181 protein-coding genes, 3 tRNA genes, 2 pseudogenes and 3 riboswitches (1 of these 189 only partly in view) are annotated in these 199445 nt (G+C 41.8%); of the genes and pseudogenes, 69 read left to right on the forward strand and 117 right to left on the reverse strand.

Annotated features, from left to right (window positions below; all coding sequences use genetic code 11):
- Positions 1 to 507, reverse strand: the 5' portion of a protein-coding gene (gene rny / locus AC2HW8_RS00790) for a ribonuclease Y (RefSeq protein WP_101070614.1). It extends 1041 nt beyond the left edge of the window; only the first 507 of its 1548 coding nucleotides appear in the window; its start codon is at positions 505 to 507; its stop codon lies off the left edge, out of view.
- 564 nt (positions 508 to 1071) lie between these two features.
- On the opposite strand from rny, the gene gap reads away from it, so the two are divergent.
- The 5 genes from gap to glgA all read left to right on the forward strand — a co-directional run bounded on the left by gap (position 1072) and on the right by glgA (position 8130).
- The gene (gene gap, locus AC2HW8_RS00795) at positions 1072 to 2103 is read left to right on the forward strand and encodes a type I glyceraldehyde-3-phosphate dehydrogenase (RefSeq protein ID WP_118101401.1); all 1032 of its coding nucleotides are present in this window, start codon (positions 1072 to 1074) and stop codon (positions 2101 to 2103) included.
- A gap of 262 nt (positions 2104 to 2365) precedes the next feature.
- A complete protein-coding gene (glgB, locus tag AC2HW8_RS00800; protein WP_046432441.1) occupies positions 2366 to 4288 on the forward strand; it encodes a 1,4-alpha-glucan branching protein GlgB in 1923 nt (640 codons plus the stop codon).
- Between the two features lie 72 nt (positions 4289 to 4360).
- Positions 4361 to 5572 (forward strand): glucose-1-phosphate adenylyltransferase, encoded by a 1212-nt coding sequence (locus AC2HW8_RS00805; protein WP_015523454.1) that lies wholly within the window; start codon positions 4361 to 4363, stop codon positions 5570 to 5572.
- The gene (gene glgD / locus AC2HW8_RS00810) at positions 5562 to 6674 is read left to right on the forward strand and encodes a glucose-1-phosphate adenylyltransferase subunit GlgD (protein WP_484325879.1); all 1113 of its coding nucleotides are present in this window, start codon (positions 5562 to 5564) and stop codon (positions 6672 to 6674) included. Before AC2HW8_RS00805 ends, glgD begins: the two co-directional genes overlap by 11 nt.
- A 28-nt stretch (positions 6675 to 6702) precedes the next feature.
- The gene (glgA, locus tag AC2HW8_RS00815) at positions 6703 to 8130 is read left to right on the forward strand and encodes a glycogen synthase GlgA (RefSeq protein ID WP_015523452.1); all 1428 of its coding nucleotides are present in this window, start codon (positions 6703 to 6705) and stop codon (positions 8128 to 8130) included.
- A 253-nt stretch (positions 8131 to 8383) separates the two neighbouring features.
- Here glgA and AC2HW8_RS00820 read toward each other — a convergent pair whose 3' ends face one another.
- The 8 genes from AC2HW8_RS00820 to AC2HW8_RS00855 all read right to left on the reverse strand — a co-directional run bounded on the left by AC2HW8_RS00820 (position 8384) and on the right by AC2HW8_RS00855 (position 17566).
- Complete coding sequence (locus AC2HW8_RS00820; protein WP_021883749.1) at positions 8384 to 8956, reverse strand: folate family ECF transporter S component; 573 nt, start codon at positions 8954 to 8956, stop codon at positions 8384 to 8386.
- Between the two features lie 87 nt (positions 8957 to 9043).
- Positions 9044 to 9141, reverse strand: a riboswitch (THF riboswitch).
- 75 nt (positions 9142 to 9216) lie between these two features.
- The gene (locus AC2HW8_RS00825) at positions 9217 to 9879 is read right to left on the reverse strand and encodes an ECF transporter S component (protein WP_101070602.1); all 663 of its coding nucleotides are present in this window, start codon (positions 9877 to 9879) and stop codon (positions 9217 to 9219) included.
- Between the two features lie 107 nt (positions 9880 to 9986).
- A riboswitch (FMN riboswitch) is annotated at positions 9987 to 10108 on the reverse strand.
- Between the two features lie 33 nt (positions 10109 to 10141).
- Positions 10142 to 10867, reverse strand: a complete 726-nt coding sequence (locus AC2HW8_RS00830; protein ID WP_155129056.1) for a DNA alkylation repair protein — start codon at positions 10865 to 10867, stop codon at positions 10142 to 10144.
- 15 nt (positions 10868 to 10882) lie between these two features.
- Positions 10883 to 11752, reverse strand: a complete 870-nt coding sequence (locus AC2HW8_RS00835) for a LicD family protein (RefSeq protein WP_484327015.1) — start codon at positions 11750 to 11752, stop codon at positions 10883 to 10885.
- Between the two features lie 49 nt (positions 11753 to 11801).
- The gene (locus tag AC2HW8_RS00840) at positions 11802 to 12881 is read right to left on the reverse strand and encodes a glycosyltransferase family 2 protein (protein ID WP_015523447.1); all 1080 of its coding nucleotides are present in this window, start codon (positions 12879 to 12881) and stop codon (positions 11802 to 11804) included.
- Complete coding sequence (locus AC2HW8_RS00845) at positions 12875 to 13663, reverse strand: hypothetical protein (RefSeq protein WP_303671329.1); 789 nt, start codon at positions 13661 to 13663, stop codon at positions 12875 to 12877. The genes AC2HW8_RS00840 and AC2HW8_RS00845 overlap by 7 nt, the downstream gene beginning before the upstream one ends.
- Positions 13664 to 13705: 42 nt before the next feature.
- On the reverse strand, positions 13706 to 15067 hold the full coding sequence (locus AC2HW8_RS00850) for a Sapep family Mn(2+)-dependent dipeptidase (protein ID WP_015523445.1): 1362 nt from the start codon (positions 15065 to 15067) through the stop codon (positions 13706 to 13708).
- 39 nt (positions 15068 to 15106) lie between these two features.
- Positions 15107 to 17566, reverse strand: coding sequence for a YfhO family protein (locus AC2HW8_RS00855; RefSeq protein WP_484327016.1), 2460 nt, complete (start codon positions 17564 to 17566; stop codon positions 15107 to 15109).
- 254 nt (positions 17567 to 17820) lie between these two features.
- Between AC2HW8_RS00855 and yfbR the strand changes: the two genes are divergently transcribed.
- Both yfbR and AC2HW8_RS00865 read left to right on the forward strand, forming a co-directional pair.
- The gene (gene yfbR / locus AC2HW8_RS00860) at positions 17821 to 18408 is read left to right on the forward strand and encodes a 5'-deoxynucleotidase (protein ID WP_298765517.1); all 588 of its coding nucleotides are present in this window, start codon (positions 17821 to 17823) and stop codon (positions 18406 to 18408) included.
- A 160-nt stretch (positions 18409 to 18568) separates the two neighbouring features.
- Entirely contained in the window at positions 18569 to 19753 is a 1185-nt protein-coding gene (locus AC2HW8_RS00865) for an LCP family glycopolymer transferase (RefSeq protein WP_304006685.1), read from the forward strand.
- Positions 19754 to 20062: 309 nt separating this feature from the next.
- On the opposite strand, the gene AC2HW8_RS00870 is transcribed toward AC2HW8_RS00865, so the two are convergent.
- From AC2HW8_RS00870 to AC2HW8_RS00880, 3 genes are all read right to left on the reverse strand, one after another.
- Positions 20063 to 21385, reverse strand: a complete 1323-nt coding sequence (locus tag AC2HW8_RS00870; protein ID WP_484327017.1) for an LCP family protein — start codon at positions 21383 to 21385, stop codon at positions 20063 to 20065.
- A complete protein-coding gene (srtB, locus tag AC2HW8_RS00875) occupies positions 21369 to 22166 on the reverse strand; it encodes a class B sortase (RefSeq protein WP_021883758.1) in 798 nt (265 codons plus the stop codon). Before srtB ends, AC2HW8_RS00870 begins: the two co-directional genes overlap by 17 nt.
- A 193-nt stretch (positions 22167 to 22359) precedes the next feature.
- A complete protein-coding gene (locus AC2HW8_RS00880) occupies positions 22360 to 22860 on the reverse strand; it encodes a hypothetical protein (RefSeq protein WP_484327018.1) in 501 nt (166 codons plus the stop codon).
- 260 nt (positions 22861 to 23120) lie between these two features.
- Between AC2HW8_RS00880 and nadA the strand changes: the two genes are divergently transcribed.
- A complete protein-coding gene (gene nadA / locus AC2HW8_RS00885) occupies positions 23121 to 24035 on the forward strand; it encodes a quinolinate synthase NadA (RefSeq protein WP_015523438.1) in 915 nt (304 codons plus the stop codon).
- Between the two features lie 39 nt (positions 24036 to 24074).
- On the forward strand, positions 24075 to 25148 hold the full coding sequence (gene mnmA, locus AC2HW8_RS00890; protein ID WP_484327019.1) for a tRNA 2-thiouridine(34) synthase MnmA: 1074 nt from the start codon (positions 24075 to 24077) through the stop codon (positions 25146 to 25148).
- Positions 25149 to 25590: 442 nt separating this feature from the next.
- Here mnmA and pulA read toward each other — a convergent pair whose 3' ends face one another.
- On the reverse strand, positions 25591 to 29286 hold the full coding sequence (pulA, locus tag AC2HW8_RS00895) for a type I pullulanase (RefSeq protein WP_484327020.1): 3696 nt from the start codon (positions 29284 to 29286) through the stop codon (positions 25591 to 25593).
- A gap of 488 nt (positions 29287 to 29774) precedes the next feature.
- Between pulA and AC2HW8_RS00900 the strand changes: the two genes are divergently transcribed.
- Together AC2HW8_RS00900 and AC2HW8_RS00905 are read left to right on the forward strand one after the other, a co-directional pair.
- Positions 29775 to 29990: a DUF6514 family protein gene (locus tag AC2HW8_RS00900; protein ID WP_021883762.1), complete on the forward strand. Its 216-nt coding sequence runs from the start codon at positions 29775 to 29777 to the stop codon at positions 29988 to 29990.
- Positions 29991 to 30080: 90 nt separating this feature from the next.
- Complete coding sequence (locus AC2HW8_RS00905; protein WP_015523434.1) at positions 30081 to 30959, forward strand: radical SAM protein; 879 nt, start codon at positions 30081 to 30083, stop codon at positions 30957 to 30959.
- 308 nt (positions 30960 to 31267) lie between these two features.
- Here AC2HW8_RS00905 and AC2HW8_RS00910 read toward each other — a convergent pair whose 3' ends face one another.
- From AC2HW8_RS00910 to AC2HW8_RS00925, 4 genes are all read right to left on the reverse strand, one after another.
- Positions 31268 to 33007, reverse strand: coding sequence for an Rqc2 family fibronectin-binding protein (locus tag AC2HW8_RS00910; protein WP_021883763.1), 1740 nt, complete (start codon positions 33005 to 33007; stop codon positions 31268 to 31270).
- A gap of 14 nt (positions 33008 to 33021) precedes the next feature.
- Complete coding sequence (gene rlmH / locus AC2HW8_RS00915) at positions 33022 to 33507, reverse strand: 23S rRNA (pseudouridine(1915)-N(3))-methyltransferase RlmH (RefSeq protein ID WP_021883764.1); 486 nt, start codon at positions 33505 to 33507, stop codon at positions 33022 to 33024.
- A 21-nt stretch (positions 33508 to 33528) separates the two neighbouring features.
- Entirely contained in the window at positions 33529 to 34317 is a 789-nt protein-coding gene (locus tag AC2HW8_RS00920; RefSeq protein ID WP_021883765.1) for an MBL fold metallo-hydrolase, read from the reverse strand.
- A 122-nt stretch (positions 34318 to 34439) separates the two neighbouring features.
- On the reverse strand, positions 34440 to 35732 hold the full coding sequence (locus AC2HW8_RS00925) for a UDP-N-acetylglucosamine 1-carboxyvinyltransferase (RefSeq protein ID WP_021883766.1): 1293 nt from the start codon (positions 35730 to 35732) through the stop codon (positions 34440 to 34442).
- A 730-nt stretch (positions 35733 to 36462) separates the two neighbouring features.
- Between AC2HW8_RS00925 and AC2HW8_RS00930 the strand changes: the two genes are divergently transcribed.
- From AC2HW8_RS00930 to ilvC, 6 genes are all read left to right on the forward strand, one after another.
- Positions 36463 to 36780 (forward strand): ArsR/SmtB family transcription factor, encoded by a 318-nt coding sequence (locus tag AC2HW8_RS00930; protein ID WP_015523431.1) that lies wholly within the window; start codon positions 36463 to 36465, stop codon positions 36778 to 36780.
- 12 nt (positions 36781 to 36792) lie between these two features.
- Positions 36793 to 39117 (forward strand): heavy metal translocating P-type ATPase, encoded by a 2325-nt coding sequence (locus AC2HW8_RS00935; protein ID WP_484327021.1) that lies wholly within the window; start codon positions 36793 to 36795, stop codon positions 39115 to 39117.
- Positions 39118 to 39314: 197 nt separating this feature from the next.
- A complete protein-coding gene (locus tag AC2HW8_RS00940; RefSeq protein WP_484327022.1) occupies positions 39315 to 40556 on the forward strand; it encodes a hypothetical protein in 1242 nt (413 codons plus the stop codon).
- A 196-nt stretch (positions 40557 to 40752) separates the two neighbouring features.
- Positions 40753 to 42375: a biosynthetic-type acetolactate synthase large subunit gene (gene ilvB / locus AC2HW8_RS00945; protein WP_117951032.1), complete on the forward strand. Its 1623-nt coding sequence runs from the start codon at positions 40753 to 40755 to the stop codon at positions 42373 to 42375.
- A 12-nt stretch (positions 42376 to 42387) separates the two neighbouring features.
- The gene (gene ilvN, locus AC2HW8_RS00950) at positions 42388 to 42879 is read left to right on the forward strand and encodes an acetolactate synthase small subunit (RefSeq protein ID WP_046432400.1); all 492 of its coding nucleotides are present in this window, start codon (positions 42388 to 42390) and stop codon (positions 42877 to 42879) included.
- A gap of 81 nt (positions 42880 to 42960) precedes the next feature.
- Complete coding sequence (ilvC, locus tag AC2HW8_RS00955; protein WP_117966319.1) at positions 42961 to 43980, forward strand: ketol-acid reductoisomerase; 1020 nt, start codon at positions 42961 to 42963, stop codon at positions 43978 to 43980.
- 400 nt (positions 43981 to 44380) lie between these two features.
- On the opposite strand, the gene AC2HW8_RS00960 is transcribed toward ilvC, so the two are convergent.
- The 12 genes from AC2HW8_RS00960 to AC2HW8_RS01015 form a co-directional block, all read right to left on the reverse strand.
- Positions 44381 to 46219: a hypothetical protein gene (locus AC2HW8_RS00960; protein WP_484327023.1), complete on the reverse strand. Its 1839-nt coding sequence runs from the start codon at positions 46217 to 46219 to the stop codon at positions 44381 to 44383.
- A 218-nt stretch (positions 46220 to 46437) separates the two neighbouring features.
- Positions 46438 to 47106, reverse strand: a complete 669-nt coding sequence (locus AC2HW8_RS00965; RefSeq protein WP_484327024.1) for a hypothetical protein — start codon at positions 47104 to 47106, stop codon at positions 46438 to 46440.
- 231 nt (positions 47107 to 47337) lie between these two features.
- Positions 47338 to 48741 carry an oxaloacetate decarboxylase subunit alpha gene (locus AC2HW8_RS00970; protein ID WP_303663791.1) on the reverse strand — a complete coding sequence of 468 codons (1404 nt, stop codon included), beginning with the start codon at positions 48739 to 48741 and terminating at the stop codon, positions 47338 to 47340.
- A 30-nt stretch (positions 48742 to 48771) separates the two neighbouring features.
- Positions 48772 to 49137 carry a DUF2118 domain-containing protein gene (locus AC2HW8_RS00975; RefSeq protein WP_303667659.1) on the reverse strand — a complete coding sequence of 122 codons (366 nt, stop codon included), beginning with the start codon at positions 49135 to 49137 and terminating at the stop codon, positions 48772 to 48774.
- A gap of 38 nt (positions 49138 to 49175) precedes the next feature.
- Positions 49176 to 50489 carry a carboxyl transferase domain-containing protein gene (locus AC2HW8_RS00980; protein WP_021883776.1) on the reverse strand — a complete coding sequence of 438 codons (1314 nt, stop codon included), beginning with the start codon at positions 50487 to 50489 and terminating at the stop codon, positions 49176 to 49178.
- Positions 50490 to 50719: 230 nt separating this feature from the next.
- Complete coding sequence (locus AC2HW8_RS00985) at positions 50720 to 51469, reverse strand: pseudouridine synthase (protein WP_015523420.1); 750 nt, start codon at positions 51467 to 51469, stop codon at positions 50720 to 50722.
- 43 nt (positions 51470 to 51512) lie between these two features.
- The gene (locus AC2HW8_RS00990; protein ID WP_484327025.1) at positions 51513 to 52637 is read right to left on the reverse strand and encodes a D-alanyl-D-alanine carboxypeptidase family protein; all 1125 of its coding nucleotides are present in this window, start codon (positions 52635 to 52637) and stop codon (positions 51513 to 51515) included.
- Between the two features lie 51 nt (positions 52638 to 52688).
- The gene (gene ytfJ, locus AC2HW8_RS00995) at positions 52689 to 53108 is read right to left on the reverse strand and encodes a GerW family sporulation protein (protein ID WP_015523418.1); all 420 of its coding nucleotides are present in this window, start codon (positions 53106 to 53108) and stop codon (positions 52689 to 52691) included.
- A gap of 30 nt (positions 53109 to 53138) precedes the next feature.
- Positions 53139 to 53759, reverse strand: coding sequence for a DUF2953 domain-containing protein (locus AC2HW8_RS01000; protein WP_046433342.1), 621 nt, complete (start codon positions 53757 to 53759; stop codon positions 53139 to 53141).
- 19 nt (positions 53760 to 53778) lie between these two features.
- Positions 53779 to 54393 (reverse strand): SMC-Scp complex subunit ScpB, encoded by a 615-nt coding sequence (scpB, locus tag AC2HW8_RS01005; RefSeq protein ID WP_296641496.1) that lies wholly within the window; start codon positions 54391 to 54393, stop codon positions 53779 to 53781.
- Complete coding sequence (locus AC2HW8_RS01010; RefSeq protein WP_015523416.1) at positions 54393 to 55166, reverse strand: segregation and condensation protein A; 774 nt, start codon at positions 55164 to 55166, stop codon at positions 54393 to 54395. Before AC2HW8_RS01010 ends, scpB begins: the two co-directional genes overlap by 1 nt.
- A gap of 44 nt (positions 55167 to 55210) precedes the next feature.
- Positions 55211 to 55909: a site-2 protease family protein gene (locus AC2HW8_RS01015; protein ID WP_117951038.1), complete on the reverse strand. Its 699-nt coding sequence runs from the start codon at positions 55907 to 55909 to the stop codon at positions 55211 to 55213.
- 199 nt (positions 55910 to 56108) lie between these two features.
- On the opposite strand from AC2HW8_RS01015, the gene rpmB reads away from it, so the two are divergent.
- Entirely contained in the window at positions 56109 to 56297 is a 189-nt protein-coding gene (gene rpmB / locus AC2HW8_RS01020; RefSeq protein ID WP_015523414.1) for a 50S ribosomal protein L28, read from the forward strand.
- A 144-nt stretch (positions 56298 to 56441) separates the two neighbouring features.
- Here the strand turns inward: rpmB and AC2HW8_RS01025 are convergent, their stop codons facing one another.
- The 11 genes from AC2HW8_RS01025 to alr form a co-directional block, all read right to left on the reverse strand.
- A complete protein-coding gene (locus AC2HW8_RS01025) occupies positions 56442 to 58046 on the reverse strand; it encodes a hypothetical protein (protein ID WP_484327026.1) in 1605 nt (534 codons plus the stop codon).
- Positions 58047 to 58320: 274 nt separating this feature from the next.
- Positions 58321 to 59391: a hypothetical protein gene (locus AC2HW8_RS01030; RefSeq protein ID WP_484327027.1), complete on the reverse strand. Its 1071-nt coding sequence runs from the start codon at positions 59389 to 59391 to the stop codon at positions 58321 to 58323.
- Positions 59392 to 59573: 182 nt separating this feature from the next.
- Positions 59574 to 60449 (reverse strand): hypothetical protein, encoded by an 876-nt coding sequence (locus AC2HW8_RS01035; RefSeq protein WP_215638779.1) that lies wholly within the window; start codon positions 60447 to 60449, stop codon positions 59574 to 59576.
- Positions 60450 to 60716: 267 nt separating this feature from the next.
- Positions 60717 to 64589 (reverse strand): hypothetical protein, encoded by a 3873-nt coding sequence (locus tag AC2HW8_RS01040; protein ID WP_484327028.1) that lies wholly within the window; start codon positions 64587 to 64589, stop codon positions 60717 to 60719.
- Positions 64590 to 64743: 154 nt separating this feature from the next.
- On the reverse strand, positions 64744 to 65757 hold the full coding sequence (gene galE, locus AC2HW8_RS01045) for a UDP-glucose 4-epimerase GalE (RefSeq protein WP_484327029.1): 1014 nt from the start codon (positions 65755 to 65757) through the stop codon (positions 64744 to 64746).
- Between the two features lie 21 nt (positions 65758 to 65778).
- Positions 65779 to 66297, reverse strand: coding sequence for a peptidylprolyl isomerase (locus AC2HW8_RS01050; protein WP_484327030.1), 519 nt, complete (start codon positions 66295 to 66297; stop codon positions 65779 to 65781).
- Positions 66298 to 66383: 86 nt separating this feature from the next.
- The gene (gene tsaD, locus AC2HW8_RS01055) at positions 66384 to 67394 is read right to left on the reverse strand and encodes a tRNA (adenosine(37)-N6)-threonylcarbamoyltransferase complex transferase subunit TsaD (protein ID WP_015523408.1); all 1011 of its coding nucleotides are present in this window, start codon (positions 67392 to 67394) and stop codon (positions 66384 to 66386) included.
- Between the two features lie 77 nt (positions 67395 to 67471).
- Positions 67472 to 67906: a ribosomal protein S18-alanine N-acetyltransferase gene (rimI, locus tag AC2HW8_RS01060; protein WP_021883197.1), complete on the reverse strand. Its 435-nt coding sequence runs from the start codon at positions 67904 to 67906 to the stop codon at positions 67472 to 67474.
- On the reverse strand, positions 67896 to 68333 hold the full coding sequence (locus AC2HW8_RS01065) for an arsenate reductase/protein-tyrosine-phosphatase family protein (RefSeq protein ID WP_015523406.1): 438 nt from the start codon (positions 68331 to 68333) through the stop codon (positions 67896 to 67898). The genes rimI and AC2HW8_RS01065 overlap by 11 nt, the downstream gene beginning before the upstream one ends.
- Positions 68317 to 70881, reverse strand: coding sequence for a DNA polymerase I (polA, locus tag AC2HW8_RS01070; protein ID WP_484327031.1), 2565 nt, complete (start codon positions 70879 to 70881; stop codon positions 68317 to 68319). Before polA ends, AC2HW8_RS01065 begins: the two co-directional genes overlap by 17 nt.
- The gene (gene alr / locus AC2HW8_RS01075; RefSeq protein WP_046433361.1) at positions 70878 to 72056 is read right to left on the reverse strand and encodes an alanine racemase; all 1179 of its coding nucleotides are present in this window, start codon (positions 72054 to 72056) and stop codon (positions 70878 to 70880) included. Before alr ends, polA begins: the two co-directional genes overlap by 4 nt.
- Before the next feature lie 271 nt (positions 72057 to 72327).
- Between alr and putP the strand changes: the two genes are divergently transcribed.
- The 3 genes from putP to AC2HW8_RS01090 all read left to right on the forward strand — a co-directional run bounded on the left by putP (position 72328) and on the right by AC2HW8_RS01090 (position 74814).
- A complete protein-coding gene (gene putP, locus AC2HW8_RS01080) occupies positions 72328 to 73893 on the forward strand; it encodes a sodium/proline symporter PutP (protein ID WP_484327032.1) in 1566 nt (521 codons plus the stop codon).
- Positions 73894 to 74070: 177 nt separating this feature from the next.
- Complete coding sequence (locus tag AC2HW8_RS01085) at positions 74071 to 74649, forward strand: xanthine phosphoribosyltransferase (protein WP_015523402.1); 579 nt, start codon at positions 74071 to 74073, stop codon at positions 74647 to 74649.
- A gap of 80 nt (positions 74650 to 74729) precedes the next feature.
- Positions 74730 to 74814 (forward strand) — tRNA-Leu (locus tag AC2HW8_RS01090).
- A gap of 401 nt (positions 74815 to 75215) precedes the next feature.
- Here the strand turns inward: AC2HW8_RS01090 and AC2HW8_RS01095 are convergent.
- The 3 genes and pseudogenes from AC2HW8_RS01095 to AC2HW8_RS01105 all read right to left on the reverse strand — a co-directional run.
- Positions 75216 to 75332 (reverse strand): annotated as a pseudogene (locus AC2HW8_RS01095) (helix-turn-helix domain-containing protein); the annotation flags it as partial.
- A 522-nt stretch (positions 75333 to 75854) separates the two neighbouring features.
- A pseudogene (locus AC2HW8_RS01100) lies at positions 75855 to 76058 on the reverse strand (aspartate aminotransferase family protein); the annotation flags it as partial.
- A gap of 261 nt (positions 76059 to 76319) precedes the next feature.
- Positions 76320 to 77219: a hypothetical protein gene (locus AC2HW8_RS01105; RefSeq protein ID WP_484327033.1), complete on the reverse strand. Its 900-nt coding sequence runs from the start codon at positions 77217 to 77219 to the stop codon at positions 76320 to 76322.
- Positions 77220 to 77441: 222 nt separating this feature from the next.
- On the opposite strand from AC2HW8_RS01105, the gene AC2HW8_RS01110 reads away from it, so the two are divergent.
- The 5 genes from AC2HW8_RS01110 to AC2HW8_RS01130 all read left to right on the forward strand — a co-directional run bounded on the left by AC2HW8_RS01110 (position 77442) and on the right by AC2HW8_RS01130 (position 82358).
- Positions 77442 to 78095 (forward strand): response regulator transcription factor, encoded by a 654-nt coding sequence (locus AC2HW8_RS01110; RefSeq protein WP_484327034.1) that lies wholly within the window; start codon positions 77442 to 77444, stop codon positions 78093 to 78095.
- A 17-nt stretch (positions 78096 to 78112) separates the two neighbouring features.
- A complete protein-coding gene (locus tag AC2HW8_RS01115) occupies positions 78113 to 79549 on the forward strand; it encodes a sensor histidine kinase (protein ID WP_484327035.1) in 1437 nt (478 codons plus the stop codon).
- Positions 79539 to 80327: a hypothetical protein gene (locus AC2HW8_RS01120; RefSeq protein WP_046432034.1), complete on the forward strand. Its 789-nt coding sequence runs from the start codon at positions 79539 to 79541 to the stop codon at positions 80325 to 80327. The genes AC2HW8_RS01115 and AC2HW8_RS01120 overlap by 11 nt, the downstream gene beginning before the upstream one ends.
- Positions 80328 to 80412: 85 nt before the next feature.
- A complete protein-coding gene (locus AC2HW8_RS01125) occupies positions 80413 to 81417 on the forward strand; it encodes a peptidoglycan bridge formation glycyltransferase FemA/FemB family protein (RefSeq protein ID WP_304015594.1) in 1005 nt (334 codons plus the stop codon).
- Between the two features lie 89 nt (positions 81418 to 81506).
- Positions 81507 to 82358 carry a PHP domain-containing protein gene (locus tag AC2HW8_RS01130; RefSeq protein WP_472512115.1) on the forward strand — a complete coding sequence of 284 codons (852 nt, stop codon included), beginning with the start codon at positions 81507 to 81509 and terminating at the stop codon, positions 82356 to 82358.
- Positions 82359 to 82495: 137 nt separating this feature from the next.
- Here AC2HW8_RS01130 and nadC read toward each other — a convergent pair whose 3' ends face one another.
- Both nadC and AC2HW8_RS01140 read right to left on the reverse strand, forming a co-directional pair.
- A complete protein-coding gene (gene nadC, locus AC2HW8_RS01135; RefSeq protein ID WP_101029885.1) occupies positions 82496 to 83335 on the reverse strand; it encodes a carboxylating nicotinate-nucleotide diphosphorylase in 840 nt (279 codons plus the stop codon).
- Complete coding sequence (locus AC2HW8_RS01140) at positions 83335 to 84801, reverse strand: L-aspartate oxidase (RefSeq protein WP_295023814.1); 1467 nt, start codon at positions 84799 to 84801, stop codon at positions 83335 to 83337. Before AC2HW8_RS01140 ends, nadC begins: the two co-directional genes overlap by 1 nt.
- A gap of 138 nt (positions 84802 to 84939) precedes the next feature.
- Between AC2HW8_RS01140 and AC2HW8_RS01145 the strand changes: the two genes are divergently transcribed.
- Positions 84940 to 85125, forward strand: coding sequence for a DUF4250 domain-containing protein (locus AC2HW8_RS01145; protein ID WP_015523376.1), 186 nt, complete (start codon positions 84940 to 84942; stop codon positions 85123 to 85125).
- 84 nt (positions 85126 to 85209) lie between these two features.
- A complete protein-coding gene (locus AC2HW8_RS01150) occupies positions 85210 to 85392 on the forward strand; it encodes a hypothetical protein (protein WP_118127810.1) in 183 nt (60 codons plus the stop codon).
- A gap of 103 nt (positions 85393 to 85495) precedes the next feature.
- Here AC2HW8_RS01150 and AC2HW8_RS01155 read toward each other — a convergent pair whose 3' ends face one another.
- Both AC2HW8_RS01155 and AC2HW8_RS01160 read right to left on the reverse strand, forming a co-directional pair.
- Positions 85496 to 85894, reverse strand: coding sequence for a hypothetical protein (locus AC2HW8_RS01155; protein ID WP_295023812.1), 399 nt, complete (start codon positions 85892 to 85894; stop codon positions 85496 to 85498).
- 108 nt (positions 85895 to 86002) lie between these two features.
- Complete coding sequence (locus AC2HW8_RS01160; RefSeq protein WP_295023810.1) at positions 86003 to 87217, reverse strand: chloride channel protein; 1215 nt, start codon at positions 87215 to 87217, stop codon at positions 86003 to 86005.
- A 62-nt stretch (positions 87218 to 87279) separates the two neighbouring features.
- A riboswitch (Fluoride riboswitch) is annotated at positions 87280 to 87350 on the reverse strand.
- Positions 87351 to 87509: 159 nt separating this feature from the next.
- On the opposite strand from AC2HW8_RS01160, the gene bsh reads away from it, so the two are divergent.
- Positions 87510 to 88484: a choloylglycine hydrolase gene (gene bsh / locus AC2HW8_RS01165; protein ID WP_046432020.1), complete on the forward strand. Its 975-nt coding sequence runs from the start codon at positions 87510 to 87512 to the stop codon at positions 88482 to 88484.
- 46 nt (positions 88485 to 88530) lie between these two features.
- Here the strand turns inward: bsh and AC2HW8_RS01170 are convergent, their stop codons facing one another.
- The 27 genes from AC2HW8_RS01170 to AC2HW8_RS01300 form a co-directional block, all read right to left on the reverse strand.
- On the reverse strand, positions 88531 to 88719 hold the full coding sequence (locus AC2HW8_RS01170) for a hypothetical protein (protein ID WP_015523370.1): 189 nt from the start codon (positions 88717 to 88719) through the stop codon (positions 88531 to 88533).
- Between the two features lie 17 nt (positions 88720 to 88736).
- On the reverse strand, positions 88737 to 89924 hold the full coding sequence (gene gltS / locus AC2HW8_RS01175) for a sodium/glutamate symporter (RefSeq protein WP_021882948.1): 1188 nt from the start codon (positions 89922 to 89924) through the stop codon (positions 88737 to 88739).
- A 21-nt stretch (positions 89925 to 89945) separates the two neighbouring features.
- Positions 89946 to 90902 carry a TAXI family TRAP transporter solute-binding subunit gene (locus AC2HW8_RS01180; protein WP_021882947.1) on the reverse strand — a complete coding sequence of 319 codons (957 nt, stop codon included), beginning with the start codon at positions 90900 to 90902 and terminating at the stop codon, positions 89946 to 89948.
- A gap of 166 nt (positions 90903 to 91068) precedes the next feature.
- Complete coding sequence (ftsZ, locus tag AC2HW8_RS01185) at positions 91069 to 92175, reverse strand: cell division protein FtsZ (protein WP_021882946.1); 1107 nt, start codon at positions 92173 to 92175, stop codon at positions 91069 to 91071.
- Positions 92176 to 92331: 156 nt separating this feature from the next.
- A complete protein-coding gene (locus tag AC2HW8_RS01190; protein ID WP_306528087.1) occupies positions 92332 to 93723 on the reverse strand; it encodes a cell division protein FtsQ/DivIB in 1392 nt (463 codons plus the stop codon).
- A gap of 75 nt (positions 93724 to 93798) precedes the next feature.
- The gene (gene murA, locus AC2HW8_RS01195; RefSeq protein ID WP_117951059.1) at positions 93799 to 95052 is read right to left on the reverse strand and encodes a UDP-N-acetylglucosamine 1-carboxyvinyltransferase; all 1254 of its coding nucleotides are present in this window, start codon (positions 95050 to 95052) and stop codon (positions 93799 to 93801) included.
- 62 nt (positions 95053 to 95114) lie between these two features.
- Positions 95115 to 96236, reverse strand: a complete 1122-nt coding sequence (murG, locus tag AC2HW8_RS01200; protein WP_015523367.1) for an undecaprenyldiphospho-muramoylpentapeptide beta-N-acetylglucosaminyltransferase — start codon at positions 96234 to 96236, stop codon at positions 95115 to 95117.
- Between the two features lie 62 nt (positions 96237 to 96298).
- Entirely contained in the window at positions 96299 to 97555 is a 1257-nt protein-coding gene (locus AC2HW8_RS01205) for an FtsW/RodA/SpoVE family cell cycle protein (RefSeq protein ID WP_295241905.1), read from the reverse strand.
- Positions 97556 to 97605: 50 nt separating this feature from the next.
- The gene (gene mraY, locus AC2HW8_RS01210; RefSeq protein WP_021882941.1) at positions 97606 to 98631 is read right to left on the reverse strand and encodes a phospho-N-acetylmuramoyl-pentapeptide-transferase; all 1026 of its coding nucleotides are present in this window, start codon (positions 98629 to 98631) and stop codon (positions 97606 to 97608) included.
- 35 nt (positions 98632 to 98666) lie between these two features.
- The gene (locus AC2HW8_RS01215; protein WP_304018620.1) at positions 98667 to 100937 is read right to left on the reverse strand and encodes a penicillin-binding transpeptidase domain-containing protein; all 2271 of its coding nucleotides are present in this window, start codon (positions 100935 to 100937) and stop codon (positions 98667 to 98669) included.
- A 133-nt stretch (positions 100938 to 101070) separates the two neighbouring features.
- On the reverse strand, positions 101071 to 101619 hold the full coding sequence (locus tag AC2HW8_RS01220; protein ID WP_021882939.1) for a hypothetical protein: 549 nt from the start codon (positions 101617 to 101619) through the stop codon (positions 101071 to 101073).
- A gap of 273 nt (positions 101620 to 101892) precedes the next feature.
- Positions 101893 to 102816, reverse strand: coding sequence for a 16S rRNA (cytosine(1402)-N(4))-methyltransferase RsmH (rsmH, locus tag AC2HW8_RS01225; protein WP_021882938.1), 924 nt, complete (start codon positions 102814 to 102816; stop codon positions 101893 to 101895).
- Between the two features lie 10 nt (positions 102817 to 102826).
- Positions 102827 to 103246, reverse strand: a complete 420-nt coding sequence (gene mraZ / locus AC2HW8_RS01230; protein WP_015523362.1) for a division/cell wall cluster transcriptional repressor MraZ — start codon at positions 103244 to 103246, stop codon at positions 102827 to 102829.
- A 445-nt stretch (positions 103247 to 103691) separates the two neighbouring features.
- A complete protein-coding gene (locus AC2HW8_RS01235) occupies positions 103692 to 104153 on the reverse strand; it encodes an ATP synthase subunit B family protein (RefSeq protein WP_015523360.1) in 462 nt (153 codons plus the stop codon).
- Between the two features lie 57 nt (positions 104154 to 104210).
- A complete protein-coding gene (gene coaD / locus AC2HW8_RS01240; RefSeq protein WP_015523359.1) occupies positions 104211 to 104696 on the reverse strand; it encodes a pantetheine-phosphate adenylyltransferase in 486 nt (161 codons plus the stop codon).
- Entirely contained in the window at positions 104693 to 105241 is a 549-nt protein-coding gene (gene rsmD / locus AC2HW8_RS01245) for a 16S rRNA (guanine(966)-N(2))-methyltransferase RsmD (RefSeq protein WP_046432008.1), read from the reverse strand. Before rsmD ends, coaD begins: the two co-directional genes overlap by 4 nt.
- A 146-nt stretch (positions 105242 to 105387) precedes the next feature.
- Entirely contained in the window at positions 105388 to 107232 is a 1845-nt protein-coding gene (gene uvrC / locus AC2HW8_RS01250) for an excinuclease ABC subunit UvrC (protein ID WP_021882936.1), read from the reverse strand.
- A gap of 96 nt (positions 107233 to 107328) precedes the next feature.
- On the reverse strand, positions 107329 to 107592 hold the full coding sequence (locus AC2HW8_RS01255) for an HPr family phosphocarrier protein (protein ID WP_015523358.1): 264 nt from the start codon (positions 107590 to 107592) through the stop codon (positions 107329 to 107331).
- A gap of 262 nt (positions 107593 to 107854) precedes the next feature.
- The gene (trmD, locus tag AC2HW8_RS01260) at positions 107855 to 108547 is read right to left on the reverse strand and encodes a tRNA (guanosine(37)-N1)-methyltransferase TrmD (protein WP_021882935.1); all 693 of its coding nucleotides are present in this window, start codon (positions 108545 to 108547) and stop codon (positions 107855 to 107857) included.
- The gene (gene rimM / locus AC2HW8_RS01265; RefSeq protein ID WP_015523356.1) at positions 108537 to 109052 is read right to left on the reverse strand and encodes a ribosome maturation factor RimM; all 516 of its coding nucleotides are present in this window, start codon (positions 109050 to 109052) and stop codon (positions 108537 to 108539) included. The genes trmD and rimM overlap by 11 nt, the downstream gene beginning before the upstream one ends.
- A gap of 38 nt (positions 109053 to 109090) precedes the next feature.
- Positions 109091 to 111454 carry an endonuclease MutS2 gene (locus tag AC2HW8_RS01270; protein WP_303665455.1) on the reverse strand — a complete coding sequence of 788 codons (2364 nt, stop codon included), beginning with the start codon at positions 111452 to 111454 and terminating at the stop codon, positions 109091 to 109093.
- 145 nt (positions 111455 to 111599) lie between these two features.
- Positions 111600 to 112346, reverse strand: coding sequence for a DNA repair protein RecO (recO, locus tag AC2HW8_RS01275; protein ID WP_484327036.1), 747 nt, complete (start codon positions 112344 to 112346; stop codon positions 111600 to 111602).
- Positions 112297 to 112470, reverse strand: a complete 174-nt coding sequence (locus AC2HW8_RS01280) for a hypothetical protein (protein WP_021882932.1) — start codon at positions 112468 to 112470, stop codon at positions 112297 to 112299. The genes recO and AC2HW8_RS01280 overlap by 50 nt, the downstream gene beginning before the upstream one ends.
- A gap of 102 nt (positions 112471 to 112572) precedes the next feature.
- Positions 112573 to 113490 (reverse strand): GTPase Era, encoded by a 918-nt coding sequence (era, locus tag AC2HW8_RS01285; RefSeq protein WP_015523353.1) that lies wholly within the window; start codon positions 113488 to 113490, stop codon positions 112573 to 112575.
- 49 nt (positions 113491 to 113539) lie between these two features.
- Positions 113540 to 114034, reverse strand: a complete 495-nt coding sequence (locus tag AC2HW8_RS01290) for a diacylglycerol kinase family protein (RefSeq protein WP_295240423.1) — start codon at positions 114032 to 114034, stop codon at positions 113540 to 113542.
- A gap of 22 nt (positions 114035 to 114056) precedes the next feature.
- Positions 114057 to 114572: an rRNA maturation RNase YbeY gene (gene ybeY, locus AC2HW8_RS01295; protein WP_015523351.1), complete on the reverse strand. Its 516-nt coding sequence runs from the start codon at positions 114570 to 114572 to the stop codon at positions 114057 to 114059.
- Positions 114573 to 114633: 61 nt separating this feature from the next.
- On the reverse strand, positions 114634 to 115608 hold the full coding sequence (locus AC2HW8_RS01300; protein ID WP_015523350.1) for a PhoH family protein: 975 nt from the start codon (positions 115606 to 115608) through the stop codon (positions 114634 to 114636).
- A 458-nt stretch (positions 115609 to 116066) separates the two neighbouring features.
- Here AC2HW8_RS01300 and ylxM point away from each other — a divergent pair, with 458 nt between their 5' ends.
- The 4 genes from ylxM to AC2HW8_RS01320 all read left to right on the forward strand — a co-directional run bounded on the left by ylxM (position 116067) and on the right by AC2HW8_RS01320 (position 118425).
- On the forward strand, positions 116067 to 116417 hold the full coding sequence (gene ylxM, locus AC2HW8_RS01305) for a YlxM family DNA-binding protein (protein WP_021882928.1): 351 nt from the start codon (positions 116067 to 116069) through the stop codon (positions 116415 to 116417).
- A 10-nt stretch (positions 116418 to 116427) separates the two neighbouring features.
- On the forward strand, positions 116428 to 117837 hold the full coding sequence (gene ffh / locus AC2HW8_RS01310; protein WP_015523348.1) for a signal recognition particle protein: 1410 nt from the start codon (positions 116428 to 116430) through the stop codon (positions 117835 to 117837).
- A gap of 85 nt (positions 117838 to 117922) precedes the next feature.
- Positions 117923 to 118168: a 30S ribosomal protein S16 gene (rpsP, locus tag AC2HW8_RS01315; protein WP_015523347.1), complete on the forward strand. Its 246-nt coding sequence runs from the start codon at positions 117923 to 117925 to the stop codon at positions 118166 to 118168.
- 23 nt (positions 118169 to 118191) lie between these two features.
- Positions 118192 to 118425 carry a KH domain-containing protein gene (locus AC2HW8_RS01320; RefSeq protein WP_015523346.1) on the forward strand — a complete coding sequence of 78 codons (234 nt, stop codon included), beginning with the start codon at positions 118192 to 118194 and terminating at the stop codon, positions 118423 to 118425.
- Between the two features lie 64 nt (positions 118426 to 118489).
- Here the strand turns inward: AC2HW8_RS01320 and AC2HW8_RS01325 are convergent, their stop codons facing one another.
- The 7 genes from AC2HW8_RS01325 to AC2HW8_RS01355 all read right to left on the reverse strand — a co-directional run bounded on the left by AC2HW8_RS01325 (position 118490) and on the right by AC2HW8_RS01355 (position 125810).
- The gene (locus AC2HW8_RS01325) at positions 118490 to 119842 is read right to left on the reverse strand and encodes an ATP-binding protein (protein ID WP_484327037.1); all 1353 of its coding nucleotides are present in this window, start codon (positions 119840 to 119842) and stop codon (positions 118490 to 118492) included.
- Positions 119843 to 120062: 220 nt separating this feature from the next.
- Positions 120063 to 120557, reverse strand: a complete 495-nt coding sequence (locus AC2HW8_RS01330; RefSeq protein WP_118101784.1) for a hypothetical protein — start codon at positions 120555 to 120557, stop codon at positions 120063 to 120065.
- Positions 120558 to 120691: 134 nt separating this feature from the next.
- Positions 120692 to 123157 carry an ATP-dependent Clp protease ATP-binding subunit gene (locus AC2HW8_RS01335; RefSeq protein ID WP_484327038.1) on the reverse strand — a complete coding sequence of 822 codons (2466 nt, stop codon included), beginning with the start codon at positions 123155 to 123157 and terminating at the stop codon, positions 120692 to 120694.
- Between the two features lie 46 nt (positions 123158 to 123203).
- Positions 123204 to 124193, reverse strand: coding sequence for a protein arginine kinase (locus AC2HW8_RS01340; RefSeq protein ID WP_021882922.1), 990 nt, complete (start codon positions 124191 to 124193; stop codon positions 123204 to 123206).
- Positions 124194 to 124195: 2 nt separating this feature from the next.
- The gene (locus AC2HW8_RS01345) at positions 124196 to 124699 is read right to left on the reverse strand and encodes a UvrB/UvrC motif-containing protein (protein ID WP_021882921.1); all 504 of its coding nucleotides are present in this window, start codon (positions 124697 to 124699) and stop codon (positions 124196 to 124198) included.
- Positions 124700 to 124720: 21 nt separating this feature from the next.
- Positions 124721 to 125170, reverse strand: coding sequence for a CtsR family transcriptional regulator (locus AC2HW8_RS01350; protein ID WP_046431992.1), 450 nt, complete (start codon positions 125168 to 125170; stop codon positions 124721 to 124723).
- Positions 125171 to 125381: 211 nt separating this feature from the next.
- A complete protein-coding gene (locus AC2HW8_RS01355) occupies positions 125382 to 125810 on the reverse strand; it encodes a hypothetical protein (RefSeq protein WP_117969728.1) in 429 nt (142 codons plus the stop codon).
- A 221-nt stretch (positions 125811 to 126031) separates the two neighbouring features.
- Between AC2HW8_RS01355 and AC2HW8_RS01360 the strand changes: the two genes are divergently transcribed.
- From AC2HW8_RS01360 to AC2HW8_RS01380, 5 genes are read left to right on the forward strand one after another with little or no spacing between them, the layout of a single operon-like run.
- Positions 126032 to 126574 carry a hypothetical protein gene (locus AC2HW8_RS01360; RefSeq protein WP_046431989.1) on the forward strand — a complete coding sequence of 181 codons (543 nt, stop codon included), beginning with the start codon at positions 126032 to 126034 and terminating at the stop codon, positions 126572 to 126574.
- 18 nt (positions 126575 to 126592) lie between these two features.
- Positions 126593 to 127135, forward strand: a complete 543-nt coding sequence (locus AC2HW8_RS01365; RefSeq protein ID WP_303667336.1) for a hypothetical protein — start codon at positions 126593 to 126595, stop codon at positions 127133 to 127135.
- Between the two features lie 25 nt (positions 127136 to 127160).
- On the forward strand, positions 127161 to 127625 hold the full coding sequence (locus AC2HW8_RS01370) for a hypothetical protein (protein WP_303667337.1): 465 nt from the start codon (positions 127161 to 127163) through the stop codon (positions 127623 to 127625).
- A gap of 18 nt (positions 127626 to 127643) precedes the next feature.
- Positions 127644 to 128126: a hypothetical protein gene (locus AC2HW8_RS01375; RefSeq protein WP_484327039.1), complete on the forward strand. Its 483-nt coding sequence runs from the start codon at positions 127644 to 127646 to the stop codon at positions 128124 to 128126.
- A 13-nt stretch (positions 128127 to 128139) separates the two neighbouring features.
- Positions 128140 to 128604, forward strand: a complete 465-nt coding sequence (locus tag AC2HW8_RS01380) for a hypothetical protein (protein ID WP_484327040.1) — start codon at positions 128140 to 128142, stop codon at positions 128602 to 128604.
- 171 nt (positions 128605 to 128775) lie between these two features.
- Here AC2HW8_RS01380 and AC2HW8_RS01385 read toward each other — a convergent pair whose 3' ends face one another.
- Together AC2HW8_RS01385 and AC2HW8_RS01390 are read right to left on the reverse strand one after the other, a co-directional pair.
- Positions 128776 to 129054 (reverse strand): zinc-ribbon domain containing protein, encoded by a 279-nt coding sequence (locus AC2HW8_RS01385; RefSeq protein ID WP_021882914.1) that lies wholly within the window; start codon positions 129052 to 129054, stop codon positions 128776 to 128778.
- A 105-nt stretch (positions 129055 to 129159) separates the two neighbouring features.
- Positions 129160 to 129750 carry a sigma-70 family RNA polymerase sigma factor gene (locus tag AC2HW8_RS01390; RefSeq protein ID WP_101070388.1) on the reverse strand — a complete coding sequence of 197 codons (591 nt, stop codon included), beginning with the start codon at positions 129748 to 129750 and terminating at the stop codon, positions 129160 to 129162.
- Positions 129751 to 129988: 238 nt separating this feature from the next.
- Between AC2HW8_RS01390 and AC2HW8_RS01395 the strand changes: the two genes are divergently transcribed.
- The 17 genes from AC2HW8_RS01395 to AC2HW8_RS01475 all read left to right on the forward strand — a co-directional run bounded on the left by AC2HW8_RS01395 (position 129989) and on the right by AC2HW8_RS01475 (position 146375).
- Positions 129989 to 131518: a YifB family Mg chelatase-like AAA ATPase gene (locus AC2HW8_RS01395; protein ID WP_484327041.1), complete on the forward strand. Its 1530-nt coding sequence runs from the start codon at positions 129989 to 129991 to the stop codon at positions 131516 to 131518.
- 120 nt (positions 131519 to 131638) lie between these two features.
- Positions 131639 to 131833: a DUF1858 domain-containing protein gene (locus AC2HW8_RS01400; RefSeq protein WP_015523330.1), complete on the forward strand. Its 195-nt coding sequence runs from the start codon at positions 131639 to 131641 to the stop codon at positions 131831 to 131833.
- Entirely contained in the window at positions 131833 to 132498 is a 666-nt protein-coding gene (locus AC2HW8_RS01405) for a class I SAM-dependent methyltransferase (RefSeq protein WP_484327042.1), read from the forward strand. Before AC2HW8_RS01400 ends, AC2HW8_RS01405 begins: the two co-directional genes overlap by 1 nt.
- Entirely contained in the window at positions 132495 to 133253 is a 759-nt protein-coding gene (locus AC2HW8_RS01410) for a Nif3-like dinuclear metal center hexameric protein (RefSeq protein ID WP_484327043.1), read from the forward strand. The genes AC2HW8_RS01405 and AC2HW8_RS01410 overlap by 4 nt, the downstream gene beginning before the upstream one ends.
- Positions 133254 to 133371: 118 nt before the next feature.
- Positions 133372 to 134040 carry a tRNA (guanosine(46)-N7)-methyltransferase TrmB gene (gene trmB / locus AC2HW8_RS01415; protein ID WP_015523328.1) on the forward strand — a complete coding sequence of 223 codons (669 nt, stop codon included), beginning with the start codon at positions 133372 to 133374 and terminating at the stop codon, positions 134038 to 134040.
- A 32-nt stretch (positions 134041 to 134072) separates the two neighbouring features.
- On the forward strand, positions 134073 to 135410 hold the full coding sequence (locus tag AC2HW8_RS01420; protein WP_484327044.1) for a hypothetical protein: 1338 nt from the start codon (positions 134073 to 134075) through the stop codon (positions 135408 to 135410).
- Positions 135411 to 135432: 22 nt separating this feature from the next.
- On the forward strand, positions 135433 to 136140 hold the full coding sequence (locus AC2HW8_RS01425; RefSeq protein WP_015523327.1) for a response regulator transcription factor: 708 nt from the start codon (positions 135433 to 135435) through the stop codon (positions 136138 to 136140).
- Positions 136141 to 136234: 94 nt separating this feature from the next.
- Positions 136235 to 137662, forward strand: a complete 1428-nt coding sequence (locus tag AC2HW8_RS01430; RefSeq protein ID WP_242961772.1) for a sensor histidine kinase — start codon at positions 136235 to 136237, stop codon at positions 137660 to 137662.
- A gap of 41 nt (positions 137663 to 137703) precedes the next feature.
- Positions 137704 to 138687, forward strand: a complete 984-nt coding sequence (locus AC2HW8_RS01435) for a DUF1385 domain-containing protein (protein WP_021882907.1) — start codon at positions 137704 to 137706, stop codon at positions 138685 to 138687.
- A complete protein-coding gene (gene prmC / locus AC2HW8_RS01440; RefSeq protein ID WP_117951074.1) occupies positions 138687 to 139529 on the forward strand; it encodes a peptide chain release factor N(5)-glutamine methyltransferase in 843 nt (280 codons plus the stop codon). Before AC2HW8_RS01435 ends, prmC begins: the two co-directional genes overlap by 1 nt.
- A 157-nt stretch (positions 139530 to 139686) precedes the next feature.
- Complete coding sequence (gene recA, locus AC2HW8_RS01445; RefSeq protein WP_021882905.1) at positions 139687 to 140808, forward strand: recombinase RecA; 1122 nt, start codon at positions 139687 to 139689, stop codon at positions 140806 to 140808.
- Entirely contained in the window at positions 140808 to 141413 is a 606-nt protein-coding gene (locus tag AC2HW8_RS01450; protein WP_021882904.1) for a regulatory protein RecX, read from the forward strand. The genes recA and AC2HW8_RS01450 overlap by 1 nt, the downstream gene beginning before the upstream one ends.
- Positions 141414 to 141415: 2 nt before the next feature.
- Positions 141416 to 142756 carry a 30S ribosomal protein S12 methylthiotransferase RimO gene (gene rimO, locus AC2HW8_RS01455; RefSeq protein WP_484320299.1) on the forward strand — a complete coding sequence of 447 codons (1341 nt, stop codon included), beginning with the start codon at positions 141416 to 141418 and terminating at the stop codon, positions 142754 to 142756.
- Between the two features lie 53 nt (positions 142757 to 142809).
- Positions 142810 to 143394, forward strand: coding sequence for a CDP-diacylglycerol--glycerol-3-phosphate 3-phosphatidyltransferase (pgsA, locus tag AC2HW8_RS01460; protein WP_046431963.1), 585 nt, complete (start codon positions 142810 to 142812; stop codon positions 143392 to 143394).
- A gap of 37 nt (positions 143395 to 143431) precedes the next feature.
- On the forward strand, positions 143432 to 144085 hold the full coding sequence (gene epsC / locus AC2HW8_RS01465; protein WP_021882901.1) for a serine O-acetyltransferase EpsC: 654 nt from the start codon (positions 143432 to 143434) through the stop codon (positions 144083 to 144085).
- 3 nt (positions 144086 to 144088) lie between these two features.
- Positions 144089 to 145495, forward strand: a complete 1407-nt coding sequence (gene cysS / locus AC2HW8_RS01470; protein WP_484327045.1) for a cysteine--tRNA ligase — start codon at positions 144089 to 144091, stop codon at positions 145493 to 145495.
- Positions 145496 to 145589: 94 nt separating this feature from the next.
- A complete protein-coding gene (locus AC2HW8_RS01475) occupies positions 145590 to 146375 on the forward strand; it encodes a polysaccharide deacetylase family protein (RefSeq protein WP_021882899.1) in 786 nt (261 codons plus the stop codon).
- A gap of 540 nt (positions 146376 to 146915) precedes the next feature.
- On the opposite strand, the gene AC2HW8_RS01480 is transcribed toward AC2HW8_RS01475, so the two are convergent.
- Positions 146916 to 147485, reverse strand: a complete 570-nt coding sequence (locus tag AC2HW8_RS01480) for a hypothetical protein (RefSeq protein ID WP_118101764.1) — start codon at positions 147483 to 147485, stop codon at positions 146916 to 146918.
- A 167-nt stretch (positions 147486 to 147652) separates the two neighbouring features.
- On the opposite strand from AC2HW8_RS01480, the gene AC2HW8_RS01485 reads away from it, so the two are divergent.
- A complete protein-coding gene (locus AC2HW8_RS01485) occupies positions 147653 to 147979 on the forward strand; it encodes a helix-turn-helix domain-containing protein (protein ID WP_484327046.1) in 327 nt (108 codons plus the stop codon).
- 256 nt (positions 147980 to 148235) lie between these two features.
- Here the strand turns inward: AC2HW8_RS01485 and AC2HW8_RS01490 are convergent, their stop codons facing one another.
- Together AC2HW8_RS01490 and AC2HW8_RS01495 are read right to left on the reverse strand one after the other, a co-directional pair.
- Positions 148236 to 149714 (reverse strand): L,D-transpeptidase family protein, encoded by a 1479-nt coding sequence (locus AC2HW8_RS01490; RefSeq protein WP_484327047.1) that lies wholly within the window; start codon positions 149712 to 149714, stop codon positions 148236 to 148238.
- 105 nt (positions 149715 to 149819) lie between these two features.
- A complete protein-coding gene (locus AC2HW8_RS01495; protein WP_021882725.1) occupies positions 149820 to 150152 on the reverse strand; it encodes a hypothetical protein in 333 nt (110 codons plus the stop codon).
- A 252-nt stretch (positions 150153 to 150404) separates the two neighbouring features.
- Here AC2HW8_RS01495 and AC2HW8_RS01500 point away from each other — a divergent pair, with 252 nt between their 5' ends.
- The 3 genes from AC2HW8_RS01500 (at position 150405) to AC2HW8_RS01510 (ending at position 153502) form a co-directional block, all read left to right on the forward strand.
- Positions 150405 to 151313 carry a glycoside hydrolase family 25 protein gene (locus AC2HW8_RS01500; RefSeq protein WP_484327048.1) on the forward strand — a complete coding sequence of 303 codons (909 nt, stop codon included), beginning with the start codon at positions 150405 to 150407 and terminating at the stop codon, positions 151311 to 151313.
- Between the two features lie 15 nt (positions 151314 to 151328).
- Positions 151329 to 151784: an S-ribosylhomocysteine lyase gene (locus AC2HW8_RS01505; protein ID WP_303665634.1), complete on the forward strand. Its 456-nt coding sequence runs from the start codon at positions 151329 to 151331 to the stop codon at positions 151782 to 151784.
- 170 nt (positions 151785 to 151954) lie between these two features.
- Positions 151955 to 153502, forward strand: a complete 1548-nt coding sequence (locus AC2HW8_RS01510; protein ID WP_484312581.1) for a peptidoglycan DD-metalloendopeptidase family protein — start codon at positions 151955 to 151957, stop codon at positions 153500 to 153502.
- Positions 153503 to 153573: 71 nt separating this feature from the next.
- Here AC2HW8_RS01510 and AC2HW8_RS01515 read toward each other — a convergent pair whose 3' ends face one another.
- Positions 153574 to 153756 carry a hypothetical protein gene (locus AC2HW8_RS01515; protein ID WP_015523309.1) on the reverse strand — a complete coding sequence of 61 codons (183 nt, stop codon included), beginning with the start codon at positions 153754 to 153756 and terminating at the stop codon, positions 153574 to 153576.
- 158 nt (positions 153757 to 153914) lie between these two features.
- On the opposite strand from AC2HW8_RS01515, the gene trmL reads away from it, so the two are divergent.
- The 6 genes from trmL to AC2HW8_RS01545 all read left to right on the forward strand — a co-directional run bounded on the left by trmL (position 153915) and on the right by AC2HW8_RS01545 (position 162150).
- Positions 153915 to 154433: a tRNA (uridine(34)/cytosine(34)/5-carboxymethylaminomethyluridine(34)-2'-O)-methyltransferase TrmL gene (trmL, locus tag AC2HW8_RS01520; RefSeq protein ID WP_101028266.1), complete on the forward strand. Its 519-nt coding sequence runs from the start codon at positions 153915 to 153917 to the stop codon at positions 154431 to 154433.
- A 186-nt stretch (positions 154434 to 154619) separates the two neighbouring features.
- Positions 154620 to 155828, forward strand: a complete 1209-nt coding sequence (locus AC2HW8_RS01525; RefSeq protein ID WP_484327049.1) for a phosphoglycerate kinase — start codon at positions 154620 to 154622, stop codon at positions 155826 to 155828.
- Positions 155829 to 155921: 93 nt separating this feature from the next.
- The gene (gene tpiA / locus AC2HW8_RS01530) at positions 155922 to 156689 is read left to right on the forward strand and encodes a triose-phosphate isomerase (RefSeq protein WP_484327050.1); all 768 of its coding nucleotides are present in this window, start codon (positions 155922 to 155924) and stop codon (positions 156687 to 156689) included.
- 126 nt (positions 156690 to 156815) lie between these two features.
- A complete protein-coding gene (gene gpmI, locus AC2HW8_RS01535) occupies positions 156816 to 158327 on the forward strand; it encodes a 2,3-bisphosphoglycerate-independent phosphoglycerate mutase (protein WP_484327051.1) in 1512 nt (503 codons plus the stop codon).
- Positions 158328 to 158665: 338 nt separating this feature from the next.
- Positions 158666 to 160405, forward strand: a complete 1740-nt coding sequence (locus tag AC2HW8_RS01540) for an ABC transporter ATP-binding protein (protein WP_484327052.1) — start codon at positions 158666 to 158668, stop codon at positions 160403 to 160405.
- Complete coding sequence (locus AC2HW8_RS01545; RefSeq protein WP_484311948.1) at positions 160402 to 162150, forward strand: ABC transporter ATP-binding protein; 1749 nt, start codon at positions 160402 to 160404, stop codon at positions 162148 to 162150. Before AC2HW8_RS01540 ends, AC2HW8_RS01545 begins: the two co-directional genes overlap by 4 nt.
- A 170-nt stretch (positions 162151 to 162320) precedes the next feature.
- On the opposite strand, the gene AC2HW8_RS01550 is transcribed toward AC2HW8_RS01545, so the two are convergent.
- Both AC2HW8_RS01550 and AC2HW8_RS01555 read right to left on the reverse strand, forming a co-directional pair.
- Positions 162321 to 163493 carry a cation diffusion facilitator family transporter gene (locus tag AC2HW8_RS01550; protein WP_484327053.1) on the reverse strand — a complete coding sequence of 391 codons (1173 nt, stop codon included), beginning with the start codon at positions 163491 to 163493 and terminating at the stop codon, positions 162321 to 162323.
- Between the two features lie 23 nt (positions 163494 to 163516).
- The gene (locus AC2HW8_RS01555; protein ID WP_021882736.1) at positions 163517 to 164413 is read right to left on the reverse strand and encodes a YitT family protein; all 897 of its coding nucleotides are present in this window, start codon (positions 164411 to 164413) and stop codon (positions 163517 to 163519) included.
- Positions 164414 to 164946: 533 nt separating this feature from the next.
- On the opposite strand from AC2HW8_RS01555, the gene AC2HW8_RS01560 reads away from it, so the two are divergent.
- Positions 164947 to 167331: a DUF4357 domain-containing protein gene (locus tag AC2HW8_RS01560; RefSeq protein ID WP_303787376.1), complete on the forward strand. Its 2385-nt coding sequence runs from the start codon at positions 164947 to 164949 to the stop codon at positions 167329 to 167331.
- Between the two features lie 249 nt (positions 167332 to 167580).
- Here AC2HW8_RS01560 and AC2HW8_RS01565 read toward each other — a convergent pair whose 3' ends face one another.
- The 21 genes from AC2HW8_RS01565 to AC2HW8_RS01665 all read right to left on the reverse strand — a co-directional run bounded on the left by AC2HW8_RS01565 (position 167581) and on the right by AC2HW8_RS01665 (position 191852).
- Complete coding sequence (locus tag AC2HW8_RS01565; RefSeq protein WP_484327054.1) at positions 167581 to 169653, reverse strand: elongation factor G; 2073 nt, start codon at positions 169651 to 169653, stop codon at positions 167581 to 167583.
- Positions 169654 to 169969: 316 nt separating this feature from the next.
- Positions 169970 to 171628, reverse strand: a complete 1659-nt coding sequence (gene ilvD, locus AC2HW8_RS01570; protein ID WP_015523303.1) for a dihydroxy-acid dehydratase — start codon at positions 171626 to 171628, stop codon at positions 169970 to 169972.
- 172 nt (positions 171629 to 171800) lie between these two features.
- Positions 171801 to 172397, reverse strand: a complete 597-nt coding sequence (locus AC2HW8_RS01575) for an HD domain-containing protein (protein WP_015523302.1) — start codon at positions 172395 to 172397, stop codon at positions 171801 to 171803.
- Between the two features lie 56 nt (positions 172398 to 172453).
- Positions 172454 to 173881: an alanine/glycine:cation symporter family protein gene (locus AC2HW8_RS01580; RefSeq protein ID WP_484327055.1), complete on the reverse strand. Its 1428-nt coding sequence runs from the start codon at positions 173879 to 173881 to the stop codon at positions 172454 to 172456.
- Between the two features lie 82 nt (positions 173882 to 173963).
- On the reverse strand, positions 173964 to 174614 hold the full coding sequence (locus AC2HW8_RS01585) for an HAD family hydrolase (RefSeq protein ID WP_117966072.1): 651 nt from the start codon (positions 174612 to 174614) through the stop codon (positions 173964 to 173966).
- Entirely contained in the window at positions 174611 to 175534 is a 924-nt protein-coding gene (locus tag AC2HW8_RS01590; protein ID WP_484327056.1) for a DMT family transporter, read from the reverse strand. The genes AC2HW8_RS01585 and AC2HW8_RS01590 overlap by 4 nt, the downstream gene beginning before the upstream one ends.
- A gap of 66 nt (positions 175535 to 175600) precedes the next feature.
- Positions 175601 to 176494, reverse strand: a complete 894-nt coding sequence (locus AC2HW8_RS01595) for an NAD(P)/FAD-dependent oxidoreductase (protein WP_046432830.1) — start codon at positions 176492 to 176494, stop codon at positions 175601 to 175603.
- Positions 176487 to 176816, reverse strand: coding sequence for a thioredoxin (trxA, locus tag AC2HW8_RS01600; protein WP_484327057.1), 330 nt, complete (start codon positions 176814 to 176816; stop codon positions 176487 to 176489). Before trxA ends, AC2HW8_RS01595 begins: the two co-directional genes overlap by 8 nt.
- A gap of 228 nt (positions 176817 to 177044) precedes the next feature.
- The gene (locus AC2HW8_RS01605; RefSeq protein WP_155131546.1) at positions 177045 to 177878 is read right to left on the reverse strand and encodes a deoxyribonuclease IV; all 834 of its coding nucleotides are present in this window, start codon (positions 177876 to 177878) and stop codon (positions 177045 to 177047) included.
- Positions 177879 to 177966: 88 nt separating this feature from the next.
- Positions 177967 to 178043, reverse strand: a tRNA-Pro gene (locus AC2HW8_RS01610).
- Positions 178044 to 178198: 155 nt separating this feature from the next.
- Positions 178199 to 179281: an LPXTG cell wall anchor domain-containing protein gene (locus tag AC2HW8_RS01615; protein WP_021882745.1), complete on the reverse strand. Its 1083-nt coding sequence runs from the start codon at positions 179279 to 179281 to the stop codon at positions 178199 to 178201.
- 202 nt (positions 179282 to 179483) lie between these two features.
- A complete protein-coding gene (gene alaS, locus AC2HW8_RS01620) occupies positions 179484 to 182117 on the reverse strand; it encodes an alanine--tRNA ligase (RefSeq protein ID WP_484327058.1) in 2634 nt (877 codons plus the stop codon).
- A 391-nt stretch (positions 182118 to 182508) separates the two neighbouring features.
- Positions 182509 to 183738, reverse strand: coding sequence for a peptidase U32 family protein (locus AC2HW8_RS01625; RefSeq protein WP_484327059.1), 1230 nt, complete (start codon positions 183736 to 183738; stop codon positions 182509 to 182511).
- The gene (gene mltG, locus AC2HW8_RS01630; RefSeq protein ID WP_484327060.1) at positions 183728 to 185083 is read right to left on the reverse strand and encodes an endolytic transglycosylase MltG; all 1356 of its coding nucleotides are present in this window, start codon (positions 185081 to 185083) and stop codon (positions 183728 to 183730) included. Before mltG ends, AC2HW8_RS01625 begins: the two co-directional genes overlap by 11 nt.
- Positions 185084 to 185089: 6 nt before the next feature.
- The gene (locus AC2HW8_RS01635; protein ID WP_484327061.1) at positions 185090 to 185692 is read right to left on the reverse strand and encodes a 5-formyltetrahydrofolate cyclo-ligase; all 603 of its coding nucleotides are present in this window, start codon (positions 185690 to 185692) and stop codon (positions 185090 to 185092) included.
- Positions 185683 to 186222, reverse strand: coding sequence for a DJ-1 family glyoxalase III (locus AC2HW8_RS01640; RefSeq protein ID WP_484327062.1), 540 nt, complete (start codon positions 186220 to 186222; stop codon positions 185683 to 185685). Before AC2HW8_RS01640 ends, AC2HW8_RS01635 begins: the two co-directional genes overlap by 10 nt.
- Positions 186223 to 186235: 13 nt before the next feature.
- Entirely contained in the window at positions 186236 to 187024 is a 789-nt protein-coding gene (locus AC2HW8_RS01645) for a GNAT family N-acetyltransferase (RefSeq protein WP_484327063.1), read from the reverse strand.
- On the reverse strand, positions 187021 to 187911 hold the full coding sequence (locus AC2HW8_RS01650; RefSeq protein WP_484327064.1) for a DUF2156 domain-containing protein: 891 nt from the start codon (positions 187909 to 187911) through the stop codon (positions 187021 to 187023). The genes AC2HW8_RS01645 and AC2HW8_RS01650 overlap by 4 nt, the downstream gene beginning before the upstream one ends.
- On the reverse strand, positions 187898 to 188572 hold the full coding sequence (locus AC2HW8_RS01655; protein WP_117520732.1) for a dTMP kinase: 675 nt from the start codon (positions 188570 to 188572) through the stop codon (positions 187898 to 187900). The genes AC2HW8_RS01650 and AC2HW8_RS01655 overlap by 14 nt, the downstream gene beginning before the upstream one ends.
- Positions 188573 to 188581: 9 nt before the next feature.
- Positions 188582 to 189382 carry an FAD-dependent thymidylate synthase gene (thyX, locus tag AC2HW8_RS01660; RefSeq protein WP_484327072.1) on the reverse strand — a complete coding sequence of 267 codons (801 nt, stop codon included), beginning with the start codon at positions 189380 to 189382 and terminating at the stop codon, positions 188582 to 188584.
- A gap of 154 nt (positions 189383 to 189536) precedes the next feature.
- Positions 189537 to 191852, reverse strand: a complete 2316-nt coding sequence (locus tag AC2HW8_RS01665) for a leucine-rich repeat protein (protein WP_484327065.1) — start codon at positions 191850 to 191852, stop codon at positions 189537 to 189539.
- Positions 191853 to 192027: 175 nt separating this feature from the next.
- On the opposite strand from AC2HW8_RS01665, the gene AC2HW8_RS01670 reads away from it, so the two are divergent.
- Entirely contained in the window at positions 192028 to 192354 is a 327-nt protein-coding gene (locus AC2HW8_RS01670) for a helix-turn-helix domain-containing protein (RefSeq protein WP_181979566.1), read from the forward strand.
- A gap of 363 nt (positions 192355 to 192717) precedes the next feature.
- Here the strand turns inward: AC2HW8_RS01670 and AC2HW8_RS01675 are convergent, their stop codons facing one another.
- The gene (locus tag AC2HW8_RS01675; RefSeq protein ID WP_015523285.1) at positions 192718 to 194160 is read right to left on the reverse strand and encodes a nicotinate phosphoribosyltransferase; all 1443 of its coding nucleotides are present in this window, start codon (positions 194158 to 194160) and stop codon (positions 192718 to 192720) included.
- Between the two features lie 210 nt (positions 194161 to 194370).
- Between AC2HW8_RS01675 and AC2HW8_RS01680 the strand changes: the two genes are divergently transcribed.
- Positions 194371 to 194538: a hypothetical protein gene (locus AC2HW8_RS01680; protein ID WP_015523284.1), complete on the forward strand. Its 168-nt coding sequence runs from the start codon at positions 194371 to 194373 to the stop codon at positions 194536 to 194538.
- Positions 194539 to 194716: 178 nt separating this feature from the next.
- A tRNA-Trp gene (locus AC2HW8_RS01685) sits at positions 194717 to 194792 on the forward strand.
- Between the two features lie 52 nt (positions 194793 to 194844).
- On the opposite strand, the gene AC2HW8_RS01690 is transcribed toward AC2HW8_RS01685, so the two are convergent.
- The 6 genes from AC2HW8_RS01690 to AC2HW8_RS01715 all read right to left on the reverse strand — a co-directional run.
- Positions 194845 to 196110, reverse strand: coding sequence for a tyrosine-type recombinase/integrase (locus AC2HW8_RS01690; RefSeq protein WP_484327066.1), 1266 nt, complete (start codon positions 196108 to 196110; stop codon positions 194845 to 194847).
- A gap of 76 nt (positions 196111 to 196186) precedes the next feature.
- Positions 196187 to 196369, reverse strand: coding sequence for a helix-turn-helix domain-containing protein (locus AC2HW8_RS01695; RefSeq protein WP_181971392.1), 183 nt, complete (start codon positions 196367 to 196369; stop codon positions 196187 to 196189).
- Positions 196370 to 196373: 4 nt separating this feature from the next.
- The gene (locus AC2HW8_RS01700) at positions 196374 to 197627 is read right to left on the reverse strand and encodes an FtsK/SpoIIIE domain-containing protein (RefSeq protein ID WP_484327067.1); all 1254 of its coding nucleotides are present in this window, start codon (positions 197625 to 197627) and stop codon (positions 196374 to 196376) included.
- 13 nt (positions 197628 to 197640) lie between these two features.
- Positions 197641 to 198585 carry a rolling circle replication-associated protein gene (locus AC2HW8_RS01705; RefSeq protein ID WP_484327068.1) on the reverse strand — a complete coding sequence of 315 codons (945 nt, stop codon included), beginning with the start codon at positions 198583 to 198585 and terminating at the stop codon, positions 197641 to 197643.
- 81 nt (positions 198586 to 198666) lie between these two features.
- Positions 198667 to 199017 carry a hypothetical protein gene (locus AC2HW8_RS01710; protein ID WP_117521470.1) on the reverse strand — a complete coding sequence of 117 codons (351 nt, stop codon included), beginning with the start codon at positions 199015 to 199017 and terminating at the stop codon, positions 198667 to 198669.
- A gap of 105 nt (positions 199018 to 199122) precedes the next feature.
- A partial coding sequence (locus tag AC2HW8_RS01715) for a hypothetical protein (RefSeq protein WP_484327069.1) occupies positions 199123 to 199445 on the reverse strand: 323 nt, incomplete at its 5' end.

Genomic DNA, 199445 nt, shown 5'->3' on the forward strand with positions numbered 1-199445 from the left:
CTTAACCGACTTCTCGTGAGCAAGCTCATTTTCAAGCTGTGAAAGCAAATAGCTTTTAGCCTGTTCTGCCGTGTAGCCCGAAATTTTTTCAAGCATTTCAAACTGGCTCTTTTTCAGAGTTTCAACTTCTTCGAGTTTTGCATCTGCATCACGAAGCTTTTTGTTGACCTTTTCTTCCTTGCGTTCCATATTGTCAAGCTTTTTGTCAAGAGTTTCTTCCTTTTGCTGGATTCTTCTCTCCTGACGCTGAACTTCCTTGCGTCGATCGGAAATTTCTTTCTCGCTCTCGTTTCTGAAACGATGAACCTCGTCTTTACCCTCAAGGACTACTTCTTTTTTCCTTGCTTCGGCTGTTTTGATTGCATCAGCCACAATCTTCTTTGCCTCCTCCTCAGCACTTCCGATTTCTTTCTCGGCTGTGTTTTTGCGGATGGCAATTCCAAGGAAAATACCTGCACCGGCACCGATAACAACTGCGGCGACAATGCAGATAATACTTATCCACAATGGCAATCTGGACACCTCCTTAGTTTGATTTTTTAATATTTCACAGTTCCCAATCAATTAGACTTTAAAGGTGCCGTTAAAAAGATATTCAATTTTCATTTTTACTTTGTAAATATTTTTAATACATTATATATACATACGCAACCGCAAAACACCGTACAGGTTGCACAGAGCGTTTCAAAAGGCGAAACGCCATAAAAATTACAAAAAATATCTATATATAACGGCTCTTTTAAAGAGTCTGATTAAAAAAGTCGCAAAAGTCAAAAACTGTACTTTTGCCAAAATCCGCATCAGCGGACGATATAATTTTATAATAAAATAACCAAATTGTCAAGAATAAGCACGGGAATTTTGCAGATAATTATTACGGAAATAAAAAAGATTACAGCTTTTTGACGGTTACAGCTTAAATTTGCCTTAAAAAAGCAAAATGTGACCGTGTTTTTTACCGTATTTGTAAAAAGCTCAAAAATTTTTCGTTAAATTTTTGTCAAGCTATTGAAGAAATGAAAAAAATGTAATATAATAGAAGCACCTTAGAATTTTAGGAGGAATTTTTTTATGTCAGTAAAAGTTGCAATTAACGGTTTCGGCCGTATCGGTCGTCTTGCTTTCAGACAGATGTTCGGTGCTGAGGGTTACGAAGTAGTAGCTATCAACGATCTTACAGATCCTGCTATGCTCGCAAACCTTCTCAAGTACGATACAGCACAGGGCGGCTACTGCGGTAAGATCGGTGAAAACCTTCACACAGTTGAGGCCGGCGAAGGCTCAATCATCGTTGACGGCAAAAAGATCACAATCTACGCTAAGCCAAACGCTGCTGAGCTTCCTTGGGGCGAACTCGGTGTTGATGTAGTTCTCGAGTGCACAGGTTTCTATACATCAAAGGCAAAGAGCCAGGCTCACATTGATGCCGGCGCTAAGAAGGTTGTTATTTCTGCTCCTGCAGGCAACGACCTCAAGACAATCGTTTACAGCGTAAACGAAAAGACTCTTACAGCTGACGATACAATCATTTCAGCTGCTTCATGTACAACAAACTGCCTCGCTCCTATGGCTGACACACTTAACAAGTATGCAGAAATCCAGAGCGGTATCATGTCAACAATCCACGCTTACACAGGCGATCAGATGATTCTTGACGGTCCTCACAGAAAGGGCGACAAGAGAAGAGCAAGAGCAGGTGCTGCTAACATCGTTCCTAACTCAACAGGTGCTGCAAAGGCTATCGGTCTTGTAATTCCTGAACTCAACGGTAAGCTCATCGGTTCTGCACAGCGTGTTCCTGTTCCGACAGGTTCAACAACAATTCTTACAGCTGTTGTTAAGGGTTCTGATGTAACAGTTGAAGGTATCAACGCTGCTATGAAGGCTGCTGCTTCTGAGTCATTCGGTTACAACGAAGATCCGATCGTTTCTTCAGATGTAATCGGTATGAGATTCGGTTCACTCTTCGATTCTACACAGACAATGGTATCAAAGATTGCTGATGATCTTTATGAGGTTCAGGTTGTTTCTTGGTACGACAACGAGAACTCATACACAAGCCAGATGGTAAGAACAATTAAGTATTTCGCTGAGCTTGGCTAATCTGAATTTACAGATTATTCTTTGGGCTGTCCTTTTTGGACAGCCCTTTTTGTTTTCTTTTTCGGAAGATATTTATTCTTATTTTTCTTTATTCGTAAAATTATGCTTTAAAATGTAACATTTAGTCGCAGTTTATAAAATATACACGAAAAATTAGTTTTAAATTTTTTGAATTTGCTTGAAATTGACATATAATTTTGGTATTATATAAGTGTGAGCAAACAATCAACAAACAACAGATATTAAACAAGGAGCAATTCTTATGAATTACAGCTTTAACGAGGCAAGACCGGCTCTTGAAGTTTTTCACACCGGCGATTCAGTGCGTGCATATGATTTTTTGGGCGCACACCTCGTGAACCGTAACGACAAAAACGGAGTAGTGTTCCGTGTGTGGGCGCCAACCGCAAGGAGCGTTTCGGTTGCAGGCGATTTTAATAATTGGAACAACGAGGCAAACTATATGTATAACATCGGTTACGGTGTGTGGGAAGTGTTTGTCGAGGGTGTAAAAGAGTTTTGTACATACAAATACTGCATTGAAAGCGAATACGGCGACAGGCTTATGAAAGCAGATCCGTATGCTTTTCATGCTCAAACCCGCCCCGGTCAGGCCTCTGTTGTATATGATATAGAAAGCTATTCGTGGAATGACAGCGAATGGTTTAATAAACGCAAAGAAAACAACATTTCATCGTCACCGATGAATATTTATGAAATACATGCAGGCTCATGGAGAAAATATCCTGACGGCAACTTTTTTAACTATCAAAAGCTTGCCGATGAGCTTATCCCCTACCTAAAGGAGATGCACTATACCCATGTTCAGCTTATGCCGATTATGGAGTATCCCTATGACGGCAGCTGGGGTTTTCAGACAACCGGCTACTATGCCCCGACTTCACGCTATGGCACACCGTCTGATTTTATGGCTTTTGTTGACAAGCTTCACGGTGAAGGCATTGGTGTGATTCTTGACTGGGTTCCGTCAAATTTTCCGACGGACGATTTCGGACTTGCAAGGTTTGACGGTTCGCCTCTTTATGAAAGCAACGATCCAAAAACAAGCAAGCGTGACTCATGGGGAACCTGCCTTTTCAACTACGCAAGATTCGAGGTTACAAGTTTTCTTGTTTCATGCGCAATGTTCTGGCTCGACAAATATCATATTGACGGCTTGAGAATCGGCGCACTCTCCTCTATGCTCTACCTCGATTACGGTAAAACCGAGGGCGAATGGGAACCGAACAAATTCGGCGGAAAAGAAAATCTTGACGCTGTTGATTTTGTAAAAAGACTCAACACGGCTGTTCATATGTACCACCCCGATGTTATGATGTTTGCCGAGGAAAACACATCGTGGCCAAAGCTTACTCATAAAATAGAGGACGGCGGTCTTGGTTTCGACTTCAAGTGGAACATGGGCTGGATGAACGATATGCTGCACTATATGTCACTCAATTCGATGTGGCGGCCGTTCAATCATGACAGTCTTACTTTCAGCTTTTATTATGCTTTTTCAGAAAAATTCCTTCTGCCAATTTCACACGACGAGGTTTCTCACGGCAAAGGCTCACTCATAAAGCAGATGCCCGGAAAGTATGACGAGCAGTTTGCAGGCGTGAGAGCATTCATAACATATATGTACGCTCATCCGGGCAAGAAACTCGTGTTCATGGGAACTGAAATCGGACAGTTTGACGAGTGGAATCACGAAGAGGCAATTCAATGGGATTTGCTTGAATTTGAAAAGCATAAAAAGCTCAGAACATTTTTTAAAGAGCTTAACAAATTTTATCTTGACTGCAAGCCGCTCTACGAACTTGACACGGTCTGGAAAGGCTTTGACTGGATTCACCATGACGATTACACAAACAGTGTTATTGCATTCAAGCGCACCGACAAAAACGGTGATGAAATTGTTTCGGTATGTAATTTTCAGCCCATCAGGCGTGACGAATACTGCATCGGTGTTCCTAAATACGGTCTTTATGACGAGGTTTTCAACTCTGATGAAGAGCGTTTCGGCGGAAGCGGTGTTGTGAACGGTAATAATATCAAAACCGAGGTAATGAAAATTCACGGTTTTGATCAGGGTCTTTCGCTCACTCTCCCCCCTCTCAGCGTAATCTATCTGAGGTGTGCAAAAGAACTTGAACCCGATGAAGCTCAGAAAGAAAATTGATATTTTCAGTCACAAGACTGTAATTAATAAGTTTAATAAAGATAATAAAATAAATATCGGAGGTATTTTAATATGTTTCCAAAAAAGGAAGTAGTGGCTATGCTGCTTGCCGGCGGTCAAGGCTCTCGTCTTGGCGTGCTTACCAAAAAGCTTGCAAAGCCTGCCGTACCGTTTGGCGGCAAATATCGTATTATTGATTTCCCGTTATCTAACTGTGTAAATTCAGGCATTGACGCTGTAGGTATTCTCACACAGTACCAGCCTCTTGTTCTTAACGAATACATAGGAAACGGACAGCCGTGGGATCTTGACAGTATGCACTCGGGTGTAAACTGTCTCAGCCCTTATCAGGCTGTTGACGGTGCAGACTGGTATTCGGGAACAGCCAATGCAATTTATCAGAATATCAACTACATTGAGCGTTATAATCCTGAATATGTGGTCATCCTTTCGGGCGACCATATCTACAAAATGGACTACAACAAGATGCTTGAATATCATAAGGAAAAGAATGCCGCTTGTACAATTGCGGTAATTGATGTTTCGCTTGAAGAAGCCTCAAGATTCGGTATTCTCAACACAAATGAGGACGGCTCAATCTACGAATTTGAAGAAAAGCCTGCTCATCCGAAAAGCACTAACGCTTCTATGGGCATCTATATTTTCAGCTGGAAGGAACTTAAAAAGTATCTTACGGAGGATGAATTCAAAGAGGGTTCAAGCCACGATTTCGGTAAGGATGTCCTCCCTGCCATGCTTGACGCAGGTGAGCGTATGTTTGCATATCCTTTTGAAGGCTATTGGAAGGATGTGGGAACAATCGACAGCCTTTGGGAGGCTAATATGGATCTTCTCGATCCAAAGGTTACTTTAGACCTCAAGGATATCTACTCAAGAAACCCGATGATGCCTCCGCACTATGTTTCAAACGAGGCGTCAATCCAAAATTCACTCGTTGCCGACGGATGCAATGTTTACGGCAACCTTGAGTTCTCAATTCTCTTTGCAGGTGTTACAATCGGTAAAAATGCTACGATTAATTCTTCAATCATCATGCCCGGTGCGGTAATTGAGGACGGTGCCGAGGTTCAGTTTGCTATCATTGCCGAAAACACCGTTGTAGGCAAAAATGCAAAAGTCGGACAAAACCCCGAAGAAACGGAAAATATTGACGACTGGGGAATTACTGTTGTCGGTGCAAATACCGTTATCAAAGAAAACACAGTTATCAAAGCAAAAACCATGATAGACAGCGACACGGAGGTGGACGGCAATGAGAAGTAATAATGTACTCGGTTTCATCTTTGCGGCAACACTTGACGACAAAATCCCCGAGCTTGCATCTTCAAGAACAACTGCAAGCGTTCCGATCGGCGGAAAATACAGAATTATCGACTTTGACCTTTCAAATATGTCAAACTCAGGTATCAGCAATGTAGGCATAGTTGCAAAAAGCAACTTTCAGTCACTTATGGATCATGTGGGTTCGGGCAGTGCATATGACCTTTCAAAGAGAAGGAGCAATCTTTCAATTCTCCCGCCATATGACGGCAAGGCTTTTTCAAGCTTTGTTGAAACAATCTACAATATGCACGGCTACATTGAGCATTGCCGTGAGGAGTATGTGCTTATTTCGCAGGGCAATGTAATTACTAACATTGATTACACAGATGTTTTTGACTTCCACTCAAAGAAGAAGGCAGACATTACACTTATATATAAGAATCATGCAATTCCGCAGGGCTATGACAGACCGATTACCCTTGATGTAGACAATGACGGCAAGGTAAATCAGATTTTTGTAAAGCCCGGTGTTGTTGACAAAGAAGTATTCAACCACGCATACGGCTCTATTCTCATCAAGAAAGACATTCTTATGAGTGAAATCCGAAACGCCATCAGCGTTAATCAGCTTGATGTAAAGCGACTTATTCAGAGCAGTCTGGGCAAATACAGTATTTATGCTTATGAAAATAAGGGTTACTGTGCGGCAATCAGCTCAATCAACGATTACTTTGAGTTCAATATGGATCTTATGAAAAAAGAAGTAAGGGATGAGCTTTTCAATCCGCAAAGACCTATCTATACAAAGGTAAGAGATGACGCTCCGTCACGCTACGGTCTTACAAGCAATGTGAAAAATTCAATCATTGCACAGGGTTGTGTTATCAACGGTGAGGTTGAGAACTGCGTTATTTCAAAGGGTGTTTATGTCGGCGAAGGCGCAAAGCTTTCTAACTGTATTGTAATGCAGGACACAAAAATAGGTTGCAATACCAACCTCAACTATGTTATCATAGATAAGGATGTTACCATCAAGGATGGTCGATCACTTATGGGATATGATTCGTACCCCATTTATATTGCTAAAAAATCTGTTGTATAAAGTTGTTTAAACAGGAGGTAATCTTACAATGAGAATTTTATACTGTGCTTCAGAGGCTAATCCTTTCTGCGGCAGCGGCGGACTTGCTGATGTAGCAGGAAGTCTTCCGCACACACTTTGCAGAAAAGGTCAGGATTGCAGAATTGTTGTTCCGCTTTACGGCACAATTCCGCAGGAACTTAAAAACTCCATGAACTTCATCACAAACTTTACCGTGCCGGTTGCATGGCGTCATCAGTATTGCGGTTTGTTCTGGGCAAGATGGAATGACTGTACATACTATTTTATTGATAACGAATATTATTTCAAGAGAGGCACTCTCTACGGTCATTATGACGACGCTGAAAGATTCGCTTTCTTCTCCCGTGCAATTCTTGAAATGCTTCCTTACATTGATTTCCATCCCGACATCATTCATTGTAATGACTGGCAGACGGCTCTTGTTCCTGTTTACTACTATCTGTTCTATTCACACAGACCATGGTACTATAACATTAAGAGTCTGTTCACTATTCACAACATCCAGTATCAGGGTGAATACGGCTGGGAAGTTAACACAGAGTGCGTCGGCATTCCTGCATCCGAAACAAAGATTCTTGAAATGAACGGCAAACTCAATATGATGAAGGGTGCTATCGAAACAGCTACCCGTGTTTCAACTGTTTCTCCAAGCTATGCGGCTGAAATTAAAGACCCGTGGTTCAGTTGGGGACTTCATGACGAACTCAATCTTCGTCATTACAAGCTTTGCGGTATCAAGAACGGTATTGACACAGAAAGCTACAATCCCGAAACAGACTATCAGCTTTATCGCAACTATTCAAAGGACGATATGAGCGGCAAGGGCGAATGTAAGCGTGCTTTGCAGGAGCGTTTGTGTCTTGAACAGCGCTGGGATGTTCCGCTGGTCGGTATGGTAACAAGACTTGTTGCACACAAGGGACTTGACCTTGTAAGAATGGGTCTTGAGGAGCTTATGGACACAGAAAATATGCAGTTTGTAATTCTCGGTTCAGGTGACAAGGAGTACGAGGACTACTTCAACTATATGCAGGCTAAGTATCCGGGCAGACTTTGCTTCTGTCACGGCTTTGTTCCCGAGCTTGCAAGAAAGATTTACTCAGGCGCAGATATTTTCCTTATGCCGTCTGCTCAGGAGCCTTGCGGTCTTGCACAGATGATTGCACTCCGTTACGGCACAATTCCTGTTGTTCGTGAGGTTGGCGGTCTTAAAGACTCTGTTTTCGACAGTGCCGACAACTACGGTAATGGATTCACATTCAAAAACTATGAATGTGCAGATATGCAGCTTGCCGTAAGACGAGCATTGTGGGGCATTCAGGACGACCAGGGTTGGCATCAGCTTATGTGGCGTGCTATGATGAGCGACAACAGTTGGGAGCGTTCGGCTCAGGACTACATCAATCTCTACAACGATACCCTCAAATGGGCTTAATCGTGCAGTCAAATTTTATAACAAAAATTCAGTCGGAAAGCAGATTTCAAATTTGCTTTCCGACTTTTATTTTATTTGTAGAGGCGAACACGGTTCGCCTCTACAGTTTAACAATGACATTGTTGTATTTATAAAGCAAGTTGAATTACAAATATTGTACCGTTACTATCCGCCGCTGCACAAACAAAAAAGGTTGGAAACTACTGCGGGGAGCAGTCGATTTCCAACCTTAAAATTTTGCATTAGTTTTTCATCAGGTTCTCTTTATTGCGTGCGGAACACGAATTTTACCTGCAAGCTTACCAAGAGCAAACACAAGAATAATCTCGGGAATGCACTTAACGGCAACACTGATGAATCTTGCTGTAAGATAAACTGTGTACGGTGTTGAACCGCCGCCGTAGAGTGTGTAAAGCCAAAAAGCCGTAAGGAATGTTTCAACGCAGAGCATATTTGTAAACCATGCAAGAACAACTCTGAGCGGAGTTACATTGTTCTTATAAAGAAACATACCGTAGATAAAACCTGTAATAAAGCCGTTGATTGTAAAGCCGGGAAAATATGCGCCTGTCGGGGCAATGATAAATGAAAGAATATCTCCCAAAGCACCGACAATTGCGGCAGGAATCGGTCCGAACATTACGCCTGTTACGGCTATGGGAAGGAACGCTGCGCTGAGCTTTACATTGTTTCCGAAAAACGGAAGTGTGCTGTTTGCAAAAAATCCGAGAACAATACGAAGTGCAAGCAGCATTGCAATTGCCGCAAGAGCGTAGATACTCTTCATTTCAAGCAAAGAGCTTTGAATTTTTTTGAGTTGTGACATATTTTTTACCTCCTGAATCTCTGTTGTTGCTTCAGGAAGAAAAAAGCGGACAGATTGCTCTGCCCGCTGAATTATATGTCCCAAAGTAACAGCGGGATGCGAAATCTGTACCGCAGGATAAACCTTTCGTTCTTGCGGCAACTCCCCGTCCGCAAAACACTTCACGCACAAATTTCTACTCTGTGATAGATGCCTTTCGACACCGTATGTTATTATACGCCTGAATTTGTTGTTTGTCAACCAAAAAATTAATTTCGGGTTTACTGAACCGTTGCTTTTTTCTTCTTTGTAAGAAGGGCATCGAGGCTGTTGATAAGTCTTGAAAGCGGCTTGTAGATTATGAAAACAACTACCGAAATGATGAGTCCCTTAATGATATTGAATGGACCTACGCAGTACAGGCAGAATGTAAATGTGCCGTCAATTGCAGGGAAAATTGCCTGTCCCATTTTGATAATTTCTGTAAGCGGCATAAATGACGAGTAGAGCGGAACAAGCACGAATGTGTTGAGAACCACACCGATTGCCGCCATTGCAACCGTACCTGTAAGCATTCCGACAATCGCACCGACTCTTGTTTTTTTGTACTTGTAGATGAAACCTGCCGGCAGAATAAACGAGCAGCCGATGAGAAAGTTTGCAAGCTCCCCTACTCCGCCTGTACTTGTGCCTTTAATAAGAAACTTAACGAGAATTTTTACAAATTCAATTACTACACCGGCAATCGGCCCCATGCTGAATGTTCCGACAAGAACGGGAACTTCGGAAAAATCGAACTCATAGAATGAAGGTGCGATGAATCCGAGAGGAAATTCAAAGAACATAAGAACTGCCGAAAGTGCCGCAAGCATTGCGGTTACGGCAAGCTTTGTTGTCTTTGCCGTGTTGTCTGAATTAATTGTTTTTGCTTTTGATTTTGTCATTACGACCACTCCTGAAAAATTATTTCGAGTTGTCGGGAAAAGAAAAATCCCGCTACAAATGTAACGGGATTGCGTACCAAAATAAAACAGACGAACCGCCTGTTCTGCCGCATCTTCTCGTATCCGGACTATAACCGTCGGTGTCTGAATTTCACAGACTCGGCAGGCTTGCACCTGTTCGTGGACTTTAACCACCGGTGGAGAATTTCACTCCGCCCCGAAGACAACTGTTGATTATATTATATGCCGATTTTCGGATTTGTCAATATCTCTTCAGGGTTTTGAGATATTTTTTCGTTTCATCGTCAATTCTGAAACTTTCAACGCATTTCCGAATCATTTTATTAAAGGTTGCATTATCAAGCGAATTTGACTTTATGTACCGCATAGTCTGTTCTCTGCACTTTGCAAGTGCTGTTGCAACAAGCCATGCCCTTGCCATACTCACATAATAATGCGGATTTTTCGCATTGTCACAACATTCAAGCACCGTGTCTATGTACTCATCTTCAAGATAATAGTCAAGCATCAGCACAAGACCTGCACGAATTATCCACGGATTGTCGCTTTTGGTGTATTCACAAACATGAGGGAAAAATTCTGATTTATACTTTTTCGTCTGCTTTAAATTTGCACAAAAGCCGTCGCAAACCGCCCAGCTGTCTATACGCTGTACAAAATCATCGCTGTACATCAGAAATTCTTCATAGCTTTCGGTTTTGAGCAAACCAATTACAATACCTCGCATTGTTTTTTCTTCATAAGAATTATCGGTTGTTTGCTCTAAAAAACTGCGTCCGTTGCCCTTAGAAATTTCCTTACCGAGCTTTCGCATAACAGGCATTCTTACTCCGATAAAAAAGTCCTTGTCATTGTCGGGAATCAATGAGGAATGAAAGCTTCTGTACTTTTCATCGGCATATGAACGAAGTTCCTCTACAAAATAATCATAGTCATTTTTAGTCCAATTATCTCTTATAAGCTCCATAATACACCGTTATTTTTACTTATTCTTTCTTTTGCTGTCATAAATTTCACACGGTGAGTTCAGGTCAAGATATGCAATATCGTGGTGTGGCACTCTGTCCTCAACCGGCGGAAGCTGCATATAATCACCGAAAACCATTCTGAGATACTCGTCATAGCCCGACATACACGGCATTTTTATGCCCTCAAATGTGACATAATCAACGCCCGAATAAATGTGTTTCGGATACTCAATTTTCATCCAATGAGGGCCCGAACAAAGCTCCGTTACACACTTGTTTTTATCAAGCCTGTACTTAATCATATGCTTTTCGGCAGTTCTCCAAATCTTTTCTCGGAGCTTTTTCCCTCTGAAAATTGAAAGCAAAGCCTTACTGCCTACCCCCACAATTCCGCCGTGCTTTTCGGGAACAACCTGAGCCAAAAACAGCGAATAAAGCATTGTCCACACATACTGCATTTTGCGTGCAAAACGGCTGTCGGGACAAACATCAAGCGGAAAGACATCAAGCACAAGTCCGTGCGGAATATCAACCTCGGTCTGATTTGTCTTGACCATAGTGTAATTTGTGTCGGTTACGGTCATAAAAATATTGCCCGTGAACATATCGCTGTCAGTTTTGAGAAGTCGAAATCTTCCGTCTGCGCCCTGTTCATGCCAAAGCTTGTACAGCTTTTCGTAGTCCTCTCGTGGCAGCATAACATCAACATCATCATCCCACGGAACGAATCCGCCGTTTCTGAGCGCACCGATTAACGCACCGCCGATGAGATAGAATGTGAGATTGTTCTTTTCGCAAAAGTCCCTGAAATACACGAGCATATCAAGCTGTTTAAGCTGTAACTCACGCAAAAGTTCGGGGGTAAGTTCTACTTTTTCAGTCATAAGTATCTCCGTAAATATCAAATACGGGCGGAGATTATCCGCCCAAAAGTTATTTGTATGAATGACCGGGAAGTGTGTTTTCCCTGATTTTTCTTTTTACCTTTTCAATGTGTTCTTTCGCACCGCTGTTTTTGATTTTCTTCCGCCATGACGGAATCTGAATCAAACCAACAATTGTGCCTATTCCGTAGGCAACATGGAGCAACGGGAAAATGAACGGCAAAAACACAAACTGAGGCTGAACATTTTTCATTGTGCAACATCCGACAGCGTTTACAATATCAAACATTCCGTAAATTATCAAAAGAATGTACAAAAAAAGCGGAAGTCCGAGAAATGCAAGCACGGAACAGCCGAGAAGTGCCATTACAAAAAGAAACGGTGCAAAGTGAAAGTATGAAAGACAACCGGGACATTCCGAGAGTGTAAGTCCTATCCACCGTCCGTTTGAATACTTCTGCCTTATCATTCCGTGAAGGTCGTTTCGTGAATGCTGATACGAAATAATATCGGGGCAACAGCACATCTTGTAGCCCGCCATTCTAATGCGGTAGTGAAATTCATTATCCTCGGTTCTGCCGAGATTTTCGTTAAATCCGCCGACCTTAGCAATAACCTCTCTGCGGTAAGCCGCATGAAAAAGGCTGTCAAGATATTCCTTTTGCGCAAGCGGTCGTCTGTACGAAGCAACCGAACTGCCGAACAGAGAATCCTCAGCCGCAAGCAAGGTAAGCTTCCAGCTAGAAACATTTGAAGTGATATTCGGTCTGCCGCCGCCTACAACATTTTCACCCTGCTTTATGTTATAAACATTTCGTGAAACAAAGTTTCTCGGAATTCTTGCGTGAGCGTCAACTCTTATGATAACATCGCCCTTTGCGGTCATCAGAGCGGCATTCCATGATGTTGCCTGATTACGCTTTACGCATTGAACAACGGACACATTCCAAAAGCCATAGTCGGTATCACGGAATTTTTCCATTTTTTCTTTAGTATCATCGGTTGACATACTGTCAACAAATACCACCTCAATTTTATCATGCGGATAGTCCTGAAGTGCAATATCCCTGAAAAGTCCGCTCAAAGCATTCGATTCGTTATAGGCTATCATACAAAGTGAAACTAACATATAATATCTCTGCTCCCTTCAAGCTCGAACAACCATTTTGCAGACATTGCAGAGGTTGTCAGAAAATAAGGTACGGCATAAAATGCCGGAACAACAAAAAAGCACAAAGCCGCCCAGCCGATAAAACCGATAAACAGCTTTATTGTGGAGATGAAGTTCTTTATTGAAAAAGCCATCATTCTCGGAAGATAAATTCCGAGCGGCAGATGTTCGTTAAAACCGTAAGCCAAAAATGTATAATGAACAAAAATAATGTAACACACCACAACAACCGCAGTGCTGACGATAAACGCCAAAACAAGCAATACAGCCACAACCACCGTGAGTGAGGGTGAATTGTCAATTATTTTATCCGAAACCGCACTAAGATAATTGAACACATTGAGCAGACCGCTTATGATAAAAAACAAGCCGACTGAAATTATATCAAGAATAACAGACTTAAAAAATAATTTCGGCTTTTTATAATAGTAAAAAACATCAAGAGGACTGCACTCTCTGCCCCTGACTACATTACACACACTTCTGTAAACTCCGTTTATGAGCGGCAGACACACAACAACAAAAGCAAAAAATACAAGCCCGAAAATCATTGTAAGCATCTGCTGAGTCTGATTCGGATTTTTTACATTATAAAGTCCTGCCACAGACATTGCAAGGCTGAACGCAAACAGCCCTGTCAAAAATGCAAGCACAGTGACCATTACCTCTGAGATAATTACCGACCGATTCCCCTCAAGAACCTTTTTTGCCTGTTTTCTAACAGTTTTTTCCGTATTCATTAGCATTCCCTTTTCATCTGAATTTGTTCATAACGAAACGCATTATTCTCCGTCAGTAAACATTCTGTACATTGCCTCAAGGCAAATCTGAGCGTGTTTAAAAAAGTTCTCCTTATCCATACTTTCGTCTGCATTGTGCATACGAACATCATCATTTTTGAATGCAGGACCGAATGCAACGCCGTGACCTCCGAGCATTCTTGCGTATGTTCCGCCGCCTGTTGAATAAAGCTCAGCCTTTTCACCTGTTACGCTTTCATAAGCGTCAGAGAGAAGCTTTACAAGCTTGCTGTCCTTATCGGCATAAAGCGGTTCTTCGTGATTGAGAACAGTAACCTTGAGGTCGCTGATTTTTGCAACCTTTTTGAACTGTTTGAGAACTCTGTTTCCGCTCACGGTAACGGGATAACGGATATCAAACACAGCCTTTGCGGTCTGTCCCTCAATATTCACGCTGCTGAGGTTTACGGTGAGCGAGCCCGAAACAGCGTCGCTCATTTTAAGACCGAGTGATCTGCCGTTTGTTTCCTTGTTAATTGCGTAGTCAATAAATGAACAGATTGAACCTGTTTCCTTTGTTGTGTAAACATTTGAGATAAGGTCAACAAGTGCCGCTGCGGCATTGTAGCCCTTGTCCGGTTCACACGCATGAGCCGCTTTGCCACGGCTGATTATCATAAGACCGTCAATAGTGTAATTAAATTCAAAATCACCGTCACTTGCGTCTGCAAGGCGCATGAGAGTCTGCTCGTCATAGTCTGATGAATCAAGCATTACATACGCTCTGTCGGGAACTGCATTAACTGCTCTGCCTGCATGGAACTGGCTGAGTGTTGTTGCATTATTTAAAAGTGTGCTGACTTCAAGCTGAAGAATACCCTTTTCGGCAAAGCAAATGCCGTAGTCGCTGTCGGGAGTGAATGCCATGTCGGGAAGTGGATTTTTCTTGAAATAATTTTCCATATCCTCCATACCCGTTTCTTCACCCGTGCCGTAAATAGCACGCAGAGTGTTCACGCCCTTTACACCGCTGTCCTTGATTGCTTTCAAACAATAGAGAGTAACAAGAGCCGCACCCTTGTCGTCTGCAATTCCTCTGCCGTAAAGTCTGCCGTCCTTTTCGGTAAGCGCATACGGCGGAACGCTCCAGCTGTTTCCCGCAGGAACAACATCAAGGTGAGTAAGCACACCGCAAAGCTTTCCGCTGTCGCCAAGGGTTATATGACCGCTCTTGTCGGTTGTTCTCTCCCCTGTCAGTCCGAAATCTTCTGCTCTTTTAAGAATAAAATTCAAGGCATTATCGCACTCGTCATTCTTTTCACCGTCAACCGATTCAAAAGAAAGAAGTGTGTTAAGATCCTTTAAAAGTTCGTCTTTGAAGTCAAGTATTTTGTTTCCAAACATAATAAATACCTCCGTACTTAAATGCTGATTGTATCTTTATCAGTTCTTATTTTTTCTTTTTTTAACTGTTTTAACGGTCACAATAACCGCACAGTAGATTAAAAATGCTCCGAATGCGCAAAGGCTGATTTTGACACCTGTTGAAAATCCGGGTGTTTCGTAGGTGAACACAATGTCACACTTTTCCCCCTTTGGAATCTTAACAGCCATAAAGCCGTAGTCAACCTTTTCAACATCTGCCGCCTTGCCGTTTACAGTTGCGGTAAAACCATCGCTGTAAGGAACGCTGAAAAACAACAGGTTATCGTCACCCTTTTTATTATTGTAAACAGCCTTAAAGCCGTTATCTGTATATTCAAATGAAGTACAACTGTTCAAGGCTCTGAGATTACAAACCTTTTTGTAATCTGAATTACTGTAATCAAACTTTTCCGTAATGCTGTCGTAATCCTCCGGATGTTTGCCGTACAAAAGCTTGTACTTTTCATCGCTGTAGCCCGTAATATCGGAATACTTCTTCATAAGGTCACGGGGAAGAACCATTGCGTAGAGCAAAGCCTCGGACTTGTGTGCGTTCGTCACAAGGTCAAATTCTTCTTCGGCAATGAACTTATCAAAGGTGTATCCCATAGGAATATAGTATTCGTTGCGGTAAATATCAAAACGGTTCTGCGTTCTGAGATATTTCCAACCCGGCATTCTTGTGTTGCCGTTTTCGTCAACGAATGAATTCAGACTTCCCGATTTTCCGTCGCCACGGTAATCAAAAAGATACTTACAACTCAGAAACGGGCGAAGTCCGTATACATCAAGGTCAGGTCTTGACGCAACATCCCTTGTAATTCCGAGTGCATCGTAAAACTGCATTATAGATGTTGAAACAGAACTCTGAAAGCAGTTAATGCTCTGAATCTGCCAGAACATTGCCGTGTTGTCAACACATTCGTAAAAATCACTGCGAACATTGTCAATATCGGCAATTGTGATACCGTCACGCCTGTTTATGATATCTTCTTTGATGGCATTTGTACTGCTGCTTGAGAAATAGCCTGTGGCGATTATAAAATATGAGGTAAAAAGCGAAACGCTCAGGATACCAACAGTGAGCATAACCGTAAATCTCTTTTTGTTTCGTCTGAATTTTTTGATTATGAGAACGAACGCAAGCAGACTTAACAAAGCCATAAGGACATAGAGCCAATAGCGTTCAAATGTTGCCTGAGTGCCGATAACCGTATTTTGAATATCGCCGCTCTCCTCATCCGTATAGCTCACAGGCATAAGACCTATCAGCAGAGTTGCACCTACCGTAATTCCTGCCGACCAACGAATCGCCCTGTTCCAATTGGTTTTTCTGTTTTCAAACGCCTTGATTGTTGCAAGAACAAGCATAAGCACGCCCATATAGAACCATCTTGCGTAGTAAATTGAGCTGTTCATAAGCTGGAACATACTGTTCAAAACAGGCACACACGCAAACACAGCAAGCACGGCAAGAAGCTTTTTGAGCCAGCTTTTTCGGCAAACCTGAAAATATGCGATAACTCCCGTCATTCCGACAAGCGGCAACCATGCCGCAACAGACGCCCATCTGCAATTTGAGCCGGGTGTGAACACAGGAAACGCAGGCATATCTGCGGGGAAAAACAGGCTTAAAATTATCAGCCAGTATTTTTGCGGTTGACTGTAGACAAGCGAATCCCAGCCGTTCGGAAGCTCGGCAAGCCTTGGGTTTCCCATTAAGCCGAGCACTGACGGCAGCAGTATGAACGCCGTTGCAAGGAATCCTATGATAACCTCAAGCGCAAGCAAGAGAAAATTTTTAACTTTAAATTTGTAGGTTTTGGTAAGCGTAATCATAAGAAAATAGATGATTACGAACAGAACCTGTCCCACAAAGAAGTAGTAGTTCACAACACAGGCGGAGAATACCGCAAGTGTGAACACCATTCTTTTTCCATCATAGATGAATGCGTCAAGTGCCGCAAGCAACAGCGGAAACATTATCATCGGTTCATGAAAGTGGAAAAAGAACACATTGTAGATTGAAAATCCCGAAAATGCATACAGCAATCCGCCTACAAGAGCGAAATTCCTGTCAGCCACATATCTTTTCAAATAGAGATATGCGGAAAGTGACGCACAGCCGAATTTTAAAATCAGCAACGGTCCGATAAGATACGGTACAGTCTCACTCGGGAACGGAATTGTCAGCCAAAAGAACGGACTGCCAAGAAGATAAAAGCTGAAGCTTGAGAGCATATCCGTTCCGAGGTCAACATTGTGCATCCAACCCGTATCACCGTTTCTTACGGCGTCATGCACAAGCTGATAAAACGGAATTTCCTGAACATTGAAATCACCGTAATAATAGAAAACACCGCTCCCCATTATGATAAACGGTAGAAAAAGTGCTGTTGCAGTTATAATTGATATAAGAAACACACGCAAACCGAATAGTTTTTGTGTTGGATATTTTTGCAAAATTCTGCTCGGCATAAAACCCTCCACGGAGCAAAAAGTCTGAAAAAATCTTTTTTTCGATAATTTCTTTACTTTTAAATTATGAATAGTATAATCAGTAATATAAATGTCCTTCACCGTCATTTATTCAAAAGACACCTACATATTCAATTCGGAGCAACGCTCTGCTTTGCTTGCAGAGAACAGAGGACACTCGCATTTAGATTACATTATAACATAATGCGATACAAATTGCACTAATTTTTAGCAAAAAACAGGAGAAACTACCTATGAATATTTCACATTTTTACGCAATGCTTTCAAGAATGAGGTACATCAACCGTTGGGGACTTATGAACAACACACGCTGTGAAAACCTCAGCGAACACAGTCTTGATGTTGCAGTGATTGCACATTGCCTTGTTTTGATTCACAACAAGCGTTTCGGCGGTAATCTCAATGCCGAAAGAGCCGCATTGCTCGCAATTTTTCACGATGCAACCGAAATCATAACGGGCGATATGCCGACTCCCGTAAAATACTTCAACCCCGAAATCAAAAATGCCTATAAGGAGATTGAAACAACGGCAGGCAACAGGCTTGTGTCGATGCTTCCGGATGATTTTAAGGACGATATGGATAAAATCATCAAAATGAACGGTGCAGGTGACGATGAACTTAAAAAATATGTAAAAGCGGCGGACAAGTTTTCCGCACTCATAAAATGTATTGAAGAAATAAAAATGGGCAACAGCGAGTTTTCAAAGGCAAAAGAGGCAACCGAAAATTCAATTCACAACATGAATATGCCCGAAAACGAGGTGTTTGAAAAAGAGTTCCTTCCGTCCTTCTATTTGTCACTTGATGAACAGGATTGACAGTTACCGACAAAAAAATCAATATTTTCAGTCAGATTTTTCGCTAAAACTTTACGAAAAGGCAGATTTTAATTCTAATTTAGCATTAAAAGAAATTCTCATATGGTATAATAAACTATACTTATGTATTGTGTGCTTTTTACCCGATTGGAGGAGTAATATGCCAAATTACGAAAAAAGCAGTCAGAAAAGCAATTTTATTGACATAAGCTCAAATAAGCAGGTCAAAAAATTATATAATAAAAAAGGCAGACTTAAAAGAATCCTTTGTCTTGTGTTTTCAATAATCTTCCTGTTGGGCGGCGGCGGAATGCTCTACTACTATTCGTTCCTTGACACTCTCAACTTCAAGGATCTTGATGACACAAACAACAACAACACAGCAGCTACCAACTCATCGGTTGCCCCGCTTGAGGGCGACACAACAAACCTTTCGCTTTCAGAGGGAGAGCTTCTGCAGAACTCCAAGGAGCTTAATGTTATGCTCTTTGGCGAAGACAATTCAAACGACGATAAATACGGCAGAAGTGATACAATGATCATGATGACCATTGATAACAACCACAAAAAGCTTAAACTGACATCATTCCAGCGTGACACCTATGTTTATATTCCGGGTTACGGATATGACAAGCTCAACGCATCTTATAACTACGGCGGAGCAAAGCTTTCAATTCAGACAATTGAGGCAAACTTCGGCATCAAGGTTGACCGTTATGCGGTTGTTGACTTTGACAGCTTTAAGAAGATTATCGACACCCTCGGCGGTGTTGATATGGAAGTTACTCAGGACGAAATTGACTACATCAACTATCAGATGTACAAGAACAATCAGGCTGACACAAGAACAACTATCACAGACGCACCCGGTACTGTTCATCTCAACGGTCAGGAGGCTCTTTGGTATGCTCGAAACAGAGGTCTTAAAAAGGGCGAGGACGGCAACGAAATCGGTCTTGACGGTGACGACTGGGACAGAACCTCAAGACAGAGAAAGCTTCTTGAAACTTTGTTTACAAGTATGAAGAGTGCGGACCTCGGTCAGATTGTTTCAATTGTAAGCTCTGTCGGTCCCCTTGTAACAACAAACCTCAAGAAGGACGAAATCACAGCACTTGTTTCTCACGCTCTCACATATCTTTCCTATGATGTAGAGCAGTATTATGTTCCTGAAGAAGGTCTTTGGTACTATGATGATAAAACCGAAACATGGAACGGTGCAATCACATCAACAATCAAAATTTCAGACCTTGAAGAACAGAGAAAGAAGTTCGCAAGCTTCGTTTTTGAAGAATTGTTCACAGGCGGCACTTCTTCAAAAGAAACAACCTCCGCATCAAATTAAATATTGAACAAAATGCAGACAGCCAATTATCGGCTGTCTGTTTTTTACGGCGAGCCGCCGTACCCTATTCGTGAAGATAGTTTGTTTAATTACAAAACATATTACACCCGAGCGTATCATTGCGGTTATTCGCTCTAAATTAGGGCGAGCCGCCGTTCCCTATTCGTGAAGAAAGTTTGCGATATTAAAACATATCATGCCCGAGCGTAGAATTGTTATTATTCGCACGATTCAACAACCGCATTGCACATAAAACAAAAATGCATCAGAACCTTACTTGGAATCTGATGCATTTTATTTGTTTTATTATTATTCTATTTTCGTATAATAAATACTCAAAAACAGCTGATAAAATTCTGCCTCGCTGACATTGAATTCTGCGTACTTTGAACCCATTGTAACCTGACCGGGGACTGAAACCATATCAATTCCGTTCATACCGCCAAGCACAGCCTGCTGAGCAAGATATGACACCTTTGACGGGTTAAGATTCGTACATGAATACGGAGCGGACGCATTGAACAAGTCGATTGGCGTGGTTAAATCTTCCTTTGTCTGCTGAAGAACCGTATTCATAAAAGACTGAATGTAAACCTTCTGTCTTTGCATACGCATATTGTTTGAATCGGTCTTGCTTGTATCACGGGTTCTGACAAAGCTTTCAGCCTGCTGTCCGACAAGGTGATAGCTTTCTCCCTCAACAAACTTCCCGATTGTTTCGGGTGACACAACATCAACTCCGCCAACGCTGTCGTTGAGAGCGGAAATGCCGTCAAGGTCAAGCGAAAAGTATGTATTAATCGGAATGTTATAGAACAGCCTCTGAACTGAATTTACGGTATTTTCACAGCTTGATTCCTTACCGTCACCGTATGAATACGAAAGACAAATCTGCTGTTTTTCCGTACCGGCATACGCACCGCCTGCTGAATACATTGTGACATCAACCATCGAATCTCTCGAAATGTTGAAGAGCGTTATTTTACCGTTTGAAGTGTCGATTGACACAAGCATAAGCACATCCGCCTGACCGCCGCTCGCCCTGACTTTGCTGTTATTATTTTCGTCAAGGTTGCGCTTGTCAACACCGATACACAGAACATTCGTCACCTTTTCGTTGAACTGATATGTTTCACCGTTGTATACGACATACTTACCGTTTTCCTCGGTTTCAATGCCCTGTGGGGCGGTAACATGAATATCCGTATTAAACAGCTCGTTTCCGCCCTGATAAATCAAATACGCAACCGTGCCTGCGGCAAGTATAACTAATCCAAGTAATGTACAGCCGATTGACAAAAGCACCTTTTTCCAGGTTTTCATCTTTCGATGCTTTGAATGGTGATGATGCGACTTTGATCTATGCTTTTTATAGTGATTTGTGGTATTACTATTCACGACAATGCTGTCGGAATCAACTCCGTACACATCTGTATATACTTTTTTCTTTTTCTTTATTAACTTGCTGTCCTTGAAAATATAACCTTCTATATCCAGCCTTGAAAGATTGCTTACATGCTCCTTGCTGTTCTTTTCTCTTTTTGATTCAAGAATTTCCGGTGTATTCGGATCAAGCTTGTTTTCTATATTTTCAGTTGTTGCCTCAGCCGAACTTTCATTTTGTCGGTTCATCTTTCTTCAGCACTCCCTGCACAAGATATCTTCCGTCACCGCTGTTTAAGCATGTGCTTAAAACAAGAATTTTATCATCGGTAGTAAGCTCCGTATTTCTCTTGTTCACAGAAACAGAATGTGGATTTTTAATCATATTGAGATAATCCGAAAATACATTATCATCGGAAAAATCAAACGAATTCATAATGTGTCGGTTATCATATTCAAAAGCTGACACAATTTCGTATGTAAGCTTTCTGTCGGGAGTGTAAACATAGATGTACCTGTTCTTGTTAAAGAAATCGGCATCATAAAAGCGATGGAGCGTTGCAAACATTGAGCCGTTTGCCATATTATGACCGTAAAGCACAGTCACTCTGTCGGAATAATCACGCTTGTTGCACATCTGAGAATAGATACTGCCCGAAAAGCTGTAATTCTTATAAATATCGTGGTCAAGATATAAGTTATCGTCAAGATGACTTTGCAAAACAGGATAATTTACATTTGTATTCGGAATGTAAATCCACGAATAAATGTCGCTGTTCTGCTGTTGAAGCGACTTGAAATCAATCGGATTTTCGACCTTTTTCACATTGATTGACGGTGAAGTCACTTCTGTTGCAGAGGTTGTACCGTTTTCAATGCCTGACGCATACGAGCCTGCGATGTTATCAAGACTTTTTCGTTCGTTATTTTCATTTAAGTTTTTAACGACTATGTACGCAAGTGTGCCGATAATTGCAGCCACAAGCAAAATAATCAAAGCTATAAGAAATTTGTTTCTTTTTCTGCTCATATCAAAAACTCCCAATCGGTTATATTGTATCATTTTTGTGTCAGTATGTCAATTAATCATTACTTGTTAGTAAAATTTTATTACAATTTACAAACTTCTGCATCTGCAATACAAAACCTGATTATTCAAACATCTAATGAATAAAAAAGAGACTTCCTTATGAGAAGTCTCTTGATTTTTAGTTAAGGTTGGATTATTTGCTCTTTACAAGCTTAAATACAGCCGCACCGCAAGCCGCAAGAGAAAGAACTAAAATTGCATACGGTACAACATCGCTTGCGCCTGTCTTTGGTGAAGTTGTTGAATCATCTTTCTTTGCCGTAGCTGTAGCAACAGGACCTGTTGTGCCGCCGCTGCTTGCCTTACGGTAATAAGGAGTACAAACAAGGTCACCTGAAATAATAATATTCATATTAGGATCTGTATACTTGCTGTCGGTTCTGAAAGGACCGCCCGAAATTTCCCAGTGGTCAAAAGTATAGCCGTCATAAGGAAGCGGCTCAATGTAAACATGCTGTTCGCCGTTTTTGTCAATACCTGTTGTGAACTTATAAGCACCGTCACCGCCCTCTGTCGGAATAACTTCAACCTTATATTTGAATGTACTCGGTTCCGGACTTACGGCAGCAAATGCGGGAACTGCCGACAATAACATCATCATAACTGCAAAAAACACAGCAATTGTCTTTTTCATCACATAATCCTCCTAATTTAACCCGTTCTAACTTTGGGATATAATACTATTCAAAATTTATACTTAATTATAGCACATATTCATTTATGTGTAAAGTCTAAAGGAACAAAAACATTTTTTAAATACAACCAAAAATATGGGCTGTTTCTTGTTAAAAACGCAAAAAATACAGCTTTTTTACACCGAAAGCTATTGCATATAAACTGCTGAAAATGTATAATAAGGGGAGTAATTTTAATTACCTTGAAAGGAAAGCTATTATGAATATTTCATCAATACAAGAACAGATTCTCAAGCTGAAAAAGGAAAAGGATGTCTGTATTCTTGCCCACAGCTATCAGGCGCATGAAATTCTTGAAATTGCAGATTACACAGGCGACAGCTACAAGCTGAGTGTTGACGCAAGCAAAGCCGAAAACAAGAACATTCTTATGTGCGGTGTAAGATTTATGGCTGAAACCTGCAAAATTCTTTCACCTGAAAAAACTGTTTACCTTGCACAGCCTGTTGCCGGCTGCAGTATGGCAGACCAGATGGACAAACAGCTTATTTCTCAGGTTAAGAAAATGTATCCCGATTACACAGTTGTTGCATATATCAATACTACGGCAGAACTCAAAACAATTTGCGATGTATGCGTAACAAGCTCATCGGCTGTTAAAATCGTAAACAATCTTGACAATAAGAACATTCTCTTTATCCCTGACTGCAACCTCGGCGACTATGTTGCAAAGCAGTGTCCCGACAAGAACATCAAGCTTCTCAACGGAGGTTGTCCGATTCATGCCTGCGTAAATGTTGAGGATGTTAAGAAGGCTAAGGAGCTTCATCCGAACGCACTCGTTCTTGTTCATCCCGAATGCACTCCCGAAGTTGTTGCTATGGCTGATTATGTCGGCTCAACATCGGGCATAATGAATTATGCAAAGAAATCCGATGCAAAGGAATTCATTATCGGTACAGAAATCAGCATTGCCGAACATTTGCAGTATGAATGTCCGGACAAGAATTTCTACGGTCTTACATTAAAGCTCATCTGCCCGAATATGAAATCAACAACACTTGTTGATGTTTACAACTGCCTTAACGGCAACGGCGGAGAGGAAATCAAGCTTGACGATCAGACTATCACAGACGCAAGAAAGTGCATTGACGAAATGATCAGACTCGGCTGATAAATTACTTATGAACGCAAATCTGTTCGGGAGGAATAAATGACTAATAAAGCATTGATTGCAATGAGCGGAGGAGTTGACAGCTCGGTTGCCGCATTTCTTACCAATGATATGGGATATGACGCAACGGGCATTACCCTCAAGCTCTTTGATAACGAAGATATCGGTGAAAAGCGAGAAAAAACCTGTTGTTCTCTTGATGACATTGATGATGCAAGGAGAGTTTGCCTCAAGCTCGGCATTCCCTACTATGTCTATAACTTCAAGGACAGCTTTAAGGAAAATGTAATCGACCGCTTTATCAGAGCCTATGAAAACGGTACAACACCGAATCCGTGCATTGACTGCAACCGCTTTATCAAATTTGAAAAGCTCATTCGCCGTGCAGAAGAGCTTGACTTTGACTGCGTTGTCACGGGGCATTACTCAACAATTGAGTATGACAAGGGTGCAGACCGCTATTTGCTGAAAAAATCGGTTGACAGCACAAAAGACCAAAGCTATGTGCTGTACTGTCTTACACAAAGACAGCTTGCAAAAACACTTCTTCCTCTTGGCACATATACAAAGGAAAAGGTGCGTGAAATTGCAAATGAGCTTGGTTTGATAAACGCACGAAAACACGACAGTCAGGACATTTGCTTTGTTCCCGACGGGGACTATGCAAAATTCATTGAACAGTACACGGGCAGAACTTATCCTAACGGTAATTTTGTTGATACCAAAGGTCATATTCTCGGTGAACACAAGGGAATTATCCGTTACACCGTAGGTCAGCGAAAAGGTCTTGGACTTGCACTCCCCCACCCTATGTATGTTAAGGAAAAGAATCTTGACACCAACGAGGTTATTCTCTGCGATAACAACGAGCTTTTCTCAAAGGAGCTTTATGCAACGGACATAAACCTCATCACCTGTGACAAAATCGACAAGCCGATTAAAGTCAAGGCGAGAGTTCGTTACAGCCAGCCCGAAAAGGACGCAATCGTTGAACAGATTGACGATAACACCCTGCACATTGTCTTTGACGAACCGCAAAGAGCAATCTCAAAAGGTCAGGCAGCAGTCCTCTATGACGGTGAATATGTAGTTGGCGGCGGAACGATTATATAAAGTTTTATAATTATGATGATTTTAGAGAGCGTGATTTTACGCTCTCTTTTTAGATTGATAGCATTGTGATTATATTTCAGGCAGGAAAACACAGTTCGCCATGAAACGAAACAATCAGCTATTACCGATTGTTTTGTGTTTGCACACAAAACAAATGGCGAACACGGTTCGCCGCTACAGTAAAACAATATATTTGCGACATTTATATACTTAAATATATCATATAATTTGTACGATTACCCACGGGATAACACGGTTCTCCCGTACAGATTACACACTATTTTCATCTCCTCAAAACATTTTATTAAACAAAAAATTTCATCAAGGCGGGCGTCCGATGAACGCCTCTACTTCAAACATAAAAAGTCGGCAAGACAGTTTAATTTGCGTACTGTCTTGCCGACTTATATTTTTACTTATTTACACTTTTTTCAAAAAATGATTACCATGTGCCGACATAAGCATGACCCTGTGAGTCATACTGCGACTCTGTATAATAATTGAGCGAAGTGCCGTCAAAACCGATATCAATGGTCTGACTCGAACCGTTTGTGAAAATAATGTAATCAACAGTGTTCGGAACTTCAACCGAGTAAACCTTCTGACCATAGTCATTTGTGTTGAGATATGTCATCGCAACGCCCGGCCATGATTTTGTAGATGTACCGTCTTCAGCCCATGAGTAGCAGTAGAGTGTACCATCCCAGTTGAGTGAATCCGTAAACTTAACTGTATAGGTTGATGACGGAGTGGTTGTAGGCTCTGTAACAGGAGCTGTTGTTGCAGGAACGGTTGTCGGAGCAACTGTCGGCTCTTCTGTTGCCGGCTCGGTAACAGGGGCGGTTGTCGGAGTAACTTCCGGCTCATAATAAGTGCCGACATTTCCGTGACCGTCAAGCTTTGTGACATACATCTGAATGTATGTTGCATCTTTAACGCTTACGATATCATCCTCGGCGTCACATCTTGCGGCCGCGATAAGAGCCTTATCTGAGAGTGTTATAAGCTTCACAATGTACTTCTGAACCGCTGTTGCGTCAAGTACATTAATCGCACCATTGAGATTAACATCACCGATAAGGATTTTTTCCGTCGGCTGTGTAACGGGGGCTGTGGTAGGAGTTACCGTTGAAGGAGCAGTTGAAGGACGCTCCGATGATGTGTAAAGATAAACAACATTGATAATACCCGATGAAAGGTTGCCTGATGCATTTACGGGAGCAATAACATCTGTTCTGCCCGAAAGCGGAGAAGTTTTGTATGTATCGTCTGAAGAAACCTTTGACTGAATTAAAATTTCATCATCGGCAATCTTTTCACCTGTTGCGGCGTCAATGTGGCTTGTGATAACCTTACTGCTAAAGCTGAGTTTCTTATTCTGAACCCATGCCTCGCCCGAAACGAGGTAGCCTGTCTCGTTTGCACCCGGCTCCTGCTGTGAGTTTGTGTGGAACATTACATATGAGCTTGGTGCAGGAATTGTGCATTTGAGCCATCCGTTGCCCTCACTTGTCATAACAGTTGCGTTGTTCCACTTGCCGTTAGGCTCTTCGCCGCCGTCTGTGTAAGCATAGCAACGAACATTTGACCAGTTGTTTGAGTTATAGTAGTGAACAACCGAACTTGTGCTGTCAAGTGCCTTATAAACAAAGTTAATGGTTGTGTTCGTACCGTTAAATGTACCTGTCGTGTTGGCAGGATACTTGTCTGTGTCAAGCTGATAGCCCTGAATTGATGTGAACGGAACGCTGTAGCTGTCGCCTTCACGATACTTTGTTGAAACGGTATCCTTAATTGACTCACCGTTTTCGTCAACATAATTTACCGTAACATAGCCTGAACGAATACCGCTGGAGCTGTAAACATAAGTTACATTGTAGTTCTTTCCGCCTGTAACAGTACCCGAAGTTACACCCTGAGTATCCTTAAGAGTATAGTCATAAAGGATGGTTGTGTCGGGGTAAGTACGGTATGTTGTACCGTCTGCATATTTTGCTGTTGATGTTTTGAGAACATTTCCGCTGTCATCAATATGTTTAATTGTTACCGTACCGAATGTTTTTTCACTAACCTTGAGGTTGTTGAATGTTGAACTCTGAACAAGTACACAGGCGCTGTTTGCAGGAACTGTATATGTGTTGCCCGAAACTGTGCCGAGACTTTTAAGACCTGCCGTCGTACCGTCTGCAACTACTGTCCAGCCGCTGCCGTCAAGTGTAATCGGCCAATCATTTGTTGAACTTGCGTTTACAAGAACACAAACCTTGCCCCACTCATTTGACTTGTTGTTTGAATATGTGTAAGCAACAACATCACCGTGTGTTGACTGGAATGAAGGAGTGTTGAAGGTTGAACTCTTCATCGGAGAATAGTTTTCTCTGATTTCAAGAAGTCCCTTGTAATAAGCGGCAACATCCGAGTAGGTCTTTACTCTTGACCAATCAATCTCATTTATTGCGTCGCTTGATTTGTAACTATTTGTATCACCCTGTTTTGTACGGCAAAATTCCGAGCCTGCCGTCATAAACGGGATACCCTGTGAAGTAAGGAGGAGTCCCATTACTTTCTTAACCTGTCCCCTGAGTGATGAAGATGTTGAATTCCAACTTGATGAGCCGTTACTCTTTACAATTTTATCCCAGAGGATAAGGTTATCGTGAGCGTCGGCATAAGCAATTGTCTGTGAAGGAGCCTGAGCCGAAAAGCCCTTGCCGGTTACACCGTTTGCAACCGTTCCGGCCTTATCGGTGTTGCCCTGAACAAATCCCTTATCGGAACCGTCTGTGCTTCCCTTAATTGCATCACGGTAGCTGTCGCAGAACATACCTACTCTTGAATTGAGTGAACCTGCCTTTGACTGCGAGCAACCGTCGGAAATTGCAACTGAACCGCCTGTCCACGGTTCACCGTACATGAGAATCTTTTTACCCGAACCGTCTGAATAAAGTCCGTCAAGAGCAGAACGGATATCGTTCATTGTTGTGATATCGTGAATACCCATAAGGTCAAAACGGAAACCGTCAATGTGGTATTCCTCCGCCCAATACTTTACGGATTCAATCATATACTTTCTGTACATCAGCTTATCTGACGCAGTTTCGTTACCGCAGCCTGAACCGTTTGAATATGCTGATGATGAATGCATTCTGTAGTAGTAACCCGGAACAGTTCTGTTAAAGCAGGAATCGGTTGAGAATGTGTGGTTGTAAACAACATCCATTACAACTGAAATTCCTCTGTCATGAAGAGCCTGAATCATCTGCTTGAACTCAGTGATTCTTGTATTGCCGTCATATGGGTTTGTTGAATATGAACCCTCGGGAGCGTTATAGTTCACCGGATCATAACCCCAGTTACGGTTTGAAGAAGAACTTGCAACATCTTCCTTTACCGAACCGTAATCATAAACAGGCATAAGCTGAACGCAGTTAATGCCCTGCTCAACAAGGTAGTCAATGCCTGTTGAAACGGCTGATGAACTTGTGTCTGAATTAAGAGTTGTGCCGCCCTCGGCAAATGCAAGGTACTTACCCTTGTTGTCCTCACTCACACCCGAGTTTTTGGAAACTGAAAAATCTCGCACATGGACTTCCCATACAGCCGACTCTGATGCGCTGTTAAAGAGAACATGCTTATCTTCCGACCAACCGCTCGGATCGGTTGAGTCAAGGTCAACAACCATTGTACGGTTGCCGTTTACACCGACAGCCTGTGAGTAAACATCCTGTGTTTCCTTGGTTGTGCCGTTTACTGTTACAAGATATGTGTAATATTTGTTTTTGTAATCACCGCTCAGATTAAGTGACCAAACACCTGTTGAGCTGTCTTTTTTCATATCATAGGTGCCGATTGCCGAAGCGCCCGCCTCGTTGTCAGAACCTGTTGTGTAGAGCTTGAGCTTTACGGATGACGCATCAGGTGACCAGGTTTTCCATGTTGTGGAAGTTTTGCTGTACACTGAACCGAGTCCCGATTCGTTATACGCTTTGCTTGCATAGCTTTCAAGATAGTTTGCATTGTAATAATTGCTTGCTGAAACCGATTCATCGCTTGTTACTGCCGCATTTGAGGCAAAGGCCGACATACCTGCAATCATGGACAGAGAAAGAAGAATTGATAATGGTTTGCGTAATCTCATATTTTCACTCCTAAATATTATTTCGCACAAAGTACCGTACGATAACTATATTTTAACATTTATAAATGCCGTATTTTTCCTATTGAGAACTAAAAAAGCATCCTAAAGCCAAACTTTAAGAATGCTTTTTATACATTATGCACAAATAAAGACTGACGCAAAGCAATGATTAACTATTGTTATTGCAATATTTCAGCAGTTAACTGTCGTCGATATGTTATTTGCCGTTTGCCGAAAAATCTGACTGCACTGAAATTATATACCATATGTAATACTTTGTTACATATTATTAAGATTTTATCGAACTAAAGTTTTTATTGTTATATAATTCTTTAACTGTGGTTTACATTCATTTGTCATTATGTACAATTTATTACTGATACATCACCATTTGTTTACAACTTAACAATATTTTTGTAATAATATTGACAATATCGCAACATAATAGTATTATTATATTGTGACCGGTTGTCATCCGGAGGGGAAAAATGATAACCTACAAATTGAATCATACACCCGAAGACGGATTTAACACCTTTGGGATAAGCGCTTTTTGCGGCAAAAAGCTTATAAAATCCGTGTCGGGAATCAGCGAAAGCTTTCGTGAAATGACGGAGCTTGTCGAAATGTGCAACGAACTTGAGCTTGAACTCTGCCAGCTTGACGACATCATCGAAGATTATCTTACTGATTTCACACTTTAATTTGCAAAGACTTTAACTTTTGTCATAATCGTGGTACAATAGTTTTTAATGTTCTATCAGACATTATATATCAGACAATAAGGTGATATCATGATTTGCAATTTATGTCCGAGAAAATGCGGTGCTGTTCGTACTGCCCACAGCGGAAACGGATTTTGTAAAATGGGAGAACTGCCCGTTGTTGCAAGAGTTGCTCCGCACTATGGCGAAGAACCGTGCATAAGCGGCACAAAGGGCAGCGGAACTGTTTTCTTTTCAGGCTGTACAATGAGATGCGTGTACTGCCAGAACTACGAAATTTCAAACGAGGACGGCGGAAGAACAATCACTCCCGAAAGACTTGCCGAATGTTACAAAGAACTTGAGGACAAGGGAGTGCATAACATCAACCTTGTAACGGCTGACCATTTTGCACACGCTGTTGTTAAAAGTCTTGAAATTTACAAACCGAGAATTCCGATTGTATATAACTGCAGCGGATACACAAGTCCAAAAACTCTCAGTATGCTTGACGGACTTGTTGATATTTATCTTCCCGACTTTAAATATGCAGATGATTTTCTTGCGGTAAAATACTCTTCTGCACCGAATTATGTCAACACGGCTGTTGCAGCAATTCACGAAATGACTTTTCAGGTTGGTCTGCCTCAGTTTGACGATGACGGCATTATGAAAAAGGGCGTTATCGTAAGGCATCTGATTTTGCCTGCCCACACAAAGAACAGCCTTGAAGTGCTTGATATTGTAAAACGCAGATTCGGCGATCAGGTTTTGTTAAGTCTTATGTGTCAGTACATTCCTATGGGCAAGGTCAGCGACAGGGAGTTTTCACGAATTAACCGTAAAATCACACGCAGAGAATATGACAAGGTAAAGCTTGAAATGATGCGACTGGGAATTGACGGCTTTACACAGGAGCTTTCTTCCGCAGATGAAAGCTATGTCCCCGAATGGGATTTTGAAGGATAATTTTGTCAGTTCGGTCATCTGAATTCCTCTTCATTTTTCAATTGGTATTGTTTACTTGGTATTATTCTCTTAGTCTTTTTCTATGGGTATTATTAGGCTTCAAATTCTGAAGTAGTCCCCTTCAAAATCTGAAGGGGACGGGTTCAAATTCTGAAGGGGGCAGGTGCAAATTTTGAAGGGTATGAGTTCAAATTCTGCACCCCTAAAATACGAATTTTTACATTCGATTTTACCGCCCGTTAAAAACAATTAAATTAACATAAAAACGGAGAGCGTCTTGCCCTCCGTTTAATTTTTATTAAAATACCTTACTGCTTTTCAACCGTTTGTGACGGTTTTACATACAGGGTTTTGTTGTTGACATAAATCACCATACCCGGTTTTGAGCCGTTTGGCTTTGACACATAGCGAACAAGTGTGCAGTCAACGGGAACCTGACTGCTGTTTCTCGCCTTACTGTGATATGCCGCAAGCCGTGCCGCCTCATAGATTGCCGTGTCGGAAATCTCTTTGCCGTCCGAAACAACAATTACATGAGAACCGTGAATGTCCTTTGTGTGCAGCCACATATCGTTCTTTGACGCTGTTTTCAAAGTCAGCTTATCATTCTGGCGGTTGTTTCTTCCGACAAGGATTTTAAAACCGTCACTTGATTCAAATTCGAGCGGCGGCAAAGTTGTCTGACGGGGCTTTTTGCCCTTTTGAACCTTGAGATAGCCCTGCTCGGTAAGTTCCTCACGAATTTGCGCAAGGTCTTTTTCATTCTCCGCACGGTCAACCGTATCGAGAACCGAGTTAATATAATCAAGCTCTTCCCTGCCCTTTTCAAGCTGTTCTTTGAGCATAATTTCGGCATTTTTAGCCTTGCGGTAATCCTTGTAATACTTCTGAGCATTTGCCGAAGGTGAGATTGCCGGATTAAGCTTTATGCGTAAAATTGCGTTGTTCTCATCGTAAAAGTTTTCAACATCAACATACTCCGCACCACGCTCAATGCGATAGATATTTGCCTGTAAAAGGTCACCGCATATGCGAAGATGCTCACGGTCTGCACAGCGTTCAAGCTCACTCTTCTGCTTTGCAATTTTTCGTGCAAGCCTTTCAAGTGTGTTGTTCAAAAGCTTTGTAAGGCTTTGTGATTTCACCCTCATTCTGTCACGACTGTCACGAGCCTCATAGAATCCGTCAAGCAAATCGGAGAAGCTTTCCTTACTCTCAACCTTTGCAAAATCGCCGTACTGCTCAACATTCATAAAGCAGAAGTCCATAGGCTTGCCGTCCTCACGATAAACCACAACAGGCTTGCCCGAACAATCGCTGCAAACGCTTTTCAGCTTTTCAATTTCAACTGCGAGTCGGTCAAAAAGCACACCCTCAATTCTGTTTGTTGCGCCCTCCATAACCTTGTATTCAATCTCACGGCATACAATCGGAGAAACGCCCTCAATTGTCCTTAACAGCGCCTTGTTAAGCGGCATTTCCGTGTCAAGATTTTTTACGGCTGTACACACATCAAGCACCGAACATTTAAGCAGATTCAGCTTGTTCTGCGATTCGGGAAGTTCGTATTTTATATTCGGCAGTACAAGTCTTTTACTGCTCATTGTAAGATCTACACGCTTGAGTGAATCGATGATGACGCCGTTTGAATCGACAATAATTATGTTGCTGTACATACCCATAATTTCGCATACAACAGTTATCATCACAGTATCGCCGAGTTCGTTCACGCACTCGAAATCGAGCATAAGAACACGGTCGCAACCGTTCTGGCGAAGTCCCACAAGCTTTCCGCCACCGATTCTTTTTCGCAAAAGCATACAGAACATCGGAGGTTGTGCAGGATTTTCGGGTGTTGAGGAACAAAAGTTCACTCTCGGTGAATTTGCTCGTGCAGAAAGCAACAGCTTTTTGTTGCCGGAAAATGTTCTCAGCCCAAACACAAGCTCCTCTCTGTTCGGCTGATAAATCTGCGACACCCTTGCACCGAGAGCCTCTTTTTCTATTTCACTTATAATATGTCTTAAAAAAATTCCGTCAAGCGCCATAGTAACTCCGTAAATTATTTGTGATATTTACCGTTTGATGAAATCTCAAACGCACGGTAAATCTGTTCGCTTAAAATCATTCTTGCCATTTGGTGAGGAAAGGTCATTCTGCTCATTGAAAGACGGACATCAGCCCGTTTTTTAACCGATTCGTCAAGCCCGTAGCTACCGCCGATAATAAAATCAACGGTGCTTTTTCCGCTTACGGACGCATTGTCAATCAGCTTTGAAAGCTCCTCACTCGACATAGACTTTCCCTCAATACACATTGCAACAACATAATCCGAAGGCGAAATTTTTTGCATGATTCGTTTTCCCTCAGAGAAAATAACCTCATCAATCTGCGATCTATTCGGTATGTTGCTCTTAATGCGTTCTTCCGAAAGCTCAATAATATTGAATTTACAAAATGCGGTCAAGCGTTTTGCATACTCTGCAATTGCGTCGGTAAAATATTTTTCTTTGATTTTGCCGATACAAATTATGTTAATCTTAATCATATTTCTCTTGTTTGTTTAAGGTTAAAAGATGATGGCTTTTGTTGTGCTTACACTCGGAGCAACATCAAGCGAATAATCGCTTTTGTACTTCATTCCGTTTGATGTGAGCAGGTCTACGGATGTTGACATTGCAAGCGGAACAGTATTATTTTCTTCGCTGAGATGGCCGAGCATAAGTCTTAAAGTTCCCTTTTCAACAAGGTTAACAAGTTCTTTTGCACAAGCCTCATTTGAAAGATGTCCTCTGTTTGAAAGGATTCTCTGCTTTAGCGGATAAGGATAAAATCCGTTTTTGAGCATATTGATATCGTGATTTGACTCAAGCACAACAAAGTCGCTCTGCTCTGCGGCAGTTCTGACATCGGGCAACATAACGCCCATATCGGTTGCTATAAGTGCGGATTTTCCGTCGGGAGCAGTAACACGGTAACAACAGCTTTCCGCCGCATCGTGGGGGGTGTCAATTCGCTGAACACGCATATTGCCGATTACAACCTCGTCAGTTATAACATCTGCATCTGTGTTTGGATCAAGCTTATTACCTGCCCTCAAAGCATTGAGCGTACCGAGGCTTGAATACACCTTAAAGCCGTAACGCTTTGCAAGCACACGCAACGCACTGCAATGGTCAGTGTGTTCGTGAGTTATAAAAACCGCCCCGATACTGCCCATATCAAGTCCGTTTGCAAGCATGGCATTTTCAATCTGCTTGCATGAACGACCTGCGTCAATCAGTACGCCTTCGCTTGCCGAACCTATGTAGTAGCTGTTACCCTTACTTCCGCTGAACAGCGGTACTGCTCTTGCCAAAACAATCAATCCTTATCTTTAGTGTAACGAATATGATAACACAAATTTTAAAATTTGTAAATTATCTCACAAAAAAGCCGTTCTCACAAAGAAAACGGCTTTGATTTCTAATTAAATTTTAGTCAGGCACCGAGCTCTTGCTCGTTGTCTCCTGTAAAATACACCTTTTTGATATCTGCACCAAGTCCTCTGAACTTTTCAACAACATCTTCGTATCCACGCTCAATGAACTGAATATTAGAAATCTCTGTTGTACCGTTAATTTCAAGAGCGGCAATAATCATAGCCGCACCTGCACGAAGGTCGGTTGCCTTAACGGGAGCCGCTGTGAGCGGAACACCGCCCTCAATGATTGCAAGTCTGCCCTCAACAGAAATCTGCGCACCCATTCTGATAAGCTCGCTGACATACTGATAGCGATTATCCCAAACATTCTCGTTGATGATGCTTGTTCCGGGAACGCTCATAAGCAATGCGGCAAACTGCGGCTGACAGTCTGTCGGGAAGCCGGGATGCGGCATTGTCTTGATATTACAGCGCTTTAGCGGAGCAGATGACGCATCAACCTTGAGAGCCTCATCATATTCCGTAATCTTAACACCCATCTCACGCAGCTTTGCGCTGATTGATTCAAGATGCTTCGGTGTAATATTCTTTACCGTAATACAACCTCTTGTTGCGGCGGCGGCACACATATATGTTCCTGCCTCAATCTGGTCGGGAATAATCGAATAAGTAATGCCGTGAAGATACTCAACGCCACGGATTTTGATAACATCCGTACCTGCGCCCCTGACATCCGCTCCCATTGAATTAAGGAAGTTCGCAAGGTCAACAATATGCGGTTCTCTTGCGGCATTTTCAATAATGGTCTGTCCCTTTGCCTTTGATGCGGCAAGCATAATGTTCATTGTTGCACCTACGGACACAACATCAAGGTACACATGTGTACCGACAAGGCTGTCGCATTCTGCCTCTATAATCGCACCGTCAACAAGCTGAGTTGTCGCACCGAGAGCCTCAAAGCCTTTAAGATGCTGGTCAATCGGACGCACGCCAAAGTTACAGCCGCCCGGAAGAGCCACCTTAGCCTTGCCGTACTTGCCCAAAAGTGCGCCGAGAAGATAATATGACGCTCTCATACCTCTTACAAGGTCGGTCACAGCATTGCATGTGCGGATTTTTGTAGGATCAATATATAAGGACGAACGGTTGATTCGTCTTACATTAGCACCCATCTGCTGAAGAATTCTGCTGATAAGTGATACATCGCTGATGTTAGGAATATTTTCAATCTGACACGGTTCATCACAAAGAATAACTGCCGGAATAATTGCAACAGCTGCATTTTTCGCACCGCTGATTGTCACTTCACCCGATAATGGCTTTCCGCCGGTAACTACGAACTTCTCCAATTGTTACACCCCAATTAATGTGTAGAAGATACTTTTAACTAAATAAGCTAAATATCTGAAAATGTATATCTATATAGTGTATAAGTAAAAATCAAAAATTATACGAATCTAAAATTCATAATGAGAACTAATTTGTTACATTTTATTAAAAACGAACCCACTCGGTTACGCAGATGTAATTTAACAATTCTCTTACAGAAAATGATACTACAAAATTGTAGTAAAGTCAACGGAATAATAAAACTGTAATCTATTTTTGGGCAAGTTGTACTCAAATTATTAATTTGTTGCTTTTTTTGTTTTTAATATAACCAACCATGCTTTTTAAAACCGTTTTTTCCTAAAAAGAAGTAATTAATCAAAGCAATTTTTTGTAAAATTATTACAAATTGAAACAAGTGTTATTTTCGTGTTATCATCAGACATCTGAGCATTTTACAATTCAAATTGAACACAGAAAAATATCGTTCCGTTATTCCTATTATAATTTTACACCTTCAATCTTCTTTTTTCAAATTTAAAATTAACTTTCTATACTATATATACTTTCCAAACGGACACAATAAACAAGTGAAACTTTGGGGCAAAAAAACTTGAAAAACATTACATTTTTTCGTGTGTGTCTATTGACTTTTTAAAAAAGGAATGCTATATTATAATTAACATATGAGCATATCTTCATATGTTCAAGTATAACTATTAACCTGAGAGAAAATTAAAGGGGACGCCTATGGAAAACAAAGAAAAAACAACCACTCCCGAAATGCCCGACATTGATGTGCTGTTTGAGCTTGCAGACCTTTTTAAGGTTTTCGGTGATTCAACCCGACTTCGCATTATGTACACCATTTCGGAAAATGAAATGTCGGTGCTCAACATTGCTGAAGCTCTCAGCATGGAGCAAAGCACAATTTCCCACCAACTGCGTGTGTTAAGGCAGAACAAGCTGGTGCGTGTTCGCCGTGAAGGAAAGCAGATTTATTACAGCCTTGACGATGACCATGTGAAACGAATCATAGAAATGGGACTTGACCATGTTCTTGAATAAGGAGGGAGACATATGAGGTACAAATATCAGCTTGACAATCTCAACTGTGCTCATTGTGCGGGCAAGATTGAGGCTAAAATTGCAGAAACAAACGGCTTTGAGGATGTGAGCTTTAATTTTGCGACAAAACTTCTCAACTTCAAAAGCGAAAAGCATAATCCTGTTTCCGAAATTCAGGCAATTTGCGACAGCATTGAGGACGGTGTAACCGTTGTTGACAAAACTCCGAAAACCAATCTCAAAAAATACACCTACACTTTAGACAATCTCAATTGTGCTCATTGTGCGGGCAAAATTGAGGCTAAAATTGCAGAAACAGACGGCTTTGAGGATGTAAGCCTTAATTTTGCGACAAAACTTCTCAACTTCAAAAGCGAAAAGCAGAATCCTGTTTCCGAAATTCAGGCAATTTGCGACAGCATTGAGGACGGTGTAACCGTTGTTGACAAAACTCCGAAAAATGATATCACAACAAAGGCAGAACCCGAAATCACGAAAAAGAAAATCAACCATGACACAATCTTCCTTGCAATTTCAATTGTACTTGCTGTAGTGTCCGAAATTCTCCACCTTACACTTGACGGTGTTGCGGCTGTTCATTATGTTGTACTCGCAGCGTGTTTTGTTGCAACACTTCTTTCGGGTTACAAGGTATTTATCAAGGGTGCAAAAAACATTCTAAAGCTGAGAATTGACGAAACAACGCTTATGTCTGTTGCGGTAATTGCGGCATTCTGTCTTGGAGATTTTGTTGAGGCGGCAATGGTAACAATCCTCTTTTCTATCGGTGAAATTTTTGAGGATCGAGCAGTTGACGCATCCCGCCGTGACATTGAAAAGCTTGCAAACATTCGTCCCGATACAGCAACAATTATTGTTGACGGTGCGGAACAGATTGTTCCTGCCGAAAGCGTTGAAATCGGAAGTATCATTGAAGTCAAGCCATACGAAAGAGTTCCGCTTGACGGCATTATTATCAAAGGTAAAACAACTCTCGACACATCGGCTCTCACAGGCGAAAGCCTTCCTGTTGATGCAGGCGAGGGCAGTGAGGTACTCAGCGGCGCAATCAACGGCAGTAACCTTATTACCGTCAAAACCACAAAACATTTCGGCGACAGTACCGCAACAAGAATTCTTCAGCTTGTTGAAGATGCCGCCGCTCAAAAGGGCAACAGCGAAAAGCTTATTTCAAGATTTGCCTCTGTTTACACACCTGTTGTTGTACTCATTGCAGTTGCAATCGCAGTAATTCCTCCGCTTTGCGGACTCGGAGCATTCAGCGAATGGCTCTACCGTGCGCTTGTTTGTCTTGTAGCGTCATGTCCGTGTGCTATTGTTATTTCCGTACCTCTCTCCTACTATTCGGGTATCGGTGCGGCATCCGAAGTCGGTGTACTCATCAAGGGCGGAAAATATATTGAGGCTCTTGCAAAAGCAGACACATTCGTATTCGATAAAACAGGCACGCTCACAAGCGGCAAGCTCAGCGTAAACAAGGTTAATACTGTCGGTTCATACAGTGCCGACGAAGTTCTTGCTCTTGCCGCTGCAAGCGAAAAATATTCCGCTCATCCGATTGCCTCCGCAATCAGAGAAAAGGCAAACGGTCTTGAACTTCCCGAGCTTTCCGACTACAGCGAAAGTGCCGGTCACGGAACAAGCGCAGTTTATAACGGCAAAACTATTCAGTGCGGCGGTTCAAAGATTCTTTCGGACGAACAGAAGAAAATTGCAAATAAAGACGATTCTGTTTTCGTAATTTATGACGGTCAGCTTATCGGTTCGCTCAATGTCAGCGATACGGTAAGACCTGAGGCAAAAGAGGTTATCTCACAGCTTAAAGCGCTCGGTGTCAAGAACACGGTAATGCTCACAGGCGACAGACAACAGCCTGCCGAAAATGTTAAAAACGAACTCGGACTTTCCGAATGTCACGCAGAACTTCTCCCTGCTCAAAAACTTGAGCTTTTCAAGGGCTTGAAATCAAAATCCAAGGGTGCTTGCTTTGTGGGTGACGGTATCAATGATGCCCCTGTTCTTTCAGCAAGCGACTGCGGTATCGCAATGGGATTCGGCAGTGAAGCCGCTATTGAAGCGTCAGACGCAGTTCTCGCATCAGGCACACTCAAACAGCTTCCAAAGGCAATTAAAATTGCAAGAAGTGTTATCAACACAGTCAAGGGCAACATCATCTTTGCCCTCTCAATCAAGGCTCTTGTAATTATCCTCGCCGCATTCGGTCTTGCACAAATCTGGATGTCTGTTATCGCCGACACAGGCGTCAGCGTAGTCTGCGTACTCATAGCCGCAAGACTCCTCAAAAAGAAATATTGATTTTTTGCAAATCATATCATTTATTATGATAAAGCACCGTGAGCTTTCACAAGTTTCACGGTGCTTTCATTTGCCAAAATTTTTCTAAACATAATCTTATATTATAGTATTTTAAAATCATTGACTTTTATAATTATATAAATTATAATGTTTTTGTCAGCGCTTGTAACTGATAAATAAACTTCGGAGAGATGAATTTGAAAAAGATATTTTTATTATTAGTAACCGCTTTATTTTTACTTTCATTATATGGATGTAACACTTCTTCATCAAGCAATAATTCCACTGAACAAACAACCGTAACGAATACAGATGATTTATCTCTTGATTCAGATATTGAAACAACAGAATTAAATCATGATTTTGAAATTTACAATAACGGCAAAAAGGTGGATACTTTAAATCTTTACGGCTTATTTAAACAAATTGATAACGGCTTCATATATTCAAAAATCAATAAAGACTCTCCAAATGAAATGGAATACTACAGATATTATTTAGATAAAAAAAACAGTGTAAAACTTGGTTCAATAAAAAACTGGTCTATGCAAATTCACGATAAAGCTTATGTAAATAATCACCTTTGCTTTACGACAAGCACGGGCGACATTACAGACGAAGAAAACAGAACTCTTGAATTTATTGATATCGACCTTAATAAAAACAAAATGACGACTGTATTTTCTGACAAAGGCGGATTTCCATATGACACTGTTACAGGAGCAGACAATCTTGTCATAATCACAAAAGTGCTAGACAACGGTACTTCTTTGGAACTGTATGATACCGAAACTCAAAAATTCAAGCAATTAAAATATTTAGAGTTTGATGATAAAAACAGTATCGGGGAAACTATAAGAAAAGTTTCAATTGACAAAAGTACAAAAACAATCTCTCTTTTGGTTTTGGATTGCATTTCACAGAACGAAGCTTCTTTAAAAATAGAAACTTATGACTATGATATGAATTTTCTCAAAAGCTATGATATATCCAACATTTCAGATGATTCAAACGAATTAATTCAGGGCGTACAGGTTTTTGATTTTAAAAACAATTATCTATTCTATCAAAATTTCAGCATAACAAGATGTATAGGATATATAGACAGCGATAAGCTGAAAAAATCCGACATATCAGAAGATGTAGATGATACTTTTTCAATAGTATCCGCATCTGAAGATGACAGTGATACAAATTTATTGTATAAGAGGGCGGAATCAAGTTCAGAAAATAACTACATATATCTTTTTGATACAACCAACAAAACAATGAAAGAAACAAAATTTAATATTGAAGAAAAAGGGTACACTATAGGCGGTATATCACGGATAGGAAAAGATAATTTGATGATAATGATGTCCCCTGATAATGCAGACAAAAAAAGTGACCTTAATTCAAGAATATACTTTACAAAATTAAGCGACTTAAATTTTCAGTAAACAGGCGGTAAAAATCAATTAAAATTCATTTTGCAAATTATCTGTCAAAATCCTGCAAAAAATTTAATTTATGGGCAATACTGCTCTTTACTTTTTAAGGTATTTATTGTATAATTAGCGGTAAAGTAAAAAGGTATATTTAATGTTACAAAACACCTTTTGCTCACAATAAAAAGGATAGGAGGGACAAAACATAATGATCAGCGGTGCTGAAATTATGGTAAAATGTTTGGAAGCCGAGGGCGTTGACATAGTCTTTGGTTATCCCGGTGCGGCTATTTGCCCATTTTACGATAAAGTTTACGACTCGAGCATTACCCACATTCTTGTTCGTCAGGAACAGAACGCTGCTCATGCGGCAAGCGGCTATGCAAGATGCAGTAATCGTCCCGGTGTTTGCGTGGCAACTTCCGGTCCCGGTGCAACCAACCTCATCACAGGCATTGCAACCGCCTATACGGACTCTATTCCGATTGTTGCCATTACAGGTCAGGTTCGTTCCGACCTTCTCGGCAGAGATGTCTTTCAGGAAGCTGACATCACGGGAGCTTGTGAACCGTTTGTAAAGCACAGTTATCTCGTCAGCAAAACAGAAGACCTTCCGAGAGTTTTCAAAGAGGCTTTCCATATTGCCTCAACCGGCAGACCCGGTCCTGTACTTATCGACATTCCCGTTGATATTCAGGAAAATGAAATTGAAAGTTTTGAATATCCCGAAAGCGTAAACATTATCGGTTACAAGCCGAACACTAAGGGACACGCAATTCAGGTTAAAAAGGCTGTTGAGGCCATCAACGCAAGCAAGCGTCCTGTTATCGTATCAGGCGGCGGCGTGCTGAGTTCTGGTATCAAACTTAAACTTCAAAAATTTGCAGAAACTACGGGTATCCCCGTTATTTCAACTATGATGGGCATCGGTGTTATGCCCAGCGAGCATGAGCTTTATCTCGGAATGCTCGGCACTCACGGCAAGGCTGTTGCCAACCGTGCTCTTCACGAAGCCGACCTTGTAATCGTATGCGGTGCAAGACTCGGTGACAGAGCTGTTGCGGCTCCCGACCAGATGAGTGAAAACACAAAGGTAATTCACATTGACATTGACCCTGCTGAAATCGGTAAGAATGTTAAAACAGAAATTCCGATTGTAGGCGATATGAAAAATGTCATCAATATGCTGCTTGACAGCATCGGCGATTACAAGGTTACAACAATGTGGAGCGAAACCGTAAAGACCTGGAAAAAAGACCTTTACCGTGAGCCTCCCGTTTTTGACGGCTTTGTTGAGCCGAGAACACTTGTCGGACATCTCAGTGCAATGTTCCGCTCAAAGGCAATTCTCGTTGCCGATGTAGGACAAAATCAAATCTGGTGTGCAAACAACTTCCGTATTCGTGAGGGCAGATTCCTCACAACAGGCGGTATGGGTACAATGGGTTACTCAATTCCCGCTGCAATCGGTGCAAAGTTTGCAAGACCCGACCGTGATGTTATTGTAATCTGCGGTGATGGCAGTTTTCAGATGGGGCTTAATGAGCTTGCGACTATTGCAGGCAATCAGCTCGGAATTAAAATCATCATTATGAAAAACGCACGACTCGGAATGGTTCGTGAACTTCAGGACAAACACTACGGCGGCAGACACTCCGCAACAATTCTCAACGGTGATCCCGACTTCTTGAAGATTGCCGATGCTTACGGCATTGACCATGCAGAGGCTCATTCAAACAAGGAAGCCGAAAACATCATCAAGGGTATTGTTGATTCGGAAAAACCGTTCATTCTTGTTTGCGATGTTCACCCCGACACTCCGTCAATTTAATGAGGTGATAAAATGCAGTATACATTATCAATACTTGTTGAAAATCAGGCGGGCGTTCTTTCAAAAATTTCGGGACTTTTCTCTCGCCGAGGTTTTAACATCGACTCACTTGCAGTAGGTGTTACTCAGGACCCGTCGGTTTCCCGAATCACAATCGTTGCAAACGGTGACGAGTACATTGTTGAACAGCTTGAAAAACAGCTCAACAAGCTCATTCCCGTTATTAAGGTAAAAAGGCTTAACGAGGGCGAATTTATCAGCCGTGAGCTTGTTTTAATCAAGGTTCACTGCGCCGCCTCAAAAAGAGCCGAAATTGTCAAAACGGTTGAAATTATGCAGGCGAAAATCGTTGATGTATCCCCTTCGTCAGTTACCGTTGAGTACTGCGAATGTGCAAGCCGCGTCAACACGCTTGTTGACTTACTCAAGCCTTATGGTATCCGTGAGATTGTAAGAACAGGTACTGTTGCCATTGACAGAGGCACAGCTTCGGTTTCCGTTTAATCTTACAGTTAGCATATATTTTAATTTATATGCCGCGTTTGCGGTAAGGAGGACTTTAATATGAAAGACTACACAAAAAACATGACAGCACCAATCTACTATCAGTCAGATTGCAACCTTGACCTTCTCAAGGGTAAGAAAATTGCTATTATCGGTTACGGCAGCCAGGGTCATGCACACGCTCTCAACCTCAAGGATTCAGGTTGCGATGTAATCATCGGTCTTTACAAAGGCAGCAAGAGCTGGGCAAAGGCTGAGGCACAGGGCTTTAAGGTATATACATCGGCAGAGGCTGCAAAGCAGGCTGACATCATCATGATTCTTATCAACGATGAAAAGCAGGCAGCTCTTTATAAGAACGACATCGAGCCAAACCTCGAAGCAGGCAATATGCTTATGTTCGCTCACGGCTTTAACATTCACTTCGGTTGCATCAAGCCTCCAAAGGATGTTGATGTTACAATGGTAGCTCCTAAGGGACCGGGTCACACAGTTCGTTCAGAGTATCAGGTTGGTAAGGGTGTACCTTGCCTCGTTGCAGTTGAGCAGGATGCTACAGGTCAGGCTAAGGATCTCGCACTTGCATATGCACTCGGTATCGGCGGTGCAAGAGCCGGCGTTCTTGAAACAACATTCAGAACAGAAACAGAAACAGACCTCTTCGGTGAGCAGGCTGTTCTTTGCGGCGGTGTTTGCGCACTTATGCAGGCAGGTTTTGAAACACTTTGCGATGCCGGTTACGACCCAAGAAATGCTTACTTTGAGTGTATCCATGAGATGAAGCTCATCGTTGACCTTATCTATCAGTCAGGTTTTGCAGGCATGAGATATTCAATCTCTAACACAGCTGAGTACGGTGACTACATCACAGGTCCAAAGATCATCACAGAGGATACTAAGAAGGCTATGAGAAAGGTTCTTTCTGACATTCAGGACGGTACATTTGCTAAGGACTTCCTCCTTGACATGAGCGATGCCGGTTCACAGGTTCACTTCAAGGCTATGAGAAAGCTCGCTGCCGAAGCTCCTGCCGAAGTATTCGGTAAGGAAGTTAGAAAGCTCTACAGCTGGTCTGACGAAGATAAGCTCATCAACAACTAATGCGAGTACCTCGCTCGTAGTTCGTGAAGTTAGTTTGATATATTCAAATTTCTGTCACCCGAGCATTACATAGTACGAATTTAGGGTAGCTTGATTTTCAAGCTACCCTTTTTGCGAGTACCTCGCCCGCAGTTCGTGTAGGTAGTTTGTGATAATTTACAACTACTTATTCCCGAGCTTAACATAGTTATAATTTTCAAGCTACCCTTTTTGCGAGTACCTCGCTCGTAGTTCGTGTAGGTAGTTTGTGATAATTTACAACTACTTGTTCCCAAGCTTAACATAGTACAGATTAACGGTTCAGTCAATTTGGCTGAACCGTTTTTTGTTGTGCAATAAAAGGGTTCAGCTTTTTACGGCTGAACCCTTTTGCAGTTAAAACTTATTAATTTTTAAATAATCAATACTTCTCATAGGAGAAAGAATTATAAGCGTCAAGCAAAGACTGCTTATTCTCAGCGGTAGTGTTCTCACCCCATACGCTGGCATCACCATAACCTGTCGCAATAAATTGGGTAAACATATGTGCATTCACGCAATTATTAAACTGTTTAAGGTTAATTTCGTTATATTTTGCCCGTGAAATATTTTTGTCATTACCGTCAAAATATCTATAATAAATATTATCATTTGATTCTTCGCCTACACCTCTTGCCGAATACATATTTGCAAAAAGATTCTCTCCGTCGTATGTGATTACTGAATTACCCGACCAATAGTAACCGTCATCTACATTTAAAGATATCTTTAGGTCGTGAACCTCATACTTTTTGGCAGTTTTATTATAGTATATCGCAAAACCGTCGTTAACATTTCCCACTCTTTTTAACTTACCGTCTTCAAATTTGTAAACAACGGAATGGAAACTATACTCATTGGAATCAGCCTTTTGTGCAACAAGCTCCGGAACTCCGTCAAAGTCGAAATCCAAAAACATAACACCTGACAAATTGTGATTACTTCCCAAGCTTGGCATCCATTCATCGGTATGATTCATCATATAGTTGATATAAGCGTCCCTTGTTTTATCGGATGTCTTATATCTGTATGTTACACCGGTTGGGTTAAACATCGTAGTAAACTTTTTACCGTCTTTTGAAACACCTCTTACCGTATAAGTGTTACTGCCGGACTTTGCACCCTTGTGAACATAATAGTTGTCATAAGTTTCTGCTATCCTCTTCCAAGAACCGTTTTCTTTAATATAAACACGGAACTTTGGCGCATCTCCCGTCCAATGCATTTCAACACCGTTGTTTACTGCACCAATGCTGTAAATTTCGGGACAATCCTGGTGATTGCCAATAGGCGTACCCTTTGAATCGTAGCCGCTTGTAAAACTCTTGGCATCCTTGCTGATACAACGAACCGTGTAATAAATATCATCAATGCTTAAATCAAATTCCTTTGAAACAACATTCATATCAAGCATAGTCGTGCCTGTTGTGTCGGCAAGCTTTGTCCAACCGTTTCTGTCCTTGTAGTACACACGGTATTTTTCTGCACCTGCAACCTTGTTCCATGTCAGCTTTACGCCGTCATATGTAACCTCAAGTTTTGAAATTTTCGGTGTGGCAACATACTTTACCGACTTGCCTGTCGGGTTATAACCGCTTGTAAATTTCCTTGCGTCTGATGTAATACATCTAACCGTATAAGTGTAATTTCTGCCGGATGAAACATCCTTGTCGATATATGAGGTTGAAGTTGTATCAACCATTTTTGTCCAACCTTTACTGCCCTTGTAGTAAACTCTGTATTTAGTTGCACCGCTTACTTTGCCCCAAGAAATTTTTACACCGCCGTTTACGCTTTCAAGCTTTGAAATTTCGGGGGCGGCAATATATTTTACAGTTGTCCCCTTTGAATCATAACCGCTTGTAAAGCTCTTTCCGTCAGCAGAAATACATCTTACAGTATAGGTGTAATTCCTGCCCGATGAAACATCCTTGTCGATATATGATGTTGAAGTTGTATCGACCATTCGTGTCCAACCTTTACGACCCTTGTAGTAAACTCTGTACTTAGCCGCACCGTTCACTTTGTTCCATGTAAGCTTTACACCACCGTAAACGCTTTCGGCTTTTGAAATTTTCGGAGTTGCCAAGCTTGCCCTTGCAACCTGTGCATACTGCACGGGTGTGTTAAGCGGTTCAACCGCATTTGCAGAAACTGCCGAAACCGCAACCGCAGACATCGACATTACCGCCGCCATAGCTATAGGTAAAAACTTTTTCATATCTATCCCTCGCTTTGTTCAAATTCTACGCATTATTAAAAGCTTTCGCTAAATTTTTATGCAAGTTAATTGTAACATTAAATTGTTAAAAAAACAATACTTTTCAATACACTTTTTCATTTGTTTTATATTTCAAAATATTTAAAATAGCAAAAAAATAGCAAAAAACCGCTCTCAATAACGAGAACGGCTTTTATAGGGATTATTTAATTTGTAAATTACTCAAAATGATTTCTGCGTTTTGCAAAAATTACTGCACAACCTGCAAGCATTGCAACAAGAAGAATTACAGCAACGCTGTTCTGTCCTGTTTGTACAGCACCGCTGTTCTGTCCTGTCTGTACAGCACAGCTGTTGTTCTGTGAATTGTTCGGTGTGTCATTTGTAGCTGTGTCGCTTGTTGAAACAGGCTTAGTTGCCGAAGTTGTGGAAGTTGTATCGGGTACTGTTACAGGTTCGTCAACTGTTGCAACCGTAGTTGTAGGCTCAGTAGGAACAGTTGTATTCGGTTTATTAGATTCCAAACCAAAATTCATTTTTGACAATTCTTCAAGAATACTATCATCAATAACTCCGCTTTCGTAAGCCTCTTTAATTGAGTAAACATTGCCATTTTTATAAAGCATAACATCATCGCCATGGTTGTAACTATAAGTATAGTCACCAATTGTTTCTTCAACAATTACATCAATACCACCGCCAAAACTATATCTAAAACACACTCCGCCATCACTCGTTGAACCAACAATTTCAATGCTAAGATACTCCGGCTCTTTACCATCGTTATATGTATCTATCATTGCTTGTCTGATTTCTGAAACAATGTTTGACTCAGATGCTTCGTCAGGTGTTGCCGCAAAAGCTGTTGTTACAACCGAAAAGCACATTACAAATGCTATCAATGCTGTTAAAAAATTTTTTCATTTTTATTTCCTCACCTTTTATTTATTCTATCAGTAATAATGGTATATGCAACAGATATTCAATTTACATCATTATACCGCTAAAATATATGTAATGCAATATAGTTGCTAAAAATTTAGCAAAAATAATTCTGCTCAAATGAAAATGCCACTTTCATAGTGAAAGTGGCATAAATGTTAATTTTAGTTGTCAAATCAAACAGGGTGAACCATATTTTTCTTGTCAAGCTTGTCGCCGTTGATGCCAACCTTGGCATTTCTTCTCTTTTCAAAGAAGTCGAGGGCAACCTTCGGGAACTGTGCATAAGAAAGAACATCCTCAGGCTGTTCAATCCACTGCTCAATCTCGCCACGGAGCTTATCAAGCTCAGGCTCAAGCTGATCTGCAGGACGGCCTTTGATAATCTTCTTGTCACCGATAATCTTCTTCTGAAACGCAGGATCAATCGGCATTGGAGTTGTACCGTACTCACCTGCAACAAGTCCCTTGAACTCGTTTGTGCACATTGAGTAGCGCTTGCCTGTGATTACATTGAATACAGCCTGTGTGCCGACAATCTGTGATGTCGGAGTAACAAGCGGAGGATAACCTGAATCCTTACGAACACGGGGTACTTCTGCAAGAACTTCGTCAAGCTTGTCTTCTTTACCTGCCTGCTTGAGCTGTGAAAGAAGGTTGGAAAGCATACCGCCGGGAACCTGATAGATAAGAGCGTTAGCGTCTGTTGCGAGCATCTTAGGATCAAGAAGTCCTGACTTGATGTACTTCTCACGGAGAGTCATGAAGTAAGCACGGATGTCAGAGAACTGTTTAAGGTCAAGACCTGTGTCGAACTCTGTGCCTGAAAGAGCGGCAACCATTGACTCTGTAGGTGCGTGTGATGTACCGAGAGCGAGTGGGCTGATTGCTGTGTCAATGCCGTCGGCACCTGCCTCAACACCCTTTAAAAGACACATTGATGCAAGACCTGATGTGTAGTGGGTGTGGAGCTGAAGCGGAAGCTCCGGAACAGCGGCTTTGATAGCCTTTACAAGGCTTTCGGTTCTTGTCGGAGTAAGAAGAGCAGCCATATCCTTGATACAGATTGAATCTGCACCTGCGTCTGCAATTCTCTTAGCATACTCAACATAGTATTCATCTGTGAATACAGGACCTGTTGTGTAGCTGATAGCAACCTGTGCATGACCGCCTTCTTTGTTAGCGGCCTTGATAGCTGTTTTAAGATTCTTGATGTCGTTAAGAGCATCAAAAATACGGATAATGTCAATACCGTTTGCGATTGAACGCTGAACAAGGTACTCAACGCAGTCATCGGCATAGTGACGATAACCGAGCATATTCTGTCCTCTGAAAAGCATCTGGAGCTTTGTGTTAGGGCAATGCTCTCTGATTGTGCGGAGTCTGTCCCACGGATCTTCGTTTAAGAATCTGAGGCATGAGTCATATGTTGCGCCACCCCAGCATTCGAGTGAGTAATAACCGATTTTATCGAGTTTGTCAAGAACAGGGAGCATTTCCTCTGTTGTCATTCTTGTTGCAATGAGTGACTGATGAGCGTCACGCAGAGCAGTTTCGGTAACTCTGATTTTTTTTGCCATTTTACAGCATCCCTTTCTCCGAATTATTGATTAGTTAAGTGTTACGAGAACCTTACCTGAGTCAACAGACTCACCCTTTGCAACATCAACTGTTGCAACTGTGCCGTCCTGCGGAGCCTTAACGGGAGTTTCCATCTTCATAGCCTCGATGAATACGAGGTCATCTCCGGCCTTAACAGCCTGTCCTGCCGAAACAACAACATTAACAACTGTACCGGGCATAGGAGCCTTTATAACAACAGAACCCTGAGCGCCTGCGGGAGCTGCCGGCTTTGCTGCAGGAGCGGGAGCGGCTGCCGGAGCAGGAGCGGCTGCTGCGGGAGCTGAAGAGCCACCGAGTTCTTCAACCTGAACATCATATGCTGTGCCGTTAACTGTAATTCTTAAATTCTTCATTTTTAGTATCCCCTTTTATTTTAACAAGTAATCATTTATCAGATAGTTGAATGCTTCTTTGAAAGTGTTGAAACACGCTTGCCCGAGAGCATATCAAGAGCAGAAATAAGAGTCTGACGGAGCTGAGCTTCTTCAACAATACCGTCAACATAGCCGTTCTGAGCGGCATTGTAAGCAGAAAGATTCTCGTCAGCAAACTTCTGAGCAACCTCAGCCTGCTTATCTGTGGCAACATTCATAACTTCGGGAGCCATAATGAATGCGGCAGCCTCAACATTAACAGGTGAAATAACTGCATCGGGAAGTGCGTAAACAACATCTGCATTAGCGCCTGTGCCTGCAAGAGCAACATAGCCTGAGCCGATTGCCTTGCCTGTAACAACAGAAATCTTAACTGTTGTTGCCTCAGCATAAGCGGCTGACGCCTTTGTTGCCGACTTGATTGACTCAAAGCCCGGGCAGTTTACGAATGTTACAACAGGGAGTGAGAAAGCGTCGCAGAAACGAACAAACTTTGCTACCTTGTTTGCAGACTTGCAACCAAGCTCCTTGCCCTTTGTAACAACAATACCTACAACCTGACCGCCGAGTCTTGCAAAACGAACATTTGCTTCCTTGCCGTAATCATTGAAGAGCTTTACAATGCTGTTGCCGTCAACAGTTCTGCTGACTACACAACCGCAACCGTCCTCTGCCGGAGCTTCTTCAAATGACTGAGGAGCCATTGTGAGGTTATTTGACGGAAGATAAAGGATAAGTTCCTTTGCAGCCTTGATTGCCTTGTCTGCGTCGTCACAAACGATTGAGGCAATACCGTTTTCAGCATTGTAAGCGGCATCGGAATGCTTGCCTGTTACCGAAAGTGAAAGCTGTGCGTCTTTGCTCATGATAACGATGTCTGCGCTTGCGGCGTTAAGAGCGTTTGTTCCGAGGCAAGTGCCGAGAACAACCGAGATCTGCGGTACAACACCGGAAAGTGACGCAGCCGCATTGAGAACATCACCACAACCTGCGAGAAGCTCTGTGCCCTGATTAAGTCTGCCGCCAACGCTGTCATAGAAACCTACAACAGGAGCGCCTGTCTTGAGTGCAAGACCATACAGCTTTTTAAGCTTGGCAGCCTGTGCCTTACTCATGGCACCGCCGCAAATGTCGCTGTTCTGTGCAAACGCATAAACAGGCATACCTTCTACTGTTCCAAAGCCTGCAACAACCTCGGCAAAACCTTCACCGGATTTTGCAAAGGCATCAATTTCACAAAAGCTGTCTGCATCAAAAAACGCCGTAATTGTCTTATAAGCGGAAGTTGCGGCAATTTCAGCCTTTGCCTGATTGATCTTTTCAATACTCATCTTAAAATCCTCCAATACCATGTATTGAATATGCACGAAAACTGAGCGTGCATACTAATTTTCTACACAATACATTATACTCTATAATCTTCAAAAGTACAAGAAAAACACGCTGTACTATTTCAATTTTGAACACATTTAATAGTTATTACACCAAAACCGTAAATTTATTGTCGAATTAACGAATAGTTTTATTGACCGTTTCGGAAGTATTTTTCAAAAACGGAAAATTAAAGCTGTTTGCCGTTTAAAAACGGGTTTGCAAGCAGTTTTTTAACCTCTTGTTCGGTCAAATCTCTCCAGTCGCCCTGTTTGAGCATACCCATTTTTACACCGCCGATCTGGGTGCGTTTGAGTCTTGCAACCTCAAGCCCGACAGCCTCGCACATTCTTCTGATTTCACGGTTCTTACCCTCGTGAAGAATCATTTCAAGAACTACTCTGCCCTGCTCCTTGTGAATTACATGGACATATGCAGGAGCGGTTTTCCTGCCGTCAAGCTCAACGCCTGTTTCAAGCTTTACAAGCTGATCCTCGTCAATTGACGGTCGAACGGTTACTCTGTAAATCTTATAAACATTGTTTTTCGGGTGCATAACCTTGTTTGCAAAGTCACCGTCATTTGTAAAAACAAGCATACCCTCGCTGTCTTTGTCAAGTCTGCCTATCGGATAAACTCGCTCGCCGACATTCTCAACAAGCTGTGCAACACACTTTCTGCCACGCTCATCATTCATTGTGGTAATGAATCCACGGGGCTTGTTGAGCATAATATATCGGTAATTACCGCCCTTCGGCACAACAATCCTCTTGCCTCTTACAAACACCTTGTCTGTAGGAAGAACCTTATCGCCGAGAATTGCGGTTTTGCCGTTCACCTTGACATGACCGCCGAGAATAAGCTCCTCGGCCTTTCGCCTTGACGCAATACCGCATTGCGCTATGAATTTCTGAAGTCTTATAGGTTCAATTTTAGCCATATGTAAATTCCTTTTTATTAAAATTTTCTGTATATTTAAGCTGTCACGAAAACAGATTTCCTATTGCCGAAAATATTGACACACTCTTTTTATCCGATTTAATCTTTTCGCCTGCAACAATGTTGCATTTATAAAGCAGCTTTCCGCCGAGTGTGTATTCAATTCTGCCGACCGATTCGTTCTTTTCAATCGGAGCATACAAAAAGCTGTCTATGAATATTTTTTTCTTGATTTTATCGCAGTCCTCACGCTTTAAAACGATTGTGTTGTTCTTCTCACCTGTAACCGTTACGCTGTCCTTATCACCGCCCACGCACGGAATATCGGCACAAAAGTCAGCGTCCTTGCAGTCAACTCCCCTGTACTTTTCAAAAGCGTAATCATAAAGAGAAATATGGTCATTCCAATCGTTGCGGTCATTCAGAGTGACGCACACAAGCGTTACACCGTCTTTTTTTGCAGAGGAAACAAGGCACCGCCCTGCCACCGTTGTGTAGCCTGTTTTTCCGCCTGTACAGTAGGGATAAAGCGACAAAAGCCTGTTATGATTTGCATATGCGGTTTTCTTTGATTTCGGTTCAAGAAATTCAACGGTCACGCTCTTCTTAGCCGTAAGATTTGCAAAATCGTCATTTTCAAGTGCATATGACATAAGCAGAGCCATATCCTTTGCACTTGAGTAATGGTTGTCATCGTCAAGTCCGCTCGGCGTTACAAAATTGGTATTCGTCATACCGATTTGCTTTGCCTTTTCATTCATTCGTTGTGAAAACTTTTCGGGACTGCCCGAAATCGTATATGCCGCCGCATTCGCCGCATCATTGCCCGACGCCATCATCATTCCTGACGCAAGGTCCGAAAGTCGGACTTTTTCACCGACTTTAAGATACATCGAACTGCCCTCGGCAACCATTTCCTGTTTGAAGGTTACTTCGCTGTTACAGGATGCCGCCTCCTCAAGCGTTATGAGAGATGTCATAATCTTTGTGGTGCTCGCAGGCTTCATTTTTTCATCTGCATTTTTGGAACAGATAACCGTGTTGTTATCGGGACAATAAAGGACAAATGCCTGTGCAGAAGTTGTGGGAGGAGTATCCTCCGCATTTTTAGCACCCATAAGCACAAACGGCATAACAAAGCACACCGCAAGCGAGATTATTTTTTTCATAAGGACACCCCCTGCATAAATCTATGCCGAGGGGTGTTGCAATATTACGAATCAGCCGTCAATATCGTCCTGTGTAATTTCGGAAAAATCGTCTGCGGATTCGCTCTTATCCTTTTTGAAAACTCCCTTTACCTTTTTGAGAACATCGGGAATCATATTAACGAGCTTGTCGGCTGTGCCTTCTTCCCTGTCAACGGAAACAAGTCTTACATCGCCCTGATAAACGGTAAGAAATGCAACAGGCTGAATTGTCACACCTGCACCGCTGCCGCCGCCAAAGCAGTCTTTGTTTTCCTTTTTGGTAGGCAGATCCGAACCGCCTGCCGCAAAGCCGTAGCTTACCTTTGAAACAGGAATGATAAGTGTGCCGTCAGGCGAAGTTATAGGCTCGCCGATAATAGTATTGACATCAATCATTTCCTTGATTTTTTCCATTGTGGTATCCATTAAACTGCCGATAGGATGTTCCATAGCCATTCTCCTTTTTCAACAATATTTATATCAATCATTTTTAACTTCTGCAAGAAGTTTAATCCCCTTGATTCCGTGCTTAACGGCAAGACCGATAAGTCGGAATGCGAAAATTCTTGCGGCAAAGTCAAAGTTAATTTCTGTTTCTGCTTTTTCCGAAAAATTCGGATTTATGTCAACTCCGTAGCCTTTGCATTTTACAACACGGACAATTGTGCCTACTGCCGGATAAACAACAGCACAGTATTTGCCGTATTTTATAGCCGTGTCAGCCGCATCGTCACCTGCAACGCTGATACTCAGCGACAATTTTTTAACCAGTATGTGGCTGAAAAAATCCTGCAATGCAGATACTGCAAGCTCTGCAACTTTTTTTATCAGGTTCAAAAGCCACTCAATACCGTATTTTTTTATAAGGCTCGGCTTTTTTTCTGTCGCTTTTTTAGGTTGTTCGGTTTTCTGAGTTTGTTTTTTTGCTTTTTTCTTCTTCTTTTCCTTTTTGGGTTTTGCCGGCACAAGCTGAAGCTTTACAAATCCGATATACACGGCGCACCAAAACTCCTCTTTATATGATGCACGCAAAGTAATCGGAATAAACATCACAAGCGCAATAAACAGCACAATTCCGAGTAGGATATATAGCCAAAGCAAAGGGAATTCCCCCTAAATTTTACTGCCTGTCAACAGGCTGATCGGCAAGCAAATCAATCTGCTCATTGCCGTTTTCAGTCTTTTCCTGTTCTTCACCGTTTTCTTCGGACTCCTTGTCCTCATCACTCTCGGGGAGCGGAGGAAGTTCGTCAAGACTTGAAATGTTAAAGCAACGCAAAAAGTTTTCGGTTGTGCCGTAAAGCAACGGTCTGCCGGGTAGCTCAAGTCTGCCCTTTTCTTCAACAAGTCCCTTTGTTGTCAAACTGCCGATTACACCACTGCAGTCAACACCACGCACCTGCTCGACAAAAGCCTTTGTAACAGGCTGATTGTACGCAACAACTGCAAGAACCTCAAGAGCCGCCTGTGAAAGCGGAGTGTTTCTTCTCAAATCCATAACGGTGCGAATCTGCGGAGCAAATTCCTTTTTTGAAACCATCTGACAGGAATTGTCAAGCAATACTATAGTTATGCCCCGTCCTGACGCCTCATAATCATCAATCAGTGCAGAAATATGCTCTTTAACCTTTTTTTCGGAAATTTCAAGTGCCTGCGCTATTCGGGAAAATTCAACCGAAGCACCGTTTGCGAACAAAATCGCCTCAATCGCACCACGAATATTTTCAACAGCCATTACTGCACCTCCTCATTTTCATTGTTTTCGTCCTCGTCAACCTGTGGCAAAGGCATTGCGTTTTTATCCTCAATCATATGAACAACGGCATTTTCACCGCTGCCCTCAATTCTGATACGCTTGCCCTTTACCAGCTCCAGCGTTGCAAGAAATGTTGCAACAAGGTCGCTTTTGCCCTCGCACACCTCAAAAATTTCGTGATATTCAAGCCTTTTGCCGTGCCAGAGCCTTCTCATAAGATGGATAATCTTACTGTTTACCGACACGATTTTATGCGACACAATGCCCGAAAATGCGTCTTTTGACGGTGGAAGCTTACGCTTGCCCCGTCCGACTGCGCTGACATATGCCTTTGCGATATCCTCACTAGGATGAATTCGGTTATATGTCAGGTCAAATTCAACAGGAGATGCATCTCTGTAAAAGCTGTCAAAGTCATAAATATCGCCGAGTTTAGCCGCCATTTCACGGCAAACGGCATATTCAAGAAGCTGTCCCGAAAGTTCTTTCTTGAGTTCTTCAGCCTCTTCCTCATATTTTGGCAGGAGCATTACAGACTTGATATAAACAAGCCTTGACGCCATTGTCAGAAATTCCGATGCGATATCCATCTGATTTTCCTGCATCATATTAATCTGCTCCATGTACTGATCGAGCAATTCGGAAATGCTGATGTCGTAAATATCTATTTTGTTTTTAGAAATCAGCGTCAGCAAAAGGTCAAGAGGGCCTTCAAATGCCGACAGCTTATATTGAAGTTGTTGTGTTTCCATAAATAAGTTTCAGTTATGATTTGATGTTGCGAATAATTTTGAAATCAACCGACAAACGGCATATACGGCAGGCTTGCAAGCCAGCTGATGAAGTCAAGAATCTGATTGCTGAGCCAGTTAATCGGTGTGTTGAGAACTCCTACATAAAGGAGAACAAAAAGACCGATGAAGAAATACATCTGATATCTGTAAAAGAATTCAACAGCCTTGTCGGGTAAAAATACGAACAAAACCTTTGAGCCGTCAAGAGGCGGAATCGGGATAAGGTTGAACACAGCAAGTCCGACATTGCACGAAATGTAGAAGCTCAAGAATTGAACAACATATCCTCCGATTGTCGAAAGCGGAAATGCACCTGTAAAAAGGATAATCGGATAGTAAATGAGGAGTCCGACAAAAGCCGCAACGATATTTGCAATCGGACCCATAATAGCGGTGATTGCCATACCGACCTTTGGATTTTTAAAATTTCTCGGATCAATCGGAACAGGCTTTGCCCAACCGAATCCGAACAAAAGCATACACAAAGCACCCATAGGGTCAATGTGGCTGAGCGGATTAATCGAAAGTCTGCCTCTGCCCTTTACCGCCTTATCACCGAGAAGTGACGCAGTAAAAGCGTGCGCCCATTCATGGAACGGGAGAATTAAAAATATAATAACGAGTACAGCCAATATTTCGGCAATTACCGAGCCGAAATCAAGGTTGCCGTTTCTGATGCCGTTAAGTAATAATGAGAGCATAAGAGCCTCCTGAAATCTGAATTTTTAGGTAACAATCGTGTAACTATATTTATTCTTAATTATATAATATATCGTCAAAAATTACAAGAGCAAAAAACAAGTTAAGAAATTTTCAAAAAACACTTGCATTTTCTCTCATTTTCTGTTATTATAACAAAGTTAGAAATAGAATTAGTTTTCTTTAAGGAGGTGCAGACGCATGGCAAAATGTGAATTCTGCGGTAAGGATGTAAAGTTCGGTATTAAGGTATCTCACTCACACAGAAGATCAAACAGAACATGGAAGCCCAACGTACAGCGTGTTAAGGCTATTGTTGACGGTTCACCAAAGCGTGTATATGCTTGCACCCGTTGTTTGCGTTCAGGTAAGGTTACCAGAGCTAACTGATTTTACAGATTACGAAACAGCTCCACTATTTACGGTGGAGCTGTTTTTTGTATTTTTATCAGAATTTTAAGCCTCAATCACAGCACAGAAAGAGGGCTGACCTTTGTTTGGTCAGCCCTCTTAATTATTAGTCTTTATCAGCCGTTAAAGGATTTCTTCTTTCTTACGAAGAACGAACATTACACAAGTTGAGCCGATGAGAAGTGTAAGAATTACAACAGCCAGAGGAGCTTCACCTGTCTGAACAGCAGCATTTGCATTGTTATTGCCGCCGTTATCAGATGTATCCGGAGTGTCGGATGTTGAGCTGATTTTCTTTGTTACAGGCTGTGTTACAGATGTTGCATCCTGTGAAGTTACAGGAGCAATTGTATCCTTAGTTGATTCCTGCGTTTTCTCTGTAGCCTTAGTAGCCTCAGTAGATGACTCTGCGGTTGAAGGCTCGGCTGTTGTCGGTTCTGCATAGGTTGAAGGAGTAAGCTCAGTTGAAAGATCATTTTTTACTGCCGCAGCAACAGGAGCTTTCTTAACTACTTCTTTATCAACAAGAATAACTTCTTTTGAACCGTCAGTCATTTCTGTGTCCGGATTTACTTCCGAAACACGAAGCACCTCAACAACAAGGTCAACCGTCGTCGAAACCGGTGCAACCTTTGAAATGTCTTTAACATCAAAAACAACTGTTGCAAAAAGCGTCTTTTCGCTAAAGTCATAAAGACCGAGATTACTTGCACCGAATTTTACATAACCAACGCCTTCCGACTTATTCTTGAAGTTTACATATACACCTCTGCCGTCCATTGTCGGGCAAACCGACTTAGCAGTATTCACATCAGCAACCGAAAGGATTGAAGGGTCATAAGAAATGTGCCACTGCGTGTCAAGCACATTCTTTGGAGACTGCATATTATATGTAACCGTTACCTGATTTGTAACTGCATTATACTTTGCACTTGCCATTGGGAAGTAATTTGATGTTGCATTTACTGTAAGAGCAAGTGAAGATTCAGCAGGTGATGTTGTACCCTCTGTTGCAGCGGGGGCATCAGTTGCAGACTCGGTTGTTTCCGATTCTGTTACAACCTCTGTCGTTGATTCGGCTGTTGTTTCCTCGTCCGATGGATTGTACTCTGTCGGGAACACACCGTCTTTGCCGTAATAATCGCCGGCCTTGAGGTCTGCCTTTTTAGGAGCATTGCCGTATTCACCGTTACCGTAGTAGTAGAACCACTCACCGGTAAAAATCAATTCATCCTTATCGTTCTCGGAAGTAAATTCAGGATTGATAATATAAATCATATTGTCAAAGCTTTCAACACCGTTGGGATAATAATCAGACTCGCCTTTATTATAACCCTTAAAATTAATATCGGTTGTTCGATAAGCAAGTTTATATTCAGGATTTGTCGGATCGTCTGTACCTTTAAGAGCGTTGTTCCAGATTACTTTATCAACATCGGTCGGTACATCAGAACAGTAAACATTTTTGATATCAGCATTGCGAGCTGAATAACCCGGCCACGCTGAAGGAGTATCCGAACCGTTTTCCCAATAAACACCTGCATCAGATGTATATTTGTTTTCCCAGTCATCAGGCTTACAGAAATATATATGGTAGGTTTCAGTGCCCTCAGAAGGCACATAACTGCCTTCATCGTCCGTATCAGCAGAAACGCTTATTGCAGCAACCACTATCATTGCCGCTGTGAGCATAACAGCCAATAAAAGACTGATAACTTTTTTGGACATTTGTATTTCCTCCTTATGATTTTCCGACACCATACTTGTATCAGCATGACTATTATAGTATAAAACTCAGAAAAAATCAAGTGTTACAGGGCATTTTGGCGTCTGAAACCTATTGTAATAATCACCAAAAATCACTGTACTGTTTTATAAAATATCTTTATTAGGCCTTATCCGAACAAAGGCAGTACAAACAACTGCAAATTTTTCCTGCAATAAAAGCAAAAATGCCCTCCAAAGCGGAGGGCATCAAATAATTATGTATAATTATTTAAGATTATTCAAATCTCTTGCGTGTGTAAAGAACTGCACCGCCTGCAACGAGGAGAACTGCGAGAACTGCAGCTGCTGTTGTAGCACCTGTCTGAACTGCGCTGTTGTCTGTGCTATTTGCTGTGTCAGCAGTTGAAACTGCGTTTGCAGAAGATGTTGGGTTCTGACCTGCAGTAGGAACTGTGTTCTTTGTAGAATCTGTCTTGTTGTCATCTTTCTTGTCACTTGATGGAGCTGTTGTTGCAGCCTGATCAGGTGTAGCATTCTTATCTACTGTCTGAACAAGACCTGCTTCCTTAGCCATATCATAGTTAGGAAGTGAACCGTACTCGTACTTGCCTGTTTCTTCGTTAAGACCATAGTAGAAGTAGAACTCACCGGCATATGTTTCCTTACCTGTTACGCTTACAGAAGTGTTGGTAGGGTCTATAACATAAATCATGTTGGTGAGGTACATTGAGATACCCCAGTCAGGATCCTCAAAGAAGTTGTCAGCAAATTTACCGAGGAATGTCTTGTCATCACCGTCAAATGCTTCCTGAGCCTTTGCCCAGAATTCGCCGTCAAGCAAACTGTCATAATATTCATTGTCGCCTTCCGAATAGTACTGACAAGAAACATCGGCAGTCTGCTTAGCAGCCTTAAACTGTTCCTCAGTAAACTCGTAAGTTACTTTACCTGTTGCGGCATCTTCTGTCCTTTGACCGCCGTTAAGGTAGTTGTTGAAATCAAGATTAGGAACATCTGTAGGAAGGTCAAGATAGAAGATGTTATTTTCAGCATTTTCAACCTGCATCTTATAACCCGGCCAAGCAGGACCTACTGACGTACCGTCAAGAGAGCCGCATGGATCTGAACCGTTCCACCAGTATGCACCTGCATCATTAGCATTGTACTTTACACTCTTCCATGACTCAGGCATAAGGAAGTAAACTTTGTGTGTTTCTTTTACGCCCTCACTTGGGACATAACGACCGTCTGTATCAATAGCTGCGGAAACGCCGATTACACCTACAAGAGCAAGTGAAAGAACGAGAGCGCATGACACTATGATACTAATAAGTTTTTTTGACATTTGAATCTCCTCCAAAAAAATTTCCGATTTCTATCGGTATGAAATCATTATATAACAAAATTTTCAAAATTGCAATCTTTTTCAAAAAGCTTAAAACAAAAAAATACACAAAATTGCAATCGCAATTTTGTGTATTTAGCTTGTATTATAAAAAATTTTCCTATAAAAGATATTTATCTGTTTTATTTATCCGCATCTGCATCGTCCGACATTGCATTATTGTCCGCCGCTTTGTTCTTTTTTTCGTCCTTTTTCTTTACGAAAATAATTGCACCTGCGGCAATCAAAACAACAACAATTGCAATTATAATAATTAATGTCGTGTTTGAACCCGAACCGTTTGCAGAGCTCTCAACAACCTTTGTAACATCTACAACCTGACTATTCTGCTGAGTTGAGATGTACTTTTTCTCAACAACTACCGACTTATGGTCGTCTTTGTTAGGTGAGTTTTCCTCGCCCATTCCGTCAATGTAGTTTACAAAATCGCCCTGAATTTTTTCGGAATTTGCCGTATCATTATTTACTATCGGAACGGCACTATCCTCTACCTCTTTACCGTTCACCCAAAGCTTGCAGGTGATTTTATACGATTTGAGATATGTCATATCATCGCCGTACATATCAGAGATGAAATATGAAAGATCGGTTTTGCCTCCCTTGAGTACCTTGAATTCAGCAGAAACAAGAGCCTTGTCACCGTTAAGCTTTACAGGATTCTGAACATCTGTCCATGTAAAGGTGTAAAAATTCTTAAGTTTAGGGTTGCCAATCGCATTTTTAAAGCTTTCGCAGTTTATTGAATCGGCATTCAACTTCAAATATTCATCGTTGTAAAAGAAACTCATTGCGGCTCCGATTACTTCTTCTTTTGTATCGGTCATATAAATAGCATACTTTACCGTATCGCCGACTTTAGCCGTTACGGAATCCTTTTCATCTGTTGAAATGCTGATTGTAAGGTCATCCTCGGCAGCACTTACAGAAATACAGAATGCTGACACGGTAAGTACAGCCACGAAGAGAATTGAAAGCATATTTTTGATTTTTTTAGACATTTTTTTCATTCCTTTAGTTTGATATCCCTATTATATATCATTAAGACTAAAATTTCAATCAATATTTTAACAATTCTCGGTGAAATTTATGTGAAAAGTAAATTAATTGCAGATTCACCTTTAAAGAAATGATATTTTAGAAATTATAATTCAAACTGATTTTCACAACATTACGATATAAAAAAACGCCCCTCGGAAAACCGAGAGGCGAAAAATTATTTTTTTAATCTGTCAACGCCGTTAACAGTCTTACAATAGGAAATTCAATTACTTATTGAATCTCTTTCTTGTGAAGTAAACAACACCTGTTGCAGAAACAAGAGCTAAGAGGATAACTACTGCCATAGAAGCATTACCTGTCTGTACTGCGTTGCTGCTTGTGCCGTTAGCCGGTGTGTCAGAAGTAGCTGTGTCAGCTGTTGACTGACCCTTTGTTGCAGCCTGTGTAGCAGATGTAGCATCAGGTGCAGTAGGAGCTACTGTAGTAGGCTCTGTTGCAGCAGGCTCTGTTGTAGTAGGCTCTGTTGAAGTAGGCTCTGTTGTAGCAGGCTCTACTGTTGTAGGCTCTGTTGTAGCAGGCTCTGTTGTAGCAGGCTCTGTTGTTGCAGGCTCTGTTGTAGCAGGCTCTGTGGTTGTAGGCTCTGTTGTTGTAGGCTCAACATATGCCTCAACCTTAGCGTCTGAGTTAATGTGATCAAAGAGATCATTAGCCATGTCGCCGTTAACTACTGCTTCATATTCTGAATCAGCATCAACTGTGCCTGTTGCAGGATTGAGCTTACCAAGTGTAAGATCAACTACATTGAGGTCAACATTTGTTGTACCTGTACCGTTAACTGTGAACACAGCCTCAACAAGCTTCTTGCCGCCTGCAAAATCATAAAGTGCAAGGTTTGAAGCATTGCCTGAAACATCATTCATATTTACCATGCCGTCAGCGATTTCAGGCATTGTAAGTGAATCAAGTGTAAGGAGGTTCTTATCATATGTAAGAGCCCACTGTACTTCTTCAAGCTGTGCGTCCTTAGTGTCAAGGAGATAGTAAACTGATACCTTGTCGCCTACATTAAATGTGCCTGAACCGTTAGCCTGGCAAATATTAGATGTAGCGTTGATTGTTAAATTATCAACTGCAGGAGTTGAAGGCTCAACCTTAACAGTAGCCTTAGCGCCTGAACGTGTTGAATAATCAAATTTAGAAATGTCGAGTGTGATTGTTACATCAACGAGTGAATCTTCTTCAAAACCTGCAGAAACTGTGTTAAGAAGCATGTTCTCACCATTGAATGTAAGGTCAAATTCTTCGCCTATAGGAGCTGCGCTCTGCTCGGGAAGACCCCAGTTAGCTGCCCAATCATCGTTTACAGCAAACTTGAACTGATAAGCATCATCTGCAGATTCAATATTTTCATACTTAATCTGATATACCTTGTCAGAAACCTGAGTCATGTGGTTAGCTTCAGCGTCAACACCCCATGCTACACCGTTGAGCCAGTTGTTTTCACCGTTACCAACAACTGTAATGCTGTTAACTTCAAGGTCTGTTACCATTTTAACGCCGTCACCTGTTACAGTAATCTTGTTTGTAGCAGGATCGAATGTTACAGTAACATCACAAGCTGTTTCTACATCGAAAGTTACATTGTTATCTGTACCGTCAAGACCGATCCACTTCTGCTCGTCGCCTGTGTTTGCAACAACCTTGAGCTGATAGTTTTTACCGGCAGGAACAGCAGAGAATGTCTTTGTGAATACGCTGCCGTCAGCTGTCATAACATTTTCAGGAGCTGCGTCAGGTGTACCAACCCATTCATAGCCTGTAAGATTTTCTGTACCGGCAACTACATATGTAGTATCGGCAGCAGGAGTTGTTGTAGGCTCTTCTGTTGTAGGCTCTGTTGTAGTAGGCTCTTCTGTTGAAGGCTCAACCTTAACAGTAGCCTTAGCGCCTGAGCGTGACGGATAATCAAACTTAGTAAGATCAAGTGTGATTGTTACATCAACGAGTGAATCTTCTTCAAAACCGGCAGAAACTGTGTTAAGAAGCATATTCTGACCATTGAATGCAAGGTCAAATTCTTCGCCTATAGGAGTTGCGCTCTGCTCGGGAAGACCCCAGCTAGCTGCCCAATCATCGTTTGCAGCAAACTTGAACTGATAAGCATCGTCTGCAGATTCAATATTTTCATACTTAATCTGATATACCTTGTCAGAAACCTGAGTCATGTGGTTAGCTTCAGCGTCAACACCCCATGCTACACCGTTGAGCCAGTTGTTTTCACCGTTACCAACAACTGTAATGCTGTTAACTTCAAGGTCTGTTACCATTTTAACGCCGTCACCTGTTACAGTAATCTTGTTTGTAGCAGGATCGAATGTTACAGTAACATCACAAGCTGTTTCTACATCGAAAGTTACATTGTTATCTGTACCGTCAAGACCGATCCACTTCTGCTCGTCGCCTGTGTTTGCAACAACCTTGAGCTGATAGTTTTTACCGGCAGGAACAGCAGAGAATGTCTTTGTGAATACGCTACCGTCAGCTGTCATAACATTTTCAGGAGCTGCAGCAGGTGTACCAACCCATTCATAGCCTGTAAGATTTGTTGTACCGGCAACTACATATGTAGTATCGGCAGCAGGAGCTGTTGTAGGCTCTTCTGTTGTAGGCTCTACTGTTGTAGGCTGCTCTACTGTTGTAGGCTCTACTGTTGTAGGCTCTACTGAACCGTCGGGAACTGTTACAGTTTTAGCAACTGCGACATACTTATCAACTGCATCCTGATTTAATACAGATTTGTCTAAGAGTACTACTTCATCACTAGGGATTTCCAACTCTGATACAGGGTCTTGATTTGAAATAGTAAGATACTCTACATCAAGGTCAACAGTAGTTGCTACAGCCTCGGGATTGATCACATCGAATTCAACAGAAGAAAATACTATTTCTTTTTCTGATGAAAAATAGAGACTTGTGTCACTTCCTATACCCATAAGTAAACCAGGAGCTACATTTTTGTTGAATTCGAAATTTGGATATTCGAATGAAGTACTCTTTCTTGTATTAGCTGAAACCTTGAGAACAGAAGGATCATAGTTCATTTTATACTGGAAGTTCAACATACCATCTCTGTCCTTGGTCTGGAACATGTATGTAACCCTTACAGTCTTCTGATCTGCGCTGAGAGTAACCTGCTTCTCAGAAAAGAGGTTTGAAGTAGCTGTAACTGTGAGACCCTTTTTTGCAGGAGCTGCAGTTGTAGGCTCTGCTACTGTTGTAGGCTCTGCTACTGTTGTGGGCTCTGCTACTGTTGTAGGCTCTGCTACTGTTGTAGGCTCTGCACCAGTAACGATGTCAACCTTACCTTTTGCACCCTGCTTTGTAGCATAGTCAAAGTTTGAAAGGTCAAGTGTAAGAACGATGTCATAACCGTCTTCGTAACCAGCTGCATCTGTATCAATGATCATGTTCTGACCGTTGTATGTAAGGTCAAACCACTCATTGAGAGGAGCTGTGCCCTGCTCAGGAAGGCCCCAGTTATCTGCCCATGAACCGTTGGCAGCAAACTTGAACTGATAGTTCTCATAAGCGTCAAGGCTCTCAAACTTAATCTGGTAAACCTTTGAACCCTCAGATGTCTCTGTCATGTGGTTAGCTTCAGCATCTACCTTCCAGTCCTTACCGTTGAGCCATGCATCTTCACCGTTACCAACGACTGTAATGTGGTCAACAACAAGTTCTGTCGGAATTACAACACCTTCACCTGTTGCAGTGATTTCATTTGTTGTAGGGTTGTAAGTTACTGTTACATCACATTCCTTTGTTACATTGAATGTGAAGTTGTCTTCGCCGGTATCGCCTACACCAATCCACTCTGAATCGTTTTTAACGACCTTGAACTGGTAGCCGTTGCCGACTGCTACGTTGGTAAATACTTTTTCGTAGTTACCGTCGCCGTTTTCTGTCATTACATTATCTCCGCAAGTTGCTTCAGTCTCAGCCCACTTGTAACCTGTGAGTTCTTCACAACCGGATACGAAATATGAATCGCCGGCAGCAGAAACGCTCACTACAGTTGCAACGAGTGATGTCACAACAAGCATCATAGACAGTAAAAGGCTAAGTGCTTTTTTGAACATTTTCTTTTCCTCCTTATGTGATAATGCTTCTATAAGCAGTTTAATTATACAACAATCAACCACCAAAAGTCAATGCTAAAAACTCTTGGTGGCTGATTATTTGACAAAATATTGTTTTTTTGTAGGAATGCACAAATAAAATATCATTTATTTGTTATTTGTAACCATTCACATTGTGAGATTGCCAGTTCCAACTGTCACGGCACATATCCTCAAGGTTCTTTTCGGCAACCCAACCAAGCACATTTTTTGCTTTTGTTGCGTCGGCAAAGCATTCTGCAATGTCGCCTGCTCGGCGTGGCTTTATAACATAAGGAATTTCAATCGAATTTGCCTTTTCAAAAGCCTTTACAATATCAAGAACGCTGTAGCCCACACCTGTTCCGAGATTAAAAATCTCGGTTCCCTTGTGCTCTGCGGAATATTCAATAGCCTTTACATGACCTTTTGCAAGGTCAACAACATGGATATAGTCACGCACACCCGTGCCGTCATGCGTAGGGTAATCGTTGCCGAAAACACCGAGACACTTGAGTCTGCCGGCGGCAACCTGTGTTATGTACGGCATAAGGTTATTCGGGATTCCGTTAGGATCTTCACCGATTCTGCCGCTTTCGTGAGCGCCGATTGGGTTAAAGTAACGAAGAAGAACAACAGACATATCGGGATTTGCGTTTGCGGTGTCTGTAAGAATTTGTTCCATCATAAACTTTGTCCAGCCATACGGATTTGTGGGAGAGCCCTTTGGCATTGTTTCAACAAGCGGAACAGTTTCCGGAGTACCGTAAACCGTGGCACTTGAGCTGAAAATAAAGTTATTCACTCCGTGTTTTTTCATCACTTCAAGCAGTGTGAGCGTTGAATCAATGTTGTTGCGGTAATATTCAACAGGCTTCTCACAGCTTTCACCTACTGCTTTAAGACCTGCAAAGTGAATTACCGCATCAATCTTATTCTCCGAAAAAATCTTTTCAACGGCATCTCTGTCACATACATCGGCCTCATAGAGCGGAATTTTTCTGCCTGTCAGCTCTTCAACTCTTTCAACCGCTACGGGACAGCTGTTTGAAAAATTATCTGCAATTACAACATCGTGACCTGCGTTGATGAGTTCAACACAAGTGTGCGAGCCGATATATCCGGCGCCGCCTGCAAGCAAAACATTCATTTTAAAATTCCTTTCTTAACATCAGCATTTTTCAGGCTCGGGATAGTCAACACCGAAGGTTTCGGCTGTAACCTTTGCCATAATCTGAGGATCAAGAGGCTTGTCGGAATAGTCTGTGTCACACTCCGCGATTTCATTGACAACATCCATACCCTCAATTACCTTGCCGAATGCGGCATACTGACCGTCAAGGTGCGGAGCGTTTTTGTGCATAATGAAGAACTGTGAACCTGCTGAGTCGGGCATCATCGAACGAGCCATTGAAAGGACACCCTCTGTGTGCTTGAGGTCATTTTCAAAGCCGTTCATAGCAAATTCGCCCTTGATTGAATATCCGGGGCCGCCCATACCCGTGCCTTCGGGGCAACCGCCCTGAATCATGAAACCGTAGATTACACGGTGAAATGTAAGACCGTCATAGTAACCCTTGTTTACAAGGCTGAGAAAATTATTTACAGTATTCGGAGCAATTTCGGGATAAAGCTCCGCTTTGATTGTTTTTCCGTTTTCCATTTCAAAAGTAACAATAGGATTGCTCATTTTAAATCGTCCTTTCGGTTTATTAACACTATTTTAGTATATTATTGATAAAATAGCAAGTGCTTTAGTGATTATTTGCGAATAAATCAGCCTTTTTCAATGCTCATTGTAGCAAAAGCATTGAGGTCTGTTCCTGCAATATTTCCGCTGAGAAACTCGTAATATCCCTGTGAACCGACCATGGCGGCATTGTCACCGCAAAGAGATTTTTCGGGCATATACATTTCCCAATCACGCTTTTTACACTCTTCGGCAAGGGTTCTTCTGAGAAGTGAATTTGCCGAAACACCGCCTGCGATTACAAGCTTTTTCTGTCCCAGGTCTTCAGCCGCCTTGATAAAGTTTGTAACAAGGCAATCGACAACGGCATAGCGGAATGATGCACAGACATCGGCTTTGTTAAGCTCAACACCCTTTTGTGCCGAATTGTGAATGAGGTTGATTACGGCTGTTTTTAGTCCCGAAAAGCTGAAATCATACGGCGCATCGTGAACTGCGGGACGAGGAAGCTTGAATGCAAACGGATTGCCATTTTCAGCAACTCTGTCCATTTCAATTCCGCCCGGATACGGCATTCCCATTGTCCTTGCGGCTTTGTCAAAAGCCTCGCCTGCGGCATCATCACGGGTTTTGCCGATAATTTTCATCTTTGTGTAGTCCTCAACCATAACAATATGGCTGTGACCGCCTGACACAACAAGGCAGAGGAACGGCGGTTTTAATTCTTTGTTTGAAATATAATTTGACGCAATGTGTGAACGAAGATGGTGAACAGGCACAAGCGGAATTCCTGTTGCAAGTGAAAGTCCTTTTGCAAAATTCACTCCCACAAGCAACGCTCCGATAAGTCCGGGGGCATATGTAACGCCGATTGCGTCAATGTCGGAAAGCCTGCAGTCTGCATCTTCAAGAGCCTGTCTTACAACAGGAACAATTGCCTCTGCGTGACGGCGTGATGCGATTTCGGGAACAACACCGCCGTAAAGCTTGTGTTCTTCAACCTGAGAAGCAACCACCGAGGAGATTATGTTTCTGCCGTCCTCAACAACCGCTGCCGCAGTTTCGTCACAGGACGATTCTATTGCGAGTATCTTCATAATTTTCCTTTCACTACGAAACATTTATGATGAAGTTCCGTAATATCGTTATTATAATGTTTTATTACATATATATGTCAAAAACAGCGTGTCATTAAAACAGCGTTTTCGGTTGGAGATGAGTAGTAATTTTTCCTCTCTCCCACCTTGATGAATCCGAATTTTTCATAGAGAGAACGGGCGTTCCCGTTACTTTCACGAACCTCAAGAGTGAGAAAGCAAAGGTTATTTTTCTTGGCATAGGTCACAAGCGTTTCAACAAGCGCCGAACCTATTCCCCGATTTCTGTGTGTACCGTCAACGGCAACATTGAAAATGTAACCCTCGTCAACAACAACACTCATTCCTATATATCCGACAACGGCATTGTCTTCCGTTGCGGTAAAAAACAGCGAGGTTTCGTTGTTCAGTTCTTCTTCAAGGCTGTTAAACGACCACGGATGCGAAAAACACCGCTGTTCAAGCTGTGCAACCGCCTCAAGCTGATTTTCGGTCATTCTGTCAATTTTCATACGCTTTTAATATTTCCTTTACAGAATTAACAATTTCATCACGGCAATGTCTGTACACCTCAATGTCGCCGCCGTAGGGATCGCTTATACCGAGCACGGCGATTTTTTCGGGCTGTACAAGAAAAAACTGCATCAACATTTTTGCGTGACTTTGCGACATACAGTAAAATTTTTCGTATTTTTCAATGCCGGCATCAGCTACGGCTGTTGAAGCTTTGCCCGAAAGGTCAATTCCGATTTCCTTACAGGCAATCACGGAATTTTCCGACACAGGAAGTCCCGTTGAGGTTGCAATGCCAAAGCTTTCCGCCCTGACGCAAACGCCGTTTTTCTCTGCCATATCATTAAAAATTGCCTCTGCCATGGGACTGCGACAGGTGTTGCCCGTGCATACAAAGGCAATCGTTCTGTTATCCTTTTGCATCATACCAAGTCCTTCCGATTGCCGCATCGGCTGTGAGCGGAACGCTCATTTTAACTGCGTTTTCCATTTCTTCCTGAACGATGAGTGCAACTCTCATGCTCTCATCCTGCGGAGCTTCGACAATAAGTTCGTCGTGAACCTGCAACACAAGCCTTGCACGGAGATTTTCGGCTTTCATTCGCTCGTCAACCTTAATCATTGCAATTTTGATAATGTCTGCGGCTGTGCCTTGAATAGGCATATTTCTTGCAACTCTCTCGCCGAATGCACGAATCATATGCTTGCTCGAGGTGAGTTCGGGAAGATTTCTTCTTCTGCCGAACATCGTTTCAACATAGCCGTCAGCGTTCGCCTTTTCAACAACATTTTTCATATAGCTGTCAACACCGCTGTAATGGGCAAGATAGCTTTCAATGTAGTGCTTTGCCTCTTTATTTGAAACACCGATATCCTTTGCAAGTGAAAATGCGCCGATTCCGTAAACAATACCGAAGTTAACCGCCTTTGCACGGCTTCTCATAATCGGAGTTACCATATCAAGCGGCATATTGAACACCTGTGACGCTGTGATTGCGTGGATATCTTCGTTATCCTTGAATGCTTTAATCATATTTTTGTCACCCGAAATATGGGCAAGCACACGGAGTTCAATCTGCGAATAGTCGGCGTCAACAAGTGCCCAGCCCTCTCTTGCACAGAAAAACTTTCTCATCTCTCTGCCAAGCTCGGTTCTTACGGGGATATTCTGGAGATTCGGCTCTGTTGAGCTGATTCTGCCTGTTCTTGTTTCGGTCTGATTGAAATTTGAATGGATTCTGCCGTCATCTGCAATGACCTTTAAAAGTCCCTCGCAGTAGGTTGAATTCAGCTTTGAGAGCGTTCTGTATCTCAGCACCATTTCAACAACGGGATGTTCATACCTCAGGATTTCAAGCACCTCTGCATTTGTGCTGTAACCGCTCTTCGTTTTCTTTTTGCAAGGGAGTCCGAGGTTTTCAAATAAAACTACGCCAAGCTGTTTTGGAGAATTGATGTTAAACTCACAGCCCGCACTTTCGTAAATTGCGGTTTCAAGCTCCTTAATCTGTGCAGAAAGCATTTCGCCGTAGCTTTCAATGCCCTGTCGGTCAACACAGACACCGATATTTTCCATTCTTGCAAGCACCTTTGCAAGCGGAATTTCAATTTCACTCAACAACTTTTCCTGACCGTGAGCCTTGATTTTATCTCCGAGTTTTTCGCACAATTCTGCGTAACAGGCAAATGCCTCGTATTTTTCATTCTGCTCATCAGTGCAGACAGGCAGAGCGATTTCGTAAGCGGCACAAAGATTTTGGTCCGAATAATCCTTTGACGACGGTTCAATCAGATATGCCGCAAGCTCAATATCAAACACAATATTTTCAACATCAATATTTTTCTCATCGGCATAAGCGTAGAGCGTTTTGATGTTTCTTGTGTACTTTTCAAGTTCACTGTCGGCAATAAACTTAACAAAAAGTTCTTCGTCCGTGCTTATATACACCTTGCCGTCAAAAAGTACGGCAAAGGATTTTAATTCTTTATTCTCTGTTTCAAAGTTGAGATAGAGCCTTTTCTCTGACTTAACATTTTTTAAAAGTTCATTTTCGTCAAAATCAGACACAACCTCAAGCGAATTTTTCTCAACCTTTTCGGGCTTTGCATTTTTGTCAGCCTTGATGCCGTATTTTTCTATTAAAGAAAACAGTTCAAGTTTTGCCATAAATCCGGCACATTCATCGGCATCTTTCATATCTACAACATAATTTTCGACATTTGTATCAACAGGAGCGTTGCAGTTTATTTCACCGAGCATACGGCTGAGAATTGCATTTTCCTTTGACGCAGTCAGCTTTTTACGCACACCGTCCTTGATTTCAAGTTCATCAAGATGGTCATAGATATACTCAACCGTGTGATATCTCTGAATGAGGTCGCCTGCACCCTTTGGTCCTATTCCCGCAACTCCGGGAATATTATCCGAAGTATCGCCCTGAATTGCCTTGATTTCTATAAGCTCCTTTGGAGTTACACCGTAAGCTTCAAGAATCTTTTCGGGGGTATAGAGTATATCCTGTTTGTTTGAGCAAAGATGAACGCTTGTTTTGTCCGACACAAGCTGAAGGCTGTCACGATCACCTGTTGCAATAACGCACTCGTTTCCGTTTTCTTCACAAGCCTTGGCGAGCGTACCGAGAATATCGTCAGCCTCAAAGCCCTCACAGGTAACAAGCCTGTAGCCTAAAAGGGTAAGAAGCTTTTTCAGCGGTTCCATTTGTGACGCAAGCTCCTCCGGCATACCTTTTCGTGTTGCCTTGTAGCCTGCATAAGCCTTGTGTCTGAAGGTCGGTGTTTTCAGGTCAAAGGCAATCGCCACGGCGTCGGGATTTTCTTCATTTTTAATTTTGTACAGCATTGTAAGAAATCCGTAAATTGCGTTTGTAAACTGACCGTCCTTTGTAGTAAGCGGTCTTATTCCGTAAAACGCACGGTTTACAATACTGTTTCCGTCAACAGCAAGTAATCTCATAATTTATACATCACATTCTCAATTTTTCCGTCTTTAATGTAAATTCTCGGAACACGCTTTCCGACAAGACAGACGGTTTCGTAGTTTATAGTTCCTGTATTTTCGGCAAGTGAATCTGCAGTAGGCTCACCGTTTTCGCCTGTACCGAATACGACAACCTCGTCACCTGTCTTGACATCTTCAATATCGGTAACATCAAGCATTGTCTGATCCATACATATTCTGCCCACAATTTTCGCTTTCTTTCCGTTTACCATCATATAGCCGTCTTTTGCATTCTGTCTGATGAATCCGTCAGCGTATCCGATAGGAACGGTTGCAATTTTCATCTTTCTGTCGGCTGTAAAAGTTCTGCCATAGGAAATTGTTGCACCCTTTTGAACCTCTTTTACAAAAGCGACAACTGTTTTAAGAGTCATTGCAGGAACAAGGTCAAGTCTGTCAGCAAGCTTTGATGACGGAGCAAGTCCGTAGAGGATAATACCTGCTCTTACCATATCGCAACAGGTTTCGGGGTAATCTTCAATTGCACCGCTGTTTGAGCAATGAACAACGCTGATATCAACGCCTCGCTTTTTAAGGCTGTCACGCACATGAATAAAGTTTTCATACTGCTTGTTTGTGAACTCTCTGCCCTCGGCATCTTCATCAGACACACAAAAGTGAGTAAAAAGTCCCTCAACCTCAAGATTCGGCAGGCAACAAGCCTCGCAAATTTCTTCAATAGAATATTCATCCCGTGGAAATTCCTGACACATAAAGCCGATTCTTGACATTCCCGAGTCAACCTTGATGTGCATTTTGCAGATACAATCCTCTTCAACACATTTTTCGGAAAGCTCCTTTGCATACTCAAGTGAAAAAACAGCCTGAGAAATATCATATTCAGCAAGATTTTCAGCCTCTGAAACGGGAGTGTAGCCAAGAATCACAATAGGGAGTTTTGAACCGCTCTTTCTGATTTCTATACCCTCGTCAATATTTGAAACAGCAAAAAAATCCGCTCCGAGTTTTTCATAAACCTGTGAAAGCTCAACTGCACCGTGGCCGTAGCCGTCAGCCTTTATAACACAACAGACCTTTGTATCGTCTGCAACCTTATTTCTTATTACATTATAGTTATGCTCAATTGCATTAAGTGAAATTTCAGCCCAAGTTCTTTTTACCATATTCATTTCTATCTCTCCACATACCTTTTACAGTCAATTTGCAATCAATGTAATTATAATACTTTTGATTCTTCAAATCAACACAAAATCCCCCTTTAAATGCATATAAAAGTTATTTTATTCGTAATTATGTGCAAAATATTACTCCTGAATTTTTGCAAATGCACAAATTATCTGCATAAAAGTCCTAAATACTGCAATTCACTTGATTTATTTATTCATTTTTGGTAGAATTAAAAGGTATTTGATTTATAAATTTAATTTCAGGAGGGGCATAATGACAACAAACAACATAATAGTTCTTTGTGCATTTATAGCTTATATGATTATTATGATCGTAATAGGCTTTGTTTGTTCAAAGGGCAACAAGAACAATGAGGACTACTTCCTCGGCGGCAGAAACCTCGGCAGTTGGACAGCCGCAATGTCAGCACAGGCATCTGATATGAGCGGTTGGCTTTTGATGGGACTTCCGGGCGCTGTATACCTTGCCGGTACAGGCGAGGCATGGATTGCCGTAGGACTTCTTATCGGCACAATTCTCAACTGGTACATTGTTTCGGCAAGACTTCGTAAATACACAATTGTGGCAGGCAACTCGCTCACTATTCCGAGCTTTTTCAAAAATCGCTACCGTGACCATAAAAACATAATCAAGATTGTTTCGGCGTCAATCATCGCAGTTTTCTTCACGGTTTACACAGCGTCGGCATTCAGTTCGGGTGCAAAGCTTTTTGCAACGCTCTTCTCGGACAGCGCAAACGGTGACGAAAACTACAATCAGGTTTATGTTATCGGTCTTATCGTTGCCGCAGTAGTAATTCTTGTATATACATTCATGGGCGGTTTCAAGGCAGTTTGTACAACCGACCTCATTCAAGGACTTATGATGATTGTTGCAATCCTTTCCGTTCCGGTGCTTGCATATGCAATTCTCACATTTGACACAAGCTTCAGTTCTGCACTTGCCGCAAAAGGTGTTGAACAGCCTGCTCAGTTCCTTAACTTCTTTGTAAACGGTGACGGAACGCCTGTTTCGGCTGTTTCGATTATTTCAAACCTTGCGTGGGGACTCGGTTACTTCGGTATGCCGCATATTCTCGTCAGATTCATGGCTGTAAAGAGCAATGAAGAAATCAAGAAGTCAAGAAAAATTGCTGTTGTTTGGGTAATTATTTCACTTACTGCATCATGCCTTATCGGTCTTATCGCAAGAGGCTACCTTACAGCACAGCTTGACGATGCAACAAGCGAATCTGTATTCATCAGAACAATCCAGCAGCTTTTCTCAGGCAACGGTGTGCTTATCTTTATCGGCGGTATTTTCCTTTGCGGAATCCTTGCCGCAATTATGTCAACAGCAGACAGTCAGCTTCTCGTCACTGCGTCGGCTGTTTCGGAGGATCTTTACAAAGGTGCTGTTAAAAAGAATGCAAGCGAAAAGAGTTCGCTTTTGGTCGGCAAAATTGCAGTTGCAGTTGTTGCTGTAATCGCATTCTTCATTGCACTTAATCCTAAATCAAGCATTATGGGACTTGTTTCGGATGCATGGGCAGGATTCGGTTCGGCATTCGGACCTGTTGTTCTGTTGGCACTTTTCTGGAAACGCTCAACACTTTCGGGTGCAATCAGCGGCATGGCAACAGGTGCTCTGACAGTTATCATATGGGACTATATTCCGCTTGTAAACGGTCAGACGCTTTATGCGGCAACAAATCTTTATTCACTTGTTGTAGGCTTCGGACTTGCGCTTATTGTGAATGTTATTGTTTCTCTTCTTTCAAAAAAGCCGTCAAAAGAAATCATGGACGAGTTTGATTCAATTAAAAATATTGAAGTATAAACCGCAGGGGCAGTCGCTTTATCACGACTGCCTTTTTTGTGTCTGAATTTAATATTTTCCGAAAATAAGAAAAATAAGGCATGGAATATCACAAAAATCAATTGAAATGTGCAAATATTTGTAGTATAATCTATCGTATTGTTTGTTACTATTTTATTTTTCAGAAAAGAGATTGATATGAAACTTTTAGAAGACAGAATTCTTAAAGACGGACATATTGGTGCCGACAATGTGTTAAAGGTTGACAGCTTTCTCAATCATCAGATTGATGTCAATTTTGTGTGTGAGCTTGGCAAGGAATTTTACAGACTTTTCAAGGACGAAAACATAACAAAAATTCTGACAATCGAAGCGTCGGGAATCGGCATTGCCTGTCTTGCGGCTCAGTATTTTGGTGTTCCGGTTGTTTTTGCAAAAAAGACAAAGACGATAAACATTTACTCAGATACATACAACGCAACCGTCCACTCATACACTCATAAAAAGGACTATGACATAGTTGTTTCTAAGGAATTTTTGAGCAAAGAAGACAATGTGCTTATCATTGACGATTTTCTTGCAAAGGGCAGCGCCTTAACGGCACTTCTTATGCTTATTGAAAAAGCAGGCGCAAAAACAGCAGGTGCGGGAATTGTTATCGAAAAAGCCTATCAAGGCGGCGGCAACCTCGTTCGTGATATGGGCATAAGAGTTGAATCTTTGGCAAAAATCAAGTCAATCAGTAAAAAAGACGGAATCGTGTTCTGCAAGCAGTAATAATATACTGCTTGCTTGTACTTGACTTTTGCTGATATTTATAGTATTATCTAACGGTAGGTCTTGCAGAAATTGAAAATGCGGGTGTGGCGGAATTGGCAGACGCGCTAGATTTAGGTTCTAGTGTCAACCGATGTGCAGGTTCAAGTCCTGTCGCCCGCACCAAAGAAAAGGTAGGTAATATTGTATTACCTACCCTTTTTCTTTATGAAACAAAATTAGGACAGGACTTGAAGGCGACCGTAAAAAAACAGTCCGGTGGACTGTTTTTAGGGAGAGCGTTGATGATAATTTAGCTATGCACAAGCCACATTGGCGAGGTTGAAACTTTGATTTATCACAAAATATGTCACCCGCACCAAAGAAGAATCGATACTTTTTGTATCGGTTCTTTTTTACTTATGCTAACTCTGACTGATAGTAACTGATACTAATTGGTATCAATTAGTATCAGTTACTCAAATAAATACAACTACAATAAACACATAAAAAAATCCCCCGACAGCGGTTTCCGTTAGGCTGTCGGGGGATTTTCAGTATTAACATCGTGACGGGGACGGAGGCGGTCAAAGCACATCACAAACTTCAAATGCTAATATAATTTTGAATCGTTCTTCAAAGGTTTTGAGGTTATTGCCGAGAATTTTTTTGATTTTTGCAAGCTGATAATTTATGGTGTTGCGGTGAACAAAGGTTTCCTAAGCAACCCTCTGAAAACTTCCGTCATACTTTAGGTAAAGTCTTAAAAAACTCATATAATCCGTGCCGTTGTCACGGCCATACACTTCAAGCTTTTTGAGATTTTCGTTATAGATGCTTTCAAGCAACGAAATATCGTCAACCGCAAGAATCAGCTTTTTAACTTCAAGTCGGTCATAGAACATAGGCGTCATATCTGCACGGACGGCAAGCCTTAACATTCTTAAAACAATCCGGTATGTTTTCGGGAGTGATTTCAGCTTGTTATTTGTTTTGCTCACTGCCACATACAGCTTGTTGACGCTTATATACCTCTCCTTTTCCGACTGAATTTTTTCGGCTATGCTTTCAATTTCATCATCGGAAAAGTCATTGAGAACATAGAACATCATGTTGTCCACCTTAAAGCCGCCCCAGTGCTTTTTGTAGGAATAAATTGTTCGTTCAAATGCCGATTCAAGCTTTCTTGAAGAAATATGGTCAGCCATATCGGCTTTCACGCCGATGATTGCATAATCGGTTGCTTTATTTCCGTAACCGAGATTGAGGTTTACAAGCTGTGATGACATATCTGTATATCTGTTACCGTCAAAATCCTAAAAGTAAATTCCGTCTGCCTTTGCAACGGGAATCGGATTAAGATTACCCTGCTTGCTCCATGACTGGAGGACATATTTCTTATGGTTTTCAACAATTTTCTCAGGTGTCATAATAATTTCCCCTTTTTAAGATACCAAAAAAGATAAACAGAAAAGGAGCCTCCTTTTCAGAAGCCCCTTTGCTTTGTGTCTTTTTTGTTTATGCCATTATTATATCATCAAAATATGGTTATGCAATATTTTTCGGCACAATATTCTTTGTGCTAAAGCACAATGTTTTCGGAGATATTTCTTGAATTTATGACCTTTTCGTCATTTTACATACAAATTTCGTGAAATGTCCACTTCTTGTTTGTATGCTGTAATTAACAATTACTCGTTTTCCTTTTTCTTTGTTGTGCCAAGGCTGAGTATAATTCCGGAAATGATAATCATTACAAAACCTGCGGCACACGGAATTACGACACCGTAAATCATATTGAAACCGCTTTCTGTCGCAGCCTGTCCGCTGATGATTGTATATTCACCTGACGGCATACTGCTGAGTGAATATGTTGTGCCGTCGATTGTAACATTGAAATTTTCCGAACGAATCATTTCGTCTGTAATACCTGCGCTTTTAAGACCGTTATCGCCAAGGTTCATATTTGTGCTTACAACTTCGCCGTTCTTAACGATGATTGTATCACCCTTGCAGCTTTTTGCAATATCAGCACCGATAACAGCCGAATAGTCGCTTGTATTTGTATCAATAATAACGATACCGCCCTCTGTTCTTACAACGCAAGCCATGAGGTTATACACACCATCCTCGCCCTCAACGGCTGTCGGCTCTGAAATGCTCTTGACCTTCATACCCTTGAGGTTAGCCTTGAACTGCTTTGTTGTTTCGTCATCAAGGAAATTTGTGCCGACCTTTTTATCGTCTGACGATGCGATAATCTTGCCGTCAGCGTCTGTCATAACAAATGAATTGATGCCGAGGTTCTTTACAAGTGAGGCATTTGTGTCAGCCGAAGTATTTTCCGTAACAACACTTGCAATTACATTTGCCTTTTCAAAAAGTGAGTTCATAAACTCAAATTTAGTGTAGTTATAGTTATCGCTGTATTCTGTAAGCTGAGCCTTTGCATCATCAAGATATGTCTGATTTGAGCTTTCTGTTTTTGTTGAAAACAAATTGCAAACTACCGAAACGCAAACCATAACAACAGCAACAATAACTGCCGTTACAACTGCAACACCTTTTTTTACCGATTTAGAATTACCCATTGTAATCTTCCTTTCAAAATGTTTTGCTTGCATAAAATAATACCATTATTCGACTTTATTTTCAAGCACGGTTCGTGAAATAATTAACAGCTGCACATAATTTGACAATATTCTGCATTAACCTATTTTTGGATACAGCTATGCGAAAAAAAGAATAATTTGAAAAAAATGATACATCTATGATACAATGGCAATATAAACTGTGTCTTGGAGGTGGGGTTGTTGGCTGACATATTGATTGTTGAGGACGAAAAGAATATTTCAAATCTTCTTGAAATGGCTCTTTCTCGGCACGGGCACAAAACCGATTGTGTGTTTGACGGCGAAAGCTGTGCCGATGTTCTGGAGAAAAAGCACTTTGACCTTATTCTGCTTGATGTTATGTTGCCGAAAATCAGCGGTTTTGAGCTTATGGACTACATCAAAGGCTTTGACACACCCGTAATTTTCATTACTGCAAAATCAGATATATCGGACAGGGTTTACGGGCTTAACCTGGGGGCTGACGATTACATAACAAAACCGTTTAACATTTCGGAACTTCAGGCAAGAGTTGATGCGGTACTGCGAAGATACAACAAGGCAAAAACAAAACTCAGCTTTAAAGACATAGTAATTGACACAAATTCAAGAATAGTCACCAAAAACGGAGTACAAATTGACCTTACATTAAAGGAATACGAAATACTTCTGCTTTTTGTACGCAACAAAAACATTGCCCTTTACCGTGAAATGATTTACGAAAGGGTATGGAATGAACCGTATATGGGTGATACAAGAACCGTGGATCTGCATATTCAGCGGTTAAGAAAAAAGCTTGATTTAAAAGACAACATTCAGTCTGTGTATAAAGTCGGTTACCGTCTTGTTGAATAAGCGGAGGGAAAGCCCTAATGAAATTTTCGTGGAAAATATTTTTTATTACCTTTCTTATTATAATTACTTCCTTCGGTGTGGGAGGTTTTCTCCTCATCAACACCGTTTTTACAAACACGCTGAACAACCGCATTGACTCAGCCAAAAAGAACAACAATTACATCACAACGGCACTTTCGGTATATGCAGACAACAACCAACCCACCTACGGAAACTTGGAATATCTGCGCGTTTCGGCAATCGGATTTGCAAAACAAATTGCAGGCAATTCGGATTCTAAAATCAAAATCGGTTCAATAAACGAGCTAAGCTTTTCGGCAGAAAATGAATTTGCCCACGGTATGTCGGTAAATTCCAGAAAAAGCAGAGTAGTTACTGAAAACAAAAAATACTATATTCAGACAATAAGCAAAATTCAGCTTGTAACCAAAAGCTGTTATATTGAAACTGTTGACAATATAACAAGCGTGTACAGCGACCGTGATATGTACTGCACAATTTATCAGTTCATTCTCATAGGCGTTGCGTTGTTTGCATCAATTCTGCTTGTAATCTTCTCAAAGCTTTTGACAAGACCGCTTGTTAAGTTAAAGGATGCGTCAAAGGAAGTTGCCGAGGGCAACTTTAATATGAGAGTAAATGAAAGCCACGGCATTACATCTTCAACCGAAATAACCGAGCTTTCGCAGAGCTTTAACACCATGGCAGATTATGTTGAAGACTACATTGAACAGCTAAAGCTTGCAACACAGAATCGTGACAACTTTATTGCGGATTTTACCCACGAGTTAAAAACTCCGCTGACATCTGTCATAGGTTATGCGGATATGCTCCGTTCATATGAAATGGAGCCTGAACAACGCAGAGAATGTGCCGACCTTATCTACAAAGAGGGCAGTCGGCTGGAGGCGCTTTCGCTTAATCTGCTAAACCTTATAGTTTTGAAAAATGACGAAATCAAAACCGTAAACATCAGAACGGACATAATTTCCGATGACATTAAAAAGTCTGTTCTCTTTATTTTGAAAAAATACGGTGTGAAACTCAAATTAAATGTTGAAAAAGCAGAAGTCAACGCAGAGCCGTCGCTCTTGAAAACGCTCTTGTACAACCTGATTGACAATGCCTGCAAAGCGAGTGAGAGCGGAAAGCCTGTTACACTCACGGGATATGTTGACAGCGACAGATACCGTTTTTGCGTTACCGACAGCGGTTGCGGAATTGCGGAAGATGACCTTGCCAAAATTACCGAACCGTTTTATATGGTTGACAAATCCCGTTCAAGGAGTATGGGCGGAGCCGGACTCGGACTTTCAATCTGCAACGAAATTGCAAAGCTTCACGGCTCAACTCTTGAAATCGTCAGTGAAGTCGGCAAGGGTACGGACATCAGCTTTACGGTAAGCCTTGCCGATAATTCTGCGGAAAGTGAGGATTTTGAAGATGAAATTTAACCTTAAAAAATCCGCAAAATATATCATCTGCACTTTGCTCACCTTGACCGTAGTCGCAACCGTTGTGTTTCTCCCCCGCTTTTATTATTCGGTAACGGACAATCGGGGTTCTGTCGGAAACACAGCCGAAACATTTAAACTTACCGCCGATATAACCACTTTGAGCGGCGGAGAATTTTTGAAACTCATTTCAAGCGAAGATACCGTTTGGGTTCTTCAAAACAATGCTCCGAAAACAGAAACTGTAATCAGCTATGCAAAAAAAGCGTTAAGCAATCTTGCAAATTCGCTTAAAGACACAAAATTATTTTCCAATATTGCAGGCTACATTCGGCCGTTTTTTACACTTGACAGCTGCAGCGGTTACAAACTTACAATGCGCGGAACACTTGACGGTAATGTAATTGTTTCGTCCGATTTTATGTTTGTAACATGCAACTATGCCAAAGAGGGCGCACAATACGGACTAAACATAACAATGCTGTTTGATATGGAAACTTTCACAATTTATGAGCTTAACATTGATACAACCTACCTGACGGACAGCGTTACCGGGAGTGAAATTTCTATTCCGTATGAACAGGAGCTGTACGGAAGAACCGAATACAGCGACAGTTATAGACAGGAGCTGTACGATGCACTCATAAAATACTGGGGTGTCAGTTCCGATTCAATAACGGTTAAGGCAAGTTCCGAATCTTTCAGCATCAACATCTGCCCACAGCCGTTTTTGGAATACAGCAAAATAAACAACGAACAATTTGATTATTATGGCTGATGAAACAACTATGATACATTTTTGAACAATTTCAGAAACAAGCCTTTTGTATAGTATAGATACACTTACGAAAGGCTTGTTTTTTATGGATATTAAAGAGTATGAGGAATTTTGTAAAAACAGTAAATACGGAAACTTTATGCAGTCGGCAGACTGGGCAAAGGTTAAAAAGGGTTGGATTCCCGAGTATGTTGCCGTTCGTGACGAAAACGGAAAAATCAACGGCTGTACACTTGTGCTTGTAAAGAAAATACCGATTCTCAACACGGCAATGCTTTATGCACCGAGGGGCTTTGTATGCGACACTCACGACAGTAAAACCGTCAGAAAAATATTTGAGCAGATAAAACTGATTGCAGAAAAATATCACGCATACACACTCAAAACCGATCCGCTGATTGACGAAACCGACTTTATCTCGATTAAAAATCTTGTTGACCTCGGCTTTGTTTATCACGGTGAAAAGCAAGGATATGACAACACCCAATGCAGAGAAAATTATGTGCTTGACATAAAAGATAAATCGTGTGATGAAGTTTTTGCAAATTTTAAATCAAAATGGCGGTACAACATCCGCCTTGCAATGAGGAAAGGCGTTGAGTGTAAATTCTGCGGTGAAGATGAGCTTGACGATTTTATGGAGCTTATGAAAGAAACAGGCAGGCGTGACGGCTTTGAAATTCGTTCGGAAGAATATTTCAGAAATTTTTTACAGGCATTTCACGGCAACGCAAAGCTATGTATCGCAAAACTTGACGGAAAAGTTTTGTCGGGTGCATTGCTTGTAAATTATGCAAATGTTGCAAGCTATGTTTACGGCTGTTCATCAAACGAATACAGAAAATATATGCCGAATTATCTTATGCAATGGACTATGATTAAGTACGCAATTGAGAGCGGTTGCCACACATATGATTTTTGCGGTATTCCCTATTGGTATGACGAAACGCATAAAAACTACGGTGTATATCGCTTTAAACAGGGATTTAACGGCAAAGTCAAAACCTATGCCGGCGAGTTTGACTATGTTTTCAGAAACGGAGTAAATCACATTGCCGACCTTGCACTGAAACTGAAAAAGCTTGTGTGAAATATTCATCTGCGTTGAATTTGCAAACCGTATATGCTAAAATGGAGTGGGTAAAATTATCCCACTCCATTTTGTATCGGAGGAATTTTATGTTCTGCGATTTGCATACACATTCAACATTTTCGGACGGCACATTTTCACCTACGGAAATCGTTTTAAAAGCCAAAGAAATCGGGCTTGACGCCGTTGCACTCTGCGACCACAACACGGTTGCCGGACTTGACGAATTTGTTTCGGCAGGTAAAAAGTACGGCGTAACCACCGTTGCGGGGATTGAATTTTCAACCGAATACAATTCAAAACAGCTGCACATTGTCGGTCTGTTTATCAAGAAAGAAAACTATTCAGACATAACCGAAATTATGGCTGAGTCGCAAAAATTAAAGGAGGAAAGCAACAAACTGCTCGTTAAAAATCTTGCGAAAGACGGCTATATTCTCGACTATGACAAAATCAAAAACAGCACGGTTGACGGCTTTGTAAACCGTGCAAACATCGCCGCCGCTCTTATGCAGAAGGGCTATGTTTCTTCTGTCAAAGAGGCATTTCAAACCTTGCTTATGTCGAAGTTCGGCTACTATGTTCCGCCGAAAAGGCCGTCATCTCTGTATATAATTGAAAAGCTGAAGGGTTTCGGTTCAATATCCGTTCTTGCACACCCGTTTCTCAATATGAACGAAGATGAGTTGAGAGAATTTCTGCCAAAAGCAAAGGCTTTTGGCCTTAACGCAACGGAGGCGTACTATTCGCTTTTTGACAAAGCCGAAACAGAGCTTGCCGAGAAAATCTGTGATGAATACGGTCTTTTGAAAAGCGGCGGAAGTGACTTTCACGGAGCAACAAAACCCGATATTTCGCTTGGAGTCGGAAAAGGAAATCTTGCGATACCGACAGAAATATACAAAAATCTTGCTAATTGTTATCACAACTTCCGATTATAAAATCATCGTCATTATGCAATGCTCCCTGCATTTTACAAACACAACAATTTAATTTCGACTCAAACAACACAAAACAGCGATGAAGAATAATCACCGCTGTTTTTTAGGTTTTGGATTTAAATTTTTTCAATTCAGGCTTATTTTATTTTAAGTGAAATATCAAAAGCCTTAACCGAATGAGTGAGCGCACCCATTGAGATGATATCGACACCGGTTTCGGCAATTTCACGAAGAGTTTCGTCCGTGATGCCACCGCTTGCCTCAAGAAGTGCCTTGCCTGCCGTGATGTCAACAGCCTGTTTCATAAGCTCGGGGCTCATATTGTCGAGCATAATAACATCAACGCCTGCCTCAAGAGCCTGATTGAGTTCGTCAAGGTTTCTTACTTCAAGCTCAACCTTGGTCATATGACCGAGTTTTGATTTAAGCTTTGAAACAGCGTTGGCAATTCCGCCGCCTGCGTCAACATGGTTATCCTTAAGCATTGCGGCATCTGAAAGATTGTAACGGTGATTTCTTCCGCCTCCAACCGTAACGGCATACTTCTGGAGCGGACGCATACCCGGGAGTGTCTTTCTTGTGTCGGCAATAGAAGCCTTTGTGCCGCTGACAATTTCAACAGCCTTGTTTGTTGCGGTTGCAATACCGCTCATATGCTGAATAAGGTTGAGAGCCGTTCTCTCGCCCTTTAAAATTGTTCTTGTCTTACCGTGAATTTCAGCGATGATTTCGCCCTTTACAAGCTTGTCGCCGTCATGCTTATAAACCTTTGCCTCAAAACCGTTTGGCTGAAGAATTTCAAACACACGGAGTGCAACCTCGATACCGCAAAGAACACCTGAACTTTTTGCAAGGAAAATTGCCGTGTTTTCCTGATTTTCGTCAATAAGGTAATCGGTTGTTGTGTCAAGATAGTTGATATCCTCAAGCAATGCGGTTTTGATAAGATTGTCAACATAAATGCTGTTAAGTGTCATCAGTCTGTACCCTCCATAATTTCATCAAAAATGATACTTGCAACAATTGCCGCACTTCTTGCCTCAACAAGGTCGGAATTGATTTCGTACTTTTCTGCAAACAGTTCACTCATAATCTCGTGAATCTGCTTACTGCTTTCTTCATATTTTTCAGGCTTTGGAAGAACAAAATATGCATCCTGCAAAATCTCTCTGATTTTTGAACGACAGCCATGCGGCATGGTCTTACCCTCAACAGGGCGGTAAACAGGTTCTTCACCAAGAGTTCTTCTGCCGAATTTGTTGATTTTATCCGTAATATCAAGAGCGGCTGTTCTTGAATAAACAAGCGCCTCAAGGAGCGAGTTACTTGCAAGACGGTTCGCACCGTGAACACCTGTGTGCGAGCACTCTCCTGCGGCATACAAGCCCTCAACGGTTGTGCGTGAATGAAGGTCAACATCAATACCGCCCATAAGATAATGCTGGCACGGAAATACAGGGATTCTGTCCTTTGTAATGTCAACGCCCTCTTCAAGGCATCTTTCATAAATCATCGGAAAACGATTTCTTACAAAATCAGCCGGCTTGTGGGTTATGTCAAGATAGAAATTCTCGCTGTTTGTCTTGATTGATTCAAGCATAACCGCATTTGAAACAACATCTCTCGGAGCAAGCTCTCCTCTGCTGTCATAATTTGAGGCAAATCTCTCGCCGTTGCAGTTGAGCAGAACCGCACCCTCACCACGAACAGCCTCACTTATAAGAAAACGCTCTCTGCCATGATCAGCCGCAAATGCTGTCGGGTGAAACTGTATTCTCGAAAGATTTTTAATTCTTGCACCAAGCATATATGCAAACGCAATGCCGTCACCCGTTGCGATTGCGGAGTTGGTTGTATATTTATAAACCCTGCCGATACCGCCTGTTGCAAGCAGACAGTAGTTACAGCCGTAGTGAAGCTTTTCACCGTTTCTCAAAATGCTTATATAAAAACCGTTCAGCACCTTGTCAATTGAATAAACAAGAGCGTTGTCACACACGGTAACATTTTTTAGCTGAGTAACCTTTGCGATAAGTCCGTCAACAATTGCCTTGCCTGTTGAATCCTTATGATGAACAATTCTGTTCCTGCTGTGACCTGCCTCAAGAGTTTTGCACATTGTGCCGTCCTCGTTAAGGTCAAAATCAACACCGAGGTCTTTTATTTTAAGAACATCCGAAGGTCCTTCGGTAACAAGCTTTTCAACAGCAGAAAGAGTATTTTTATACTTTCCCGCAATCAATGTATCCGTAATATGCAGCTTGTAGCTGTCGTGAACTGTATCAAGCACACACGCAACACCGCCCTGCGCAAGAGAGCTGTTTGAAAGCTGAAGTTCACGCTTTGAAACAAGAAGAATATTTACGCTTTCGGGAAAATTAAGTGCCGCATAAAGTCCGGCCGCACCTGTGCCAACGATTACAACATCAAATCTCTTATCCATTTCCAAGTTCCTTTGAAAAAAATTTATCTATTACACACGGCATCACACAAAATACCGTTTACAAATTTGTACCTGTATATTATACTACTAATTGTAAGATTAGTAAATACAGTAAATAATTTTGAAAGGGCGATTATTATGGCTGAAAATACAATTCCGAACGATCCGATGATTCTTTTAAGCTTTGTTAATACAAAGCTGCGTGATTTCTACCCCAGCCTTGATAAAATGTGTGACGATCTCGGTTGCAGTAAAGAAGAAATTGAAAGCAAGCTTTCTGCAATTGACTACAAATACAACGCAGAACTCAATAAATTTGTCTGACATCAAAGGAAAGTCCGTTTTATCGTACAGTTCATTTGATATGATTAACATATAGGATATCCCATATGTTAAGGAGGAAATTTTATGGGCATTTTCGATTTTGAACGATTGTTTGATTTAAACCATGACGGAATGCTTGATCCGCTTGAAAAAGGTCTTGAGTTCACCGTGATTGAAGATATTATGAATGATGACGAAGATAATGACGACTTGTTTTCGTCTGATTTGGATGATGAATTTGACACGGATTTCGGCGATGATTTCTGATTTTATTCAGCAAACAATTTAATCTTCAAGCAAAAAGCGAGATGAATTTTTCGATTGAATTCATCTCGCTTATATTTTTATTTATCGTGATTCTGTTCAAGCGTTACAGCTTGTAATTGTCCATAACCTTTTCCAAGGTCTTGTAATCATCATCGGAAATTTTATACACGGTTGAATTGTCCTTGTCAACACAGATTTTGTCAGCATCGCCGACACGGATATTGTGGGTAACAATTCCGTCTTTACGTGATTCAATAAGGATTCCACCGTCAAACTCACCGCTTGTACCGCCTGTTTCGGCTGATTGCAGAATATTCTTGACCGTCTTGAAATCAACCTCGCCAAGCACGGCGGTTGACTTGTCCGACATTACGACGGTTATTTCATCAACATCGGAAAAATTAACCTTGTCTGTAATTTTCGTATCACCGCAACCGCAAAGCATTACCGCAACGGATAACATCATCACAAAAGCCAAACAAACCGCTCTGAATTTTTTCATATAATCTTCCCCACAACTAACTATTGATTATGAGAAAAGTATAAATAATAATTTTCGCAAAGTCAACGCCTAAATACACCGACTTACACTTTGTTCAAGCCTATTGCGTCACTTCTTTTGAAAATGAAAAAGGCTTTTATCAACCGGGAATTTTTGCGACGGATAAATTGTTGTATTGCCGGATGCGATAAAACTGATGAGGACTGCAAGCACAAAATACGGGGCGGCAGACGCACCGAAAACTTCGATGCCGAGAACGATTGCTGTAATAGGTGTGTTGATTGCTGCGGCAAAAACACATACAAATCCGATTGCCGCAAAAAATGTGGGATCAAATCCGCAGACGCATCCGAACCAACTGCCGAATGACGCACCCATATCAAACATAGGAGTAACCTCTCCTCCCTGAAATCCTGCACCGAGGGTGAGTACGGTCAAAAGATATTTTGCCGGCATATCGTACCATTTTGCATCGCCCTTAAAGGCGGTGTGCTGCATCCATGTGCTTAAGCCCTCAAAATCGTTAAGTCCCAAAGCGAAAATTAAAAGGCTGACGATTGCCGCACCTACTGCTGCTGCAAGAAGGTAGTTCTTGAAAATTTTTGAGTATGCAAGTTTTACATACTTTATTCCGAGTGCAAACAGCTTGCCGATTAAGCCGAGGCAAACTGCCGCAATTAAAAACACAAAAAGAAATCTTGCGTCAAAATCTGGGATTGACGAGATTGCATATCTTTCATGTTTAAAGCCGAGAAGCTGTGTAACAAAATTTGCAAGATATGAACACGCAAAGCACGGAATTACCGCACCTGCCGACAATCTTCCGACACAGCAGACTTCCATTCCGAAAAATGCGCCTGCAAACGGTGTGCCGAAAACCGAACCGAATGCAGAGCTGATTCCGCTGAGAACGATTGTACTTCGGTCATTATTTTTAAAGCCGAGATAATCGGCAACATTACTTGTCAGCGAACCGCCAATCTGAACGGCAGTTCCCTCTCTGCCGACAGAACCGCCGAAAAGATGGGTTATGCAGGTAAATATAAATGTCAGCGATGCAAGTCGCTTTGGCACTTTTTCACCGTCATTTGCACTCTCAATAATAATGTTGTTGCCCATTGACGACTTTCCGCCGATACGCTTATATACAAAAGCGGTCACAATACCTGCTACGGGCAAAAAGATATAGCACAGCGGAAAGAAGCTCCTGAAATCTGCCGCATAATCAAGACATTTCAGAAATGCAAACGATATGAGTCCCATCACAACGGAACAGCACAGAGATGTTGCAAGCACCTTAAAATCAACAAATTTGTTCTTCATAAATTTCCTCCTCAAAATTTCCGCACAAAGAACATCGCATAAAAAAAGCCAATGCCCCTGTTCAAAAAACAGAAGTCATCAGCAAAAGCGGTTTCGACAAAAGCCGTGGGAGAACCTCATTCCCATTCATATTGACATATATAGTATATACCGAGCAAGGTAATTTTTCAAGTGATTTCGACAATTTTTGTAATTTTCCAAAAATCACCTTGCAATCATTTTGTTTAAGCAGTATGATATTCTATACCAAGCGGAAGAATATTTATTATTAAAAGAATCGGAGGCTGATGATATGTGTACAGCGGCAACATATAAAACAAAAGACTTTTACTTTGGCAGAACGCTTGATTATGAATTTTCATACGGTGACGAAATTACAATTACTCCACGAAATTTTCCGTTTAAGTTCCGCCATACAAACGAATGCAACAACCACTTTGCGATGATTGGCATGGCTCACATTGCAGACGGTTATCCGCTATATTACGATGCAATGAATGAAAAGGGCTTGTGTATGGCAGGGCTTAATTTTGTTGGAAATGCCGTATATTTTGAACCGAAAAACGGCAAGGAAAATATTGCACAATTTGAGTTCATTCCGTATATACTTTCACATTGCGACAGCGTATTGCAGGCAAGGAAAAAGCTTGAAAACCTTAACATAACAAATACGCAGTTCAGCAACAAGCTCCCCTGTGCTCAATTGCATTGGATTATTTCCGACAGAAACGAATCGCTTACAGTTGAATCGACAAATGACGGACTTAAAGTCTATGACAACCCTGTAGGTGTGCTGACAAACAATCCTCCGTTTGACATTCAGATGTTCATGCTCAACAACTATATGTCACTCTCACCAAAGCAACCCGAAAACAACTTCGGCAAAAGTGCCGAGCTTACCACATACAGCCGTGGAATGGGTGCAATCGGACTGCCGGGCGACCTTTCATCCGCATCCCGTTTTGCAAAGGTTGCGTTCACAAAGCTGAACTCCGTTTCGGGTGACAGCGAGAGCGAAAGCGTGAGCCAGTTTTTCCACATTCTCGGTTCTGTTGACCAGCAGAGAGGTTGTTGTGAGGTTTCAGACGGAAAGTATGAAATCACACTTTACACCTCCTGTTGCAATGCCGACAAGGGAATCTACTACTACACCACCTACAACAATCACCAAATTTGTGCGGTTGATATGCACAAAATCGACCTTGACATGGCCGAACTTACCGCATACACACCCATTACGGAAGGTAAGGTTTTATTTCAAAATTAAATACAAAAATTTCAGCCGTACACTTTTGAAATGTACGGCTGTTGTTTTATTTATTGTCTTTCTTCTGCTTTTTATGCTTATGCTTTTTGAGATGAACCTCGGGAACAGCGACAGTATCATAAACAACCGTGCTGTCTGTGTTATCCTCGGCAACATCATTCTGCTTTACTTTGCCCGTGTGAATCTCGGGAAAAGCAAGGTTTTCGGAATCAAATGTAAATTTCCTGTCCTTCATAATACCTGCCTCCGATTCTAAATGCAATTTATAAAGAATGTTATCGTCAGACTGTTCAGGAAGTCGGCAAACAAACTGCCGACAATCGGAACAATAAGATAAGCCTTTACGGACGGTGCGTATTTTTCGCAGATTGCCTGCATATTTGCCATTGCATTTGGCGTTGCGCCCATACCAAAACCGCAAGTACCTGCCGCAAGAACAGCGGCGTCGTAATCTCTGCCCATAATGTTGAACACAACAAAATATGTGAAAATGAACATAAGAACAACCTGACCTGCAAGAAGTATAATAAGCGGAAGCGCAAGGTCAGCAAGCTGCCAAAGCTTGAGTGTAATCATAGCAATACCGAGGAAAAGTGAGAGACATATACCGCCGAGGTCATTAATCTCGCCCATATGAATAGTGATTTTACCCGTGTATTCACCGATGTTTCTCATAATTGCGGCAACAATCATTGCACCGATATAAATCGGGAATGTCATGCCCGTAAGTGAAAGCAAATCTGAAACAACCGTACCGAGTCCGACCGCTATAATCAGCTGAAATACTGCCGGAGCATACATTGAAAAATGTCGTTCGTGCTTTTCTTCTTCTTCAACAAGAAGGCTGTCATCCTCTGTTTTGATTGTAGCAATAAGGTTGTGCTTTTTAATAAGTCTGTTTCCGACAGGTCCGCCCATGAGTGAGCCTGCAATAAGACCGAATGTTGCAGCGGCAGTACAAACAGTTGTCGCACCCTGAACGCCGAAATCCTCAAGTACAGGACCGAAAGCGCCCGCCGTACCGTGACCGCCTACCATAGGAATTGAACCCGTTGTCATACCCGTGAGCGAGTCAAGTCCGATCAAATTTGCAAGTCCGATTGCAGAGAAGTTCTGCATTACAATGAGCATAATTACAAGAAATAAAAATACGATAAGGGATTTGCCTCCGCTTTTCAGTACCTTGAGATTCGCCTGAAATCCGACTGAGGTAAAGAAAAACACCATGCAGACTTCCTTTAGAGTATCGTCAAAATCAATTACCGCAACACCTGTCATATAGAGAACCAGCGTAAGAATTGCAAAAAGCAAACCGCCGATTACAGGTGCAGGTATACAAAATTTCTGCAAAAACGATATACGCTTTTTCAGAAATGCACCGGCCATCAGAACAATCACAGCAACTGCGATTGTCTGATACATATCAAGAGTTATATTCAATCAGCACCAATCCTTTCGCAGTTATCCTGCTGTTTTTACTGTTATTCCTCTTTCGGAATAATATTCTGCCGCACCCTTGTGAAAAGGAATTTTAACACCTTCAACGGCTTTTTCAAGCGTTATGTCAACATCCGCCGAAACAGTCAGCTGAAGTTCCTGCGCATTGTCAAAGACAAGCTGTGTAAGCTTCTTCACCTGTTCGTCTGAAAGTCTGTCGTTCACAATCAGAACAGCCTTTACCGCAACTGTGCCGACTTCATCACTCTGTCCGTTGTAAGTGTTTTTCGGAATTTTGCAGTCAACATAGCTGTAGGTGTTTTTAAGCTTTTTAACAGCTGCATCATCAATTCCTATAAGCTTGATGTCACATTGCTTTGAAAGTTCCTCAACAACTGTTGCATTAAGTCCGAGTGTAAAGAATGCCGCATCAATTTCGCCGTTCTGTAACTGTTTTGCGGCATCGGCATAATTAAGATTTTTTTCCTTAACCATTTTTGAGTTAAGCCCGTATGCCGAAAGAATCTGCTTTGCGTTAAGCTCCGAACCCGATTCTTCTTCACCTATGCTCACGGTTTTGCCGAGCAAATCATCAACACTGTTAATATCAGAATCTTTTCTTACAACGATATGACAAGCCTCTGTAAACATACCTGCAACAGCGCTGTAACCCTCAAGACTGCCGGATTTTTCAAAATTATTTTCGCCGTTAAATGCGTCGTGTGCAATGTCGGACTGAACAATTGCGGCGTCAAGATAATTCTGTGAAAGCAAGCGAACATTTGCCGCAGAACCGGCTGTTGTCTTTGTTTCAATTTTCAGAGTGCCGTCAGCATCGGCAATCGACTTTATCGAATTTGCCGCTTCGTTATAAATTCCGCCGGTACCTGCCGCACCGAATCGGATTGTTTCACCGCCTGATGAACAGCTGCACAAAAGAACAGTCATCAAGGCAATCAAAAGTGCAAGTAGTTTTTTCATTTTTCCGCCTTCTTTGCTTTTGGATTTCGCTCAAAAAAAGAGAAATTGTAAAAGCACAAAAGCTCACAATTCCCCTTTATTCCGTTCAAATTATACCATAACGGAATTGCCGTTGTCAAACGAAAAGGCACTCCCGAAAAGGAGTGCCTCATTACATCAGAATGTATTACTTGTTGAAAATTGACATAATATCATAGAAGGTATCGTCGTCATCATCAGTCTTGTCCTTTGTTGTTGACTTTGGCTCTTCCTTAGCCACAACAGGAGCTGACGCTGATGAAACTGCGTCCGTAAGATTCTTCTTAGCAATCTGACCGTCTGCGTTAAAGCCGGTTGCAATAACCGTCACGCTGATAGCATCTTCCATTTTGTCGTCAATAACAGCACCCCAAATGATGTTTGCATCATCTGAAACCTTATCCTTAATCATTGTTGATGCGGCATCGATATCATCAAGACTAACATCGGCAGATGCTGTGATGTTGATAATAAGACCCTTTGCGCCGTCAATTGAAGTTTCAAGAAGCGGACTTGAAATAGCCATATCTGCGGCAACGGTAGCCTTGTCCTTGCCTGTTGCACTGCCCATACCCATGTGAGCGTAGCCTGCGTCCTTCATTACGGAAGTAACATCGGCAAAGTCGAGGTTTACAAGACCCGGGAGAAGGATAAGGTCAGAAATACTCTGAACACCCTGTCTGAGAACATCATCGGCAATAGCAAATGCGTTTTGGAGAGTGATGCTTGTATCCGAAACATACTTGAGTCTTTCGTTAGGAACGATGATAAGCGAGTCAACACAGGCAGAAAGCTCTGCAATACCCTGCTCAGCCTGAGTCATTCTTCTCTTGCCTTCAAAAGCAAACGGCTTTGTAACAACGCCGACTGTAAGAATGCCCATATCCTTTGCGATTTTGGCAACTACGGGAGCAGCGCCTGTACCTGTACCGCCGCCCATGCCGGCAGTAACAAATACCATATCCGTATCCTTGAGAAGTGCTGCGATTTCATCTCTGCTCTCCTCGGCTGCCTCCTGTCCGATCTGTGGCATAGAGCCTGCGCCCTTACCTCTTGTAAGCTTTTCGCCGATCTGAATCTTCTGCGAAGCCTTTGAAAGTCTTAAAACATGTTCATCTGTATTTATTGCGATAAATTCAACATTCTTAACCTCGGTCGCAACCATGCGATTAACAGCGTTTCCGCCGCCTCCGCCGACACCGATCACTTTAATTTTAGGCATATACTCGTTTTCCAATTCCAGTTCAAAAGCCATTTTTTCGTCCTCCTTATATATTGACAACTTTCAGTCAGAAATCATTATTCTTCATAGTACACAATTATACTATCTTATACTATCATACTTTTTTCAAAATAGCAATGCTTTTCAGCCGTTTTTCTGCAAAATTATACGGAAAATTCTGCTGAAAAATTACTCGCCCGTATAGGCGCCGTCTGCATTGCCGTTGTCATAGGTACCGTTATCATAGTTATTATAGCTGTTATTGTCGTAATAACCCGTGTCACCGCCCGAATATGTTCCGCCATCCCATGTGTAGTTTCCTGTGTAGCCGTCACCCGTATCGGCTGAAGAATCAGCCGCCTGCGTTGTTGCCTGTGTGGTTGCCTGTGTTGCGGCTGTGGGCTGGGTTGCGGCAGGTTTGTAGTGAGAAATTTTTGATGTACTGCAAGCCGAAACATCAAGCGTTCCTGCAACAAGTCCCGTGTTGTTCGGGTCAAGCTTTTCGTTGATGATTGTCATTGCAGTTCTGATTTTATAGTCGATATCATCGGGAAGTCCGATGTTAATGTCAATTCGTCCGTCATAAACGAGCTTTATGTTTGCCGTGTCGGTAACATCAAAGCCTGTGATATTCTTAACCTTGTTGTTGATAAGGCTCTGCGAAACATCTTCGAGAATATCGGGAACATTTGCGTCGCTGAATGACACATACTGTCCAACCTCTGTGGTCTTGATGTCGCCGCAGGTGAGTTCGGGAAGCTTGTCCTTATTTTCGGAAATTTCCTCAAGGATTCTGCCCTTTGAGCTTACAAGAAGATAGCCGTTACCGTTTGGAATAACATATGACGGTGTTGCGTCAACAACAGTAATTGTTATTGTGTCCGGAATGTTAAAGCTTACGCTTGCGCTTTCGATATACGAAAGATTCTTGACAATCTTGTCCGATGTATTGTACATCGCACCCATGAAGATGTTCTCCTGATATTCAACACCGCTGAATGCAATTATCTGTTTTTCGTCATAATACTTGTCCCCCACAACCTCAATTTTTTCGGTTTTAAAAAGGACTGTAAGGCTTAGTATAACACCGATTATAAGCACTGCCGCAAAAATTGAACTGTACAATGCGATTCTCCTGTGCTTAATCTGAGTGCTTGTCAGAGATTTTTTCCTTCTGCGAATTACTTCACGCTCCTGAGCACGGATTTCCTTTGCACGCTTTTCCTGTTTTTGCTTTTCTCCGAATTCGTCAACATAATAGCCGTCTTCATAATCCTTTGGTTTAAGGTTCTTGATTTTAGCCTTGCCTTTTCTCCTGAATTTTTCTTCACGGCTCATATTTTCGACTTGTCTTTGTGATTCCTGCTCTTCTTTTTGCTTGAGAAAAGCCTCCTCAATTTTACTTTTTGGAGCTTTTTTCTGCTGTTCCTTTTTCGGATTGGGGGATTTTTTAGCTCTCTTATCCTGCTTTGCTTTTTCTTTATGATACTTTTCTGCCTGCTTTGCGGCATTTTTACGCTGTTTCTCAAGACTCTTTCGCTCTTTTGATGTAAGCGGTCTTCTGTCTTTACCGTCGCTCAAAGCAAATCCTCCCTTCGTTTATGTTATCTGCCGAGGGCGGAAATCCGCCCTGCGACAGTTAAAAATCTGATTACCCTAAATTTTCTTGATATCAGCCCCGATTGATGTAAGAGTAGACTCAATACACTCGTAGCCTCTTTCAATATACTCCACGCCGCCGATTTCGGTTTTGCCCTCTGCACAAAGGCCTGCAACAACAAGTGCCGCACCTCCACGCAAATCGGGAGCTTCAACCGACGCACCGTAAAGAATTTCCACACCCTCGACAACGGCAACCTTGCCCTCTGTCTTAACGGCTGCACCCATTCTGACAAGCTCGGGGATGTGTCTGTATCTGTTTTCAAATATATTTTCAACAAAAACCGTTGTTCCGTCTGCAACACACGCTGTTGCAAGCAAGGGCGCCTGTGCGTCCGTGGGAAAGCCCGGAAACGGCATCGTTCTGATTGTTTTCATTGATTTAAGTCTTTCGGGAGCGTTTATCTCAAGATTTCCGTCCGAAATTCTTATCTTGCACCCTGCATTTTTGAAGATTGGAATAAGTGCCGCAAGGTGGGACGAAATTATTCCGTTAAGTATAATTTTTGAACCCGTTACGGCGGCACAGCTCATCAGCGTTGCGGCAACGATTCTGTCCGGAATGATTGTGTGGACAGAGCCGCAGAGAGAGCTTACACCCTCAATGACGACAACACCCTCGCCTGCTCCGGAAATATCGGCACCGCAGGAATTTAGATAATCCGCAAGGTCGCAGATTTCAGGCTCACGGGCGGCATTGATGATTGTTGTTGTGCCTTTTGCAAGACAGGCGGCAATCATAATATCTTCGGTTGCCCCCACACTCGGGAACGAAAGCGTTATCTTTGTTCCGCAAAGTCCGTTTGGAACGCAACATTCAAGATAGCCGTGCTTTTCACGAATATCCGCCCCCATCTCCCGAAGTGAATTGAGATGTAAATCAATCGGTCTTGAACCGATTTCACATCCGCCGGGAAATGAAATTCTCGCCCTTCCCGTTCGTGCAAGGATTGCACCGAGAAAAACAATTGAACTCCTTGTTTTACGCATCAATTCAACGGGAACATCAAAGCGGTTGATATCATCACATTTTACGAGAAGTGTTTTATCACAGCGTGTGACGGCACAGCCGAGATACCGAAGAATGTTGACAGATGCGTCAACATCGGAAAGCGAAGGACAATTGTGGATTACATTTTCACCTTTTGTAAGAATCGAGGCGGCAATAATCGGCAAAGCGCTGTTTTTTGCCCCCTGAACTTCAACCTCTCCGTCAAGCTTTTTGCGTCCTGTAACAAGCAGTTTTGACACAATAACACCCTCTCAAAAAGAATACCCTTCTATTCTATGAGAAAGCGTTATAAATGTTACCGTTACACAAGTCCGAGAACTTTTTTGACTACCGAATAAATTCTTTCGTTGGCGTCGGTAATTGCCATTTTGCGTGAATTTTCGCTGTACTTCTCAAGCTTTTCGGGATTGAGAAGCATTTTGTCAGTTTTACGCATAAGAGCCGCACCCGTTAGGTCTTTTTCCTCAATAATGTCAGCCGCACCTGCATTCACAAGTGCCATTGCATTGTGGTACTGGTGATTTTCGGCAACATTAGGTGACGGGATAAGGATTGCCGGTTTGCCCATAGCCTGAATTTCGCTGAGAGTAATTGCGCCTGCACGGCAGATTACAAGGTCTGCCGCCGCCATGCAAGTCGGCATATTATCAATATACGGTCTTATATCAAGATTTGAACAATCGGCAATGTCAGTACCCTTTTCCTCAACGAGCTGCGGAAACCAATCGCCGTAACTGCCGTATGCGTGAATGTGCTGATATCTGCCGTCAATACCGCTTCTTGCAACAAGGTCTGCAACAGCTTCATTTATTTTTCTTGCTCCGAGGCTTCCGCCGAACGAAAGCACTACGGGACGGTTGTCAAGCCCGAGTTCTTTTCTTGACTCTTCTTTTTTTGCCGTGAGAATTTCCTGTCTTACAGGGTTTCCGGTAATGACAAAATCAACATTTTTGTCAAAATACTTTTTTGCATCCGGAACGGCAAGCATTACCTTTTTGACGCTCTTTGCAAGCATTTTATTTGTAATGCCCGGATATGCATTCTGTTCGTGAATAATGCACGGAATACCCATTTTTGCAGCTGTTCTAATAACGGGACCCGAAACATATCCGCCTGTTCCGATACAAATATCAGGCTTAAACTCGGCAATTATTTTCTTTGCCTCTCTTGAAGAAGTGAAGGTTCTTGAAACTGTCTTAACATTTTCAAGCATACTCTTAGGAGAAAAGCTCCTCTTAAATCCGCTGATTGTGATTGACTTAATTTCAAAACCGGCTTGCGGAACAAGTCTTTGCTCCATTCCGCCACGGTTGCCGATAAACAAAAATTCGGCATCATTTCTTTTATTTTTTATATATCCGGCTATTGCAAGTGCAGGATTTATGTGTCCCGCCGTGCCGCCGCCTGCAAGCAATACTTTCATAATTTTCTTACCTTTCTTTTGAAAATTCTGCAAAACTCATGCAGGAGAAAACTATTTTTAAATTATTGTCTTTCGATATTTGCCGTTCTGGAAATTGAAAGCACAAGTCCCATCTGGGCAAGCAGCATAATAAGCGAACTGCCGCCGTAGCTGAAAAACGGAAGGCTGATACCCGTGTTAGGCAGCCAGTCTGTGATAACGAGAATATTCAGCACAACCTGAATGCCGATCTGTGAGGTAAGACCGATACCGAGAAGTTTGCCAAACTTATCCTTTGCACGAAGTGAAAGTGTGATGCCTCTCCACACAAGAAGTGCAAAAATAAGGAGAATCATAAGTGCGCCCACAAGGCCGAGCTCCTCAACAACAACGGCAAAGATAAAGTCGTTCTGCGGCTCAGGAATATAGAGGTACTTCATTCTTGACTGACCGAGACCAAGTCCCCAAAGTCCGCCCGAACCGATTGCATAGAGTGAATTTCGTGTTTGATATGTGGTCCACCACATATCATCTGTTGTATATTCAAGTGCCTGACCCCAACCGTCAAGACGGCTCATAGCATAGGACAGGCTGTTTGTGACGGCAAGTATAAGCACTACTCCGACAATAAGTCCAAGACCGATTCCGAGATACTTTGTCTGCATTCCGCCGATATAAAGCATTACAACCGAAAGAATGCCGATGATTACGATACCCGAATAGTGCGGTTCGAGAAAAAGCAGAAGTGCCGTTGAACCGAAAACAATTACACCCGGCAGAACGCTGTAACGGGCAAACTGCATTTTATTATAGTATTTACTGCACCAATGTGAGAAGAAAAGAATAATTGCAAACTTTGCAATCTCAGAAGGCTGAATGTTGAAAATTCCAAGAGGAATCCATCTTTTTACGCCTTCGGAACCCGGCAGTACAAGAACCACAAGCAGGCACAAATATGAAATTGCAAGAACAACCGGTGCAACCTTGTGGAGTTTATTATAGTTAAAGAACGAAAGAAAAAACATTATGCCTACGCCGATAACGGCAAAAATGAGCTGCCTTACAAGGTAATAATAGCTGTCGCCCTGATTGTAATAAGCATAGGCATAGCTTGCAGAAAACATCATAATCATACCGATAATGAGAAGTACAAGAATGATTATGCAAAACGGAAGGTCAAGTCCCATGCCAACGGAAAACAGCTTTCCTTTTTTCATCTTTCTCTGACGAGTAGGACGGACAAAAAACTTTTCTTCCCTGATCTTCTGCTCCGAGTAAACCTCTTCATCATATATTCTGTTTACATCAGCTTTAAGCATCATTCTTTTTTGTGGAGCCAAAGACCGTTCCTCCCTTAAAATTTATTTTAAACAAGTATTTCTGCGTTTATTTATGCACCAAAATATGCAAGTGCAAAAGCGATTGCACCGAAAACTGCGGTTACTGCACTGAACACACCGACAATCTTAACCTCGCTCCAACCGCACATTTCAAAGTGGTGATGGATAGGGCTCATCTTGAAAAGACGCTTGCCGTGTGTGATTTTGAAGTAGCTGACCTGAAGAATAACGGAAAGCTCCTCAGCAATATAGATAATTCCGATCGGAATAAGAAGAATAGGCATATCAATTGCAAAAGCAAGAGCACATACAAGACCGCCGAGGAAAAGTGAACCCGTGTCGCCCATAAACACCTTTGCAGGGTGAAAGTTCCATACGAGGAATCCGAGACAGGCACCCGCAGACGCGGCGCTCATGGCTGTTATGCCGAGATAGCTCTTTACGCAGGCGATAAGCATAAATGCAACACACGCAAAGAATGTTACCGAACCGTCAAGACCGTCAATACCGTCTGTAAGGTTTACCGAGTTTACGATACCCACGATTGCAACGGCGGCAATAATATAATAGAAAAATCCGAGGTCAACCTTGCCGACAAAAGGAATGGTTGTTGTTGTACCGTAGCCTGCAATTGCCAGAACTGCAAGAAAAGCAGCGGCAACAAGGAACTGGAGAATCAGCTTTTGTGGCGCTGTAAGACCGAGGTTACGCTTTTTTACAACCTTGATGTAATCATCAATAAAGCCGATAAAACCGTTTGCAACCGCAAGACCGAGTCCGCAGAAAATGAACATGCATTCTCTTGGAATATCTGCAAAGAATGAATTTACCAAATCAGCGCCTGTAAAAGCATATATAACTGTGCTGATCATTGTGACAACCACAATTGCAACGATGAACATTATACCGCCCATTGTGGGAGTTCCCTGCTTACCCTTGTGCCACTTAGGACCTTCCTCAAGAATTGTTTGACCAAAATGGAGCTTGCGAAGGTATGGAATCAAAAACTTGCCTGTAACGGCTGAGATTATAAAAGCAAGCAAAGCCGCACAAAATGTCCATATTCCGTAAATCATAGTTATCTTTCCTTTCAGACTAATAAATATTTTTGTTATTCGTTGAGTGTTGAAGAGGAATCCGCAAAAGATACCGTTATTACCGTACCGGGGCTGACCGAAGTTCCCGCCTCAATGTTCTGTGATGAGCTTGTTCCGGAGGATGTTGTTGCACCCGAGAAGCTGACATTCAATCCGTAGGCACTTGCAACATCGTTTACCTCATCGGGAGAAAGACCGATAAGACTCGGAACACTTACTGTTTCCGACTGACTGTCGCTGTCTGTGTAGAGGACAATACTGCCGCCCTTCTGAAGTCCTGACGATACGGTCGGAATCTGTGAAATTACAGTTGAACCGTTACCCTTTACGGTTGCCGTAAAGCCGTCAGCCTCAACAGCTGTTTTAGCCTCGTCAACGCTGACTCCTGTGTAGTCGCCCGCAGATGCGTCAACATAACCGAGTTCCTCGTCTGTGTATGATGTCTTAACATCAAGATAAGGAAGAACCTCGCTCATAATATTTATAAATACAGGTGATGAAACCTGTGAACCGTAGTAGGCGTCACCGTCGGGAGTATCAAAGAATACAAGCATTGCAATCTGCGGATCGTCTGCCGGAGCATAACCGCAGAATGATGATATATAGTCCTCAGAAAATGAGCTTTCAAACTTTGTTACACCCCTTTTTTCAGTTGTACCTGATTTACCGGCTACCTTGTAGCCTGAAATATAACCTGCGGCAGCACCCTGTCTTTCTGTGTTATATTCAAGGTATTCCTTCATCTTCTTGGATGTATCGTCTGAAATAACCTGTCTTTTAACCTTTTTATCAACAGACTTGATTACATTGCCCTTTGAGTCTGTGATTTTTGAAACCACATGAGGCTGAACAACATAACCGCCGTTTGAAACAGCCGCACAGGCTGTAATCATTTGAATAGGAGTGATTGCGAAGTTCTGACCGAATGATGCAACCGCAAGGTCAACACCGCCCATCTTACCCTCAGCCCAGAATTCGTCATCTGCTTCACCGGGGAGGTCGATTCCTGTTTTATCGCTGAAACCGAATCCCTGATAATATTGACGGAACTTGCCTGCACCGAGCATCTGACCGATCTGAATAAATGCAGGGTTACATGAGTTTGAAATTGCCTCAACAAAGTTCTGTGTTCCGTGACCTGATATATTTGAACAATGAATTGTTTCGCCCTCAACCGAAATTGAACCCGTACAGGTAAATGATGTTTTTTCATTTACAAGGTTTTCTTCAAGAGCCGCTGACGCAACGCACATCTTAAATACAGAACCTGGCATATATGTGTCGGCAACAGCCTTGTTTCTCCACATATTGCTAAGAGCCGCACTTTCTGCCTCCGCCTGTTTGCTTTTGGCAGTAGACTTGATTTTCTTCTTATCCTTTGCCGAAAGCTCATAAGGATTGTTAAGATCGTAGCCGTCTGTTGTTACCATTGCAAGGATTGCGCCTGTGTTTACATCCATTGCAATGCAGACGCCCTTGTTAAGAACATTGTTGTCCTCAACACCCTTTTGCATATATTTTTCACAAATTGACTGAATTGTTTCATCAATTGTAAGATACACATTGTTGCCGTCCTCAGATTCAACATTCTGTTCGTATCGGAACGGCATATCCGTACCTCTTGCATTCTGTGCCGTGATAATTCGACCGGGAGTACCCGACAGATAGCTGTCATATTCGTACTCGATACCCTCAAGTCCCTGATCGTCACTGCCCGTAAAACCGATTACGGAAGATGCAAGGCTGTTTTTCGGGTAATATCTCTTGTAATCATCAAGCAGCTGAATAACACCCGAACAGCTGTAATCCTTTTTCAGAGTGTCAATAAGCTCAAGAACCTTTTCACGCTCATCCGACTCGATTCTTCTTTTGACAACAACATAATGGCTCTGCTGTTTTGTATCGTCAAGCACATCGTTGTATTCAAGGTCAAAAATTTCCGAAAGACCTTTTGCGGCAGCCTGACGCTGTTTGTCATTCTTAAAGTTGACAGGCGACATTACCACCTGCCAAACCGATGCGCTTTCGGCAAGAACATTGCCGTTTGCATCATAAATTGTTCCTCGTTTTGCGGAAACAGTTGTGTCGGCAAGCTGAAGGTCAACAGCTGACTCCTGAAGTTCACTGCTCTGAATGGTGGTGAGGTATGTAAGTCTTAAAACAGCCGCACCGAAGCCAAGCACAAGTATGAGTAAAATCAATATTGCGGTACGCTGTCTCAGTCTTTGTGCAGGTCCCTTTTCGGCACGCTTTTTTGAGTTGTTTTTTGATCCTGGTGATTGCAATGTAAAGCTCCTTTCACCGCAAAATAGTGTCCGTTACGCTCCGTGTCAATCCGCATATATACCGAAAAAAGAGTCAAGACGCAGTCTTAACTCTCCATTCTTTCATAACATATCTATTAAATTAATCTAAATGTTATGACCAAAGATTCTGTACCGAACTCCAGAACTGTGTAAAGAGATTGTCACTTTCCTGACTTGCAGAAACCTCTGCTTTATCTCCGCCTGCAAGGGTAACAAATTCTTTCTGTGTGTTCGTAGCCTTGGTCATACCGAGTGTATCCTCGGCATACTTTTCAATATCCGATGTTGAAAGCTTTGATTCAAGCTTCATTTGTGTCTGTGTGTAAACGCTCTGTGCATTTGCAAGAGTTTCTTTAGCCGTAATAACTTCCTGATTAAGCTCGGTAAGTCTTACCTGTCCGACAATTATGATGCCGATTATGATTGTCGCTGCAGCACCGCTCACTGTTCCGAGAGCGATTTTAAACTTGTTATGTCTGCGGCGTCTGTTCTTCTGAAGTTCCTCTTTCGGAAGACTTACAACATTGTTTTTTCTTCTTTTTCTTTCCTGCTTTTTATGTACTTCTTCTTTTCTTTCAGGAGCGGCTGAACCCGGAACATAGTCGCTGCTGTCATCAAAAAGACTCAAATCATAAGCTGCATTTCTGTTTTCATAAGCCATTAAACGCACCCGATGCCTTTCTATATCAATTTCATAAAACACACATTTTTGCTTTATTTTCGATAAAACAAAAAAGTTTCAAACCTTTAATAAATTTATAAAATACACACAACACACAATCAATCCGATTTTATCGGACATATATTTCAAAGCCATACATTTTGTTATTAACAAACACGAAAGCACAATTGCTTGTGTCTGTAATAATCTTTACAACTTTGTTATATTTTACTACAAACAGGCAGTTTTGTCTATAGTCACAGAGAATTTTTTTTAAATTTTTTCGCATATTCTCAACTTTGCACTTCTTGCTCTCGGGTTATTCCTCAATTCTGTTTCATTTGCACAAACCGGCTTTCTTACAACAAGCTTAGCCTTTGGCTTGTTTCCGCAAACACACACGGGAAAATCCTTTGGACAGGTACAGCCCTGACACCAAGATGCCATTTTCTGTTTTACGATTCTGTCCTCAAGCGAATGGAAGGTAATAACTGCAAGCCTTCCGCCGCTTCCGAGAAGTTCAAATGCACCGTCAAGACCTCTTTCAAGAACTCCGAGTTCATCGTTTACCGCAATTCTCAAAGCCTGAAAGCTTTTTCTCGCAGGATGTCCGTCACGGCGGACACGCTGGGGAACATTTTCTTTTATAATTTCCGCAAGCTCAAGGGTAGTTTCAATCGGCTTTTCGGCTCTTGCCTTTACGATTCCGTTTACAATTGCACCGGCAAATTTTTCTTCGCCGTAAACGCTGAGGATTCGTCTTAACTCACCTGCGGGGAGAGTGTTGACAAGCTCTGCGGCTGTTGTTCCGCTTTGGCTCATTCTCATATCGAGAGGTGCGTCCTCATGGAAAGAAAAACCCCTTTCGGCTGTATCAAGCTGATGAGATGAAACACCGATGTCAAGCAGAACACCATCGACTCTGCCCACTCCTCTTGAATGAAGAAGGCTAACCATATCGGCAAAATTACCCTTGATAATTATTGAATTTTCGTTTTTCTTAAAACGCTCTGTCAGCGTCAGTATTGCATCGGGATCCTGATCAATCGAAATGAGCTTGCCCGTAGTAAGTCGACTGAGGATTTCACTGCTGTGACCGCCTCCGCCAGCTGTGCCGTCAACATAAATGCCGTTTTCCTTAACAGCAAGAGCGTCAACAGCCTGCTCAAGAAGGACAGGAATATGAGAAAATTCCATAACAACCTCCTTATAGCTTTAACTCCTTGAGAGCAAGTGCAAGATTTTCATTCTGAGAAGCAACATAGTCCTCATAATTTTTCTTGCTCCAGATTTCGAGTCTGTTTGTCATACCGATAACTACCGCATCGCCTTCAATCTCGGCGAACTCACGCAGGGACTGCGGAATAATCACCCTGCCCTGTGCGTTGGGAGTAACCTCAACCGCAGTAGCGTTAAAGGTGTACTGAACAGCCATGGAGAGGTTTGCGGGAAGTGCAAGAATCTTCTCACACATTGCGTTGAACTGTTCGCTTGACATAACCTGAATGCACTTGTTGCCGAAGCCTCGTGCAAGATAGTATGTTTCGCCGAGCTGTTCACGGAACTTTGCGGGCAGTACAATTCTTCCTTTTGCATCAATAGAATGATTTGTCATTCCCGAAAACATCTGCCCACCTCCATACACTTTTCTTCAGAAACCGTCACTCTGTGGTTTTAAAAGTCACCGAATGACACCTTCTGACACCTTTTGTCTTATTATAAACCATAGGTGCAAAAAAATCAATATCAAAGTTACGAAAAAACAAATAATATTTACAAATCATTTCAAATGCTTTCAACTTTGAAACCATATTTTTTCGTAAAAGAATATTATGCCCCAAAAAGCTGATTTTACAGAGGGTTTCACCCGTTCCATAGCAAAAACAGCAGTCTTAAAAATTACAAAACGCACCGCACGGGTTACAAAAGCCGACAACATTTTTATATTTTTCAACCGCCGATTCCGCAAGCATTCGTTTCAGTGTCATAATGTGACACAACACATACGATAAAAACGGCATAAAAAAAGAACAGGCTCATATTGAGTCTGTCCTTTATAAGCTAAATTTAAATCAGCCCTGCTTTTTCTGTGAGCTGACTATGTTTGCATGAGTCTTTCTGAGAGCCTCAAGCTGTGTTGCAACGCCCTCTTCCGTGCGTTTCATAATGCTGTCAACATACACATTCGCAGCTTTTCTGATTTCTGCCGATTTTTGCTTTGCATCGTCAACAATTTCCTTAGCCTTTGCCTGAGCCTCACGAACGAGCTCATTCTGGTTAAGCATAGCCTTTTTGCGTTCCTCGGCACTTCTGATTATATTCTCTGATTCACGGTTAGCCTCGGCAAGAATCTGCTTTCTGTCAGCAACAATATTCTTTGCCTGTCTTACCTCTGCCGGCATAGCGTCCTGAATCTGATCGAGAATATCATAAATCTCATCACTGCTCACCATTACCTTACCACCCGAAAACGGCATTGACTTAGCGGCACTGATAACATCCTGAAGCTGTAAAATCAAATCCTCAACTTTCATTTCTGTCCACTCCTTATATGTTTGGTTTAATCCACCTTTAATTAAAAAATCAAACGCTTATTTATTTTTCAGTCTTTCCACAATTCTGTCATGGATACACGCAGGAACAAAATTACTGATGTCACCGCCCATTGAGGCAATTTCACGAACCATGCTCGAGCTGAGATACATTGAATCCGCCTCAGCCGTTAAAAACAGGGTTTCAAGGTTCGGATTCAGCTTTTTGTTGGTGAGCGCCATCTGAAATTCATATTCAAAGTCAGTTACCGCTCTGAGTCCCTTAACAATTGCGTCCACACCGTGATCCTCACAATACTGTGCAAGCAAGCCGTTGAAGCCTACTATTTCAACATTATCAAGATGCTCGGTAACTTCCTTCAAAAGTTCAATCCTCTCATCAATCGAAAAAATCGGCTTTTTTGAAGAATTGACAAGCACGCCCACGATTACACGGTCAAAAAGCTTTGACGCTCTCGTGATAACATCAAGGTGTCCGAGCGTTACGGGATCGAAACTTCCCGGACAAATCACTGTTTTGTTCATCTTTGAAAATCCTTATGTCTGAATGTAGTTATTTTTATTTTACCATAGCGATACTGTCTGTCAAGTACAAAATCACCGTAATTCGACAAAATTTCTTCGTCAAGAGGATTTTCCGCAATGATTACACCCGTATCGTTCATAGCCTCGGGAACAAGTTCAAGGGCATCCTGCAGCATTCCCGTTCTGTATGGCGGATCGAGAAATGCAATGTCAAAACGCTGTGAATTCATCGAAAGAAAGCTGTGAAAATCCATTGCAAAAACCTTTGCCGAGTTTTCAAGCTTAGTAGCCTTGAGGTTTCTTTTTACCGTTTCAAGCGATTTTTTTGCATTGTCAACAAAGCTTGCCGACTTTGCACCTCTGCTCAAAGCCTCAATACCCATTTGTCCCGAGCCTGCAAAAAGGTCAAGAAAGTTTCTGCCCTCGGTTTCAAACTGTATAATCGAAAAAACAGCCTCTTTAATTCTGTCGGTTGTCGGTCTTACATCTTCACCCTCAAGGGTTTCGAGTCGTCTGCCTCTTGCGGAGCCTGTAATAACTCTCATAAAACACACGCAGCCTTTCCGCCTGCAAAATCATAAAACAACACCGCAAGCAGGCATACGGCATTACCGAAAAGTTGAATTTCAAACAATTGTTTAAAACTGCAAATTTTAGTATAACACATTAAAAGATAATTTACAACAATATTTTACTCTGTTTTGTTTTCATCCTGCTGATGATAGTATTTATACACCGCAAGTGCGGCGTCTTTTGTCATTTTAGGAGCGTTTTCAAGCTCTGCAAGGTCTGCGTTTGAGATGTTTTCAATCGTTCTGAAATACTTAAGAAGCGACCTTGCTCTGACTTCGCCTATACCCTCAATGCCTGTAAGCGAGCTTTTGAATGTATTTTTACTTCGTCTTGAATGGTGATAGCCGATTGCAAAGCGGTGAACCTCGTCCTGCATTTTTGCGAGGAACGCAAACAGCGACCGTCCGGGACTTAGCGCAATTTCTCCGCCCTCGCCCGTTACGGCACGGGTTCTGTGCTTATCGTCCTTTACAAGACCGAACAGCGGAACATCAATATTCTTACTCTGCAAAACCTCTTTTACAGCCGCAACCTGACCTTTACCGCCGTCAAGCAGGATAAGGTCGGGCAATTTTCCAAAGCCCTCGTTCTCATCGGGATTTTTATAATATTCGTCAAATCGTCTTGTCAAAACTTCCGCCATGGATGCGTAGTCATCCTGTCCTTCAAAGCCTTTGATTTTAAACTTTCTGTAAGCCGATTTGAGCGGTTTGCCGTTTTTATAAACAATCATACCCGCAACATTTTCAGTGCCTGCAAGGTTTGAGATATCGTAGGATTCGATATATTCGGGCAGTTTTTTAAGTCCGAGCAAATCACGCAGTTCTTCAAGCACATTGTACTCACGAACGGTTGCGCCCTTTTTCTGTGCAAGGGTTTCTGCGGCATTCGATTTGCACATTGCCACAAGCTGCGCCCTGTCACCCCTCTGCGGAACCGTTATGCCGACCTTACTGCCGTGCTTTTGCGAGAGCCATTCGGCAATTTCTTCCATACCGTCAAATTCCCTGTCGATTGCAATGCTCTTTGGCACACTGTCACGCAGAGTGTAATATCGCAGTAAAAATTCTTCGGTTTCGGATTCACTTTCACCGCTGTCAAACACAAAGCTTTCACGGTCAAATAACCTTCCGCCTTCAAAGCGGAACACCTGATAACAGGTTTTGCCGTCATCCGAAAAGCCTGCAATAACATCGCCGTCATCAATTTTTGTTGCAACAACCTTTTGCTTGTCGCTCATTTTACGGACGGATTTTATTATATCTCTGATTGACGCCGCCCTTTCAAATTCAAGATTTTCTGCGGCGTTTTCCATTTCTTCGGTCAGCTTTTTGATTGAATTTGTTGAACCGCCACGCAAAAATTCAAGCGCACGGTTAAGATTTTCGTTGTAATCTTTAAGCCTTACTCTGCCTGTACACGGAGCCATGCATTGCTTTATGTGATAATTAAGGCAAGGTCTGCCCTTTCCGCAATCTCTCGGAAACTGCCGGTTGCAGGTTGGGAGCATAAAGATTTTGTTGGCCTCATCAACGGCATTTTTTACATAGTAACTGCTCTTGTACGGACCGATATATTCCGCTCCGTCGTCCTTTTTCTGCAATGTATATGACAGCTTTTTCCAATCACCCGAGCTGATTCTTATATAGCTGTAGCCCTTGTCGTCTTTAAGCAGAATGTTATACTTCGGGGTGTGCTGTTTGATAAGACTGCATTCAAGAATGAGTGCCTCAAACTCGCTGTCCGTGATGATATATTCAAAATCATCGACATTGTCAACCATTCTGCGAACCTTTTCTGCATGGTTATTCTGCGAACCGAAGTATTGGCTGACTCTGTTTTTAAGAGCCTTTGCCTTGCCGATATATATAATTTTTCCGCTTTTATCGTGCATGATGTACACACCCGGCAACAAAGGAAGTGCCATTGCTTTTTTGCGAAGCTGTGACATTTTCGGATTCACAAAATCACCGCCTTTTACGATTTCAGATTAATTTGAGAGAAACAAAAAAGAGGCGGAAAAACCGCCCCCTTGGTATTTTGTAAAATTTAAAGCTGATTATTCAGCAAAGCCTGACTCAACGAGAGAAACAAGACCCTCAACTGCTTCAGTTTCGTCAGAACCGTCAGCAATTACCTTAATAGTAGTGCCGCCGATAATTCCGAGGGACAACACACCGAGAAGACTTTTTGCATTTACACGACGCTCTTCCTTCTCTACCCAAATTGTTGACTTATACTCATTAGCCTTCTGAATAAAGAAAGTTGCCGGACGAGCGTGTAAACCGGCTTTATTCTGTACTAATACTTCCTTAACATACATTTTTAAAACCCTCTTTGCCTTTAAATTTTTAACCACCAATGCCTGCAAATTGCGGCTCAATTTAATATGTATTATAATCTTTTTTCCGAACAAGGTCAATACAATAAATTAATTTCGTGTTAATATGCACCTTGAGAGAATTTATTACCCTGTTTATTGTGCATTTTTACAAAATATTATATTTTCCCCGTAAACACACGGTATTTCATGTGTTTTTTCTTGTCTTATTTTATGTAAACACACCGATAATATACTGCAAAAATTACTTTTTGTTATATTCTTCAAGCATTTCGGGACGCTTGAGGGCAGTCACCTCTATGCTCTTTTCTTTTCTCCACTTTTCAATATTTGCATGATGACCGCTCATAAGCACTTCGGGAACTTCTTTGCCTCTCCAGACTGACGGTTTTGTGTACTGAGGATACTCAAGAAGCCCGTTAAAATGGCTTTCCTCGGTAAAACATTCGTTGTTGGAAAGCACACCCGGAACCATTCTTGAAAGCGCGTCAGCAAATACCATTGCGGGAATTTCTCCGCCCGTGAGAACATAGTCGCCGATTGAAATTTCTTCGTCAATAAACTCGTCAAGAAGTCTTTGGTCAACACCCTCGTAATGGCCACAGAGAATACAGATATTTTCAATATCGGCAAGCTCACGAAGTCTTTGCTGTTTCAATGTTTTGCCCTGCGGTGACATATAGACAAAATGCGGTCTTTTGCCGATTTGTTTGCAGATATCCTCAAAGCAGAGGGCAATGGGTTCGGCTTTCATAAGCATTCCCATTCCGCCGCCGTAGGGAGTGTCGTCAACTCTTTTGTGCTTGTCAAAAGCGTAATCACGCAGTTGGTGACACACGATTTCAAGCACACCGCTTTTCTGTGCTCTGCCGATTATGCTTCCGTTTAAAACAGGTTCAAACATTTCGGGGAAAAGCGTTATAATATCAATCCTCATCGTCGAAAATTCCTTTCATGGGAACAATAAGAACATAGCCGTCATTGACATTGATTTCTTTTACAACATCGTCAATTACGGGAGCAAGGTATGTCTTGCCGTCGGCGTCTTTGATTTCGTAAACATCGTTTGCGCCTGTACGCAAAACATCGGAAATTTTGCCGTAGACTCTGCCGTTGCCGGCATCCTTAACCTCAAGACCGATAAGATCCTGAACAAAGTGAACGCCCTCCGCAAGATTGATGTCGTCACGGTTGATATACACAACCTTGCCTCTGTATTTTTCGGCTGCCTCGATTGTGTCAACACCCTTGATTTTTGCAAGAGCGATATTTTTGTGCGGACGGGATTTTACCTCGATGAACTCTGTTCCGTTTTCGTCAAGCCACAGCTTTTTAAAAGCACAGAGAAATTCGGGGGAATCACACCACGGATCAATTCTAACCTCACCTTTTATGCCGTGTGTACCCACGATTTTTCCCGAATCAAGAAACTGTTTTTTCATAATTACCTCAAATTTCACAAAATAAATTCAGTCAGATTTTACTTTAATTCAATGATTGTAACACCGTCTTCACCCTCGCCGAAAACACCGAGTCGCTGACTTTTGACGGCTTTGTTTGTTTTAAGATACTTGTTTATTTCACGCTTAAGCACACCCGTGCCTTTGCCGTGAATAATCGTCATTTTGCTCACACCCGAAAGCACGGCATTGTCAATTGCCTTGTCAACAATATTGATTGCGTCAAAGGCGGTTTCACCACGGACATCAACCTCTGTTTCGGGACGGACATCCATTCTGCTCGGCACATTTCTTGTGCTTGAAAATCTGTCCTTTGCGGGCTTGTTGTTTGATTTGAGCAAACGAAGATTCTTGATATCAACCCTCGTTTTGATTATGCCCGCCTGAACAAGCACAACACCGTCCTTGTTCGGCGGTGCAAGTACAGTTGCGTTTTTGTCGATATCGTAAATAAGAACCGTGTCGCCGACTTTGAGCGGTCTTGGCAGCTTGTACTCCTCATCGGGAGTATTGCGAGCCTTGACAGGATCGGCATGGGCCTCCATCTTGTCAATATTTTTCTTTAGCTGTGTTCTTGCCTGAACGCTCATATCCTTGGCTTTTCTCGCCTTTTCAAGCTCTTCGGCAACTGCGTCGGCTTGCGCTCTTGTGCGTGAAATAATACGCTGAGCCTCCTGTCTTGCCTTTTCAATCTCACGCTCCGCACGCTGCTTTGCCTTCTGCATTTCGTTTTCTGCTTTCTGCTTTTCGGTATTAGCCTTTGCAGTAAGTCTGTTTGCGTTTTCGAGCTGTTTTTCAAGGCTTTGACGGCGCTTTTCAAGCTTTTCAACAACATCTTCAAACTGTCTGTTCTCGTTTGAAACAAGTTCGCTTGCTCGGCTGATTATCTCATCATCTATTCCGAGTCTTTTTGAAATTGCAAACGCGTTGCTCTTGCCGGGAACACCGATGAGAAGTCGGTAAGTAGGCTTGAGAGTTGCAACATCAAATTCGCAACTGCCGTTTTCAACTCCGGGAGTACGCAGAGCAAATTCCTTTAACTCCGCATAGTGGGTTGTTGAAGCGATTTTTGCGTGTTTGTCACGCAGTCTTTCAAGAATTGCAATTGCAAGAGCCGCACCCTCGACAGGGTCTGTTCCTGCGCCGAGCTCGTCAATAAGGCAGAGCGAGCCTGCGTTTGCAAGCTTTATAATCTGAACGATATTTGTCATATGTCCCGAAAAGGTTGACAGCGACTGCTCAATGCTCTGTTCGTCGCCAATATCCACAAGCACCCTTCTGAACACGGAAAGCTCGCTGTTGTCGGCACACGGAACAAGAAGTCCGCACATTGCCATAAGCGTGAGCAGACCGATTGTCTTTAAAGTTACGGTTTTACCGCCCGTGTTAGGACCTGTGATTACAAGCGTGTCAAACTCTTTTCCGAGCATAACATCAACGGGAACAACCTTATTTTTGTCGATGAGTGGATGACGAGCCTGTTTGAGCTCAATCATTCCCCTGTCGTTCATAATCGGCTTTGACGCTTTCATTGAATACGCAAGGTCAGCCTTTGCAAAAATCAAATTAAGCTGTGCAAGGTTCTTGTAGCTGTGGATAATGCTGTCGGCAAACTCGCCTGCATTTGCGGAAAGCTCAAAGAGGATTCTTTCAATCTCCTGCTCTTCCTTTGACTGCAAAAGCTTGATGTCATTGTTTGCCTGAACAACGCCCATAGGCTCAATAAACACGGTTGCACCGCTTGACGAGGTGTCGTGTACAAGACCCGGAACATTGCCTCTGCATTCACTTCTTACGGGAACAACATATCTGCCGTCACGCTGTGTGACGATAGTATCCTGAAGATACTTTATGTATGTTGAGCTGTGAATAATTTTATCGAGTACCTCACGAGCCTTTGAGGAGGCTGTGCGGATTTTTCTTCTTATATCCGACAAAACAGGGCTTGCCTTATCGGAAATTTCCTCCTCGCTTATAATAGCCGAGGTGATTTTGTCTTCAAGAAACTTGTTGGAAACAAGTCCGCTGAAATAGCCGTCAAGAGAGCTTGCTCCTCCGCCTGAGCGTGAGTGCCACTCCTTGACCGTGCGGATTGTTCTGAGCGTTGATGCAACCGACAGGAGTTCGCCTGTGGTAAGGCAACCGCCTGCCTGTGCTCTGCGTAAATGTCCCGAACAATTTACGGCACCGCCGAATGACGGAGCACCGAATCTTCCGCTTAACGCAACTGCGTCATCGGTTTGCTGTAGAAGCTGTTCAACCTTTTTCAGTTCAAACACGGGTTCGAGATTCAATGCCATTTCACGGGCGTCCTCAATCGAAGTCATTCCCGCAAGCCTTTCGAGGATTTTATCAAGTTCAAGTGTTTTGTAATGTCTGTTCATAATTCTACCAAATTCAATAATTACAATTTTGTGTCCGTAGGGGCGGATATTATCCGCCCGCGGGCGCCCAATGAGCGCCCCTACAGTTTTCAGTCATTCTGTTTCAAATAAATAAGTCATTTTCACACAAAACTGCATTGTCTGATTAACTGCTTATTGTTTTGTAAAAAACAAGCGTTTTAAAGTCTTTTTCAAATCTGTATTTAAGATAACTTTCGCTCGCCGCATTCAGCACAACAAGGTCATCCTTCGGCAATGCAAACGAAAACAGCTTGTCATCATCGGCATAAACCGTGTGCCTAAGCGCCGTGAGCGTTCCCTCATTGAGAGCGATTGCAGGTTCCGACATATCCGTTCTGCAATCGGCACATTCAAGAGCGCCTATGCGTGGCAGAAAGTACATAAGCGGAGTAATGTATTCTCCGCATTCTCTGCACATTCTCAGGTCGGGCATATAGCCCGCCATGCTTGCAAGCCTCATTTCAAGACACGGCTTGATAAGGTCTGCACTGCGTTTGTTCTCTGACAAAAGGTAGAGCGAATTAAGCACAAGGCTCAGAAATGAGTCTGCCTTTTGCTCACGGGGACAAATTGTCAAAGCGAGTTCGCAAAAATACTGTGCAAGACACATTTTTGTAACATCACTGCGGAGCTTTGAGAAAATGCGAATCGGCTGTGCCTCGCCGATTATGTAACTTTCCCGACCTTTATAAACTGTAAGTCGGGAATATGAGAGGAGAGATGCCGCCGCACATTTGCCGTTTTTGATGTTTTTTGCACCCTTTACAAATGCACGGATTACACCGTTTGACTTTGTGAGAGCAAAAACGAGCTTGTCCTGCTCACCGATATTCTGTTCCTTTATAATCAGTCCCTCTGTTCGGAATTTCATCGGTTTCCTCCCTGTTCACGGTGATTGCACCCGTGTCTTTGGCATCCTGAATACTTTTGTAGCGAATGTAATCAAGAACGCTTCCCGTGGTAAAGAATATTTGCCACGCACTCCAGTTATCCATAAAAACACCTCCGCAGTTAGTGTTTCACGGACGCCGTTTGTTATATTATGAAAAATCTGACATTGTGTCAAATCGTGTACCCGAATCGCTTTTAGCGGATTATCAGTCAAAATTCTTTTCGTCATAGCCGAAATTCTGAAGAATCTGGGCACGGTTTCGCCAATCCTCTTTTACCTTTACCCATGTCTGTAGGAATACCTTGCAATCGAAAAACCTTTCGATATCCTGACGGGCAAATGTGCTGATTTTCTTGAGCATTGAGCCATTTTTGCCGATAATAATACGCTTGTGGGTTTCTTTTTCACAGAAAATAGTAGCGTCAATATCAAGCATACCGTTATCCCTTGTTTTCATTTTTTCGATTACAACAGCCGTGCCGTGCGGAATTTCCCTGTCGCAAAGACGGAGTATTTTTTCACGGATAATTTCGGCAACAATAACTCTTTCGGGCTGGTCTGTAAGAGTATCGTCATCAAAGAAATGACCGCCCTCGCCTGCCTGCTTTTTAAGCTCATCAAGAAGTTCGTTCATACCGTTGCCGTCCTGTGCACTCACGGGAACAACTGCGTCAAAATCGTAGAGCAGACTGTAACGGGCAATCTGTTTCATAAGTTCTTCTTTTTCTTTGAGAGTGTCAATCTTGTTGATTGCAAGGATTGCCGGCATTTCCATTGACTTGAACTTTTCAATAAGGTTAAGTTCTGTGTCACCCGGTTCTTTTCCTGCCTCAACAACGAGCATACAGCAGTCAACACCGCCCACGGATTCATTGACGGAACGCACCATATACTTGCCGAGAGAGGTTTTCGGCTTGTGCATACCCGGTGTATCAAAGAAAACAAGCTGATATTCGCCCTGAGTAAGCACGCCTGTGATTCTGTTGCGGGTAGTCTGCGGCTTGCTTGAAACAATTGCAATTTTCTGTCCCATAAGTCTGTTGAGAATTGAACTTTTGCCCACATTAGGTCTGCCGACAATGGCAATAAATGCGGATTTATCTTTATTATCTGTATTTAACATATTACCTCACTATACAAAAATCGGGGGCAAGCAAAATGCCGCCCCTTTGTTAATGTTTATCTTTTCTTTTAATGCCCAAAATTGCGTTCTTGACTTTTACGGGACCTGCACATACAAAGACGGCAGAAATCACCGCAGATAAAATCAGCAAAACGAGCATAACGGGATTGTTTACAAAATACGAAAATATTTTTCCGATTACTTCAAAATCAAGGAAGAACAGCACCGCTGTAAACACAGCCGGAAATGACACGGCAAGCACGGCTGCGGCTGCAATGTCCTTGATAATCTTAACGGAAAAATCGTATCTGTCACAAAACAAATCACAAAGCTTTTCAACACAGGTGTTGACCATTTCAAGTGCAATTACAAGCGCACACAAAACGGCGAGCAATGCCCATTTTGCGGCAGAAAAATCGTAAAAGCAACCGAAAACGAAAACATAAAATGTCGCAACAAGGTGAAATCTCATATGACTTTCGCTTTTTACGGCAAAGCAGAAACCTCTGAATGCACTTTTAAAACTTTTGATTTGCTTTTTCATACCCCGTAATATAACTACTCTGTCAAGCCATATCGTCATCAACTATGTAGCTTGATGATGCAGGAAGACCGAGCTGTTCCATAACAAGCTCTTCTTTTTCTCTCATTCTTACCCTTTCAAGCTTTTCCATGTGATCATAGCCGAGAAGGTGAAGAACGCTGTGAGCGGTAAGATAGCCAACCTCTCTCTGGAGGCTGTGGCCAAAGAGTTCTGCCTGATCTCTTGCCTTTTCCATAGAAATTACAACATCACCGAGAATCTGCGCGCCTGTTTCGGGATTGGTGTCATAAACACCGTTTTCGCCCATTGGGAAAGAAAGAACATCGGTTTCAATGTCCTTGTCACGATACTGCTTGTTAAGAGCCTTGATGCCCTCGTTATCCGTGAAAGTAACGCTGATTTCAGCAGAACCTTCAAATTTTTCAAGTCGCAGAACTGCGTTACAACAACGACGAACCAACATTCTGATACCTGTCGGAATCTTTACTGCTTTTTGTTTGTTTGTGATAATTACCCTGATTTTATTATGCTCTGCCATTCATGATCATCCTTTCATTATTTTTAACCCGATAGCGTGGGATATGTGAAAATTAAGTAAATTAATTTTTGGAGCCGTTGTTTTTGGAGCCGTTGTTTCGTAAATTATTAATGTCAGTGTTTTCAAATTTTGCATAAGCCTTGATGATATCCTGAACAAGGCGGTGACGGACAACATCCTTTTCGTCAAAGAAACAGGTGCCGATATCGTCAATGTTCTTGAGGATTTTGATGCAGTCTTTAAGACCGCTCTTTGCACCGTTCGGAAGGTCAATCTGTGTAATATCGCCCGTGATTACCATTTTTGAGTTAAATCCGAGTCGGGTAAGGAACATCTTCATCTGTTCCCTTGTCGTATTCTGAGCCTCGTCAAGAATTATAAAGCTGTCGTCAAGCGTTCTTCCTCGCATATATGCAAGCGGTGCAACCTCAATGTTACCTCTTTCAACATACTTTTGATATGTTTCCGCACCGAGCATATCAAACAATGCGTCATACAGGGGGCGAAGATACGGATCGACCTTGCTCTGCAAATCACCGGGCAGAAAACCGAGCTTTTCGCCTGCCTCAACAGCAGGTCTTGTTAGAATTATTCGGTTAATCTGCTTGCTTCTGAAAGCCGTGACCGCCATTGCAACGGCAAGGTAGGTTTTGCCCGTACCGGCAGGGCCGACGCCGATTGTGACGGTATTTTTCGCAATCTGCGAGCAGTAGCGCTTCTGACCGATGGTTTTCGGCTTAATAGGCTTTCCCTTTGAAGTAATACAGATGCAGTCGCCTGCAAGCTGTTCTATTTTGTCCTCACTGCCTTCATTGACAAGCGAAATGCAGTAGCGGATATTTTGCTCGGAAAGTGCTTCACCACGGTTGATGAACTGCAACAGGCTTTCAATAACCTTGCAGGCCTTCGATGTGTTTTCGGCATCGCCCTCAACCTTAAGCTCACTGTCACGGCAGGTGACACGGACATTAAACTCCTTTTCAATCAGCTTAATATTTCCGTCAAAACTGCCAAAAAGTGCTACGGCATTTTCCATTCTGTCGATATTTATAATTTGTTCCGTAAAGCAAAACTCCCGTTTCTTCAATAATTCAAAACAATTATAACACATTTTACTTGAAAATGTACATTAAAAATAGCTTTTTTCACTAAAAAAATAATTTTTGTGAATTTTGACGAAAACTAAACTTCACATAGCCACTCATTTGTAAAGGATAGAAACACTTTTTTTGCTCTTTCGTAATTATACTCAAAATCGCATTACAATCGACTTATTTTAGTTATTTAAATCTTCCGAAACTACCACAATATTGCCGTTTTTGTAATATAACTGTACAAATTTGATAACTTCCCGAAAATTAAAAATTTATCAAAATTACTCTCAGCCGTAAAATCGGCTTAAAATGCTTGACAAACGGGCAATTGTATATTATAATTCACAGGTGTAAAGAAATTTTCTTTACACGCAGACCAGAATCACGGGAGCTGTCAGGTATGGAAAAAAACATTGAAGTATCTCTCTTGTTTGATTTTTACGGCGAGCTTTTAAAGCCCTCGGGCAAAAAGGCGATTGACCTTTATTATAATGAAGATTTGTCGCTTGCAGAGGTTGCCGATGAAACAGGAATAACAAGACAGGGTGTGCGTGACAGTATCAAGCGCAGTGAGCAACAGCTTTTTGAGTTTGAAGAAAAGCTCGGTCTGTTCAAACAGTTCAGTAAGCTTGAGCAGGGGCTTGACGAAATTTCGGCTCTTGCACTTGAAATAAAAGAACTTTCACAGGATACACAAATCACAGAGCTTGCGGATGTTATCATCGAAAAATCAGGCTCGCTGAAAGATTAAAGGAGTTTTCATGGCATTTGAAGGACTTGCAGATAAGCTTGGCAATGCGTTCAAAAAACTGAAAAACAAAGGCAAGCTTTCTGAAAAAGATGTTAAGGAAGCAATGCGAGAGGTTCGACTCGCACTTCTTGAGGCCGATGTAAACTACAAGGTTGCAAAGGACTTTACAAACAAAGTAACAGAGCGTGCTGTCGGTCAGGATGTTATGCAAAGTCTTACTCCTGCACAGATGGTTGTTAAGATTGTTGACGAGGAGCTTACGAGCCTTATGGGCGGTGAGGACGCACGAATTGAGTTTGCGTCAAAGCCTCCGACAGTCATCATGATGTGCGGTCTTCAGGGTTCGGGTAAAACAACCCATACGGCAAAGCTTGCAAAAATGCTGAAAAAGCAAGGCAGAAATCCTCTGCTTGCCGCCTGTGACGTATATCGTCCCGCCGCTATCGACCAGTTGAAGGTTGTCGGTGAAAAGGCAGGCGTTCCTGTTTTTGAAATGGGAAAAGCAAATCCCGTTAAGATTGCAAAAGAGGCAATCAAGCGTGCAAAGGACTACGGCAACGATGTTGTTATTCTCGATACCGCAGGCCGACTTCATATTGATGAGGCTCTTATGGATGAGCTTAAAAACATCAAAAAAGAAGTTGAACCAAACGAAATTTTGCTTGTTATCGACTCGATGACAGGTCAGGACGCAGTTAATGTTGCGAAGAGCTTTAACGAACTTCTTGACATTACGGGTGTTATTCTCACAAAGCTTGACGGTGACACTCGAGGCGGTGCGGCGCTTTCGGTAAAGGCTGTTACAGGCAGACCTATTAAATTTGCAGGTACAGGCGAAAAGCTTGACGATATTGAAGTTTTCCACCCCGACAGAATGGCAAGCCGTATTCTCGGCATGGGTGATGTGCTTACTCTCATTGAGGACGCACAGAATAAAATGGATGCCGAAAAAGCCGAAGAAATGGCTCAGAAGATGATGAGCAACAAATTCGACTTTAACGATTTGTATGATCAGTTTGAGCAGGTCAAGAAAATGGGACCGCTCAAGGGCATTCTCTCAAAAATTCCCGGTGTCGGAAAACAGCTTGAGGGTGTTGACATTGACGACAGACAGATTGACTGGGTTCAGGCAATTATCCTCTCAATGACACCCGAAGAAAGAAGTCATCCGCACATTATGAACCCGTCAAGAAAGCGCAGAATTGCGGCAGGTTCGGGCAGAAGCATTGAAGAGGTCAACCGACTTATCAAGCAGATTGACCAGATGCAGAAAATGATGCGTCAGATGACAAAGGGCGGAAAAGGCTCTAAGAAAAGAAGAAAAATGAAAGGTCTTCCCGGACTCGGCGGTATGCCGATGAACGGCATGGGGCCTGCAGGCGGAATGGGCGGTCCCGACGGAATGCCTCCGTTCAAATAATTAACATTAATCAAACATTAAACAAAGTTTTTCATCCAATTACGGTTGGTGAATATAAATTAACAATTTTTATGAGGTGAACATTATGGCAGTAAAGATCAGACTTAGAAGAATGGGTTCAAAGAAGGCTCCTTTCTACAGAGTAGTAGTAGCAGATTCAAGATATCCGAGAAACGGCCGTTTCATTGAAGAAATCGGCACATATGATATTCTCAAGAAGCCCTCTGAGTTCAATGTTGACGCTGAAGCAGTTAAGAAGTGGATTGCTAACGGTGCTCAGCCAACAGACACAGTAAAGGCTCTTCTCAAGAAGAACGGCGTAATTGAATAATTGCGCTTCGGAAAGGACAAACAATGAAAGATTTACTTGCAGTTATCGCAAAGGGTCTTGTTGACGATCCCGATTCCGTATCAGTTGAAGCAGACGCTCCCAACGAAGAGGGAACAGTTGTTTACCACATTCATGTTGCAGAAAACGACATGGGCAGAATCATCGGTAAGCAGGGCAGAATTGCCAAGGCTATCCGCACAATTGCCCGCAGTGCCGCTATCCGCAGTGAAGAAAAAATTATGGTTGAAATCGACTGATTAACGGTTCATAACCGAACAAAAGCCTCCCAACACGGGAGGCTTTTTTACACCCTATTAAATATCAAAAGGTAAAACTTCCTGTTTTGCCCACATCATTTTTGAAAAACATAATATAGTAAATCGGGATATAGTTAATCTTCCCGTCGGAAGTTACTGTTCTCTCGTTTGAAAGAACAAAGGCTTTCTTAATGTGATAATCCTTATTGCTTACAAATGTGTTCAATGCGCTGTAAACCGTGTAATCCTTTCCCGATTTCACCTCAATCGGAACAGCAGAAAGGCTGTCGTAATCATCAATAAGATAGTCAACCTCTCCCTTACTTCGATTATCATAATAGTAAAGTTTATAGCCGTGAGCCGCAAGTTCGCTTGCCACAACGCTTTCGTAAGCCGAACCGAGATTCACACTCGTTTCATCATCAAGCACGGCACGGATATTGTTGCCGTACAAAATTCCCGTCAGAATACCGACATCGTTCAGATAAAGCTTGAGCAGATTTTTGCCCGTTGATTCAATAAGCGGAAAAACGGGATTTGAAATTACCTGAACATTAAGGGCGATCCTTGCACTTATCAAATACTCGAATTCATCCTGATAGTCGCTGAAACGCTTACCGCTTTTATTCTCAATATTTTTTGCAACAATCCTTTTCTTTTTGTTTTCCATATTTGACGGAATGAGGTCATAAACTCTGCGGATTTTAAGTTTGTTTTCATCATCGTATTTTGAAGCGTCTGCAGCATAATATTCGTGAATTTCGCTTTGTATCTCTCTGACGGACTGAATATTTCTCTCAGAAATATAGCTGTTAACCGCATCGGGCAATCCGCCGACAAGCAGATACTTTCTAAATAAATCCATCATCCTATTGTGCATGGATTCATCGAGAGATTCAAGATTTTCAAATTTTTTCTGCATAGCCGAAATAACAATTTCATTCATTCCGTTTGCGTAGAGAAATTCCTCAAAATCAAGCGGAAACATACGCACTTTGCGAATACTGCCCATTGGAATTGAGGTAGTCTGTGACAGCGTTACACCCAAAAGCGAACCGCTTGCAATGAATGTAAATTTGCCGTCCTGTGACAAAAATTTGAGCAAAGTCAGCAGATGAGGATATGCCTGAATTTCGTCAATAAAAATCAAGGTATCGCTTTTCTTCCCCATTTTATTTCCTGCGAGCATACTCACCTGCAAGTAAAAATCTTCGACTGTTTTTGTGTTTTCAAAAAGTCGGTTGCCGAGGGAATCTTCAACCATATTTATTTCAATAAAATTTTTAAAAATCTTTTTGCCGACATAACGGATAATGTATGTTTTTCCGACCTGTCTTGCACCGTCTATGAGAAGAATTTTCTTTGAATCCGACTTCAAATGTTCTTCGATTACGGTTTCAATCTTTCTGTAAAGCATACCAATCCCACTTTTCAATAAGATTATACCATTTAAAGACACACTTTTCAATAGAATTTAGGGGTTAAAAACTACACTTTTCAATGAAAATTGAGGGGCAAAAGCTACACTTTTCAAATTATGAGCAGAAATTTGATGTAAAAAACACGGTGCAACCTATGTTTTATGGTTACACCGTACTTTATAAAATCTTTTAAATTCAGGCAACTTTACACTGTGATTATTTCATCAATTCTTCAAGTTGCGATTTATTATATTTACTCTTATAAATATCATAACCCGCCGTGTCAAGGTTTATATTTGCGTGCCTTTTGTCAGCCTGAACATAGACATCGTCACCCTTGACATATACCAAAATCCAAATGTCACGGCTGGTATCTTTCAGGTATGATAAAAGAAGAACATAACTCGGTTCAACATCTATCGAATCCACCTTATTATCAGATGTCATATATACCAAATCGTTAAATGACATCAACTTTTCGTTAAGGTTGTTTTTGTTTGATTTTGAAATAAGTTCATTAGTTTTGTAATCATAAAATTCAACTGAAAATTGGTTTGTATCTGCTGTCGGAGTAGTATCTGATAAAGCAGTTGTATCGGCTTCATCAGAAGTTTGAGCATTACTCGGTGCAACTTCACCGCCACAACCTGTAAATAAAACAGAAGTTGAGATAATAACTGCCAACAAGATAATCGAGATAATTTTTTTCATAATTAACATCCTATTGTGTTTTTGTCGGATTAATTATACACCTTGAATTTATTTTGTCAAGATATTCAAAACAAAAAAATCAACCGCAAAGTTTTTAGCTCTGCGGTTGATTTTATTTTTATTAAGAATTACGCTTAGTTGGCGTTTGCTGTTGTAAAGGTAAACTGACCGTCTGCGAAATCGCATGTAACTACTGCGCCGTCCTTGACCTTGCCCTCAAGCATCTGCTCTGAAAGCGGATCTTCAATCTCATTCTGTATTGCACGGCGGAGAGGTCTTGCACCGTAGTTTTCGTCAAAGCCCTTGTCGGCAATCTCGCTGATTGCGTTGTCTGTAAAGCTGATTTTAATATTCATCTTATCAAGACGGTTTTCAAGAGTTTTGAGCATCTTAACGGCAATCTGCTTAATTTCGTCCTTGTTGAGCTTGTTGAACACGATAATATCGTCAACACGGTTCAAGAATTCAGGACGGAATACCTTGCGGAGTTCGCCTGTTACAAGCTCCTTAATGTCCTTTTTCTCGCTCTCTTCGGCATTCTCATTTTCGGAATTAAAACCGAGTGAGCTCTGCTTTTCGGTGATAAGTCTTGCGCCGACATTAGAGGTCATTATGATAATGGTGTTCTTAAAGTCAACCGTTCTGCCCTGTGAGTCGGTAAGTCTGCCGTCCTCAAGAATCTGGAGGAGCATATTGAATACATCGGGGTGAGCCTTTTCAATCTCATCAAAAAGTACAACCGAATACGGTTTTCTTCTTACCTTTTCGGTGAGCTGACCGCCCTCTTCAAAGCCTACATATCCGGGCGGTGAGCCGATAAGCTTTGACACGGTGTGTTTCTCCATATATTCACTCATATCAAGACGGAGCATTGCATTTTCATCGCCGAACATTGCCTCTGCAAGAGCCTTGCAAAGTTCTGTTTTGCCGACACCAGTCGGACCGAGGAAGATAAACGAACCTACAGGTCTTTTCGGGTCTTTAAGACCTACTCTGCCTCGTCTGATAGCCTTTGCGATTGCAGTTACAGCCTCGCTCTGACCGATAACTCTTTCGTGGAGAACATTCTCCATGTTAAGAAGTCTTTCGCTTTCTTCCTTAGTAAGCTGAACAACAGGGATACCTGTCCATTCGGAAACAATCTTTGCGATATCCTCGGCAGTTACCTCGCCGCTGTTACCCTTCTGCTGTTCCTGCCACTTCTTCTTTGCATCGTCAAGCTTTGTCTGAAGTTCCTTCTGCTCATCACGAAGTCGTGCAGCCCTTTCAAAGTCCTGCTCGTTAATTGCGCTTGCCTTTTCTTTTTCATAGTCTGCAATTTCATCTTCAAGCTCCTTTACATTATCAGGAGAGGTAAGAGATGCAAGCCTTACCTTTGACGCACCCTCATCAATAAGGTCAATTGCCTTATCGGGGAGGTAACGGTCTGCGATATATCTTGATGACAATGTTACTGCGGCATTGATTGCCTCATCGGTAATCTTAACCTTATGGTGTGCCTCGTAGCTGTCACGCAAGCCTTTGAGAATCTGTACAGCCTGTTCGGGAGTAGGCTCGCCAACCTTTACTGGCTGGAAACGACGCTCCAAAGCGGCATCTTTTTCAATATATTTTCTGTACTCGTTAAGAGTTGTTGCACCGATAACCTGAAAATCGCCTCTTGCAAGTGACGGTTTAAGGATATTTGCGGCGTCCGCACTGCCCTCTGCGGCACCTGCACCAACGATAGTATGAAGTTCATCAATGAAGAGGATAGTGTTCTTTGACTTTTTAACCTCGTCAATAGCCGCCTTGATTCTCTCCTCAAAGTCACCTCTGTACTTCGCACCTGCTACCATACCTGTGAGGTCAAGGCTGACAACTCGCTTGTCTTTAAGAATTTCAGGCACATTGCCCTTTGCAATTTCAAGTGCAAGTCCCTCTGCAACCGCAGTTTTACCTACACCGGGTTCACCGATAAGAACAGGATTGTTCTTTGTACGGCGGGAAAGAATCTGGATAACCCTCTGGATTTCCTTTTCTCTGCCGATTACAGGATCAATTTCACCGTTCTTTGCGGCTTGAGTAAGATCTCTGCCGAATTTATCAAGGGCCGAACCGCCTTTCTGTGAACCGTTCGGAGCGGATTCGTTTTCAAAACCGCCGAAACCTTCATCTGCACCGCCCTGCATACCTTTTGACACAGCCTGTGCAAGTCTTTCAACAGATACACCGAGTTCTTCAAGAAAAGCTACTGCGTAGCTGTCGCTCTCCGAAAGGATTGCAAGGAGCAAATGCTCTGTGCCTACATAGGTGTAGCCTGTTTTTGAAGAAATGATAACTGCGGCTCTCAAAACTCTCTTTGTACGGGGAGTAAAATCATCTGGAGTAAGCTCAACGAGCGACATTGTACCGTTAATGGATTCAAGCTTTTCACGGAGAGCATCTTCCGTTACTCCGCACTCATTAAGAGCGGTTGCGGCAACACCGCTGCCCTCTTTTACGAGTCCGTAGAGAATGTGTTCTGTACCGACATAGTTGTGGCGCATCTCCTCTGCACTTTCAATCGCAAGATTAAGCGCCTTGTTTGCTTTTTCTGTAAAACCTTTGAACTGATACATAAAATCATCACCCTTCCTTGTGGATAATGTATTAACTGCTTATTTTCTATGAAAGAGCCTCTCTTAAAATTTTTGCCCTTTCAATATCTCTTTCCTGTGCGGAAAGATTTTTTCCTGAGTTTACCATAAGCGTTGCAGGCTCAATTTTTTCCATAAGAGAGTCAACAACATCTGCGGTAACATCTTTTATCTGTCCCGACAAAATGCCGAAACGAACATTTGACAACAGCTTTAAAGCCTCGTCATGAGTCATAACCATTGCCGATTTCAACAAGCCTAAGCTTCTGCTTACGCTGTCCTGAATATCAATACTCTTCGCAAGTCTTTCTCTTGCCTGTTGTTCCTGAGAAACAAGCTGTTTTGTGATGTTCTCAAGATTTTCAATTGCGGCTTTTTCGGAGATACCGAGCGTTACCTGATTTGAAAGCTGATAAAGCGAACCGCTGGGTTCTGAGCCTTCACCGTAAGCACCACGGATTGTAAGTCCGAGCTTTGAAAGGTTGCCTGCAATTCTGCCGATTGTACGGCTCTTTTCAAGTGCCGGCAGATGGAGCATAACAGAGGCTCTCATGCCTGTGCCGAGGTTTGTAGGGCATTGTGTAAGATAACCGAGCTTGTCATCAAAAGCAAATTCAAGGTTTTCATCAAGCAGGGTGTCAAGCTTATCAGCTGTATCATATGCCTGTTCAAGCGACAAGCCGTCTGTGATAACCTGAAGTCTTATGTGATCTTCCTCGTTAATCATAATGCTCATGCTTTCATCCTTGCTCAACAGCAATGCTCTGCCCTCTGTTTCGCTGATGAATTCGGGACTTACAAGATGTCTTTCAACAAGTGACACACCCTGTGCCTCTGTCAAATCATCAAGCTTAATCAGATTGAAATCCGAGGCAATTGAGCTGTTGCTGTCCCTGATTGCACTTGTAACCTTTTCAATAACCTTTTTTCTGCCCTGTTCGGACAGTCGGCACGGAAACGGGTAATCTTTCAGGTTTCTTGCAAGTCTTACTCTGGTGGAAATTACTTCGTTACTCATAATTAAGCCTCCATTTCCTTAATCTGATCTCTTAACTCTGCGGCATGTTCAAAATTCTGTTCCGAAATTGCCTTGTCGAGTTCCTTTTTAAGTGCCTTGATTTTATCTTTCTTTGTCATCTCGGCACTCTTTTCGGCTTTCTTTGTACCAAAACGGCTGTTCTTACCGCAATGGGTTGTGTTGCCGTGGATTCTTCTGATTGAAGGAAGAAGCTGGTCGCCGAAAATTTCGTAACATTTTGCACAGCCTACATGACCCGACTTTGCAATATCGGAATATGAGCTTCCGCAGAAGTCACAGCGTGTTGCCTGAGTTCTTGCGGGAAGGCTGTTGCCGAAGAAACTTCCGAGAAGTCCCGAAAATTCGTCCTCAAAGTTACCGAAGATGTTTGTGTATCCCATTTTCTTTGCACATTCACTGCACAAATCATATTCTTTAATTTCACCGTTGATAACGGTCTTTACATGAGTATTTGCATTGTTAGCACCGCATTTTTGACATTTCATAATAACTGCCTCCGTTCAAAATCAACTTAATGTAAGCAACATATTCTTGAACAAGTCCGCTCGCACGGCATCTCGTTTACTCTGTTCAACATTTGTAAGCGTTCTGTCGGACAACGCCGAGGCTATCAGCTTTGCCGATGTAAGCTCAATCATATCTCTTTGCAACATATTTTTGAGCATTGCCTCTGCACTTGCCTTGTCAAGTGTTGTTCCAATCGAATTTATTATATGCATAAGCGCCGTACCTCTATCCATCTTCACACGGCTTATTCGGATAAATCCGCCGCCGCCCCTACGGCTCTCTACAATGTAGCCTTTTTCGGGAGTGAATCGGGAGGTTATAACATAATTGATTTGGCTCGGTACACATCCGAGGTTGCCGGCGAGTTCGTTTCGCTGAATCTCCGCACTGCCGTTTTCACGGTCAAGCATCTCTATAATGTACTGTGCCACCAAATCGCTCATTCTCATTTTGGTCGCCTCTTTTCATTTGTTTGACTACATTATAATATCAAGGTCAGAGAAAGTCAAAGTCAATTAAAGTCAAAAATTAAAGCATAAGCTTTGAAATTCTCACGAATTCTCGCTTATGCTCTCGTTTCCTAATATTTTAAAATATTTTTGACTTTTTCTGACTTTCAATTTTTATCCGATAAAGTCTGACTTTTCAAGCAATTTGACCTTACAAAATTACATTAACCGTGTAATCAACATCGTAAATTTCACCGTCAAACCAATTTATAAAACCTATGTAGATGCAGATTTTGTCATCATGTTTATTCATATCACGAACAACCTTAAAGCACTCCGACCAACCCGAAAAGCGTTCAAGTCTTTTGACTGTATCAACATCGGCATTGCCGTTTACAAACACACACATTGCAAGGTGGCGGGTTGACGATAACATTCTTACAAAATCGAGGAACATCATATTAACCTCATCGCCCGAACATTCAATTTTAAGAGCGTCTTCCTCGATTTTGTTTCCGAAAAAATCAAGCACATTGTCAAACGCTGAATCAAAGTCATCGGTTTCAGCGTTCTTTAGTCCCTGCGAAAACTTGTAAATTGCGGTAGATGCATAAATTCTCTTAATTTTTTCAATCGTCACGGCAATCACCTTCTCGGTATCGTTACTTTTATTATTATACATTATATAAGCAAATTTGACAACAAGTATGTTATTCGGGCGGTTCAATACAATTTTTGTAATAAAAACATTTGAAATTAAACAAAAATTTTGTGTTTTCCGATTGACAATTGTACAGAGATATTGTATTATATAATTGTACTAATGAATTAGTTCAATTGCTTGATAAGGAGCGTGATTTTATGTTGAAATTTATCTTATATATGTTGCTTGCTGTTGTAATTCTCAGCGGAGGTATTTTTAAAACCTTCGCTATAAACTATGGTATTTCAAAATATCTCTCAAAAAAGCCATATAAAGGTGATTTTGAATTCAAAAAAGTTGCGTTACATACTTTGGAAACGAACTATATTTTGTTGGCATTAGTTGTTCTGATCGTTTTAGGTATAACGCTTTGCAGTGCATCGAGTTACATTAATATAGTAGAAAATTTAGTAGAATTGATTTTAGGATTTTTTATTGCACTTACAATGTCTCTTTTAGGTCCATGGTACAATACAATCGGTAATGAGTACGGTGCGTATGTTATACCTTTCTTTATTTTAGTTATTCTAAGCATTCCGGTTCTGTTTTTCGTCAATTACAAATTCGTTTACAAAGATTTTGAAGTTTCTAAAAATAAGAAAATGAAACTTTCATTTTTCACAGCACTTGCAAACGCACCTTATGAATTGTTAATACCCTACGGTCAGTTTGGAACGATGATTTTCAAAAGTATGATTTAATGTTAAGGAGGTTTGGTTATGAAATACACATACATATATGTTATACTCGGCATTTGTGCCGTTGCAGTAAGCATAGGAAAAGCTTTAGCAGTAAATTTCGGTATTTCAAAATACCTTTCTAAAAAATCTTACAACGGTAAATTCAAGGTCATAAAAACAGCTTCTATTTCATTCGGAGTCGGATACATATTATTGGCTTTAGCTTCTTTATTTATTGTGACGATGGTGATGGATGCAATTTACTCACACATAAGATTTGACCAGTTATTGCAGGACTTCTTATCTATATTTTACATGGCTATTATCGGAGCAAATTATGAATTTTTGGATAGTCCATACGGTCTTGGTTTGATATATGTTTTTCCGTTTATTTTCGTTATTATCGTAAGCATAGTGGTATTGATTTTTGTGAACTACACATTTGTTTATCGCAAATTTGGAATACCAAACAATAAAAAATGGAAACTCTCATTTTTCACCGCACTTGCAAACGCACCGTATGAATTGTTGATCCCTTACGGACAGATTGCAAGTATGATTATCGACAGTATGATATTTTGATTTTGTGTTTAAGGAGAGATGATTTATGTTTAACTCGGCAACTCTAGTTGTTATATTATTATTTATACTTTCAGCCATACTTTTTACATCTACTACCGTTTCGATTGCTATATATTATGCAAGAAAAAAAGCTGATACAGAAGAAAAAGCACTTATAACAAAAAATGATTATCAAAAAACAATTCTGATTTTTTCAATTATAAACTTCATTGCATCATTTGCCGCAATGGCTGTTGCACATATTGCAGACTCAGGTGATTACAACCATCTTTCAATAGGACAATTTTCTTATTTATCTTTAATATTTGTGGCAGGCGTAGTTGAATTTTTTATTGCAAAGTCAACTATATTCCAAAGATTTTCCTGTTCAAAGGCAGACAAAACGGAAAGAGCCGCAGTCTTTGCCGCAATATGCGCACCGTATTACATATTTATCGTAAGCTCACCGATAGTTCCGTATATAATCGCAGTATCTCTTTACCCCTGCTGATTTTAACGAAGTGATATTATGAACAAAAACTCAAATCCCGAAATCTTAACCACTATAATTATTTTATCTGTACTTCTTGCCATACTTTCTGTTACAACAGCATTTTGCCATACAGAAAGAAGTGCGGGTTACAAAAACAAAGTAAACATCAGCAAAAATAATCACATAATAATTTACCCGATATTTTTTGTTTTGCATATGACAGCAATACTGCTTTTTAATCTTCCGTTTCCTGACTTAACTTGCTATCTTTCATTCAGCATAGGAAGTATTGTTTTTATATTTTTGATTCAAGCTGTTATTGCTTATTTTACAATGTTTAAAAGGTTTGAATGCGATACGGGTACAAAGGTCGGAAAATCAATTGTTTTTTCGCTGATTTCAACACCATTCTACAGTATCCTTTTCGGTGTGGCTTTTGCATTCTTAACCGCCGTTATAAATGCACCGTGGCACCTGTTTATTCCATATGCACTTTTCATAAAGATGATTTTCTTTTAAGGAGAGATGATTTATGCTTAACTCGGCAACTCTTACCGCTATTTTAGTAAACATTCTTGCGGCTTTATTTTTTACTTGTATCACAATCTGCATTGCTACACATTTTGCCAAGAAAAAAGCTAATGAAACAGATAAAAAACTTATAAACAACAAATGTTACGGAATAATAGCTGTTATTTTTACAATTATAAACTTTATTGCGTCATTCACCGCAATAGCTGTTGCATATGTTGCAGACTCGACTGATTACTACCACATCTCAATTCCAAAATTTTCTTATTTCTCTTTAATATTGGTGGCAGGCATAATTGAATTTCTTGTTGTCAAAGCAATAGTATTCAAGAAAATTTCCTGTTCAAAAAAAGAAAGAGCCAAACAGGCTGCAATTTTTGCGGCAATATGTACTCCATACTATATTATTGCCGCCAACTTACCGATAATTATGTATATGGTCGCAGTAGCTCTCGACCCCTGCTGATTTTAACGAAGTGATATTATGAAAAACATAAAAAACGGTGAGCAGATGCCCACCGTTTTTGTGTTTAGCTTTTTAAATTTGAAATTAGTCTGAAGATAATCAAGCTTTTAAAATTAAAATATTTAACCTCAGTTACGAGAAATTAAACTAAAACAATAAAAATTCAATTAATTATTCAGCTGCTTTTCTTTTTGCAAAACATTCGCTGCAATAGTAGCTTTTGCCTTCAACAGGCTTGAAAGGAATCTTTGCAATTCCGCCGCATTCAGCGCAAACGGTTTCAAAGAATTCTCTCTCTGTCTTGGCAGCATTTTTACGAGCCTGTCTGCAAGCCTTGCAACGCTGCGGTTCGTTTGTGAAACCCTTTTCAGCGTAAAATTCCTGCTCTCCTGCAGTAAAAACAAATTCGTTTCCGCATTCTTTGCAGACAAGTGTCTTATCTTCGTACATTGGTATTTACCTCTCTTTTTCTACCTCTCGGAGGTTAGTTTGTTGCCCCGTGCGGAGTTGCACCGCAATACTGTTAAGGACAAATATTAATTTTCGGTTTACCGATCAGCCGACATTCAGACCGCCGTGAACCTTTTTTCTTGCTCTTTGCAAGGCATTGTCAACCGCCTTTTCGGTTACGGAAAGCTTTTCTGCAATTTCCTTATAGCTCAAGCCGTTGCCGTAGAGCATAAGAACATCGTATTCGGACTTTGACAGCACACTTTGAAGTCGCAACAGCAACTGGTCAAGCTGTTCTCTGCACATCAAAAGTTCTTCGGGAGTTTTGGCGGAATCTTCAATTGACTCGCCCACATCGTCCATCGGAACAATGCTTGATGAGGGGATGGCTTTTTTCTGCTCTCCACGTCTGATTATCGAAATAAATCTTCTTTCAACAACAACCGACATATAGCTTTTAAAGTTTGCACCGCCGTTTTGGTCAAAGGCTTTGCAGGAACAAAGCAGTCCTACAAGTCCTTCCTGAACAAAGTCATTGTGTTCATAACCCTCTGCCGAAAACTTTCGTGCAATTATGCTGATTGTGTCAAGATATCTTACGACAAGCTCATCAAAAGCACGGTCATCACCAAGACTCACAAAATTTGCAAGCTGTGCGTCGGATAAAGTACCGTAGGATTTTTGCAATTCGGTCATAACCTGCCCCTAATACTTATTCTTATACGCTTAATAGTATAACAAAAACGCACAAATGTCAACAACCCGAAAGCAATTTCTGTAATATTGCATTATGATATGGAAATTATTTGTGCAAAATAGCTGAAATAAAGTCGAAATTACATACATTATGAAACTTGTTAAGAGAAGTAGAAAATGTTATACTTTATATTATTAATTTATTACGATTTTTATTTATCGGTTCGGGGGAATTTTTATGGTTGTTACCTGCAACAGTTTTGGAGTGAGCGGTATGGACGGCTACAAGGTTGAGCTTGAGGCGTCAATGTACAACGGCACACGGGAATTTGATATGGTCGGTCTGCCCGACACCGCCGTGCGTGAGAGCAAGGACAGGGTTCTCAGTGCATTAAAGAACTGCGGATTCAGATACCCTGCCGCACATATGACCGTGAACCTTGCCCCTGCCGATATCAAAAAAGAAGGACCTATTTACGATTTGCCGATTGCGGTTGCAATTCTTATACTGCTCAATCAGATTAAGAGCAACATCTCCGACTGCGCATTCATCGGTGAGCTTTCGCTTTCGGGAGAAGTCAGAGGAATCAACGGAGTTCTGCCCATGGTAATCAAAGCGAAGGAATGCGGTATAAAGAAAATTTATGTTCCGAAAGCCAACGCAAGCGAGGGCGCTGTTGTTGACGGAATTGAAGTGTATGGTATTGACAACATTCTTCAACTGAAAGATTATCTCAATCACATTCTCGAACCTGCACCCGCAAAGCCGAATACACATTCTCCCACGGAGGAACGGGACTACATTCCGGATTTTTCCCAGGTAAATGGTCAGCTTGAGGTGAAGCGTGCGCTTGAAATTGCCGCTGCCGGCGGTCACAATATTCTGCTCATAGGCCCTCCGGGTTCGGGCAAAAGTATGCTTGCAAAACGAGTTCCGTCAATTCTGCCCGATATGAGCTTTGACGAAATGATTGAAACCACAAAAATCCACTCAATTGCAGGAACGCTAAAGCATGACGGACTTATCACAACACGGCCGTTCCGTTCGCCTCACCACACGGTAACGCCCGTAGGACTCGGCGGAGGAGGTACGGGAACTATCAGACCGGGTGAAGTTTCACTTGCAAACAACGGTGTGCTGTTCCTTGACGAGCTGCCCGAATTTTCAAGAACGGCGCTTGAGGTACTCCGTCAGCCGATTGAGGACGGCTCTATCACAATTTCAAGAGCAGGTCAGAAATGCACCTATCCGTGTTCGATTATGGTGGTTGCCGCAATGAACCCATGTCCGTGCGGATATTACGGTGATCCGACAAGAAAATGCACCTGTTCGGAACAGAAGATAAAACGCTACCTCAACCGCATTTCGGGTCCGCTTCTCGACCGTTTTGATATCCATGTAGAAGTGCCTGCCGTGAAATTTGAAGAACTGCGTGACGCTTCATCTGCCGAATGTTCAGCCGACATCAAAAAGAGAGCAGACAGAGCAAGAGAAATTCAGCGAGAAAGATTTAAGGGCAGTAAAACAACCTGCAACGCAAAAATTAACGCAGAGCAGTTTGAAAAGGTCTGCATAATTGATAAAGAGGCTGAAAAGACGCTCAAGGACGCTTTTGAAAGTCTTGGTCTCACCGCAAGAGCGTATGACAGGGTTTTGAAAGTTGCAAGAACCATTGCCGATTTGGACGAGTCGGAAATAATCCGCTCCGAGCATGTTCTTGAGGCGGTTCAATACCGCAGTCTTGACCGCAAATATTGGGCAAAATAAGACTTATACCTTACACAAAAATTAAAAATATCACTTTTAAAAAGTACGGCTTTATGCTATACTACTATAGTGTGACATCAAAGCGGTGTTGCAGTTTCATGACACAGGAGGTTTTTTATAATGGAAATTACAAAGAATTCAATAATCGGTGATGTTCTTGATCAGTACCCCGACACAGCAGAGCTTTTCTTCAGCATCGGTATGCACTGCCTTGGCTGTCCTGCATCACGAGGCGAAACGATTGAAGAGGCTTGTATGGTACACGGTGCAGACGCAGACGCACTCGTTGCAGACCTTAATAAAGCAATTGCATAATGAACGGCGCATCTGATTTTTCGCTTGATAACCGTCTTGCACTTTGTGCTGACTTTGTGCGTGACAGAGCAAAGGTTGCCGATATCGGCACAGACCATGCCTATCTTCCGGTGTGGCTGTGCCGTATTGGCAGATGCGACACAGCGATTGCCGCAGACATCAACCCCCTGCCCCTTGAACGGGGAATTGAAACAATTAACAACAGCGGTCTTAACAATCGAATTGAAGCAAGACTTTCAAACGGTCTTGAAAAAATTTTGGGCGATGAGGCTGATGACATAGTAATTGCAGGAATGGGCGGAGAACTCATTTCGCAGATTATCGAAAACTGGGAGTTTTCAAAGGACAGGTCAAAGCACTTTATTCTTCAGCCTATGACCAAAAGTGAAGAGCTTATGCGTTGGCTGTTTGCAAACGGTTTCAGCGTTATCAAGCGTGACTGCTGTACTGCCGCAAACAAGTGCTACACTGTAATTCTTGCCGAATACAGCGGTGAGGTTCGCACGGTATCCGAAAGCGACCTTTTTCTTTACGGGCTTGATCCGAAAAACAACTCCATGCACCGCAGATTTATTAAAGGCTGTGTGCGCAGACTTTTAAAACAGGCTAAGGGCAACCCTGTCTGTGCCGAAACCGCACGCATTCTTGAGGAGAGCTTTAAGTGAAAACCATAAACGATATACTTAATTTTTTTGAAGAATTTGCGCCCTGTGCAACTCAGATGAGTTTTGACAACGCAGGGCTTATTGTGGGCGACAAATACACAGCCGTAAGCCGTGTGCTTGTCGCTCTTGACATTACGGAAGATGTTGTGAATGAGGCGGAAAGTCTGGGATGTGAGCTGATTATCAGTCATCATCCCGTAATTTTTGCCCCTATAAAAAGGCTTTCGCCTTCTTCCGTTCCCTATCTGCTTGCACAAAAGGGCATTTCTGCCGTTTGTATGCACACCAACCTTGACCTTGGCGAAAAGTTCGGAGTAAACATCTGTCTTGCAGACGCACTCGGAGTCAAAAATCCCGTGTTGTCGGAACTTGGCGAGTGTATGTTCACGGGCGAGCTTGAAAGCGAAACCGATATTCACGATTTTGCAAAGCTTGCAAAGAAAAATCTTGACTGCAAGGGACTTCGCTACACCGACATTAAAGACAGGGTTAAAAAGGTTGCCGTATCGTCGGGTGCAGGCGGTTCAAATGTGTTTGATGCGGCTTTGGCGGGTGTTGATGTGCTTGTCACGGGAGAAATCAAGCACCATGAGATTATCGCCGCAAATTCACTCGGAATTGACATTATTGACGCAGGTCACTTCAAAAGTGAAAATATTGTAATTTTACCGCTTGTAAACAAGCTTTCAAAAGAATTTTCCGAGATTATTTTTACAAAATCGCAATCCTGTGACGATATGATTAAATTTATTTAACCTGTAAGCATCATTATCAAAATATTTGTTGCATAATTTGTTACAATTTGATATAATGATACGGTAAATTACTATATGTGGTAGTGCGCCGTCTGTACGCACCGCAAAATGAGGTATTATGAGAATCAGAAAAAAGAAATGGGCAGAACCGGAGCTTTCCGTTTGCAATTTTTATGTAAAGAATCCGGAAGAAAACGCCGGAAAATGGATGCAGGCTTTCAAAAAGGAACAGCCGTTGTATCTTGAAATAGGCTGCGGCAAGGGCGGTTTTGCGGGACAGCTTGCGCTTAAAAACCCCGACAAAAATATTATCGCACTTGACATCAAGGTCGATATGCTCGGCGTCGGCAGAAGAACAATTGTAAAGCTTTTTGAGGACGCCGGCAAAACGCAGGATGATATTACAAATCTTTTGCTTGTAAAGTACAATGTTGAAATGCTTGACAAAATTATTACGGCTGACGATAAGATTGACAGACTTTTCATCAACTTCTGCAATCCGTGGCCGAGAGCAAAGCACAAAAAGCGCAGACTTACATACTACAAAAAGCTTGAAATGTACAAAACATTCTTGAAGCCTGACAGCGAAATCCGTTTCAAAACCGATGATGACGAGCTGTTTGACGAAAGTCTTGAATACTTTGAGCAGAGCGGATATGAAATTTTGTATCTCACCCGTGATTTGCACGCAAGCGATGTTACCGATAATATTGAAACAGAGCATGAAAAAATGTTCTCCGAAGAGGGCATAAAAATCAAGTATCTTATTGCAAGACAAAAGCCTTGACAGCCCCATAAATAAAGACGGGAGGGATTTTTGTGAAGATTAAAAAGCTGATTTCGGCTTTGGTTATCGGTTCAATGCTTGTCGGTTTGAGCGGTTGCAACATCACGGATTTCAGCGCAGAAAATCTTCTTCGTCCTCCTAAGGCAGTCGGAGATGAGGCTGAAATTGAACAGCTTATTGCCAAAACGGCTGACAGCAGTTATACGCTGAAATATCCTAAAAACGGAAAATTCCGCAGTGCAATCATCATGACCGACCTTGACGGAAACGACAGCAACGAGGCTGTTGCATTTTTTCGCAACAGTGCCGAAACTTCTTCGGTTCATATGCTTGTCATGTACTCAAAAGACAATTCGTGGGAGATTGCGTCCGACAATATCTTTGAAACCACCGATATTGACAGCGTTGACTTTGCGGATTTAACCGGCAACGGAAAGGCTGAAATCATCGTTAATTCAACAACCTACACTCCGAATGTCGGCAAGCTTTCCTGCTACTCCTACTCGGAAGGCAAGACAAACGAAGTGGGTTCGGGACAAAGCTGTTCAAGCTTTGTTACGGGGGATTTTGACAATGACGGAACAAGCGAGATTATGTCGCTTGTTCTCTACACAACCGAAAACGAGGCCCTTGCGTCAATGCTTGATTACAACGAGGACAGCAAAAGCCTGTATGCCAAAGCAATGGCAAACATGGATCCGAATGTTGTAAAGTACAAGAACATTGCCGTTACAAAGCTTGATAACGATATTACGGGAATTGTCGTTGACGGAACTTCCGCAAATGAGGTTACTAACACACAGGTTATTTTTTACAGCCGTGACCTTGCAATTCTGCGTAATCCTCTTTTTAAAGAAAAAGCAAAAAATATAACCCGGCGTTCATCGCAGGTCATCTGTTCGGACATTGACAAGGACGGAAAGCTTGAAATTCCCGTTACGCTTGATCTGCCGAAACAGAGCGGTGACAGCAAAAATATTTATGCCGACAAAATCATTTGGAACAGCTTTGACACACCCAAGGAGGCGCTTGTTGCAAAACAGGCGGTAATCATAAATTACGATTATATGTTTATGATGAACTATGCCGATAAGTGGAGCGAAAACAAGGTTACGGCAATTACCGACCTTGAAAGCGAAACCACCTCATTCTATGCATGGAACGGCACTAAGCTTGACACGGAGCTTTTTGAAATAAAGGTGTTCCCCATAAGCGAATGGGAATCGGGCAAATCTGATGATTTTACGCTGATTACAAAAGATGATAAATATGCATACACATTTAATAATATAAATCCCGACACACAGATTTCGCTAAGTGACGACGAAATCAAGACAGGTTTTTCCACACTTGATCAGTCGGGAATCTGATCACAGCAACGGAGGTTTTGATATGAAAAAAATTCTTGTTTGTGAGGATGAAGCGGCAATTCGTGACTTTGTCGTTATCAATCTTACAAGGGCAGGCTACGATGTAGTTGAGGCAGACTGCGGCGAGGCGGCTTTGCAGAAATATGAAGAAAACAACGGCGATTTTGATGTTGCGATTCTTGATGTTATGATGCCGGGTATTGACGGTTTTCAGGTTTGTAAGGAGCTGAGAAACCGCAACGGCGGAATCGGAATTATTATGCTTTCGGCAAAAACTCAGGAAATGGACAAGGTAACAGGACTTATGCTCGGTGCAGACGACTATGTTACAAAGCCTTTCTCACCGAGTGAGCTTCTTGCAAGAGTTGATTCACTCTACAGGAGAGTTGCGCTTGCACAGTCGCATTCCGAAAACAACTTTAAAGAAGAGCTTAAATCGGGCGAATTCACACTCAATCTTCGCAACCGTGCGCTTATGAAGAGCGGAAAGATGATTGAACTCACACAGGTTGAATTCCAGATTATGGAGTACTTCTTCTCGAATCCGGGTGTTGCTCTTGACAGAATCGACATTCTCAACCATGTATGGGGAGACGCTTATGTCGGCGAGGATAAAATTGTCGATGTTAATATCCGCAGACTCAGAATGAAGGTTGAGGACGAACCTTCAAATCCTAAACATATCATCACGGTTTGGGGACTCGGCTACAAGTGGGATTCAGGCGAATAACTTTGCAAAACAGCCTGCATAAAATTTATACAATCTAAAGAGGAGGGCGGCAACAATTTTTAAGGGTATTTCAAAAAGATGGATGCTCAACACATTGAGTGTTATACTGACAATCATAATCCTTATTGTTGTCAGCCTTATTTTCATTGTTACATATATTTTTCAAAACAGCGTTGAACAGAACCTGAACACAACAAGCAGCGAACTTTCACTTGTCTTTTCGGGATTTCAGAGCGACAGTTCAACCTCGTTTACGGCGTCTGCCCGTGATTATGTTGAAAACTTTGACAAAAAAGAAGAAATGGAGGTTCTTGTAATCAATTCCTCCGGCAGAGTTGTCATGACTTCAACAGGATTCACCCCTGATGACAACGAGCAGATTCCCGATTTTAATGATGCACTCTCAAACGAAAACGGCTGTGCATATTGGAACGGCAAGCTTTCATCGAACGAAAGTGCAATGAGCCTGACAAGAATCATCACCAACGAAAACGGAACCTGCGTAGGTGCGGTAAGATACATTGTTTCAATGGAACAGGTCAACACGGCAATTGTGCTTGTTTCTGCGGCAGTTATTGCGTGCGGTCTTGTTATCATCGCCCTTGTAATATTGTCGGGACTTATGTTTATCCGTTCAATCGTTACCCCGATAAGAAAACTTTCGGAGATTTCAAGCAAGATTGCCCACGGCGATTTTTCACAGGCAAAAAAGATTGAGTACAAATACGATGATGAAATCGGCGACCTCTGTGATGCAATAAGCGATATGGCTCTTGATTTGCAGACAGCTGATCAGATGAAAAACGATTTTATTTCACGAGTATCACACGAGTTGCGTACTCCGCTTACGGCGATTAAGGGCTGGGCTGAAACAATGCAGCTTTCCGAAAGAGGAAAGCTTGACCGCAAAACCTTTGACCGTGGTATGGGAGTTATTATCAGCGAAAGCTCACGCCTTACAAGCATTGTAGAAGAGCTTCTTGACTTCAGCCGTATTCAGAGCGGAAGAATGAAGCTCATCAAGGAAAAGCTTGACATTCTTGCCGAATTTGACGATGCGGTTTACTTCTTAAAGGAAAGAGCCGTTACAGAGGGCAAGCATCTTCTTTATGATGAACCCGAGGTTGTTTATCCTGCCGTTTACGGCGATAAAAACAGGCTCAAGCAGGTTTTCCTCAATGTGCTTGACAATGCGTTGAAATACACACCAAAGGGCGGTGTTGTTGCCGCTCAGGTAATCTACAGCAAAGATGAACCCGATATTATCAAGATTGTAATAACCGACACGGGTTGTGGAATTTCTGCCGAGGATCTTCCAAAGGTTAAGGAAAAATTCTACAAAGCAAACCAGACTGTCGGCGGTTCGGGAATCGGACTTGCGGTTGCCGATGAGATTATGAACCTCCACAACGGTTCACTTGATATCGAAAGCGGAGAGGGTGTCGGCACAACCGTAACGCTCACCTTCCCTGTGTATAAGGAGGGCAGTGAAAACTCACTTCCCGAAAACATTAAGCTTTAATCTTATTTCTCTGTGCAGCCTAATACAGAAAGGAACAGCTAATGGCTAAAAATACTACTAAAAAAATCACCTCAATCGGCGGCAGCGCCCTGATTGAAGGCATTATGATGAGAGGTCCGAAACGCACAACCGTGTGTGTTCGTACCGCACCCGACAAGATTTACAGCGAGGATATAAGCATAAACACAATTCCCTCAAAATGTAAGCTTTTCAAGCTTCCGTTTTTAAGAGGAATCGCAGGTCTTATTGACTCAATGCGACTTTCCTACAAAGCGCTTATGCTCTCTGCCGATAAGGCAATTGAATCGACCGAAATCGAAGAAGAACCGTCAAAGTTTGAAAAATGGCTTGACGATAAATTCGGCGACAAGCTTGTTAAGGTTATGATGGTAATTGCGTCAATCCTCGGTGTTGCGCTTGCCGTGGGACTTTTCTTCTTTGTCCCCTCTTTCCTGTTTGACCTCAGTGCAAATGTTGTACCCGCTTTCAAGGGTGACGGCGGAAACGCTGTTTTCTGGAAGTCTGTTTTTGAGGGTGTTCTCAAGATTATTCTTTTCTTACTTTATATTATAGTATGTTCACAAATGACAGAAATGAAAAGAGTGTTTATGTACCACGGTGCCGAGCACAAGACAATTTTCTGTTACGAAAACGAAGAAGAACTCACAGTTGAAAATGTTAAAAAGCAGAGCCGTTTTCACCCGAGATGCGGAACAAGCTTTATGGTTCTTATGCTGATTGTCGGCATTCTTGTCGGTCTTTTCGTTCCTGTTGCACCTTTCGGCATCGGATTTTTAAGACCTGTATTCAAGATTCTTCTTCTCCCCGTTTCATGCGGAATCGGTTACGAGCTTATCAAAATCTGCGGTAAGCACGACAATGCCGCAACAAGAATCATTGCCGCTCCCGGACTTTGGGCACAGAGAATCACAACAAAAGAGCCTGATGACACTATGATTGAAGTTGCAATTGAGGCTATCAAGGCTGTTATCCCCGAGGACGGCTCGGACATTGTAAGCAAGTAATGACTGTAAACGAAATTTATCAAAGCGGACTTAAACTGCTTGAGAATAATAATATTGAAAATTCAAAATTTGAGGCGCAAAGTCTTTTACAAAAGGCTTTTTCGCTTGACAGAGTCGGCTTTATCATACACAAAACTGATAAAGCCGATGAAAACTGTTCACATAACTTTTTAAAATTTATAGAAAAACGAATTTCAGGCGAGCCGTTGCAGTATATTCTCGGCGAATGGAGCTTTATGGGATTCGATTTTAAGGTGGGCAGAGGCGTGCTCATTCCCCGTGATGACACGGAAGTGGTTGTCAATCTCTGCATTGATTTTCTCGAAAACAGAACCGACAAAAAGACGGTTGACCTCTGTTCGGGCAGCGGTGCAATTGCCGTTGCACTTGATAAAATTTCGGGTGCCGAAGTTACGGCAGTTGAAATTGACGAAACCGCTTTTTCATATCTTGAAACAAATGTAAAAGAAAACAATTCGTCAGTAAAGCCCGTTATGGCTGACGCTCTCAAAATCTGCGATACATTTGCAGACGGTGAGCTTGACCTCGTTGTTTCAAATCCGCCTTATATAAAATCAGCCGACATCGAAACACTTCAAAAAGAAGTTCGGCTTGAACCAAGACTTGCACTTGACGGCGGCGAGGACGGTTACGATTTTTACCGTGAAATAGTGAGCCGTTGGAGCAGAAAACTCAAAAAAGGCGGTGCGCTTGCATTTGAACTCGGAGAAAATCAGGCTGACGCAGTAAAGGCACTTATGACTGACAAAGGCTTTTCGGATTTTAAAATTTCGCTTGACTTTGGCGGTGTGCAGAGGGCGATTATTGGGACTTTGCTCTGATTTTAGAAATTTTGTTCGATAAAATTACCGCCAAATTATTGCATTTTCCCCTCACATATTTTATAATCTTAGTGCGGACATAACCACCGATGAAGTGACGGTTATGTTACAGACTGAAAAACATCAGCTCCCTTTGCGGAGTACGGAGGTATATAAAATGGCAGTAGATAAAAACAAAGCGCTTGAAACTGCGCTCACACAAATTGAAAAACAGTTCGGCAAAGGTGCTGTAATGCGTCTTGGCGAAAATAAACATATGAACATTGAACACATCTCAACAGGTTCGCTTTCGCTTGATATTGCACTCGGAATCGGCGGACTTCCCCGCGGAAGAATTGTTGAAATTTACGGACCTGAATCTTCGGGTAAAACAACACTTTCTCTCCACTGCATTGCAGAGGGACAGAAAAACGGCGGCAATGTTGCATTTATTGATGTTGAGCATGCACTTGATCCGACATATGCGGCGGCTCTCGGTGTTGATGTTGATTCACTCCTCGTTTCACAGCCGGACACGGGTGAAGACGCTCTTGAAATTGCAGAGGCACTTATCCGAAGCGGTGCGATTGATGTTATCGTAATCGACTCTGTTGCGGCTCTTGTTCCAAAGGCTGAAATTGAGGGCGAAATGGGTGACAGCCATGTAGGTCTGCACGCAAGACTTATGTCACAGGCACTGCGTAAACTCGCAGGCGCAATTTCAAAGTCAAACTGCGTTGCAATCTTCATTAACCAGTTGCGTGAAAAAGTCGGTGTTGTTTACGGCAACCCCGAAGTAACAACCGGCGGTCGTGCGCTCAAGTTCTACAGCTCCGTTCGTATTGATATACGAAGAGTTGAAACCCTTAAATCAGGCGGTGAAATGGTCGGTTCACACACAAGAGCAAAGGTTGTAAAAAACAAGATTGCGCCTCCGTTCCGTGAGGCTGAATTTGATATTATGTACGGTGAAGGCATTTCCCGTGAGGGCGAACTTCTTGATCTTGCCGTAAAGGCTGAGGTTGTTCAAAAAGCAGGAGCATGGTTCAGCTATGACGGCAGACGACTCGGACAGGGACGTGACAAGGTCAAGGAACTTCTCAAAACCGACAAGGAGCTTGCTGCTGAAATTGAGAAGAAACTCTGGGAAAATATTGACAAGCTTTATGAACGCAAAAAGCCTGCTCCAAAGGTAAAAATTACCGAAGTTCCGTCTGCAAACCAAGAAATCAAGCCTGATTCTGCGGATAAGACAGAGAAAAAGAGCGGTGCAAAAATTGATGTTCTGGTTGACGACTGATGCTTATAACCGCAGTTGAACCACGAAGAAAGGCGATGTGTGCGCTCTACATTGACGGCGAATATGTTATGAATCTTGATGCACGCACAGTTATTGAAAACCGATTTGATGTCGGCAGAGAGATTGATGACGAGGATCTGCACGAGATTATCAGGCTAAGCAATGAGCGCCGTGCAAAGGAAAAGGCTTTGTGGCTTATTTCCTATCGTGACCACTCAAAAAAAGAACTCACCGACAAAATCAAACGCACCTGTGATGAAGAATCGGCGGAAAAGGCTGTTGAACGAATGGAAGAACTCGGTCTTGTAAATGACGAAAACTTTGCAAGACGATATGCCGAACAGCTTTTGTTTTCAAAGCATAATGCTCCGAGAGGTGCGGTAAGACAGCTTGTTCAAAAGGGAATTGACCGTGAACTTGCAGAAGAGATTATCGAAGAAATCGACTTTGATCCGTGTGACGGAATAAGGGCGGTTATCGACAGAAAATATAAAAACATAAATGATGAAAAAATAAGGCGAAGAGCCGTTGCCGCTCTGCAAAGGCTCGGATACGGATGGGATGACATTAAGACCGTCCTCAGAGAATACACAGAGGAAGACTGATTATGAATTATAAAGTAGGCATTGTATCACTCGGTTGTGCAAAAAATCAGGTTGACGCCGAGATGCTTTTGTACACACTCAAGAACAGAGGATTTATTATTGTGAACGATCCGGCAGATGCGGACGCAGTAATTGTAAACACCTGCGGATTTATCGAAAGTGCAAAACAGGAAAGCATTAACGAAATTATTGAACTCGGCAAGCTCAAGGACGAGGGCAAAATCAAGGCAATCATCGTAACAGGCTGTCTTGCTCAAAGATATAAGTCGGAAATTTCCGAACAGCTTTACGAGGTTGACTCGGTTATCGGAATCGGTGCTAACGAAACTATCGCAGACATCGTTTTGGAAACACTTGACGGACAGAAGTGCGAAAGCTTCCCCGACAAGGTTTGTCTGCCGCTTGAGGGCGGAAGAATCCTTTCAACTCCCCCCTACACCGCTTATCTCAAAATTGCCGAGGGTTGCGACAACCGTTGTTCCTACTGTGCAATCCCGATGATTCGAGGAAGATTCCGCAGCAGAGATATTGAAGATGTTGTAAAAGAGGCGGAAGATCTTGCTGAGCGTGGAGTCAAGGAACTCAATGTCATTGCTCAGGACACAACCCGTTTCGGTGAAGATAAATACGGCAAACCGATGCTTGCAGAGCTTCTCAGAAGACTTTGTAGGATTGACGGCTTTAAATGGATAAGGGTTCTCTACTGCTATCCCGACCGAATTACAGACGAGCTTATTGATACAATTGCAAGTGAAGATAAGATTGTAAAATATATGGATATTCCACTCCAGCATTGTAACAAGGATATTCTCCGCAGAATGAATCGTCACGGCGACAGAGAAAGCCTCACTGCACTCATGAACAAGATTAAGGATAAAATTCCGAATGTAATCTTCCGCTCAACCTTTATTACAGGTTTTCCCGGTGAAACCGAGGAGCAGTTCAATGAGCTTGCAGAGTTTGCCGCCGATATGAAGTTTCAACGACTCGGCTGTTTTGCCTACTCTCCCGAGGAGGACACAAAGGCAGCTGAAATGCCCGACCAAATTGACGAAGAAATCAAGCAGAAGCGTGCCGATATTATTATGGAGCATCAACAGCAGGTTATGGCTGAATACTGCGAAAGCCTTGTTGGCAAAGAGATTGAAGTTCTTGTTGAAGGCTTTGACAAGCTTGCCGAATGTTTCTTCGGCAGAAGCTATGCCGACGCCCCCGAGGTTGACGGCTGTGTATTCTTCACCTGTGACGGTGAAAAGCCAAAGGCAGGAGATTTTGTCAAGGTGCGTGTAACCGATTACACAGGCTGCGATCCTGTAGGCGAATTTGTCGGCAAAATCGACTAAGTGGCTAAAAGACTCAGCAATTTCATAATATTTAACTTTGAAAGGCACATAAAATGAACTTACCAAATAAACTGACAGTAGGACGAATAATTCTTGTTCCGTTCTTTGTGGTGGCATTGCTTGCAAACTTTCCGCTCAACAATGCCGTTGCCCTGATTATTTTTATTGCGGCGTCACTCACAGATATGTTTGACGGAAAAATTGCAAGAAAAAACGGTCTTGTTACAGACTTCGGAAAATTTGCAGATCCGCTTGCAGACAAAATCCTTGTGCTTGCCGCATTTCTGTGCTTTGTACAGCTTGGAATATGTGACTGCGTTGCGGTCATAATCGTGCTTTTCCGTGAATTTTCCGTCACCTCAATACGGCTGATTGCCGCCTCAAAAGGCAAGGTTGTCGCCGCTAATATGTGGGGCAAAGCAAAGACGGTTTCACAGATGATTGCTATAATTGCAGTAATTGCAATGCAAATCGTGCTTGAACTGCCCGAAGTCGGACTTAATTTTATAAACACGGCAACATTTGAACCGATTTTCTTTGTGGTGGGAGAAATTCTCATCTGGATTTCGGTTGTATTCACAATCATTTCGGGCGTTGTATATATAATTCAAAACAGACAGTTTATTTCTCAGACCTGAGAACATACTCTCACGGTCTTGACAGGAGGGTGATTGCGTGTTTAAAACCCTGAAAGCGGATATTGATGCGGTTATGGAGCGTGATCCTGCCGCAAGGAGCAGAGCAGAGGTGTTTTTTCTCTACTCGGGTTTCAAGGCGGTGCGTTCTCACCGAAAAGCCAACTGGTGTTTGCGACACAACCTCAAGTTTCTTGCAAGGTGGATTTCTCAACGCAGTCGTCACAAGACGGGAATTGAGATTCACCCGGGTGCAACTATCGGCAAGGGACTGTTTATAGATCACGGAATGGGCGTTGTCATAGGCGAAACTACAATAATAGGAGACAACTGCACCATTTATCAGAATGTTACTCTCGGAGGAACAGGCAAAGAAACGGGAAAAAGACACCCCACACTCGGCAACAATGTGCTTGTCGGCTCGGGTGCAAAGGTTCTCGGTCCGTTCAAGGTTGGTGACAACGCAAGAATTGCCGCAGGTGCGGTTGTTTTAAGCGAAGTTCCGCCGAATGCAACGGCTGTCGGAGTTCCGGCAAGAGTAGTAAAAGTCAACGGTGTTCGCAGTGAAACCCTTGACCAGATTCATGTATCGGATCCGGTTGCACTTGCATTGTGCAATCTTGAGCATAAAATTTTTGAACTTCAAAAACAGCTTGATGAGCTGAAAAAGGAAAATGTAAAAAGTGAGGAATAGCAAATGATTTTATATAATTCTCTCGGACAGACAAAGCAGGAATTTGTACCGCACACACCCGGCAAGGTTAATATGTACACCTGCGGTCCTACTGTTTATCACTATGCCCACATCGGCAATCTTCGCACCTATATTATGGAAGATGTTCTTGAAAAGTATCTTCGTTTTTCGGGTTATGATGTAAACCGTGTAATGAACATCACAGATGTAGGTCATCTTTCAAGCGATGCCGACACAGGCGAGGATAAGATGCTTTCAGGCGCAAAGCGTGAGCATAAAACTGTTATGGAGATTGCAAAGTTCTACACAGACGCATTTTTTGCCGACTGCGAAAAGCTCAACATCAAGCGTCCCGATGTTGTAGAGCCTGCAACAAACTGCATTGACGATTTTATTAATATGATTTCCGTTCTGCTTGAAAAGGGCTATGCCTACATTGCAGGCGGCAATGTTTACTTTGACACTTCAAAGCTCGACAACTACTATGTGTTCGGCAATATGAATGAGGATGACCTTGCTGTCGGCGTTCGTGACAGCGTTGAAGAGGACGAAAACAAGCGTAACAAAGCTGACTTTGTTCTCTGGTTCACAAAGTCAAAGTTTGATTCACAGGAGCTCAAGTGGGACAGTCCGTGGGGCGTAGGTTATCCGGGCTGGCACATCGAATGTTCATGCATCAGCTATAAGCATTGCGGTGAATATCTTGATATTCACTGTGGCGGCATTGACAATGCTTTTCCACATCACACAAACGAAATTGCACAGAGCGAGGCTTTTCTCGGTCACAAGTGGTGTCCGTACTGGTTCCATGTACTTCACCTCAATGATGCAAGGGGTAAAATGAGCAAGTCAAAGGGCGGTTTCCTTACAGTTTCGCTTCTTGAAGAAAAGGGCTACAATCCGCTTGTTTACAGAATGTTCTGCCTCCAGAGCCACTACCGCAAGCCGCTCACATTCTCATATGACAACCTTGACAACACAGCCACAGCCTACAACAAGCTTGTAAAGAGAATTTCCGCTCTTTCAAGGGACGGTGATCCTGATATGGCAAAGGCTGAGGAGCTTACAAAGGGATTTAGCGAGGCACTTGACAACGACCTCAACACTTCTCTTGCCCTCACCTGCGTTTATGATGTTCTCAAGGCTGACGCAGACGATGCAACAAAGCTTTATGTAATCGGCGAATTTGACAAGGTGCTTTCACTCGACCTTACAAAAGTTCCCGAAAGCAACAAAGCGGACGCTGACGATGACTTTGCCAAGGAAGTTGAGGAGCTTATTGCACAGCGTACAAAAGCCCGTGCCGAAAAGGATTGGGCGACAGCCGACGCTATCCGTGACAAGCTTAAAGAGATGAAAGTTGTTGTCAAGGACACAAAAGACGGCATTGAATGGCATGTTGAGGGTTAACTTGACTGCTATCGCCCAATGAACGCACCTAATTAATACAAAATATGAATAAATAAAAATCCCCTTCATATAAATTTGGTATGGAGGGGATTTTATGCGTTTGTATATCATAACAAAACGAAATCTAATATCAATCGGATTCTGTCTTTTAATCGGAGTGCTTGCAGGAGCAATTGCAGTCACATCAACCGTTCGAGCCGTTCAGAGTGCGGCTGCTCAGCGTGAAATTCCCATTTACTATGTTGACACGGACAAAAAGCAGGTTGCCCTGTCGTTTGATGCGGCATGGGGCAATGAACAGACCGAGCATCTGCTTGAAATTCTCGACAAATACAAGGTGAAATCAACATTTTTCCTTGTGGGCGACTGGGTTAAGAATTATCCCGACAGCGTAAAAGATATTGCAAAGCACGGTCACGATGTGGGCAATCACAGCAACACACATCCGCATATGACGCAGATGTCATCGTCCGATATGGTCGGTCAGATTCAGTCCTGCAACGAAAAAATCAAGGAGCTTACGGGCAAAACTCCCACCCTGTTCCGAGCCCCCTACGGCGATTACAACAATGATGTTGTAAAGTCGGTCAACGGCTGTAATATGTATTGCGTGCAATGGGATGTCGATTCGCTCGACTGGAAAGATCCTACTCCCGAGCAGATAAAGCAGAATATTATGAAAAAAATCAGGAACGGCAGTATTATATTGATGCATAACGGTGCAAAAAATACCCCCGAAGCATTGCCGACGGTAATCGAGGCAATCAAGTCCGAGGGCTACGAAATCGTTCCGATTTCGCAAATTCTGCTCAAAGGCGAATACTACACAGATGTTGACGGCAAAATGTGCAGTAAAACCGCCACACAACCGAGTTCGTAAGGGAACATTTTTATTAATGCCGCAAAACTACCGTCATACTGTAGGGGCGTTCATCGGACGCCCGCCAAGTAAAGGCATAAATTATATGTTAAAACAAATTTTATAAATGAAATGCAGTTACCGAAATAATGTAGCGGCGATCAGTGATCGCCAATCGTTTTGGTTTTGCAACCAAAACGAAGATAAGCATATCTTTGCCATCTTATAATTATATATTAATAAACAAAATATTTTCTGCGATTACTTATTCATTTCGTGTGTATTTGCAAACGAGGTTAGCCGCTACATTGCATTGTAGAAAAGGTAACAATTTTACGCTCGGGCATAATTTGTGTTAAGTCGCACCGATTTTACAATCGGTACGATTGGCGGTCGCTGACCGCCGCTACAGATTATACACAATTTTCATTACATCAAAACATTTTAGTAAAACAAATAATTTCATCAAAGCGGGCGAACGATGAACGCCCCTACTGATTAACAATAACATTCATACAAAAACAGACTGACAGATTATCAGTCTGTTTTTTAATGCAATCATCATTTTCTTGCAATGTTAAGAATATTTTCCCACCAACCATTAGACAGCATTAATGAATAAGTTGTCGGAAAATTTTCTGCTATAACAAAACGAACAAGTATGATAAATAGTAGCGTTAATAATAAATCCAATGCCATTATTAAGCATATATTGAGCATACTACCATCTTTTGAATATTCTAACCTAAGGGCAAAAGTTGGTATTATACACAAACAAGTAATAAAGATTAAAGCAGCCGGTATTGCAAAAAGCGAAACAATTGAACCTATTACATTACCAAAATAAGCATAATCTATAGCCCAAGTAACTATTAACAAATAAAGAATTAACATTTTTGCAAAATCAAGTATTGTAAACCCAATCGTAGCTGTAATCTGAACCGATTTTGAATAATTATCTCGGACTGAATATAAAGATATAAGAAAAGTAGCGATTAATAAAACAACAAGTATTATATAACAATTATCGACAATAAAGTCCGCAATTACTTCACCTACTTTGTAACTACCACACAGAAAAAATATAATTGCCACAATAATGAAACCGCAATCACTAAATATAATAATCATTCTGCATCCCTACCTTTATTAAAACTAAAAAACTCCCCACAAACAAAAATTGAGCTCATCATTTATATACTTTATTTTCTTAAATTATACTCTTATCGTATATTTTTGTCAACAAAAAGTTATAATATTATACTCACAAGGTATAATTTATGGAGCAGGTACTGTAAATGCGAAGAATAAAGGAACTACGAAAAGAAAAATCTATGAACCAAATTGCATTGGGAATGGAACTTAACTTTTCGCAAAAGATAATCAGCGAATATGAAAACGGAAAGGTTGAACCGAGCATTACAACGCTCAAAAAGCTTGCGTCAATCTTTAATACATCTGTTGATTATATAATTGAATATACGGACATCAAACAGCCGATTGACAAAATTGCTCAGTCGGAACTTTCGGAAACGGAATGCAAACTTCTTAACGAATTTCGTTGTCTGCCAAAAGAAAAACAAAACATTGCCCTTGGTATCATTATGGGATTAAAGCACAGTTAATTGTAGCCAATATAATTTTATTCGTATCGTGTTTACACACGATACGATTGACGAACGAGGTTCGCCGCTACAGTATGACGATTGTTTTGCGGTCTTTATAAAATTTGTTTTAACATATAGTTTACACTATTACTTGCGGGCGTCCGATGAACGCCCCTACTGATTAACAATAACTTTCATATAAAAATCAGGCTGACAGGTTATTAAAAATCTGTCAGCCTTAATTATTTTATCAAGTTTTCGCTACGGATAAAAATCAATAAACAACAACACGGGTTCCTGAGGAAATGTTGTTATAGATTTTCTTAGCTGCGTTGTACGGTGTGTTTACACAGCCGTGTGAGCCGTGACCCTTGTACCTTGTTCCGCCGTATTCCCAGCTTGCTCGCCATGATGCGTCATGGATTCCGCAACCGTCAGATGTGAACGGAAGCCAGAATGTTACATGGGAATTCAGCATAAGTGTTGCAGGAGATGCCTTGTAAATAATTGAATATGCACCCTTTGGCGTATCGTTTGTACCGTAGTTGCCGGTTACAACATCTGTTTCAACAACAAGCTTACCGTTCTTGTAGTACCACATATGCTGCTGATTGATACTGATTTCAACATAGGTATTGCCGACTGAAACACCGTAGGCATTCTTGCTGATCTTTACACTCTTTGTCTGGAATGTGCCGAGGCACTTGTACTTTTTCGGGTTACTGCTCGGTCCCGAATACTTGTAAGCACGAATACGGAAGTAATAGGTCTTGCCGACTGTAAGCTTTTTGGTGTTGTAGAAAGTATTCTTTGTTTCACCAAGCTTTGTATATTTTCCGTTCTTTGAGGTTGAATAGAAAATCTCATATGCTGTCGGAGTGGTCATTGCCTTGCCCCATGTGAGATTTACTCTTGAAAGCCTTGTATCTGTCTTGAAATTAACGGCATTAAGACCTGCCACACATCTTATTGTTGACGGTGACGAATAGTAAGTGTTCTTTTTGATTGCACGGTAAGCCCTAATCTGATAGTAATACGCTCTGCCGTTCTTAACTCCCTTATCTCTGAAAGAAGTTGTGGAATTTGAAGTGATTGTCTTGTAAAGAACATACCTGCCCTTTGTGTCACCGCTCATACGGTAGATTTTGTAGCCTGTTGCCTGTGAGTTCTTTGACCACGAAAGTGTAATTGCAGCACCCGACTCCTTGAGTGAAACGCTTACGGCATTCGGGAGAGTAGCTGTTCTGTAGGTCTGACTCTTACCCTCATACTTTACACCGTCATGCTCAACATAGGCGGCAACCTTTACATCATACCAGGTTGCTGTTCTAATCTTTTTGAGTGTACAGGCATTTGACTTTACATATGTAAATCTTGAAAAATTCTTGTGTGCGTCATTGTTGCGGTAGTAGATTACATAGCCTGTTGCACCGCTTACTTTATCCCACTTGAACGAAAGCGAATTTGTTGTATATTGCGTTCTTTTGAGATTCTTGATTGCGCCCACATTCGGCTTAAACGGCTGAGTCGGAGGAACCGTAGGAGTTACAGGCGGCTCCGTTACCGGCTGTGAAGGCTCGGTTGCCTGAGTTGGTTCAACGCTCGTATCTGTTACATCAGATGCAACAGTTGCCTCTGTTGCAGGCAGAGAGTCTGTTTCTGCGGCAGAAACAGCTAATGTTCCGACAACAGAACAAGCTACGGTAACTACTGCGAGAATTACAGCCAAGGTGTGTTTGAATTTGAATGTCATATATTCCATCCCCAATCGTATTTGATAATTAGATTATATATGTTTTTTTCAAAAAAATAAAGAGTATTTAGTAAAAAAATTTCAAAAATCTTCCACTAATTACTCTTACTTTATCTTGTCATTTTTATTAAGTCTTGAAAGGCGTTCGCATTCGGCAATCAGCTTGCTCTGTTTAAGCCTTCTTTCGTCCTCAAGCACAGATTCACGAACCTGTTTTCGCAGTCTTTCAAATGGTGTGTCACGGTTGCCTGTTATCTCTTTCGGGCTTAAAATTTTTGGTGCAAGATTTGATGCACCCGGTCTTGTGAGCATCTGAATGGTGATATGCTCATGCTGAATGAGAGCGAAAAGCTGACTGAGAGAGGTACATTCGTCAATTGCCTTGACGAGTTCTTCCGTTGTTTTGTGACGGTATCCATGCACCTTTGTTTCATTCAATTTCACTCACCGCCCTTTATTGCCTTTTGCGGAACATTGTTATCATTATATTTCCGAATAAATGCCTCCGCTGTTTGATGAAGGACACTTGTACCTTAGATTATACTTAATTTTCACAAGATTTTCAATATTTATTTTTGGTTTCTTTGTTTACATCAACACTTTTTTATGATATGCTGACTAACAGATACGCAAAATGTCCGTATAATCGACATTTTTCAGCGTTAAAAAATTTTTGTCAGGAGCAGAATAATGAAAAAAACTATTTGTGCCGTAACGGCTGCCATGCTTGCACTCACCTCGGTTTTGTGCGGTTGCTCAAGCAACGGTGAAAGCAGTTCGCAGTCGGGCAGTACAACCCCGGCAACTGTTGCCACAGACACAACCGTCAAGACAACAGGCGAAAAAATACATATAAACGACAGCACTCTCGGTGAAATCTGGATTACCGAGCTTGACGGTGTACCTAAAAATACACTCAACAACGATAACTTCACCTCTGACGACACTTTCAAATACTACAGTGAAAACGGCAAGGCCGCTTCAATGGAGGGAATCGACATTTCCTCCTACAGCGGAAAGATTGACTGGGACAAGGTTAAAAAATCGGGTGTTGATTTTGTTATGGTTCGCATCGGCGGCAGAGGCTACGGTTCTGACGGAAAAATGTATTCGGACGATTCCGCCCTTTCATATATAAAGGGTGCTAAGGCGGCAGGACTTAAAGTCGGCGTGTATTTCTTCTCTCAGGCTGTCAATAACGATGAGGCAATTGAAGAGGCTGACTATATAAAGACACTTCTCGGCGATGAAACAATCGATTTTCCCGTTGCATATGACTGGGAAATCATCAAGGATGATGACGCAAGAACCGACAGCGTTTCCGCCGCTCAGGCAACAGCCTGTGCAAAGGCATTCTGCAACCGTGTAAAGGAGCTTGGCTACACACCGATTATCTATTCTCCGAGCAAGGAGCTTTACTTCAAATATGACCTCACCCAGCTTTCAGATTTTGACATCTGGTACTGCGAATACGCAAATGTTCCGACATTCTATTATCAGTTTTCTATGTGGCAATACTCTTCATCAGGCAAGGTTGACGGAATTGAGGGCGATGTTGATATGAACATCTGCTTTACAAATATAGCCGATTACGATTAAGAAAGGATAATATATATGAAAAAGATAGCAAGCTTTACAATCAACCACAACACACTTATGCCGGGTGTTTACATTTCAAGAATCGACGGAGATATTACAACATACGATATGCGTTTTGTAAAGCCAAACACACCGCCGTATCTTCCAAATCCCGTTATGCACACAATTGAACACCTTTTTGCAACATATGCCCGCAACAGCAAATTTGCCGACAATGTAATCTACTTTGGACCTATGGGATGCAGAACGGGTTTTTATTTTCTCGTTCGTGATATGTCAAATGAGGACGCATTACAGCTTATAAAAGATACAATAAAGCAGTGTGCGGAGCACAAGGGAGAAATCCCCGGAACAACTGCAATTGAGTGCGGAAACTACCTTGAACACGACCTTGACGGTGCTTTAAAAGAGTTAAATGAATATTACTCTTTGTTAAAAGATTACACAGTTGATAACTTACAGTATAATTAATATAGGGAATTATTGTTTGATTTACCCTGTTTTTGTAACCTTATCCCCTGTCTTATTATTAATTATGACATTTTTTAATTCTCATATTGCAATTTCGTAACTATTTGGTATAATAAAGGTATCGTGTTTGTTACAAAAATGTAACGGTTAATGAGATAGGAGAAATTATTTTGGAGACAAAGTTCATTGGTTTGGAAGGTTTCAATGAAATCGAGAGTCTTCCGACAAAGAAACGCAGAGTTTGCAGGCGTGAGCTTACAACAGCACAGAAAACTGTTCGCTTTGTAAAGAGAGCAACAACATTTTGTGCAAAATCAGTTGTAAGAATGTCAAAAAACACAGCTGCAAAACTCGCACAGGCAATTGAGAACAGGAAGGGTTCTTTAGAGTCTGTTACAATCAAGTCTGTTAATTCGTCAAAGAAAGCAAAAACACAGATATCAGCTATTGACAAAGCATTCAACGAATCAAGAAACGGCACAACAAAGAGTGCCGGAGAGATTGTATCGGAACTTTCGTTCAAAAGCGGAAAGCAGTATGCTCACCTTGCACCGTCGGCAATCCGTTCGCAGAAGTTGCTCAGAAAAAAGGCTGTGCTTGCAGTAGTAGCCTGTTTCAGCGCAATCACACTTTCATGTGTAACGGTTGCAAGCGCACTTGATATGAAAGATAACAACAGCGCACAGACCCATGCACTTGTTGCAACAAGTGACGAGGCTGTTCCTAATACTGAAATTGACGGCGAATCGGCATCGGCAAACCTCAAGGCAATTTCACCGTCATGTGCAAGTCTTTATATTGACGGCAAGTTCATCGGTGCGACAGAAGAAATTGATCAGCTCAATGCAGACCTTGATCAGGTTCTTGTTGATTACCGCAGAGATTACGATGACGAAACAACAACCGAGTTTGCAAATTCGGTGGAGGTTGTAACAGGTAACGCAAGCGGTACAGACCTTATTACCGCAGACGAGGTTATGGCACTTGCAGACGGCAAGTTTTCAATCTCACTTTCAACAGACATTGTTTACACAAGAGATGTGGCTTATGACACAAAGGTAAAGTATGACGAGGACAAGTCTTCTTCATACAAAAAAGTTACCACAAAGGGCGTTAATGGTGAAGAAGAAGTAACGTTAAGAACTACATTTGTTGACGGTGTTCAGACCGATGCAGTTCAGACTGACGCAAAAACTATTAAAGAGGCAGTTGACGAAGTTGTTGTAAAAGGCAAGGCTGAGGATACTTCATCAAGCACAGGTTCATCACCAACCTCATCAAACAGCAGTTCTTCATCAAGTTCAAATTCATCTTCAAGCTACACAACAGGTTCATCGGGTATGTTTGCATGGCCACTCCCCTACACACATACATTGACAAGTACCTTCGGCACACGCTGGGGCAGACTTCACGGCGGACTTGACATTTCAGACGGCGGTGTTTACGGACAGCCTATTTATGCATCCGCAAGCGGTACCGTAACATTCTCGGGCGGTGACAACAGCGGCTACGGCAACTATGTTATCATTGACCACGGCAGTGGCTACACAACACTTTACGGTCATTGCAGTTCACTTGTTGCAGTAACAGGTCAGTATGTAAATCAGGGCGACCTCATCGGTTATGTTGGTTCAACAGGCAACTCAACAGGCCCTCACCTCCATTTTGAAATCCGCCTCAACGGCGAAAAAATGGATCCCCTCGGCTACACAAGCTGATTTAATTAAATATTGATTATTTAACCCCCCGATTCGTTTGAGTCGGGGGGTTGTTTATGATGAATATGATTTTATCTGAACATATACTGTGCGGTGTCGAGGACTGACTCCATTGTCTTAAAGGCTTTGTTTGCCTTTTTCTTGAGTTTTGGGTTGCTGTCTACCATATTTTTGCCGACAATACCCATGCAGACGCCTGCCGTCATTCCTATTGCAACGCCTTTCATCACATTCATCATTGGACTTGTATTCATAATCACACCTCCCCATCTTGCAAATTCATTGACAAAATGTGTGTTTTTTCATCTTTGTCACACGGCTTTGTCAAAAAAACTTGCATTATTATTGTTTACGATTTAAAATGTATTTAAACAGAAAAAGAATGGAATAATAAAAATTGGAGTGATAACTTTTGGCAACTCTCAACCTTGTGCTTGTTGAACCCGAAATTCCGCAGAACACGGGCAATGTGGCACGAACCTGTGCCGCAACGGGAACAAGACTTCATCTTGTCAAGCCTATGGGCTTTGAACCCGACGATAAAAAACTCAAAAGAGCGGGACTTGACTACTGGCACTTGCTTGACATCACATATTATGAGAACATTGACGATTTTTTTGAAAAAACAAAAGGCGGAAAATACTTTTTCTTTTCAACAAAAGGAACTCACCGCCACAGCGATGTTGAGTATCCCGACAATTGCTATCTTCTCTTTGGCAAAGAAACAAAAGGCTTGCCCGAGGAGCTTTTAATGCAGCATCCCGATGATACTTTAAGACTGCCTATGATTGACGAGGCAAGAAGTCTTAATCTTTCAAACTCGGTTGCAATTGCGGCGTATGAAGTTTTAAGGCAATGGGATTATCCTGCTTTGCAGAACAAGGGCGAGCTTCACAACCACAAGTGGAGCGACCTCAACAATATGACATAAGAACAAAAATAATATTCATAAACTTCCTTAAAATCAGTATTTGTAAAGACAGTGCAAAAAATACCTTTGCAGACGAATTTTTTAAAGTTTTCTATTGATAAAAAGGGGTTTTTGATATATAATAATGGTGACTGTAAAAATACTAAATTTTTACAAATTTCTTCTTACACGAAAGGAATGTATATTATGCAGCTCAACAAAGTATCTGTTGATGACATCAATGTAAAAGGTAAAAAAGTACTTGTTCGTTGTGACTTCAATGTACCGCTCAAGGACGGCGTAATCACAAACGACAACAGAATTACAGCAGCTCTTCCTACAATCAAGAAGCTTATCGCTGACGGCGGCAAGGTTATCCTTTGCTCACATCTCGGCAAGCCGAAGAACGGTCCCGAAGAAAAGTTCTCACTCGCTCCTGTAGCAGTAAGACTTTCGGAACTCCTCGGTCAGGATGTTGTTTTCGCTAACGATGACGAGGTTGTAGGCGAAAATGCTAAAAAGGCTGTTGCAGAAATGAAAGACGGCGATGTTGTTCTTCTCCAGAACACTCGTTTCAGAAAAGAAGAAACAAAGAATCTTGAGCCATTCTCATCAGAACTTGCTTCACTCGCTGATGCATTCGTAATGGATGCATTCGGTTCGGCTCACCGTGCACACTGCTCAACAGTAGGTGTTACAGACCACATCAAGGACACAGCAGTAGGTTACCTCATGCAGAAGGAAATTGACTACCTCGGCAATGCCGTTGAAACTCCTGTTCGTCCGTTCGTTGCAATCCTCGGCGGTGCTAAGGTTGCTGACAAGCTCAATGTTATTTCAAACCTCCTCGAAAAGTGCGACACACTCATCATCGGCGGTGGTATGGCTTACACATTCCTCAAGGCTCAGGGCAAGGAAGTCGGTCTTTCACTCGTTGACGATACAAAGATTGACTACTGTAAGGAAATGATGGCTAAGGCTGAAAAGCTCGGCAAGAAGCTCCTTCTCCCAATCGACACAACAATCGCTGCAGGCTTCCCTGATCCTATCGATGCTGAAATCGAAGTTAAGGTTGTTGATTCAGACAAGATTCCTGCTGACATGGAAGGTCTTGACATCGGCACAAAGACACAGGAACTCTTTGCCGACGCTGTAAAGAGCGCAAAGACTGTTGTTTGGAACGGTCCTATGGGCGTATTTGAGAACCCGACTCTTGCAAAGGGTACAATTGCTGTTGCTAAGGCTCTTGCCGACACAGACGCAACAACAATCATCGGCGGCGGCGACAGCGCAGCTGCTGTTATTCAGCTTGGTTTTGCTGATAAGATGAGCCACATCTCAACAGGCGGCGGCGCATCTCTTGAATACCTTGAGGGCAAGGTTCTTCCGGGTATCGCAGCAATCGCTGACAAATAATTTAATCAAATAAAAGGGCGGATTTTTCCGCCCTTACTGATTTAACCCTGTTACTTTATTATAATAATAACATATTCTGAAAGGAAAATTATCATGGATAAGTCAAAGAGAAAGGCAATTATCGCCGGCAACTGGAAAATGAACAAAACTCCAAAGGAAGCTAAAGAGCTTCTCAACGCTATTACTCCCCTCGTAAAAGATGCCGGTTGTGAAGTAATCGCTTGTGTTCCTTATGTTGACCTTGCAACAGCACTTGAGGCTACAGAAGGCACAAATGTTAAAATCGGTGCAGAAAACTGTCACTGGGCTGAAAGCGGTGCTTTCACAGGCGAAATCTCAACAGGTATGCTCAAGGAAATGGGCGTTGAATATGTAGTTCTCGGTCACAGCGAGAGAAGACAGTATTTCGGCGAAACAGACGAAACTGTAAACAAGAGAACAAAGGCTGCTCTTGCCGCAGGTCTTAAGCCAATCGTTTGCGTCGGCGAACTCCTCTGGGAGCGTGAGTGCGACATCACAGAAGAAGTTATCGCAAGACAGATTAAGCTTGACCTCTTCAATGTAACAGAAGAAGAACTCAAGAATGTTGTTATCGCTTATGAACCTGTATGGGCTATCGGCACAGGCAAAACTGCAACAGCTGATCAGGCTGAAGAGGTTTGTGCATTTATCCGTGCTACAATCGCTAAGCTTTACAATCGGGCTGCTGCTGACGCTGTTACAATTCAGTACGGCGGTTCAATGAATGACGGCAATGCTGACGAGCTTCTCTCAAAGACAAATGTTGACGGTGGTCTTATCGGCGGTGCATCACTCGTTGCCGAGAAGTTTGCCGCAATCGTAAAGGCTGCAAGCAAGTAATTTAAACAGTATATTCAAACACAATGCCGTGTCCTTTTGGGCACGGCACAAAAGTCTGTAATCGGCTTTTGGATTTTGTTTTTTGCATAACAAGATTGTGTATGCTTTATGGAAAGGACACGCAAAATGAAAAAACCGGTAATTTTAATGATTCTTGACGGCTTTGGTATTGCTCCCGAAAAAGGCAACGCTATCAAGGCTGCTAAAAAGCCAAACATTGACAAGCTTTTTGCATCTAATCCGCTCACACAGATTGGTGCGTCGGGTATGGATGTAGGTCTTCCTGACGGTCAGATGGGCAACTCTGAGGTTGGTCACACAAATATGGGTGCCGGCAGAATCGTTTATCAGGAACTCACAAGAATTACAAAGACTATCAACGAGGACAAGCTCAAAGATAACGAGGCTATTGTTGATGCAATGGACAAGGCTCTCAAGAACGGCACGGCACTTCACCTTATGGGACTTCTCTCAGACGGCGGTGTTCACAGCCACATTGAGCATCTCTACGGTATTCTTGAACTTGCTAAGAAAAAGGGCCTTAAGGATGTTTACATTCACGCATTCCTTGACGGCCGTGATGTTCCGCCTTCAAGTGCCGCTGAATATGCAGACAAGCTTCTTAACAAGCTCAAAGAAATCGGCATAGGCAAGGTTGCCACAGTTGAGGGCAGATACTACGCAATGGACAGAGATAACAACTGGGACAGAGTTGAAAAGGCATATGCCGCTATGGTATATGGCGAGGGCAACAAGGCAGACTGCCCTGTTTGCGCAATTAAGAACTCTTACAATGACGGCGTAACAGACGAATTTGTTGTTCCTTGTGTTATTGGGGGCGGTGCTCAGGTCAAGCCTAACGACAGCATCATCTTCTTCAACTTCCGTCCTGACAGAGCAAGAGAGATTACAAGAACATTTGTTGACCCTGATTTTAAGGGCTTTGAGAGAAAGAACGGTTTCTTCCCCGTAAACTTTGTTTGCATGACTCAGTATGATGCAACAATGCCTAATGTTGAAGTTGCATTCAAGCCGCAGGTTCTCAAGAACACACTCGGTGAGTATGTATCCGACAAGGGTATGACACAGCTCAGAATTGCAGAAACAGAAAAGTATGCTCATGTAACATTCTTCTTCAACGGCGGTGTTGAAAAGCAGTATCCGGGTGAGGACAGAATTCTTGTTAAGTCGCCTGCTGTTGCAACATATGACCTCCAGCCTGAAATGAGTGCTTACGAGGTTACAGACAAGCTCGTTCCCGCAATCAAGAGCGGTAAGTACGATATGATTATTCTCAACTACGCTAACTGCGATATGGTTGGTCACACAGGCGTATTCGAGGCAGCCGTAAAGGCTGTTGAGGCTGTTGACACCTGCGTTGGCAAGGTTGTTGACGCAATCAAAGAAATGGGCGGTGTTGCTCTTATCACAGCCGACCACGGCAATGCAGATAAGATGGTTGCAGAGGACGGTTCACCGTTTACTGCTCACACAACAAACCCTGTTCCTTTCTGCGTAGTAAACTACGACTGCGAGCTTCGTGAGGGCGGCAGACTTGCCGATATCGCTCCGACAATGCTCCAAATTATGGGACTCGAGCAGCCCGAAGAAATGGACGGCACAAGCCTTATTAAGTAATTTATTTTACTGATTATATACAGAGCCACCGATGTTTTATCGGTGGCTTTTGCTTTTCAAAATATGTAACCGTAGCGGCGATCAGTGATCGCCAATCGTTTTGGTTGGAAAACCAAAACGATTAAAGAACAATGCCATTGTTGCATTATGGTCAGTTAATACAAATCATATGTAAGGTCAAGTCGATTTTACAATCGACTTGATTGGCGTTCACTGAACGCCGCTACAATATTACAAACACTTCGTGGCAATAAAAATTTAAGTTGTAAAATATCGTTAATCGGTGTAAAATAATATTACTTATGTATTGTTAATTTTATGGCAGAGAAGGGGAAAATTTGATTAAGCTACGAAGATATCTTGCATACTACAAAAAAGAATGTATCATCGGTCCGCTTTGCAAGCTGTTTGAGGCAATTTTGGAGTTGCTCGTTCCGCTTGTTATGGCAGGAATCATCGACAACGGTGTGCGAAACGGCGACACGGCATACATTTGGAGAATGGGCGGTCTGCTCGTTATTCTTGCAACTGTAGGACTTTGCAGTGCGCTTGTGTGTCAGTATCTTGCATCAAAGGCATCTCAGGGTGTAGGAACAAGACTTCGCCGAGATTTGTTTTTGCACATCAACAGGTTATCTCACGCAGAGTTGGACAAGCTCGGCACTCCGTCACTTATAACACGAATCACATATGACACCAATCAGGTTCAGCAATCTGTTGCAATGGCTATCCGCCTGCTCACCAGAGCACCGTTTATTGTTATCGGTTCAATGGTTATGGCAATGACAATCAACCTTGAAATGTCAATTATTTTCTTCATTGCGGCTATATTGATTGCCGTTACTCTTTACCTCATTATGACAAAGAGTATTCCTATTTTTGAAAAAATGCAGAAAAAGCTCGACAAAATCAGCCTTATATGCCGTGAAAATCTTTCGGGCAACAGGGTTATCAGAGCCTTTTCAAAGCAGAAAAATGAGAAAAAGCGTATTGACGATTCAACCGAGGATTTGGCTAAAACTTCAATCAGAGTAAGCATTCTTTCGGCACTTTTAAGCCCTGTCACCTACATCATCACCAATGCTGCAATTATTCTCATCATTTGGTTTGGCGCTCAGAATGTAAACGCAGGCAGCGGAATGCTTTCGGGTGACATCATTGCCCTTGTAAACTATATGACGCAGATTTTGCTTGCAATGATTGTTGTTGCAAACCTTGTTGTACTTCTCACGAAAGCGAGTGCAAGTGCGGCAAGACTTAACGAAGTGTTTGAAACTCAGCCGAGTGTGTGTGAAAGCACTACCAAGAACATTGAAATTTCAGAGAGCGAAAGCACTCCGAAAATCGAATTTGACAATGTAAACTTCACATACGGCACGGGTGATGATGAGCTTGAGGACATCAGCTTTAAAATCAAGCGTGGTCAAACGGTCGGTCTTATCGGCGGTACGGGTTGCGGTAAAAGTACGCTTGTCAACCTTATCCCCCGTTTTTACGATGCAACACAGGGTACTGTAAGCGTTGACGGCAGAAATGTCAAGGACTATCCGTTCTTACAGCTCCGTTCACAGATTGGCATTGTTCCTCAGCAGTCGATTCTTTTCAAGGGAACAATCCGTGACAATATGAAATGGCAAAACGAAAATGCAACTGACGAGGATATTATAAAGGCTCTAAAAATTGCACAGGCATACGAGTTTGTAAGCAAGCTGAACAAAGGGCTTGACAGCTTTGTTGAACAGGGCGGAAAGAACTTCAGCGGAGGTCAGCGTCAGCGACTTTGCATTGCCAGAGCACTCACAGGCTCACCGAAGCTTCTCATTCTTGACGACAGCTTTTCGGCTCTTGACTTTGCAACAGATGCGGCACTCAGAAAGGCTTTGCGTGAAAACACAAAGGATATGACCGTGATAATCGTTACACAGCGTTGCTCAACAATCAAGAACGCAGACCTTATTCTTGTGCTTGATGACGGCAGACTTGTAGGCAAAGGTCCGCACGATGAACTGTTTGAAAGCTGCGAAACCTACCGTGAAATCTGTCTTTCACAGCTTAATGAAGAGGAGGCCAAAAGATGAAAAATTCAGCAAAACAATCCTCCTCTGTAAAAAAGGTACTCAAAAAAATAAAGCCGTATTCGTTTTATCTGATTTTAGCTCTTGTGAGCGCAATCATCAGCGTTTCGCTCACGCTCTATATTCCGGTTCTCACAGGTAACGCAATCGACAACATCATTGACAAGGGTAATGTTGACTTTGCAAGCGTTATTCAGATTCTTGTGTACATCGGTGTAGGCATCGGCGGTGTGGCACTTTTCCAGTGGATTATGACCTACTTTACCAACATTGTCAGCTACCGCACTGTTCGTGACCTCAGAAGAGAGGTTTTTGAAAAATTCAACACAGTTCCCCTCTCCTACATTGACACAACACCTCACGGCGACCTTATCAGCCGAGTAATCAACGATGTTGACGCAGTTGGTGACGGTCTTACACAGATGTTTCTACAGCTTTTTTCGGGCATTGTTACCATTGTCGGCACGCTTGTATTTATGCTGACAATCAACTGGAAAATCGCACTTGTGGTGGTTGTTCTCACACCGCTTTCGCTCTTTGTTGCGGCATTCATCGGCAAGATGACACACAACCGCTTTACCCGTCAACAGGCACTCAACGGTGACATCTCGTCATATGTTGAGGAGCATATCGGCAATCAGAGAATTGTAAAGGCTTTTTCATATGAGGACAGAGCCTTTGAAGAATTTGAAAAGTACAACGATGAACTTCTTGAAGTGGGATTCAAGGCGCAGTTTGCAGGCGCACTTGCCAACCCGTCAACAAGATTCGTAAATGCATTGGTTTATGCCGCAGTAGGCATTATGGGTGCTCTGTTTGCCGTTGCAGGCACACTTTCAGTCGGACAGTTATCATGCTTTCTCACCTACGCAAATCAGTACACAAAGCCGTTTAACGAGGTTACAGGCGTACTCACACAGTTGCAGACAGGCATTGCGGCGGCAGGACGAGTTTTTGAGGTTCTTGAGGCAGATAACGAAATTCCCGACAACAATACAAAAGAGCTTGAGCATTGCAAAGGCAATGTCAAGATTGAGAATGTAAACTTCTCCTACACAAAAGAAAAACCGCTCATATCAAACTTTTCGCTTGATGTCAAGAGCGGCAGTCACATTGCCATTGTCGGTCCGACAGGTTGCGGCAAGACAACATTTATCAATCTTCTTATGAGATTTTATGACACGGACAGCGGCAAAATCAGCATTGACGGTGTTGACATTATGGATATCACCCGTGACAACCTCAGAAAATGCTACGGAATGGTTCTTCAGGACAGCTGGCTGTTCAACGGAACGATTATGGAAAATCTGCGTTACGGCAACGAAAACGCAACCGAAGAAGAAGTTATTACCGCTGCAAAGGCGGCATATGCGCACTCATTCATCCGCCGTATGTCTGACGGCTACAACACCGTAATCAGCGAGGACGGCGGTAATCTCAGTCAGGGACAGAAACAGCTTTTGTGTATTGCAAGGGCGATGCTTACAAACCCGTCAATTCTTATTCTTGACGAGGCAACTTCATCAATTGATACCCTTACCGAAATCCGTGTTCAAAAGGCTTTTGCCAAGATGATGAAGGGCAAGACGAGCTTTGTTGTTGCCCACAGACTTTCAACAATCAAGGAAAGCGATGTTATCCTTGTTATGAAGGACGGCAACATCATTGAACAAGGCACACACGAGGAGTTGCTCGCCAAAGGCGGATTCTATAACAAACTTTACAACAGTCAGTTTGCAAAACAGTAATACGGCAACGGTCAGTAACCGCCAATTGAAACAATTGTAGAATCGTTTTGACAATAAACCGTATAATTGACTACTACACTTGAACACACAATTTTCAACAATTCCGAAAATATATACAAAACGAGGTCATCAGCTAAAAACCGATGACCTCTGTTTTGTATTATGAACTTTTAATCAGAAAGGGATTTTTCAACATTTATTATCGGATAAAGCTTTTCGTCAATTGACTTGATTTTCTCGATTGCACTCTGTTTAATCTGTCTTTCTGTAAGGTCAAGTCCATACGGAATAACCATATCAAAGACAACATTTGTATGCGTACTGCCCTTTACAGTTCTGAAATCGTGGATTGAATACTCCGGATTAAGCTCACACAAGCCCTCCTCCACCTTCATTTTAAGTTCATTTGTGAACGCGTCGTTTGACGCAATCGGATCCATATGTATGGTTGCAAAACAGTTGTACCTGTTTTCAAGCTGTTTTTCCGTCAGGTCAATTGCGTCGTGAGCTTCAAGGATATCCTCGTCACACGGTACCTCTGCGTGAAGTGAAACAAAGCACCTGCCCGGACCGTAATCATGAATAATCAAATCGTGGATACCTACAATCATATCATTTTTCAACACTGTTTCCTTGATTTCATCAACAAATTCAGGGTCGGGCGCTTTGCCGAGAAGCGGTGAAAGGCTTTCTCTGAATGTGCTGACACCCGTAAAAAGTATGAACAGTGAAACACACACACCGAGCCAACCGTCAATCTGAACTCCTGTTGAGGCAGAAATAAGCAAGCCGATTATTACGACCGAGGTTGCAATGCAGTCGGTCAAAGAATCGAGTGCCGCCGCCTTGAGTGCGGTTGAATTTATCTTTCTCGACAATCCTGAATTAAAAAAGTACATCCATAATTTTACGAAAATTGACGCAATCATTATTGCGAGTGAAAGCGTTGAAAATGCCGTTTTATCCTCGGGAGTAATTATCTTTTCTATCGAACTTTTTATAAGTTCAACACCCATTAAAAGGATTACAACGGAAATTCCCAAGCCTGCCACATACTCATAACGACCGTGACCGAACGGATGCTCTCTGTCGGCAGGACGGCTTGCAAGCTTAAATCCGAGGAATGTAACAACCGAACTGCCTGCGTCCGAAAGGTTGTTGAGGGCGTCGGCAATGACGGAAACCGATGCCGAAACAATTCCGGCAAACAATTTTCCTCCGAACAGTAACAGGTTAAGAATTATTCCGCAAACACCCGAAAGGTTGCCATAGGCAGTTCTAACCTTTGGATTATCGCAATTGTCGCTGTCTTTAACGAACAGCTTTACAAGTAATTTTGTCAAATAAAACACCAACTAAAATTTATTTACAGCGAATCGTTTCGGCTGAAAACATCGGCAACCTCAGTAATTGAAATGTACGCTTTCTTGTCGATTTCACGCACAATTTCCTTCAGCTTGCCAATCTGGAAACGGTTGACAACAAAGTAAATCATCACCTTGTCCTTGCCTGAATATCCTCCCTGAGCCTGCATTACGGTAACACCGCTTTGAAATTCCTCCGAAAGTGCGTTACAAATTTCATCGCAACGGCTTACAGACGCAATAATCGTTGCCGCCTTTGCCCTGTCAAAACCCTCAACAATAAAGTCAATCGTTTTAAGTGCGGCAAAATATGTAACAATCGAATAAAGCGGAAGAATCCAGCTTTGCAGAATGAAACCGCATACAACATAAAGTACGATATTGTATGCCATAACGAATGAACCAACCGATACACCGATTTTCTTCGCAAATATTACTGCCATAACCTCGATGCCGTCCATTGCACCGCCAAATTTGATTGCAAGACCGCTGCCTATACCCGAAATCACACCGCCGAACACGGCACAAAGGAGCAAATCGGTTCCTGCAAGCGGAGAAGCCATACTGACATCAACGGGCAGAACATCGGTTATCAACCATGAAACGAACGAATAAACTGCAACCGTATAAATTGCGTAAAATGTAAACTTCTTTCCCTGCTTTTTAAGTCCAAACAAAAACAGCGGCAGGTTAAAAATTATAAGAAAAAGTGAAAGCGACAGGCTTTCGGGTGTAAGTTGTGCGGCAAGCATAGCCGTACCTGAAATTCCGCTGTCGTAAAGGTTCACGGGATTAAGAAATATTGTAATTCCAAACGCATTGATAATTCCGGCAATTGTGAGAAAAAGCATATTTTTGATTTTGATTGTCTTTCTCGCTCTTTGTAAAAGATTTTTCATTGTCATCATCCTTTGCGATAAATTTCCATCCCCATCATTCACATAAGTATAGCCTAATTGTATCACAATAATGATATTTAGGCAAGAAAAGCAAAAGCACTTGCACATTTTGTATTTTTAATACAAGAAAGTAAAAGCAGAAAATAAAGTATATCCATAGCGACGGTTTCCTTTCGGATTTTTGTGTGGTAACTTAATTCTACTACGAAATCGTTTCTATGAATATTCGTTTTTATTGTTTCATCTTCATTTTACAATCTGCCATTCAAATCTGATATGACCATCAATCTCAAAAGATAACTGTATAAATAGCAGACAAAAACGCCTTGCAGAAATTGTAGGGCGTTTTTTGCGTTAGAATAGCAAATTTCGCTTGGTGGTACTAGTAGTTTGAATTTGTTTGTGTTATAATAAATTGTATTATATTTAGATAAATTGACAAATCACAAAATAGAGACCTTTGAGTACGATTTAGGACTTACATTTGTTGAGATAAAATAAGCATTGACCAAATTTTATAAGGAGAAATTGTTATGGGAAACAAGATTACCGGAAAAGAATATCAATTGAGTAAAATCTTTAGTAAGGAATTCAACTATTATATTCCTGCATATCAAAGACCATATGCTTGGACTGAAGAAGAAACTGAAACTTTGTTTGATGACTTGTTAGATTTTTATCAAACCGAAAAAGTTGACAATTATTTTCTTGGAAGTATCGTGTTAATTAAAGATGAAGATAAGCCTAAAGCAGATGTTATAGATGGACAACAGCGACTTACAACATTAACAATACTTATTGCAGTCATTGCATCATATCTCACAGGAGAGAATCAAAGCAACTGCAAAAAATATCTTAGAGAATCGGGAAATTATTTGGAAGACTTGGCTCCTCTTCCAAGACTTCATTTGCGTCAAAAAGATCAGGAGTTTTTCAATAAATATATTCAAAATGTCAATTTGTCTGATTTGATTTCTCTGGACCCAGAAAATTTACCAAATGAATCACAGCAACATATCAGATCTAATTGTGCATTGATAATTAAAAAGATGGATGACACATTCAACGGAGACGAAGATAAAATTAAAGATTTTTGCAAATTTCTAGTGACAAGATGTTATCTTGTTGCTGTTTACACACCAAGCCAGCAATCTGCATTTCGTGTGTTTTCTGTTATGAATAGTCGAGGATTAAACTTGATGCCTATAGACATCATCAAATCCGATGTTATCGGACAGATTCCTCAAAAGGAACAGCAATATTATACTGATAAGTGGGAAGATTTAGAAGTTCAAACATCTCGTTCTGGTTTTAATGATGTGTTTACACATACAAGGATGATTTTTGCAAAGTCAAAAGCAAAAAAGAGTTTACTTGAAGAATTTAAGGAATCTGTATTATCAAAAACAACGCCAAAACAATTAATTAATGATATTTTGGAACCGTATTCTGAAGCATATACCATTTTGGTTAACAGAAAATATGTTGCAATAAAAAACACAGAAGATATTAACCAATATTTGTTTTGGCTTAATAAAATTGATAATTCGGATTGGATGCCTTCTGCAATAAAATTTATGGCAGAACATAAAAACGAACCAGATTATGTATTATGGTTTGTAAGAAAGCTTGAAAGGCTTGCATCTTATCTTCATATAACAGCCAAAGATATTAATCACAGAATAGAGCGATATAAAACGATTCTTGAAGAAATGGAAATGAATCCAGATCATAATATAAATGACCCGTTATTATCAGTAGAACTTTCAAATGAAGAAAAGAAAGAATTTGCTAATGTATTGGATGGGGAAATATATAAATTAACAGCTATAAGAAGAAACTTTGTTATTCTCCGACTGAATTCTTTTGTTAGTGATGGGGCAACTAAATTTGATTTTGAGCCTAATATATTAACTATTGAGCATGTCTTACCTCAAACAGTGACAACTGGATCCGAATGGGAAGATTGGTGGCCTAACATAGAAGAAAGGGAAACCTGGATACACAGAATTGCGAATCTTGTACCATTAACTCGAAAGAAAAATTCAGAAGCTCAAAATTTCAATTTTGATAAAAAGAAGGATATATATTTCAAAGGCAAGAACGGAACAACAACATATCCATTAACAACTCAAGTTATAAGTGAAAACACATGGACACCGTCAATTGTTAAAAATAGGCAAAAGGAACTTTTGGAAAAATTTGAAGAGTGCTGGGAACTTGATTATGTCGATGAGGTAGATAAAAAAACTACATTAGATGATGAAACACTTTTCTATATTACAAATAAGCGTGGAGCAAATTCAACAGGTTATGCAGTTGAGAATGGTTTTGTAGTCAAAGCAGGAAGTAAAATATCTGACACTACGGTAGAAAAATTTGAAGTGAATTATCCTAATGCATACCGACTTCGTGAGAAACTCTGCTCAGATGGAACCATTATTAATGGAGTGTTTCAAAATGATTATGAATTTGATAGCATTTCACTAGCGGCCTCGCTTATTCTTGGCAGAAATGCAAGAGGGCAAAAAGAATGGGTAGATATTAATGGATTTCCTTTTGATGAAAATGAAAAAAACAATTATGTTGGTGTGTTTAACATCAACGATGAAAGTACATATGGAGTACTTAAGGTTGGTTCGTTAGCCTTTGAACTATTCAAAAAGGTGTTTGAACTTGGGAATATTACGGATGAAGAAATAGAAAAATTAAAAGAAAAAGAGTATTCAAAACAGTTATTCAGTAGAACTGTTTACCCTATCTTAGCGGATCATCGAGAGGATAATCGTGGCAACAGTAATGTTATACGTTATCGAAAAGAGCCAATTGTTTATCAGGGTAAGAATATTTATTTTACGACACAGTGGTTTGCATCAAATCGTAATGATGTTATTTCTTGGTATAAGAAACATCTGTAATGTGCGTATAATATAAACCTGTAATGATATTAGCAATAACTTCCATTTTACAAAGTTAATAGATACATATAACTCGTCTATTAACCTTTACAAACTCTATTGCAAATCAAGGTTTATGCAGACTCAATACCCCTATTTTTCAAGGGGAAATGCCTCTGTTTTTATCGAATTACCCCTATTGACATTGAGCCTTAAACAAAATAGGGCTGTCGCATTATTTGCAACAGCCCATTAATTACCTATATTTAATTATTCCTGAGAGTCGGCCTTGGCTTTCTCAATAATTTTTTGAGCAACATTTGCAGGAATATCCTCATAGCGGACAAACGCAAATTCAAATGATCCTCTGCCTTGTGTTACCTGGCGAATGTAGGTTGCAAAGTCATCCATTTCTGCCATAGGAACTTCTGCCTCAACAATCTGCGTTCCGTTCTCACCCGGCTGCATACCGAGTACACGACCTCTGCGCTTGTTGACCTCGCCCATTACATCACCCATATTTGCATCCGGAACATTGGCTTTAAGGCTTCCGATTGGCTCAAGAAGCGTCGGAGAGGCATTCGGAATACCGTTCTTATAAGCAAGAGATGCCGCTGTCTTGAATGACATCTCGGAGGAATCAACAGGATGATATGAACCGTCATAGAGAGTAGCCTTGATGCCTACCATCGGATAGCCTGCAAGAACACCCTTCTTGATTGAATCCTGAAGTCCCTTTTCAACAGCAGGGAAGAAATTTTTCGGAACTGCACCGCCGACAACTCTTTCGGCAAATACAAGACCGTCCGAATCACACGGCTCAAATTCAATCCACACATCACCGAACTGACCGTGGCCGCCTGACTGCTTTTTATATCTGCCCTGTGCGGAAACCTTTTTGCGGATAGTTTCTCTGTATGCAATCTTCGGCTTTTTGAGGACTGCGTCAACATTATACTTTGTTTTAAGTCTTGAAATTACAACATCAAGGTGTTGTTCACCGAGTCCCGAAAGGAGCATTTCATGGGTTTCGTGGTTTGAAACGAGTTTGATTGTCGGATCTTCGTCTGCAAGCTTTGCAATGCCCTGAGCAACCTTATCCTCGTCACCCTTCTTTGCCGGATACACAGCCATTGTATATGATGATGACGGATAGTCGATTCCGTCAAGAACAACCTTTCTGAGAGGCGAACAGAGTGTGTCGCCTGTCTTTGTTGATGCAAGCTTCGGGATTGCGCCGATGTCGCCTGCACCGATGTACGGAACATCCGATTGCTTTTTACCGCTTACGGAAAGCACCTTTGTAATTCTCTCCTGTGCGCCTGTACGCATATTGATGAGAGGAGCGTCCGAGCTTACCTTGCCCGAAACAACCTTTACATATGAAAGTCTGCCGATGAACGGGTCTGCAACCGTCTTGAATACAATTGCGGCAGCCGCACCGCCGTCATTAACCGAAACATCAACGGGTTCACCGTCAAGGTCAACACCGATTTCACCGCTCTTGTCAGCCGCTGACGGAGCAAGCCATGTAAGGCTGTTCAAAAGCTGATCAATTGCGAATGTATTATGAGCGTCACCGCAGAATACGGGGCAGATTGTGCCGTCCTTAACGCCCTGACTTACACCGAGAATGATTTCTTCGGGAGTAAACTCCTCACCCATAATAAACTTGTCAAGAAGTTCCTCGCTTGTTTCGGCAACAGCCTCCTTGATAGCCTCGCGCAAGCCCTCAAGCCTGTCGCCCATATCGGGAAGCGCAGTCTGTTTTACACTGCCGTCTGTGCCGTACTCATAAGCCTTGTAATCAAACAAATTAACATAAGTATTTGCCTGACCGTCAACAATGTACGGAACAACAACAGGACAAACAGACGGACCGAATGTAGCCTTCAAGCTCTCGAATACACGATAGAAACGGGCACTTTCGTCGCAAAGACCGTTTACAAAGAACACCTTTGTAAGCCCTGCCTTTGTTGCCGCCTCAACTGCTTTTTCGGTACCTACACAGACACCGTCCTTGCCCGAAACAACGACGAGCGCTGTGTCAGCCGCTCTCATGCCCTCTGCAACACCGCCTGCAAAATCAAAAAGACCGGGGGTGTCGATTAGGTTGATTTTTGTATTTTTCCATTCAATCGGTGCAACCGCCGTCATAATTGAAGTCTGTCTTTTGATCTCCTCGCTGTCAAAATCAAGGACTGTGTTGCCGTCTGCAACCTTACCGAGTCTTTCGCTCATCTTTGAGAGATAGAGTATTGACTCCGCAACCGAGGTTTTGCCGCTGCCGCTGTGTCCTGCGAGGGCAATATTAAGAATTTTTTTAGCGTCGTATTGTTTCAAAAGTGAAATCCCCTTTCGTAAAATTTCTATTCTAATCAAGCTTATTTCGACAAAATTAAACAATAGTGTCAATTAATACGGAATTATTATAGCATATTTGTATAAAATAAACAACCGAATTATGGCAAAATAAAAAAATTCACCCTTTGCCCAAATGGACAAGGGATGAATTGTGCAACTTGCTTTTTTATTTTATGTTAAGCTGAAAAACATACAGATTTTTGCAAGGCCAATTGTGCATTTTAACGATTGGCTTTCTAGGAAAACAATTTTCGAAAAAGAAAAGGCTCTCAAAACGAGAGCCTTGAAAACTTGATTATTCGAGAACTGCACCCTGTGCGCCTGATGTAACAAGCTTTGCATAACGAGCAAGGTAGCCTGTTGTAATCTTGGGCTGACGGGGCTTCCATTCTGCCTTACGCTTTGCAAGCTCTTCGTCAGAAACGAGGAGATTGATTGTGTTTGCAGGAATGTCGATTTCAATCATATCGCCCTCTTTAACAAGTGCAATCGGACCGCCGACTGCTGCCTCGGGAGATACATGTCCGATAGCCGCACCTCTTGTTGCGCCTGAGAAACGACCGTCTGTGATAAGAGCAACACAGTTGCCGAGACCGCTGCCCATAATAGCGGAAGTCGGGTTGAGCATTTCTCTCATGCCCGGACCACCCTTAGGACCTTCATATCTGATAACAACAACCTCACCGGGATTGATTTTGCCGTCATAAATTGCACTGAGAGCGTCCTCTTCGCAGTCAAACACTCTTGCCGCACCCTTGTGGTGCATCATTTCCTCTGCAACGGCACTTCTCTTAACAACAGAACCGTCAGGAGCAAGGTTACCCTTAAGAACAGCAATACCGCCTGTCTTGCTGTATGGATTTGTAACAGGGCGAATGATGTCCGTGTCCTTGATTTCACAACCCTTAATGTTCTCGCCTACAGTCTTGCCTGTTGCCGTGATAAGGTCTGTGTCAAGAAGTCCAACCTTTGTAAGCTCGTTCATTACGGCATAAACACCGCCTGCCTCGTTGAGATCCTCCATATATGTGTGACCTGCAGGAGCAAGGTGACAAAGGTTAGGAGTCTTTTTGCTGATTTCATTGGCAATGTCAAGGTTAAGCTTAACACCTGCCTCTTTTGCGATTGCAGGAAGGTGGAGCATTGTATTTGTTGAACAGCCGAGAGCCATATCAACAGTAAGAGCATTCATAAATGCTTTTTCCGTGAGAATGTCACGAGGACGGATATCCTTTTCAAGAAGTTCCATAACCTTCATGCCGGCGTGCTTTGCAAGCTTGATTCTGTCTGAGTAAACAGCAGGAATTGTGCCGTTACCCTGAAGGCCCATACCGATTGCCTCGGTAAGACAGTTCATACTGTTAGCGGTGTACATACCCGAACATGAACCGCATGACGGACAAGCCTTGTTTTCAAACTCGGCAAGCTCTTCGGCAGTAATCTTGTTTGCCGTATAAGCACCGACTGCCTCAAACATACTCGAAAGACTTGTCTTTTTGCCCTTAACATGACCTGCAAGCATAGGACCGCCGCTTACGAAAACTGTCGGAACATTAATTCTTGCGGCAGCCATAAGCATACCCGGAACATTCTTGTCGCAGTTAGGAACCATTACAAGTGCGTCAAACGCATGAGCCTTTGCCATAGCCTCTGTTGAGTCTGCGATAAGCTCACGGGTTACGAGAGAATACTTCATTCCCTCATGTCCCATAGCAATACCGTCACAAACAGCGATTGCAGGGAATACAATCGGAACACCGCCTGCAAGAGCAACGCCCTGCTTAACAGCGTCAACAATCTTATCTATATTCATATGTCCCGGAACGATATCGTTCTTGGAACTTACAATACCGATAAAAGGTTTCTTAATTTCTTCTTCGGTAAGACCGAGAGCATTCAAAAGCGAACGCTGAGGTGCGGTACTTACGCCGTCCTTTATAACTGAACTTTTCATTGTAAACACCCTTTCCATAATTATCAAATCGGAACAAAATTCACATACAAGCCCTTCAATTGTTCCATAATAAAACACAGTGAAAATTTCTGTATCGTTAATCTTAATTTTAGCACATCGGCTGTTCAAAATCAAGTAGAGAACCTATATTGCCAAAATCATTTATTGCGGCTCAATCGTTGATTATTCTGCCCTTTTCAACATTGGGCATAATAAAGTTATCCCTTGAATATTCCCACAGCTTTTTTGAGCCGTCAGCAGTATTTTTGTTGCGGTTAAGAATACTGTGCAGATGAACAATATGCTCTACCCACGCCTTGCCGTCAGTTGCATCATTGAGCATGGCGGGCTGAATGTTGTCCATTGTGTGAGCAAACTTTGCTTCGGCTGTTTCGCCGCTTTCAAATTCAAGCCACAGATTCATCATCTTTTCGCCCTGATCTTCCGGAAGAAGTCCGAAAATTCTTTTTGCGGCTTTCATTTCACGCTCTGCCTGAGTTTTCTTAGCTTCCTCATCATAGGCATATGTATCGCCTGCGTCAATCTCGACAATATCGTGAATCAGGAGCATTGTCATTGTTTTAAGCACATCAATTTCCGAATTTGCATATTCGGAAAGCATAACGGTCATTATCGCCATATGCCATGCGTGCTCGGCATCGTTTTCCTTTTTTCGAGCGTCGGAAAGGTAGGTTTGACGGATGATGAATTTTTCCTTATCAATTTCCTTTATAAAATCAAATTGCTTTTCAATTCTTGATTTCTCCATAATGTTCCCTCTTAAAATTCAAGCCTGCACACGGGCATAGTGCAGGCTTTATGTGATTATTTATTTACTACAGGAAGTTTGGTTTTATCGTATTCATCCAGTCTGTTGCCGTAAAGGTAATAGTTCGTTTCTTTTACAACAACAGGCGAAAGCACAACTACGGCAATAAGGTTGGGAATTGACATAAGTGCATTGAAGATGTCAGCCATTGTCCAAACAAGGTCGAGCTTGATAACAGGACCGATGAGAAGAATAAATACAAAAATCAGCTTGTAAGGAATCATACCGCCTCTGCCGAAAAGATATTCAACACAGCGTTCACCGTAGTATGACCAGCCGAGGATTGTTGAATATGCAAAAGCGGCAATACCGATAACAAGAATCGGTGTGCCGATTACAGGAATCTGCTGGAAGGCTTTGTATGTAAGGTCACCGCCGTCGGAAACATCAATTGCAGGATTTTTGATAATTGAGCTTACAAGCACAAGACCTGTCATAAGACAAACAACGACTGTATCCCAGAAAGTACCCGTTGAAGAAATCATAGCCTGACGAACAGGGTTTCTTGTCTGCGCGGCAGAGGCAACTATCGGAGCAGAACCCATACCGGATTCGTTACTGAAAAGACCTCTTGCAATACCGTAACGAGCGGCAAGCATAAGGTTTGAACCGAGAAAACCGCCTGCAACGGACTTGAGAGAAAATGCGTCCTGAAAAATCATTTCAAATGTCTTACCGAGAACATCAAAGTTCATGCCGAGGATAATAAGACAGCCGAGAACATAGAAAACAGCCATAAACGGTACAAGGAGTTCGCAAACTCTTGAGATTGACTTGATACCTCCAAAAATTACAACGGCTGTAATTGCGGCAACAAGAACACCTACAATAATTGAAATAACCGAAGCATCCTGACCGAAAAGATTCACAGTACCAAGGTCAAAGGTGTTGTTCATAATGTTTGAAATTGCATTAACCTGAACACCCGAACCGATGCCGAAGGATGCAAGCAATGCAAAAAGAGCAAAAAGAACGGCTAAAATTTTGCCGAGAGTCTTAAACTTAAATCCTCTTTCAAGGGCATACATAGCGCCGCCGAGCATTCTGCCGTCAGAGGTCTTCACACGATACTTTACACCGATGAGTGACTCGGAATACTTCGTTGCGATACCGAAAACACCGGTGAGCCAGCACCAGAGAACCGCACCGGGGCCGCCGAGTGCAATTGCAGTACCTACGCCTATGATATTACCCGTGCCGATTGTTGAGGCAAGTGCTGTTGCAAGAGCCTGAAACGGGCTGATGTCACCGTCTGAATCGGGATCCTTTGTCACCGAAAGTTTGATTGCCTTAAAAGTTTTTCTCTGTACAAATTTTGTGCGAATTGTGAGGAAAATGTGAGTTCCGAGAAGAAGGATAATCATAAACCAACCCCACAGGAAGTCATTGAAGCTATTCATCACAGCTGAAATCGCATCCCACATATTGTACGCCTCCTTGTTTTAGTATAATCCTACCCTGTTTAATATACAAAAGCAAAACCTGCTTTATGTCCGTTAATGTTTTTTACAAAAATCGTTTTACATCAATAAGGTTGTCTGCAACTCCGTAAATAAGGGGAATTGCCTCTGCACTCGGACGGTCAAGATCGGGAACCATAACCGTTTTACACCCTGCCGAGCTTGCCGACTTTATGCCGTTGAGCGAGTCCTCAAGTGCAATGCAGTTTTCGGGAGCAAGTCCGAGTTTTTCTGCGGCATAAAGATAAATGTCGGGTTCGGGCTTTCCTTTTGCAACCATTGACGCACAAACTATTTCGTCAAAATAATCGTAAAGACCGAGAGCCGAAAGATATTTTTTCGTTCTCTCCGGAGCGGTTGCGGTTGCAAGGGCAACCCTGTAGCCGTTCTGCTTTAAAAAGCCGAGAAATTCAGCGGCACCGGGCTTTGATTCAATGCCGTTTTCCGAGATGAACTTATCCATAAGCTCAATTCTTTTATCGTGAACCTTGCAGTAGTCAAAATCCTCTCCGAAAAAGCCCTTTAATTTTGCAATTGCAAACGGGCGAGCCATTGAGCGAATACTGAGAGCGTGGTGCGTTTCCATAGGATAGCCGTAAAAATTGGCCGCCTCACACCAAAAGCGGACATACAGCTTTTCTGTGTCAAGAATGACACCGTCCATATCGGAAATAATACCTTTTATATCAGGATTCATATTTTACCTCCCGATTTTTTTAGATTCATATTTACAAACGCAATTCCGAGTGAAATCAGAATAAGCGAGGTGAGCGTTTCGATTCTGAAAACATTTTCACCGAGCATAAGTCCCGACAAAACTGTTCCGAACACGGGAACAAGCAGATTGAAAACGGAAATTCTGCTTGCATCATGAAACTTGAGAAGTGCTGTCCACAGCGAAAATGCCGCCGCTGATACGAACGCAAGCCAGAGCAACACGGAAACACTTTCAACATTTATCAAACCAATACTGCCACCGCAGCATATGCCCGACACAAGCAATACAAAACCGCCTGTTAAAAGCTGAAAAGCGGTTACAGGGAACGGATCTCGTCCTGTTGTGACTTTTTTCGCAATGATGTTGCCTGCCGCCGCAGATATTGTTGAAAAGAGAATCATCATATCGCCGAACCAAGTGTCCGTGCTGACAGTTCCGCCGAAATTGATTGCGATAATTCCGCCGAATCCGAGAATACAACCGATAATTTTCATCAGCGTGAGCCTGTCGTTTTTGAAAAACAACGGCACGAAAAGTACGGTAAAGAACGACGCACAAGCCGTTATTATAGAGGTGTTCGTTCCGCTTGTAAAACCGATTCCGATGTATGTAAAAATATACTGCAATCCTGTCTGCACCACTCCGAGTGAACAGACGGGCAGTATATCTTTTTTTGAAAGCGTCGGCGGTTTCCTTTTTGATATCCACAAAAAGAGAAACACCATAAATCCCGCCAACATAAAGCGCATTCCTGCAAAAATCAGCTTTGAGCCGATATCCGACTCCTGAATCTTAAAAGCAGAGTAGCCGACCTTTATAAACGGAAAAGCCGTTCCCCACAAAAGTGTGCAGAAAATTGCTGTTAAATATGCTATTTTTTTATTTTGTAACAGTTTCATTTTATTCATCCGGAAAAATTAACAATATCAAGTATAGTATACCATAAAAATCAGAAAAAGAAAACCTTACAATTTCAAAAATTTGTTTATTCCGTAAACAGAATTTGCACCGTCACAACAGGCGGTTATAATTTGTCGCAGATTTTTTGTGCGGATATCCCCTGCAACAAAAATTCCCGACACGGATGTCTGACAGGTTTCATCGGCAATCACATATCCGTTGTCATCAGTTTTTACAAAACCCTTGACACATTCGGTTCTCGGTTCAAGACCTACCGCAACAAAAACTCCGTCAGTTTTCAGAATTTTCTCATTATCAAGCGTAACCGATTTAACCTTTTCGTCACCGTCAATTTTCACAACATTGGTGTTGTAAAGAATTTTGACATTGCCCGATTTTTCAAGCTTTTGCACAAGCACTCTGTCGGCTTTCAATGCATCGCCCCTGTGAATAAGAAAAACCCGTTTGCATATATGAGAAAGATAGGTCGCCTCGGTAACGGCGGTGTTTCCTCCGCCGATTACCGCCACTGTTTTGTCTTTGAAAAAATAGCCGTCACACACGGCACAATAGCTTACTCCTCTGCCTTCAAACTTATTTTCGCCGTCAATTCCCAACTTTTTGTGGGTTGCGCCCATGCAGAGAATAACAGATTTTGTCTTGACCTCGCTGTCGGAACATTCAAGGATAAAACCGTCATAATTTTTTCTTATGCCGACAAGGGATTGTCTGACAAAATTTGCACCGAATGACTTTGCGTGTGAATAAAAGTGCTGAATGAGGTCAAAGCCTGCAATATCGCTGAAGCCCGTGTAGTTTTCAACCGCATCCGTGAGGGCAATTGAACTGCCCTCGGGTGATGACGGATCAAGCACAATGCAGTCAAGTCCGCTTCGAGAGGCATAGAGTGCCGCCGTAAGTCCTGCCGCACCTCCGCCGACAATTACAAGGTCATACAAAACTCTCACCCGTTTTTTCGGAGATTTCGGAGATTATCCGTTCTTCGGTCTGAACACCCGACATACGCAAAATTTCGTTGCCGTTTTTAAAGAGCAAAAGCGCAGGAATTCCCGATACACCGTGGCGTTCTGTCAATTCGGGATTTTCGTCAACATTGACCTTGACGGTTTCAAAATATGCTTTGTACTTGTCACCGATTTCTTCGATTACAGGCGAAAACATTCTGCACGGTGAACACCATTCGGCATAAAAATCGGCAAGCACCGGCTTTGATGATTTTATTAAACTTTCAAATTCATTTTTCCGTATGTTTTGAATCACAATATCACTCCGTAAATCGTTTTTACTATTGTTCCCGAATTAAGGGTAATTATTATATCTTTGTCTGCGTATTCAAATTATGTGTAACGGCAAACCGATTTTATTGTAAAAAGGCGAAAAAAGCCCCCTCGAAAAATCGAGAGGACTTTAAATTTTTTAATTTTTGCAAATTGCAATAGCAACAAATATTTTTGACAATTTTTGTATTGATTTATTTTAAGGCAAATGTCATTCAAAATACAAATTTCTCAAAGCCGAAATTTCTTTGGCATAACCGTCAAGCTCGTTCGGGGTTTCAAGGAAAAACGGAAGATTTCGCAAATTTTCATTATTTATAATTTTTCCGAACGCATCAATTCCAATGTTGCCCTCGCCTATTTTCTGATGTCTGTCCTTGTGGTTGCCGATAGGATTCATACTGTCATTGAGATGAATTGCCTTGAGTCTTTCAAGCCCGATTACACGGTCAAATTCTTCAAGAACTCCGTCAAGATTATTCACAATGTCATAACCGGCGTCAAAAACATGGCAGGTATCAAGGCAGACGCCGATTTTATCGTTTCGCTCCACACGGTCGATAATCATACGCAGTTCTTCAAAGGTTCTGCCGACCTCCGTGCCTTTGCCCGCCATTGTTTCAAGCAATACCGTGGTTGTCATATCATCGAACATTGCAGTATTCAACGCTGTGCCGATTTGCTCAACCGCAGCTTTAACGCCCTGTCCCGTGTGACTGCCGGGGTGAAAGTTATAAAGATTATTCGGGAGATATTCCATTCGTTTCAAATCATCCGTAAGCGTGTTCAGAGCAAATTCACGGGTTTCGGGTTTTGCCGAACAGAGGTTCATTGTGTATGGTGCATGGGCAAGAATTTTTGCAAAATTATTTTCCGTCATAAGTTTTATAAGTGCATTGACATCTTCGATATCAATTTTTCTTGCAGATCCGCCACGAGGGTTGCGTGTAAAAAATTGAAATGTGTTTGCTCCGATTGAAAGTGCATCTCTGCCGATTGCGTAAAAACCTTTTGATATTGAAAGATGAGAGCCGATATTAAGCATATTTTCTCCTTTTGCGTTAATTTATTTGCAGTAAGCAGTTTATCGTAAAGAAAAAAGCCTTTCTGTCAAAAGACAAAAAGGCTTTAGTTGGTCGGGATGACAAGACTTGAACTTGCGACTCCACGCCCCCCAGACGTGTGCGCTACCAAACTGCGCTACATCCCGTTGCAACATTAATATTTTAACAAACACTGCGAGCGTTGTCAAGATGTTTTAAAAACTTTTTGAATATTTTTGCACCATGAGTTAAAAAAAGCAAAACGGACACTGCCGATTGACAGTGTCCGAAAAATGCTTAATCAAAGATTAATTCGTTAAAATCAGTCTTCTTTCTTCTTTCTTGCAAGGAACATAACGCCTGCTGCTGAAACCATAAGACCTGCCATTACGAAAACGATAGTTGTTTCAACACCTGACTTAACTGCACCTGTGCTTGAAGAACCTGAACCTGATGAGCTTGAGCCACCGTTGCTTGAAGAAGAACTTGAACCGTTGCTTGAGCTGCCGGCTGCTGCCTTAGCACCTGTCTTCTTAGCGCTGTCAAGCTTAGCTGTATCTGCCTTCTTACCTGTTGTAGGATCTGTGCAACCTGAGAGAATCTTCTCAACTGCAGGAGCAATCTTATTCTTATCCTCGTTGTTTGTAGCATTGAGCCTATCTGTTACAGCACCCATAACATCTACAGGGCTAACCTTGAGTTCGTCAAGAAGTTTCTGTGTAAGACTTGTCTTAGCGTCATCATTGTAGTAAGCGACGAGGTATGTAGCCAGCAATGTTACATCTGATTCGCCCTCAGGGAAAGCAGAACCGATGACGTTACCTGTTGATGTAATCTTCTTTTCAGGACCGCAGTCTGAATTGTTTTCCCATTTAGCTTCGTTTGCCTTCTTTTCTGAATCCTCAGGGTTTTCAAGCTGATTACCTGTGCAATAAAGTGTGTCACCGATGCACTTGCCGCTCATGATAGCGTTGTATGACTGCATACCTGTGTTAGCACTAAAGATTACACAGTAAACTCTTCCGTCTGACTTAGAGATTGTGTTACCTGTCTTTGAAAGATCATATGTAGCGATACCTGTTGAAGAATCGTACTTACATTTTTCTTTCTTTGACTGCCAAGCCGGCCAATCGCCTGAACCGTCAGCTTTCCAAATATGACAGAATACTGACTTAACATTATTCCAGCCTGACTTCTTAACATCAAACTTAACAACATTGCCTGCTTCAACTTCTGAAGAAGCGTCAGCTGAAACCTCTGATGAACCGTCGGCTGAAACCTCGCCTGACTGATCTGCTGCAGCAACAGCAGCGTCATCCTCTGCTTCTGCAGCGCTAGCTGTGATGGCAGCTGAACTGCACATTACTGCTGCTGCAAGAAAAAGACCTGCAATTTTCTTGAACATTTTTAATCTCCTCCTAAAATTGTTCATAGATATCCAAGATAGATTTTCATATCTTAGTATTGCTTATTATACTATAAAAATAACAAAACTGCAATAGTTTTGATTTAAAACCGTTTTTGTTAATTGCACAAGATTTTATGTAACCGTTTGGCTATTTTCCACAATTCAACCGGCAAGCAAGCCATAAATACACATTAAACGATTATTTTAACATTGCATAAACAGTTTCTTTTACGCTGTCAAGAGCCTCTGAAATCTTCTCAGGCTGTTTAGCGCCTGCCATAGCCATATCGGGCTTTCCGCCTCCGTTGCCTCCGGCCTTCTGAGCAACAGCCTTTATGATTTTGCCTGCATTTGCACCGAGAGCAAGAGCCTCTTTACCGCAGGCTGCGGCAAATGTCACCTTGCCGTCATTTTCAGTTGCAAGAACACATACGCACTTCGGGGCAAAATCTCTTGCCTTTTCGCACATTGTGCGAAGAATGTCGGCATTAGCCTTGTCAATCCTGCCTGTTACCACTCTTACACCGTTTTCCTCCGTTGTGCCTGCAAAAAGCTGACCGATCTGAGCAACGGCAAGCTTTGAATTAAGCTCGTTGATTTCTCTCTGCTGTTCCTTGATAAGCTGTTCAGCCTTCTGAACACCCTCAACAACTGCCTTTGGATTTGCAATTTTGAGTAATGAGCAAACATCCATAATAACAGCGCTCATACCGTTGATGTACTTGAGAACGCCCATACCTGTGAGAGCCTCAATTCTTCTTACACCTGCGGCAACCGAACCCTCCTGTCTGATTCTGAAAAGACCGAGGTTTGCGGTATTCTTTACATGTGTACCGCCACAGAATTCAACAGAGAAGTCGCCTGCGCTTACAACACGGACAACATCGCCGTACTTTTCACCGAAGAGTGCCATTGCGCCGAGCTTTTTAGCCTCTTCAATAGGCATTTCCTGTGTTGTAACGGGGATTGCCTCGAGAATCTTTTTATTCACAAGATTCTGAACCTCAATGAGTTCCTTTGCCGTGAGAGCCTCAAAGTGAGTAAAGTCAAAACGGAAGTAATCGTCTGAAACAAGCTGACCTGCCTGCTGAACATGGTTGCCGAGAACCTCACGGAGAGCCGACTGAAGAAGGTGAGCCGCTGTGTGGTTTCTTGTGATATCCGCACGGCGCTCTTCATCAACAGCAGTTGAAACCTCTGCACCTACATTGATGCTGCCGCTCTTTACTGTACAAGCGTGAAGGTAAATTGTGCCTGACGGATTCTTTGTTGTGTTGTCAACATCAGCTGAAAAACTGCCGGACTCCATAACACCTGTGTCGCCAACCTGACCGCCGCCTTCTCCGTAGAACGGAGTTTTGTCGAGAACAATGATAGCATTTTCGCCCTCGCCGATACTGTCAACCCTCACACCGTCCTTAACGATTGCAAGAACCTTTGAAGTTGACTTGAGGTCTGTGTAGCCTACGAATTCTGTATTTGCAACATCCGAAAGGTCTGTTGTGTCAGAAATCCAAGCGTCTGCACCGGCATTCTTTCTTGCGTCACGGGAACGCTTTTTCTGCTCTTTCATGAGCTCACGGAAACGATCAACATCAACCTTGATGCCTTTTTCCGAAAGAATTTCTTTTGTAAGGTCAATCGGGAAACCGTAGGTATCGTTAAGCTTAAATGCGTCCTCACCGCTGAGAACCTTAACATCTTCGCTGTCCATAATGCCGTTGAGCATCTTAAAGCCCTGATCAATTGTCTTGGCAAAGCTTTCTTCCTCAACCTTGATAACCTTTGTAATGAACTCCTGCTTTTCCTTGAGTTCGGGATAAGCTGTGAGATTTTCCTTGATAACCGTATCGCAAACCTTATAGAGGAAAGGCTCGTTGTAACCGAGAAGTCTGCCGTGACGAGCGGCTCTTCTGAGCAAACGGCGAAGCACATAGCCCTTGCCCTCGTTTGACGGAAGAACACCGTCACCAATCATAAATGTTGTACTGCGGATATGGTCTGTGATAACACGGAGCGAAACATCGCTCTTTTCATTTTTGCCGTACTCAACACCTGTAATCTGTGAGATGTGTTTCATAATATTCTGAATTGTGTCAACGAGGAAAAGGTTGTCAACACCCTGCATAACACAGGCAAGTCTTTCAAGTCCCATACCTGTATCAATGTTCGGATGTTCAAGAGGAGTGTAGTTACCTTTGCCGTCACTCTCAAACTGAGTAAATACAAGGTTCCAAACCTCAACAAAACGGTCACATTCACAGCCTACATGACAGTCGGGTCTGCCGCAGCCCTTTTCGTCGCCACGGTCAAAGTAGATTTCGGAGCACGGACCGCAGGGGCCTGAACCGTGTTCCCAGAAGTTATCTTCCTTGCCGAGTCTTACCATATGTGACGGATCAACGCCGACTTCTTTTGTCCAAATTTCAAAAGCCTCGTCATCGTCCTCATAGATTGAAACATAGAGCTTTTCGGGCGGCATTTCAAGAACCTTTGTAAAGAATTCCCATGCCCATGCTGTAGCCTCGTGCTTAAAATAGTCGCCGAATGAGAAGTTACCGAGCATTTCAAAGAATGTACCGTGACGGGCTGTGATGCCGACACGCTCAATGTCGGGAGTACGGATACATTTCTGACAGGTTGTAACACGCTTGCGAGGAGGTGTTACCTCACCTGTAAAATATTTTTTCATAGGAGCCATACCGCTGTTGATAAGCAGAAGGCTGTTGTCGTCCTTTGGAACAAGTGAAAAGCTGGGGAGTCTTAAACAACCCTTTGATTCAAAGAATTCAAGGAACTTTTCTCTTAATTCGTTAAGTCCTGTCCACTTCATAAAAAATCTCTCCTTATACAAATTCACAGGGGAATACAATATTCGTTCAAATTTGTTTAAAGTATGCAACCGAGCAAAATAAAAAATCCCATTGTATAAAAATACAATGGGACAGGAATATCCTGCGGTACCACCCAAATTGACGCCAAGCGTCCGCTTTGAGTAATCGTCATAAGATTACATTTCCTTAACGCAGAAATACGCTGTGCTTAATCACACAGAGCTCAGGGGCAGCGCACCGAAACTTCACATAAAAGCCTTGCACCAAAACGGCTTTCTCTCTGAAATGCTGACATTTCGGTTAATCCCGTCACAGCCGAATATTGTAATTCAATTTCAATACATAGATTATAAAACTGTTTCTTTGTGTTGTCAATAGCAAAATTCGGGATTAATCACGCTTTTTTCTGATAACCGAGCCTGACGGAACGGGAGCGTTGCATTTCATTGTAAGTCTTTGCATCGGGTGCGGCGCACTATCAACGGGCAAGCCCTCGTCGGTTGTAAGTGATTCACACTTGATTTCAAACGGCACTCCGCTTGGCGGAAGTACATCAAGTGTGTCGCCCACATAGAATTTGTTGCGCTGAGTGATTACTGCGGTTGTGTCGTCAACAAGCTCTTCACACAATGCAACATTGTCATAATGACGGATATATCCTCCGTTACCCGTAACCTGACCGGGTTCTCTGCCGAAATAGAAGCCTGTGTTGTACTCACGGTGGCTGATTTTTTCAAGTTCTTCCCTTATCCACGGTTTGAGAACATAATCATCACCCTCTGCAAAATAATCGTCAACAGCGTGACGGTAAGCGTTTGTTGTAACAGCGACATAGTAAGCCGACTTTGCTCTGCCCTCAATCTTAAAGCTTGAAATACCTGCCTTTACAAGCTCGGGGATATGCTCAATCATACAGAGATCTCTTGAATTGTAGAGATATGTGCCGTCACCTGTTTCTTCAACGGGGAAATACTGTCCCTGACGGTTTTCTTCGTAAAGATGATACTTCCAGCGACACGGCTGAGCGCAGTCACCGTGGTTCGCATCTCTGCCTGTCATATAGCTTGAAATAAGGCACCTGCCTGAAAAAGAAACGCACATTGCACCGTGTACAAAGCATTCGATTTCAAGCTCTTTCGGAACTTTTGCACGCATTTCGGCAATTTCATCAAGCGGAATTTCTCTTGCAAGCACAACCCTTGACGCACCCATATTGTAAAGCACATTTGCCGCCGCATAGTTTGTTACTCCCGCCTGAGTCGAAATGTGGCGCTGAACCTTTGGCGCATACTTTTTAGCCGCCTCAAAAACACCGAGGTCGGCAATTATGAACGCATCAACTCCGCAAGCCTGAGCATTTTCCATAAATTCCTGAAGATGAGGAATTTCATTATTGCGTGGAAGTGTGTTGCAGGTCACATGGATTCTTGCGCCCTTTGCGTGGGCAAGGTCACAAGCTTTTTTGAGCTGATCGTTATCAAAATTCTGCGGTGCGGAACGCATTCCAAACATTTTTCCTGCAAGAAAAACTGCGTCTGCGCCAAAGTTTAAAGCAGATTTAAGGCAATCCATATCACCTGCCGGTGACAAAATTTCGGGTTTTTCAAAATTAGTTATCATAGCTTTCAATATACTCCAGATTTGCGTTTTGCTGTTCAAGTGTTGATGCGTAATAAGCCTGTCCCTTGCTGTCATGACAGAAGAAGTAATAATCCGAGCTGTTCGGATTGAGTGCGGCAATGATTGCGTCCATACCGGGGTTGCAGATAGGACCGTAAGGAAGTCCCTTCCTGTCATATGTATCATATCTGCTCTTGTAGGTGCTTCTGTCATTTTCGGGAACATCCTCAAGGCTTCTGTACGGATAGAACTTTGTTGAATCAAGACCGAGGCTTGACACGCCGAGACTGCTGTCAGCTGTAAGACGGTTGTGTAGAATTGAAGAAATGTAGTACATATCCTCTTTGTCAGCCGCCTCTGCCTGAATGATAGATGCGATTGTCATAACCTGATCAAGCGAATACTTTGTGTCGCTCTCTTCAACCATTTTCAAAACTGTTGTTTTCTTTGAATATCCGTCAACAGTCTGCTTTTCGTTAATCTTTGTTTCGTAGTTGTTGAGAAATTTGTAGATTACGGATTCTGCATTTTCGTTTCTGTAGAATTCGTAGGTATCCGGATAGAGATAGCCCTCAAGCTTGTAGTAACGCTTGTCCGCATTTGTTTCAGCCTTGATAAAGTCAAAGTCGCTGTCAAACTTTTCGGAATTGCAAAGCGAAAGAAACTCGTCCCTGTCGCCCAAAGCACCGTTCTTTTTGAGAGTGTCGGCAATTTCAAGAACGCTTTCGCCCTCGGTAATTGTAACGGAAACCGTGTCGGTTCTGTTGTTGTTACTCGAAAGGAAGTTGATGATTGCCTCGTAGTCCATATTTCTGCGAATTTCATATGTACCCTGAGTAAAATCATCGGCAGACTTTGTGACATTGACAAAAAGCTTGAAATATGACGGCTCACCGATTACTTTATTGTCAACAAGTACCTTTGTAACATCGTCAACAGTCGGATTTTCGGGAATTTCAATTTTCACGGTTGAGGAATCGGTTCTGTTCACGGCAAGCAAATCGTTCATGCCTGTTATCATATATACAGCCGCCATTGCTCCGACAATTAAAACCGAGATAATCCAGATAAAGCGGAAGGTTCTGCGATTATACTTGTTCTTTGCTTTAAGAGCCTTTTTTTCTTCCTTTTTCTTCTGCTTTAAAACCTGCTTTGATTCACGGGCCATTTGCTTTTTGACATCCTGACCGCTGTATGAATTAAGGTTTGACGGTTCATCCTCAGACTTGACTAAATTATCGTCCTCATACTCGCTTTCATCAATATTAAGTTTAAAGTTTTCGGCTCTTCTGCGACGCTGAGCGTTAAGCTCCTGTTCGCTCATATTAAAATTATCAGGGTTCATAATGTATCATTCCTTTACAAACTCGTTATTTGTTCGGTTGGTATATTTTTCGGTAATCACGGCGTCAACGGGGCGGTCGAACACTCCCGAGGGCAGAGTATGCTCTATACATTTGGAGTAGCAAAGCCCAACGCTTGTTCCCGAAAAATTCTGTAAAAATCTGTCATAGTAACCCTTGCCGAATCCAAGGCGGAATCCCTGCATATCAAAGCAAAGTCCCGGAACAAGGCAGAGTCCGTGTGAGAAATCCTCGTACTTTTCGCAAACCTCGGGGTTTGGTTCCATGATTGAAAACGCACCCTTTTCAAGCTGAGAAAGTGAATTTACAATGTAAAAATCCATTTCGCCGAAATTATTTTTACACTTTGGCAAAGCAAGCCTTTTGCCGTCTTTCAGCGTTGTTTCAAGAATAAGCGAGGTGTCAACCTCAATCGGTGATGAAACAAAGGCAAAAAGCACATCACAGTTTTTGTATTCCTCACTTGCCAGAAAAGCGTTCTGCAAGGCGAGGTCAAGCTGTTGCTTTTTTTCGGGAGGACAGCTTTTTCGGATTTTTTTATATTTTGCACGGAGCTGACTTTTCAGCTCACGAACATTTTTCACAGGCATTGCATATCACCGATAACCTTGTCGGCGGCATCCTTTGATACTGCGAGAGAAACAATTGCGTGACCGAATTCAATTGCACAGCCTGCGCCCTTTGCGGTAATAATATTGCCGTCCGTTACGGTGTGAGTGCCTGTATAGTCTGCACCCTTGAGTTCCTTTTCAAAGCCCGGAAAACAGGTTGCCTTTTTGCTGTCAAGGATTCCGAGATGACCGAGAATTGACGGAGCGGCACAGATTGCGGCAACGATTTTGCCGTTTTCACAGCTATACTTAACAGCCTCAATAACCTTTTCGTTTGCCTCAAGATTGAGAGTTCCGGGCATACCGCCGGGGAGTACAACACCCTGAACATCGTCAAGGTCAATATTGTCAATTGTGATATCGGCTTTTACAGGCACACCGTGTGAGCTTGTAACACATTCGCCTGTTACACCGACTGTTTTAACATCAAGCTTTGCCCTGCGCATTACATCAACGGGGGCAAGCGCCTCTGTTTCTTCAAAGCCTTCTGCAAGAAATACATAGAACATAGTAAACTTCCTTTCAGGAAAGAGTAATCCCGATATAGACATCGTCGGGAATTTTATGGTTTTTGTAGAGTGATTTAATCATTCCGCATTTTTGTGATTCGCAGTTTTCAAAAAGAGCGTTATCGGATTTGCCCGTAAACACAAACCTTTCTGATTTTGTATTTTCAAGCAAAAGTGCGGAAAGTTCGTTTATATTTTTATAAGCCGAGTAAAAAACATCGGCAGTATTTTCGTTTTCATCAAATACGGCAAAGCAGTCATTCTTATTGATCACCTTTGAGCCGTAAATCTCATAATAGAACTTTGCAAATTCAAAAAAATTCTCATTATATATGAAAGAATTTTCTTTTGAACAGCCGATATTCAAGCCCTTCTCTGCAAAACTTTCAAGCGTTTGTCTTGAAATTTCACGGCTTTTTACGATGCAGCTTGGAGCATATCCGAGTTTTGTGTAAAAGCCATACAAGCCGTCATTTGCAGGAAAAAGCAGAGAATAGACATCACCGTTATTCTTTGCATCATCAAGTGCAAAATCAATCAACCTTGACATTATCCCGTTGCCACGGAAAGATTTATCGGTTGATGCACCGCAAAGATAATGCGATTTTTCGCCGTTGAGCGTACCTTTTACAAGGTAAAGAGCAGAAACGATTCTATCGTCAACAACGGCACAGTAGCCGTCAAAAAGGTCGCTGTCAAAAATCAGATTGACGGCAGTTACATCCTCGTCAAAACACGAGAGCCACAGCTTTTTAAGGCTTTCGGTATCGGATTTTTCGGTTTTGCGAAATATCGTTTTCATCGTTTTTTCGGTATTGCATTCCAGCGGTCGAGGATAATAACGGGATTGTATGAAAGTTTAGACTTTTTGAGTCCCTCAAGTCCCATATCTTCCTCACGGTTTATATACTCATACTGCGTAAGAGTTTTGGCAAATTCGTTGTTGATTACGGCATAAACACCGTCATATTCACGAAGTGCCTTTTCAAAGTTGATGTCATACACCTTGGGTGAAATTTCACTTCCGAGTGTCATGGCAACGGGCTTTGAGTCAACATACAGTACAGCGCCCTTGACATTGTATTCGTCTTTGAGGTCGCACATTTCCCTGATTGCCATAATTTCGCTTGAAGCTTCGGGATCGGTGTCATTTTCCGCACACCATAGTTTTGCAACCATTAATGCATCGGGAATGTTTGAATCCGACAGAGTTTCAAAACGGGTATCGGTGTAGGTTCTGTAAAATTTTGAAATGTGGTTACGCTTTGCGTGAAACCTTTTGCCCGCAAGGGTTGCAAGGTCACGGGAAGTGTAGATGTAATCCTGATTTTCGGGTGAACGGACATAATCAAATTTGTCGGGAAACATTGTTTCAAGCATTGCACGATTGCCGTTTGTCAGCATAACAATTCGCAAATTGCCGTTTCTCTCCTCGGCATCTTTGAAAACCTCTTCAAGCGCACCCTTTATATTTTTGCCTGTAGGCATACAGTAACCCCAGACGGACTCGTCGGGATTACAATACACCTTGACAATTGTATCATCATAAAAAGCAAATTTAATATTGTATTCGTTTCGCCAAAGATAAGCGTTCAAAAGGTTGGTATCGCAACCCATGCACTCATCATAATCGTAGTATTTTTTAAGTTCGTTTATGTCACTTTGCTCAATTTTTTTAAAGCTCAGCATAAATTTCAGCCGCTACCCTCTCTATCTCTTCCGATATTTTTTCTATACTCTTAATCTCTCCGTTTTCACAGCAATTAATAACCTTCCAGCCGCATTTTTTAGCGGCATAAACTGCACTTTTTCGACAGTCAAGAAGGAAACGGAGATTTTTCTCATGCAAATCTTTCTTGCTGTTGTCACCGCCGTAGCGTTTTTCCATAAGCTTCTGCGAAACCTCGGGTTCAACATCAAGGTAGATTACAAGATCGGGTTTCGGAATCCCGAGTTTTTCGTATTCAAAATCGTTCAGCCAATCAATAAAGCTGTTCCACTCCTCTTTCGGGAGTTTGGACATCTGATAAATTATATTTGAAGTCACATAGCGGTCGCTTAAAATCACACCGCCGTTGTCACATTCCTTTTTCCAAAACTGAAGATAGCTTGCAACACGGTCAACCGCATAAAATGCACTCGCCGCATAGGCATTGACATCATCGGGCTTGTCACCGAATTCGCCGTCAAGATACATCTTCACGGGAGCGGCGGCAGGACTTTCATAATTCGGAAATTCAAGCTTTGTGACCTTTTTGCCGAGAGCGGAAAATTTTTCGCACAAAATCTTTGTCTGCGTAGCTTTTCCGCTGCCGTCAAGTCCCTCAATAACAATAATTTTGCTTTTCATATATATACCTTACTTTTCTCTGCCGTATTTCTGACGCATTTCCTTTTGCTTTCCGCAACACATATTGCCCTCGGGGCATGGTCCGAACAGGCATGACGGGCCGCAGTTTTTGAAAAGATGCGGAGCAACCTCAAGACATTGCAAAAGCATCTGTTCGGCAACCCCACGAATTTCCCACTGTGCTCTGTTGCAGCAACGGTGTGCAAAAAAGTTCTGCAAGCTTCTTGCATTGAAAGTGCAGACAATTTTTGTTGTCGATGCATTCGGAAGAATAAATCTTGCGTCCTCATTGGCTTTCTTGATGAAAGCATTGCAGGATTTTTTATCGTCAGCCTTGTAGGCATTGATAATTTCTTCATCCGTTCCGCTGTATTTATCGGGACATTTCTCGTTGATGTAACCGACAGCAAGTGCATCTCTGATTTCTTTGTAAGCGTCAGCCTCAACCTTGAGAGCCTTTTCATAGGCGGCAAGAGCCTTTTCGTTCTTTGCAATCTCGGGCGGAGTTACAAAGTCAAACCTTGTGCCGTCAACATATCGCTGTGACTGCTGACTGTAGGATGCAATTCTGTGGCGGACAAGCTGGTGTGAGCAGGCTCTTGAAATGCCCTCAATGCCGAATGTAAAATATGCGTGTTCGGTCGGACTTGCATGGCCGAGGCTTGCAAGCATATCAATAAATGAGGAAGTTTTTTCCTCGTCAAGACCTTCTCTTATATCTTCAATCCCTGACGGCGAGTAGCAAAGCTTTGCCGCCATTGCAACCGTCTGTTCAGGGTTAGGTGTGTGTGTAAGGAGCGTTACCTTTATTGCCATTTTTCGTTTTCATCTCCCATTTTCGATAAAGTTATTCACAATTTCCGATATTCGGATTTATTATAACATTATTATTCAGTCTTTTCAATGGTAAAAACAAGCAAAAATCCCGACATCACAAAACCTGTCGGGATTTCTGATTAAAATACTATTTTCTTGTAATTGACCAACCCTTTGAGTTGAAACCGCTTACCGTTTTGCCTTTCCTGTCAATACAACGGACTGTGTAGGTCGCCTTCCTACCCTTTTTAGCACCTGAATCTGTGAAAGAGGTTGAAGTTGTGTCCTTAACCTTTGTCCAGCTTCCGCCGTCATATTTTCTGTAAAGTCTGTAGCCGTAAACGCCTGCGATTTTATTCCAAGTTACGCTTACACCCTTTGATGTGTTTGATAGCCTTGTAATTGTCGGTGCAACGGGCGTGTATTTTTTCGACCAACCCCTTGAATAAAAACCGCTGACGGTATTGCCGTTCTTGTCAATACAACGGATTGTGTAGGTTTCGGTTCTGTTAGGACTTACTCCCGAATCGGTGAACGATGTGGCAGTTGTGTCCTTAAATCTCTTCCAACCGCCTGATGATGTTTTATAGTAAAGTCTGTAACCGTAAACACCTGCGATTTTATTCCAGCTAAGTTTAATACCTCCCGATGTGTTGTCAAGCTTTGAAATTGTCGGAGCAGCGGGAGTATACTTCTTTGACCAACCGTTTGAGTTAAAACTGCTGATTGTGTTTCCGTTCTTATCAATGCAACGGATTGTGTATGTTTCGGTTCTGTTAGGACTTACGCCTGAATCGGTGAACGATGTGGCAGTTGTGTCCTTAAATCTCTTCCAACCGCCTGATGATGTTTTATAGTAAAGTCTGTAACCGTAAACACCTGCGATTTTGTTCCACGAAATTTTGATACCGCCTGTGGTGATATCGAGTTTTGAAATTGTCGGAGCAACAGGTGTATATTTTTTTGACCAGCCTGTCGAGTTAAATCCGCTGATTGTGTTGCCGTTTTTGTCAATACAACGGATTGTGTAGGTTTCGGTTCTGTTAGGACTTACTCCCGAATCGGTGAACGATGTGGCAGTTGTGTCCTTAAATCTCTTCCAACCGCCTGACGATGTTTTATAGTAAAGTCTGTAACCGTAAACACCTGCGATTTTGTTCCAACTAAGCTTGATACCGTCTTTGGTGATATCGAGTTTTGAAACTGTCGGAGCGGCAGGTGTATATTTTTTCGACCAGCCTGTCGAGTTAAATCCGCTGATTGTGTTGCCGTTTTTGTCAATACAACGGATTGTATATGTTTCGGTTTTATTCGGTACTACTCCCGAATCAGTAAATGATGTGGCGGTTGTGTCTTTAAAGCGTTTCCAACCACCCGATACAGGCTTGTAATAAAGTCTGTAGCCGTAAGCGCCGTCAACCTTGTTCCACGAAATTTTGATACCGCCCGTTGCGTTTGAAAGACCTGTAATCTGCGGAGCGGGAAGATTTACGGTAACTTTGCAAGTGGCTGTTTTGCCGTTTGAAGTTTTTACCGTGATTGTTGCAGTTCCCGACGCTTTGGCAGTTACCTTGCCGTTTTTGTCAACAGTCGCAACGCTTGTGTTTGAACTTCTCCAAGTGTAAGAAGTCACGGCATTTGACGGCGAAACCGTCTTAATAAGCGTATATGTCCTGCCGATTTCCAAAGCTAATGATGTTTTGTTTAATGATACCGAGGTTGGGTCTGAAATCTCAATAAATTTAAATCCATTTTCTTTTGCATATTCTTCTGCGGCTGTGCCTTTGTAACCTTTGATTGTAATAGGAAAACTATCGACAGTTCCGAATGTGTACTCTCCTATTGATTTAACACTTTTTGGAATAACTATTGTTTTGAGATTTTCATTGTAAAAAAATTCGTCTGCCATAGATAATTCACTGACTGTATCAGGAATTGTATATTCCTTATCCTTTTTACCAGCAGGATAACGACATATAGAAGTTTTACTCTTATCGAAAGGAACTCCATCAATACTGCAATAATAATTATTATCTTCAGAAAACACAATCTTCTCCAGAGAATTACATCCACTCAAAGTGTACATATCAAAAAGGCTCTTCTCAAAACCACTGCCTATATAAATCTCTTTCAAATTGTTACATTTTTGAAAGCACCCATACATAGGTGACCAACATATTTCTTTTACACTATCTGGAATAACAATTTTTTCCAAACTGCTACAATCATAAAAAGCCCCCGCCCCTATCTTACAAACCTTATAGTCATGAATAGTTGAGGGTATAGTAACATTAGCCGCAGAACCATTGTATTTGGTAATGGTGCATGTATAATCATCTTCGAGGGTATATTCAAAGTCGCCGTAGGTTGCCGCACTTACGGTGAGCGGTACGATTGTCAAGATGCCGAGCATCATTACAACCGCAAGAATAACCGATGTTAATTTTTTGACTTTAGTTCTCATAATTGACCTCCTAATAAAATATAACAGCAAGAATGATTATCTTGTTAGGATAATTATATATTCCTAATTTGCAATTGTCAACATATTTTAATCTGATTTGGCTATTATTTTTATTATTTATGAAACAAATGGTATAATAAATCGAAGAAACTAAATTACAGGCAAAGGTGTTATTATGGAGTTTTCAGTCAGATTAAAAGAATTGCGTGTTGACAACGATATGTCACAGACTGAGCTTGCGGAAAAGCTGAATTTAAAGGCGAGTGCGATTTCAAAATATGAAAAGGGCATTACACAGCCGTCTATTGACACGCTCAAAAGCTTGGCGGAAATTTTCAGCGTTACGGTTGACTACCTTATCGGTATGTCAGATATCAAAAATCCATACAGCAACTCACAAATTACACCGAACGAAGCCGATTTGATAGAACATTTCAGACAACTGACCTACGAAAACAAAATCCGAATTGATGAAAGAATTAAAACAATGGCAGATGCGTGATACTGCGTAATATATAGTAAGATGTAAGCGGAGAGTATCCGCCTTTTTTATTTTAGAACGAAATTTGATTAAAGAATTGATTTGCAATAATAAATCGGTTGGTAATAAGGGTATATAAGTTAATTTAAGTATAATATAGTGTGTCGGGCGGTCAAAAACCGCCGTTTATTTTTGCCCAAAATAGTTGGGAATAGAATTATATTTCGTTCACAGAATTATCCAAATAAGACAATTTTTTAAGCAATTGCAAAATTGTAACGGCAAACAATATCCATACATATAAAAACGGTCGGATAGACGAACTACCCGACCGTAAATTTTACTTTTCAATTTTCAGATTTTTAATTAAAGATTAATCAAAAATCACTTTTCATAGATATTGAGCAAAAGAGCCTTGATGTCATAGAGTTTCTTTGAGAGGTCAACATAATAGTTATGCGGATTTTCAAAACGCTTAACCTCGTCCCAGAGAAGGTCAATCTGCTCACGGCAATAGGTTGCGATTTCCTCAATTGACGGTGACTCATACACGCACTTGCCGTTTTTGAAGATTGGCACAAGAAGTTCCTTTGCGGTATAGTTATCAAGCATTTTTGTTTTCCAAACTGCATTCGGATCGAAAATTGTTCTCGGCTTTGAATCGTCAACAACCTCATCATAAATGCAAAGCTCATCGGCAATAGCCTTGCCGCTGTCCTTGTCAAAATAGCGGTAAACCTTTTTGAAGTGCGGATTTGTAATCTTGGTTGTATTTTCGCTGACCTTGATTTTCGGCACAATTTCACCGCCGTCATTTTCAACGGCAACAAGCTTATAAACACCGCCGAATACAGGCGAACTTGATGAAGTGATGAGTCTTTCACCAACGCCGAATGTATCAACCTGAGCGCCCTGCATCATAAGGTCACGAATAAGGTACTCGTCAAGAGCGTTTGACGCAGTAATTGTACATTCAGTAAGACCTGCGTCATCAAGCATTTTTCTTGCTTTCTTTGAAAGATAGGAAATATCGCCCGAATCAAGGCGGATTGCACACTTGGTCTTACCCTGCGGAAGAAGAACCTCCTTGAACACCTTAATGGCATTCGGGACACCGCTCTTTAATGTGTTGTATGTATCAACAAGGAGAGTAGGATTATCGGGGTACATTTCGCAGTAGGTTTTAAAAGCGTCATACTCGCTGTTGAACATCTGAACCCATGAATGTGCCATTGTACCGCCGGCGGGAACGCCGTAAAGCTCGTCTGTAAGTGTGCAGGCTGTACCCTTGCAGCCGCCGATATATGCGGCTCTTGCGCCGTCAACTGCGGCATTTGCACCCTGAGCACGGCGTGAACCGAATTCAAGTACGGCTCTGCCCTGAGCGGCACGGACAATTCTGTTAGCCTTTGTCGCAATGAGAGTCTGATGATTGATTGTGAGGAGAAGGAATGTTTCAACAAGCTGAGCTTCAATTGCAGGCGCTTTGATTGTCATAACAGGCTCGTTCGGGAAAATCGGAGTTCCCTCGGGAATTGCATAAACATCACCGCTGAATTTGAAATTTCTCAAATACTCAAGAAACTGCTCGTCAAAAATGCCCTTGCTCTTGAGATATTCGATATCCTCGTCTTCAAAATGAAGTTCCCTGATGTATTCAATAGCCTGTTCAAGACCTGCCATAATCGCAAAACCGCCGTTGTCGGGAACTTTGCGGAAGAACACATCAAAATAGACATTCTTTTTATAAAAACCGTTTTTAAAATAGCCGTTTGACATTGTAAATTCGTAGAAGTCACACAGCATAGCCATATTTTCTTTTTTCATAATAATCACCTTGAATGAGATTGTATATTCTGCAACGCAGAAGTATAGATATAGTTTAGTCTTTTTTCGTCAATTTGTAAAGCGGAATTTGCACAAAAGCCGTTAAAATCCAACCCTCTTGCCTATACATTTTTAATATCTCGGTTGACATTTTACCGCTTAAAGGTATAATTAAGTTATATCGAAAACAATCCACTCGGAGGTAAAAATATGAACAGCGAAAATAATAAACTCTGCCCATTCTGCGAAAGCGAAATGATGATTATTCAGGACAACCTCAACAACGGCAAGCCGTACCTTGAATGCCCCACCTGCGGACTCCGTTTCCAAATTGAAGGCTTCCCCGAAAATCCGCAGGAAATCAGAGAAACTGAGTGATTTGGTCTGAACATTTGTATTGCAGATATTGAAAAAATCACCGCTCGGCTCAAAATGTCAAATTTCACAAAAATGTGTTGACAAATCGACTGAACGGTGATATAATCTATCTTGCGTTGAAATTTATAAGTAAGTTCACAAAACTGACCTTCATAATTTCATCGGTTGAAATTAATATAGGGGTATAGCTCAGTTGGTAGAGCAGCGGTCTCCAAAACCGCGTGCCGAGGGTTCAAGTCCTTCTGCCCCTGCCATTTAAAAGCACTTCAAAAAGGCGATACGCAAGCCGTTTTTGAGGTGTTTTTGTTATTTATCAAGGATTTTTAAATTTGCCCTGTAGCTATTGATTTCTACAATTTTGGCTGATTTTTCTACAACTTTTCGACTTTTTTCTTCTCTAAAAATCTGTTCATAATCAGAAGCTATTGCAATTTTAGAAGTTTTATCAACATGAGCATAAAAACGAAAAGTAGTTGACGGATTACTGTGTCCTAACCATTCAGCTGTTTGGACATAAGAAAAACCTTTATTAAGCAAATTACTTGCCACACTATGCCTTAAATCGTGCAAACGCAAGCCGTAATAACCCAAACTGTCAGCTATTCTGCGAAAATTCTTTGTTAAATAATTCGGTGTCATAACTGAACCGTTTTCGTGCGTAAATACAAAATCACTATCAGAATACAATTCTTCAAATTCCTTCTTGTTTTCAAACTGCCATTGCTTTTGAACAAGAAGTTTTTCTTTTATAACAGGAATTAACGGCATTGTTCTGTTACTGCTTGCATTTTTAGTATCATCGGTATAATTTGATTCGCCCGTGAGTTCCTTTGTGCTTTGCTGTAAAGTTTCGCAAATATGAATGGTGTTATTTTCAAAATCCACACAACTCCACTTAATGCCCAAAACTTCACTTCTTCGCAATCCATATATCGAACACAGTAAGACAGGCAAATAAATTATTTCATTCTCAATAGCCGTCAGCATATTGTTAATCTGTTTTTGATTTAGAAACTTTGCATTAAAAGTTTTCAACTTTGGTCTTTTGGAACTAACATCAGGATTAAAATTTATGTAACCCTTTTCCACAGCGTCATTCAGTGCTTTTGAAATATTTTGATGATGGTGCTGTATTGTGCGAGGAGAAAGCGGTTCAGCTTTTTCAAGTTTGCTGTTTGTATTATTTTTAAATTTGTAGTAAGCCGTTAAATCGCAAGGTTTTAGTTCCTGTAATCGTATACCTTTTTCACGAAAATATGGGATAATGTGCTTTTCCATATTTCCTTTGTAATTTCGGTAAGTATTTGGTCTTACTTCTAATTTAATATCGTTCAGCCACAATTCAAAATAATCTGCAACAGTAATTTCACTGTAGAAGGTTTTACACTCCTTGCTGTACTGTTCAATAAGATCTTGCAAAAACGCTTCTGCCTTTCTCTTATTATTTTTGACAGGCAGTTTTGTTGTACGCCAAATCTGCTTTCTTTTTCCGTTTTCATCAGTTACATATAATCGAGCATACCAAATTCCGTTTTTCTCAACTATGCTTCCATTGACTCTATTCTTATTCATTACTTTCCTTTCCGAAAGAGCCAACCATAACTGATATAATAATACCATTTACAGTTGGCTCTTTCAAGATTTTTTGCTAAAAACAGCTATTCAAATATGTTTGTATGCTCTTCTTTGGAATTATGTATTTAGTGCCGATTCTTTTGGATTTCAGCGTTCCGTTTTTAAGCATTGTATATACGGCATTTCTGCCTATACCTAAAATATTCTGAACATCTTTAACCGTCAGCACCTCTCCATAATCACATAATTTTTTCATATAATCACCATTCGCTATCATCAAAATAATAAGCCTTAAACAGCACACCTGTATTCGTAAGGAATATACCTTGCTTGTCCTTTGGAATTTTCTCCGCTCCGTCAGGGTTATCAAGAATAATCTGAGAAAGCACCTTGTCAGCCCTACCGCAAATTCTAAAGTCGATATTATTTTTTATCTGACCTTTGAGAATATCGGCATCAGGTCTTTGAGTAGCTAAAATCAAGTGTATTCCAAAGGCTCTGCCTTGCCTTGCTATTGTTGATAACAAACTCTCAATTTTTGCAATCTGAACCTTGCTTTCTTTATCAAGCCCTGTTTTATCAAGCAATTCTGCAATTTCATCGCAAGCAAAAACTATTCTGTGAAAATTACAATCGGTCAGTTTATTGTATTGTTCAATGTTAGCACACTCGCAATCAATAAATAACTGTTTACGGCTGTTGAGTTCTTCCACAATGTATTCAAGACGATTTATAAGTTGTTCTTGTTGAGTGATTATATTACATTTTCTTTTCCATATTCCATAAAAATCCACTCCGCCTTTAAAATCAGCTATGTAAATTCCAAAACCTTTTTCAACACATTGCATTAGAACCAGTTTTAGCAAAACAGATTTTCCCGAACCTGAACTACCGCCTATTAAAATATGCGGAGTTACCTTTAAATCTGTCATTACCTTATCAAGCTGGCTTTCTCCAAGTAACAAAACACTTTCCTTTTCAGATAAATATTTATTTTCCCACATAAGTATTTGCGGAAATTCTTTGTTCGCTGTCACTGTTTTTATAAACACATGCTGAAAGTCTTTTCCTGATTCAATGCTTACTATACGAACATTAAGGGCGGTTTCAATATCAGAACGTTTTTTCTCGTATTCGGTAATTGGTATTGTAGGAGAATAAAATTCAAATACTTCTGCTTTTGCTTGTCTGAATCTTGATAACAAAAGCGGTGTTTCTCCAAATCTATCCTTAAATCCAATACTGCTTAAACACATCTCAATTCTTTTAGCTGATAAAGGAGTACCTAAAAATGAGATAATAAGCAAAGTTCCAATGATTGAAAAAACAATCAGTATAAAGTCAAAAATCCATAATAAAACATCGTTTAATATTTTATCTTTTGCAATGAACCACAACAAAATCACAGCAGTTAGAAAAGCTAAAGGCATTACTGCTTTTACTCGTTTATTCTTTATGTTTTCAAATCCTTTGGATAATCTAATTATTTTTATTTCACCAAATAATCTTTTCAAATTATGTCACCCCCTAACAGATAGATTCATATGTGTTGATGTGCTTTTTGTATATTTGTTTTACATAATTACTTTTAAAATCTCGTTCAATATCTAAAATCTCCAATGCATACTCACCTACCTTTGTGAAACCTTGTTTTGAAACAAGTTCTATTGCTTCTCCATAAGGCAATCTACAAACTGTCGGTTTCTTGATTCCTCTAGAGTGCCGAAACAATCTGATTCCAACAGGGAGCATTTTTAATCTTGCACCTTTTATAATCTTTTTCCTGTTACCCATAACAGATATTTCTTTTATTTCTCCTCCAACTATTTCAGGAGAAACTTCTAAATCATTATCAATCGGGAAATCAGTTAGATATGCAGTAAGATATTTACCTATATTGTCAATATTCTTATCTATTGATTTAATAGATACAAAGCCCAATCCCCATATATCAGCAACAATTTTATTATCAATATAAGGAGCCTTCCTATTAAAGATAAATATCCCATGCAGATGAAATGCACCTCGTTCTTGTGCTTCAACTGTTATAATGTACTCATATTTGTAACCCTTTTTAGATAAAAACCTCTTAAAGCGTTTATTAAAGTTTTTAAAATCATTATAGAGTTTCTTAGAATCTCTCATATTTTCTTTGTAGGTGAAAGTTATAAATCTGCATTGTTCTGCATTATCAAAAGTTATATTTGAATTTATTAAATCCGATAAACTACGCATACTTTTTTCTAGATTACGCAAATTCTCTGTTCGGTCTAATGCGTGGTGCTGTACTTTTTTAACTTCACCTGTAGATACTACTACAAATTCTTCTTTAGATAAAGGTACAATAGTTTTCCCGTTATTCCTGTTACTGGATAACGAAATTTCTTGAATATTACCCATAGTTTTTAATGTAGCAGTAGTATATAAATCAATTGTATCGGGCACATCAATTTTACGCTTTATAACGCTCATGGAATAATATCACCTGATAATCAAGTTAATAATGCTTAGTCTGCAACCCTTTTACAGGGTTGCAGACCAGCATAGTTTTAATTACTTACCAACTATTTCAATATTTTCTGCGGTAATACTGAGTGCATTTCTATATTCACCATATACAACTGCTTCAGGATTAACTAAGCGGATAACTGTATTCATCGGAACATTATTGAGCTTTGCAGGGATTTTTACAGACAGTTTCTCATAAAGATTATTCACAACATTTCCGTCTGAATTTCCGTAATCTGTTTCATCGGAAACTATGACTACATCAATTTTTGTTCCGAGCACCCTTTGCGTTTCGAAGTCCCTCCATTCTTGAACTCCTGCGGTCATCAGTTTCTTTTTTGCCAACCATGTATCTATATCAAAATACTGGAAGAGTGAAAGTTTTTTTAAAGACATAATAGCCACCTTTCTGCCTGATATGTAAGGCTGTAAAATTTGTTTTATAAGGTAACTAAATGCAAAGATTTTTAATCTTTGCATTTAGTTGTTGGGGGAAAAATATCATCCATCAATTCTCAAGAATAAATATTTTTCTGCAAATGCATCTAACATTTTTTTTAGATGTATTGTATATTCGCACATCAAAAAATACATCAATTCAAAAGAATGCATAGAATTGATTTCAAAAGCTCCTTTGGCATTTATATGTCCAAATTCATTTATCTGCAAGAAATCAAAATAATTATCATCTTCCAAAATAGGATCAATAACAACATTTATAAAAAGTGTAATATTGCTATATATATCATTAGATAACTTAGTACGATACTTCTTAATTCTATTGAGATTGTTCTTGATAAATATTTTGTTTTCTATATTATCAA

It is taken from the genome of Ruminococcoides sp. (genome assembly GCF_057037865.1).

What these genes read in the sequence shown, in the direction of transcription:
- gap (WP_118101401.1), top strand. Translation starts at nt 1,072, where the DNA reads ATGTCAGTAAAAGTTGCAATTAACGGTTTCGGCCGTATCGGTCGTCTT.
- glgB (WP_046432441.1), top strand. Translation starts at nt 2,366, where the DNA reads ATGAATTACAGCTTTAACGAGGCAAGACCGGCTCTTGAAGTTTTTCAC.
- AC2HW8_RS00805 (WP_015523454.1), top strand. Translation starts at nt 4,361, where the DNA reads ATGTTTCCAAAAAAGGAAGTAGTGGCTATGCTGCTTGCCGGCGGTCAA.
- glgD (WP_484325879.1), top strand. Translation starts at nt 5,562, where the DNA reads ATGAGAAGTAATAATGTACTCGGTTTCATCTTTGCGGCAACACTTGAC.
- glgA (WP_015523452.1), top strand. Translation starts at nt 6,703, where the DNA reads ATGAGAATTTTATACTGTGCTTCAGAGGCTAATCCTTTCTGCGGCAGC.
- AC2HW8_RS00820 (WP_021883749.1), bottom strand. Translation starts at nt 8,956, where the DNA reads ATGTCACAACTCAAAAAAATTCAAAGCTCTTTGCTTGAAATGAAGAGT.
- AC2HW8_RS00825 (WP_101070602.1), bottom strand. Translation starts at nt 9,879, where the DNA reads ATGACAAAATCAAAAGCAAAAACAATTAATTCAGACAACACGGCAAAG.
- AC2HW8_RS00830 (WP_155129056.1), bottom strand. Translation starts at nt 10,867, where the DNA reads ATGGAGCTTATAAGAGATAATTGGACTAAAAATGACTATGATTATTTT.
- AC2HW8_RS00835 (WP_484327015.1), bottom strand. Translation starts at nt 11,752, where the DNA reads ATGACTGAAAAAGTAGAACTTACCCCCGAACTTTTGCGTGAGTTACAG.
- AC2HW8_RS00840 (WP_015523447.1), bottom strand. Translation starts at nt 12,881, where the DNA reads ATGTTAGTTTCACTTTGTATGATAGCCTATAACGAATCGAATGCTTTG.
- AC2HW8_RS00845 (WP_303671329.1), bottom strand. Translation starts at nt 13,663, where the DNA reads ATGAATACGGAAAAAACTGTTAGAAAACAGGCAAAAAAGGTTCTTGAG.
- AC2HW8_RS00850 (WP_015523445.1), bottom strand. Translation starts at nt 15,067, where the DNA reads ATGTTTGGAAACAAAATACTTGACTTCAAAGACGAACTTTTAAAGGAT.
- AC2HW8_RS00855 (WP_484327016.1), bottom strand. Translation starts at nt 17,566, where the DNA reads ATGCCGAGCAGAATTTTGCAAAAATATCCAACACAAAAACTATTCGGT.
- yfbR (WP_298765517.1), top strand. Translation starts at nt 17,821, where the DNA reads ATGAATATTTCACATTTTTACGCAATGCTTTCAAGAATGAGGTACATC.
- AC2HW8_RS00865 (WP_304006685.1), top strand. Translation starts at nt 18,569, where the DNA reads ATGCCAAATTACGAAAAAAGCAGTCAGAAAAGCAATTTTATTGACATA.
- AC2HW8_RS00870 (WP_484327017.1), bottom strand. Translation starts at nt 21,385, where the DNA reads ATGAACCGACAAAATGAAAGTTCGGCTGAGGCAACAACTGAAAATATA.
- srtB (WP_021883758.1), bottom strand. Translation starts at nt 22,166, where the DNA reads ATGAGCAGAAAAAGAAACAAATTTCTTATAGCTTTGATTATTTTGCTT.
- AC2HW8_RS00880 (WP_484327018.1), bottom strand. Translation starts at nt 22,860, where the DNA reads ATGAAAAAGACAATTGCTGTGTTTTTTGCAGTTATGATGATGTTATTG.
- nadA (WP_015523438.1), top strand. Translation starts at nt 23,121, where the DNA reads ATGAATATTTCATCAATACAAGAACAGATTCTCAAGCTGAAAAAGGAA.
- mnmA (WP_484327019.1), top strand. Translation starts at nt 24,075, where the DNA reads ATGACTAATAAAGCATTGATTGCAATGAGCGGAGGAGTTGACAGCTCG.
- pulA (WP_484327020.1), bottom strand. Translation starts at nt 29,286, where the DNA reads ATGAGATTACGCAAACCATTATCAATTCTTCTTTCTCTGTCCATGATT.
- AC2HW8_RS00900 (WP_021883762.1), top strand. Translation starts at nt 29,775, where the DNA reads ATGATAACCTACAAATTGAATCATACACCCGAAGACGGATTTAACACC.
- AC2HW8_RS00905 (WP_015523434.1), top strand. Translation starts at nt 30,081, where the DNA reads ATGATTTGCAATTTATGTCCGAGAAAATGCGGTGCTGTTCGTACTGCC.
- AC2HW8_RS00910 (WP_021883763.1), bottom strand. Translation starts at nt 33,007, where the DNA reads ATGGCGCTTGACGGAATTTTTTTAAGACATATTATAAGTGAAATAGAA.
- rlmH (WP_021883764.1), bottom strand. Translation starts at nt 33,507, where the DNA reads ATGATTAAGATTAACATAATTTGTATCGGCAAAATCAAAGAAAAATAT.
- AC2HW8_RS00930 (WP_015523431.1), top strand. Translation starts at nt 36,463, where the DNA reads ATGGAAAACAAAGAAAAAACAACCACTCCCGAAATGCCCGACATTGAT.
- AC2HW8_RS00935 (WP_484327021.1), top strand. Translation starts at nt 36,793, where the DNA reads ATGAGGTACAAATATCAGCTTGACAATCTCAACTGTGCTCATTGTGCG.
- ilvB (WP_117951032.1), top strand. Translation starts at nt 40,753, where the DNA reads ATGATCAGCGGTGCTGAAATTATGGTAAAATGTTTGGAAGCCGAGGGC.
- ilvN (WP_046432400.1), top strand. Translation starts at nt 42,388, where the DNA reads ATGCAGTATACATTATCAATACTTGTTGAAAATCAGGCGGGCGTTCTT.
- ilvC (WP_117966319.1), top strand. Translation starts at nt 42,961, where the DNA reads ATGACAGCACCAATCTACTATCAGTCAGATTGCAACCTTGACCTTCTC.
- AC2HW8_RS00960 (WP_484327023.1), bottom strand. Translation starts at nt 46,219, where the DNA reads ATGAAAAAGTTTTTACCTATAGCTATGGCGGCGGTAATGTCGATGTCT.
- AC2HW8_RS00965 (WP_484327024.1), bottom strand. Translation starts at nt 47,106, where the DNA reads ATGTGCTTTTCGGTTGTAACAACAGCTTTTGCGGCAACACCTGACGAA.
- AC2HW8_RS00970 (WP_303663791.1), bottom strand. Translation starts at nt 48,741, where the DNA reads ATGGCAAAAAAAATCAGAGTTACCGAAACTGCTCTGCGTGACGCTCAT.
- AC2HW8_RS00975 (WP_303667659.1), bottom strand. Translation starts at nt 49,137, where the DNA reads ATGAAGAATTTAAGAATTACAGTTAACGGCACAGCATATGATGTTCAG.
- AC2HW8_RS00980 (WP_021883776.1), bottom strand. Translation starts at nt 50,489, where the DNA reads ATGAGTATTGAAAAGATCAATCAGGCAAAGGCTGAAATTGCCGCAACT.
- AC2HW8_RS00985 (WP_015523420.1), bottom strand. Translation starts at nt 51,469, where the DNA reads ATGGCTAAAATTGAACCTATAAGACTTCAGAAATTCATAGCGCAATGC.
- AC2HW8_RS00990 (WP_484327025.1), bottom strand. Translation starts at nt 52,637, where the DNA reads ATGAAAAAAATAATCTCGCTTGCGGTGTGCTTTGTTATGCCGTTTGTG.
- ytfJ (WP_015523418.1), bottom strand. Translation starts at nt 53,108, where the DNA reads ATGGAACATCCTATCGGCAGTTTAATGGATACCACAATGGAAAAAATC.
- scpB (WP_296641496.1), bottom strand. Translation starts at nt 54,393, where the DNA reads ATGGCTGTTGAAAATATTCGTGGTGCGATTGAGGCGATTTTGTTCGCA.
- AC2HW8_RS01010 (WP_015523416.1), bottom strand. Translation starts at nt 55,166, where the DNA reads ATGGAAACACAACAACTTCAATATAAGCTGTCGGCATTTGAAGGCCCT.
- AC2HW8_RS01015 (WP_117951038.1), bottom strand. Translation starts at nt 55,909, where the DNA reads ATGCTCTCATTATTACTTAACGGCATCAGAAACGGCAACCTTGATTTC.
- rpmB (WP_015523414.1), top strand. Translation starts at nt 56,109, where the DNA reads ATGGCAAAATGTGAATTCTGCGGTAAGGATGTAAAGTTCGGTATTAAG.
- AC2HW8_RS01025 (WP_484327026.1), bottom strand. Translation starts at nt 58,046, where the DNA reads ATGTCCAAAAAAGTTATCAGTCTTTTATTGGCTGTTATGCTCACAGCG.
- AC2HW8_RS01030 (WP_484327027.1), bottom strand. Translation starts at nt 59,391, where the DNA reads ATGTCAAAAAAACTTATTAGTATCATAGTGTCATGCGCTCTCGTTCTT.
- AC2HW8_RS01035 (WP_215638779.1), bottom strand. Translation starts at nt 60,449, where the DNA reads ATGTCTAAAAAAATCAAAAATATGCTTTCAATTCTCTTCGTGGCTGTA.
- AC2HW8_RS01040 (WP_484327028.1), bottom strand. Translation starts at nt 64,589, where the DNA reads ATGTTCAAAAAAGCACTTAGCCTTTTACTGTCTATGATGCTTGTTGTG.
- galE (WP_484327029.1), bottom strand. Translation starts at nt 65,757, where the DNA reads ATGAATGTTTTGCTTGCAGGCGGCGCCGGATATATCGGCTCGCACACT.
- AC2HW8_RS01050 (WP_484327030.1), bottom strand. Translation starts at nt 66,297, where the DNA reads ATGAGCAATCCTATTGTTACTTTTGAAATGGAAAACGGAAAAACAATC.
- tsaD (WP_015523408.1), bottom strand. Translation starts at nt 67,394, where the DNA reads ATGAAGATACTCGCAATAGAATCGTCCTGTGACGAAACTGCGGCAGCG.
- rimI (WP_021883197.1), bottom strand. Translation starts at nt 67,906, where the DNA reads ATGAAAATTGACAGAATGACCGAAAATCAGCTTGAGGCGGTTGCACAG.
- AC2HW8_RS01065 (WP_015523406.1), bottom strand. Translation starts at nt 68,333, where the DNA reads ATGATGCAAAAGGATAACAGAACGATTGCCTTTGTATGCACGGGCAAC.
- polA (WP_484327031.1), bottom strand. Translation starts at nt 70,881, where the DNA reads ATGAGATTACTTGCTGTTGACGGAAACAGTATTGTAAACCGTGCGTTT.
- alr (WP_046433361.1), bottom strand. Translation starts at nt 72,056, where the DNA reads ATGAATATGGTAAAAAGAACTTGGGCTGAAATTTCACTTAATGCAATT.
- putP (WP_484327032.1), top strand. Translation starts at nt 72,328, where the DNA reads ATGACAACAAACAACATAATAGTTCTTTGTGCATTTATAGCTTATATG.
- AC2HW8_RS01085 (WP_015523402.1), top strand. Translation starts at nt 74,071, where the DNA reads ATGAAACTTTTAGAAGACAGAATTCTTAAAGACGGACATATTGGTGCC.
- AC2HW8_RS01105 (WP_484327033.1), bottom strand. Translation starts at nt 77,219, where the DNA reads ATGGGTAATTCTAAATCGGTAAAAAAAGGTGTTGCAGTTGTAACGGCA.
- AC2HW8_RS01115 (WP_484327035.1), top strand. Translation starts at nt 78,113, where the DNA reads ATGAAATTTTCGTGGAAAATATTTTTTATTACCTTTCTTATTATAATT.
- AC2HW8_RS01120 (WP_046432034.1), top strand. Translation starts at nt 79,539, where the DNA reads ATGAAATTTAACCTTAAAAAATCCGCAAAATATATCATCTGCACTTTG.
- AC2HW8_RS01125 (WP_304015594.1), top strand. Translation starts at nt 80,413, where the DNA reads ATGGATATTAAAGAGTATGAGGAATTTTGTAAAAACAGTAAATACGGA.
- AC2HW8_RS01130 (WP_472512115.1), top strand. Translation starts at nt 81,507, where the DNA reads ATGTTCTGCGATTTGCATACACATTCAACATTTTCGGACGGCACATTT.
- nadC (WP_101029885.1), bottom strand. Translation starts at nt 83,335, where the DNA reads ATGACACTTAACAGCATTTATGTTGACAATCTTATCAAAACCGCATTG.
- AC2HW8_RS01140 (WP_295023814.1), bottom strand. Translation starts at nt 84,801, where the DNA reads ATGGATAAGAGATTTGATGTTGTAATCGTTGGCACAGGTGCGGCCGGA.
- AC2HW8_RS01145 (WP_015523376.1), top strand. Translation starts at nt 84,940, where the DNA reads ATGGCTGAAAATACAATTCCGAACGATCCGATGATTCTTTTAAGCTTT.
- AC2HW8_RS01150 (WP_118127810.1), top strand. Translation starts at nt 85,210, where the DNA reads ATGGGCATTTTCGATTTTGAACGATTGTTTGATTTAAACCATGACGGA.
- AC2HW8_RS01155 (WP_295023812.1), bottom strand. Translation starts at nt 85,894, where the DNA reads ATGAAAAAATTCAGAGCGGTTTGTTTGGCTTTTGTGATGATGTTATCC.
- AC2HW8_RS01160 (WP_295023810.1), bottom strand. Translation starts at nt 87,217, where the DNA reads ATGAAGAACAAATTTGTTGATTTTAAGGTGCTTGCAACATCTCTGTGC.
- bsh (WP_046432020.1), top strand. Translation starts at nt 87,510, where the DNA reads ATGTGTACAGCGGCAACATATAAAACAAAAGACTTTTACTTTGGCAGA.
- AC2HW8_RS01170 (WP_015523370.1), bottom strand. Translation starts at nt 88,719, where the DNA reads ATGAAGGACAGGAAATTTACATTTGATTCCGAAAACCTTGCTTTTCCC.
- AC2HW8_RS01180 (WP_021882947.1), bottom strand. Translation starts at nt 90,902, where the DNA reads ATGAAAAAACTACTTGCACTTTTGATTGCCTTGATGACTGTTCTTTTG.
- ftsZ (WP_021882946.1), bottom strand. Translation starts at nt 92,175, where the DNA reads ATGGCTTTTGAACTGGAATTGGAAAACGAGTATATGCCTAAAATTAAA.
- murG (WP_015523367.1), bottom strand. Translation starts at nt 96,236, where the DNA reads ATGAAAGTATTGCTTGCAGGCGGCGGCACGGCGGGACACATAAATCCT.
- mraY (WP_021882941.1), bottom strand. Translation starts at nt 98,631, where the DNA reads ATGATTTACGGAATATGGACATTTTGTGCGGCTTTGCTTGCTTTTATA.
- AC2HW8_RS01220 (WP_021882939.1), bottom strand. Translation starts at nt 101,619, where the DNA reads ATGGCTTATGAAAACAGAAATGCAGCTTATGATTTGAGTCTTTTTGAT.
- rsmH (WP_021882938.1), bottom strand. Translation starts at nt 102,816, where the DNA reads ATGGAATTTTCTCATATTCCTGTCCTTCTTGAGCAGGCTGTTGACGCT.
- mraZ (WP_015523362.1), bottom strand. Translation starts at nt 103,246, where the DNA reads ATGTTTTCGGGAATGACAAATCATTCTATTGATGCAAAAGGAAGAATT.
- AC2HW8_RS01235 (WP_015523360.1), bottom strand. Translation starts at nt 104,153, where the DNA reads ATGAAAGTTGAGGATTTGATTTTACAGCTTCAGGATGTTATCAGTGCC.
- coaD (WP_015523359.1), bottom strand. Translation starts at nt 104,696, where the DNA reads ATGAACAAAACAGTGATTTGTCCGGGAAGTTTCGATCCCGTAACGCTC.
- rsmD (WP_046432008.1), bottom strand. Translation starts at nt 105,241, where the DNA reads ATGAGAGTTATTACAGGCTCCGCAAGAGGCAGACGACTCGAAACCCTT.
- AC2HW8_RS01255 (WP_015523358.1), bottom strand. Translation starts at nt 107,592, where the DNA reads ATGTATGTTAAGGAAGTATTAGTACAGAATAAAGCCGGTTTACACGCT.
- trmD (WP_021882935.1), bottom strand. Translation starts at nt 108,547, where the DNA reads ATGAGGATTGATATTATAACGCTTTTCCCCGAAATGTTTGAACCTGTT.
- rimM (WP_015523356.1), bottom strand. Translation starts at nt 109,052, where the DNA reads ATGAAAAAACAGTTTCTTGATTCGGGAAAAATCGTGGGTACACACGGC.
- AC2HW8_RS01270 (WP_303665455.1), bottom strand. Translation starts at nt 111,454, where the DNA reads ATGAACAGACATTACAAAACACTTGAACTTGATAAAATCCTCGAAAGG.
- recO (WP_484327036.1), bottom strand. Translation starts at nt 112,346, where the DNA reads ATGAAATTCCGAACAGAGGGACTGATTATAAAGGAACAGAATATCGGT.
- AC2HW8_RS01280 (WP_021882932.1), bottom strand. Translation starts at nt 112,470, where the DNA reads ATGGATAACTGGAGTGCGTGGCAAATATTCTTTACCACGGGAAGCGTT.
- era (WP_015523353.1), bottom strand. Translation starts at nt 113,490, where the DNA reads ATGTTAAATACAGATAATAAAGATAAATCCGCATTTATTGCCATTGTC.
- AC2HW8_RS01290 (WP_295240423.1), bottom strand. Translation starts at nt 114,034, where the DNA reads ATGAAAAAGCAAATCAAAAGTTTTAAAAGTGCATTCAGAGGTTTCTGC.
- ybeY (WP_015523351.1), bottom strand. Translation starts at nt 114,572, where the DNA reads ATGGCAGAGCATAATAAAATCAGGGTAATTATCACAAACAAACAAAAA.
- AC2HW8_RS01300 (WP_015523350.1), bottom strand. Translation starts at nt 115,608, where the DNA reads ATGGAAAATGCCGTAGCACTTTTTGGCAGTTTTGACGGAAATATTAAG.
- ylxM (WP_021882928.1), top strand. Translation starts at nt 116,067, where the DNA reads ATGGAAAAAAACATTGAAGTATCTCTCTTGTTTGATTTTTACGGCGAG.
- ffh (WP_015523348.1), top strand. Translation starts at nt 116,428, where the DNA reads ATGGCATTTGAAGGACTTGCAGATAAGCTTGGCAATGCGTTCAAAAAA.
- rpsP (WP_015523347.1), top strand. Translation starts at nt 117,923, where the DNA reads ATGGCAGTAAAGATCAGACTTAGAAGAATGGGTTCAAAGAAGGCTCCT.
- AC2HW8_RS01320 (WP_015523346.1), top strand. Translation starts at nt 118,192, where the DNA reads ATGAAAGATTTACTTGCAGTTATCGCAAAGGGTCTTGTTGACGATCCC.
- AC2HW8_RS01325 (WP_484327037.1), bottom strand. Translation starts at nt 119,842, where the DNA reads ATGCTTTACAGAAAGATTGAAACCGTAATCGAAGAACATTTGAAGTCG.
- AC2HW8_RS01330 (WP_118101784.1), bottom strand. Translation starts at nt 120,557, where the DNA reads ATGAAAAAAATTATCTCGATTATCTTGTTGGCAGTTATTATCTCAACT.
- AC2HW8_RS01335 (WP_484327038.1), bottom strand. Translation starts at nt 123,157, where the DNA reads ATGTATCAGTTCAAAGGTTTTACAGAAAAAGCAAACAAGGCGCTTAAT.
- AC2HW8_RS01340 (WP_021882922.1), bottom strand. Translation starts at nt 124,193, where the DNA reads ATGAGTAACGAAGTAATTTCCACCAGAGTAAGACTTGCAAGAAACCTG.
- AC2HW8_RS01345 (WP_021882921.1), bottom strand. Translation starts at nt 124,699, where the DNA reads ATGAAATGTCAAAAATGCGGTGCTAACAATGCAAATACTCATGTAAAG.
- AC2HW8_RS01350 (WP_046431992.1), bottom strand. Translation starts at nt 125,170, where the DNA reads ATGAGAATGAGCGATTTGGTGGCACAGTACATTATAGAGATGCTTGAC.
- AC2HW8_RS01360 (WP_046431989.1), top strand. Translation starts at nt 126,032, where the DNA reads ATGTTGAAATTTATCTTATATATGTTGCTTGCTGTTGTAATTCTCAGC.
- AC2HW8_RS01365 (WP_303667336.1), top strand. Translation starts at nt 126,593, where the DNA reads ATGAAATACACATACATATATGTTATACTCGGCATTTGTGCCGTTGCA.
- AC2HW8_RS01370 (WP_303667337.1), top strand. Translation starts at nt 127,161, where the DNA reads ATGTTTAACTCGGCAACTCTAGTTGTTATATTATTATTTATACTTTCA.
- AC2HW8_RS01375 (WP_484327039.1), top strand. Translation starts at nt 127,644, where the DNA reads ATGAACAAAAACTCAAATCCCGAAATCTTAACCACTATAATTATTTTA.
- AC2HW8_RS01380 (WP_484327040.1), top strand. Translation starts at nt 128,140, where the DNA reads ATGCTTAACTCGGCAACTCTTACCGCTATTTTAGTAAACATTCTTGCG.
- AC2HW8_RS01385 (WP_021882914.1), bottom strand. Translation starts at nt 129,054, where the DNA reads ATGTACGAAGATAAGACACTTGTCTGCAAAGAATGCGGAAACGAATTT.
- AC2HW8_RS01390 (WP_101070388.1), bottom strand. Translation starts at nt 129,750, where the DNA reads ATGACCGAATTGCAAAAATCCTACGGTACTTTATCCGACGCACAGCTT.
- AC2HW8_RS01395 (WP_484327041.1), top strand. Translation starts at nt 129,989, where the DNA reads ATGGTTGTTACCTGCAACAGTTTTGGAGTGAGCGGTATGGACGGCTAC.
- AC2HW8_RS01400 (WP_015523330.1), top strand. Translation starts at nt 131,639, where the DNA reads ATGGAAATTACAAAGAATTCAATAATCGGTGATGTTCTTGATCAGTAC.
- AC2HW8_RS01405 (WP_484327042.1), top strand. Translation starts at nt 131,833, where the DNA reads ATGAACGGCGCATCTGATTTTTCGCTTGATAACCGTCTTGCACTTTGT.
- trmB (WP_015523328.1), top strand. Translation starts at nt 133,372, where the DNA reads ATGAGAATCAGAAAAAAGAAATGGGCAGAACCGGAGCTTTCCGTTTGC.
- AC2HW8_RS01425 (WP_015523327.1), top strand. Translation starts at nt 135,433, where the DNA reads ATGAAAAAAATTCTTGTTTGTGAGGATGAAGCGGCAATTCGTGACTTT.
- AC2HW8_RS01435 (WP_021882907.1), top strand. Translation starts at nt 137,704, where the DNA reads ATGGCTAAAAATACTACTAAAAAAATCACCTCAATCGGCGGCAGCGCC.
- prmC (WP_117951074.1), top strand. Translation starts at nt 138,687, where the DNA reads ATGACTGTAAACGAAATTTATCAAAGCGGACTTAAACTGCTTGAGAAT.
- recA (WP_021882905.1), top strand. Translation starts at nt 139,687, where the DNA reads ATGGCAGTAGATAAAAACAAAGCGCTTGAAACTGCGCTCACACAAATT.
- AC2HW8_RS01450 (WP_021882904.1), top strand. Translation starts at nt 140,808, where the DNA reads ATGCTTATAACCGCAGTTGAACCACGAAGAAAGGCGATGTGTGCGCTC.
- rimO (WP_484320299.1), top strand. Translation starts at nt 141,416, where the DNA reads ATGAATTATAAAGTAGGCATTGTATCACTCGGTTGTGCAAAAAATCAG.
- pgsA (WP_046431963.1), top strand. Translation starts at nt 142,810, where the DNA reads ATGAACTTACCAAATAAACTGACAGTAGGACGAATAATTCTTGTTCCG.
- cysS (WP_484327045.1), top strand. Translation starts at nt 144,089, where the DNA reads ATGATTTTATATAATTCTCTCGGACAGACAAAGCAGGAATTTGTACCG.
- AC2HW8_RS01475 (WP_021882899.1), top strand. Translation starts at nt 145,590, where the DNA reads ATGCGTTTGTATATCATAACAAAACGAAATCTAATATCAATCGGATTC.
- AC2HW8_RS01480 (WP_118101764.1), bottom strand. Translation starts at nt 147,485, where the DNA reads ATGATTATTATATTTAGTGATTGCGGTTTCATTATTGTGGCAATTATA.
- AC2HW8_RS01485 (WP_484327046.1), top strand. Translation starts at nt 147,653, where the DNA reads ATGCGAAGAATAAAGGAACTACGAAAAGAAAAATCTATGAACCAAATT.
- AC2HW8_RS01490 (WP_484327047.1), bottom strand. Translation starts at nt 149,714, where the DNA reads ATGACATTCAAATTCAAACACACCTTGGCTGTAATTCTCGCAGTAGTT.
- AC2HW8_RS01500 (WP_484327048.1), top strand. Translation starts at nt 150,405, where the DNA reads ATGAAAAAAACTATTTGTGCCGTAACGGCTGCCATGCTTGCACTCACC.
- AC2HW8_RS01505 (WP_303665634.1), top strand. Translation starts at nt 151,329, where the DNA reads ATGAAAAAGATAGCAAGCTTTACAATCAACCACAACACACTTATGCCG.
- AC2HW8_RS01515 (WP_015523309.1), bottom strand. Translation starts at nt 153,756, where the DNA reads ATGAATACAAGTCCAATGATGAATGTGATGAAAGGCGTTGCAATAGGA.
- AC2HW8_RS01525 (WP_484327049.1), top strand. Translation starts at nt 154,620, where the DNA reads ATGCAGCTCAACAAAGTATCTGTTGATGACATCAATGTAAAAGGTAAA.
- tpiA (WP_484327050.1), top strand. Translation starts at nt 155,922, where the DNA reads ATGGATAAGTCAAAGAGAAAGGCAATTATCGCCGGCAACTGGAAAATG.
- gpmI (WP_484327051.1), top strand. Translation starts at nt 156,816, where the DNA reads ATGAAAAAACCGGTAATTTTAATGATTCTTGACGGCTTTGGTATTGCT.
- AC2HW8_RS01545 (WP_484311948.1), top strand. Translation starts at nt 160,402, where the DNA reads ATGAAAAATTCAGCAAAACAATCCTCCTCTGTAAAAAAGGTACTCAAA.
- AC2HW8_RS01555 (WP_021882736.1), bottom strand. Translation starts at nt 164,413, where the DNA reads ATGAAAAATCTTTTACAAAGAGCGAGAAAGACAATCAAAATCAAAAAT.
- AC2HW8_RS01560 (WP_303787376.1), top strand. Translation starts at nt 164,947, where the DNA reads ATGGGAAACAAGATTACCGGAAAAGAATATCAATTGAGTAAAATCTTT.
- ilvD (WP_015523303.1), bottom strand. Translation starts at nt 171,628, where the DNA reads ATGAAAAGTTCAGTTATAAAGGACGGCGTAAGTACCGCACCTCAGCGT.
- AC2HW8_RS01575 (WP_015523302.1), bottom strand. Translation starts at nt 172,397, where the DNA reads ATGGAGAAATCAAGAATTGAAAAGCAATTTGATTTTATAAAGGAAATT.
- AC2HW8_RS01580 (WP_484327055.1), bottom strand. Translation starts at nt 173,881, where the DNA reads ATGTGGGATGCGATTTCAGCTGTGATGAATAGCTTCAATGACTTCCTG.
- AC2HW8_RS01585 (WP_117966072.1), bottom strand. Translation starts at nt 174,614, where the DNA reads ATGAATCCTGATATAAAAGGTATTATTTCCGATATGGACGGTGTCATT.
- AC2HW8_RS01590 (WP_484327056.1), bottom strand. Translation starts at nt 175,534, where the DNA reads ATGAAACTGTTACAAAATAAAAAAATAGCATATTTAACAGCAATTTTC.
- AC2HW8_RS01605 (WP_155131546.1), bottom strand. Translation starts at nt 177,878, where the DNA reads ATGCTTAATATCGGCTCTCATCTTTCAATATCAAAAGGTTTTTACGCA.
- AC2HW8_RS01615 (WP_021882745.1), bottom strand. Translation starts at nt 179,281, where the DNA reads ATGTTCAAGAAAATTGCAGGTCTTTTTCTTGCAGCAGCAGTAATGTGC.
- alaS (WP_484327058.1), bottom strand. Translation starts at nt 182,117, where the DNA reads ATGAAGTGGACAGGACTTAACGAATTAAGAGAAAAGTTCCTTGAATTC.
- AC2HW8_RS01625 (WP_484327059.1), bottom strand. Translation starts at nt 183,738, where the DNA reads ATGATAACTAATTTTGAAAAACCCGAAATTTTGTCACCGGCAGGTGAT.
- mltG (WP_484327060.1), bottom strand. Translation starts at nt 185,083, where the DNA reads ATGAACCCTGATAATTTTAATATGAGCGAACAGGAGCTTAACGCTCAG.
- AC2HW8_RS01635 (WP_484327061.1), bottom strand. Translation starts at nt 185,692, where the DNA reads ATGCCTGTGAAAAATGTTCGTGAGCTGAAAAGTCAGCTCCGTGCAAAA.
- AC2HW8_RS01640 (WP_484327062.1), bottom strand. Translation starts at nt 186,222, where the DNA reads ATGTTCTATGTATTTCTTGCAGAAGGCTTTGAAGAAACAGAGGCGCTT.
- AC2HW8_RS01645 (WP_484327063.1), bottom strand. Translation starts at nt 187,024, where the DNA reads ATGAAAACGATATTTCGCAAAACCGAAAAATCCGATACCGAAAGCCTT.
- AC2HW8_RS01650 (WP_484327064.1), bottom strand. Translation starts at nt 187,911, where the DNA reads ATGCTGAGCTTTAAAAAAATTGAGCAAAGTGACATAAACGAACTTAAA.
- AC2HW8_RS01655 (WP_117520732.1), bottom strand. Translation starts at nt 188,572, where the DNA reads ATGAAAAGCAAAATTATTGTTATTGAGGGACTTGACGGCAGCGGAAAA.
- AC2HW8_RS01665 (WP_484327065.1), bottom strand. Translation starts at nt 191,852, where the DNA reads ATGAGAACTAAAGTCAAAAAATTAACATCGGTTATTCTTGCGGTTGTA.
- AC2HW8_RS01670 (WP_181979566.1), top strand. Translation starts at nt 192,028, where the DNA reads ATGGAGTTTTCAGTCAGATTAAAAGAATTGCGTGTTGACAACGATATG.
- AC2HW8_RS01675 (WP_015523285.1), bottom strand. Translation starts at nt 194,160, where the DNA reads ATGAAAAAAGAAAATATGGCTATGCTGTGTGACTTCTACGAATTTACA.
- AC2HW8_RS01680 (WP_015523284.1), top strand. Translation starts at nt 194,371, where the DNA reads ATGAACAGCGAAAATAATAAACTCTGCCCATTCTGCGAAAGCGAAATG.
- AC2HW8_RS01690 (WP_484327066.1), bottom strand. Translation starts at nt 196,110, where the DNA reads ATGAATAAGAATAGAGTCAATGGAAGCATAGTTGAGAAAAACGGAATT.
- AC2HW8_RS01695 (WP_181971392.1), bottom strand. Translation starts at nt 196,369, where the DNA reads ATGAAAAAATTATGTGATTATGGAGAGGTGCTGACGGTTAAAGATGTT.
- AC2HW8_RS01705 (WP_484327068.1), bottom strand. Translation starts at nt 198,585, where the DNA reads ATGAGCGTTATAAAGCGTAAAATTGATGTGCCCGATACAATTGATTTA.
- AC2HW8_RS01710 (WP_117521470.1), bottom strand. Translation starts at nt 199,017, where the DNA reads ATGTCTTTAAAAAAACTTTCACTCTTCCAGTATTTTGATATAGATACA.